Annotated in this window: 200 protein-coding genes and 14 pseudogenes; 116 read left to right on the forward strand and 98 right to left on the reverse strand. The window is 71.2% G+C overall.

The features are described from left to right. From IEY78_RS11630 to IEY78_RS11640, 3 genes are all read right to left on the reverse strand, one after another. Nucleotides 1-553 (reverse strand): metallophosphoesterase family protein (locus IEY78_RS11630; RefSeq protein WP_189097599.1); only part of this gene is annotated, 553 nt, incomplete at its 3' end. Next, nucleotides 550-1,782, reverse strand: coding sequence for a carboxyvinyltransferase (locus IEY78_RS11635; RefSeq protein WP_229699870.1), 1,233 nt, complete (start codon nucleotides 1,780-1,782; stop codon nucleotides 550-552). The genes IEY78_RS11635 and IEY78_RS11630, both read right to left, overlap by 4 nt. 304 nt (nucleotides 1,783-2,086) lie before the next feature. Beyond that, nucleotides 2,087-2,566 carry an ATP-binding protein gene (locus IEY78_RS11640; protein ID WP_189097600.1) on the reverse strand — a complete coding sequence of 160 codons (480 nt, stop codon included), beginning with the start codon at nucleotides 2,564-2,566 and terminating at the stop codon, nucleotides 2,087-2,089. Between the two features lie 269 nt (nucleotides 2,567-2,835). Here IEY78_RS11640 and IEY78_RS11645 point away from each other — a divergent pair, with 269 nt between their 5' ends. The 5 genes and pseudogenes from IEY78_RS11645 (at nucleotide 2,836) to IEY78_RS11665 (ending at nucleotide 6,696) form a co-directional block, all read left to right on the forward strand. After that, nucleotides 2,836-3,708, forward strand: a complete 873-nt coding sequence (locus tag IEY78_RS11645; RefSeq protein WP_189097601.1) for a helix-turn-helix domain-containing protein — start codon at nucleotides 2,836-2,838, stop codon at nucleotides 3,706-3,708. Next, nucleotides 3,709-3,939: a DUF397 domain-containing protein gene (locus tag IEY78_RS11650; protein ID WP_189097602.1), complete on the forward strand. Its 231-nt coding sequence runs from the start codon at nucleotides 3,709-3,711 to the stop codon at nucleotides 3,937-3,939. 133 nt (nucleotides 3,940-4,072) lie between these two features. Continuing rightward, nucleotides 4,073-4,880, forward strand: a pseudogene (locus IEY78_RS11655) (IS5 family transposase). A gap of 353 nt (nucleotides 4,881-5,233) precedes the next feature. Continuing rightward, nucleotides 5,234-5,506 (forward strand): hypothetical protein, encoded by a 273-nt coding sequence (locus IEY78_RS11660; protein WP_229699872.1) that lies wholly within the window; start codon nucleotides 5,234-5,236, stop codon nucleotides 5,504-5,506. A 254-nt stretch (nucleotides 5,507-5,760) separates the two neighbouring features. After that, nucleotides 5,761-6,696, forward strand: a complete 936-nt coding sequence (locus IEY78_RS11665) for a DUF5753 domain-containing protein (protein WP_189097603.1) — start codon at nucleotides 5,761-5,763, stop codon at nucleotides 6,694-6,696. A gap of 52 nt (nucleotides 6,697-6,748) precedes the next feature. On the opposite strand, the gene IEY78_RS11670 is transcribed toward IEY78_RS11665, so the two are convergent. The 4 genes from IEY78_RS11670 to IEY78_RS11685 all read right to left on the reverse strand — a co-directional run bounded on the left by IEY78_RS11670 (nucleotide 6,749) and on the right by IEY78_RS11685 (nucleotide 10,640). Further along, nucleotides 6,749-7,654: an SAM-dependent methyltransferase gene (locus tag IEY78_RS11670; RefSeq protein WP_189097604.1), complete on the reverse strand. Its 906-nt coding sequence runs from the start codon at nucleotides 7,652-7,654 to the stop codon at nucleotides 6,749-6,751. 197 nt (nucleotides 7,655-7,851) lie between these two features. Beyond that, complete coding sequence (locus IEY78_RS11675; protein ID WP_308426878.1) at nucleotides 7,852-8,142, reverse strand: DUF397 domain-containing protein; 291 nt, start codon at nucleotides 8,140-8,142, stop codon at nucleotides 7,852-7,854. A 1,350-nt stretch (nucleotides 8,143-9,492) separates the two neighbouring features. Continuing rightward, entirely contained in the window at nucleotides 9,493-10,377 is an 885-nt protein-coding gene (gene dapF / locus IEY78_RS11680) for a diaminopimelate epimerase (protein ID WP_189097605.1), read from the reverse strand. Then, a complete protein-coding gene (locus IEY78_RS11685; RefSeq protein ID WP_229699874.1) occupies nucleotides 10,374-10,640 on the reverse strand; it encodes a hypothetical protein in 267 nt (88 codons plus the stop codon). The genes dapF and IEY78_RS11685 overlap by 4 nt, the downstream gene beginning before the upstream one ends. Before the next feature lie 98 nt (nucleotides 10,641-10,738). On the opposite strand from IEY78_RS11685, the gene IEY78_RS11690 reads away from it, so the two are divergent. Together IEY78_RS11690 and IEY78_RS11695 are read left to right on the forward strand one after the other, a co-directional pair. Further along, nucleotides 10,739-11,524, forward strand: a complete 786-nt coding sequence (locus IEY78_RS11690; protein ID WP_189097606.1) for a GntR family transcriptional regulator — start codon at nucleotides 10,739-10,741, stop codon at nucleotides 11,522-11,524. Nucleotides 11,525-11,622: 98 nt separating this feature from the next. Next, nucleotides 11,623-12,531 (forward strand): hypothetical protein, encoded by a 909-nt coding sequence (locus IEY78_RS11695; RefSeq protein ID WP_189097607.1) that lies wholly within the window; start codon nucleotides 11,623-11,625, stop codon nucleotides 12,529-12,531. A gap of 58 nt (nucleotides 12,532-12,589) precedes the next feature. Here IEY78_RS11695 and IEY78_RS34330 read toward each other — a convergent pair whose 3' ends face one another. Both IEY78_RS34330 and IEY78_RS34335 read right to left on the reverse strand, forming a co-directional pair. Continuing rightward, the gene (locus IEY78_RS34330) at nucleotides 12,590-12,880 is read right to left on the reverse strand and encodes a hypothetical protein (RefSeq protein WP_229699875.1); all 291 of its coding nucleotides are present in this window, start codon (nucleotides 12,878-12,880) and stop codon (nucleotides 12,590-12,592) included. 19 nt (nucleotides 12,881-12,899) lie between these two features. Beyond that, nucleotides 12,900-13,265 carry a hypothetical protein gene (locus IEY78_RS34335; RefSeq protein ID WP_229699876.1) on the reverse strand — a complete coding sequence of 122 codons (366 nt, stop codon included), beginning with the start codon at nucleotides 13,263-13,265 and terminating at the stop codon, nucleotides 12,900-12,902. Between the two features lie 404 nt (nucleotides 13,266-13,669). Between IEY78_RS34335 and IEY78_RS11705 the strand changes: the two genes are divergently transcribed. After that, nucleotides 13,670-14,716: a fatty acid desaturase gene (locus IEY78_RS11705; RefSeq protein ID WP_189097608.1), complete on the forward strand. Its 1,047-nt coding sequence runs from the start codon at nucleotides 13,670-13,672 to the stop codon at nucleotides 14,714-14,716. A gap of 77 nt (nucleotides 14,717-14,793) precedes the next feature. Here IEY78_RS11705 and IEY78_RS11710 read toward each other — a convergent pair whose 3' ends face one another. Next, nucleotides 14,794-15,096 (reverse strand): hypothetical protein, encoded by a 303-nt coding sequence (locus IEY78_RS11710; RefSeq protein ID WP_189097609.1) that lies wholly within the window; start codon nucleotides 15,094-15,096, stop codon nucleotides 14,794-14,796. A gap of 799 nt (nucleotides 15,097-15,895) precedes the next feature. On the opposite strand from IEY78_RS11710, the gene IEY78_RS11715 reads away from it, so the two are divergent. Both IEY78_RS11715 and IEY78_RS11720 read left to right on the forward strand, forming a co-directional pair. Further along, on the forward strand, nucleotides 15,896-16,135 hold the full coding sequence (locus IEY78_RS11715) for a hypothetical protein (RefSeq protein ID WP_189097610.1): 240 nt from the start codon (nucleotides 15,896-15,898) through the stop codon (nucleotides 16,133-16,135). Between the two features lie 164 nt (nucleotides 16,136-16,299). Further along, nucleotides 16,300-16,710 (forward strand): annotated as a pseudogene (locus IEY78_RS11720) (GNAT family N-acetyltransferase); the annotation flags it as partial. 142 nt (nucleotides 16,711-16,852) lie between these two features. Here the strand turns inward: IEY78_RS11720 and IEY78_RS11725 are convergent. Next, on the reverse strand, nucleotides 16,853-17,164 hold the full coding sequence (locus IEY78_RS11725; RefSeq protein WP_189097611.1) for a hypothetical protein: 312 nt from the start codon (nucleotides 17,162-17,164) through the stop codon (nucleotides 16,853-16,855). A gap of 148 nt (nucleotides 17,165-17,312) precedes the next feature. On the opposite strand from IEY78_RS11725, the gene IEY78_RS11730 reads away from it, so the two are divergent. The 3 genes and pseudogenes from IEY78_RS11730 to IEY78_RS11740 all read left to right on the forward strand — a co-directional run. Beyond that, the gene (locus IEY78_RS11730; protein ID WP_189097612.1) at nucleotides 17,313-17,690 is read left to right on the forward strand and encodes a hypothetical protein; all 378 of its coding nucleotides are present in this window, start codon (nucleotides 17,313-17,315) and stop codon (nucleotides 17,688-17,690) included. 119 nt (nucleotides 17,691-17,809) lie between these two features. Next, a complete protein-coding gene (locus tag IEY78_RS11735) occupies nucleotides 17,810-17,980 on the forward strand; it encodes a hypothetical protein (protein ID WP_189097613.1) in 171 nt (56 codons plus the stop codon). A gap of 485 nt (nucleotides 17,981-18,465) precedes the next feature. Then, a pseudogene (locus IEY78_RS11740) lies at nucleotides 18,466-19,119 on the forward strand (VTT domain-containing protein); the annotation flags it as partial. Nucleotides 19,120-20,627: 1,508 nt separating this feature from the next. Here IEY78_RS11740 and IEY78_RS11745 read toward each other — a convergent pair. Together IEY78_RS11745 and IEY78_RS11750 are read right to left on the reverse strand one after the other, a co-directional pair. Further along, nucleotides 20,628-20,954 carry a winged helix-turn-helix domain-containing protein gene (locus IEY78_RS11745; protein WP_229699877.1) on the reverse strand — a complete coding sequence of 109 codons (327 nt, stop codon included), beginning with the start codon at nucleotides 20,952-20,954 and terminating at the stop codon, nucleotides 20,628-20,630. Continuing rightward, nucleotides 20,951-21,439 (reverse strand): hypothetical protein, encoded by a 489-nt coding sequence (locus IEY78_RS11750; protein WP_189097788.1) that lies wholly within the window; start codon nucleotides 21,437-21,439, stop codon nucleotides 20,951-20,953. Before IEY78_RS11750 ends, IEY78_RS11745 begins: the two co-directional genes overlap by 4 nt. A gap of 108 nt (nucleotides 21,440-21,547) precedes the next feature. Between IEY78_RS11750 and IEY78_RS11755 the strand changes: the two are divergent. Then, a pseudogene (locus IEY78_RS11755) lies at nucleotides 21,548-21,971 on the forward strand (DUF2267 domain-containing protein). Between the two features lie 213 nt (nucleotides 21,972-22,184). Continuing rightward, nucleotides 22,185-23,204 carry an L-threonylcarbamoyladenylate synthase gene (locus IEY78_RS11760; protein WP_189097616.1) on the forward strand — a complete coding sequence of 340 codons (1,020 nt, stop codon included), beginning with the start codon at nucleotides 22,185-22,187 and terminating at the stop codon, nucleotides 23,202-23,204. Here IEY78_RS11760 and IEY78_RS11765 read toward each other — a convergent pair. The 3 genes and pseudogenes from IEY78_RS11765 to IEY78_RS11775 all read right to left on the reverse strand — a co-directional run. Continuing rightward, nucleotides 23,163-23,582: pseudogene (locus IEY78_RS11765) on the reverse strand (DUF2267 domain-containing protein); the annotation flags it as partial. The gene IEY78_RS11760 and the pseudogene IEY78_RS11765 overlap by 42 nt on opposite strands. A 74-nt stretch (nucleotides 23,583-23,656) precedes the next feature. Continuing rightward, nucleotides 23,657-24,052, reverse strand: a complete 396-nt coding sequence (locus IEY78_RS11770) for a DUF2267 domain-containing protein (RefSeq protein ID WP_189097617.1) — start codon at nucleotides 24,050-24,052, stop codon at nucleotides 23,657-23,659. 82 nt (nucleotides 24,053-24,134) lie between these two features. Next, complete coding sequence (locus IEY78_RS11775; RefSeq protein WP_189097618.1) at nucleotides 24,135-24,566, reverse strand: Hsp20/alpha crystallin family protein; 432 nt, start codon at nucleotides 24,564-24,566, stop codon at nucleotides 24,135-24,137. A 125-nt stretch (nucleotides 24,567-24,691) separates the two neighbouring features. Between IEY78_RS11775 and IEY78_RS11780 the strand changes: the two genes are divergently transcribed. The 4 genes from IEY78_RS11780 to IEY78_RS11795 all read left to right on the forward strand — a co-directional run bounded on the left by IEY78_RS11780 (nucleotide 24,692) and on the right by IEY78_RS11795 (nucleotide 27,553). After that, on the forward strand, nucleotides 24,692-25,411 hold the full coding sequence (locus IEY78_RS11780) for a type III effector protein (RefSeq protein WP_229699878.1): 720 nt from the start codon (nucleotides 24,692-24,694) through the stop codon (nucleotides 25,409-25,411). A gap of 545 nt (nucleotides 25,412-25,956) precedes the next feature. Further along, nucleotides 25,957-26,406, forward strand: coding sequence for a YncE family protein (locus IEY78_RS11785; RefSeq protein ID WP_189097619.1), 450 nt, complete (start codon nucleotides 25,957-25,959; stop codon nucleotides 26,404-26,406). A 44-nt stretch (nucleotides 26,407-26,450) separates the two neighbouring features. After that, nucleotides 26,451-26,669: an IPT/TIG domain-containing protein gene (locus IEY78_RS34820; protein ID WP_268240267.1), complete on the forward strand. Its 219-nt coding sequence runs from the start codon at nucleotides 26,451-26,453 to the stop codon at nucleotides 26,667-26,669. Nucleotides 26,670-27,370: 701 nt separating this feature from the next. Next, nucleotides 27,371-27,553, forward strand: a complete 183-nt coding sequence (locus IEY78_RS11795) for a hypothetical protein (protein ID WP_189097620.1) — start codon at nucleotides 27,371-27,373, stop codon at nucleotides 27,551-27,553. A 219-nt stretch (nucleotides 27,554-27,772) separates the two neighbouring features. Here the strand turns inward: IEY78_RS11795 and IEY78_RS34345 are convergent, their stop codons facing one another. The 4 genes from IEY78_RS34345 to IEY78_RS11810 form a co-directional block, all read right to left on the reverse strand. After that, the gene (locus IEY78_RS34345) at nucleotides 27,773-28,267 is read right to left on the reverse strand and encodes a helix-turn-helix domain-containing protein (protein ID WP_373294141.1); all 495 of its coding nucleotides are present in this window, start codon (nucleotides 28,265-28,267) and stop codon (nucleotides 27,773-27,775) included. Between the two features lie 195 nt (nucleotides 28,268-28,462). Beyond that, nucleotides 28,463-28,678 carry a DUF1360 domain-containing protein gene (locus IEY78_RS11805; protein ID WP_229699879.1) on the reverse strand — a complete coding sequence of 72 codons (216 nt, stop codon included), beginning with the start codon at nucleotides 28,676-28,678 and terminating at the stop codon, nucleotides 28,463-28,465. Between the two features lie 269 nt (nucleotides 28,679-28,947). Further along, nucleotides 28,948-29,118, reverse strand: coding sequence for a DUF7196 family protein (locus IEY78_RS35245; RefSeq protein WP_444544915.1), 171 nt, complete (start codon nucleotides 29,116-29,118; stop codon nucleotides 28,948-28,950). Nucleotides 29,119-29,420: 302 nt separating this feature from the next. Beyond that, nucleotides 29,421-30,854, reverse strand: a complete 1,434-nt coding sequence (locus IEY78_RS11810) for an Ig-like domain repeat protein (protein WP_189097622.1) — start codon at nucleotides 30,852-30,854, stop codon at nucleotides 29,421-29,423. A 328-nt stretch (nucleotides 30,855-31,182) separates the two neighbouring features. Here IEY78_RS11810 and IEY78_RS11815 point away from each other — a divergent pair. Continuing rightward, nucleotides 31,183-31,707: pseudogene (locus tag IEY78_RS11815) on the forward strand (ornithine decarboxylase); the annotation flags it as partial. 562 nt (nucleotides 31,708-32,269) lie between these two features. Here IEY78_RS11815 and IEY78_RS34975 read toward each other — a convergent pair. Both IEY78_RS34975 and IEY78_RS11825 read right to left on the reverse strand, forming a co-directional pair. Further along, nucleotides 32,270-32,578: pseudogene (locus IEY78_RS34975) on the reverse strand (alpha/beta fold hydrolase); the annotation flags it as partial. A 148-nt stretch (nucleotides 32,579-32,726) separates the two neighbouring features. Continuing rightward, nucleotides 32,727-32,838, reverse strand: a pseudogene (locus IEY78_RS11825) (IS5/IS1182 family transposase); the annotation flags it as partial. A 523-nt stretch (nucleotides 32,839-33,361) separates the two neighbouring features. Between IEY78_RS11825 and IEY78_RS11830 the strand changes: the two are divergent. The 11 genes and pseudogenes from IEY78_RS11830 (at nucleotide 33,362) to IEY78_RS11875 (ending at nucleotide 40,793) form a co-directional block, all read left to right on the forward strand. After that, the gene (locus IEY78_RS11830) at nucleotides 33,362-33,589 is read left to right on the forward strand and encodes a DUF5133 domain-containing protein (protein WP_189097623.1); all 228 of its coding nucleotides are present in this window, start codon (nucleotides 33,362-33,364) and stop codon (nucleotides 33,587-33,589) included. Between the two features lie 154 nt (nucleotides 33,590-33,743). After that, nucleotides 33,744-34,928, forward strand: coding sequence for a zinc-dependent alcohol dehydrogenase (locus tag IEY78_RS11835; protein ID WP_189097624.1), 1,185 nt, complete (start codon nucleotides 33,744-33,746; stop codon nucleotides 34,926-34,928). 295 nt (nucleotides 34,929-35,223) lie between these two features. After that, nucleotides 35,224-36,270 (forward strand): acyl-CoA dehydrogenase family protein, encoded by a 1,047-nt coding sequence (locus IEY78_RS11840; RefSeq protein WP_229699880.1) that lies wholly within the window; start codon nucleotides 35,224-35,226, stop codon nucleotides 36,268-36,270. Next, nucleotides 36,267-37,028 (forward strand): PIG-L deacetylase family protein, encoded by a 762-nt coding sequence (locus IEY78_RS11845; RefSeq protein WP_189097625.1) that lies wholly within the window; start codon nucleotides 36,267-36,269, stop codon nucleotides 37,026-37,028. Before IEY78_RS11840 ends, IEY78_RS11845 begins: the two co-directional genes overlap by 4 nt. Beyond that, on the forward strand, nucleotides 37,025-37,642 hold the full coding sequence (locus tag IEY78_RS11850; RefSeq protein WP_229699881.1) for an SAM-dependent methyltransferase: 618 nt from the start codon (nucleotides 37,025-37,027) through the stop codon (nucleotides 37,640-37,642). The genes IEY78_RS11845 and IEY78_RS11850 overlap by 4 nt, the downstream gene beginning before the upstream one ends. Further along, nucleotides 37,639-38,361, forward strand: coding sequence for a glycosyltransferase family 2 protein (locus tag IEY78_RS11855; protein WP_189097626.1), 723 nt, complete (start codon nucleotides 37,639-37,641; stop codon nucleotides 38,359-38,361). The genes IEY78_RS11850 and IEY78_RS11855 overlap by 4 nt, the downstream gene beginning before the upstream one ends. A 66-nt stretch (nucleotides 38,362-38,427) precedes the next feature. Continuing rightward, nucleotides 38,428-38,547 (forward strand): annotated as a pseudogene (locus IEY78_RS11860) (Hsp20/alpha crystallin family protein); the annotation flags it as partial. 206 nt (nucleotides 38,548-38,753) lie between these two features. Further along, the gene (locus IEY78_RS34350) at nucleotides 38,754-39,059 is read left to right on the forward strand and encodes a DUF6479 family protein (RefSeq protein ID WP_229699882.1); all 306 of its coding nucleotides are present in this window, start codon (nucleotides 38,754-38,756) and stop codon (nucleotides 39,057-39,059) included. A gap of 221 nt (nucleotides 39,060-39,280) precedes the next feature. Continuing rightward, nucleotides 39,281-39,505, forward strand: a complete 225-nt coding sequence (locus IEY78_RS11865) for a hypothetical protein (RefSeq protein ID WP_229699883.1) — start codon at nucleotides 39,281-39,283, stop codon at nucleotides 39,503-39,505. A gap of 269 nt (nucleotides 39,506-39,774) precedes the next feature. Beyond that, nucleotides 39,775-40,218 (forward strand): cysteine hydrolase family protein, encoded by a 444-nt coding sequence (locus IEY78_RS11870; protein WP_189097627.1) that lies wholly within the window; start codon nucleotides 39,775-39,777, stop codon nucleotides 40,216-40,218. A 284-nt stretch (nucleotides 40,219-40,502) separates the two neighbouring features. After that, nucleotides 40,503-40,793, forward strand: a complete 291-nt coding sequence (locus IEY78_RS11875; RefSeq protein WP_189097628.1) for an Fpg/Nei family DNA glycosylase — start codon at nucleotides 40,503-40,505, stop codon at nucleotides 40,791-40,793. Nucleotides 40,794-41,730: 937 nt separating this feature from the next. Here IEY78_RS11875 and IEY78_RS34980 read toward each other — a convergent pair. The 3 genes from IEY78_RS34980 to IEY78_RS11890 form a co-directional block, all read right to left on the reverse strand. Beyond that, on the reverse strand, nucleotides 41,731-42,180 hold the full coding sequence (locus IEY78_RS34980; protein WP_308426882.1) for a chaplin: 450 nt from the start codon (nucleotides 42,178-42,180) through the stop codon (nucleotides 41,731-41,733). Between the two features lie 1,431 nt (nucleotides 42,181-43,611). Beyond that, nucleotides 43,612-44,601 (reverse strand): magnesium and cobalt transport protein CorA, encoded by a 990-nt coding sequence (locus tag IEY78_RS11885; RefSeq protein ID WP_189097775.1) that lies wholly within the window; start codon nucleotides 44,599-44,601, stop codon nucleotides 43,612-43,614. 176 nt (nucleotides 44,602-44,777) lie between these two features. Then, nucleotides 44,778-45,416: a carbonic anhydrase gene (locus tag IEY78_RS11890; protein ID WP_189097630.1), complete on the reverse strand. Its 639-nt coding sequence runs from the start codon at nucleotides 45,414-45,416 to the stop codon at nucleotides 44,778-44,780. Between the two features lie 236 nt (nucleotides 45,417-45,652). Here IEY78_RS11890 and IEY78_RS11895 point away from each other — a divergent pair. The 4 genes and pseudogenes from IEY78_RS11895 to IEY78_RS11910 form a co-directional block, all read left to right on the forward strand. After that, nucleotides 45,653-45,982, forward strand: a pseudogene (locus IEY78_RS11895) (helix-turn-helix domain-containing protein); the annotation flags it as partial. Between the two features lie 897 nt (nucleotides 45,983-46,879). Next, a complete protein-coding gene (locus IEY78_RS11900) occupies nucleotides 46,880-47,302 on the forward strand; it encodes a hypothetical protein (protein WP_189097632.1) in 423 nt (140 codons plus the stop codon). 26 nt (nucleotides 47,303-47,328) lie between these two features. Next, on the forward strand, nucleotides 47,329-48,495 hold the full coding sequence (locus tag IEY78_RS11905; RefSeq protein ID WP_189097633.1) for an MAB_1171c family putative transporter: 1,167 nt from the start codon (nucleotides 47,329-47,331) through the stop codon (nucleotides 48,493-48,495). An 11-nt stretch (nucleotides 48,496-48,506) separates the two neighbouring features. After that, nucleotides 48,507-49,703, forward strand: a complete 1,197-nt coding sequence (locus tag IEY78_RS11910; protein ID WP_189097634.1) for a serine hydrolase domain-containing protein — start codon at nucleotides 48,507-48,509, stop codon at nucleotides 49,701-49,703. Here IEY78_RS11910 and IEY78_RS11915 read toward each other — a convergent pair. Further along, nucleotides 49,700-50,194 (reverse strand): XRE family transcriptional regulator, encoded by a 495-nt coding sequence (locus tag IEY78_RS11915; protein ID WP_308426883.1) that lies wholly within the window; start codon nucleotides 50,192-50,194, stop codon nucleotides 49,700-49,702. The genes IEY78_RS11910 and IEY78_RS11915 overlap by 4 nt on opposite strands. Nucleotides 50,195-50,322: 128 nt before the next feature. Between IEY78_RS11915 and IEY78_RS11920 the strand changes: the two genes are divergently transcribed. The 16 genes from IEY78_RS11920 to IEY78_RS35135 all read left to right on the forward strand — a co-directional run bounded on the left by IEY78_RS11920 (nucleotide 50,323) and on the right by IEY78_RS35135 (nucleotide 66,138). Then, nucleotides 50,323-51,303 (forward strand): LLM class flavin-dependent oxidoreductase, encoded by a 981-nt coding sequence (locus IEY78_RS11920; RefSeq protein WP_189097635.1) that lies wholly within the window; start codon nucleotides 50,323-50,325, stop codon nucleotides 51,301-51,303. Between the two features lie 135 nt (nucleotides 51,304-51,438). Further along, nucleotides 51,439-52,473: a daptide biosynthesis RiPP recognition protein gene (gene mpaB, locus IEY78_RS11925; RefSeq protein WP_189097636.1), complete on the forward strand. Its 1,035-nt coding sequence runs from the start codon at nucleotides 51,439-51,441 to the stop codon at nucleotides 52,471-52,473. 11 nt (nucleotides 52,474-52,484) lie between these two features. Then, nucleotides 52,485-53,294 (forward strand): daptide-type RiPP biosynthesis methyltransferase, encoded by an 810-nt coding sequence (gene mpaM / locus IEY78_RS11930; protein ID WP_229699885.1) that lies wholly within the window; start codon nucleotides 52,485-52,487, stop codon nucleotides 53,292-53,294. Next, nucleotides 53,291-54,556, forward strand: coding sequence for a daptide-type RiPP biosynthesis aminotransferase (gene mpaD / locus IEY78_RS11935; RefSeq protein WP_189097638.1), 1,266 nt, complete (start codon nucleotides 53,291-53,293; stop codon nucleotides 54,554-54,556). The genes mpaM and mpaD overlap by 4 nt, the downstream gene beginning before the upstream one ends. A gap of 5 nt (nucleotides 54,557-54,561) precedes the next feature. Next, nucleotides 54,562-55,761: a daptide-type RiPP biosynthesis dehydogenase gene (gene mpaC / locus IEY78_RS11940; protein ID WP_189097639.1), complete on the forward strand. Its 1,200-nt coding sequence runs from the start codon at nucleotides 54,562-54,564 to the stop codon at nucleotides 55,759-55,761. 93 nt (nucleotides 55,762-55,854) lie between these two features. Next, on the forward strand, nucleotides 55,855-56,010 hold the full coding sequence (locus IEY78_RS11945) for a daptide-type RiPP (protein WP_189097640.1): 156 nt from the start codon (nucleotides 55,855-55,857) through the stop codon (nucleotides 56,008-56,010). 152 nt (nucleotides 56,011-56,162) lie between these two features. Beyond that, complete coding sequence (locus IEY78_RS11950; protein WP_189097641.1) at nucleotides 56,163-56,306, forward strand: daptide-type RiPP; 144 nt, start codon at nucleotides 56,163-56,165, stop codon at nucleotides 56,304-56,306. A 50-nt stretch (nucleotides 56,307-56,356) separates the two neighbouring features. After that, complete coding sequence (locus tag IEY78_RS11955; RefSeq protein WP_189097642.1) at nucleotides 56,357-56,509, forward strand: daptide-type RiPP; 153 nt, start codon at nucleotides 56,357-56,359, stop codon at nucleotides 56,507-56,509. Nucleotides 56,510-56,689: 180 nt separating this feature from the next. Next, nucleotides 56,690-58,330, forward strand: coding sequence for a daptide biosynthesis intramembrane metalloprotease (gene mpaP, locus IEY78_RS11960; protein ID WP_189097643.1), 1,641 nt, complete (start codon nucleotides 56,690-56,692; stop codon nucleotides 58,328-58,330). 13 nt (nucleotides 58,331-58,343) lie between these two features. Beyond that, nucleotides 58,344-60,854, forward strand: coding sequence for a class III lanthionine synthetase LanKC (lanKC, locus tag IEY78_RS11965; RefSeq protein WP_189097644.1), 2,511 nt, complete (start codon nucleotides 58,344-58,346; stop codon nucleotides 60,852-60,854). Continuing rightward, nucleotides 60,851-62,194, forward strand: a complete 1,344-nt coding sequence (locus tag IEY78_RS11970; protein WP_189097645.1) for a YcaO-like family protein — start codon at nucleotides 60,851-60,853, stop codon at nucleotides 62,192-62,194. The genes lanKC and IEY78_RS11970 overlap by 4 nt, the downstream gene beginning before the upstream one ends. A 64-nt stretch (nucleotides 62,195-62,258) precedes the next feature. Continuing rightward, the gene (locus IEY78_RS11975) at nucleotides 62,259-63,143 is read left to right on the forward strand and encodes an ABC transporter ATP-binding protein (RefSeq protein WP_189097646.1); all 885 of its coding nucleotides are present in this window, start codon (nucleotides 62,259-62,261) and stop codon (nucleotides 63,141-63,143) included. Continuing rightward, nucleotides 63,140-64,384 (forward strand): ABC transporter permease, encoded by a 1,245-nt coding sequence (locus IEY78_RS11980; protein ID WP_189097647.1) that lies wholly within the window; start codon nucleotides 63,140-63,142, stop codon nucleotides 64,382-64,384. The genes IEY78_RS11975 and IEY78_RS11980 overlap by 4 nt, the downstream gene beginning before the upstream one ends. Before the next feature lie 121 nt (nucleotides 64,385-64,505). Then, on the forward strand, nucleotides 64,506-64,685 hold the full coding sequence (locus IEY78_RS11985) for a hypothetical protein (RefSeq protein WP_189097648.1): 180 nt from the start codon (nucleotides 64,506-64,508) through the stop codon (nucleotides 64,683-64,685). A gap of 683 nt (nucleotides 64,686-65,368) precedes the next feature. Beyond that, entirely contained in the window at nucleotides 65,369-65,695 is a 327-nt protein-coding gene (locus IEY78_RS11990; protein WP_373294134.1) for a hypothetical protein, read from the forward strand. A gap of 206 nt (nucleotides 65,696-65,901) precedes the next feature. Continuing rightward, entirely contained in the window at nucleotides 65,902-66,138 is a 237-nt protein-coding gene (locus IEY78_RS35135; protein WP_229699886.1) for a hypothetical protein, read from the forward strand. Between the two features lie 498 nt (nucleotides 66,139-66,636). Here IEY78_RS35135 and IEY78_RS12000 read toward each other — a convergent pair whose 3' ends face one another. After that, nucleotides 66,637-68,058 carry an MFS transporter gene (locus IEY78_RS12000; protein WP_373294136.1) on the reverse strand — a complete coding sequence of 474 codons (1,422 nt, stop codon included), beginning with the start codon at nucleotides 68,056-68,058 and terminating at the stop codon, nucleotides 66,637-66,639. Continuing rightward, nucleotides 68,055-68,732: a TetR/AcrR family transcriptional regulator gene (locus IEY78_RS12005; protein WP_189097651.1), complete on the reverse strand. Its 678-nt coding sequence runs from the start codon at nucleotides 68,730-68,732 to the stop codon at nucleotides 68,055-68,057. Before IEY78_RS12005 ends, IEY78_RS12000 begins: the two co-directional genes overlap by 4 nt. A gap of 678 nt (nucleotides 68,733-69,410) precedes the next feature. Between IEY78_RS12005 and IEY78_RS12010 the strand changes: the two genes are divergently transcribed. From IEY78_RS12010 to IEY78_RS12025, 4 genes and pseudogenes are all read left to right on the forward strand, one after another. Next, nucleotides 69,411-69,929: a GNAT family N-acetyltransferase gene (locus IEY78_RS12010; RefSeq protein WP_189097652.1), complete on the forward strand. Its 519-nt coding sequence runs from the start codon at nucleotides 69,411-69,413 to the stop codon at nucleotides 69,927-69,929. 18 nt (nucleotides 69,930-69,947) lie between these two features. Further along, nucleotides 69,948-70,772 carry a pentapeptide repeat-containing protein gene (locus IEY78_RS12015; protein WP_189097653.1) on the forward strand — a complete coding sequence of 275 codons (825 nt, stop codon included), beginning with the start codon at nucleotides 69,948-69,950 and terminating at the stop codon, nucleotides 70,770-70,772. Between the two features lie 162 nt (nucleotides 70,773-70,934). Further along, nucleotides 70,935-71,117 (forward strand): annotated as a pseudogene (locus tag IEY78_RS34365) (hypothetical protein); the annotation flags it as partial. 51 nt (nucleotides 71,118-71,168) lie between these two features. Then, nucleotides 71,169-72,146, forward strand: a complete 978-nt coding sequence (locus tag IEY78_RS12025) for a transposase family protein (RefSeq protein WP_229699887.1) — start codon at nucleotides 71,169-71,171, stop codon at nucleotides 72,144-72,146. Nucleotides 72,147-72,186: 40 nt separating this feature from the next. Here the strand turns inward: IEY78_RS12025 and IEY78_RS12030 are convergent, their stop codons facing one another. After that, a complete protein-coding gene (locus tag IEY78_RS12030) occupies nucleotides 72,187-72,381 on the reverse strand; it encodes a hypothetical protein (RefSeq protein WP_189097654.1) in 195 nt (64 codons plus the stop codon). 1,183 nt (nucleotides 72,382-73,564) lie between these two features. Between IEY78_RS12030 and IEY78_RS12035 the strand changes: the two are divergent. Further along, nucleotides 73,565-74,392, forward strand: a pseudogene (locus IEY78_RS12035) (radical SAM protein); the annotation flags it as partial. A gap of 252 nt (nucleotides 74,393-74,644) precedes the next feature. Further along, nucleotides 74,645-74,977, forward strand: a pseudogene (locus IEY78_RS12040) (GNAT family N-acetyltransferase); the annotation flags it as partial. 47 nt (nucleotides 74,978-75,024) lie between these two features. Here IEY78_RS12040 and IEY78_RS12045 read toward each other — a convergent pair. Continuing rightward, entirely contained in the window at nucleotides 75,025-75,834 is an 810-nt protein-coding gene (locus IEY78_RS12045) for a HEAT repeat domain-containing protein (RefSeq protein WP_373294137.1), read from the reverse strand. 386 nt (nucleotides 75,835-76,220) lie between these two features. Between IEY78_RS12045 and IEY78_RS12050 the strand changes: the two genes are divergently transcribed. From IEY78_RS12050 to pssA, 9 genes are all read left to right on the forward strand, one after another. Then, a complete protein-coding gene (locus IEY78_RS12050) occupies nucleotides 76,221-78,041 on the forward strand; it encodes a 3-hydroxyacyl-CoA dehydrogenase family protein (protein ID WP_189097655.1) in 1,821 nt (606 codons plus the stop codon). A gap of 136 nt (nucleotides 78,042-78,177) precedes the next feature. Beyond that, nucleotides 78,178-78,978, forward strand: coding sequence for a TetR family transcriptional regulator (locus tag IEY78_RS12055; RefSeq protein ID WP_189097656.1), 801 nt, complete (start codon nucleotides 78,178-78,180; stop codon nucleotides 78,976-78,978). 576 nt (nucleotides 78,979-79,554) lie between these two features. Beyond that, entirely contained in the window at nucleotides 79,555-80,892 is a 1,338-nt protein-coding gene (gene ccrA / locus IEY78_RS12060; RefSeq protein WP_189097657.1) for a crotonyl-CoA carboxylase/reductase, read from the forward strand. Nucleotides 80,893-80,933: 41 nt separating this feature from the next. Next, complete coding sequence (locus tag IEY78_RS12065) at nucleotides 80,934-82,946, forward strand: ethylmalonyl-CoA mutase (RefSeq protein WP_189097658.1); 2,013 nt, start codon at nucleotides 80,934-80,936, stop codon at nucleotides 82,944-82,946. After that, on the forward strand, nucleotides 82,943-83,914 hold the full coding sequence (locus IEY78_RS12070) for an HpcH/HpaI aldolase/citrate lyase family protein (RefSeq protein ID WP_189097659.1): 972 nt from the start codon (nucleotides 82,943-82,945) through the stop codon (nucleotides 83,912-83,914). Before IEY78_RS12065 ends, IEY78_RS12070 begins: the two co-directional genes overlap by 4 nt. A 5-nt stretch (nucleotides 83,915-83,919) precedes the next feature. Continuing rightward, nucleotides 83,920-84,444: a MaoC family dehydratase gene (locus tag IEY78_RS12075; RefSeq protein ID WP_189097660.1), complete on the forward strand. Its 525-nt coding sequence runs from the start codon at nucleotides 83,920-83,922 to the stop codon at nucleotides 84,442-84,444. 2 nt (nucleotides 84,445-84,446) lie between these two features. Further along, nucleotides 84,447-85,652 carry an acyl-CoA dehydrogenase family protein gene (locus IEY78_RS12080; RefSeq protein ID WP_189097661.1) on the forward strand — a complete coding sequence of 402 codons (1,206 nt, stop codon included), beginning with the start codon at nucleotides 84,447-84,449 and terminating at the stop codon, nucleotides 85,650-85,652. Between the two features lie 170 nt (nucleotides 85,653-85,822). Then, the gene (locus tag IEY78_RS12085; protein ID WP_189097662.1) at nucleotides 85,823-86,470 is read left to right on the forward strand and encodes a phosphatidylserine decarboxylase; all 648 of its coding nucleotides are present in this window, start codon (nucleotides 85,823-85,825) and stop codon (nucleotides 86,468-86,470) included. After that, on the forward strand, nucleotides 86,457-87,314 hold the full coding sequence (pssA, locus tag IEY78_RS12090) for a CDP-diacylglycerol--serine O-phosphatidyltransferase (protein ID WP_189097663.1): 858 nt from the start codon (nucleotides 86,457-86,459) through the stop codon (nucleotides 87,312-87,314). The genes IEY78_RS12085 and pssA overlap by 14 nt, the downstream gene beginning before the upstream one ends. A 108-nt stretch (nucleotides 87,315-87,422) precedes the next feature. Here the strand turns inward: pssA and IEY78_RS12095 are convergent, their stop codons facing one another. Beyond that, nucleotides 87,423-88,547: a glycerate kinase gene (locus IEY78_RS12095; RefSeq protein WP_189097779.1), complete on the reverse strand. Its 1,125-nt coding sequence runs from the start codon at nucleotides 88,545-88,547 to the stop codon at nucleotides 87,423-87,425. A 183-nt stretch (nucleotides 88,548-88,730) separates the two neighbouring features. Between IEY78_RS12095 and IEY78_RS12100 the strand changes: the two genes are divergently transcribed. Next, a complete protein-coding gene (locus IEY78_RS12100) occupies nucleotides 88,731-89,243 on the forward strand; it encodes an NUDIX domain-containing protein (protein ID WP_189097664.1) in 513 nt (170 codons plus the stop codon). A 37-nt stretch (nucleotides 89,244-89,280) separates the two neighbouring features. Then, the gene (locus IEY78_RS12105; RefSeq protein ID WP_189097665.1) at nucleotides 89,281-90,093 is read left to right on the forward strand and encodes a nucleotidyltransferase domain-containing protein; all 813 of its coding nucleotides are present in this window, start codon (nucleotides 89,281-89,283) and stop codon (nucleotides 90,091-90,093) included. A 7-nt stretch (nucleotides 90,094-90,100) separates the two neighbouring features. Here IEY78_RS12105 and IEY78_RS12110 read toward each other — a convergent pair whose 3' ends face one another. The 6 genes from IEY78_RS12110 to IEY78_RS12135 form a co-directional block, all read right to left on the reverse strand. Then, on the reverse strand, nucleotides 90,101-90,646 hold the full coding sequence (locus IEY78_RS12110) for a methylated-DNA--[protein]-cysteine S-methyltransferase (protein ID WP_189097666.1): 546 nt from the start codon (nucleotides 90,644-90,646) through the stop codon (nucleotides 90,101-90,103). Nucleotides 90,647-90,701: 55 nt separating this feature from the next. Beyond that, nucleotides 90,702-92,174 (reverse strand): DNA-3-methyladenine glycosylase 2, encoded by a 1,473-nt coding sequence (locus IEY78_RS12115; RefSeq protein ID WP_189097667.1) that lies wholly within the window; start codon nucleotides 92,172-92,174, stop codon nucleotides 90,702-90,704. An 89-nt stretch (nucleotides 92,175-92,263) separates the two neighbouring features. After that, nucleotides 92,264-92,809 carry an O-acetyl-ADP-ribose deacetylase gene (locus IEY78_RS12120; protein WP_189097668.1) on the reverse strand — a complete coding sequence of 182 codons (546 nt, stop codon included), beginning with the start codon at nucleotides 92,807-92,809 and terminating at the stop codon, nucleotides 92,264-92,266. A 53-nt stretch (nucleotides 92,810-92,862) separates the two neighbouring features. After that, nucleotides 92,863-94,284, reverse strand: a complete 1,422-nt coding sequence (locus IEY78_RS12125; RefSeq protein WP_189097669.1) for a phytoene desaturase family protein — start codon at nucleotides 94,282-94,284, stop codon at nucleotides 92,863-92,865. Between the two features lie 40 nt (nucleotides 94,285-94,324). Next, nucleotides 94,325-95,158, reverse strand: coding sequence for an inositol monophosphatase family protein (locus IEY78_RS12130; protein WP_189097670.1), 834 nt, complete (start codon nucleotides 95,156-95,158; stop codon nucleotides 94,325-94,327). Between the two features lie 177 nt (nucleotides 95,159-95,335). Next, nucleotides 95,336-97,213 carry a gamma-glutamyltransferase family protein gene (locus tag IEY78_RS12135; protein ID WP_189097671.1) on the reverse strand — a complete coding sequence of 626 codons (1,878 nt, stop codon included), beginning with the start codon at nucleotides 97,211-97,213 and terminating at the stop codon, nucleotides 95,336-95,338. Between the two features lie 152 nt (nucleotides 97,214-97,365). On the opposite strand from IEY78_RS12135, the gene IEY78_RS12140 reads away from it, so the two are divergent. Continuing rightward, nucleotides 97,366-98,130 carry an SIR2 family NAD-dependent protein deacylase gene (locus IEY78_RS12140; protein WP_189097672.1) on the forward strand — a complete coding sequence of 255 codons (765 nt, stop codon included), beginning with the start codon at nucleotides 97,366-97,368 and terminating at the stop codon, nucleotides 98,128-98,130. A gap of 234 nt (nucleotides 98,131-98,364) precedes the next feature. Continuing rightward, nucleotides 98,365-98,493, forward strand: a complete 129-nt coding sequence (locus tag IEY78_RS12145; protein ID WP_189097673.1) for a DUF397 domain-containing protein — start codon at nucleotides 98,365-98,367, stop codon at nucleotides 98,491-98,493. 82 nt (nucleotides 98,494-98,575) lie between these two features. Here IEY78_RS12145 and IEY78_RS12150 read toward each other — a convergent pair whose 3' ends face one another. From IEY78_RS12150 to hydA, 3 genes are all read right to left on the reverse strand, one after another. Continuing rightward, nucleotides 98,576-100,129, reverse strand: coding sequence for an NCS1 family nucleobase:cation symporter-1 (locus IEY78_RS12150; protein WP_189097674.1), 1,554 nt, complete (start codon nucleotides 100,127-100,129; stop codon nucleotides 98,576-98,578). Nucleotides 100,130-100,286: 157 nt separating this feature from the next. Beyond that, on the reverse strand, nucleotides 100,287-101,285 hold the full coding sequence (locus tag IEY78_RS12155; RefSeq protein WP_189097675.1) for a TIGR03842 family LLM class F420-dependent oxidoreductase: 999 nt from the start codon (nucleotides 101,283-101,285) through the stop codon (nucleotides 100,287-100,289). Between the two features lie 11 nt (nucleotides 101,286-101,296). Beyond that, the gene (hydA, locus tag IEY78_RS12160; protein ID WP_189097676.1) at nucleotides 101,297-102,706 is read right to left on the reverse strand and encodes a dihydropyrimidinase; all 1,410 of its coding nucleotides are present in this window, start codon (nucleotides 102,704-102,706) and stop codon (nucleotides 101,297-101,299) included. A gap of 369 nt (nucleotides 102,707-103,075) precedes the next feature. Here hydA and IEY78_RS12165 point away from each other — a divergent pair, with 369 nt between their 5' ends. Next, complete coding sequence (locus IEY78_RS12165) at nucleotides 103,076-103,960, forward strand: ABC transporter substrate-binding protein (RefSeq protein WP_189097677.1); 885 nt, start codon at nucleotides 103,076-103,078, stop codon at nucleotides 103,958-103,960. A gap of 118 nt (nucleotides 103,961-104,078) precedes the next feature. Here the strand turns inward: IEY78_RS12165 and IEY78_RS12170 are convergent, their stop codons facing one another. Then, nucleotides 104,079-105,401 carry an aspartate aminotransferase family protein gene (locus IEY78_RS12170; protein WP_189097678.1) on the reverse strand — a complete coding sequence of 441 codons (1,323 nt, stop codon included), beginning with the start codon at nucleotides 105,399-105,401 and terminating at the stop codon, nucleotides 104,079-104,081. Further along, complete coding sequence (locus IEY78_RS12175) at nucleotides 105,398-106,240, reverse strand: nitrilase-related carbon-nitrogen hydrolase (RefSeq protein ID WP_189097679.1); 843 nt, start codon at nucleotides 106,238-106,240, stop codon at nucleotides 105,398-105,400. The genes IEY78_RS12170 and IEY78_RS12175 overlap by 4 nt, the downstream gene beginning before the upstream one ends. A 183-nt stretch (nucleotides 106,241-106,423) precedes the next feature. Between IEY78_RS12175 and IEY78_RS12180 the strand changes: the two genes are divergently transcribed. From IEY78_RS12180 to IEY78_RS12190, 3 genes are all read left to right on the forward strand, one after another. Next, a complete protein-coding gene (locus IEY78_RS12180; protein WP_189097680.1) occupies nucleotides 106,424-106,855 on the forward strand; it encodes a MarR family winged helix-turn-helix transcriptional regulator in 432 nt (143 codons plus the stop codon). Next, nucleotides 106,852-108,342: an MFS transporter gene (locus IEY78_RS12185; protein ID WP_229699888.1), complete on the forward strand. Its 1,491-nt coding sequence runs from the start codon at nucleotides 106,852-106,854 to the stop codon at nucleotides 108,340-108,342. Before IEY78_RS12180 ends, IEY78_RS12185 begins: the two co-directional genes overlap by 4 nt. A gap of 86 nt (nucleotides 108,343-108,428) precedes the next feature. After that, nucleotides 108,429-108,983, forward strand: a complete 555-nt coding sequence (locus IEY78_RS12190; RefSeq protein ID WP_189097681.1) for an isochorismatase family protein — start codon at nucleotides 108,429-108,431, stop codon at nucleotides 108,981-108,983. A 3-nt stretch (nucleotides 108,984-108,986) separates the two neighbouring features. Here IEY78_RS12190 and IEY78_RS12195 read toward each other — a convergent pair whose 3' ends face one another. Together IEY78_RS12195 and ggt are read right to left on the reverse strand one after the other, a co-directional pair. Next, nucleotides 108,987-110,474, reverse strand: a complete 1,488-nt coding sequence (locus IEY78_RS12195; protein WP_189097682.1) for an amidase — start codon at nucleotides 110,472-110,474, stop codon at nucleotides 108,987-108,989. A 194-nt stretch (nucleotides 110,475-110,668) separates the two neighbouring features. Continuing rightward, complete coding sequence (ggt, locus tag IEY78_RS12200; protein ID WP_189097683.1) at nucleotides 110,669-112,498, reverse strand: gamma-glutamyltransferase; 1,830 nt, start codon at nucleotides 112,496-112,498, stop codon at nucleotides 110,669-110,671. Between the two features lie 247 nt (nucleotides 112,499-112,745). Between ggt and IEY78_RS12205 the strand changes: the two genes are divergently transcribed. Then, nucleotides 112,746-113,489, forward strand: coding sequence for a hypothetical protein (locus IEY78_RS12205; RefSeq protein ID WP_189097684.1), 744 nt, complete (start codon nucleotides 112,746-112,748; stop codon nucleotides 113,487-113,489). Nucleotides 113,490-113,560: 71 nt separating this feature from the next. After that, on the forward strand, nucleotides 113,561-114,661 hold the full coding sequence (locus tag IEY78_RS12210) for a calcium:cation antiporter (protein ID WP_189097685.1): 1,101 nt from the start codon (nucleotides 113,561-113,563) through the stop codon (nucleotides 114,659-114,661). Nucleotides 114,662-114,683: 22 nt separating this feature from the next. Here the strand turns inward: IEY78_RS12210 and IEY78_RS12215 are convergent, their stop codons facing one another. Beyond that, nucleotides 114,684-116,612 (reverse strand): APC family permease, encoded by a 1,929-nt coding sequence (locus tag IEY78_RS12215; RefSeq protein ID WP_229699889.1) that lies wholly within the window; start codon nucleotides 116,610-116,612, stop codon nucleotides 114,684-114,686. 175 nt (nucleotides 116,613-116,787) lie between these two features. Between IEY78_RS12215 and IEY78_RS12220 the strand changes: the two genes are divergently transcribed. After that, entirely contained in the window at nucleotides 116,788-117,633 is an 846-nt protein-coding gene (locus tag IEY78_RS12220) for a polysaccharide deacetylase family protein (protein WP_189097686.1), read from the forward strand. A 359-nt stretch (nucleotides 117,634-117,992) separates the two neighbouring features. Here IEY78_RS12220 and IEY78_RS12225 read toward each other — a convergent pair whose 3' ends face one another. Next, a complete protein-coding gene (locus tag IEY78_RS12225) occupies nucleotides 117,993-118,730 on the reverse strand; it encodes an SDR family NAD(P)-dependent oxidoreductase (protein WP_189097687.1) in 738 nt (245 codons plus the stop codon). A 291-nt stretch (nucleotides 118,731-119,021) separates the two neighbouring features. On the opposite strand from IEY78_RS12225, the gene IEY78_RS12230 reads away from it, so the two are divergent. From IEY78_RS12230 to IEY78_RS12245, 4 genes are all read left to right on the forward strand, one after another. After that, nucleotides 119,022-121,316, forward strand: a complete 2,295-nt coding sequence (locus tag IEY78_RS12230; RefSeq protein ID WP_189097688.1) for an MMPL family transporter — start codon at nucleotides 119,022-119,024, stop codon at nucleotides 121,314-121,316. A 100-nt stretch (nucleotides 121,317-121,416) separates the two neighbouring features. Further along, complete coding sequence (gene ligD, locus IEY78_RS12235; RefSeq protein WP_189097689.1) at nucleotides 121,417-122,388, forward strand: non-homologous end-joining DNA ligase; 972 nt, start codon at nucleotides 121,417-121,419, stop codon at nucleotides 122,386-122,388. 190 nt (nucleotides 122,389-122,578) lie between these two features. Then, nucleotides 122,579-123,658 (forward strand): glutathione S-transferase family protein, encoded by a 1,080-nt coding sequence (locus IEY78_RS12240; RefSeq protein WP_189097690.1) that lies wholly within the window; start codon nucleotides 122,579-122,581, stop codon nucleotides 123,656-123,658. Between the two features lie 202 nt (nucleotides 123,659-123,860). Continuing rightward, nucleotides 123,861-124,160, forward strand: coding sequence for a hypothetical protein (locus IEY78_RS12245; RefSeq protein WP_189097691.1), 300 nt, complete (start codon nucleotides 123,861-123,863; stop codon nucleotides 124,158-124,160). A 66-nt stretch (nucleotides 124,161-124,226) separates the two neighbouring features. Here IEY78_RS12245 and IEY78_RS12250 read toward each other — a convergent pair whose 3' ends face one another. After that, nucleotides 124,227-125,045 (reverse strand): class I SAM-dependent methyltransferase, encoded by an 819-nt coding sequence (locus tag IEY78_RS12250; RefSeq protein ID WP_189097692.1) that lies wholly within the window; start codon nucleotides 125,043-125,045, stop codon nucleotides 124,227-124,229. Between the two features lie 244 nt (nucleotides 125,046-125,289). On the opposite strand from IEY78_RS12250, the gene IEY78_RS12255 reads away from it, so the two are divergent. Continuing rightward, complete coding sequence (locus IEY78_RS12255) at nucleotides 125,290-126,888, forward strand: CocE/NonD family hydrolase (RefSeq protein ID WP_189097693.1); 1,599 nt, start codon at nucleotides 125,290-125,292, stop codon at nucleotides 126,886-126,888. Between the two features lie 33 nt (nucleotides 126,889-126,921). On the opposite strand, the gene IEY78_RS12260 is transcribed toward IEY78_RS12255, so the two are convergent. The 5 genes from IEY78_RS12260 to IEY78_RS12280 form a co-directional block, all read right to left on the reverse strand. Then, nucleotides 126,922-127,788: an amino acid ABC transporter permease gene (locus IEY78_RS12260; RefSeq protein WP_189097694.1), complete on the reverse strand. Its 867-nt coding sequence runs from the start codon at nucleotides 127,786-127,788 to the stop codon at nucleotides 126,922-126,924. Next, a complete protein-coding gene (locus tag IEY78_RS12265; protein WP_189097695.1) occupies nucleotides 127,785-128,429 on the reverse strand; it encodes an amino acid ABC transporter permease in 645 nt (214 codons plus the stop codon). The genes IEY78_RS12260 and IEY78_RS12265 overlap by 4 nt, the downstream gene beginning before the upstream one ends. A gap of 19 nt (nucleotides 128,430-128,448) precedes the next feature. Beyond that, a complete protein-coding gene (locus IEY78_RS12270) occupies nucleotides 128,449-129,378 on the reverse strand; it encodes a glutamate ABC transporter substrate-binding protein (RefSeq protein WP_189097696.1) in 930 nt (309 codons plus the stop codon). A gap of 14 nt (nucleotides 129,379-129,392) precedes the next feature. Next, nucleotides 129,393-130,136 (reverse strand): amino acid ABC transporter ATP-binding protein, encoded by a 744-nt coding sequence (locus IEY78_RS12275; protein WP_189097697.1) that lies wholly within the window; start codon nucleotides 130,134-130,136, stop codon nucleotides 129,393-129,395. Nucleotides 130,137-130,340: 204 nt separating this feature from the next. Then, on the reverse strand, nucleotides 130,341-130,781 hold the full coding sequence (locus IEY78_RS12280) for a DUF6278 family protein (protein ID WP_189097698.1): 441 nt from the start codon (nucleotides 130,779-130,781) through the stop codon (nucleotides 130,341-130,343). 214 nt (nucleotides 130,782-130,995) lie between these two features. Here IEY78_RS12280 and IEY78_RS12285 point away from each other — a divergent pair, with 214 nt between their 5' ends. After that, nucleotides 130,996-132,804 carry an SGNH/GDSL hydrolase family protein gene (locus tag IEY78_RS12285; RefSeq protein WP_189097699.1) on the forward strand — a complete coding sequence of 603 codons (1,809 nt, stop codon included), beginning with the start codon at nucleotides 130,996-130,998 and terminating at the stop codon, nucleotides 132,802-132,804. Here the strand turns inward: IEY78_RS12285 and IEY78_RS12290 are convergent. From IEY78_RS12290 to pcaDC, 3 genes are all read right to left on the reverse strand, one after another. Further along, complete coding sequence (locus IEY78_RS12290; RefSeq protein ID WP_189097700.1) at nucleotides 132,801-133,580, reverse strand: exodeoxyribonuclease III; 780 nt, start codon at nucleotides 133,578-133,580, stop codon at nucleotides 132,801-132,803. The two genes, IEY78_RS12285 and IEY78_RS12290, sit on opposite strands and share 4 nt — an antisense overlap. Nucleotides 133,581-133,618: 38 nt before the next feature. After that, nucleotides 133,619-134,263 carry an MBL fold metallo-hydrolase gene (locus IEY78_RS12295; protein WP_189097701.1) on the reverse strand — a complete coding sequence of 215 codons (645 nt, stop codon included), beginning with the start codon at nucleotides 134,261-134,263 and terminating at the stop codon, nucleotides 133,619-133,621. Nucleotides 134,264-134,373: 110 nt separating this feature from the next. Next, on the reverse strand, nucleotides 134,374-135,666 hold the full coding sequence (pcaDC, locus tag IEY78_RS12300; RefSeq protein ID WP_189097702.1) for a bifunctional 3-oxoadipate enol-lactonase/4-carboxymuconolactone decarboxylase PcaDC: 1,293 nt from the start codon (nucleotides 135,664-135,666) through the stop codon (nucleotides 134,374-134,376). A gap of 400 nt (nucleotides 135,667-136,066) precedes the next feature. On the opposite strand from pcaDC, the gene IEY78_RS12305 reads away from it, so the two are divergent. Together IEY78_RS12305 and IEY78_RS12310 are read left to right on the forward strand one after the other, a co-directional pair. After that, nucleotides 136,067-136,372 (forward strand): LPXTG cell wall anchor domain-containing protein, encoded by a 306-nt coding sequence (locus IEY78_RS12305; protein ID WP_189097703.1) that lies wholly within the window; start codon nucleotides 136,067-136,069, stop codon nucleotides 136,370-136,372. A gap of 120 nt (nucleotides 136,373-136,492) precedes the next feature. Then, nucleotides 136,493-137,089, forward strand: coding sequence for a hypothetical protein (locus IEY78_RS12310; protein ID WP_189097704.1), 597 nt, complete (start codon nucleotides 136,493-136,495; stop codon nucleotides 137,087-137,089). A gap of 56 nt (nucleotides 137,090-137,145) precedes the next feature. Here IEY78_RS12310 and IEY78_RS34370 read toward each other — a convergent pair whose 3' ends face one another. Then, nucleotides 137,146-137,421 carry a DUF1214 domain-containing protein gene (locus tag IEY78_RS34370; protein ID WP_229699890.1) on the reverse strand — a complete coding sequence of 92 codons (276 nt, stop codon included), beginning with the start codon at nucleotides 137,419-137,421 and terminating at the stop codon, nucleotides 137,146-137,148. Further along, complete coding sequence (locus IEY78_RS12315) at nucleotides 137,418-138,572, reverse strand: DUF1254 domain-containing protein (RefSeq protein WP_229699891.1); 1,155 nt, start codon at nucleotides 138,570-138,572, stop codon at nucleotides 137,418-137,420. The genes IEY78_RS34370 and IEY78_RS12315 overlap by 4 nt, the downstream gene beginning before the upstream one ends. Before the next feature lie 169 nt (nucleotides 138,573-138,741). Between IEY78_RS12315 and IEY78_RS12320 the strand changes: the two genes are divergently transcribed. Then, entirely contained in the window at nucleotides 138,742-139,965 is a 1,224-nt protein-coding gene (locus IEY78_RS12320) for a PucR family transcriptional regulator (RefSeq protein WP_189097705.1), read from the forward strand. A gap of 86 nt (nucleotides 139,966-140,051) precedes the next feature. Here IEY78_RS12320 and IEY78_RS12325 read toward each other — a convergent pair whose 3' ends face one another. After that, complete coding sequence (locus IEY78_RS12325) at nucleotides 140,052-141,500, reverse strand: oxygenase MpaB family protein (protein ID WP_189097706.1); 1,449 nt, start codon at nucleotides 141,498-141,500, stop codon at nucleotides 140,052-140,054. 560 nt (nucleotides 141,501-142,060) lie between these two features. On the opposite strand from IEY78_RS12325, the gene IEY78_RS12330 reads away from it, so the two are divergent. The 3 genes from IEY78_RS12330 (at nucleotide 142,061) to fxlM (ending at nucleotide 147,480) form a co-directional block, all read left to right on the forward strand. Beyond that, nucleotides 142,061-144,082 (forward strand): ABC transporter ATP-binding protein, encoded by a 2,022-nt coding sequence (locus IEY78_RS12330; protein ID WP_189097707.1) that lies wholly within the window; start codon nucleotides 142,061-142,063, stop codon nucleotides 144,080-144,082. After that, nucleotides 144,079-145,035 carry an NUDIX domain-containing protein gene (locus IEY78_RS12335; RefSeq protein ID WP_189097789.1) on the forward strand — a complete coding sequence of 319 codons (957 nt, stop codon included), beginning with the start codon at nucleotides 144,079-144,081 and terminating at the stop codon, nucleotides 145,033-145,035. The genes IEY78_RS12330 and IEY78_RS12335 overlap by 4 nt, the downstream gene beginning before the upstream one ends. Nucleotides 145,036-145,134: 99 nt before the next feature. Next, on the forward strand, nucleotides 145,135-147,480 hold the full coding sequence (fxlM, locus tag IEY78_RS12340; RefSeq protein WP_189097708.1) for a methyltransferase, FxLD system: 2,346 nt from the start codon (nucleotides 145,135-145,137) through the stop codon (nucleotides 147,478-147,480). Here the strand turns inward: fxlM and IEY78_RS12345 are convergent. The 7 genes from IEY78_RS12345 to IEY78_RS12375 form a co-directional block, all read right to left on the reverse strand. Beyond that, complete coding sequence (locus IEY78_RS12345; RefSeq protein ID WP_189097709.1) at nucleotides 147,464-148,039, reverse strand: hypothetical protein; 576 nt, start codon at nucleotides 148,037-148,039, stop codon at nucleotides 147,464-147,466. The genes fxlM and IEY78_RS12345 overlap by 17 nt on opposite strands. Beyond that, nucleotides 148,036-149,157 (reverse strand): ROK family glucokinase, encoded by a 1,122-nt coding sequence (locus IEY78_RS12350; RefSeq protein WP_189097710.1) that lies wholly within the window; start codon nucleotides 149,155-149,157, stop codon nucleotides 148,036-148,038. The genes IEY78_RS12345 and IEY78_RS12350 overlap by 4 nt, the downstream gene beginning before the upstream one ends. A gap of 198 nt (nucleotides 149,158-149,355) precedes the next feature. Further along, nucleotides 149,356-150,165, reverse strand: a complete 810-nt coding sequence (locus IEY78_RS12355) for an ATP-binding cassette domain-containing protein (protein WP_189097711.1) — start codon at nucleotides 150,163-150,165, stop codon at nucleotides 149,356-149,358. Further along, nucleotides 150,162-151,217 carry an ABC transporter permease gene (locus IEY78_RS12360; protein WP_189097712.1) on the reverse strand — a complete coding sequence of 352 codons (1,056 nt, stop codon included), beginning with the start codon at nucleotides 151,215-151,217 and terminating at the stop codon, nucleotides 150,162-150,164. The genes IEY78_RS12355 and IEY78_RS12360 overlap by 4 nt, the downstream gene beginning before the upstream one ends. Continuing rightward, complete coding sequence (locus tag IEY78_RS12365) at nucleotides 151,214-152,227, reverse strand: sugar ABC transporter substrate-binding protein (RefSeq protein ID WP_444544916.1); 1,014 nt, start codon at nucleotides 152,225-152,227, stop codon at nucleotides 151,214-151,216. The genes IEY78_RS12360 and IEY78_RS12365 overlap by 4 nt, the downstream gene beginning before the upstream one ends. A 185-nt stretch (nucleotides 152,228-152,412) precedes the next feature. Further along, the gene (locus tag IEY78_RS12370; RefSeq protein WP_189097714.1) at nucleotides 152,413-153,426 is read right to left on the reverse strand and encodes a substrate-binding domain-containing protein; all 1,014 of its coding nucleotides are present in this window, start codon (nucleotides 153,424-153,426) and stop codon (nucleotides 152,413-152,415) included. A 227-nt stretch (nucleotides 153,427-153,653) separates the two neighbouring features. Then, nucleotides 153,654-154,373: a GntR family transcriptional regulator gene (locus tag IEY78_RS12375; RefSeq protein WP_308426887.1), complete on the reverse strand. Its 720-nt coding sequence runs from the start codon at nucleotides 154,371-154,373 to the stop codon at nucleotides 153,654-153,656. Nucleotides 154,374-154,667: 294 nt separating this feature from the next. Here IEY78_RS12375 and IEY78_RS12380 point away from each other — a divergent pair, with 294 nt between their 5' ends. Continuing rightward, complete coding sequence (locus IEY78_RS12380) at nucleotides 154,668-155,045, forward strand: VOC family protein (RefSeq protein WP_189097716.1); 378 nt, start codon at nucleotides 154,668-154,670, stop codon at nucleotides 155,043-155,045. 22 nt (nucleotides 155,046-155,067) lie between these two features. Here the strand turns inward: IEY78_RS12380 and IEY78_RS12385 are convergent, their stop codons facing one another. The 4 genes from IEY78_RS12385 to IEY78_RS12400 form a co-directional block, all read right to left on the reverse strand. Next, nucleotides 155,068-155,589: a PaaI family thioesterase gene (locus tag IEY78_RS12385; RefSeq protein ID WP_189097717.1), complete on the reverse strand. Its 522-nt coding sequence runs from the start codon at nucleotides 155,587-155,589 to the stop codon at nucleotides 155,068-155,070. Between the two features lie 36 nt (nucleotides 155,590-155,625). Continuing rightward, nucleotides 155,626-156,456 (reverse strand): transporter substrate-binding domain-containing protein, encoded by an 831-nt coding sequence (locus tag IEY78_RS12390; RefSeq protein WP_189097718.1) that lies wholly within the window; start codon nucleotides 156,454-156,456, stop codon nucleotides 155,626-155,628. A 144-nt stretch (nucleotides 156,457-156,600) separates the two neighbouring features. Continuing rightward, nucleotides 156,601-157,269 carry a bifunctional 4-hydroxy-2-oxoglutarate aldolase/2-dehydro-3-deoxy-phosphogluconate aldolase gene (locus tag IEY78_RS12395; protein ID WP_189097719.1) on the reverse strand — a complete coding sequence of 223 codons (669 nt, stop codon included), beginning with the start codon at nucleotides 157,267-157,269 and terminating at the stop codon, nucleotides 156,601-156,603. A gap of 422 nt (nucleotides 157,270-157,691) precedes the next feature. Then, nucleotides 157,692-158,144, reverse strand: a complete 453-nt coding sequence (locus tag IEY78_RS12400) for a guanyl-specific ribonuclease (RefSeq protein ID WP_189097720.1) — start codon at nucleotides 158,142-158,144, stop codon at nucleotides 157,692-157,694. A gap of 341 nt (nucleotides 158,145-158,485) precedes the next feature. Between IEY78_RS12400 and IEY78_RS12405 the strand changes: the two genes are divergently transcribed. The 4 genes from IEY78_RS12405 to IEY78_RS12420 all read left to right on the forward strand — a co-directional run bounded on the left by IEY78_RS12405 (nucleotide 158,486) and on the right by IEY78_RS12420 (nucleotide 160,907). Continuing rightward, nucleotides 158,486-158,875 (forward strand): VOC family protein, encoded by a 390-nt coding sequence (locus IEY78_RS12405; RefSeq protein WP_189097721.1) that lies wholly within the window; start codon nucleotides 158,486-158,488, stop codon nucleotides 158,873-158,875. A gap of 102 nt (nucleotides 158,876-158,977) precedes the next feature. Further along, complete coding sequence (locus IEY78_RS12410; protein WP_189097722.1) at nucleotides 158,978-159,604, forward strand: helix-turn-helix domain-containing protein; 627 nt, start codon at nucleotides 158,978-158,980, stop codon at nucleotides 159,602-159,604. Between the two features lie 38 nt (nucleotides 159,605-159,642). Beyond that, complete coding sequence (locus IEY78_RS12415; RefSeq protein ID WP_189097723.1) at nucleotides 159,643-159,831, forward strand: DUF6126 family protein; 189 nt, start codon at nucleotides 159,643-159,645, stop codon at nucleotides 159,829-159,831. Between the two features lie 395 nt (nucleotides 159,832-160,226). Continuing rightward, on the forward strand, nucleotides 160,227-160,907 hold the full coding sequence (locus IEY78_RS12420) for a thiaminase II/PqqC family protein (RefSeq protein WP_189097724.1): 681 nt from the start codon (nucleotides 160,227-160,229) through the stop codon (nucleotides 160,905-160,907). A gap of 69 nt (nucleotides 160,908-160,976) precedes the next feature. Here IEY78_RS12420 and allB read toward each other — a convergent pair whose 3' ends face one another. After that, nucleotides 160,977-162,320 carry an allantoinase AllB gene (allB, locus tag IEY78_RS12425; RefSeq protein WP_189097725.1) on the reverse strand — a complete coding sequence of 448 codons (1,344 nt, stop codon included), beginning with the start codon at nucleotides 162,318-162,320 and terminating at the stop codon, nucleotides 160,977-160,979. A gap of 456 nt (nucleotides 162,321-162,776) precedes the next feature. On the opposite strand from allB, the gene IEY78_RS12430 reads away from it, so the two are divergent. Then, nucleotides 162,777-163,574, forward strand: a complete 798-nt coding sequence (locus IEY78_RS12430; RefSeq protein ID WP_189097726.1) for an IclR family transcriptional regulator — start codon at nucleotides 162,777-162,779, stop codon at nucleotides 163,572-163,574. A gap of 31 nt (nucleotides 163,575-163,605) precedes the next feature. On the opposite strand, the gene IEY78_RS12435 is transcribed toward IEY78_RS12430, so the two are convergent. Beyond that, nucleotides 163,606-163,896, reverse strand: coding sequence for a DUF5955 family protein (locus IEY78_RS12435; protein WP_189097782.1), 291 nt, complete (start codon nucleotides 163,894-163,896; stop codon nucleotides 163,606-163,608). Between the two features lie 500 nt (nucleotides 163,897-164,396). Here IEY78_RS12435 and IEY78_RS12440 point away from each other — a divergent pair, with 500 nt between their 5' ends. The 4 genes from IEY78_RS12440 to IEY78_RS12455 all read left to right on the forward strand — a co-directional run bounded on the left by IEY78_RS12440 (nucleotide 164,397) and on the right by IEY78_RS12455 (nucleotide 167,994). Continuing rightward, entirely contained in the window at nucleotides 164,397-164,621 is a 225-nt protein-coding gene (locus IEY78_RS12440) for a hypothetical protein (RefSeq protein WP_189097727.1), read from the forward strand. Between the two features lie 169 nt (nucleotides 164,622-164,790). Continuing rightward, nucleotides 164,791-165,369 carry a nucleotidyltransferase family protein gene (locus IEY78_RS12445; RefSeq protein WP_229699892.1) on the forward strand — a complete coding sequence of 193 codons (579 nt, stop codon included), beginning with the start codon at nucleotides 164,791-164,793 and terminating at the stop codon, nucleotides 165,367-165,369. A 278-nt stretch (nucleotides 165,370-165,647) separates the two neighbouring features. Beyond that, nucleotides 165,648-167,276 carry a malate synthase A gene (aceB, locus tag IEY78_RS12450; RefSeq protein ID WP_189097729.1) on the forward strand — a complete coding sequence of 543 codons (1,629 nt, stop codon included), beginning with the start codon at nucleotides 165,648-165,650 and terminating at the stop codon, nucleotides 167,274-167,276. A 163-nt stretch (nucleotides 167,277-167,439) separates the two neighbouring features. Continuing rightward, nucleotides 167,440-167,994 (forward strand): TetR/AcrR family transcriptional regulator, encoded by a 555-nt coding sequence (locus tag IEY78_RS12455; protein ID WP_189097730.1) that lies wholly within the window; start codon nucleotides 167,440-167,442, stop codon nucleotides 167,992-167,994. Between the two features lie 110 nt (nucleotides 167,995-168,104). Here IEY78_RS12455 and IEY78_RS12460 read toward each other — a convergent pair whose 3' ends face one another. The 7 genes from IEY78_RS12460 to IEY78_RS12490 form a co-directional block, all read right to left on the reverse strand. Then, entirely contained in the window at nucleotides 168,105-169,526 is a 1,422-nt protein-coding gene (locus IEY78_RS12460) for a nucleobase:cation symporter-2 family protein (protein WP_229699900.1), read from the reverse strand. Nucleotides 169,527-169,889: 363 nt separating this feature from the next. Next, nucleotides 169,890-171,293: an 8-oxoguanine deaminase gene (locus IEY78_RS12465; RefSeq protein WP_189097732.1), complete on the reverse strand. Its 1,404-nt coding sequence runs from the start codon at nucleotides 171,291-171,293 to the stop codon at nucleotides 169,890-169,892. A gap of 97 nt (nucleotides 171,294-171,390) precedes the next feature. Further along, nucleotides 171,391-172,338 carry a factor-independent urate hydroxylase gene (gene pucL / locus IEY78_RS12470; protein WP_189097733.1) on the reverse strand — a complete coding sequence of 316 codons (948 nt, stop codon included), beginning with the start codon at nucleotides 172,336-172,338 and terminating at the stop codon, nucleotides 171,391-171,393. 7 nt (nucleotides 172,339-172,345) lie between these two features. Beyond that, a complete protein-coding gene (uraH, locus tag IEY78_RS12475; protein ID WP_189097734.1) occupies nucleotides 172,346-172,753 on the reverse strand; it encodes a hydroxyisourate hydrolase in 408 nt (135 codons plus the stop codon). Continuing rightward, complete coding sequence (gene uraD / locus IEY78_RS12480) at nucleotides 172,750-173,262, reverse strand: 2-oxo-4-hydroxy-4-carboxy-5-ureidoimidazoline decarboxylase (protein ID WP_189097783.1); 513 nt, start codon at nucleotides 173,260-173,262, stop codon at nucleotides 172,750-172,752. Before uraD ends, uraH begins: the two co-directional genes overlap by 4 nt. A gap of 231 nt (nucleotides 173,263-173,493) precedes the next feature. Then, nucleotides 173,494-173,892 carry a helix-turn-helix domain-containing protein gene (locus IEY78_RS12485; protein WP_189097735.1) on the reverse strand — a complete coding sequence of 133 codons (399 nt, stop codon included), beginning with the start codon at nucleotides 173,890-173,892 and terminating at the stop codon, nucleotides 173,494-173,496. Continuing rightward, complete coding sequence (locus IEY78_RS12490; RefSeq protein WP_189097736.1) at nucleotides 173,889-174,158, reverse strand: YkoF family thiamine-binding protein; 270 nt, start codon at nucleotides 174,156-174,158, stop codon at nucleotides 173,889-173,891. The genes IEY78_RS12485 and IEY78_RS12490 overlap by 4 nt, the downstream gene beginning before the upstream one ends. Nucleotides 174,159-174,293: 135 nt before the next feature. Between IEY78_RS12490 and IEY78_RS12495 the strand changes: the two genes are divergently transcribed. The 6 genes from IEY78_RS12495 to IEY78_RS12520 all read left to right on the forward strand — a co-directional run bounded on the left by IEY78_RS12495 (nucleotide 174,294) and on the right by IEY78_RS12520 (nucleotide 179,878). After that, nucleotides 174,294-175,163 (forward strand): TIM barrel protein, encoded by an 870-nt coding sequence (locus tag IEY78_RS12495; protein WP_189097737.1) that lies wholly within the window; start codon nucleotides 174,294-174,296, stop codon nucleotides 175,161-175,163. Nucleotides 175,164-175,193: 30 nt separating this feature from the next. Beyond that, a complete protein-coding gene (locus tag IEY78_RS12500) occupies nucleotides 175,194-176,114 on the forward strand; it encodes a 2-hydroxy-3-oxopropionate reductase (protein ID WP_189097738.1) in 921 nt (306 codons plus the stop codon). A 208-nt stretch (nucleotides 176,115-176,322) separates the two neighbouring features. Beyond that, a complete protein-coding gene (locus IEY78_RS12505; RefSeq protein WP_189097739.1) occupies nucleotides 176,323-177,804 on the forward strand; it encodes a catalase in 1,482 nt (493 codons plus the stop codon). Nucleotides 177,805-178,147: 343 nt separating this feature from the next. Next, on the forward strand, nucleotides 178,148-178,891 hold the full coding sequence (locus IEY78_RS12510) for a hypothetical protein (protein ID WP_189097740.1): 744 nt from the start codon (nucleotides 178,148-178,150) through the stop codon (nucleotides 178,889-178,891). A 58-nt stretch (nucleotides 178,892-178,949) separates the two neighbouring features. Continuing rightward, nucleotides 178,950-179,501 (forward strand): GNAT family N-acetyltransferase, encoded by a 552-nt coding sequence (locus tag IEY78_RS12515; RefSeq protein ID WP_189097741.1) that lies wholly within the window; start codon nucleotides 178,950-178,952, stop codon nucleotides 179,499-179,501. Beyond that, nucleotides 179,498-179,878, forward strand: a complete 381-nt coding sequence (locus IEY78_RS12520; protein WP_189097742.1) for an MmcQ/YjbR family DNA-binding protein — start codon at nucleotides 179,498-179,500, stop codon at nucleotides 179,876-179,878. The genes IEY78_RS12515 and IEY78_RS12520 overlap by 4 nt, the downstream gene beginning before the upstream one ends. Nucleotides 179,879-179,914: 36 nt before the next feature. Here the strand turns inward: IEY78_RS12520 and IEY78_RS12525 are convergent, their stop codons facing one another. The 3 genes from IEY78_RS12525 to IEY78_RS12535 form a co-directional block, all read right to left on the reverse strand. Beyond that, nucleotides 179,915-180,355: a GNAT family N-acetyltransferase gene (locus tag IEY78_RS12525; RefSeq protein WP_189097743.1), complete on the reverse strand. Its 441-nt coding sequence runs from the start codon at nucleotides 180,353-180,355 to the stop codon at nucleotides 179,915-179,917. Nucleotides 180,356-180,396: 41 nt separating this feature from the next. Beyond that, the gene (locus IEY78_RS12530; RefSeq protein WP_189097744.1) at nucleotides 180,397-182,067 is read right to left on the reverse strand and encodes an AMP-binding protein; all 1,671 of its coding nucleotides are present in this window, start codon (nucleotides 182,065-182,067) and stop codon (nucleotides 180,397-180,399) included. 109 nt (nucleotides 182,068-182,176) lie between these two features. Continuing rightward, the gene (locus tag IEY78_RS12535; RefSeq protein WP_189097745.1) at nucleotides 182,177-183,718 is read right to left on the reverse strand and encodes an AMP-binding protein; all 1,542 of its coding nucleotides are present in this window, start codon (nucleotides 183,716-183,718) and stop codon (nucleotides 182,177-182,179) included. A 265-nt stretch (nucleotides 183,719-183,983) separates the two neighbouring features. On the opposite strand from IEY78_RS12535, the gene IEY78_RS12540 reads away from it, so the two are divergent. Further along, nucleotides 183,984-184,550, forward strand: a complete 567-nt coding sequence (locus IEY78_RS12540; RefSeq protein ID WP_189097746.1) for a GNAT family N-acetyltransferase — start codon at nucleotides 183,984-183,986, stop codon at nucleotides 184,548-184,550. A 73-nt stretch (nucleotides 184,551-184,623) separates the two neighbouring features. Here IEY78_RS12540 and IEY78_RS12545 read toward each other — a convergent pair whose 3' ends face one another. From IEY78_RS12545 to IEY78_RS12575, 7 genes are all read right to left on the reverse strand, one after another. Then, complete coding sequence (locus IEY78_RS12545) at nucleotides 184,624-185,880, reverse strand: GNAT family N-acetyltransferase (protein ID WP_189097747.1); 1,257 nt, start codon at nucleotides 185,878-185,880, stop codon at nucleotides 184,624-184,626. An 80-nt stretch (nucleotides 185,881-185,960) separates the two neighbouring features. Continuing rightward, the gene (gene mgtA, locus IEY78_RS12550) at nucleotides 185,961-188,693 is read right to left on the reverse strand and encodes a magnesium-translocating P-type ATPase (RefSeq protein ID WP_189097748.1); all 2,733 of its coding nucleotides are present in this window, start codon (nucleotides 188,691-188,693) and stop codon (nucleotides 185,961-185,963) included. A gap of 701 nt (nucleotides 188,694-189,394) precedes the next feature. Further along, entirely contained in the window at nucleotides 189,395-190,624 is a 1,230-nt protein-coding gene (locus tag IEY78_RS12555) for an XdhC family protein (protein ID WP_189097749.1), read from the reverse strand. 64 nt (nucleotides 190,625-190,688) lie between these two features. Beyond that, nucleotides 190,689-192,146, reverse strand: a complete 1,458-nt coding sequence (locus tag IEY78_RS12560; RefSeq protein WP_189097750.1) for an NCS2 family permease — start codon at nucleotides 192,144-192,146, stop codon at nucleotides 190,689-190,691. A 191-nt stretch (nucleotides 192,147-192,337) separates the two neighbouring features. Next, the gene (locus IEY78_RS12565; protein WP_189097751.1) at nucleotides 192,338-194,725 is read right to left on the reverse strand and encodes a xanthine dehydrogenase family protein molybdopterin-binding subunit; all 2,388 of its coding nucleotides are present in this window, start codon (nucleotides 194,723-194,725) and stop codon (nucleotides 192,338-192,340) included. Between the two features lie 5 nt (nucleotides 194,726-194,730). Beyond that, nucleotides 194,731-195,345, reverse strand: a complete 615-nt coding sequence (locus IEY78_RS12570) for a (2Fe-2S)-binding protein (protein ID WP_189097752.1) — start codon at nucleotides 195,343-195,345, stop codon at nucleotides 194,731-194,733. Continuing rightward, nucleotides 195,336-196,235: an FAD binding domain-containing protein gene (locus IEY78_RS12575; RefSeq protein ID WP_189097753.1), complete on the reverse strand. Its 900-nt coding sequence runs from the start codon at nucleotides 196,233-196,235 to the stop codon at nucleotides 195,336-195,338. The genes IEY78_RS12570 and IEY78_RS12575 overlap by 10 nt, the downstream gene beginning before the upstream one ends. Before the next feature lie 265 nt (nucleotides 196,236-196,500). On the opposite strand from IEY78_RS12575, the gene IEY78_RS12580 reads away from it, so the two are divergent. The 3 genes from IEY78_RS12580 (at nucleotide 196,501) to IEY78_RS12590 (ending at nucleotide 200,675) form a co-directional block, all read left to right on the forward strand. Further along, nucleotides 196,501-198,162: a PucR family transcriptional regulator gene (locus tag IEY78_RS12580; protein ID WP_189097754.1), complete on the forward strand. Its 1,662-nt coding sequence runs from the start codon at nucleotides 196,501-196,503 to the stop codon at nucleotides 198,160-198,162. Nucleotides 198,163-198,514: 352 nt separating this feature from the next. Next, a complete protein-coding gene (locus tag IEY78_RS12585; RefSeq protein WP_229699893.1) occupies nucleotides 198,515-199,369 on the forward strand; it encodes a hypothetical protein in 855 nt (284 codons plus the stop codon). Between the two features lie 430 nt (nucleotides 199,370-199,799). Then, nucleotides 199,800-200,675: a hypothetical protein gene (locus tag IEY78_RS12590; protein ID WP_189097755.1), complete on the forward strand. Its 876-nt coding sequence runs from the start codon at nucleotides 199,800-199,802 to the stop codon at nucleotides 200,673-200,675. A gap of 14 nt (nucleotides 200,676-200,689) precedes the next feature. On the opposite strand, the gene IEY78_RS12595 is transcribed toward IEY78_RS12590, so the two are convergent. Continuing rightward, nucleotides 200,690-201,385, reverse strand: a complete 696-nt coding sequence (locus IEY78_RS12595; protein ID WP_189097756.1) for a GntR family transcriptional regulator — start codon at nucleotides 201,383-201,385, stop codon at nucleotides 200,690-200,692. 245 nt (nucleotides 201,386-201,630) lie between these two features. On the opposite strand from IEY78_RS12595, the gene IEY78_RS12600 reads away from it, so the two are divergent. Then, on the forward strand, nucleotides 201,631-202,470 hold the full coding sequence (locus IEY78_RS12600; RefSeq protein ID WP_189097757.1) for a (2Fe-2S)-binding protein: 840 nt from the start codon (nucleotides 201,631-201,633) through the stop codon (nucleotides 202,468-202,470). Nucleotides 202,471-202,620: 150 nt separating this feature from the next. Here the strand turns inward: IEY78_RS12600 and IEY78_RS12605 are convergent, their stop codons facing one another. Continuing rightward, nucleotides 202,621-203,043, reverse strand: coding sequence for a hypothetical protein (locus IEY78_RS12605; RefSeq protein ID WP_189097758.1), 423 nt, complete (start codon nucleotides 203,041-203,043; stop codon nucleotides 202,621-202,623). A gap of 445 nt (nucleotides 203,044-203,488) precedes the next feature. Here IEY78_RS12605 and IEY78_RS12610 point away from each other — a divergent pair, with 445 nt between their 5' ends. Then, on the forward strand, nucleotides 203,489-204,106 hold the full coding sequence (locus IEY78_RS12610) for a hypothetical protein (protein WP_189097759.1): 618 nt from the start codon (nucleotides 203,489-203,491) through the stop codon (nucleotides 204,104-204,106). A gap of 472 nt (nucleotides 204,107-204,578) precedes the next feature. Here the strand turns inward: IEY78_RS12610 and IEY78_RS12615 are convergent, their stop codons facing one another. Both IEY78_RS12615 and IEY78_RS12620 read right to left on the reverse strand, forming a co-directional pair. Further along, nucleotides 204,579-205,901 carry a VanZ family protein gene (locus IEY78_RS12615; RefSeq protein WP_189097760.1) on the reverse strand — a complete coding sequence of 441 codons (1,323 nt, stop codon included), beginning with the start codon at nucleotides 205,899-205,901 and terminating at the stop codon, nucleotides 204,579-204,581. Between the two features lie 704 nt (nucleotides 205,902-206,605). Continuing rightward, nucleotides 206,606-206,857 carry a hypothetical protein gene (locus tag IEY78_RS12620; protein WP_189097761.1) on the reverse strand — a complete coding sequence of 84 codons (252 nt, stop codon included), beginning with the start codon at nucleotides 206,855-206,857 and terminating at the stop codon, nucleotides 206,606-206,608. A gap of 1,027 nt (nucleotides 206,858-207,884) precedes the next feature. Between IEY78_RS12620 and IEY78_RS12625 the strand changes: the two genes are divergently transcribed. Then, complete coding sequence (locus IEY78_RS12625) at nucleotides 207,885-208,961, forward strand: DUF2637 domain-containing protein (protein WP_189097762.1); 1,077 nt, start codon at nucleotides 207,885-207,887, stop codon at nucleotides 208,959-208,961. Nucleotides 208,962-209,029: 68 nt separating this feature from the next. Here the strand turns inward: IEY78_RS12625 and IEY78_RS12630 are convergent, their stop codons facing one another. Further along, nucleotides 209,030-209,503 (reverse strand): ATP-binding protein, encoded by a 474-nt coding sequence (locus IEY78_RS12630; RefSeq protein ID WP_373294139.1) that lies wholly within the window; start codon nucleotides 209,501-209,503, stop codon nucleotides 209,030-209,032. A gap of 269 nt (nucleotides 209,504-209,772) precedes the next feature. On the opposite strand from IEY78_RS12630, the gene IEY78_RS12635 reads away from it, so the two are divergent. After that, entirely contained in the window at nucleotides 209,773-212,958 is a 3,186-nt protein-coding gene (locus tag IEY78_RS12635) for an alpha-mannosidase (protein ID WP_189097763.1), read from the forward strand. Nucleotides 212,959-213,259: 301 nt separating this feature from the next. Here IEY78_RS12635 and IEY78_RS12640 read toward each other — a convergent pair whose 3' ends face one another. Beyond that, nucleotides 213,260-213,739: a glycine-rich domain-containing protein gene (locus IEY78_RS12640; protein ID WP_229699894.1), complete on the reverse strand. Its 480-nt coding sequence runs from the start codon at nucleotides 213,737-213,739 to the stop codon at nucleotides 213,260-213,262. Between the two features lie 791 nt (nucleotides 213,740-214,530). Between IEY78_RS12640 and IEY78_RS12645 the strand changes: the two genes are divergently transcribed. Next, a complete protein-coding gene (locus IEY78_RS12645; protein ID WP_229699895.1) occupies nucleotides 214,531-215,091 on the forward strand; it encodes a hypothetical protein in 561 nt (186 codons plus the stop codon). A gap of 24 nt (nucleotides 215,092-215,115) precedes the next feature. Here the strand turns inward: IEY78_RS12645 and IEY78_RS12650 are convergent, their stop codons facing one another. Next, nucleotides 215,116-216,864: a pyruvate dehydrogenase gene (locus IEY78_RS12650; protein ID WP_189097764.1), complete on the reverse strand. Its 1,749-nt coding sequence runs from the start codon at nucleotides 216,862-216,864 to the stop codon at nucleotides 215,116-215,118. A 127-nt stretch (nucleotides 216,865-216,991) separates the two neighbouring features. Next, the gene (locus tag IEY78_RS12655) at nucleotides 216,992-218,299 is read right to left on the reverse strand and encodes a protein phosphatase 2C domain-containing protein (protein ID WP_189097765.1); all 1,308 of its coding nucleotides are present in this window, start codon (nucleotides 218,297-218,299) and stop codon (nucleotides 216,992-216,994) included. Nucleotides 218,300-218,681: 382 nt separating this feature from the next. Here IEY78_RS12655 and IEY78_RS12660 point away from each other — a divergent pair. Further along, nucleotides 218,682-219,165 (forward strand): annotated as a pseudogene (locus IEY78_RS12660) (DUF456 domain-containing protein). 131 nt (nucleotides 219,166-219,296) lie between these two features. On the opposite strand, the gene rsgA reads toward IEY78_RS12660, so the two are convergent. Beyond that, the gene (rsgA, locus tag IEY78_RS12665; protein ID WP_189097766.1) at nucleotides 219,297-220,463 is read right to left on the reverse strand and encodes a ribosome small subunit-dependent GTPase A; all 1,167 of its coding nucleotides are present in this window, start codon (nucleotides 220,461-220,463) and stop codon (nucleotides 219,297-219,299) included. Between the two features lie 380 nt (nucleotides 220,464-220,843). On the opposite strand from rsgA, the gene IEY78_RS12670 reads away from it, so the two are divergent. Beyond that, nucleotides 220,844-223,678 carry a SpoIIE family protein phosphatase gene (locus IEY78_RS12670; protein WP_189097767.1) on the forward strand — a complete coding sequence of 945 codons (2,835 nt, stop codon included), beginning with the start codon at nucleotides 220,844-220,846 and terminating at the stop codon, nucleotides 223,676-223,678. Between the two features lie 34 nt (nucleotides 223,679-223,712). On the opposite strand, the gene IEY78_RS12675 is transcribed toward IEY78_RS12670, so the two are convergent. Continuing rightward, nucleotides 223,713-224,085 (reverse strand): hypothetical protein (locus IEY78_RS12675; RefSeq protein ID WP_373294140.1); only part of this gene is annotated, 373 nt, incomplete at its 5' end.

Genomic DNA, 224,085 nt, shown 5'->3' on the forward strand with positions numbered 1-224,085 from the left:
TGACGTCGGCGAACGGGCAGGCCGCGGCCAGCTCCAGATCCGTCTCGAAGCCGGAGTGGGACAGCACCATCCAGGCATCGACATGGTGATGGTGCTCAAGCAGCAGTTCCCGCAGAGCCCGGGCAGGGTCGATGACGTGCTGGCCGCGACGCTGGGCGGCGGGGATGGCATCGAATGCCTGCCGGCCGATGACGGCGGTGACGGCGACCCGGCGTCCGGCGATGTCGAGGATGCGTATGCGGCCGAACAGTGACTTGCCGTCGATGTCGCTCCGCGCGTTCGCGCACACGGTGAGCTGGTGCAGGCCGGGTTCGAAGTAGTGCGGCCAGCCGTGATTGCCGGGGGCGAGGACGTCGTAGAGCGTGGTGAGGATCTCCCGTTCGAGCCGGCCGCGGCCGAGTTGGTAGTAGCCGGTGCCCTCGAAGAAATCACCGCAGTCGACGATCAGCGAGGTCGGCCGCAGGTCGTGCAGGTGGGCCAGCATGCCGCCGGCGTCGGCGAGAGCGGAGTGGACATCGGTGGTGGCCACGATCCGCGCGAGGGTCCGGATCATCGCGGCACCTCGGTGATGTCGGCGCCGAGCGAGCGGAGTTTGGCGGGCAGGTTCGCATGTCCGCGGCGCAGCTGGTCCAGGCCCGTGACCGTCGTGGTGCCGTGAGCTGCCAGGGCAGCGACCAGGAGGGCGGAGCCAGTGCGGATGTCCGTGGCGTTCACCTGCGCTCCCGTCAGCCACTGGGGCCCGGTCACCCGGCACTGGGTGGGTGAGAGGGCGTCGATCCGCGCTCCGAGCTGGGCGAGTTGGGGCAGGAGGTTGCCGTGGCGGCCGGGGTTGATGGAGTCGGCGAACAGGTGGGTGCCGGGCAGGCCGAGGGCCAGCGCGATCAGGGCGGGTTCGAAGTCGGCGTCCAGGCCGTCCGGCGCCAGCGACGCGATCGCCCGCAGTGGACGCCCGCTGATCGGCCGGCCCTGGTGGACGGTGACCGCGTCGGCGGCGACCGTGACGGGGATGCCGGTCCAGTCCAGCAGCTGAGCCAGGGCCCGTAAGTCGGAGCCGTTCACGCCTTCGATGCGGCCCGTTCCGCCGGTGGCCGCGATGGCACAGGCCAGGGTGCCGGCTTTGACCTTGTCGCCGGGGACCGTCCAGGACACCGTTCCCGCCGGCGCGCCGGGTGGAGGGGCCAGGGTGATCTTGCCCTCGCTGGCGTGGGCCTGCCACCCGCTCGCCCGCAGGGCCGCGAGCACGCTGGTGGTCTCCGGCGACAGGTTCGGGTTGCCCAGCTCCAGACGGCAGTTGCCGATGACCGTACGGAGGATCGCGGCGATGCTCGCACCTCGTGAACGGAACGGCAGGTTCACGGTGACCAGGCTCGCGGAACTGCCGGCGATCACCTGGTATCCCGTGTCGTCGAAGAGGACGGTGTCCCCGAACACCTCGTAGACCTTGAAGTGCTGTTCCATGCCGCGGTCCCCGATCTCGCAGCCTCCCGGCCACGGCAGCGAGGCCTTGCCGAAGGCGGACAGCAGCGGTGGCACCAGGTAGTACGAAGCCCGGATGCGGGCGGCATCAGCCAGCACGGGAAGTTCGCGGCCGCGAGGTCCGGGCAGGACGACGACGGCCGCCGGTTCGGTGACCGGGTGGACGACGCGGTAGCCGCACCTCTCCAGGGGAGTGAGCATCCGCGACACGTCCGTGCTGGCCGGGACGCCGGACAGGTGGACGCCGCGGCGAAGGGATGCGGCAGCAGCCAGCAACGGCAGGGCAGCGTTCTTCGAACCGTCCACCCGCACAGTCCCCGACAGGGGGACGGCCGGGACGGACGGTGACAGTACCGACACTGGTCACGCGAGTTGTCTCAAGCGTCATCAAAAGCCTCCGAGCAGTGGCGAGGACGGTTCGGCAAGTTGCGATCGCTGTGGGCGGCCTTGCCGCCGGCACTCTGTGCGGCAGCGGCCAGGCCGCGAAGGCACCCCAGGGGAGGTGGAGGTGCCCGCCGCACGCTTCCCGGGAGCCCGAGGGCGTGCGGCCCGGCAGCAGATGATCGACTCAAAGGGCGGCATCAACTGCCGGAACCAAGGGGCCGTCCGGTCAGGTGGGGACGGGATCGCGGCAGAGAAGGGTGCAGGTGATCTGCTTGCCGACCGGGGGTGTAGTGCACCGACCAGCCGGGGCGAGCGCGTCGAGGATCCAAAGGCCCCGGCCGCCTTCCGCGTCCGCGTTGTCCTGGGCCTGGGGCCGTCGGGCGGGCAGCGCGGCGGGCTCAGGGTCGTGGACCTGGACCAGGACGTGCTGATCGTGGTGGACGACCTGGACGATCACCGGTGTCCAGGGGCCGCACAAACGGACGGCGTTTCCCACCAGTTCACTGGCCACCAGCCGAGCCCTATCAGCGACGTCCTCGCCGCCACCGGCCCCGGTGACCGCCTTGAAGACCTCGGCTCGCATCTCCCTCAGGTGCTGGGCACTCGCGCTCATGTGTAAGGCGAACCCGTCAGCGCGGTGCACCAGGTAGAAGCCGCAGGCAGCCCGCGGGCCGTACGGCTGGCTTCGGATCGTGTCATCGTGCATGGCGTGCTCCCCCAGTCGACAGAACGGGCAGCCGGCCGCGGCCAGCCGGGCCGGGCTCGCCCTGTGGGTCGGCACGTCGGCCCCCGACGGCGTGAGGCACTCCCGGGAAGTCGGCGCAAGGCAATGGCATATGACACGAAGAGCGATAAAGGCATCACACTTCGCAACCGATAGTCAGCATGCCTTGGGCAACACGAGTTGGGCAACATGCCCAATCGAGTTTCCTCAGATTGGTTGTCCATGTCGCGGGCAGAGGCCAGACTGAGCGCATGGCGTGGAAGAGAAACCCTGCCCCCAAGTCCGTCTACCGCCGGCAACTCTCGGCCCGCCTCAAGGAATTACGCGAGGCAGCGGATCTGACGATGGCCGAGGCCGCGCAGGACATCGAGATCAACCCTGGAACGCTGAGCCGGATCGAATCCGGCGAACGCGGCACCACTCCCGTCGTGGTGAAGGCGATGCTCGACCGCTACGACGTCAAGGACACCGCAGTCCGGGAGGACGTCTTGGACCTGGTCCGCGCGGACCAGGCGCAGAAGCAGAAATGGTGGCGCAAATACTCCGCGGTCATCAACACCACCCAGTACGGCGGATACCTCGAACTGGAGGCCAGTGCGACATCGATGCGGTCGTACGAGCCGCAGCTGATCCCGGGCCTTCTGCAGACCGCCGACTACGCAGGCAAGGTCATCTCAGCGATGCGGATGGACCTGGATGCCAAGCAGATCGACGCCCTGGTGACGGTTCGGATGAACCGTCAGGCCCCGCTGGGCGGCGATAACGCCCCGAAGCTGTGGGCGGTCATCGACGAAGCCGCCATACGGCGCATGAGCGGATCGCCCGCCGTTCTCAGAGGCCAGCTCCAACGCCTGCTTGAGGTCGAACCGCGGACCAACATCACGCTGCAGCTTCTACCGTTCGACGCCGGCTTCCATCCCGGGTTGTACGGGTCGTTCATGCTCATGGGTTTCCCCGAACCCAACCCGGACGTCGTCTGGGTGGAGAATCTGACCAACTCGGTGTGCTTCGAGGGGGCTGAGGATGTGGGGCGCTACACCGAGGTCTTTGACCATCTGCGGGCCACGGCCCTCGGCCCGCCCGAGACCCGCAGCCGCATCAAGAGCATGCTCAAGGAGCTGTAAGTGAGCAACACCAAGCCTGACCCCGCCGAACTGGACTTCTCCACCGTCACCTGGGAGAAGAGCCCGTTCAGCGGCGGCAACGACAACTGCGTGGAATTCGGCGTGATCGACGACCTGATCGCCGTACGGGACTCCAAGCGCCCCGAGCAGACCCCGCTTGTGTATACGCGGGGCGAGATCGGGGCTCTGCTGGCCGGCGCGAAGGCCGGCGCCTTCGACCATCTGACCTGAGCATCCGCATCCGTCACCTGAGACGGCCATAGACGAAGGCGGCCGACCCCAGCCTTAGAGGAGCTAACAGAATCGTTTGGCGGGCCCATATCCCGTTGCCTGTCGCCTCGTTGGATAAGCCGTGGGGAAGGGACTGGGCCCGCCGTGGCTGGTGACGGATGACCTGTGGGGTCGGGTCGAACCGCTGCTGCCGGTTCGCACTCGGCGGGAGCGAAATACGGGCCGGCTGCCATTGGATGACCGTAAGTGCCTGCAGGGCATCCTGTTCGTGCTGCACACGGGTATCCAGTGGGAATGGTTGCCCCAGGAGCTCGGCTTCGGCTCCGGGATGACCTGCTGGCGTCGGCTGCGTGACTGGAACGAGGCCGGGGTGTGGGATCGACTGCACCGGTGCTGCTGACCGAGCTGCACCAGGCCGGGAAGCTGGACTGGTCCCGGGCGGTGATCGACGGCTCACACAGGCAGGCCCGTCGGGGCGGCCCAAAACCGGGCCGAGCCCGGTCGACCGCGCCCGACCCGGCTCGAAGCACCACGTAATCACCGACGCGCACGGCACCCCGCTGGCCATCACGCTCACCGGCGGCAACCGCCACGACATCACCCAGCTGCTGCCGCTGCTGGACGCGATACCCCACGTCAAAGGCCGCACCGGGCGCCCCCGCCACCGACCACGGCAACTGTTCGCAGATCGTGGTTACGACTTCGACAAGTACCGCCGCCTGCTGTGGAAGCGAGGCATCAAGCCTGTCATCGCCCGCCGCGGCACACCGCACGGCTCCGGCCTCGGCGTTGTCCGCTGGGTGGTAGAGCGCACGAACGCCTGGATCCACGGATTTCGCCGCCTGCGGATCCGCTGGGAGATCCGCGACGACATCCACGAAGCCTTCCTCAAGCTTGCCTGCTGCGTGATCACCTACCGACGTGTCAGAGCATTCTGTTAGCTCCTCTTAGTGGGGTCGGCCGCCTTCGTCATCTTCGCAGAACCACGCCAAAATGCGGTGAAGCTGAGGAAGGCTGAGGAGATACCCAGGCCCCGGTGTGCTTCTCCAGCACGGCTGGCAGCTCGCGGAGGCCGCGCGGGTATAACGCCGGCGGGTCGACGACCGCGACCGGTCGGTGAGCCTGCGGACCATCTCCGGAGGGCTGCTTTCGCTCGGCCGGCGCTCCTGCTGCGGACGGGTCTCTTCCGCTCTGGAACGGACACAGCTCGGAGGGAACACTTCCCGAAGGGGGAACGACCGGGTGTGGGCTCGCAGACCTTCACGGAGGTGGAGCGACGAAGCGTCGCGACGCGGTGAAGCTCGCCGGACTGGCCATGGCCGCCCCGGCTACCGCCACACAGATCCTGGAGCAGGCCGCCGCCGAGGCCATGGAGTTCACCCGGCAGGCGGAGGCGACCTCGCTCGGCTCGGGAACCCTTGACGACCTCGACCTCGCGGTCACCGAGTTCAACCACGCCTACTCGCTCAAGCCGCCCAAGGTCGTCTTCGACGCGGTAATGGGCTATCGGCGCAAGGGCGACGCTCTGCTGCAGGCCAATCGCACCCACCGCCAGAGCGCGAGCTGATGGCGTTCGCCGGCTGGCTGTCCGAGATCTTGGCGTGGCTCGCCCAGGCGCCGGACCTTAGCCTGCGGTTCGTTGACCGAGTGCGTCGACGATTTCCGGAGCTGGGAGCCGCGCCAGCTGCAGTTTGCCCGGAATTGAGTGGAACATAAGTGCGAGATGGGGTCCTTTTTCCGTTAGCGGGTATACCAATCACTCTCGTGCTGCACTATGGGTACTCGCGTGACCGGTGGGTTGATTAGCTTAGGGAGGGTGTTGTGACAGCCCAGGCAGCTCGGGCTCAACCGCAGCGAGTGCGGAACCTGCATACCGAGCAGGTGCCGACTGCGCAGGCGATGATCGCGGGTGGTTCCCTGCGGGAGCATCGCGAACGGCTCAAGCTGACCCTGGAAGGGGCGGCCGGCCGCGCCCGGGAGTTGCAGGCTGCTGCAGGGGCGCCGGTGCGGTTCTCCAGCGCGAAGCTGAGCCGCCTGGAAACCGGTCAGCAGAAGTTCAAGCGGGCCGACCTTCAGTGCTTATACGGCGTTTATGGGATCGAGGCCGAGTCAGAGCGGGAGCGCCTGCTGGAGCTGACGACCACAGCTAACAGGCGGCCCTGGTATCAGGATTGGTCGGATGTCTCCAGCAACCACCTGCGCACTTATATGAGTTTCGAGGACGCTGCGCAGCGCATCCGGTCCTTTGAGCCACAACTGCTCTACGGCCTCTTGCAGATACCCGACTACGCTCGCGCCGTCTTCAGGGTGATGTGCCCGCGGGATTCTGAGCGGGAGATCACGCGGCGGGTGGAGCTGCGTGAGGAGCGCGCCGACCGCTTCGCACGGGGCGAGGGCAAAAAGTTGATCGTCGTGATCGACGAGAGCACGCTGCTGCGCCCGTACGGTAGCTACGAGATCATGCGTCGTCAGCTCGATCACCTCATCAGCCTCACCGACAATCCGCGTTTCGTGATGCGAATAGCCGAACAGGGACGCCTGAACATGCCGACCTTGATCGGGCCAACCACCATCTTTGATTTTGCCGAGCAGGTCCTTCCCGATCTGTGCTACATGGAGCACCACCTGAGTGGTCTCCTGCTGCAGGAGAAGGAGCAGGTCAACCTCCAGGCCATGGCGTTTGACCGCCTGCGGAATTCCTGCTTGCGCCGAGATGTGTCCACCCGCCGGCTACAGGCTCTGCGGCGTCGGGCCTGACGGAGCGCCTTCGTTGAGGGACGCCGGGCCCGGTGGCCCGGCGTCTCGGCAATCAAGTCTTGCTCGCCACTCCTCCGTAGAGGGAAACCGCGGCATCGGAGTGGAGGCTGGGTCCGCTGTGCGGCTCCGGTCGCCAGCGATGCGCCACGACAAGGCCGGGCTCGACCATCTCCAAATCCTGGAAGAACCGCTGCACCTCGTCCTTGCTGCGTACCTGAGTCGGGGTCCCGCTGCTGACGTAGACGTCGATGACGGCGGCCCAGGATTCGGGATCGAAGTCGCCAGTACAGTGCGTCAGGCTCAAGTAGGAACCCTGAGGCAATTCGGCCACCAAGGCGCCAACTACCCCGTAGGGATCGGCAGCGTCGGGCACAAAATGCAGTAAGGCGTGGAGAGAAAGCCCTATGGGTTCCTTCCAGTTCAGGCTCTCCGTGGCGCGCACTGCCCGAAGAACCTTCTCGGGCGAATTGGCGTCGGCCTCGACGAAGTGAGTCTCGCCCTCGGGAGTGCCGTCGAGCAGTTCGTCGGCATACATCAGCACGAGGGGATCGTTGTCGACGTAGACCACCCGGCACCCAGGGTCCACCAACTGTGCGACTTCATGCAGGTTGGGAGTTGTCGGGATGCCAGTGCCGATATCAATGAACTGCCGGACGCCGCATTCGCTGGCCAGGTAATGCACTGCGCGGTGCATGAAGGCCCGGTTCGCCCGAGCGGCCGCGGGGATTGAAGGGAAGAGGCCGACGACCTCCTGTGCCGCCTCGCGGTCGACTAGGTAGTTCGTCTTTCCACCGAGATAGTAATCGTACATGCGGGCGCTGTGGGGCCGGTCTTGCTCTAAGTCCCTCTCGCTACCCGCATCACCATCGAAGCCTTCGTCCGGTTGTCCATCCACGCTGTCCCCCTCCGCTTGGAGCCGTCTTGCCTTCCTTCGGTCACGGTGACCGTGCGGATGCATTTGCATCAGTGTTATGCCTACTGGTCGGTACGCTCCCGTGTCCACCCCTGGCGACCGGCATTGGCCGGTTTGGCGTCCATACAGAGCGGACATGCCGACTCCTGGCCGATGCTGGCGGGCGGTCTACTGGACAACCGGCCGGCAAGCAATGAGACCGCGACGGTTGCGACCGCCTACCTGTTGCCGTGCGCCCGCGCTTAGCGCGAGAGGTGCCCCATGGCCGCAGCGCGAGTGAACGCCGCCGCTACAGCACTGGGGAAGCGCAGGACGGGGCCATCAGCGACCTTCGAATCCCGCACGAGCACCAGTTCGTCGCCGAGTTGAGCTACCTCCACACACGCGCCCTCCCCGTTGCTGTAGGAACTCTTGCGCCACGCCGGCGTCAGCAGCCCCGCCGACGCCTGAACGTCACCAGTCGCCGTGCCAACTTCTTCCATGGCCAACCTCCGAATCCGAGGACCATCCCTGTGCGAGAGATGCAATTGCATGTACCGCTCTTGCAGGATGGCACGATCCCGATCCGGCTATGTGCCTTTTGATCTACTTCCCGGCGTGAGGGCTGCAAGTGCAGGCGCACGCAACACTTTCTCCGCTCCCCGAAGTGTCGTTGTAGGGGCTACCTTGAACAGAGAATCGAAAGACTGGGCGATATCGCCGGGAGCGGCCGCAGCTCCTTGAAGCGGGGCTCGACCAGCGCGAATATCCCGCGTGCACTCAACTTCGCGCAGAGCACTCGCCGCTTGGCGAACGCCACCCGAATGACTTTTCGAGGTGGCGTTGAGGTAGACGACCCCTGACTGCCGTCGAAACGGTCAGTCGCATCCACCTACTCTCCATATGACCCGGATAGCCGGATGAACTGCAGGGCCCTGCCTGTCTGTTGCTACCCAGGAAGCAGGACCCTGCCCACGACATGGAGGTCGTGATGTCGACATCCCCTCGCCGCGCCCGCGGCAAACCAAAACGCCCTCGATTGAATCGGGCCTCCCGCTTCACTCGTGCTCGGAAGCGACGGCTCCAAAGGGACGGGCTTCCCTGCTGCCTGGTGGCTTTGCAATGCCAGTGGCTCGCGGCTCCGGAACCGCCCGCTGACCCATTTGGGGTGCTGATGATGGCTCTCACATCCGCCGTCATTGCGTGCGTCAAGGCGTACTGCGCCCAACTCATGTCGTAGACGCCCACGGGGACAGGACCGCTTCAGGCCTGTCCCCGTGTCCCCACAGGGCTCCAACCCTGTCGGGACGATTCGCCAACTGGTTCATCAGCGCCCCGAAGGGATCGAAGCCGTATGCCGTTCAGTCCAAGACAGTGCGAGGTAATAGCGCGACCAGGCCCGCCCTACCTTGGGCAGGTCCTGATTCAGGTAGCCCGACTTTCCGATATCCCGGAGCATCGCATCGCCTCGGCAATGGACCTTGTCCCATCTGAACTCGCAGACTTCTTCCATGGCTTGTGCTTCCCTACCCGCTTCTTCATCGAACGGTTCGCACGTGTCTGCGGCGCCGAACCTCTGATCCTGGCGAAGGTCTGGGACGATGAGAGACAGCGCCACAAAGCGACGAGGCGGGAGCGTCTCTGGGATGACGCCACCGATTGAGTCAGCGCTCTTACACCCGTGGCGCGTACTGTCGCCCGCTGCCACATCACCCCACTTCTTGGTCGGGTCGCAGTCGAGAGATCTGCGGGTGCGGAGGGGGAGAACTCGTGGTCTTCAGCCACCTGGATCGAGGAGCTAACAGCCCACTCCTGACCGATTCCGACTCGCGCGCCGCCTCGGAATGCGGACGGGGTCTCGACGCCCGGCCTACGGGATGCCGGACGGCGGTTGGCCGAGGCGCTCAGGCCTGGGTGCAGGGGAGGGTGATGGTGCCGTGGGCGATGACTACAGCTGGTCCGGTGAGGTCCATGGTTCCGTCGGCATGCGCCGATATGCGCAGTCGCCCACCAGGGGAATCCACGGTGTAGCGGGCGGCAGTCGAGTGCATTTCACGGGTCCGCAACGCGGCGACGGCGGCGCAGGCTCCGGTGCCGCAGGCGCGGGTCTCGCCGACGCCGCGTTCGTGAACGCGCAGGGCGAGGTGGCGAGGTGCCCGCAGGGTGGCGAACTCGGTGGTGACGCCGTGGGGGTAGGCGTGGAGTGGGGTGACGATGGGTGCGATGAGCAGGGCGCCGGCGTGGGCAAGGTCTTCGACGAAGGCGACGGCGTGGGGGTTACCCATGTCGACGTGCAAGGCCGGCCAGCGGCGGTGGCCGACGGCCACTTCGATGCTGTCGGATCCGGGCAGTCGGGGGCGACCCATCATGACGGTGACCGGTCCGCTGCCGTCGTGCGAGCGGGTGGGGACGTGAACGTGGCGGAGGCCGGCGCGGGTGGCGATGGCGAAGGCACCGGGTTCGTGCTGGCCGGCGTCGACGAGGTAGCGGGCCAAGAGGCGGATGCCGTTTCCGCACGTCGCTCCGCGACTGCCGTCGGCATTGCGGTAGTCCATGAACCACTGGGCGTCGGCGGCCATGGCGGTGGCCTCGGGGGTGGCGGTGCAGCGGACCGCGCGCAGGATGCCGTCGGCGCCCAGGCCGGTGTGGCGTTCGCACAGCCGCACCACGTCCTCGTTGGACAGGTCCAGACGGTTGTCGGGGTCGGGGAGGACGACGAAGTCGTTCTCCGCTCCGTGCCCCTTGGCGAAGCCCTGGGGAGCCGGGCGGCGGGCGCGGGCGGCAGTCATGGACGGGGGGTGTCTCCTGTCTCGAAGCGCAGCCAGGCGGTGTTCCCGGAAGTGGTGGTGCGCAGGCCGTAGGTGGTGCCGAGGTCGAGTACGGCGTGCAGGCGCGGCCAGTGGTTGGCCAGGAGGTCCTCGGGGACCTCGACCTCGATGCGCACGACACCGTGTTCCTCGGTGACGCGGGGCTGGTTGCCTGTCAGCGCGGTGAGCTGGGCGGTGGCTGCGTTGACCGCGGCACTTCGTTGGTTGTCGTGCACTCCGGTCACGTTCGATCAACTCATCATCACTAGGCGCACTTCTAGCTCACTAGCTTCTGGCTAGTGGACTAGCTTGTCAATAACGCAGTGGCACGGCAAGGAGAGGCATGGCCGACGGCACCCAAGGAGTCATCGCTCCCTACCTGCACGTGGCAGACAAAATCCGCGCTCGCATCGCCGACGGCACCTGGCCTCCCGGCCACAAGCTCCCCTCCCGATCCGCCCTGGGCGCCGAGTTCGGCGGCTTCGGTGACAACGTCGTGCGCCGCGCGCAGGAAGCCCTGATCGCCGAAGGCCTCCTGGAGGGGCGCACGGGGTCGGGGACCTACGTGCGCTCCCCGCACGATCGCCGCACTCTGCTGCGCACGCCCGCGCCGTCGGGCGTCGCCGACCTTTCAGGGCTTGCCCCGGCCGGCTTCTGCGGGACCTGGGAGGCGGAGAGCGAAGCCAAGCTTCCCGCACCTCCCGAGATCGCCGAACGTCTGAACCTCGACAGCGGTGCCTTGTGTGTGCGGACCCAGTACGAGTTCCTCGACGCCCGCCACCGGCCGGTGATGATCTCCACCAGCTGGGAGCCGATGGAATTGACCGGTGGGACGGTGGTGGTCCTGCCCGAGGGCGGCCCGCTCGCCGGCCGCGGCGTCGCCGCGCGGATGGCACACCTGGGCATCACCGTCACCCAAGCCGTGGAGGTACCGCGGCCAATCCAGCTCACCCGCGCCCAGGCACAGCTGCTGGCGGGGGCGATCGTCGGATCGCTGGCGACGCTGATCGCCCGGACCCACTACGACGCCTCAGGCCGGCCGGTGGAGACCGCAGACGTCCTCGTGCCGGCCGACCGCTGGGACATCGCCTACACCGTCCCCGCGCCGCCGGGGACGAAACGCCGCTGACGCAATCTCCGATCGCCCCGATCCTGTCGTGTGACGCAAAGGGCCCGGAACCAACGAATCGCTAAAGGCCTGTTGGCCGAAGGGGGAGGATTTTCGTCATGTCCGCATCGCGCCAGGACCCGGTCCGCCGGCTCGCCGATCTCGTGGGGTCGCCCGTGCTGAGCGGGGTGATCGGGCTGGCCGGCGTCGTCGTCCCGGTCGTCGCCTGGATAAACGAGCGCGCCAGCATGAAGAACGCCCTGCTGATCGCAGAGACGGTGCTGGTGCTGGCCCTGACGGCCAACCATTTGTGGCTCAGGCGACGGTTTCTCACCCTGCGCCGCGCCACTAACCTCAAGGCCATGGACGATGCCGCGTACTACGACCTGGTCCGCGCCCAGTTGGAGAGCGAGCTGATCTCCGACTACGGCGAGATCGCCGACGGGCACCTTCGCGTCTATGCCAGCGAAGTCCCCCGTCTGTCGGTCATGCTCGTGAAAACGCTCAACGGCAGCGAGACGCTCCCCAAGCGGATCCTGGCCGCGGACCTGACCACCAACCCCCAGCTGCTCACCCAGCGCCGCGAATACCTGGCCGCCAACCGGCGGCTCATCCAGGCCGGCGGCAGCATCGACCGCCTGTTCATCTGTTTCCGAGACGACCTGGTGCGCGAGGACTACGCCCGCCCGCTGCTCGAACTCATCAACCACCACCGCCAACTCGGCGTCGTCTGCGGCCTCGCGGTCCGGGACCGGCTGCGCGCCGACCAGGCCGTGGACTTCGTCATCATCGCCTCCGCCGCCGTCCTGGTCGAGGAGGAGCAGGGTGACGCCGACTACACCCGGGGCCGATCGAGCGTCTACTTCAAGGGCGTGGAGCGGTGGGTCGGGCGGTTCGAGAGCATGTGGGGGCACGGTATCGATTCCGCCCCCATGCTGCTCCAGGGGTACGAGGCCCTCGCCCGCCCGATGCTGGACGCCGACAACTGGGACGGCGACCGCGCCGCCCACGGAGTCGATGCCCTGTAGAGGCGGCCAGTGAAGGCCGAACCGCATCTGACCTACGGCGGCCCCGGTCCAGCAGCGGCTACGGCGCAGGCGTAATCATCACCGTCGCGTCGTGGCAGCCTGCGGCGATTGTGCGCAGGGCCGCGATCTCGGCACGGTCGGCGGACAGCTGCCAGCGGAGCTTGGCCGTGACCCAGTCGGTGGCGTAGGTGCAGGTGGCGTCCTTGGCCGGCGGCATCCACTCCGCGGGGTCCTGATCCCCCTTGGTTCTGTTGGGCCCCAGGCTGACTGCGACGAGACTGCGCTCACCGTCTAGGTCGTTGGCGTACTGTTCCCGGCGCTCCGGCGTTTCGAGGCACCGGAGTCCCATGCGCTGATGGGGAGCGACTTCACGCCGCACCGTAGTACGAGCGCCAGGTGCCGCCGGTCAGCTTGCAGTTCTTGCCCTGCCGCGGCTTCTTCACCGCTTCGGCCAGGAGCACTTCCTTGCGGGTGTCACAGCCGTCGTGGTCCGCGTCGGTCCACAGGTGGAACTTGTCACGCTCGTACCCGCTTCGGGATTCGCGGGACACCTTCAGCCGGCCGATCACGTCCGTCAGGCGAAGGCCGCTGGCATCCGAGCCGCCGGTCGGCGAGGCGGCCGGGACCGCCGACGACGGCTTCGCATCCTGGTGGCCGGTGCCGGCTGTGCACGCGGCCGCGGACAAGAGCAGCAACGGGCAGGCCACAGCAGCCAAACGGCGCGCGGAGAACATACGGCTCCCAGGTCAGATGAGATGTCAGCTCCTTGGGTCTACCCACCACACCAAGGGCCGTCAACCCGAGAATGCAACGCGAACGAACGCAGTTGATGCCGCTGGCCAGGCCGCGAGGACGAGCCGGGTGCACCAGCTCCAGGACGAGTACGGGCACGCGCTGGAGCAGGGCGTCCAGGCCACCCGCCGCTCCTGTCAGCAGCACCAGTGCGGCGCGCGGGTCACCTGAGCCCCTGTCGGCGCCCTGCCCCTGGGCGGAGCGCGATGCCCGCCGCGGTGTCGGCCGTCTGGCGATGAACGCTCGCCTCCGTGCCGAAGTGCTGCCCCACAAACACAAGCTAGTGGGCTAGATGTACTTTGGGTGACTCTCGGGGTTCTTCCCGCCGCTCACTGGGGGATCGTTCATGCTGCTCTGCCTCGCTGTCATCGCCGCCGGCATCGGCCTGTGCCAGATCGACCGGCTGCACTTCTCCCGCCGCAGGCCTCGCACCGCCTATGCGGCCCGGCTGATAGCGCTCCAGCGCGCTCGCGCCAACAACTGGACTCCCACCGCTCTGCTGGCCGGCCAGTGGCTGCAGATCACCGGCTGGTGGATGTTCGCCGCGCACGGCCCCGTGGCGGCGGCTGCGGCCGCCGTCGGCGTCGCCATCCAGTTCCGTCACCTGCAAGAGGTCAGCCACTTCGCCGTGCACGGCGTCCTCGCCCGCACCGCCCGCGCCAATCTGCTGCTCGCCGAGCTCTTCGCGCACCTGCCGCTGGGCCTGGGGCCTGTGGTGCTGCGGCGCAAGCGGCATGTACGGGACCACCACCCTCACGCCACGGAGACCGGCATCGACCCCAATCTCGACGAGCTCAGCCAGGCCGGACTGAACCCCGGCATCGGCCGGCTGCGCCTGGCCGTCGCGCTCGTGCACCCGCTGACCGCCCGCGGCATCCGCGCCACGGTCACCGGCCTCGCCGCAGGCTTGCGCCACCCCCCTGCCCGCGGGTGCCGGACCGCGGCCGTCGCCGCGGTGCTCGCCTGCGCCTACCTGGCCGGCGGCTGGGCCGGCCTGGTCTGGGGCCTGCTCGTCCCGCGCCTGCTGCTGTATCCGCAGCTCGCCTGGATGTCACTGCTGGTGGAGCACACCTGGTTCGACGCCGAACACCGCACCGGCTCCCCGGCCTGGGTGGAGGCCGGACGGTGCCTGCGCCTCTACACCCGCAGCCGTGTCCTGGCCCACCTCGCCGCGGCAACCTGGCTCCCCTGCGGTGACCTCTACCACTACGCCCACTCCGCCCACCCCGGTGTGCGGTGGAACTACCTGCCCGCCCTCGAACGACACCTGGGCGCCCCGCATTTCACTCCCGCCGGTCTGCTGCTGGGCTCCGGCTCCGTCGCCCGGCGGCACTTCACCGCCCTCCAGGCCGCCACCCCCGCCTCGCCCCCGCGGCCTGCAGCGGCCACCTGACTACCTGGCCGTCCCCACGACACAAGGCTGCCCGGACCTGAAATCAGGTCCGGGCAGCCTTGTGTCCGCGGCGATGGTCAGCCGGCGTCGGGGTTCCTCCCCACGAGCTGGGAGAGCAGCTCCAGGATCTGCGCGTTCCCGGTGCGCATCTCACCCGCGAGGGCATCGAGGCGGCCGCTGACCTCGCTCACGTTTTCAGTGAGCTGGTCCACCTTCTCGTCCAGCCCGCCCACCTTCTGATCCAGGTTCCCCACCTGGAGCCGCACCGCGGTGAGATCTGATTTGACGATCCCGAACTCGCGGGCGGTCGTCTCCTGCCCCTGCTCGAAACGGCGGGTGAGCGCGGAGATCTCGCTCTGCGCGATGGGGTCCTCAGCCACGCGGTGCACTCCTGCCAGATCATGGAAATCAGCGGTCATCAGGCGCTCCACGATATCGCGCCGGCCGAGACCCGTACTCACTCATTCAGCCCAGCATGCCATCGAGGCCGCGGCCGCTGGCAGCGAAGCACCAGCCGTCGCATCGGCCGTCGGTGATCTCGTCCAGGAGGCGCGGTCCTGGCGAGGGTCGAGCCAGGCTCTCCCGCCTTTGGGGGCAATGGGCAAGCGGCATACGGGGCCGGGCTCTTAGAGTTCGCCGCTGATCACCACCGGGCTCTCCTGCACGCCTCACCTGCCACGCCCCCGTCAACGCGGAGACTGGTGAGTTCGATCCAGCACCAGTTTTCGTCAGCCCAGGCGCCGTCGCGTGAGCAAGCGTGCCGAACTCCGGCCCAGGCCTTGGTGTAGCCGTGCCTCTTGAGGTAGGTGATGCAGTCCGCCTGATCAGCGTTTGCCGGAGCGGCAAACAAGAACGAAAGGCCACTGGCTGCGACTGCCAAGCATGCGCCCACAGCCACGCTTCGTACTTTCCGTGAAATCATCCCTCACCTTTCTCTTCCTCTTGGCAATGACCATCAACCTGCGCGCCATGATCGGAAGTTGTGGCAACTGCCGCCTGACATGCGTTGCTCTGCAAGCATCAGCTACCTGGCCTTGAGTTTGCGATATAAGCGTTGTCATTGCGCCACCAGAATGGCCAATTCTGGGCGGGAGAAATTCTTTTCGAAATTCCCGCTCGCGCAGGCCCAGGGCACACCGAACAAGCCAGGAGAGAATACTGGCGGTATCCGGATATGCGGTGGAAGGGCTCATCGCGCTCGGCCTGCTGCTCAACCTGGGCTGCGACCACAAGTACCCGAAGATCCATCCCGACCAGGTCGCCAACCTCAGCGCCCGCGCGGATCTTCTGGAGATCCTGGCCCGTGAGAGGCCGCTCGGGCCGGATCAGGCCGCCGACGCCCGGCCAAGCTCCACGCCGACAAGGGCTACGACTACGACCGCCTGCGCCTGCGAAACTGTGCCGATGACCGAGATCTAGACTCCGCGCCTGGTCCTGCGCCGCTTCCGAGTCCAGGACGCGGCCCCCATGGCGGCATACCGCAATGACCCGGGAAATAGCCCGATACCAAGCATGGCCCTCGCCTCACCCCCGAGGCCGCCACCGAGCAGGCCCGCGTCTACGGCGGACAGGACCCCGAGCAGGCCGGCTGGTTCCAGTACGCCATCGAACTCAAAGCCGACCGGAGCCTGGCCGGCGACCTCGGTGTGAACCTCCACGACAACCGCCTGCAGGCCGACCTCGGCTACACCCTCGCCCCGGCCCTGCACGGCCACGGATACGCGACAGAAGCTGTTCGCGCCATTCTCGGCCACCTCTTCCGCCGGGGACTGCACCGGGTCTCCGCCGAATGCGACGCCCGCAACACCCGCTCGGCCCGCCTGCTGGAACGCACTGTTTTCAATCTCGAAGGACGGCGCCCCGAGTTCACCTTGAACATCAACACCGGCGAATGGGCCGACACCCTCCTCTACGGTCTGCTGGCCAGCCACTGGCAGAAGCAGGAAGCCGGCTCACAGCCGACGGCAGAGACCAGCGGGCTCCAGCACTGGTAGTCGTCGTGCGGATACCGCCGTGGCCCGCCATCTGACCGACGAAAGAGCTGCCCGTGCCTCGCAGGTCCGGGCAGCCTTCCTAATATGTGCCGGGATCAGCTCGTCACCTGGGCGACGGCCGTACCGGCCACGAATGGGATGATCAGTTCTCGTTCGGGTTCTTGCCGACCAGCGCGGTCAGCAACTCGACGATATGCGCCTGATTGCGGTCCATCTTCGCTTCAAGTGCGTCGAAGCGGGCGCTAACCTGGGTGAAGCCGTCCCGGACCTCACGTCGCAGCGCGGCCTGTCCCTCGATCACAGCCGCGAAGTTGCCACCTGCCTGCACCTGCAGCGCTTCGACGCGATCTTCGACAGCCACGACACGACGGGTCAACGCATCGAGCTCGTTGTGCGCGATGGGGTCCTCGGCCACGCGGGGCACTCCTGCCATCTTGTCGGAATCGGCGGTCATCAGGAGCTCCACGATAGCGCGCCGACCACGCCCCGCACTCACCCATGCGACCTAGGACCAACAGCTCGCATGTGACACAGATCACCGGGGGGGGGGGTGCCGAACACCATCCATGCCAGGGCTGAGAAGAGAAGGCAACACCGTGCCCATGAAGCTCTTCTGGGCCCGGCTAGACCGCCGCAACTTGATCACGAGCGGCGAAGGCTCGACACCCGTCTCGCCGAGCCTTGTGGCCATCGAAGACGACGGTGCTCTGTCTCGAAGATTCTTCAGCGACCGGGCGATCCCGCCTCCGATCATCAACAGCGTCAGTGCAGTGGGCGAGGGCACCCTTCGCCTTGCGCAGGCGCTGGGTACCTGCCAGGCGGCCGCCCGGGGAGAAGATCACGTGGTGGATTCCTTCGCCACCGAAGTGATCGGCCGGCCAGTGGAGCGCTGGCGCGAGGCCGTCTCGACCGCGCTCCTCGGCGAATGGGCCACGCCTCTCCTGGCTGGCCACCGTGCTGCGAGCGTTACGCCGAGATGAGCGGGCGGTGGCCCTGGCATGGGCCCACAACGGTGTGGCACCTGGGTCGAAGCCGCCCTGTGCGCCGGCGCTGACGACCCCGAGCAACGCACCCACGCAGACCCTGGGGCAGCTGCCGCATGGCCGCGCTGGACTCGCAGACCACGATACTGCTCGCCGTGCGGCTGGAGACCACCGTGTCGTTCCAGGACCGGGCCGAGGAACTCGGCGATGTCGAGGGAGCGGCGCCGCTCGTCGAGCCGACCGGCTGCTTCGCTCGCTCCTACCTGTGGACGGCCACCACCCGGTGACGCGCACCGCGGCCGCGCGATGGTGACCCAGTGGTTCAGCTGGCGGGCATCGCCAGCTGAACCACTTATCCAGCAAACTGTCGCCATATACGCGATGTTGGACCCGATGGGCGGGCCCAGGCGGCTCGCGTCATCGGTCGGCTGCGGCGCGGGCCGCCGGATCGCGTGGCCAGGCCGCGCGACTGGTCGGGTAGCCGGGTCACGTCGCCGTGACCCGGCTACCCGACCAGTGGCGAGGAATCGCCACCCGCTACGAGAAGACCGCAACCATCTACCTCGCCGGGCTCCACATCGCAGGCATCTTCCTCTGGTCAGCCCGATGATCCAAACGAAACTGCCTAGACCCTCCTGCTGACCACCCGCGAGCTGGACAGCCCGTACGCCAGCCCTAACTTCCCGGCCTTGATTCATAATGAGAAGAGTCGGAACCCACCGCTTCGCCGCACCCTGCCGGCACACCCCCGATCCAGGAGAGCCCGGAACTCGTGTACACGCTTGCGCTCGTCCCTGAGTGGCTGTCCTCGGACTATCTGATCTCACACTTCGGCCTGGTCGGCATCCTGGTCATCGTCTTCGCCGAATCGGGACTGTTCGCCTTCCTCCCCGGCGACTCCCTGCTGTTCACGGCGGGTCTGCTGGTCGCGAACGGTCAATACATCAACCAGCCGCTGTGGCTGGTCTGCACCCTGATCGTGACCGCCGCGATCATCGGTGACCAGGTCGGCTACATGATCGGCAAGTACTTCGGACCGAAGCTCTTCAATCGGCCGAACTCCAAGATCCTCAAGCGGGAGAACCTAGACAAGGCGCACGAGTTCATGGACCACCACGGCCCGAAGGCCATCGTGCTCGCCCGTTTTGTCCCGATCATCCGCACCTTCGCCCCGATGGTCGCGGGCGCCGGCTCGATGAAGTACCGCACCTTCCTGACCTACAACATCATCGGTGGCGTCGGCTGGGGCACGGGTATCACGGTCGCGGGGTACTGGCTGGGCCAGATCGCGTTCATCAAGGAGCACGTCGAATCCATCCTGGTGAGCATCCTCCTCATCTCGGTGATCCCGGTGGTCTTCGAGGTCCTCAAGGCCCGCAAGGCGGCTGCCGCCCAGATGCAGGCCGAGGCTGGCCAGGAGGGCCCAGTTCGACGGGGGCGCCACGCCCAGCGATAGAAAAGGCGCGGCCTGGAAGTACCCCTTCGGTTGCCCCGAGACACAGCAGGACCTCACGTGAGTCTATGGCCACGGCTGGAATTGGCCGAGGCTCCTCTTGTCTTGGCCCCTCTTGGCCCGCTGCGGCACCTCATTCTGTGCCCGGCCGGGCGTTGACATGTCAGTCTCGAAACGACATACGCAACCTGAACAACAACCGTGTGCTCAGTCCTTGCCCTGGAACGGGCGCCCGGCAAGAAGAAGGCGGGAGGCAGCACGCGGTTGGGGGTGTGTGGCGGGCGGCGTGCAGTTCGCGGGCGTCGGCTCGACGCCTGCGCCAGCGAGCGCATTGGACGTCTTCAAGGCGCTGCATGATGTCGCGCGCCTCGGTCAGACTGAAGGTCGCTTTGGTGCTGGTCATCTGGTGCAGCGAGAGGGGCACCAGGCCCCAGCGGGTGGCGTCCGGCGCGGGGACGGGATGGCTGATGCGCCAGTCCTTGTGTCATTCCTTGCGGCGACGCCAGTCGGTGAAGTTCCAGTCCTCCTCGCCATCGCGGGGCGCGTGGGTGAAGTCGTGGACACCGTAGGGGACGAGACCTGCTGCCCGTCCAGCCAGTAAACCCCGCCGCCCGCGGCGATGATGGCGAGCTGCTGCTCGGTCGGCGCGACCGTGGCGTGGACGTCCCGGTCACGGTCGCGCGGGGGGACGGGGAGTTTGCCGCACCGGGCGAACTGCAGCGGGTCCTTGGCCAGGAACCACACGTGAGTCGTTCCGGCGCCGTGCCAGGCCCGGTGGCAGACCGGCCGGCGGCCCCTGGCCCGGTTCCGTCTCCTGCGGATCCTGGGGGAGCTCCAGGCATATGGGCACTCCGGGCCAGGCCCGCATCAGCCGGTCCCGCAGATCGATGACGACCTCGAGGTCGACCTGACGGCGCCGCTCGGCGGAGGCCGGGCACTCCTGGCTGTTTCGGTGGCGGAAGTGCGGCTGCTGCTTGGCCGTGGGCTTGACCGCTCGCAGGATCAGGTCCTGCTCGCTGGCCCGGCACATGTACCGACCCCGGACCACCCCCGAGTCGTCGTACCGCCCCCGGGCCAGGCCGGGCTCCACACCCGCCGCGCCGCCTGGTACTTCAATCACCTGCTTGGACTTCCGGTCGTCGAAGGCGACTCCGGGCGGTCACGTCCTCCAGGCGGGCTTCACCTCGGGTGGCCACATTCAGCAGGCGGGTTTCTGGACGACCTCAAGAAGTGCATAGATGACGACTCGATCCCCGGCTGGGTCATGGGAATCCTCGGCGGGCCGTGCGCGGCCGTGGGGCCCGCGTGTGCGGCGGCTGTGTCCTTGTACTACGGCAACAGCGTTCTCGGCTGCCTGGGCATGTAGCTGATCGAACAGAGGCTGCCGGGCACCTCAAGACTTCGGGATGCCCGGCAGCACTCTGCACGGTTGGGGCGCACTCACAGCTCTCGCACGATCGGCAGTTTCACGTACGCGGAAGTCAGGCGTCCGGGCCGGCGTTCTGGTCAGGTTCATGCTGGAGGAGCTGCTGCAGTGCCGCGACGTGCCCGCTGTAGCGGTCTTGGCCCAGAGGGGTCATTCGGAACCAGGTACGCGGGCGCCGCCCCGTCCCACCCTTGCGGATCTCGATGTAGCCCGCCTCCTCCAAGGCGCGGCTGTGCTTGGACACCATCGAATCGCTCAGCCCCGTCGCCTCCCGGACCGTGCGGAAATCTACCCACTGCGGACCTGCGGCCAGCAGGGCACAGATCGATAGCTTCGGCAGCGGATGGATCACCGGGTCCAGCCCCACGGGTGTGTCGGTCACCGCGACTGACTTCCGGTCAGGATGTCCCCGCGGATCCCCGCAGTCATCCAGGTCAGCAAGAACGCGATCCCGCCCCCCGTGACCACCGCGACCGCGATGGCCGCCCATGCGGCGCTGCTCGACGAACCGCTCAGCCGGCCCAGCCCGAACACCACCGCCAAGCCGCCCAGGGACACCAGGACGAACGCGGGGAAGCGCCGACGCAGCGATGGATACGCCGCGAACGGCCCCACGTCCCGGCGGTTCATTCCGGACCGCACGGAGAACACCGCGATCAGCGCCAAGAACAGCAGGCCGCCGGCCTGGCCGTACGGCAGGTCCGGAATGCCCAGGCGTCGGAAACCGGCCACCGGGAACGCACTGGTGGCCGCAAGCGCCCAGGACACCGCGATCAACACCGGAAACCACCAGCCCAGCCGAACCCGCGCAGCCGCGGCCCGGCGCTGACGAGCCACAACTTCCATGTCCACCTGGTACTCGTCCATCCATCACTCCCGCACGCAAAGTAACTTTCCAAGTGGAAAGTTACTTTGCGGTCTCATAATAGGCAACCCGGACATGAAGGCCCCCGGCAGCTGCGCGCGTTCGGAGTGATGGATCAAGTGCTGGAAAAGGTCCGCAACGAAGGCGTCTACCCGCCCGCGAGCGGGCCTACGAGGCCGCCTGTCAGGCCTATTGCCGGGCTCGGACGGCAGCTGACCGGCGACGCACGCATGGGTCTGTCCGCCTGCCTGCCCTTGGAGGCCGCACGCGTGCTGACCGTGCAGATCCCTGACACACAGCCGCTGGGCGGCTGGGCCTTCGTCGAGGACTTCGCCGCCCGCAGCGGCGCCTTGCCGGCCACCGCCCGCTGGGGCACCGGTTCCGTCTTCGCGGCCGTCGCCGCCCCGCCGGCCCCGACCGGGTCACCCGCCTCCTGGGAAGGCTCCCACCGGCTACGCCCTGCTGTTCGGCCGCGCCGAACTCAACCCGCCGCATAGAAGCGGGCCGTGTCCTGCTGGCTCCGGGGAGCGTTGAGGGTGGTGACACGTGCACGGGTCGTCTGGACCCCATGGGACTCGTGCAGGTCAGCGGCCCCTGGTACCGCGCCCGGCGCCCGGGGCCGCAGCACGTTCGGAATCCGAGCTCCTTGGGCACCATCTGTGACCACCACCGACGACTTTCCTCGGACTTGGGGCAATGGAACCGATCATGAGCGTGGCCGGTCCTTCGCGCTCTTAGAATTGCGAGGTGACGGCAAGAACCAGTGACATCGAGAAGGCGGCCAACGTGTTGCGCGCCGGCGGCCTGGTGGCCCTTCCGACCGAGACGGTCTACGGTCTGGGCGCCAACGCCGAGGACTCCGCCGCCGTCTCGCGCATCGTCCAGGTCAAGGAACGTCCGCCCTCCCACCCGCTGATCGTCCACATCGCCAGCGCGGAACACCTGGACGACTGGGTCCAGGACGTGTCGGCCACCGCGCGCCTGCTGGCCGAGCACTTCTGGCCGGGGCCCCTCACGCTGGTGTTGCGACGCGGTCCCCGCGTGCCCCTCGAAGCAACCGGGGGTCTGGAGACGGTGGCCGTGCGCGTGCCCCACCATCCCGTCGCGCTCGCGCTGCTGTCGGCCTTCGGCGGCGGTGTCACAGCCCCCTCCGCCAACCGCTTCGGCTCGGTCAGCCCCACGACGGCGGACCATGTCCGTGCCGAGCTCGGCGACAGGGTCGACTTCGTGCTGGACGGCGGCCGCTGCGAGGTCGGCGTCGAGTCGACCATCGTTGACGCCACCGGCGAGATCCCGACCGTCCTGCGGCCCGGCGGGGTGACACGCGAGGACCTCGAAGCGGCGCTGGGATACGCACTCGCGGTCCCCTCGACCAGCAGGGTCCGGGTGCCGGGCCAGCATCCGTCCCACTACGCGCCGCGTGCGCGGGTCGTCCTCGTCGAGCCCGAGAAGGTCGTCGCCGAAGCGGAACTCGCTCAGGAGCTCGGGCACCGGGTGGGCGTATTCCTTCCTGCTGCCTTCGCCGACACTCCGATGAAGGCGCACGCCGTCGTGGCGGTCCCCGCCTCGACGGCCGCCTACGCGCGCAGGCTATACGGATCCCTGCGCGAACTCGACCGGCGGGGCTGCGACCTGATCGTCGCGTCGCTGCCGACGGAGGAGGGGCTGGGACTGGCGATCGCCAACCGGCTCCGCCGCGCCGCGGGGCCCCGGCTCAACGTGTTTGAGTTCGGCGCGGCCGAACAGCAGGGCGTAGCCGGAGGGTAGACGGCGCAGGATGCGGGTGAGGAGGTCGGGGCCGGCCAGGGTTGCGACGGTGGTCAGGACGGAGCCGGTGTCCCAGCGGGTCGTGGCTGCGCTCGCACCGGTGCGGGAAGCGAGGTCTTTGACGAAGGCCCAGCCGGTCAGGGGCTGGGTGTCGGGGATCTGTGCGGTCAGGAGGGAGGCGGCCTCGAAGGGCAGGCGGGCGGCGAGCTCGACGCGTTCGTCGCCCGTCAGCTGGCGGCCGAGGCCCGCAAGGGTCAGGCGCACGGCTTCTTCGGCCCGTTCACGGGTGGGGTAGGCGCCTTCGTAGCGGACCTTCTCCAAGACCTGATCGAACGTCATAACCGGCGGGTGCTGGAGGGGTGCGCGCAGGTCGGACATCACTGCGTGGTCGCCTTTCGGTAGTGGAAGTCTGGTGCCGGTGCCCGGCGGAGCGCCGGGCACCGGCGGGGTTGTCAGGTGGTCTGGGGATGGCCGAAGAGGAGGTCGTAGCCTGCGGGGAGCTGGAGCAGGATCTGCTCGAGGAGGTCGTCGCCGGCCGCGTCGGCCACCGTGCTGAGGACGGCGCTGACGTCCCAGGTTGCGGTCTGTTCGGTGGCTCCCTCGATCCAGGCGGCCGTCGCCCGCACGAAGCGCTCCGGTGAGAGCGGTTCGGCGCTCTGCAGCGGGTTGAGCAGGATCAGGGCGAAGGCTTCCGGCAGACGCGCCGCCAGCTGGGCACGCACCGCGCCGACCAGATGTGCCCCGAGCAGGGCGAGCACCACCCGGGCCGCGCGGTCCGCCTCGGGGCTGCTCCCGTATTCGCCGCGTTCCTTCACTCGGTCGACAAACGCTTCACATCGCAAGGTCATGATGGCCGCCGCCTTCACTCTTCCGGTGCGGAGGACGGGTGAGCGGCCCGTCTTCCGCTGCGAGTAGCGCCGTGGTCGGGGCTCAGCCGGAGATCTGTTTGCGGGAGGACTCCCCGCCGATGGCGATCTTGCGGGGCTTGGCGCGCTCGGCGATCGGGATGCGCAGGGTGAGCACTCCGGCCTCGTAGTCGGCTGCGATGCGCTCGGTGTCCAGTGTGTCGGCGAGCATGATCTGGCGGGAGAAGATGCCCAGCGGCCGCTCGGACAGATCCATCTTCACGCCGTCGGCCTTCGCCGCAGGGCGGCGCTCCGCCTTGACGGTGAGCATGTTCCGCTCGACGTCGATGTCGATCACCTCCGTGCTGACGCCGGGAAGGTCGAAGGCCACCACGTACTCGTCGCCCTCGCGGTAGGCGTCCATCGCCATCGCGGAAGGTCGGGTCCAGGTACCCGAGCTGGTCAGCTGCTGGGTGAGGCGGTCGAGTTCGCGGAAGGGGTCGGTGCGCATCAACATCGCGAAACACCTCCAGAAGGTTCGGGCAGTACCTGCCAATGCGCTTCACTGAAACCGTTGTACCATGTCATCCAATCGATGACAAACTTGGCGTCGTCCAAACGATGACGCGTTCTGAGGTTTCTATGACAGCAGCTGACCAGCCAGCCTCTGCCCGCACCGACGCCCAGGGACCGGCATCCTCCCTCGCCGCCGCAGCGGCCCTGGAAGCCATCAACGACGAACTGCGCGCCGCTCAGCACGAGGCCCCAGGCGCCCGCGGCGCCCCCGCCAGCGGCCCGGAACAAGCCCTGGCCTCCCTCCTGCTCCTGCGGCACATCCGCGAGGAACTCTCCGGATGGGAGTCCGGCCTGATCGAAACCGCCCGCCACGCCGGCGCCAGCTGGGCCGACCTCGCCCACCCCCTCGGCGTCACCAGCCGCCAGGCCGCCGAACGCCGCTACCTGCGCAACCGCCCCGGACCCACCGGCACCACCGGCGAACAACGCGTCCGGGCCACCCGCGAACGCCGGGCCGCCGACCGCACACAGGCCGCCTGGGCCCGCCACAACGCCGCAGACCTGCGCCGCATCGCCGCCCAGATCACCACCCTGACCGACCTGCCCACCGCCGCCCGCCAACCCCTCCGCCAACTCGACGCCGCCCTCGCCCACAACGACCCCGCAGCCCTCCTCCACCCCCTCAACGCCACCCGCCCCCACCTGACCACCCACCCCGACCTCGCCACCCGACTCGACACCCTCACGAACTCCGCCACGACCGCACCCCACCCCACACTGACACTGGCCGATAGTCAGCCGCCTGCCCCGGACCGGTACAGGCCGGGTGAGAGGAAGGATTCATGAGCGCACAGACCGTGCATCCCAACGACGCCGGGCAGCAGCCGCTGCCGCGCACCCAGAACGCCGTGGCCGGGCGACTCCTCGCGCGCTGGCCAGCTGCTGGCCGCGGCCGACGTGGGCGGCTCCAACGGCTGCCGCGCCGGCGTCTGGAGTGCATGTCGTGGCACTTTGGAGTGAGGGTGGATCGGTAGATCGCCGTGGTGTGCTCATCCGCTGGACCATTTGGATGAACTGCTGTCAGGTCCATTGCCTGTGTTGACGCTCCGGTGGGCTACTGGAGGCGAACCGGTGGGCTGCCCATCCCTCCCCAAAGATGGGTAGCCCATGGCGTGCGCTCGCGTGTGCCCGGTGGTGTGCCCATTTCGGGAGGAGAGAGCCACAAGGCCGGGTTCCGCCCCGTGTCGCGGCGCGGAACCACGGGTGGCCCCACTCGTCTCGCGAAGGGCTCTCATGAGTGTGAACGATCTGCCGTGGTTGCCACAGGGGGCCTCGTCTCCCCTCCCAGGGCCGGCTTCGGGGGCGTCTGCCGCAGCAGCAGTAGCCGGGCGATGCCCCAGCTGTCGGGCCACTCACCCGCCCTGGCCAGCGCCGCCATGGCCGGTGCGATGCCCAGCGCGTTGCTCGCGCTGGCGTGCACCACCATCCCAGTCGGCACCCAACCGACCGGGGCGGCGGTGGCGCCCAACGGCAACGTCTACGTCAACAACTCCACCTCGGCCAACGTGAAGGCGATCAACGGTGCCACCAACACCGTCATCACCACCCTCCCCGCCGGCACCAACCCGTACGAGACGGTGGCGGCGCCCACCGGCAAGATCTACGTCCCCAATCGCGTGTCGGGCAAAGTGACGGTGATCGACAGCGTCACCAACACCGTCGTCGCCACCCTCCCCGCCCACACCAACCCGCAATACGTGGCGGTGGGCCCAACGGCAACATCTACGTCACCAACTTCGGTTCGAGCAACGTCACTGTCTTCCCTCCCTACCCGACACTGACCGGCATCAGCCCGGCGTGCGGGCCGACCGCGGGCGGCACTGTCGTGACGATCACCGGCACCAGCCTGGCCGGTGCCGACGTCACGATCGGCGGCGTCCCCGCCACAGGTGTCACGGTCAACCCCGGATGCACGCAGATCACCGCCCTCACCCCGGCCGGTGTCGCCGGAGCGGCGACGGTCACCGTCACCACCCCCAGCGGCGGCACCGCGAGCCTGCCCGCCGCATTCACCTACACCAACCCCATCCACCCCACCAGCTGACCGCCACCCCCGCCCTCGTCCAACTCTTCCCCCTCCAGCTGCACTTCCCGTTCCTGTCCGCCACTCTCACCGACAACGTCACCGGTCTTCCCGTCCCGGGCCAGACCACACCTTCAGCACCGGAGGCCACGTCCTGGGGACCGCCGGCACCGACGCCACCGGCACCGCCCGACTCCCGGAGGTCCTCAGCCTGCCCCTGATCCTCCTCAACGGCGGCTACGACGCCACCTTCGCCGGCACCCCCACCCTCCAACCCTCCACCGCTCACGCCGGCGTCCTCACCGTCTAACCACCCCCACCCCAACACGCGGCGTCAACGCCACCGGCACGCGCCTGTTGCCAGTGCCCGCGCCGGAGCCAAGGCAGACGAGGAGCCGAGCCTTTCCGACTCCACTGACCCTGCCTGCGCCGCCCCTGCTGCTCCCTCCGACCACACACGGCCGCAGGGAGCAGCACCACGCTGCCGCATGCATGTCGACTCGCCCAGCCCGCCTTGTCCAGCTCACCCCGGAGATCACCTCGCCGAGCTTGGCAAACGCACAACGGTCCTTTGAAACCTCCACTCGTAGTTCTCGCGCCGCCCGGGCAACTTCTGCCGCAAGCATGGCGAGGTCTACGACCAGGCGCTGCTGCGTCGGACCCGCGACGAACTCGGCAAACGCTGCGGAGCACCGGTCGACGTGCCCGGGGACGTCGCCGAGATGATCGAGGCCGTCTATGCCGAACCTTACGAACTAGCCGACGACGCGCTCGCCGACGATCACGAGCAGACCAATCGCGAGACCGGCCAAGCAGCCGCAGCGGATGCCGTGGCAATTCCGGTGCCGGACAACGTCACCGATCTGTACGTCGTCACGGACCGTGAGATCGGCCCGACCAGGTGACCACACGCTTGGGAGCTGATGCCGCGCGAGTGCTGCCAACCTACTCAATCGCTGACCTGGTGCGCCTGACCGTCCAGGCTCCCGCCTCGCACCTTCCTCACCAGGCCGAGGAGAGGTATGCCCTTCGCGAGTGGAGGCGCACCCCCCATGGCCAGGGACCTCTGGCTGCTCCCTCACCCGGTGACTGGTCAGAGAGATCCGCCCCTTCCACGGCGACGGTCACACTCGCCGGCTGGACTCTGATCTCGGCCTAGTCCGCGACACCGCCAGCCAGTGAGTTCGTCGCCACGGGAGTCCTTCGCTTCTGCATCGGCTCGATCCCCGGAATTCGGTGGTGTTCACAGCGAAGGAGTAGCGGCCGAATCCGGCCAACAGCCTGTCGACCGGCGCTCCCGCCCTCCCTGAGCCATTTAGAGGTGGGCCGCACAGGTGCAGCCGTGCGCGGTCTCCGTTGATGCGGGTCACGGTGACGACGATGGTGCGGTTCCTGTTCTGCCGCGGGCATTCAACTGTGAGCTGACGGCTGCTCGGACGCTCTCGCGGACGTCGCGCGCGGTGTCGAGGGCGCGGCGGTGGTCGGTGTGGCTTGATCGAGCAGTTGTGGTTCTGGCTCAAGGCCCGCCGCCAACGCTGGACCGACCGGACGCTGACCCGTAACTCCTTCGCGATGTCCGCGCTGCCCCGCCCCTCGGCGAACATTGCGACTGCTTCCATCCGGACCTGCTCGCGGAACGCCTGCCTCTCCGCGGTCAGACCCCACCCTGCGGATAACTCATACACCCGGCATACCGCGACGATCACCGATCGTCAGCCCCTACGACACCCCGCCTTCACGGTCAGTAGAGGCGCACTGGCGGAGAGCCGGGGTGTGCGCCTGCTCCACCGTGACAGTTGTGACGCCTGCGACGCTCAGTCGAGCCAGCGCGAGGCGAGCCCGGCGACGTAGGAGAGCGACAGGGCGGTGGTGGTGAGTTGCAGCGCGAGGCTGCCGCCGGCCCAGTGCATGGCGGCGGTCATTGCGGCGGCCATCCAGATGCTCGTGCACCAGCTGCAGCTGACCAGGTAGGTGAGCTTGGAGTCGTCGCCGAAGCGGTCGGCGATCCATGAGCGGAAACCCGCTGCCAACGTGTCTTTCGTGATGAATCTGGTGAGGCGGCACGTGGCGCCGAGGGAGAGAAGAAACTCTGGAAGCGTCATGAAGTCCGTCCCCTAACCGTGAGGGTGTCTGGACGAATTGGCAGAGTGAAGGCCGGGGCCGGCCGTCCTCCCGGCACGGGCGGGAAGGGACGGCGGCCCCGGCTGACCGGTCGGCCGGAGCACGGGCCCGCGGCGTCGGCAGAGTTGCCGTTCGGTCAATGCCGTCGCGGAACTGGTGGCGCGCCGGCCGGAGTCGGTTACTGGTACACGGGGACGATGGTGCCGACTCCGCCCGCCCGCTGGTAGGCGGCGTGCGCTTCTTGCCACGTGTAGTACACGCGAACGGTGCCGTTGGGAAGGACCAACTGAAAGGCAGTGATGGTTTGTTGCTGTTGCTGTGGCGTGCCTCCGCCGCAATTGCAGCCCATGTCGTACTCCTTTTGTCGCTCTCTCGGTGAGGGGCCGGGGGGCCGGACACGGCGTCGTGATGGTCGCCCGCAGGGGCCTGTGTGGGTCGGGCACAGGCGTCCGCTCCGGCCTCCTCGTGGGGTCCAGGGGCGCCTGGCATCGGCTCGGCGCAGCGCCTCTGGGGCTACCCTTGTGACTCGAGCCGTCCCCCGTAGTTGCGTTACGGGGGACGGCTCTTGTGGGGGCTGATCTGTGCTATCTGGTTCAGCGGTTCGGGGTCAGCAACCGCGCACTGTCAGCCGTGCCCACCAGGGGTGGTGGGTCAGATGCAGGGGAGCAGGGTGCTGGAGGAGGTGAGGAACCCTCCGGGCACGGGGGTGGTTGCGGTGTAGCCGGAGAGCAGCTGGAAGATGCTCAGGGTGGCGACGCAGCTGGCGTTGCCGAAGCTGTCTGCCACGGCGGTGCACAGCACGGGGCCGCCGGCTCCGTCGGAGTGGAAGGTGACCGTTGATCCCGGGGTCGCGCCGGTCACGGTGAGCGTGGCGTGGGCGAAGGACCAGGGCAGCGGGGGGAAGTTCAGCGTGTAGCAGGCCGGGCGCGCGGTGAAGGTCTGCGAGGGGCCGACGGTCACCGTCGTGGTGCCGGTGACGCCGGTGCAGGTGCAGGTGGAGCCTTCGCCGATCACCGTGGCCGTGACGGCGTTGGTCCCGGAGGGCAACGCGCTGGTGGTCACGACGGCTTGGCCGGTGGCCGTGGTGGTGGTGCTGCCCAGGATCGTGGCGCCGGAGCTGAAGAGGACCGTCGCGCCGACGACGGGGGCGCCGCTGCAGGTGACGGCGGCGGTGAGGGTCACCGACTGGCCCGCGGTCGGGTTGGTGGGCACCGCGGTCAGCGCCACCGCACAGGTCCCGGCAGCGCCGACGGTCACGACCGTGGTGGCGGTGACGTTGGTGCAGGTGCAGGTGCCGCCCACGGCGTTCACCGTAGCGGTGACGGTGTTGGCTCCGGCGGGCAGTGCGCTGGTGGTCGTGGTGGCCACGCCCAAGGCGTTGGTGGTGGCAGTGGCTGACAGTCCGCCGGGTCCGGTGAAGTTGACCGTCGCGCCCCCGACGGGGGAGCCGCTGCAGGTGACGGTGGCGGTGAGGGTCACCGGCTGGCCCGCGGTCGGGTTGGTGGGCGACGACGTCAGCGCGACCGCGCAGGTCGCGGCGGCGGTGACGGTCACGGTCGTCGTGATGGTGTTGCCGATGCACAGGCAGGTGGGGGGGACCCCCGTGAAGCCGACCACCGTGGCCGTGACGGCGTTGCCACCGAGAGGCAGCGCGCCCACGTTCAGGGCGGCCCCTACCCCCCCGGCGGTGATGCCGACGAAGCTGCCGTTGGGGGTGGTGAGCTGCACCACCGCACCGTTGACCGGGACGCCGTTGCAGGTGACGGTGGTGGTGAGGGTCACCGGCTGGCCCGTGGTCGGGTTGGCGGGCGACGGCGTCACCGTGATCACACAGGCCGGCGCTGCGGTAACGGTCTCCGTGGCGAAGGCGGTTCCATTGATGGTGCCGGCGGCTACAACCGGTCCTGTCGTGGTCGCCGTAAAGGTGGCGACCGCCACACCAGCTGCGTTGGCGTTGAGGACCTGAGGGAGCGCCGCGTCGTACGTGAAGGTGATCGGTTCGCCGGCAGCGGCACCGCTGGCGGTGGCGGTGAAGGTCTGGCCCGCTACGGTTGTAGGCGCGTTGAGCACCAGAGTGATTGCCATGATGGCAGCCCCTTTCAAAGGCTCCGTGAAGGAGGTGGGGCTGACACACGCCGGAGGAATGAAGACTCTCCGAGCGTGCTCACCTGCCGAGGGTGCCCTGAAGAACAGGACGAATTCGCCGCATAACGGCAGTCGTCCCTGGTCCCCCGACAGGGGATGGGCACCCCACCGTCGATAGCACCAATTGAATTGCACGGCCGGACGACGCACCACAGTTGGGGAGCGAATTAGCCCGATTGGCGCAGCGCGCTTCGGAGGTGGATTCCAGCCCCCGGCCGCACCCGGCGGGAACCGAAACGCGCGGTCCCCAGTGTCCCGAGTTGGAAGTGCCGACGCAGTGCACGCTGCCCACACCTTCTTCTCCACTTGCGGCAGCTCCCTGTCGGTGAAGGCCGACATGCTCTCCGTGGCCCATCCTCACGAGAAGTTGCTGATCGGCCGTGACGCGCATAAATCCGTGGTTTCCGGCCTGATCCTCTCCGGCATTCAACCAGTGTGGGTAGAGCCTCGATGGGATGCCGAACTCCATGTGGCTCACCCCCCATCCGCCGCGGACTTCGAGGCGGCATTTGCCGCCGAACCAGATGCCAAGGGCGCGTTGGTCACCAGCCCTACCCCCTACGGTTCCTGCGCTGGCCTTCGCGCGATCGCGGACGTCTGCCATCGCCGGGGCAGGCCACTGGTCGTTGACGAAGCATGGGGTGCGCATCTGCCCTTTCACCCGGATCTGCCAACGTGGGCGATGGACGCGCGGGCGGATGTGTGTGTGACCAGCATTCACAAGATGGGCAGCGGCTTGGAGCAGGGGTCGGACTTCCACCTGCAAGGCGACCTGATGAGGGCTTTGGTGCTGTTGCCGATGATCGTTTCAGGTTCGAGGTTGGCCGGCCAGAAGGCGCAGGGTTTGATGTTGGAGGCGTAGTCCCCGTACAGCGAGTAGCGCTTCTTGTCGCGTACTGCGTCGTCGCGATACTGCCGGGGGTCGCGAGGCCATGATGCGGTGTCACCGCAGGTGACCGCCCAGAACACGGCATCACTGTTGTCGTCGTTGCCCCAGCGGTCCTCGGCTGTGTGCGTGGACCTTGAGCTGTCCGGGAGCCGGTGGCCGGGCTGCTGTCACTGGCGCGTTTGAGGTCGCGGACCCATTCGGCGGCTCGCTGGACGGTGAAGAATTCATCCCGTTGGGCACGGATGAGGGCCCCGGTGTACGTCTCTCCGTCGAGTTTGATGGGCTTGCGGTTGGCCTGGGTGACCAGGTCCCAGAAGGTCTTGCGTACTTCGGCCGGAGTGGCTCCGAGCTTGTAGGTGGCCGCGCGCTGTGCGGTCCACTGCGTCCAACGTGTGAAGGCCGGTTCGGCGGCCGAGCCCCATATCTGGGTCATGCCCCGCCAGATCCGCTTCGGGTCGACCGCGCTGTCCAGGACGAGCCGGTCAACGCGGCTGGGAAACTTCTGACTGTACACAGCGCCGAGGTAGGTGCCGTAGGAGTACCCCACATAGGAGATCTTCTTCTCCCCAGCACCGACCGCACAACGTCCATGTCCCGCGCAGTGTTGCGAGTAGTGATGTGCTGAATCTTGCCCCCGCCTTACGGCGACACTTATGAGCGACTGCCTGCGACCAAGCAACGTCCTTGCTGAAGGTCTCCGGCTTGTAGGGGCGCGGGGCCGATTCCTGCTCCTCCGGCTTGAGCCCACAAGTGACAGGCGTACTCTCCCCGACACCTCGGGGGTCGAAGCCCACCAAGTCGTACTGGCTCTGCACAGCCTTGGGCAGGTCCCACTTCATGAGCAGCGGCCACTTCAAACCCGCAGCACCAGGACCGCCGGGATTGAACAACAGCACGCCACGACGCTTTCCCTGCGCGCTCGCATGCTGTGAACAGCGTCACATCAGGCGTGTCCTGTGTCCCGCCACCCTGCGGCCGCGCCTTCGACGGAGGGATAAACGACTTCGCGACCTCCCACAGCCCGTCCGGAACAATCCAACTCCACGCACCCCGCCCCTACGCAGACCAACAACCACGTCCCCACCTAGGGACACGGTCTTATGCACTGAGCCATTTGGGTGATGATGCTGTGCAAGCGGTTGCCTGTGGGCAAGCCTTGTGGGCTACTTGAACTGAACCCGGTGGGATGCTGTTGTCGGTCAGTAGCTCACCTCGTCTTGGTGTACCGCACACGGAGCCAATTGACGTATCTGCTGAAAAGTGAGGGTTCCTCTCGCCTCGATGGGGCCCCTCCTCGGGGCGAGAGCTCTCAAGCAAGTTGTCGAATCCGCAGGGATTACAGGTCCAGGCGAGACGGACTCCCGGCGGCAAATGGAATTAACCGTTCCCCGCTCCTGTTCGGCTGACCAGCAGTGCCGAACCGCGATTCGACCCACACCGGGAACGACGGGGTGGCGTCTCCTCGGATGCGCCGGGTTCCGGCACATGAGTGTGAGCGCCTCGGGTACCGGCGTGAGTATCCGCCGACAACGTTGGAACCCCAGACTGAGGAGTCGGCATGCTGATGGCCCACCCGGCATTATTGCGCGAGCTCGTGGGCGAGTACGAGGCCCTACAAGCCGTCCAGACAGAACGCGGCAACCGGGAGCCGAGTGGGCCGATGATAGATGTCGCTTGTGCTCTGTGCATCTCCACCGGCACCTGCGATGTGGATGCGGCCCTGATCGCCGCTTACCACCAGCTTCCGGGAGCTCAGGTGCATGAGGACTCTCTCCTCGCCCTCTGAGCACGCAAGAAGCGCTACTGGTAGCGACCGTCCCGGGTCACCGCGACACCTCTCTCGCCACCGCTGGCGGATACCCTGCCGCCCACCCTGTGCCGATTATGGGCTAAGTGGGCAAAAACGGTCAGGAAGGCCACCGCAACTCGAAGGAGGCGTCATGAGGGCTTTGACATGGCACGGCAAGCGCGACGTTCGCGTCGACACGGTCCCCGACCCCAAGATCGTGGATCCGACCGACATCATCGTTCGCATCACGTCGACCGGCATCTGCGGGTCTGACCTGCACCTCTACGAGGTACTCGGGCCGTACCTCGATCCCGGTGACATTCTCGGCCATGAGCCGATGGGAGTCGTTGAGGAGGTCGGGCCGGAGGTCACCGCCCTGTCGGTCGGGGACCGGGTCGTCGTACCCTTCAACATCTCCTGCGGCACCTGCTGGATGTGCGACCAAGGTCTTCAGTCACAATGCGAGACGACCCAAGTCACCGAGCGCGGAATGGGCGCGTCCCTCTTCGGCTTCTCCAAACTCTACGGGCAAGTTCCGGGCGGACAAGCTGAGTTGCTCCGCGTCCCCTTCGGCAACACACTCCCGGTCAAAGTGCCCCACGGCCCGCCCGATCAGCGCTACGTCTACCTCTCCGACGTCCTCCCGACCGCCTGGCAGTCCGTTGCCTACGCCGACATCCCGCAGGGCGGGACCGTCACGGTCCTGGGACTGGGGCCGATCGGCGACATGGCCGCCCGCATCGCCCTGCACCGGGGCGCGAGCAAGGTCATCGGCGTGGACCTCGTCCCCGAACGTCTGGCGCGGGCACGCACCCGGGGAGTGCACACCCTGGACTTGAAGGAACACGGAAAGAATGTGGGCGAGGAGATCCGCAGCCTCACCCGAGGCCGCGGCACCGACGCCGTCATCGATGCGGTGGGCATGGAGGCACACGGCACACCTATGGCCAAGGTGGCCCAACAGTTCGCGGGCCTGCTGCCCGACACGCTGGGCGAGAAGGTGATGGGCCGAGCAGGCGTAGACAGTATGGCTGCCATCAACACGGCCGTCGATGCCGTGCGCCGCGGCGGCACCATCTCGATCATCGGGGTCTACGGAGGGGCCCTCGACCCCATGCCGATGCTGACCCTGTTCGACAAGCAGATTCAGCTGCGCATGGGCCAGGCCAACGTCAAGCGCTGGGTGCCCGACATCCTCCCACTCCTCACCGATGCCGACGTCCTTGGAGTCGACGACTTCGCCACCCACACGCTTCCCCTCGAAGAGGGGCCACAGGCCTACAAGACCTTCCAGGCCAAGGAAGACGGCATGATCAAGGCCGTTCTCACGCCGTGAACTCCTTATCCGCATTGTCCGATGCCGCGGGCGATACACCGCCCCTAGCCAGCCCCGCGGCGCACACCGGGAAAGCGGTGCCTGAACCAACAACTGACCCTCAGCGGCTTCGCTCCATGCTGTTCGAGTAGACCTCGCTGGCGCGCTGCAAAGTTGTCGGGCGGGCACATGCGCCAGGAAGCGAGGGGCACACGTACTCGGCGAGCCGGTTCCGCGATCCCATGTCACAGTACGAAAGCCGGCCGTTCATGAGCCGCTCTCAGGCTCAGCCTCTCCCCTGAGCCAAGGAGTTCGCATGCATGAGGTGGCCAGTCAGCTGTCCGCTGACCTCCTGGGGTCCGGTGGCCTGGACAGGGATTCAGGTCTCAGGCCCGGGGCAGCCCGGCAGGAGGTGGCACAACGGTTCGCCTCTGTTGTCGCGGACATCGCCTCCGGGGCCGTGCAATTCCCGCTGCCTGGCTCCGGGGGCACGTCGCAACGGTTCGCCGCCCTGCGGGCCGTCGCTCAACGTGACCTCTGCCTGGCCCGACTCGTCGAAGGCCATGTCGACGCCACCGCCATCCTCGCTGAACTCCAGGAGCCCTCACCTGGGCCTACAGAGCGATGGGGCGTATGGGCGGCGGAACCTCCCGGCGAAGGTGTCACCGCGACCCGTACCGAAGCGGGCTGGCGCCTGGAGGGCCTCAAGCAATACTGCTCCGGCGCCCACAGCTGCTCCCGTGCCCTGATCACCGCAACAGCCGAAGACGGCCGTCGACTTTTCGCCGTTCGCACCGACGGCCCCGGCTGTGAACCTGTTCCGGGCACCTGGCAAGCCATCGGCATGGCCGGCAGCGACAGCCCTGACGTACGGATCACCGACCTCCCGGCCGTTCCCGTAGGTGGTGTGGAGGCGTACATCCGGCGCCCGGGCTTCCAGCACGGCGGGATCGGCGTGGCCGCCTGTTGGTATGGCGGAGCGCTCGCGGTCACCGAGCCCCTGCGCAGCGCGGCACAGCGCCGGCCCGACCCGCACACCGACGCTCATCTCGGCGCGGTCGACATGCAGCTCCACGCGGCGGGCGCCCTCCTGGACCGGGCTGCAGCCGAGATCGACCAGGATCCACACGACAACAGCGGATCGGCAAGACTCCGCAGTCTTCGAGTGCGGGCGTTCATCGAAGAGGTGTGCAGCGCGACGCTGTGCCATGTGAGCCGAGCCACGGGCGCCGGGCCCCTCTGCCGCGACCTGCGCCATGCGCGCAACGTCGCCGATCTGAGCGTCTACATTCGCCAGCACCACGCCGAGCACAACCTCGCGGAACTCGGTGGCCTCGTCGCCCGCCCGGAGAACACCCGATGACGACACAAGGTCGGGAGCCGGCCGACCCGATCCAGGCGCGCGGAACGGACGAAAGCGAGTGGCGGAGCTGGGCCGGGTGGGACGCACTGCCGGAATGCGCACTGCCGACCGAGGGCCGTGCCGTGGTGGTGGCGGCTCACCCGGATGACGAAGTGCTGGGATTCGGCGGATCCATCAGCCTGCTGGCCGCGGCAGGGGTGGAGCTGACGGTCGTCAGCGTGACCGACGGCGAACGCTCACACCCCGACAGCAGGGCGGTGACCCCCGAGTCCCTCGCGCGCGTGCGCGCCGAGGAAACCCGTGCCGCGCTGTCCGAGTTGGGCGCGCCCGGAGCGGAGGTCATCCGGCTCCATGTGCCGGACACCGACGTCGCCGCCCACGAAGACCAGGTCGCCGCCGCGCTGACCGAGACATTGGCGGGGGCAGTCCTCTGCGCCGCTCCCTGGACGGGCGACATCCACGCCGACCACGAGGCAGCAGGCCGTGCCGCCCGCACAGCAGCGGGTGCGGTGGGGGTGCCCTGCCTGCTCTACCCCGTCTGGATGTGGCACTGGGCGCATCCGGACGACTCCCGGGTCCCCTGGGCCGACGCCGCCCGCATCACCCTTCCCCCCACCACCTTGGCTCGAAAGGCCGCGGCGATCAATTGCTTCACCAGCCAGATCAGCCCGCTGGGCCCCGAGCCGGGCGACTCCGCGATCCTGCCTCCCGAAGAGATCGCCCACCATCTGCGCACCTCGGAGGTGGTCTTCCGTTGAGCACGCCCGCCTCGTATTTCGAGGAGATGTACCAGCACTCGCCCGACCCCTGGCATCTGGCTGACCGCTGGTACGAGCAGCGCAAATACGACCTCACCCTCGCCGCCCTCCCCCAGCCGCTCTACCGCCGCGGCTTCGAACCGGCCTGCTCCGTGGGGGAACTGACGTCGCGGCTCGCCGAGCGGTGCGACTCGCTGCTGGCGTGTGACCGCGTCGCATCGGCCGCCACCACAGCGGCGCGACGTACCGCCGGCCTCTCCCATGTGCGGGTTGAGCAGCGCACTCTTCCCGAGGAATGGCCGGAGGGAACCTTCGACCTCATCGTCCTGTCCGAGCTGCTCTACTACTTCGACGCCGCGGTGCTGGACGTTCTGATGTGCCGCGCGGTCGCTGCTCTGGAGCCCGGTGGCACCCTCGTCACCGTTCACTGGAACCACCCGGTGGAAGAACATCTGGCCACCGGAGCTGAGCTCGCCCGGGTCCTCGCAGAGGTGCCCGGCCTGCTGCTGACGGCTGACCACCGCGAGGCGGACTTCGTCCTGCAGACCTTCGGCCGGGTCGGCCCGGACGGCCGCCGCCCGGTCTCGGCAGCGGAGAGGGAAGGGCTGGTATGAAGCCGACAGCGATCGCGGTGCTCATCCCTGCGCACAACGAAGAAGAGCTGCTGCCCAGGGCGCTCGCCGCCGTGCACGCTGCCACACGGCATCCGGCACTTGCGGAGGTGCGTGTGATGACGGTCGTGGCGGCCGATGCCTGCGTGGACCACACGGAAAAGGTGGCAGGCGAGCAGGGAGCGAGCGTGCTGCACCTGGGGGCCCAGAACCCCGGGAAGGCCCGCGCCGCCGCCGCCCACTACGCCATGGCCTCGCTGGGTACCTCCGCCGGCGCGATCTGGCTTGCCTCCACCGACGCCGACAGTGCCGTCCCGCCCGACTGGCTCGCCTTCCAGCTCGACCAGGCACACGCCGGCTGGGAGGCCGTGATCGGCACGGTCACCGTGACCCGGTGGCCACGGGTACACCAGCTCGCAGACCGTCACCATCAGCTCTACAACGCTTCCCGCCCCGCCGGTGGAGGGCCCTGGCGCCATCCCCATGTGCACGGCGCCAACCTCGGTGTCGCGGCCGAGGCGTACCAGAAGATCGGCGGCTTCCCGGCCCTCCCCGTAGGAGAGGACCTCGCACTTGTCAACGCACTCGAACGCAACGGCCACCGGGTGCTGCGCACCTCGGACTGCCCGGTGGAGACCTCAAGTCGTTTGCGACCCAGGGCAGTCGGCGGCTTCGGTGACCACCTGGCCCGGCTGGCGGCTCAAGACGGCGTGCTGCGCTGACGCCGGCAAGCTCCAGGGCGACTTCAACCCTCCTCTGCCTGAACTCAGTGGAGGCGTTTCGCGACGTTGCTGCGCACTGACCCGTTCCGCGAACTCGATCGGCTCACCCAGCAGCTGAGGGGCACATCCGGCACGTGGTCGAGGCCGTCCCCGATGCCGATGGACGCCTACCGCGAGGACGAGGAGTGATCACCCTCGACCTGCAGGGACGAGCGTGGAGGGTGCGCTGCGGCATAGGTCCATGGTCCGCGTGTGCCCCGTGATGCCCTTACGGGTGCGGGACCATAGGGCGAGCCCTTCGTCGGGACCGCCCTCAGCGGTGACCGGTGCGTGCGTCCAGGTGTGCCGGGTACGCGACTTACATGATGCAACTGTCTTTGGTCGCCTCACACATGAACACGCAACCGGCTGCTCACCCCAGCGCGAGTGCCGCCCTGCTCACGAGCGTAGGAGTCGCCGTCGTTGCCCTGCTGATCGGAGCCTTCGCCTGGGGACGGCGTATCAGGTCCCGGGAACCAGGCCCGCCCCGTCCCGACGAACAACCGCGGCTCCCGAACGGCCAAGCGGTGGGGGACGTGGTGGAGCGCCGGGAACCTGATGACCTCCCGCGGACACACCGGCGGCGGAAGCCGCACGAGCTGAACGGCAACGGGATCGAGTCCCGCCCCGCCTCGGGCCGACACGACCGCTCTCGGTGACTCCGCGTCCCGAAGCATGGAGGCAGAGAGCGAAAATCAGAGGAAGGAAAACAGTGGAGGAAGAAGCAGCCCAGTCCAATCAAGGTGCGGCCCGGGTTCAGGTGCACGTATCCGGCTGCTCCGCCCAGGACGCGGACACGGTCTTCAGCGCGCTCAACTCGGTCTTCACGTCCGACCGTTCGCAAGACGACACGCCTCGCCCTTCGGGAGCGGAGCGCCCGATGGTGTGGACTGCGACCGCCGATGTTTCGACGGAACCGAACGAGGCCGCCCCGCTTCCGCTGACGGCACCGGTCACCGTCACCCTCCAGGGCGGCCAGTGGGCGGTCGCCCGGCTCCACGCGGCCCTGACCTCCGTGTTCTCGGTCCAGCAAGTCGGTTCCACGTCAGGTGATCAGGAACGCGAGGCGCAACTGCGTCTGGTGACCCGGCCCACCGCGGCCTGAGACGCCGCCGACCCAGCCTGACCCGTCGGGCCCGGGGACGGGTGGCACGGAGCCGCGGGTGCACATGCGCCGCCGCCGACCGCGCCAGAGTGAAAGAGGAGGCTTTCGAAGAAGTCTCGCCGAAGGGCGGTCGGATCCATGACTGGAAGAGATGGGGAGACTCTCCTCGTGACGGTCCGTGCAAGGGCCGGCGCCAGGGCGCCCTGCGCGCGTCAGGTTCGGAGCTGACCGGGGCCCGCATGTCCGCAACCGCCCTCACCGTGATCAACATGCGCAACTCCTACGAGCACGAGGACGCCGAACTGCTCTTGCCGTCGGTGCGCAAGGTACTTCCGCATCTCGCCTCGCTGATCGCGCGCGCCCGACAGAGCGAGACCGAGGTCCGTCAATGCCAACTTCCAGCACTGGCGGTCGCACCACGACGAGCTGCTCGACACCGTCCTAGCGGCCCGCGTGCGGACCTGGTGGAGCCGGTTCGCCCGGTCGAGAATTCACTGTTCGTGATCAAGGCGCGACACTCGATTTTCTACGAAACGCCTCTCGAGTATCTGCTGTCCCATCACGGCATCGACACGACTGTGCTCTGCGGCCATGTGACCAAACAGTGCGTGCACTACTCGGCACTCGACGCCCATATCCGGCACATCGGTGTCACGGTCGTCGAGGATGCCATATCCACCGGGCCCTGGCGGAGGCTGCCGCCCTGCGCATGATGGAAGGCAACATGCCGGTCCGACTCGTCAGCTCCACCGCCGCGCACCTCTTTGGGAATGATGCCCGAGCTGCCGATGTTGAGGGACTCCCTCGGGTGCTGGTCGCGTGTGGCCGACCGTGTGTCACGGACATCGAGGTGCGTGACGCCGGGGTGCTGCGGGGCTTCACCGAGCGGCGGCTGCGCAGCGAAGGCGAGGGACAAAGGCTCGGGAGAGCCTGGCGGCACGGTAAGTGACTGTTCGCGCCCACGGACGGTGGCCCCGCTTTCGTCTTTCATTTCGGGATGACGGGACCGCTGCGGTGCTGTTCTCCGGACGAACCGCTCGCCGCCCACGGCCGCCTCGTGCTGACCCTCGATGACATCCGCAGCCTGCGCTACCGCGATCAGCGCAAGCTCCAGGGAGTGCGGTGGGCCGATGCGCTGGCGGTGGACCGGGCGGAGCTGACGGACCTGTTGGCGCGGCGGCAGGCGGCGGGGCGGCGGGGCGCCGTCGAGAGTGCGCTGATGGATCAGGCCCTGGGCCGTGCTCGCGGGGCTCGGCAATCTGCTCGCCGGGCGGCAACCAACTGGTGACAGTCGGAGCACGCGCGATGGTCGGCGAGGGCGACCATGCCGACCAGGCGGTGGCCGTCGATGACCGGCTGCCAGCGGACCTTGTGGCAGGCCATGGTGGCGAAGATTTCGTCCGCGCAGTCGTCGGCACCGATGATGGCAGCCTCGCTGCTCGACGCGAAAGTGGCGGCGAGTTCCTTGTCCGCACGCGCGTCACCCTCCGCCAGGTGTCTCGTCCGGCCTTGCACCACGAGTTCCCGAACCCGTGCGGACATCACGCAGCCGTACACCCAACTTCCCCCTTGCGATCTTCCCCAACAGGCCACGCACAGCCCGCCCGGTCGCCGAGTAGGCACCAGGTGTGCCGCTGGATCCGACCGGCTCACACAGCACCAAGATCGCCTGCGGCCCATTACTGCCTGCTAGTGGGCGTGGCGAGTAGGCGCAGTGCCGCCTGGAGGGCGAAGATCAACCTGGGCGCGTTGCGTGCGCGCCTGCCGCCCCGTCAGGAGCGGCCGACGGCCCTGCGTCGGCAATCAACTCCAGGACAGCAGGCTGGCGCAGGGCCGACGCACCCCGGCCGCACGGCCGAGTAGGCCAGCACCCCCAGTCGAGCAGGGGGCGGCCAGGCTCAGGTCGGACGCGCTCTGCGCGGCCTGCCCCTGTTCGAAGCGAGCCGCCTCGGGGTCCCAGAGGCGGCTCTAACGTTCCGAACGAGGGGTACCGAACCGCGATCGTTCAGAACGCTGTAGAGCAGGTTATCGGGTCCACCGGGATGTCATCGACGGTTTCATGAGTGCGCTTTGATGACCACAGTCATGGAGGTTTTTGACCGCTGTACCGAGCTCCGGGAGGCTGCGAGGGCTTCTCGACGAGCGGGGCGATTGCCGCAGCCGTCAAGGCCGGCGCCGTGCGGCCCGACGCGCCGGACGGCGCAGCCGAGCGGCTGCCGTGGGCGCTATCTGGTGGCGCAGGTGTTGCCGGAGGCAGCGTTGAGGAGGCCGGGGGCGCTGAGAGTGTTCCCACAGATGTTGAGGGGCTCGTTGATGGGCAGCTGGAGTACGTTGCCGGACAGGTACCCTGGAGAGTTGAGTGCAGCCCCGCCAGCCCCTGCGTCGGCCAAGGCGCTACCGGCCGCACCGATCAGTGCCATCCCGGCTGCTGCGGAAACTACGAGGGTTTTGGCGATAGGCAACATGTTCTTCGGTCCTCTCGATCTCTCATCCTGATCAACGTTCAGTCGTCCGACAGGGCCGAAGATTCGGGGCCGCACACGCGCCCACCGGCTCTGACTACCCCTGGCGTCAGGCCCCCGCGTGGAGAGGCGGCGAATGCCCGTGGGCCAGTCAATTTTCCCGCTTTTCCATCCTGGCCTGGCAGTCACGGGGCTGCCATTCGTGACGGCCATCGGTGGATCGGTGGACTTGCGACGACGGCTCCTCCGGCGAGCCCCACCCGACGGCGTTGCTGCTCTCGCCAATGCGTGAACGTAGCGTCATATGCTCTGGCGAGTCCGACCCACCAGGGATGGCTCGGCGCGATTTTGTAGCGGGCTTTGTGGTCCGGCTGTGGGACGCTGCGAAGGAACGTTGATCATGGATTCGGCGGGTGGTGGCTTATGGCAAAGGTGCGAAGGCGGCGGCGCTGGTTCAGTTCGGAGGCCGTGCCGCCGGTGCAGGAGGCCGCTGTGACGCCGCTCCGAGTGGCGGAGCGCACCTACGACTGCTGTGAGGCGGAGCGTGTGCGCGGCTGGATGGGTGGCACCGTGTTGCTGACGACGGTCCATCAGGAGTGCTGCCCTGTGTGGTCGAGTCGGTGACGTGGTTGGCGAGACATGCCTGCGTCGGCGTGTTGGTCAGGGGCTCGGACTCGTCACGGCAGCAGCCACACGCCTGGCTGACGTTCGCTTGTGCCCCGCCCGGCTCCCCCGCACTACGCCGGTGGGTGCCTGGCCCGCTTCGATGAGGGAAAACTGTGAAGGCGCCCGGCTGCTCCCGTTCCTCCGTTCCCGGTCGCAGCCGGACGTTTCCCGGTCCCGTCGTGGTCTACTCCGAGGCTTGTCGGCGTACGTGAAGTCCGTGAGGTACGAAGTGATTCGCCAACCTACCTCGCGAAGCAGGCCGGCGCCGACTGGAGGAGAGGCCGGCAGTGCGCAGAGCGGAACAGTCCCGGCCAGCGCCGGGCATCGCTCCGGTCCGCGGTCAGTGGCTGCCGGCGTCGGTGCGCTCGGGGTGGCAGGGACGAGTGAAATCCAGCGCATCGTCAGGTCGGGCGCGGCAGGGGGCAGAGCACCGTGCGGGAAGACGAGCAGGCCGTGCCCACTCTCCTCGTCCTAGGTGGTCTGGATCCGGCGGCCGAGGCGGGCGGCGAGTTGGTGCAGTGGTGGGGGAGGTCGGTGGCGACACGTACCTGGGAACGGGCCGCCACTGCGGGGTCTGCGTTCGAGCCACGGCTGCCTGGCGAAGCCCTCGATGGCGGTCTGGCCTCGTTCGGGGGTGTTCTCGAAGCGGATGGGGCCGGTGTTGAAGCCCTCCCGCATCTCCTCCCAGCTGCCGACCGTCGCCGGCGGCAGTCCCGCGCCGGCCAGGGCCTGGCGCCAATGGCCGCGTTCGATGACCTGGGGCGGGCCAGCCGGTCCAGGGCGGCGGCGAAGGCTGCCGCGACGTCGCTGGGCGCATAGTCGGCCGCGGCGGCGAGCTCGACGGTGCGGCGGTCATCGCGCTGCAACTCGCGTACCACCGTGGCCGCAATGTCCTCGACGGCCGCATGGGGGATCGGCCGGTCGGCAGGGGTGATCGATATGTGCGGGCACATATTTTCCGGGGGCCGGCAAGGTCGTCTACAGCCAGTTGTTGCGGCGGAAGGCTCGGTACAGCAGGCCTGCGGACACGACCATCATGGTGATCGCGAGCGGGTATCCGAATGCCCAGCCGAGCTCCGGCATGTGGGCGAAGTTCATCCCATACACCCCGGCGATCAGGGTGGGGGTGGCAAGGATCGCGGCCCAGGCGGATATGCGCCGCATGTCGTCATTCTGCCACGTGCCCATGCGCGCAAGGTGGGCATCGAGGGCGGAGTTCAATAGCTCGTCGAGTGAGTGCACCTCCGTATCGGTGCGCTGAATGTGGTCCGCAACATCTCGGAAGTAAGGCAGGGCTTCGTCTGGCCACCCCTCTCGGGGGCCGGTGAGTTCCTGCACGACCGGGACCAGCGGCTCCACGGCATCACGGAACTCGACGACCTCGCGCTTGAGAGAGTAGATCGCTTCGGTCAGATCGTCTCGGGCCGGTGCGAATACCCGGCACTCCAACTGTGTCAGATCGGTACGGACCCGAACAGCGGCCTCAGAATAGGAATCAACCACGGTGTCCAGCACAGCGTGGAGCACCGCAACAGGCCCGAACTTCAGCGTTATCGGGTCCTCCTCGAGCCGTCGCGCAGCTTCGGCCGTAGGGTCGGCAGGACCGTGACGGACGCTGAGTACAAGGTGCGGCCCGGTGAAGAGCATGACATCCCCGGTCTCCACCTCAGGACCATCCCGGAGATACCAGAGGGTCTTCAGCGCCACCGCCAACACATCGCCGTACCGCTCTCGCTTCGGACGTTGATACGCCTGCACGGCATCCTCAACGGCCAGCGGATGCAGCCCGAGACGCTCGCTCAGCCCCTCCAGATCGCCCTCGCCCGGTTCATCCAGGTGCACCCAGGCGAACTCCCCCTCGGCCAGCTCCTTCAGCCGGCCCAAAGTGGCTGCATGACCGTCGCCTCCCTCCGGGCACCCCACGTGCTCCGCGCGACCGCTCCGCTCGTCGTAGACCACACACCTCATGCCCCACGTGTGCGCCACAGCGGGCATTTCATGCCTCAGAACACCCGGCCGTACCCCACGACCAAGTACCGGGAGGGGCTTGGCCGAAAGATTCGTACGCGCACTGCGAGACTGACTCGTGTTCCCCGGGCGTACTCCAGCACCTTCGCCGCATCTAGGGGCGCAACCTATCCTCTCTACCGCGCCGCATCAGTCGTGCTCAAACCATGAGAGCCGACCAATTGAGCACTGCCATCGGCCAGGCGGTAGGAGAGACCTACCACGGCCAAGCGGCCGGCGGTCACCCGTTCGGCCAGGGCACGGGAGCGTTCCAGTAGCAGATCCACGGTATTGCGGACGTGCTCGGCCAAGATCTCTGCGGACTGGTCGCTTCCGGCGGCACGGGCCGCCAGCACGCTTGGGGCCACCCGTTCAACAACGTCCCGGACGAAACCTGCCGGCAGCTGGCCGTCATCCACTGCGGCGCGGGCAGCCGCGATGGCTCCACACGAGTCATGGCCCAATACCACCACCAGTGGGCAGTCCAACACACTCACGCCGTACTCGATGCTTCCCAGCGCCTCAGCGCTGGCGACATGGCCAGCGTTGCGCACGACGAACAGATCCCCGAGCCCCTGGTCAAAGATGATTTCGGCAGCCAGCCGGGAGTCGGAGCAGCCGAACAGCACCGCGAAGGGGTTCTGGGCCGGGGCCGTCTCGGCGCGGCGCGCTGCGTCCTGGTTGGGGTGCTCGGGCGAGCCGGCAACGAACCGACGGTTGCCGGTAAGCAGCATCTCGAAGGCATCATCAGGAGTCGGTGGGAGAGTCTGGGGCATGGCGCAAGGCTACGGCCGACCTGCGGAATCTGGCGGCTGGGGCGCTTTCGGTGTTTCTTCAGGCGGGGACGAGGACGAGCCTCAGGCTCGAAACTCTGAAGACAACACGAGAGCGCACAGGGGGTGCCGTTAACGAGCGGCGATCGAGGTGACAAGTAACCCGCGAGTAGCTTTCGGGTCGAAGGTGCCGTGCTGATCCCCCGGATGCCGGAGTACCCGCACCGGCTCTCGAGACCGAGCATCGGTACCGCGCGGTACTGCAGGTGAAGAGCGGCGATTCGGTAGCGCAGGTGGCCCGGCAGGCAGGAGCTTCCCGGCAGTCGGTGTACGCCTGGATCGCGCGGTACGACGAGGGCGGGCTTGAGGCCCTGGCCGATCGATCCCGCCGCCCGCACACCTCGCCGACCCAGGTCGTCGGCGACGTCGAGGCGACGATCTGCGAGCTGCGGCTGGCCCATCCGCGCTGGGGAGCCCGCCGGATCGTCCACGAGCTCCAGCGCCGCGGCACGGCCTCGGTCCCCGGCCGCAGCACCGTCCACCGGATCCTGGTTCGCAACGGCTTGGTCCGGCCGAAGTAGCCGGGTGGGGTGCTCAATGGAACACCACCTCGAAGCGCCGGGTGTGGTGTGCGACCTCCTCCGGCGGAAGGCCCGACAAGTTCACCCTGCTCGCGAGCGGGGAACGGGAAGCCCACCGCTTCCGAGCCAAGCGAAAAACTGCTCGCGCCATGCCCGGTCCTGCATTAGCATCGTTGCCCTTCGTTCAGCTCGTCGCCCGGGCGGAACCCAGGTGCGCCCCGTCGGCGACCAGCTTCACGCCCTGCTCCGGGGTGACCTCGGGGTACTTTTCACAGGCGACCGCTGCCCCTACTGCGGCTTGGATCCGCACAGCTCGGGATGCCTTTCGCGACTGTGCTTAAGCCGCGCTGTTCTCCTCAATTAGGTAGTCGTCGCAAGTAGCTGCACCGTCTCGTAGCTGATGCCTGCCGAACTCGCGACTGGCGCGAGTGTCCGATCAGTGGCGGGAGCACGCTCAGCGGTGAGTGCGGGCTTGCGGCCGTTGGAGACGCCATGCTGCTTGGCCGCGGAGATGGCCTCGCGCTGGCGCTCCGGGATCAAGGCGCGCTCGAATTCGGCGAACGCTCCCCGTCACTCACAGTGGCAGCGGTCCGCCGTCCGTGGAGCAGGTGAGTCTTCGCCGGTGTGTCCAGGTGCGTGGTGTCTCACGGCGGAGTGCCCCACAGCGTGACCAAGAGCTGCGCGGGTGCCCGGCCGCCTCCGCGACCTGCACGAAGGCTATAGTGGGCGCTTCCGGACATGTGTGGACCTGGCGAAGGGTGTTGCTTCGATGTTGTAGCACCTCCCTGCGTCGTCGTGGGGGCATTAGTGAGGCAACGTGAGCTCGTCGCACGGTGTGAGCGCATTCTGGAGTGCATCCCGGTGCCGCGGCCGTTTGATGCGGAGGTGTTCTGCGACCTGGTGGCAGCCCACAGAGGGCGCTCGTTGCGGTTGATGGATCTTCCGACTGGTGTGGGTGTCTCGCTGCCGTGCGGGCTGTGGATGTCGATGGATGACGAGGACGTAGTCGTCGTTGACCGACGAACCAGTGGTTACCACCAACAGCAGATCATCCTGCATGAGTTGGGGCACATGTTGTCAGGGCACCGCGGGCGCCCTGGCAACGGACCGGTGGTGGATCCGGCGCTGTTTCCTGATCTTCCTGCGGGCACTCTGCAGGCCATCTTGGGGCGCGTCCACTACGGCAACGTCGAGGAACAGGAAGCCGAAATGATCGCGAGCCTTGTGCTGGCACGAGCGCTGGTTCAGGGGGATGAGCCCGCGGAAGAGCTGCCGGGCCTGGCCCGTGGGTTCGGGTTCGGCGGTTAGAGGGCTCGGCGAGGCTTGGAGGGAAAGTGTTCACGGCAGCAATATGGGTCAACACCATGGGGATCGTCAGCCTGTGGTTGGCCTCTGTTTTCCGTGCACGCGCGGCCGTGCGAGGGACGGGGGCGCAGCGAGCCCTGTGGGTTGCCGTCACGCTGATCGCGCTCACCACTTTGGTGCATCAGCCTGCTGTGACTGGAACGCTGAGCGGGTGGACGGGTGATATCGGGATTGTCAACCTGGCCACTCAGCTCCTCGATGTCACCGCCTCTACACTCATGCTGTACTTCGTGGTGAAGTCGGTCGGAGGCATGCGGCACTCTGCGCGGGCTCTGGCGGCCGGTGCAGTGCTGGCCGTTGCCTTGTGCACGGCGAATTTCGCCCTTGCTCCAGAGGGGGCTATCGCCACACCAGAAGTCGACCTGCCGTTCTCCTACGCATTGGCACTGCTGGGATTTCATCTCGTTGCAGACGCCATTGTCGCGGCGGTGTGCTTCCGCCAGGCCGCGCGTGCCTCAAGCCGTCAACTGCGGTGGGCATTCTCCAGCTTCGCTCTCGGTACTGCGCTGACCTGCGTCTCATGGGTTCTGTACCTGCTTTATGCCGCCACGCACGTGCCGTATCTGCAAGGCCCTGGCAAGGCCCTGACCGGCATCGAGGAGATGCTGCAGGCATTCGGCGTTGCCTTGCCAGGGCTGATCGTGCTGCGCCGTCGCCTCAGCGCCCGACGTGCGCTGTGGAGACTGTGGCCGCTATGGCAGGACCTTACCGAAGTCACTCCGCACGTGCGCCTCACTCCGCAGCAGGGCCGTTTCCGGGGCGTCACTGCTACGGGCATCGCACTCGATGTTGCCCTGCAGCGCGTGGTGGTGGAGATCCGGGATGCGATCCTTGAACTCAGTGCCTATGCCGATGTCAACGACGCCAACTGGGCAGCGCCCCACACCGCCGCATCCATCGAGGACACGGCTGCGGTGACCGCTTGTTGGCTCCCGCGAGCAAAGGCTGCGCGCCTTAGCGGCCGGTCGCCATCTGTTCAGGCCCAGCGAGACTCTCTGCCGGGCGGCATGAACCTGGATGGCGAGATCGCATTCCTCCTGCGTTTGCGCGACGCCCTCGCCGCACCGCCCACCCGCGCCGCTGCAACGGCTCCGCCCGACCAGCCGGCCCGGGACGCAAGCATCCCCACACGCTAGGAGGTCCGTTGATGGCTCAGGTGCACGGCACATGTACCGAGCAGTTCACCGAACTGCGTTCACTTTTGCAAGCGAGCCTGGAACGCGGAGACGATGCAGGAGCCTCCGTCGCCGTCTGCCTCGACGGGACGATGGTGGTCGATCTGTGGGGCGGCCACCTTGATGCCGGCAGGAAATCCCCGTGGCAGGCCGACACCCTCGTCACCACCTGGTCCGTGGCCAAGACCATGACCGCACTGTGCGCCCTTGTGCTCGCAGACCACCGGACCATCGGATTCGACGACCCCGTGGCCCGCTACTGGCCGCAGTTCGCCGCCGCCGGCAAGGGCGAGGTGCTCGTACGCCACATCCTTGGACACACCGCCGGCCTGCCCGACTGGGACCAGCCGCTGTCCACCGACGACCTGTACGACTGGGAGAAGGCCACCGAGTCCCTGGCCCGGCAGCCTCCCCGCTGGAAGCCCGGCACGACCTCCGGCTACCACGCCCTTACCCAGGGGTTCCTGCTCGGCGAGATCATCCGGCGCACCACAGGCATGAGCCCGGGAGCGTTCTTCGCAAGCACCCTGGCCCAGCCTCTGGGCGCCGACTTCCACTTCAGCATCGGCGAGGCCGACGATCACCGCATCGCCCCGCTCCTTCCTCATACCACACCGCCCCCCGGCCCATCCGGCGCACCCAACTGCATGCCCCCCGTGCAGCTGCGCACCCTGGTCACCCCGCAGGACACCTGGGCCGAAGGCTGGCGCCGAGCCGAGATCCCGGCCGCGGCGGGCTGGGGCAACGCCCGCTCCATCGCCCGTCTCCAAGCCCTGCTCGCCTGCGGTGGAGCGCTCGACGGTCACCGGCTGTTCAGCGAGACGACCGCTGACGCAGCTCTGGCCGAAGAGAGCAACCAGACAGACTTGGTCTTGGGCAGTCACGTCCGGTTCGGCCGCGGTTTTGGCCTCACCACCCCGGATCTCGCCGACGTGCTCCCCAATCCACGCACATGCTGGTGGGATGGCTGGGGAGGCTCCGTGGCCGTCACCGACCTGGACGCTCGGCTGAGCATCGCCTATGCCATGAACCAGATGCGTAGTCGGGAGCACACCATCGCAGACCGCCGGGCCCTCGACCTCATCCGCGCCACATACCGGGCCCTGCCACGGGGCAAGCGCCGCTACCGGCCGGCTTCTGCTCACCCCGGCTCTGAGGCGAGCTCTTAAGAATCACTGTTGCGATCAGAGTCCGACTCGCTGTCGCGCTGCGTCGGCGAGGCTGTTCGTAGGGCATTCACCTCGGTAATGATGCGACTCAGGGCCTGGCGGCCGGCGTCATCCATCTCGGCGGCCCGCAGTGCGATGTCTCGCACTCCTGCCCCTCGCAGAGCCACGGCCAAGTCCAGCTGGGCGTCGACACGACCGGCAACGGCGTCATCGAAGAAGTACGCCACCGGCACTCCGAAGAACTGTGCCAGGGCCTCAAGGTGTCGCTTGGTGGGGTTATCGCGTTGACCGACACGCAGCTGCCACACGTAAGCCTTTGAAAACGTCCCTCCTGACAACTCGCTGCAACCGCGAGCCACCTCGTCGTACGAGTACTCCCTGCCTTGGGGGCGGACGGTCTTGAACAGCTTATCGATCTTGTCACTCAGGGTCATCGTGTCGCCACTTTCGATTGCTTGGAAAAACGAGTTGCCCGCGTTGGTGTTCATCATAGTTGACATCGCCTGACCGGGTGCCTAATGTTCCCATCGATAAGCGGACGTGAACGCATCTCGATCCCGTCGTTTATATCCGTAACGCTCACGCAGGGACTCCGGAACGAGATAGGGAGAAGAACGACATGACGTCATACTCTGTCCTGCTCCCCTGCGTCCCGCGCCGGTTGGAGCAGGCGCTGCCCTTCGCTGGCCTGGTGCGGTGGACCGGAGCGGTCCGCCTCTGGCAGGGGCAGGCCATGGTGATGGAACCCCACCAGATCTTCGCGGGTCTGGCAGGTGCAGGGTTCCGGGTGCCGACGGGCTTGGGTGTCACGCTCATGCCCTTGCGTCAACCGTACGAAGCGGCTCTGCAGGCGCGGTCCGTGGCGTTGGCCACTGGGGAGCCGGCGATCGCGGGCTTCGGTCCGGGGGCCAGGGCCTTCCAGGAGAACATCCTCGGGGCTCCGTACGAGAAGCCGCTCCAGGTGGCACGCCAGTACGTGACGGCGGTGCGCCGCCTGCTCGACGGCGAGATGGTCGTCATGGACGGTCCGCACCTGGCCTTCCGGGGACAGCTGGCTCCGGTCGCGGCACCCAGGGTGGACGTAGGGCTGGGAGTGCTGCGGCCGGCGATGGCCAGGCTGGCGGGCGAGGTCGCGGACGTGGTGATCACATGGTTGACACCGCCCGGATACCTGCGGGACGTCATCCTGCCCGCGGTGGCCGAGGGTGCCGAACGGGCAGGGCGGTCCTCACTCCCCCGTGTCGTCGCCATGGTTCCGACGGGGTTGGACAAGGAGGGGCGGGAGGGTGCCGGGTGCGAACGGCTGGCTCTGGCCGGCAACGCGGCGCACATGCAAGCCCCGCATTACCTGGACATGCTCGGCCGGGCGGGTGTGGACGTCGGCTCTGGGCGGATCGAGGACGTGGCGCGCGGTGTTGTGGAAACTGGTGCGTTCGCGGGAGGCGACCTGCCGCAGGTGCTCAAGGCCCTCCGGGCTTACGAAGAGGTGGGGGTGGATGAAGTCGTCCTGAACACCACCGCCGTTTGCAAGCTCTTCGGCGCACAGGAGTCGCTCGCGGACCTGTCGGCGATCCTGCGGTCCATCACGGCACCCCGCTGACCGACGCACGTCGCCGGCTGCCCGTAGCTGACGGATCATCGCCGACCGTCGTGGCCGGGGTGCCCCTCTCCGCCGAACTCGATTCCCTGCTGCCCGGAGGCAGAGAGGGAGCAGACCAGCAAAGGACCCTCCGGCATGAATATGACCGCTCGTAAGCGTCTGAAGCAGCACCTCATCTCCTGGGCCACCGCCTCGCCTCTCTCCGGGCCACCCGGCGCCGGCGTCGGCACGCTCGTACTGGCCGACGCGGCGCACATTCCCGCCGTCACGGCAGCCGGGCTCGTCGGCGCACGGACCCTCCTCCTGGCACCCGCCGACGGCGCCAGCGACCCCGCCGTCGGCTACCACGGCAGCCTCACGGAGTCCGGCGACGAGTTCTCCAACGGCCAGGACTTCTTCCTGCAGACCCACGCCTACGCCGCCAGCCCCTTCATGACCGTCTTCGGCCCGACCATCGTCCGCGTCTTCGACCGGAACGACTTCGAGTCCTTCCTCGCTGACGCCGACCGAGCGCTCGCCGAGGGCGTCTTCCCCGAATTCCTCATCACCTCCTCAGTGCTGCTGGCTGACCCGGCTGCCCTGAGCGGCGTTCACGACCCGACGGACGGACCAGCCCTGCGCCTCTACGCAGACCGGAACGGGCAGGTGTCCACCAGCCCCACGGGAGCGGTGCTCGGCACAGTCGACGACAGCCCCGACACCCTCACCGAACGCTTCGACAGGGCCGGGCCCGGCGCCGCCGCACTGGACGGGGCACTGTCGGCGGAGACGCGGGCGGGGGCCCTGCGCAGTCGCCCATTCCTGGCCCGCTACCTCGAAGCTGTCACCGCGCTGCGCAGCCTCATGGCATGCGGGGTCACCGGCCTGCGGGTCTCCGGGTTCGGCTCCCGGCTGACGCCCGAGGTCGCCGCGACCGGTGCGGACGTCGACCTGGCGGACCCGACCCTGCCGATCGTGCTGTACGGGGACGAGGACGCGTATGTCGAGGCCGGCAGCCGCCTGTTCGCCGTCGACCGGCGGGCCGCACAGGCCCTGGAGTGTGTGCTTGCGACCTCCGGAGAGGTGGGCGACCTCGTCCCCGCCGACCATGTGGACCAACTGGCCGAGCTGCTCGCCCGGCACGACCTCCTGCAGTGCATACCACTGCGCGTCCCGGCGGCCGCGCGATGAGCGAGCCGACCATGCCTCTCACGACGGTCCAAGGGACTACTCTCGCCGCCCGCCGGACGGCGGAGCTGGGTAGCAGGGCCCGCATCTGCGGCCTGTACGACGCCCTGGGAGCCCCCCTCTACCAGGACCTTGCCACCTATGACGACCCCGAGACCCGGGCGCTTGTGGCCGCTGTGCGGGCCACGCCCGGGTCGGTCCTGGACCTGGCGGCTGGTGCGGGACGGTTCACCCTTCCGCTGCTCGCCGCCGGTCGGGAGGTCACCGCTCTTGACCTATCCACCGACATGCTGGCGCTGCTGCGGACCGAACTGGCCAAGGCCCCGACGTCAATGCAGGCCCGCTGCACCGTGGTGCAGGGCGACATGGCCCACTTCGCCCTCGGACGGAGCTTCCCGCACATCCTGCTCGGCACCACCTCGCTCTCGCTTCTGGACGACCGCGGCCGTACACACCTGTACCGCAGCGTCCTGGCGCACCTGGCCGAAGGCGGCCAGTTCCTGCTGACCGTCCTCGAACGAGGAGAGTTCGACGGCCCCGCCGAGACGGCCGTACGCGTCACCGGAGCCGGCGGCACGGTCTACGAGCTGTACGAGGACTGGCCCGCCGGCGCCGACAGCCGCACCGTCACCCTGCTCCCCGCCGACCCTCCGCAGGACGACAGCCCCGTCACGGTCTGCACGGACCGCGTGGCCGTCCTCGACCTGCCCCGCCTGGAGGAAGAGCTCGCCGAGTCCGGCCTGACCGTCACCTCCCGCCAGCCCCTCTCCCCGCCCGGAGAGCGTCACCGCGTGACACTCCTGACCACGGAAGCCTCCCGATGACCGCGCTCTGGCCCTACCTCATACCACCCTCCAGCCACGGCGACGACAGCCTCTGCGCCGTCGGCGCAACCGGACACCGCGTCGCCTTCGCGGACGGCAGCACCGCCCTCGACGCCGACAGCGGGCTCTGGAACGTAAACCTCGGCTACGGCAACCCGCGCATCGCCAAGGCCATCGCCGAAGCTGCCGAACACGCCTCCTACCTCGGGGCCTTCCGCTTCGAGAACTGCTACGCACGCCGCGCCGCCGAGGATCTGCTGCGGGTCTGCGGGCCTGACCACTACGCCCGGGTGCTCTTCTCCACCGGAGGTGGAGTTGCCAACGACGCGGTGATGAAACTGGCCCGGCTCTACCACGCCGTACAAGGCCGCCCCGGACGGAATCTGGTGGTCGCTCTCCGGGGCAGCTTCCACGGACTCACCTTCGGCGGCTTCGCCCTGACCGGGGAGGAACTGGGGCAGCGGGTCTACGGAGTGGACCAGCGGCTGATCCGACACGTCACCCCCAACGACACGGCTGAACTCGGCCGGCTGTTGGCCACCTTCGGCGGCCAGGTCGCCGCGGTCGTCGTGGAACCCGTGGTGGGCACCGGCACCATCCCGCTCGACGAGTCGTTCGTGGCCGAACTGGGCCGCCTGCGCGACGAGTACGGCTTCCTCCTGGTCGCCGACGAGGTCGCCACCGGCTTCGGCCGCACCGGGAGTTACTTCGCCTCCGAGAGTTGGCCGGGCCTCCCCGACGTCCTCATTACATCCAAGGGCCTCACCAACGGGGCCTGCCCAGCCGCCGCCCTGGTGATGTCCCACCGGCTGACGCGGGCACTCGTCCAACACGACACGATGTTCGCCCACGCCGAGACCCAGGGCGCGACGGCCCTCGCCTGCGCCGCCATCAGCGCCACGGTCGCCGAGATGGAGCGCCTCGACGCGGTGAAGACGGGCCAAAGCGTCGCCTCCTGGCTCCAGCAGGAGCTCACGAAACTGATCGAGCGCTACCCGCTTGCCACGCATACCACCGGCGTCGGCTGCTTCCGCACCCTGCACCTGACCCACCCTGACGGCCGCGCCCTGGCCGGAGCGGATGTAGCCGACCTCATCACCCGGATCCGGCACGCGGGCGCCATCGTCCATCCCAGCCCCTCCGGTATCCAGCTCGTGCCCTCCCTGACGTACAGCCGTGCCGAGGTCGTCGAACTCATGACCTGCATCGAAGCGGGCCTCGACAGCCTGCTGTCGGCAACCTCCCTGGCCGCGAGGAGCTGAACCCCATGACCACCGCCCTCGACACGTACGACCTGATCCCCGAACTGCTGCGGGATCTGCGCCCCACCGGCGTGACCGTCCTGGCCGACTCAGCCGTGGCCACCCACGCCGTCACCAGGAAGATCCACGCCGTAGTCGCCCGCACCGGGTACACGCCCACCCAGGCGGTCACCCCAGCGGACGTGGGGATGCCGGCCGTCGAGACCTTCGCCTCCCGGCTCTCTCCTGATGAGCTGGTCGTCGGTGTCGGGGGAGGGAGCACCCTCGACTTCGCGAAACTCTCGGCCGCCGTCGGCCGCCGACCCGAACTCCTGCGCTACCTGACCTCCGGGCAGCGCAGCGGACTGGTGGCGCTCCCGCGCTCGTGGGGGGAGCACGCCCAGGTCCTCGCGGTACCCACCACCCTGGGCACCGGAAGCGAGGCGGGACCCGTGGCCTGCTTTCCGCATGCCGACAGCAGACGCCTCGTGCTGGGCGAGTGCCTGCGGCCGCGCGCCGCCCTCTGGGTGCCCGAGGCCACCGAGACTCTTCCGGGGCCGCTCGTCATGGACGGAGTCATCGAAGCGATCTTCAGGACCGTCATCCCATACAGCAGCGACACGCTCGACCTTCCTGAACAGGACGCCGCCGTCGAGGAGTTGGCGGGCGGGCTTGTCGCGGCTGGCGACGAACTGGCCCGGCACATCGCCGTCGGCCTGCCGGCTCCCGCATCCGGGCGACTGCGGGTGGCCCGGCTCAGCGCCGAGAGCCAGCGCGGAGCCATCAACGTCGGCCGCAACCCATACGCGGTGAAGTGCTGGGCCCTCGCCAACGAGCTCTCTACCGTGCTCGGCCTGGCCAAGATGCGCGCGGTTGCCGCACTGTGGCCGGTCGTGTGGCGCCAGGCCCTGCGGGGAAACACCCGCTTCGGCAGCGCCGAGCGCATCCACCGCCTGTGGGAACGGCTGAGTGTCCACGCCCCGTGGCTCGCGCCGCGGCCTGACGACGGTCTTGAGCAACTGATGTTGCGGTGGCGGATCGACCGCACCGTGTACCTCGCCCCCCAGCTGCGCCAGCAGGTTGCCCTGCGCAGCGTGCGCGCCTGGGGCGCCGGACTTCCCACTCTCGCCGGGTTGAGCGCCGACGACGTCGCCGCGCTCCTCGCCGAGGCGACCGAGCCGACCGCCTCCTTGGCCGGCTCCCCCGAACCCCTCCCGGCGGCCTGAGCGCCTGCCCGGCGGGCACTGCACCAACCGCACCACCAGAAGACCGACAGCGCCCCGGAGAAGCCGGGGCGCACGGAACACGAGGAGAACGTGATGGCCAAGCACAGCCTGGTCGAGCTGGAGATGCAGGAACTCGGCACCGAGCTGGAGATGCAGGAGCTCGAGCCCGTGCACGCTCCGGGCTGGGCCACCAGCGCAGGCGTCAGTGTCGGCATATCGATCGTCTCAGTCGCCTGGAGCCTCACCTGAACGACCCGGCTCCTGCCGTCCGATCCACCGCACGCCGTGCCCGCGCACGGCCGGACACCCCCTGCTCCGCGGGGCTCAGATGGCCCGCGCGGAGCAGGGGAACCCCGACACCTACCACCACATTCGTCGCACAGCCGAGAGAGGTAACTGACATGAGCGAGAGCCTGAGCACCGTGGAGAACGCCGAGATCGTCGAGCTGGAGATGCAGGAGCTGGAGGCCTTGGAGGCCCCGGGCTGGGGCACCGTCAGCCTTGCCTTCTCCGCCGGCGTCTCGGTGTCCGTCGCCCTGACCTGAGCCGTACCCACTCGCATCAACCCGTAGAACACCTACGAGAGGCAACTGACATGAGCGAGAGCCTGAGCACCGTGGAGAACGCCGAGATCGTCGAGCTGGAGATGCAGGAGCTGGAGGCCCTGGAAGCCCCCGGCTTCTGGAGCGGCGTCTCCATCGGCACGGCCATCAGCGCCTCCGCCGCCACCTCCATTGCCCTCACCTAACAGCGGCACCGGCGAGCGCACTGAGGCGGCGAGAGACGGATAGCCGACTGCCGCCGTACCTCGCAATCCCACTGGGGTGAACCGAGGATCCGACGTGGTCCGGCCGGCCAGACCGGCCGGACCACGGTCAGGGTGCCGCGCTCTCCCACTCCCCGCAGCCGTCCCGTTAAGGAAACTCCAGTGAGCGCTGTCACGAGTCCCCCACCCTCTGCCGTCCCGGCCCACGCGCAGCGGCCCCGCCTCGCCCCGAGCGCCGAGGTCCACTCGCCCCCCGGCGGACAGGGCGACTGGGTCCTCCAGTACGGCGCCCGCTACGTACGGATCACCAAGCACGTCGCGGAACTCGTCCAGGAGCTGGACGGGGAGCGCGACCACGAGGCCCTCGCCGTCCGGCTGGGCGGTGCCTGGAGCACCGAGCGGGTGGGCAGCGCGATCTCGCGGCTCGACTCCCTCAAGCTGCTCGACGACGGCGAAACCTCCCCACCCGCCGTCGCCCCCCGCTTTCAGATCGTCCCCCCGCTGACGCTCCAGCTCACGCTGCTGCGGCCGGGGCGCACGATGCAGGCTCTGCGCCCCCTGTTCGCCCGCCTCTTCTCCCGGGCGGTGGTAGCGGCCGGGCTGCTCTGCGTCCTGCTCGGTATTGTCGCCCTCGTCGTACAGCGGGACGCGGTCGCGGTGACGCTGAACAGCCCCCTTTCCGCGGTCTCGTTCGCCGGAGTGCTCGTCGCGCTGCTGCTCGGAGTCTCCATCCACGAGCTGGGCCACGCCGCCGTCCTCATCCGTTACGGGGGCCGGCCTTCGCGTATAGGCGTCATGCTCTTCTACCTGACGCCGGCGTTTTTCTGCGATGTCTCGGACGCCTGGCGCCTCCCGGACCGCCGGCAGCGGGTCCACACGGCCCTCGCCGGGCCCGCGGTCCAGACGTCCCTGGCGTCCGCTTCGGCCTTCGCGGCCTGGCCCCTTGCGGACGGCACGGCCAAGACCTGCCTGCTCTTTTTCGCGGTCACCAGCTACGGAACGGCCCTGCTCAACCTGACGCCGTTCATCAAGCTCGACGGCTACATCGCCCTCATGAGCTACGTGGACGTCCCCTACCTCCGCGACCGCGCCATGACCGACGCCCGCCGTACGCTCGCCCGGATCCTGTTCGGCGGTACGTACCAGCGCGAACTGCCCACCCGGTGGACCATCACGTACGGCTTCGCCTGCCTCGCCTTTCCCGTGTATTTCCTGAGCACCGCCCTCCAGACCTGGCTGGGCAGCCTCCAGCGGGTCGGCTGGGTCGGAGTCCTCCTGGCCGCTGCCGGACTCTCGTACATCGTATGGATGCTGATCCGAGGCGCCTTCCGGCTCGCCGCCGAGGTGAAGGCCGCCGGAGTCCGCCGGGCCCGGGTCGGAGCCGTCTGCGCCGTGCTGGCCGCCACCACCGGCGCCGTGCTGTTCCTGCCGACCCATCAGAGGGTTGCCGCAGCCTATGTCACCGGCCCCTCCGGTACCCGGCTCGTCCTGCCGCAGGGCTCCTCGGCCGCGCTGGTACGTCCCGGAGCGCAGGTGACGCTGAAGACAAACGGTCTGCTTCTGCACGACACTCTCGCCACCGCCCGGGTGGGGTCCGCCCCGGCCGGCGAGACCAAGGTCCCGGTCTCCACCTACTTCCCCGTCGAACTGGGAGGCGTGGTGGGCATGGACTCCACCGTCTTCCCGCTGGACCTCGACCGCACCCCGACGCCGGCTACCGGCGCCGCCGAGGTCGAGCTGGGCAGCGTGCCCCTGTGGAAGTCCCTCCACCGCACCTACGTGCTTCCGTTCCTGCCCTTCTGATCCTGGAGACACCGTGCTCGACACCCGGTTCATCAACTTCTGCCGCGCGGACTCGCTCTTCTACGACGCCCCCGCCGCCGAATCCGGCGGCGCGGACTTCCACGAAGGCCAGACCCTGCCCGAAGGCTGGACCGCCTCCCGAGGACGGGAGTGGACCGTCTGTGTCCCACCCGGCTCCCGCGTCCCCGACCAGGGGTGGAAGATCCACGTCGCGGCCTCCCCCGATAATGCCGCCGAACTCCTCGACTCTGTAGCCCCGTACTGTGTCGAGCACGGGTTGATGTACAAGTACATCTCCGATGCGGAGGCCCTTGGCCGCCGGGGAAGCAAGTACGGCGACCGCAGCGCCAGCGGCAAGTTCATCACCATCTACCCGGCCGATGAGACGGCCCTGCAGCATGCCTTGAACGACTTGGACCAGCTCGTCGGAGGCACCCGCGCTCCCTCGATACTGAGCGATCTGCGCTGGCGGCAGGGGCCCCTCCACGTGCGCTACGGCGGCTTCGTACTGAAGACCACCCGGCTCAAGGATGGAACCCTCGCACCCGCGATCACCACCCCAGATGGCGAACTCGTCCCCGACGAGCGGCGCCCAGGCTTCCACACCCCGTCCTGGGTCACCCTCCCCTCCTTCCTGGAAGAGGCACTCGCCGAACGACGCAGCCGGACCCTCACCGATTTCCCCTTCCGCGTCTACAAGGCCCTGCACTTCTCCAACGGCGGCGGTGTCTACCGTGCCGTCGACAAGCGCAACGGAACCGAGATCCTGCTCAAGGAAGCTCGCCCGCTCGCCGGCCTCGACTCGGCGGGCGACGACGCCGTCGCCCGCCTCGACCGCGAGCACTGGGCGCTGTCCCGGCTCTCCGGTCTCGCGGCCGTCCCCACTCTGAGGGAGGTTCGTAAGGGGAACGAACATCACTTCCTGGCCCGCGACTACGTCGACGGGACTCCGCTCACCGAGCTCGTACGCCTCCGCCACCCCTACGGCACCACCCACAATACGGCGCAGGCCCGGGCGGAGTACGCGGACTGGGCGCTGCACATCGTCGGCCAGGTCACCGAAGGGCTGGCCGCCATGCACGAACGCGGTGTGGTCTTCGGCGACCTGCACCCGGGCAACATCCTGGTGCGCTCAGACGACACCGTCGCCTTCATCGACATGGAGACCGCCTCCCCTGCCGAGGAGATGCGCGGGCAGGCCATGGGCTCCCTCGGCTTCCGGGCCCCCGACCACCTCCGGGGCCCTGCCGTCGACCTGTTCGCGCTCAACGTGCTCCGGCTGACCATGTTCGTCCCCATGCCGCACGTCGTGCCGTGGGGCACTGACAAGATCCGCACCCTGATCGACACGGCCGTCCGCGACTTCCCTCTCCCCGGCCCTTTCGTCCGGCAGATCGAGCGCGGCCTCGGCGACGACGTCCTGGGCGCGCGGACGGAGTACGGCGTGCGCTGGCCCGCCGCCGGGCAGGAGGCCGGGAACCTGATCGCCGACATCGCCGACTCCATCATCCAGGCAGCCACCCCCGAGCGGACCGACCGCCTCTACCCGGGCGACGTCTCGCAGTTCATGATCGCCGACGCGGGTGTGACCTTCGCATACGGGGCGGCCGGCGTACTCTGGGCACTCCACCGAGCCGGTGCCAAGGTGCCGGCCGAGCACGTCAAGTGGCTGCTCGGACAGGCCGAGCAGGTCACCGGCGACGGCCCCGGCTTCCTCACCGGCCTTGCCGGCGTCGCCTACACCCTGGACGAACTCGGCCACCCCGACGTCGCCGACGCGGTCATGGACCGTGCCTTCGCCGGATGCGACGCCCACGTGAGCTCGACCCTGGCGACGGGGCTCTCAGGCCTCGGACTGGCCGCGCTGCACCTGGCCGCCCGGCGGGGCGACGACCGGCGCCTGCGCCAGGCGCTCGAGCTCGCCGACCGGCTGCCCGACACCCCAGCGCCCCAGCGCGTCGGACTGCTGCACGGGCGCTGCGGCCACGCCCTCCTCCTGCTGCGCCTGTACGAACACACCCGACACATTGAGCTGTTGGAACGGGCCGTGGCCGAACTCCATGCCGAACTGGAGATCATCGAAGGCGCCGACTTCGACGACCGCTTCCTCAGCGCCGGGCTCGAAGGCTCCGCCGGCATCGTGCTCGCGCTACGTGCCGCGCTCCGACACACTCCCGACGATGAACGGATGCGCACCGCCGTGAACCGTCTCACGGCTTCGCGACGCGGCGGCTTCTTCACCGCATGCGGCCTCCTGCACGGGCGTAGCGGCGAGATCCTCGCACTTGAGGACGGCGGCAGCGAGAGCGAGCGGGGCGTCCTGCGCTTCCACCTCGACGCCCTCGGCTGGGAGGCGATCGCCTCCGAACCCGGCCGCGTCGACTTCCTCGGCAACTACGGCTACCGCCTCTCCACGGATCTGGGCACCGGTTCGGCAGGGGTCCTCCTGGCCCTCGCCGCTCTGCGGGACGGCGCCCCGGGCCTGTCCTTCCTCACACCCGCAGTGTCCGAGGTGCAACGGTGATCGACATCCCGACCACCCTCGCCCCCACCTCGGGCATTGCCCTGCAGTACGCGGTGACGCCGCCGCACGACGGCGATCCGCTGTGGAGCAGCGCGGTCGAACTCCAGCCGGCGGAGGGGTTCATGGGCATGGTGAGCCCTGCGGGTTCCGCGGCCCCCGCAGACTCTGTCGGCTCGGCCCGCTCCACGGGCTCTACCGGCTCCGCCGACCGGGAGACCGCCCTCCTTGACCTCCCTCTATCCGCCCGATTCGCCGGGGCCAGCGGCACCTCCCGTACGGACGCCCTGCTGCGCGCAACGGGCGAGGCCGTCGAGCGGCGCGCCCTGCACCCCTCGGCCACACACCCCACCCGCTTCGGCACCGGGGCAGACCTGGACAGCGCGACGCTGTACGCACACCACCCGGGCAACGCTCTGTCCCACCCGGATGCCGAGACGGCCGCCCTGTCCTGGTATGAGGCCCGGGACCTGGACACGGGCATCCCCGTCCTCGTTCCCGCAGAACTCGTCGACTGGCCTGCCGCTCGGGCCGACGTGTTCGACCCGAGCCCCTCGGGGGCCGCAGCCGGTACGAGTCACGAGACCGCGCTCACCGCCGCGATGATCGAGGTGACGGAGCGCGATGCCCTCACCGTCGCCTGGGGCAGGCAGCTGCGCCTGCCGACGTACACACCGTCACCCGCCGACCCCGGGCTCCGGGCGATGTGGCAGCGGGCACGAGCAGAGGGTCTCACTCCCGTGCTCGCCCGCATCCCCACTGCCGTACCCGACCTCTGGTGCATGACCGCCTGCCTGATCGACCCAGGGGGCCCGGGGGGCCTGGCCACCGTCGGCATGAAGGCGTCGACCCGGCCGGCCAAGGCCGCCGCCAACGCCTTCCAAGAGGCCTGGCAGGTACGGGCCGCGCTGCGGGCGTTGCGCGATCGGGGCGAGACCGGCCACCTTGCCCCGATCGCGACGGAGCACGACCGGCTCCGCCACATGCTGACCCACTGCGCCTACCAGACCGTACGCGACTGGGTCGCGGGCTTTGAGGAACCGACCGCGCTCCCGGCCCCCTGTGCCGCGCGGGACCTGGGGGCGCAGGAGATCCGGCGGGCCCTGACCGCCGACGGCGCGGGTCTCCTCGCCCTCGACCTCACCCCGCGCCTTCCACCGGTCGTCGCCTCCATGGGCTGGCACGTCGTCAAGGTGGTGGCCCCCGGTTACCAGAGCCTGCGGATGGACGAATCCCACCTGTGGAGTTGGCACCTGCCCCGTCTGGCGTCGGCGGTCGAGCGTACCGGCTGTCCCGCCCGCTTGAACGACCCAAGGGCAGCGGCTCCGCACCCGCTGCCCTGACACCACGGTGGCGTCCGCGCTCACAAGACCCCCCACCCGAACCCCGAGCTGGAAGAAGACACTGATGCTGGAACTGGAAGAACTTGTACGCGACTTCGGTAGTCACCGCGCCGTCAGTCAGGTGTCCTTCCGGGTGTCCGGAGGCCGGTTGACCGGGTTCGTCGGCTCAAACGGCGCAGGCAAGACCACCACCATGCGCATGATCATGGGCGTGCTCGCCGCACACGGCGGCGACATCCGCTGGGAGGGCGCCCCCGTCACGGCCGCTGACCGCAGGAACTTCGGCTACATGCCGGAGGAACGGGGCCTCTACCCGAAGCAGACCGTCCTCAGCCAGCTCCTCTATCTCGCCCGGCTGCGCGGCCAGAGCACCGCCGACGCCCGGCGTCACCTCCTCGAACTACTCGAACGTCTCGGCCTCGCCGAGAAGAGCCAGTCCCGGCTGGAGTCCCTGTCCCTGGGAAACCAGCAACGCGTGCAGATCGCGGCCGCCCTGCTCGGCTCCCCCGAACTGCTCGTCCTCGACGAGCCCTTCTCCGGGCTCGACCCCCACGCCGTCGACACCATGGCCGAGCTGCTGCGGGAGTACGCCGACGCCGGCATCCCGGTGCTGTTCTCCTCCCACCAGCTCGACCTGGTCGAGCGGCTCTGCGATGATCTGGTGATCATGGCCACCGGCTGTGTCGTCGCCAAAGGCACCGCGGACGAGCTCCGGCACCGCGACAAGCCCCGCTACCAGCTGGTCACCGGCGCTCCGGCCCACTGGGCCCGCACCGTGCCCGGCGTGACCGACGCCGAGGTGCTCCCCGACGGAGCCCGCGTCGAGCTGGCCGCCGACACAGATCCCGGCGCGCTCCTGGCGGAGGCTCTGCGCCGGGGAGCCGTGTACGCCTTCACCCCCCTCGTTCCCAGCATCGCCGACGTCTACCGGGAGATGACCTCCGCATGAGCACCGTGACCTCGAACCCCGCACCCCGGAGCGAGGCGGAGCCCGACCCGAAGGGCCCGCCCGCGACTTCCGCCGCCCCGGCCTCATGGCGAATCGTCGCCGCCCGTGAGATCTCAGTGAGGCTCACCAACCGCGGCTTCCTGCTGTCGACGCTGGTCACCCTCGCTCTGATCGTGAGCGCGATCGGCCTCCAGCTGTACCTGGCCGACTCGACGGGGAAGATCACCGTCGCGGTGGCCGACCAGCAGGGCGGCCGGATCGCCGGCCAGGCCGAGCAGCTGGCCCTCCGGGCACACCAGGACGTCGAGATCACGGTCCGACAGGAGTCGTCCGCCGGTCAAGTCCGCGAGAGCGTACGGTCCGGCAAGGCCGAGGCCGGGCTGCTGTCCGAGGGCGGCCGCTGGGACCTGCTCGGCGACACCGGGCAGAACGACATCGCCGCCACCTGGATCGGCGCCGCCGTGCAGTCCAACGCCCTCGACCGGAACGCGCAGGCCGCAGGCACCAGCCTGGGAGCCCTCAGCAAGGGGGCGGAGCTCAGGCAGACCCTGCTCTCAGCCGACAAGATTCTCGAGGGCGCGGTACGGGTAACGACGTACTTCTTCGCCTTCCTCTTCTACCTGGCCGCTGTCCTGCTCGGTGCTGCACTGGCGACCAGCGTCGTGGAAGAAAAGCAGAACCGCATCGTCGAACTCATCGCCAGCTCCGTGCCCCTGCGGTCCCTGCTCGTCGGCAAGATCGTCGGATCCACGCTTCTGGCGCTCGCCCAGATGACTCTGTTCTGCCTGGTCGGCATCGGCGGCCTGGTGTTCACGGGCAAGCAGGAGACCCTCACCGACATCAGCTCGGGCCTGGGCTGGTTCCTAGTCTTCTACGTCGTGGGCATCGCGGTCCTGGCTTGCCTGTTCGCCGCCGCGGGCGCGCTCGCCACCCGCAGCGAGGACATCCAGTCCACCACCACGCCGGTGAACGCGATCACCGCGCTGGTCTTCATCCTCGGCGTCGCTGTGTCCGGGAGCCTGCGGGAGATCCTCTCGTTCATCCCCCTGACCTCAACTGTCACCATGCCGGCCCGTGTTCTGGCGGGGCAGGCAGCCTGGTGGGAGCCCGCCGTCGCCCTGGCCCTCTCCCTCGCCGCCGCGATGGGAATCATCGCGGTGAGCGCACGGGTATATCGCCGGGCACTCCTCCAGACCGACCGCAAACTCTCGTTCCGCCAGGCCATGAAACTGGCCGACTGACACCCTCCGAGCGGCCGGTCGCCGATGCAGCCAGAAAACGAAACCGGTCGGGTGCGGGGAGCCAGGGGCATCTCAGCCCCGGCTCCCCGGCCAAACGAACCTCACCTGAAAGGGAACTTCGATGAACTCCTCCCCCACCAACACCTCCCTCGCTGCGCTTTTGGCCGTGCTCGCCTGCGTGGAGGTGGTGCTGCTCACCAGCGACGCCGCCAACGGCATCCGCTACGGCGTCGGCGCGGCACTCGCCATGGCAATCCTCGTCGTAGTCAGCCGGCTCGCCAAGGGCGGCTCCTCCGACTGATCGGCCCCAAGTTGGCGGCCTAGTCCTTCTTCTCCCAGGACGACGGCCTGATGTTCCGTCTTCGCCGGTAGGCGCGGTTGCCACAGGAAGAGTATGTCTTGTCTCCGGCAACCGCGTCTCAGGGAGGAAGCATGCGTATCGGGGTCTACCTTGCGAGGCGAAGAAGGCCGCCCCCACCCGCCCACACCGCAGCGCGAGCACCCCGCCGGCCAATAAGCTCCTCGCCCCCGGCCTGGGTCTGGGTCTGGGTCTGGGTCTGGTAGACCGTGCCCGCGACTACGCCGCCGGTCGCGGCAAGTAACCCCACCCCGCTCCGGCGGAAGGGCGGCGCCACCGGTGCCGCCCTTTCTCGGACTCGTCGGTGGCCTGGCTGCAGGCATATCGGCTTGACGTGAACAACATCCGTCCTGGGGAGTCGTCAGCCCGCTGAGGGGGTCGGGGTTCTGGGGGATCGGGCTGGCTCATCTGTTGCAGGATGGTGACGCCGCACCCTCAACCTATTCGTGCGATGAGCCGTCTTTTCGTGTGAGACCTACACCAATGGCACATACGGTGCCTTCTGTGTGAAGCCGAGGTCCGCACCGAGAGGGAAATCCATGATTGTCACAAAGCGGCACACCCTACGTATCACTGCGGTCAGTGCAATCAGCGCTGCCTGCGTCGCCTTGGCAGGGACCGCCGCCATGGCCGCCACTCCGGCTGCGCACGCCACTTCCGCCACGCATAAGGCCGCTGCCAAGGCCAGCATCACCGCGAAGCCGTCGGTGAACTCGGTCAAGGCATGGCAGCTGTTCCGAGTGACCGGCAAGACGACCGGCATCAAGGCGGGCAGCAAGGTGACCCTGCAGCAAAAGCAGCGCGGCAAGTGGGTCACACTGCCTGCCTCGGCACCCGTCGCGCGCAACGGCGCCTACTCGCTGGGCGTCAAACTCGGTCTGAAGGGCAAGAACGACCTGCGCATCGTCAACGGAAAGACGGCCTCCGCAGTCGTCAACGTCACTGTGCGCTGATCGCTCACACGCAAACGTCTTTTGCGGCAGTGCTCCGGTGTCGGACAACGGAGCACTGCCGCCGTTTGCCTGTACGGCCGGGCCTGCAACGTAGACCGCCGGCTCACCTGGACCTGCAGGAGAGGGCCGATGCCTTCGCCGTGTTCCCGGCCACCCTCGACTTCACCATGCGGTTGGCCTCTGGAGGCTGCAGCAGCCCCGCCACGATGACCCTGCAGATCACGGAGAAGCCGATCGTCCTCGCCACGGCGTTCCCTGGCAGTAACCCAGTCATCGAAGGAAACCTCTCCCGTCTGTTGGAGAGGCCGAACAACGCACTGAGTCAGACGGTCCCGGCCTACAGCGTGGGGAAGAAGAAGTGGGCCGCCGAGACCGGGTTCCACATGCCCCTGGTCCTTGAGACACTCGACAAGCTATCCGCACCCAGCGCCGCCGGAGGATGAACGATCCGGCGCCCAGCCCCCGACGAGTCACACACCGCCTACCTCGTCCGGCCGCCGCGATGCCTGGCTCCGGCAGCAGGCCCGTCCCCACCCAGCCTGCCGAGGCGAACGCCAGCGGACCCGGCACCATCGGCACCCTTTCCCGCACGAGCGCCGCCCCGATAATCCACCGCCCTGCCGAGGGGCCACGGGTGAGCAGGCCGAGGCGGCGCTCGGTCCTGCCCTACTGCGCGGAACCCGCGAGGAGCCGCTCACCCCACAGCCGGCCTGTCAGAGATTTCCGTGCCCCGCAGCGGAGTCGGACGGCCACGCAGCCGACCCGACCACATCCTGTCTGGAACTTGAAGGCGATCGCGTCGATCACCTCCCGGTGATCACGCCAGCGTCCACCCCGCTTCGGCGTCGGGTCCGGGATCAACGGCTCAATTCGCCCTCACTGCAGATCGGTTAACGGCACACCCGGACCAGCGACCGACTGATCCAGACGAAAGTGCATAGTCACCACTTTTCCGAGCCGTGTGCGGGTGCCAGCTGGGGTGGTCGTGGTGGCTCGGTGCTGGAGGTTCGGGTGTGGCGCAGCAGCGACGCCGGCAGCAGGCCGAGGGCTGAGAGTCCGGCTAGAACCAGCAGGGTGGAACCCACTACCGGGGCGGAGGTTGCGGCCGCGACAGGGGTGCCGACGGTGGACGCCCCGGTGCCGGTGGCGACGGCGATGCCAAGGGTCGGGCCGATGTTCATGGCGGTCTGCTTCAGTCCGCCGACGACCCCGGCGTACCCGGGTGGCGCGTCACCGACGACGGTCCCGGTGGCGGTCACCATCACGGTGGCGAACCCCGCACCGAGCACGGCGAAGGCCGCACCCATGGCGGTCGGGCCCAGCCGGGACAGCCCCACAATTCCGACGACGACGAGGGTCGTACCAACGATCGCGGTACGGCGTGGGCCGTACCGGCGCAGTGCGGTTGTGGCGACAGGTGCGCCGAGAACCATCAGCACGGTCAGCGGAAGTACCTGTAGACCGCTGACGAGCGGGTCGAGGCGGAGTACGTCTTGGAGGTAGAACGTGGCCGTGAACAGTGCGCCGAACAGGCCGGCGGTGGTGACCAGCAGGAGCACCATCGACGCGGTCACCGGTACGGACCGCGCCACGGTATACGGCACGAGTGGGTGCGCGGTGCGGCGTTCATGCCAGGCGAGCACGGCTGCGAAGGCCACGACGGTGACAAGTCCGGACAGCGTCGGCGTGGAGATCCATCCGTGCCTCGGTACGCCGGCCAGGGTGCGAACCAGGATCGCAAGTGCGGCCGCGAGCAGGGCCGCGCCACTGAGGTCGAGCCGCTGAAAGCCGGTGCGCTCCAGCGCTGGCTTCGGTACGGCGAGGGTGAGCGCGGCGATCACGAGTGCGATGGGGGCGTTGATCCAGAACACGGCACGCCAGCCCAGCTCGGCAACGAGCACACCCCCGAGGAGTGGGCCGGCCCCTGCGGCCACCGCGATCGCGCTGGTACGGATGGCGATCGGTCTACCGATCTGGTCTGTCGGGTACGCGAGCCGCAGCAGCGCGAGTGTCGCCGGCTGGAGCAGCGCGCCGAACACGCCCTGTGCGACGCGCAGGCCGATCACCCAGCCGACCCCGGGCGCGAGCGCGATGCAGGCCGAGGTGGCCCCGAAACCGAGCACGCCTACCAGCAGCATCCGCACGTGCCCGTAGCGATCCCCGAGACGGCCGGCGATGACGAGAAGCGAGGCCACCGCGAGCAAATAGCCGGTGCTCGTCCACTGGACCTGCGCCACACTCGCGCCGAGACCGCGCTGCAGGCGGGGCTGCGCCACAAGCAGGACCGTGCCGTCCAGCGCGACGAGCATCGCGCCGGCCACGCTGGCCAGGAGAGCGACATGCCGCCGCACGGGCACAGTCACGAATTCACCGGACCCAGATGAGCGTCCAGCACCGCCGCAACGAGACGATCAAGCGGGGCGCTGCCAGACGCAGCGTCAGCAGGTCCACCGCCCGGCGGTACGGCCTCGAGGGCAAGCTGCAGACTGCCCCACGCCCACAACTGGGCGACGCCGTGCAGGTTCGACCACAGGGTGGCAGCAGTCACAGCCGGCGGTGGTGCAGCCGCGAAATGCCCGCCACGGCGGTGGTCGGCCTCCTGCTCTGCCCGGCACCGGGCGACGAGGCCGACGATGCGCTCAAACATCGGGAGCGTCAACTCCCGCAGCCGTGGCTCGTCCTCGTCCGGTGCGTGCCGCTCACTGTCGAGCAGATCGTGACGGAACATCAGCGCAAACATCTCGCGGTGCTCCAGCGCGTACTCGACGTACGCCCGCGCGACGGACTGCAACTGTATCCGGGGCGTCGTCGTGTCGACGATCGCGGCCGTGAATCGGGATCCCAGGTCCTCAAAGCCGCGCCGGGCGATCGATGACAGCAGCGCGTGGTGCGTAGGGAAGTACCGACGCGGTGCCCCGTGCGATACCCCCGCCCGGCGGGCGATCTCGCGCAGCCCCAGTGACGCGGAGCCCTCGGTCATCACGAGATCCACTCCGACATCGATCAACCGCTCCCGAAGGGAGCTCTCACTCTCCATAGACACTGTCTACCAGGTTGGGTAGACAGTGTCTATTTCTCCCGGTTGTCGGGCTTCAGCCGCGGCATGCCCGGTTCTCAGCTCTCACGCCGAGATCCGGACTCGGCGTGGCTACTTTCAGGCGACGAGCTGCTCAACAGCGCGGCCCGTTCCCGTCGGCCTCGGGTGTGGCCAGGGCCTGATCGACGAAGGCCCGCACGAGCGCGGCCATCTCGGACTCCGTGAGGTCCTTCGTCCACGTGCTGGGCATGTGCAGCCGCTGCACTCCAGCCGGAACCGGTGCACACCCCTCGCGTGCTCCACTTCGCGCGCGTACGGCTGCCTGCGGCAGCGCCCGTGCCGTTCGGTCAGCTCCAGGTGCGCGCAGACCACGGCCAGGTGGAACCGGCGGGGCAGGGTCCACCGTTCGTGGCAGCTGCGGCACTCCAGGAGGTGTGACGCGCCGCCTTCGGACTGGAGGAAGTAGTACGGCGGGGCCGTGCCCCCGCGGGGGCCTGGACGGCGATGTCTGGGACCCACCTTTTTTGGTTACCCCGGTGGGTACACCAGCGTGATCTCGCGGTTCAGGCCTGTCGCATCGGTGTCCGGGTACATCGAGACCTCACCGTCGGACCATCGCACCAGGAAGTCGTCCGGGTAACGGTTGTCCGGGTAGTCGCCGGCGCCCAGGATGGTGGCGTGGATCCAGAGCCGGTTGGGTTTCTTGAGCTGGTTCTCGCCGTGGAAGCCGTTCTGGTCGAGGTCTTTGTAGAGGGTTACGACCTCGGGGGAAATGGGGCTCTGTCGCTGATCTTGGGTGCTGTTGGTGATCTTGTGGGTCCCTTTGAGCCGAGCTGCCGTGCCCTGTGCGGCGCGCTGGGGCGGCGGCCCGCAGACGTGCTCGTGTGCTGGCTTCTGCCGGGGACCCGGTCGGACACGCCTCACTCACCGGGCGCCCGCCTCGGCCGGGTACTGATCGCCCCCGCGGCCCGCGGTCGGGGCCTCGGTGAGACTCTGGTCACCCTGACCGTCGAGCGTGCCTTCGGGGAGCTCGGCCTGCCGCTGCTCGACCTCGGCGTCTGGGCGCACAACACACCGGCCCGGCGGATCTACGAGAAGCTCGGCTTCCCCACCCAGCGGATCACCGAGAACGTGGTCGAGGTCGACGGCGTCCCGTGGGCCACCGTCCGGATGCGTCTCACCTCCCCCGATCGGTGACAATGGAGCGTGCCCACGATGTCTTCCCCCGCCCCGGCCCCGCTCCCCGTCCTGCAGGCGGACTGCGCCAACTGTTTCGCCCTGTGCTGCGTCGCCCTGCCCTTCGCCAAGTCCACCGACTTCGCCGTGAACAAGCCCGCTGGCACCCCCTGCAAGAACCTCCAGCAGGACTTCCGCTGCGGCATCCACACCCGGCTGCGCGACTCCGGCTTCCAGGGCTGCACCGTCTTCGACTGCTTCGGCGCGGGCCAGCAGGTCTCCCAGGTCACCTTCGGCGGCCGCGACTGGCGCACCCACCCCGGCACGGCCGGCGAGATGTTCGAGGTCTTCCCGGTGATGCGGCAACTGCACGAGCTGCTCCACTACCTCGCCGAGGCCCTCACCCTCCCCGCCGCCCGCCCGGTCCACGCGGACCTGCGCACCGCCCTGGCCGACACCACGCGCTGGACGCAGGCGGACGCGAAGACCCTGGCATCCTTCGACGTCGGCCCCCTGCGCCAGGAGATCAACGCCCTCCTCCTGAAGACCAGCGAGCTCGTACGGGCCAAGGTGGCGGGCCGCAAGAAGAACCACCGCGGCGCCGACCTGATGGGCGCCCGCCTCTCCGGCGCGGACCTGCGCGGCGCGAACCTGCGTGGCGCCTACCTGATCGCCGCCGACCTCAGCAGCGCCGACCTGCGCACGGCCGACCTCATCGGTGCGGACTTCCGCGACACCGACCTGCGGGGCGCCGACCTGCGCGACGCCCTCTTCCTCACCCAGCCGCAGCTCAACGCGGCCCAGGGTAACCCGGCCACCCTCCTCCCGGCCACCCTCACCTGCCCCGCCCACTGGCTCGCCTAGGCCGACCACCGATCCCCAGCCTCCTCGACGCTCACGCCCGGGGCAGAGCCCGAAATTCTTCAAGCCACTTGCAACCCGGGGAAGACCACCCTGTACGCCGGCCCGCCCACGCTCACCCACGGCACCACCACCGACATGGTCACCGGCACCCGCTACTACGTACTCCTCGCCTGGATGCCGATGCTCGCCCTGACCGCAGAAACCCGCCGCTGGGAACCCAAACGGCTTCGCCCGCGGCTGTTCTCCGCCGCTGCACATATCATCACCACCGGCCGCCGCTGGCTCCGCTTCACCACCCTGATCCGACCCGCGTCACAAGATGGGCGACAGAAGCGGAAATGGTGATCGTCCCGGTCGGGCCGTGACATGAGAAGGACCGCACAGGTTGGGTGAGTTGTGAAGCTGACCTGGGCCCGTGCGGCCTGTTCCCCTCCTGCCCTGGCGGGTGTCTCCCGCGCGCATTTCGGCGAGTTGTTCGCCGAGCTCGCCGGACCGTGGGAAGCAGCCCGGCAGTCCACGCTGCGGGCAGCACGCGGCGGAGAGCGCAAGCGGGCGGAAGGGGCCGGCCGCAAGCCGAAGCTGGTCTTCTTCGACCGGCTGCTCGTCACCCTGGTCCACCTGCGACACCAGCTGCCGCACGAGGTCCTCGCCGAGCTCTTCGAGGTGGACCGCTCCACCGTCTCCGAGGCGATCCGGCAGCTCCGCCCGCTGCTGGCGGCCCGCGGCTTCGCGGTGCCCGACCGGCCCGGCCTGCGGCTCAAGACGCTGGAGGACGTCTTCGCCTATGCCGAAGCGGAAGGCGTCGAGATGCGGCTGGACGGGGCCGAGACCCAGGTCAGGCGCCCACAGGCCGGACGTCCCGGACGTCGTGAGTTCGTCTCCGGCAAGCGCAGGCAGAACACCATCAAGACCACCACGTTCAGCGACGGCCAGGGCCGCATGTTGCTGTCCGGCGTGGTCCGCCCGGGCCGGATGCACGACCAGACCGCCGTCCGCACCGAAGGGATCGCTGAACAGTTCCGCAACCGGCCAGGCGTGAAGGCCAAGGTCGACTCCGGATACGCAGGGCTGGCCAAGGAGTTCCCCGGCCAGGTCAGCGCACCGCCGAAGAAGCCCAAGGACGAGGCATGCGACGGCGACAAGTACGCCTGGCGCGAGATGCGGCGGCGGCAGTCCTCGGCCCGGATCTGTGTGGAACACACCAACGCCGAGCTCCGCCAGTGGGCACCCCTGCGACGGTTCACCGGACGCCGCGACATCTACGCCGAAACGCACCTCGCGATCGCCTCCCTGATCTCTGACCGATCCGCACAGCGGGTCACCCGCCCAAAGACGAGCACCGAACTCGTCCTCGTCCGCGACGTGACCCGCTGATCACCCACCAGCCGAACCGCCAGGCCGGCACGCCCGAACCTCAATTTTCCCCGAGGCCGTTAGGCAGCAGGGCGATGGCGGCCACCAGGATGATGATGACGATCGGCAGGCTCGCGCACAGGCGCAGGTCGACCAGTGCGGCGCTTCGGGTTTCACCACTACTCAGGGCAGGGATAATCCCAGGAGGGAATTCCGGGGGAGCCAAAGCCAGCTCCCGGTTTTCTCCAGAGGTCACGTTCAAGCCTTTCTTTGGTTGTCGATGGCCTGTCAGGTGGCCTCGGGGTGCATCCCGGGGCCACCGCCATTACAGCCCGCCATCGGTCGGCTGCAGGCGGTCGCGCCACCATATCGTCAGATCAAGCCGTTGCGTTGCGCGATCTACGACTTTCCAATATGCAAGCCCCTCGACCCTGCAAGTCCGCGAGGCGGCGATCACTTCCCCAGCCCATTCCTGCGCACTGCCGACCAGTTGCCCCTGTTCAACTTTCGGATGCGATCAGAATTGACCTGTAGGTCACCTTTTTAATTTCGGATTTGACAAGCTGCCTGGTGAGGCGCAGGCCCGTCCGATCCGCAGGCTAGCCACGGTGGCACGCAAGGCGAATCGTCACACCCACCACCGCAGGGTCTTGCAGATGGGAAAATTGCAAACATGCAAATGCAATTACACGCCCTGGGGTCGCAACGTGGAGACCGAATCCTCCCCGAAGAGTCCCGGTGCGCGAGGGGCTCACGACGGCGGTGTGCAAGGAAAGCGACTTCGCTTGGCAAAGTTCCAGATTGCGCGATGACAGGCGAACACTCAGGACTCGGCAGTGACGCGGCGCCCATTTCGGCCACTTGATCGACTCATAGCTCAACTGCAGGTCTCGCCAAGGGCTACTGCTTGCCTGACCGACCTGGTCATCGCCGCCAGCAAGTGCAAGGGACAGAAACCCTCGGCGGGCCGGCATCTATCGGGCGCTCGCCGAGCACGCAAATGAAAGACACACCCGAAACGGTCGCCGCGCCCTGAACCGTCGCGGCAGTCATCCACACGACGTACTGCTGTCCCGCAGGCGTTCTCCACGGCCTCGCTTCGGGCCGCGGAGAGCACCTGCGGCCATCGACCGGTTCACGCCGCCGCGTAGCTCGCGCGGAGCAGCTCCCGGGCGCGCTCCAGGTCCCTCCGGGTGCGCAACTGCACCCCAGGTCGCCGGTTCCGTGGTGGCCAAGTCCGGGACGTCACGGGTGAACCCGGGCACGAGGTCAACCTGTTTGGGGGCGGCCTCCAGGCAGACGAGGAGCTTGGCCTTCTGCGGCAGGCAGACACACCTACTCGGCATCGCCTGACCTGCACGATCACCCGCAACCCGGACCTTGGAAACGACCCTACCCTTATGCCTCCCGTGTCGGGCACGAGAAGACACCGCGTGAGAAGCAGTACCTGTGTCTACTGCTTCGCGCGCAAGACGCACAGCTATCTCGACCTGGACACCGGGCAGGGCTTCGACTCCCAGATCGTGGTGAAGGTCAACGCGCCCGCGCTGCTGCGGCGCGAGCTGGCCGCCCGCCGCTGGCGCGGCGAGCACATAGCGATGGGCACCAACGTCGACTGCTACCAGCGTGCGGAGGGCCGATACGGACTGATGCCCGGCATCCTGGAGGCCCTGCGCGACCACGCCAACCCGTTCTCGATCCTCACCAAGGGGACGCTCATCCTCCGCGATCTGCCGCTGCTCCGGCAGGCCGCCGCGGTCACCGACATCGGCATCTCCGTCTCCGTCGGCTTCCTCGACCGCGAGCTGTGGCGCACGGTCGAGCCCGGCACCCCCGCCCCGGAACGCCGCCTGGAGGTGGTGCGGACCCTGACCGAGCACGGCATCCCCTGCGGGGTGCTGATGGCGCCGGTGATCCCGTTCCTCGGGGACGCGCCGGAGCAGCTGCGGGCCACGGTGCGCGCCGTCGCGGAGGCCGGCGCCGGCTCCGTGACCCCTCTCGTGCTGCATCTGCGGCCCGGCGCCCGCGAGTGGTTCATGGCCTGGCTGGGGCAGCACCACCCGCACCTCGTACGGCGCTACGAGACGATGTACGCCGACGGCGCCTACGCCCCGACCTGGTACCAGCGCCGGATCACCCGTCAGGTCCACGACCTCGCCACGGAGTACGGCATCGGCCCCGGCCGCACCCGCCGGCTCCCCGCACCACCCACCCCGGAACCGGCCACCGGCACCCCGCCGGAGCCGACCCAGCTGACGCTGCTCTGAGCGGCGGGCGACTCGGCACCGCGGCACCGAGAGGGGCCGCCCGCGGGCCGGAAAAGGCCTTGCCGGGCCACCTAGCCTCTCGGCATGGACTGGTCCGAGGAAGGGACGGCGGATCCGCTGCGGCACGGCGTGCGACGGGCCGTGCGGATACGGGAGATGACCGCGGCCGATGTCGACGCGGTCTCGGCGGTGCGGGTCCGCGGCTGGCAGCACGCGTACCGGGGGCTGATGCCGCAGGCGTATCTGGACGCGATGAGCGTGGCGGAGGATGCCGAGCGGCGCCAGGCGTGGTGCGGCCGGAAGGCGCCGGAGGTGTCGGACCTGGTGGCCGAGCGCGCCGGCGAGGTCATCGGCTGGGCCGCGGTCGGTCCGGCCCGCGACCCCGATGTCGCCCCGGGCAACGGGGAGTTGCTCGCGCTGTATGTGGCGCCGGAGCTGATCGGCACCGGCGTCGGACGCGCCCTGCTGGCCGCCGGCACGGCCGACGCGCCGGCGAAGGGCTTTCGCACGCTGTACCTGTGGGTGGTGCGCGGCAACACCCTCGCCCGCCGCTTCTACGCACGGGCCGGTTTCGTGCCGGACGGCGCGGAGGAGGCCGAGGAGGTGGGCGGCCGCAGCGTCCCGGAGCTGCGCTACCGGCGCCGGCTCACCCCGGAGTCCGCGCCGCTCGCCCCCGCACCGGGGTCCGCGCGGCCCGAGCCCGCACCACCGGAGTCCGCCCCGTCCGAGTCCGCACGGCCGGCGCCCGGCGAGCCTCCCCGTTCCGGGCCCTGCCCCCGGTCCTCGCCGCCGTCCGCGCCCCCGTCGGGCCCGCCGCCCGGCCCGGCCCGCCCCGCCGCGTCCTCGTGCACCCCCAGCCGCGCCAGCGACGCCGCGGCGGCGGCCGCCAGCCGCGGATGGCCGACGGCGGCGGTGAGGGCGGGGACGGCCCGCCGGTCGCCGAGCGCGCCGAGGCCCTCGACGCAGGCGAGCGCCACCCGCCAGTAGGGGTTGTGCGGGGTCAGCAGCCGCTCCAGGGTCGCGATCAGCGCCGGGACGGACTGCGGCGCGCGGAGTTCGGCGAGCAGCCGGACCGGGTGCAGGGCGTAGGCGGTGCGCAGCGGGTTGGTGGCCAGCGCGGCCGCGGCGCGGGCGGTACGGGGGTCGCCGAGCCGGGCCAGCGCGTGCGCGGCGGTGGCGCAGCGCACCGGGTCGCGGTAGTTCAGTAACAGCACGAGCGTCTCGAAGGCCCGCTTGTCGCCGGCGCAGCCCAGGAGGAAGGCGGCGATCTCCCTGGCCCACAGCGGACGTTCGACGGCGACCAGCATCCGGGCCAGTTCCTCGCGGCCGGCCGGGGTGTTCTTGCGGGCCAGCCCGAGCAGCCGTTCATAGGCGACCAGATCCTGCGGGGAGCGGAGTTCGGCCCGCACCCGGTCCGTCAACTCGTGGAATTCATCTTCCATTTGCCGCTCCCCTCCCGCCGGTCCGCCCCGGTTCTCGCGGCGTGACCCGCACCACAGACTAATGACCGCCGCCACCTCTGGCGCTCTGGTTACTCGCGGGTTAACCTGCTGGAACGAGCAGCACCCCTGCTCGGGCGGCCTGGTGACGCAGCCGCCACAGAGTGAAGTCGGTTCGGCACAGCACGACAACAGCACGGAGAACACGGCACGGCCCCGGGACAGGGCCCGCCGCTCTCCCACACCGCCGGCGCTGCCCGCAGCGCTGCGGCTCCTCGCGGCCCACCGCCGCCTGCTGCCGCCGCGCACCGCCAGGCAGCGGGCCGCGCGGAAACCCTCAGTCGTCACTTCTCCCCTGCGCTCAGGGGAACACCCTCAGGAGTCTCGCGATGGACCCTCAGTCCACCCCTGATCTCTCAACTCCCGCCTCCTCCCTGCCCCTTTCCACCGTCGCCGTCGTCGGTCTGGGCACCATGGGCACCGGCATCGCCGAGGTCCTGGCCCGCGCCGGCCGCGAGGTCATCGGGATCGACACCGACGAGGCCGCCGCCCGGCAGGCCGTCGCCACCCTCGAAGGCACCACCGCCCGTGCGGTGGCCCGCGAGCGGATCACGGAGCGCGAGCGCCAGGACATCCTGGCCCGGTTCCGCACCTTCACCGATCTGCAGGCCGCCGCGGACGCCGATCTCGTGATCGAGGTCGTGCCCGAGGACTACGAGCTCAAGCGGCAGGTCTTCGCCGGCCTGGACGCCGTGGTGCGGCCCGACACCATCCTGGCCACCGGCACCAACGCGCTCTCGGTGACCCGGCTGGCCGCCGACTCGCAGCGCCCCGAGCGGGTGCTGGGTGTGCACTTCTTCAACCCCGCGCCGGCCATGAAGCTGGTCGAGGTGGTCTCCTCGGTGCTCACCGCGCCGACCGCGGTCGCGGCCGTCACCGCCCTCGCCCACGACCTGGGCAAGGACCCGATCGCGGTGGGCGACCGCCCCGGCTTCGTCGCCGACGGCCTGCTGTTCGGCTATCTGAACCAGGCAGCGGCGATGTACGAGGCCCGGTACGCCACCCGCGAGGACATCGACGCCGCGATGCGGCTGGGCTGCGGCCTGCCCATGGGCCCGCTGGCCCTGCTCGACCTGATCGGCGTGGACACCGCCCGGACGGTCCTGGAGGCGATGTACGCCGACTCCCGGGACCGGCTGCACGCCCCGGCGCCCATCCTGGGCCAGCTGGCCGAGGCGGGCCTGACCGGCCGCAAGGCGGGCCGCGGCTTCTACACGTACGAGGCGCCGGGCAGCGCTACCGTCGTGCCGGACGCGGAGAGCCCGTCGTCCGCCGACGAGCAGTCCGCCGGGCGCACGGTCAGCAGCGTCGGCGTGGCCGGCTCCGGGACGATGGCCAGCGGTATCGCCGAGGTCTTCGCCAAGGCGGGCTTCAAGGTCGTGCTGGCCGCCCGCAGCCTGGAGAAGGCGGAGACGGCGAAGGCCAGGATCGCCAAGTCCCTGGGCCGTTCCGTGGACAAGGGCCGGATGAGCGCCGAGGCCCGGGACACCACCCTGGCGTCGATCACCCCGGCCGGATCGCTCGACGCGTTCGCGGACGTCGATCTGGCGGTCGAGGCGGTGGCCGAGGACCTGGCGGTCAAGCAGGAGCTGTTCCAGGCGCTGGACAAGGTCTGCAAGCCGGGCGCCGTCCTGGCGACCACCACCTCCTCGCTGCCGGTCGTGGCCTGCGCCCGCGCCACCTCGCGCCCCGAGGACGTCATCGGGATGCACTTCTTCAACCCGGCGCCCGCCATGAAGCTGGTGGAGGTGGTCCGCACGGTCCTGACGGCCGACGACGTCCACGCCACCGTGCGGGCGGTCTGCGCCAAGGTCCGCAAGCACCCCGTGGACTGCGGCGACCGGGCCGGGTTCATCGTGAACGCGCTGCTGTTCCCGTACCTGAACAACGCGATCAAGATGGTCGAGGAGCACTACGCGTCGCTGGACGACATCGACGCCGCCATGAAGCTCGGCGGCGGCTACCCGATGGGCCCGTTCGAACTCCTCGACGTGGTCGGCCTGGACGTGTCCCTGGCCATCGAGAAGGTGTTGCACGCCGAGTTCCGCGACCCGGGGCTGGCCCCGTCGCCGCTGCTGGAGCACCTCGTCGCGGCCGGCTGCCTCGGCCGCAAGACCGGCCGCGGCTTCCGTGAGTACGCCCGGCGCTGACGCCTGGCGGCACCCCGGCGACGCCGGGGGAGGATGGGGTGGACTGCTGGAACCGGACGGCGGTTCACCCCCGCTCACCGGGGCGAAGGCACCACCTCATGCCGCAGGCCGCGTAAATATGCAGTACCGTCCCCACATGTCCCAGCCCGCTCGCCCGCAGCCGTCCGACACGTCCGAGACCGTCACTCCCGGCACCCGCCGCGCGGCGGCACAACGGCTCAAAATGCGCCGTGAATTGTCGGCGGCGGCGATGGAGCTGTTCGCGACCAAGGGCTACGAGGCGACGACGGTCGACGAGATCGCGGCCGCCGCGGGCGTCGCCCGGCGCACCTTCTTCCGCCACTTCCGCTCCAAGGAAGAGGCGATCTTCCCCGACCACGACGACACCCTCGTCCGCGCGGAGGCCGTCCTCGACGCCGCTCCCCCGCACGAGAACCCCCTCGACACGGTCTGCCGCGGCATCAAGGAGGTCATGCGGATGTACGCGGCCTCCCCGGTCGTGTCGGTGGCCCGCTACCATCTGACCCGCGAGGTACCCACCCTGCGGGAGGCGGAGATCGCCTCGGTGGCCCGCTACGAGCGGCTGTTCACCCGCTATCTGCTGGGCCATTTCGACGAGGGCGCCCACCGCGAGGGCGACGACGACCCGCTGCTGGCCGAGGTCGCCGCGTCCGCCGTGGTCACCGCGCACAACCACGTGCTGCGGCGCTGGCTGCGGGCCGACGCCCAGGGCGATGTCGAGGCCCAGCTGGACCACGCCTTCGCGATCGTCCGGGAGACCTTCGGCGCCGGCATCGGGGCCGGGCGCACCGGCTCCGAGCAGCCCCCGGCGGCCGTCTCGCGGGAGGGCGAGGTGCTGGTGGCGGTGGCGCGTACGGACGCCCCGCTGGACGAGGTCATGCGCACCATCCGCAAGGCGCTCACCGAGCGGAAGTAGCGGCGGTAGCGGTCCGCCCGCCCGCCGCGAGCGGCGCGCGGGCGGACCGGCTACCCGGCGGCGGCCTTGACCCGGCCGGGCCGCGACCCGGATGGCCTAACCCCCTCACTGCGCACTCTGCGCAGTTTTTTGCTTTCCCTGTGTCACTTCCAGGCCTCCCATCGGCCCTCTTTCGCTCATGCGTGCCGCCCGGATGACATCTGAGAGAAATTCTTGGCACTCAGTGTCTTGTCGACTGGCACGCGGTGTCATACGTTGAGGTTGTCCGGGCGGCCGGCGTGCAGCGAACCCACGCACGCCGGCTGTCCCACCAGCCCCATGCGGCTGCCCGCCCGGACGCCTGCGTCACAGGCACCCCCAGCACCGCTGGGAACCGCGCTCACCACAGCGCAGCCAGGCATCGCGCCCGACGGCTCTGCGACCTCAGCAGAGACGGCGGAAGCGGCGCCGACCCGGCCGAACCGACGGCACCACCTCCGCATCACCCCGACGTTCCCCCCAAACCGTTCCCTCAACGGTTCCCCAGGCTCTCCACCCCGGTGTGAGCAGGGGAGGCCCAACCGCCGGAGGCACCCCGTGAACGAAATCCTGGACGCAATCCTCGCGCCTGACACCACCAGCGCCGACTTCGCCGCGTTGAAGATCCCCGAGTCCTACCGCGCGGTGACCGTGCACAAGGACGAGGCCGAGATGTTCGCCGGTCTGAGCACCAAGGAGAAGGACCCGCGCAAGTCGCTGCACGTCGAGGACGTGGCGGCGCCCGAACTGGGCCCCGGTGAGGCGCTGGTGGCCGTGATGGCCTCCTCCGTCAACTACAACTCCGTGTGGACCTCGATCTTCGAGCCCGTGTCGACGTTCGGGTTCCTGGAGCGCTACGGCAGGCTCTCCCCGCTCACCAAGCGGCACGACCTGCCGTACCACGTCATCGGCTCGGACCTGGCCGGTGTGGTCCTGCGCACCGGGCCCGGCGTCAACGCCTGGGGCCCCGGTGACGAGGTCGTCGCACACTGCCTGTCCGTGGAGCTGGAGTCCTCCGACGGCCACAACGACACGATGCTCGACCCCGAGCAGCGCATCTGGGGCTTCGAGACCAACTTCGGCGGCCTGGCGGAGATCGCGCTGGTCAAGTCCAACCAGCTGATGCCCAAGCCCAAGCACCTGAGCTGGGAGGAGGCGGCGGCGCCCGGTCTGGTCAACTCGACCGCCTACCGCCAGCTCGTCTCGCAGAACGGCGCCGGCATGAAGCAGGGCGACAACGTCCTGATCTGGGGCGCCAGCGGCGGTCTGGGCAGCTATGCCACCCAGTTCGCGCTGGCCGGCGGCGCCAACCCGATCTGCGTGGTCTCCAGCGACAAGAAGGCCGAGATCTGCCGCGCCATGGGCGCCGAGGCGATCATCGACCGCAACGCCGAGGACTACCGGTTCTGGAAGGACGAGCACGACCAGGACCCCAAGGAGTGGAAGCGCTTCGGCAAGCGCATCCGCGAGCTGACCGGCGGCGAGGACGTGGACATCGTCTTCGAGCACCCCGGCCGCGAGACCTTCGGCGCCTCGGTCTACGTGACACGCAAGGGCGGCACCATCGTCACCTGCGCCTCGACCTCCGGCTACAACCACCAGTACGACAACCGCTACCTGTGGATGTCGCTGAAGCGGATCGTCGGCTCGCACTTCGCCAACTACCGCGAGGCGTGGGAGGCCAACCGCCTGATCGCCAAGGGCAAGATCCACCCGACCCTGTCGAAGACGTACACCCTCGAAGAGACCAGCCAGGCGGCGTACGACGTGCACCGCAACCTCCACCAGGGCAAGGTCGGCGTGCTGGCGCTGGCCCCCGAGGAGGGCATGGGCGTGCGGGACGAGGAAATGCGCGCCAAGCACCTCGACGCCATCAACCGGTTCCGGAACATCTGAGAGCGCTCGGACCACCGGAACCACGAGGATACGGGCCTGATATGACTGAGCGTCAGAAGGATCGTCCGTGGCTGATGCGGACCTACGCCGGCCACTCCACCGCCGAGGCGTCCAACGAGCTGTACCGGCGCAACCTGGCCAAGGGCCAGACCGGCCTGTCGGTCGCGTTCGACCTCCCGACGCAGACCGGATACGACCCCGACCACATCCTCGCCCGCGGCGAGGTCGGCCGGGTCGGGGTCCCGGTGTCCCACCTCGGTGACATGCGCCGACTGTTCCAGGACATACCCCTGGACCAGATGAACACCTCGATGACCATCAACGCGACGGCCATGTGGCTGCTGGCGCTGTACGAAGTGGTCGCCGAGGAGCAGGGCGCCGACATCGCCAAGCTGTCGGGGACGACGCAGAACGACATCGTCAAGGAGTACCTCTCGCGCGGGACGCACGTCTTCCCGCCGGGGCCCTCCCTGCGGCTGACCACCGACATGATCACGTACACGGTGGCGCACATCCCCAAGTGGAACCCGATCAACATCTGCAGCTACCACCTGCAGGAAGCGGGCGCCACGCCGGTGCAGGAGATCGCCTACGCGATGTCCACCGCCATCGCGGTGCTGGACGCGGTGCGCGACTCCGGGCAGGTGCCGCCGGAGCGGTTCGGCGATGTCGTGGCCCGTATCTCGTTCTTCGTGAACGCCGGTGTCCGGTTCATCGAGGAGATGTGCAAGATGCGCGCCTTCGGCCGCATCTGGGACAAGATCACCCGTGAGCGCTACGGCATCGAGAACGACAAGCAGCGCCGGTTCCGCTACGGCGTCCAGGTCAACTCGCTGGGCCTGACCGAGGCGCAGCCGGAGAACAACGTCCAGCGGATCGTGCTGGAGATGCTGGCCGTCACGCTCTCCAAGGACGCCCGCGCCCGGGCCGTCCAGCTCCCGGCCTGGAACGAGGCGCTGGGGCTGCCGCGGCCCTGGGACCAGCAGTGGTCGCTGCGCATCCAGCAGGTCCTCGCGCACGAGAGCGATCTGCTGGAGTACGAGGACATCTTCGCCGGCTCGCACGTCATCGAGGCCAAGGTGGACGCCCTGGTCACCGACTGCCTCGCGGAGATCGAGCGGATCCAGGAGATGGGCGGCGCGATGGCCGCCGTGGAGTCCGGCTACCTCAAGTCGCAGCTGGTCTCCGCGCACGCCGAGCGCCGGGCCCGGATCGAGGCCGGCGACGAGAAGATCGTCGGCGTCAACTGCTACGAGGGCACCGAGCCCAACCCGCTCACCGCCGATCTCGACACGGCCATCATGACCGTCGACCCGGCCAACGAGGCGCGGGTCGTCCAGGCCCTGCACGACTGGCGGGACAACCGCGACGAGGGGCGCGCCCAGGAGTCGCTGTCGGTCCTGAAGAAGACCGCGGCCGGGGACGGCAACCTCTTCGCGGCCACCGTGGAGTGCGCCCGCGCCGGGGTGACGACCGGCGAGTGGGCCTGGGCCCTGCGGGACGTCTTCGGCGAGTTCCGGGCCCCCACGGGCGTCTCCAGCGCCCCGCTGGCGGTCGCCGCCGAGGAGGGCAGCCCGCTCGCCGAGGTCCGCGAGAAGGTCGCCAGGACCGCCGCCGAACTCGGCAGCGGAAAGCTGCGGCTGCTGGTCGGCAAGCCCGGCCTGGACGGGCACAGCAACGGCGCCGAGCAGATAGCGGTACGGGCCAGGGACGCCGGCTTCGAGGTCATCTACCAGGGCATCCGGCTCACCCCGGAGCAGATCGTCTCGGCCGCGGTCGCCGAGGACGTGCACTGCGTCGGCCTGTCGATCCTGTCCGGCTCGCACGCCGAGCTGGTGCCGGACGTACTGGACCGGCTGCGCCGCACCGGTGTCGACGACATGCCGGTCATCGTCGGCGGCATCATTCCCTCCGCCGACGCGGCCGCGCTGCGGGAGGCCGGAGTGGCGGCGGTCTTCACCCCCAAGGACTTCGGTATTACGGAGATCATCGGCCGTATTGTCGACGAGATCCGGAAAGCGAACCGGCTCGACCCACTGGAGGTCCCCGCATGACCCAGGCGAACCGCCCGCCCGGCGGCCGGCCGCGCCGCTCCTGCCTCGCGGTCCCCGGCAGCAACCCGCGCTTCCTGGAGAAGGCCCAGGGGCTCCCGGCCGACCAGGTCTTCCTCGACCTGGAGGACGCCTGCGCGCCGCTGGCCAAGGAGGGCGCCCGGCACCACATCGTCGAGGCGCTGAACGAGGGCGACTGGACCGGCAAGACACGGGTCGTACGGGTCAACGACTGGACCACCCACTGGACCTACCGGGACGTCATCACGGTCGTCGAGGGCGCGGGCCAGAACCTCGACTGCATCATGCTGCCGAAGGTCCAGGACGCCCAGCAGATCGTGGCGCTGGACCTGCTGCTGACGCAGATCGAGAAGACCATGGGCTTCGAGGTCGGCCGGATCGGCATCGAGGCCCAGATCGAGAACGCCAAGGGCCTGGTGAACGTCGACGCCATCGCCGGCGCCTCGCCCCGGCTGGAGACCATCATCTTCGGCCCGGCCGACTTCATGGCGTCCATCAACATGAAGTCGCTGGTGGTCGGCGAGCAGCCGCCCGGCTATGGGGCGGACGCCTATCACTACATTCTGATGCGCATTCTGATGGCGGCTCGCACCTACGATCTCCAGGCGATCGACGGTCCGTACCTTCAGATCAAGAATGTTGACGGCTATCGCGAGGTCGCCGGCCGGGCCGCCGCCCTCGGGTTCGACGGCAAGTGGGTGCTGCACCCCGGTCAGGTCGAGGCCGCCAACGAGGTGTTCTCCCCGTCGCAGGAGGACTACGACCACGCCGAGCTGATCCTGGACGCCTACGAGTGGCACACCTCGGAAGCGGGCGGAGCCAAGGGCTCCGCGATGCTCGGTGACGAGATGATCGACGAGGCGAGCCGGAAGATGGCGCTGGTCGTCGCCGGCAAGGGCCGGGCCGCCGGCATGATCCGCACGTCCAAGTTCGAGGCCCCGGAGGAATAAGCACCATGCAGTTCGGCCGTACCTATGAAGAGTTCACCGTCGGCGATGTGTACAAGCACTGGCCCGGAAAAACCGTCACCGAATACGACGACCACCTCTTCTGCCTGCTCACCATGAATCACCACCCGCTGCACATGGACAGCAACTACGCGGAGCGGACCACCGACTTCGGCAAGAACGTCGTCGTCGGCAATTACATCTACTCCCTGCTGCTGGGCATGTCGGTGCCCGATGTCTCCGGAAAGGCCATCGCCAACCTGGAGATCGAGTCGCTGAAGCACGTGGCACCCACCTTCCACGGCGACACGCTCTACGGCGAGACGACGGTGCTCGACAAGACCCCGTCGAAGTCGAAGTCCGACCGCGGCATCGTGCACGTCGAGACCAAGGGCTACAAGCAGGACGGCACCCTGGTCTGCGTCTTCCGGCGCAAGGTCATGGTCCCCACGGCGACCTACATCGAGGAGCGCGGCGGCGAGCAGCCCGGCCGCCCGGAGCTGCAGGCCCCGACGGCCAAGAAGGAGAAGTAGCCATGACCCGTCTCGCGCAGACCGAGGGCCTGACCGACATCCAGCGGGAAATCCTCTCCACCGTCCGCGACTTCGTGGACAAGGAGATCATTCCGGTCGCCACGGAGCTGGAGCACCGCGACGAATACCCGACGAAGATCGTCGAGGGCCTGAAGGAACTCGGCGTGTTCGGCCTGATGATTCCCGAGGAGTACGGCGGGCTGGGTGAGTCCCTGCTCAGCTACGCGCTGACCGTCGAGGAGATCGCCCGCGGCTGGATGAGCGTCTCGGGCATCATCAACACGCACTTCATCGTGGCGTACATGCTCAAGCAGCACGGCACGCAGGAGCAGAAGGACTACTTCCTGCCGAAGATGGCGGCCGGTGAGATCCGGGGCGCCTTCTCGATGTCGGAGCCGGCGCTGGGGTCCGACGTTTCGGCCATTTCCTCCAAGGGCGTGCGCGAGGGCGACGAGTACGTCCTCAACGGCCAGAAGATGTGGCTCACCAACGGTGGCACCTCGACGCTGGTCGCGGTGCTGTGCCGGACGGACGAGGGCCATCCGGAGGGCACCGCCCCGCACAAGTCGATGACGACCTTCCTCGTGGAGAAGGAGGCCGGCTTCGGCGAGGTGCGGCCGGGCCTGACCATCCCGGGCAAGATCGACAAGATGGGCTACAAGGGCGTCGACACCACCGAGCTGATCATGGACGGGCTGCGGATCCCGGCCGATCGGGTGCTCGGCGGCGAGACCGGACGTGGCTTCTATCACATGATGGACGGCGTCGAGGTCGGCCGGGTCAATGTGGCCGCGCGCGGATGCGGCGTCGCCCAGCGCGCGTTCGAACTGGGTGTCTCCTACGCCCAGCAGCGACACACCTTCGGCAAGCCGATCGCCCAGCACCAGGCCATTCAGTTCAAACTGGCGGAAATGGCAACAAAGGTCGAAGCGGCCCATGCAATGATGGTGAATGCCGCTCGCAAAAAGGACTCGGGGCAGCGAAACGACCTCGAGGCGGGCATGGCGAAGTACCTGGCCTCCGAGTACTGCAAGGAGGTGGTGGAAGACGCGTTCCGTATCCACGGCGGTTACGGCTTCTCGAAGGAGTACGAGATCGAGCGCCTCTACCGCGAGGCCCCGATGCTCCTGATCGGTGAAGGTACCGCCGAGATCCAGAAAATGATCATTGGCCGACGGCTACTCGAGGAGTACCGGATCCAGGGGTGAACGTCCCGTTTGGCGTGCTTTCGCCTAGACGAAGATCACACCCCGTCATCGTTCTTCGGCCACGGATTGGCTCTGGCTCTTGGCCAGTTGCCGCTCGTAACCGATAGCATCCCCGGAAAGCCGCCGTCCCCCGTATCCCTACGCGGCATCCTCCGCTACGAAGGTCATCCATGCCCCACAGCCAATCCTCTGCACCACGCGGTCGCGTCCGCCTCGCGCGCGGAGCGTCGCCGTGGCTCCTGCCGACCGTTGCCACGGCAGCGGTCAGCCTCGCCCGGTCCCGCCGGTCGGGTCGCTGGGCCGCTGTTGCCGTGCCCACCACCGCACTGGCGGCGGGCATGCTGTGGTTCTTCCGCGACCCCGAGCGGGAGATCGCTCAGGGACGTGTCATCTCCCCGGCCGACGGCGTGGTGCAGAGCATCATGCCGTGGAAGGACGGGCGCACCCGTGTCGCGATCTTCATGAGCCCGCTGAACGTCCACGTCAACCGCGCGCCGCTGGCCGGCACGGTGACGTCCGTGGAGCACATCCCCGGCGGGTTCGTCCCGGCGTTCAACAAGGAGAGCGAGAACAACGAGCGGGTCGTCTGGCACTTCGACACCGAGCTCGGCGACATCGAGATGGTGCAGATCGCCGGCGCGGTGGCCCGCCGCATCGTGCCCTACGTGCCCGAGGGCACCAAGGTCGAGCAGGGTGAGCGGATCGGCCTGATCCGCTTCGGCTCGCGTGTCGACGTCTACCTCCCGGAAGGCGTCGAGGCCGCGGTCGAGGTCGGCCAGGCCACCACCGCGGGGGTGACTCGCCTTGACCGTGATTGATCCCGAGACTCAGGCGGGCTGGGCGCCCGAGACGGACGAGACCGACGACATGCCGCTGTCCACGCGGCTGTCGATAGCGGACACCCTCACCCTCGGCAACGCCATCTGCGGCTTCATGGCCGTGTACTTCACCACCACCGGCGTCCTCATCCCGCATCTGACGGGCACCGAGGACGGCGGGATGGCCCGGCACAGCGCGGCGATGGCCGTGATCCTGATGCTGTTCGCCTCGGTCTTCGACCTCTTCGACGGGCTGGTGGCGCGCAAGCTGCGGGCCTCGGCGATGGGGGCCGAGCTCGACAACCTCTCCGACCTGATCAGCTTCGGGCTGGCACCCGCGTACTTCGTCGTGACCTGGGGCATGGTCGCCCAGGACGCGCACCAGCGGGTGTCGGTGGTGGCCGCGGTGGTGGTGCTGCTGGCGGTGGTGCTCCGGCTCGCGCGGTTCTCCTGCGTGACGCTGCGGGACGGCATCTTCCAGGGCATGCCGAGTCCGTTCGGCGCCCTGACCGTCGTCGCCATCGTGCTGCTGGAGCTGCCGTTCGTGCCGACGCTGCTGGCGATCATCGGGGTGGCCTGGCTGATGGTGAGCCGGGTCGAGTACCCCAAGCCGCAGGGCCGGCTCGCGGTGGCGATGCTCAGCTGGATCGTGCTCAGCATGGGCATGCTCGCGGCCTGGGCGCTGGACGCCCCCGGCGGCCAGCTGCTGCTGCAGACCGGCTGCGCCCTCCAGGTGGTCATGGGCGCGATGATCCCGCTGTTCGCGACGGCCCGGCGGGTGAACACCTTCCGCGACAACCGCCGCGAGTCGCGCGCGGAGTCCCGCGCCGCACAGCTCCCGTAACGGAGCACCGCACGACACACACCGCACGACACACGGAGCCCCGGGCGAAGGATTCGCCCGGGGCTCCGTCGTGTGCGGCGGCCCGCTCGGCGTGTGCCGGCGGCCGTCTCAGGCCAGGAGGTCGCGTGCCAGGCGCTCGGCCGACCGCTCCAGCAGCGGCCCCGCCTCGGCCATGCAGCGGGCCGGATCGGGCTCCAGGTCCGTCAGCGCGTAGGCCCGCCGGATGCCGGCCGCTTGCAGGGCCTCGGGCGGCAGCCGGAGCCGGCCGCAGACCGCGGCCACGTCCACACCCGCCGCACGGGCCGCCGCGGCGACCCCGGCCGGCGCCTTGCCGTGCAGCGTCTGGGCGTCGAGCGAGCCCTCGCCCGTGATCACGAAGTCGGCTCCGGCCAGCGCCGGGGCGAAGCCCAGGACGTCGAGCATCACCTCGATGCCCGGCCGGAACTCGGCGTCCAGACCGACCAGCGCGCCGTAGCCGAGCCCGCCCGCGGCGCCCGCGCCCGGTGCCCGGGCCGCGTCCGCGGCGCGCGGGCCGACCGCCCGGGCCAGCACCTCCGCATAGTGCGCCAGCGCGGCGTCCAGGGTGGCGACGTCCGCCTCGCTCGCCCCCTTCTGCGGGCCGTAGACCGCCGGGGCGCCCTTCGGGCCGGTGAGCGGGTTGTCGACGTCGCTCGCCAGGACGATGCGGGTGGCGGCCAGCCGGGGATCCAAACCGGACAGATCGGCGGTGGCCAGCTCGCGCAGCGGGCCGCCGCCGGGGGCGACCGGCTCGCCGTCCGCGTCCAGGAGGCGGGCGCCCAGCGCCGTGAGCATGCCCGCGCCGCCATCGGTCGTGGCGCTGCCGCCGACGCCGAAGACGAGCGTGGTCGCGCCCGCGTCGAGCGCCGCGCGCAGCAGCTCGCCGGTGCCGTACGTGCTCGCCGTCAGGGGCGCGAAGACGCCGTCGGGGAGGTGCTGGAGCCCGGAGGCCTCGGCCATCTCCACCACGGCCGTGCCGTCGGCGTGCAGCGCGAAGGTGGCCGCCACCGTGCCGCCGGTCGGGCCGGTGACCCGGGCCTCGCGCCGGATAAAACCGGCCGCGAGGGCGGCCGCCACCGTGCCGTCGCCGCCGTCCGCGACCGGGACGGCGACCACGTCCAGACCGGGGATCACGCGCCGGAGACCGGCCGTGACGTGCGCGGCGACCTCGACGGCCGTGAGCGAGCCCTTGAATTTGTCCGCGGCGATCAGCACCCGTGCCGATCCTGTCCTTGCTGCGTCCGCCACCGTGGTTCCCCTTGCTTTCGAGCTGGCAGTCGCGCCGCTGCGACCCTATCCGCCGGGCCGCCCGGCGAACAGGGCACGCCGGTCGCGGTGGCGCACGAGCGCCCGGCCCGCGGTCGCCGGGGAGTGCCGCTCAGGCCGTAGGCTCACGCCGTGACGACCATGGACTACGCCTCCTACATCGCCGGCCTGCCCCGTGTCCTCGCGGGCGCGGGCGTCATCTTCCGCGACGCGGAGGGCCGCCTCCTGCTGGTGGAGCCCAACTACCGCGACACCTGGCTGCTGCCGGGCGGCACCGTCGAGTCGGACCGGGGCGAGTCGCCCCGCCAGGCCGCCCGCCGCGAGACCGCCGAGGAGATCGGGCTGGACGTCGTGCCGGGCGCGCTGCTCGCCGTCGACTGGGTGCGCGGCACGGGCCGGCCGCCGCTGGTGTCGTACCTCTACGACGGCGGGGTGCTGGACTCCGACCGGCTCGCGGCGATCCGGCTGCAGCAGGAGGAGCTGCTGTCCTGGCGCCTGGTGCACTGGGACGAGGCCCAGACACTGGTGAGCCGGGAGCTGGCGCTGCGCATCGGCGCCGCCCTGAAGGCGCTGGCGGACGGCCGCGGCCCGGCGGAACTGGAGGACGGGGTGCCGCCGGCGCCGGCCGGCCGACCCGTGAAATGAGGTGAGGACGGGCCCGTGGCGCCCGTACCGTGCCGCCATGGAAGAGATCGCCGCCAGACTGGCGCGGGTGCCGGGGGTCGTCGGGGTGATGCTCGGGGGAAGCCGGGCCCGCGGGACCCACCGGGCGGACTCCGACTGGGATCTGGGGGTCTACTACCGCGGCGCGCCGGACCTGTCCGCGCTGGCGGCGCTGGCCGCGGAGCTGACCGGCGGCCCCGTCGAGATCCATCCGCCCGGTGCCTGGGGCGCGTGGGTTAACGGCGGGGCCTGGCTGGTGCTGCCGGACGGCAGCCACGTCGACTGGATCCTGCGGGACACCGACCGGGTGTGGCGGGTGTGGGAGGAGTGCCGCGCGGGCCGCTTCGAGATCGGCGTCCAGGCCGGTCATCCGCTCGGCTTCTGGTCCCCCGCATATCCGGGCGAGGCCGCGCTGGGCAGGGTGCTCGCCGACACCGGCGGGGAACTGGCCCGGCTGCGGCGGGAGACCCGGCGGTACCCGGACGCCCTGCGCACGGCGCTGACCGGCGCCGCCGTCTGGGACGCCGGATTCTCCGCGGCGATGGCGGCCAAGTCGTATCCGGCCCGGGACGTGCTGCATGCCGCGCTGTGCCTCTCCCGGGCCGTCGGCTGCCTCGTCCAGGCCCTGCACGCCCATCACGGCGTCTGGTGCCTCAACGAGAAGGGCGCCCTCGCGGCGGCCGCGGCGCTGCCGGGGACGCCGCCCGGCTTCGGCCCCCGCGCCGCCGGGCTGCTGGCCCGGCTCGGCGGAACGGAGGACGAGTTGGCGCACTCCCTGCGGGAGGCGGAGCGGCTGGTGGCCGAGGTGCGGGAGGTGGTGGGGCTCCCCTGAGTCCCCGTCAGCCGCAGGCCTCCGCCGGGAACAGGGCCTGGTCCGTCCGCTCGAAGGCGAGCAGGCGGCGCTTGCGGTCCAGGCCGCCGCCGTAGCCGGTGAGGCTGCCGTCGGCGCCGACGACGCGATGGCAGGGGACGATGATGCCGACCGGGTTGCGCCCGTTGGCCAGGCCGACCGCGCGGGCGGCGGTGGGGATGCCGAGCGCCTCGGCGAGCTGCCCGTACGAGCGGGTCTCGCCGTACGGGATGGCGCACAGCGCCGCCCAGACGCGGCGCTGGAAGGGGGTGCCGCGCAGCGCGAGCGGCAGGTCGAAGGTGGTCAACTCGCCGCGGAAATAGGCCCGTAGCTGGGTGAGGGCCGCGGCGAACGGCGGTGCGCCCGGGTCCGCCGGGGCGCCGAAGGTCTCCTGGGGCGGGCGGTGGCGCTGGTCGGTCATGTAGAGGCCGGTGAGGGCGGTCCCGGCGGCGACCAGGGTCAGCGGGCCCACCGGGGTGTCGTCCAGGACGGAGTGGGTGACGGGGGTGCCGGGGTCGGCGGGGTGCACGGTCATGGCGGGGACTCGGTTCGTCGGGAGCGGTGGCTTCAGTGCGCCGGGGGCGGTGGACTCAGTCCGCCGGGAGGCGGTTGATGGGGTGGTCGTCGGTCGCCCAGAGGTACTGGACGGCATAGGCGCGCCAGGGGCGCCAGCGCGCGGCGTGCCGGACCAGGGCCGCGGGGGTGGCCGGCAGGCCGAGGCCGGCGGCGGCGCGGCGCAGTCCGAGGTCGGTGGGGGTGAAGGCGTCGGGGTCGCCGAGCGCCCGCATGGCGATGCATTCGACGGTCCAGGGGCCGATGCCCGGGAGCGCCGCGAGCCGTGCGCGGGCCTCCTCGCGGTCGCTGCCGACGCCCAGTTGCAGGGTGCCGGCGCCGAGGGCGGCGACGAGGCCGGTGAGGGTGGCCCGGCGGGTGCGGGGCATGGCCAGGGTCTCCGGGTCCAGTGCGGCGAGCCGGTCGGGCGAGGGGAAGAGGTGGCCGAGGCCGCCGGCCGGGTCGTCGACGCGCTCGCCGTGCGCCCGGACCATCCGCCCGGCGTGGGTGCGGGCCGCCGCGGTGGAGACCTGCTGGCCCAGGACGGCGCGGAGGGCGAACTCGTCGGCGTCGACGGTGCGCGGGACCCGGCGGCCGGGCGCCTTGTCGACGAGCGGAGCCAGTCGCGGGTCCTCGTGCAGCAGCGCGTCGACGGCCTCGGGGTCCGCGTCGAGGTCGAGCATCCGGCGGCAGCGGGCGATGGCGCCGGCCAGGTCCCGCAGGTCGGTGAGGGAGAGGCGGCAGTCGATGTGGTCGGGGCGGGGTGCGAGGGCCACGATGCCGTGTCCGTAGGGCAGGCGCAGGGTGCGGCGGTAGGCGCCGTCGCGCCACTCCTCGACGCCGGGGACAGCGGTGGCCGCGAGGTGCCCGAAGAGGTTGTCGGGGTTGAGCGGCTGCCGGAAGGGCAGCCGCAGCGCCAGGGTGCCGGGCGCCGCCGTGCGGGGGCCGGGCCGGGCGCGCTGCCGCAGCTCGCTCGGGGACAGCGCGAAGACCTCGCGCACGGTCTCGTTGAAGGTGCGGATGCTGGCGAATCCGGCGGCGAAGGCGACCTCGGCCATCGGCAGCGCGGTGGTCTCCACCAGCAGCCGGGCGGTCTGCGCGCGCTGGGCGCGGGCCAGCGCCAGCGGTCCGGCGCCCAGCTCGGCGAGCAGCTGGCGCTCGATCTGCCGGGTGCTGTAGCCGAGCCGGGCGGCGAGGCCGGGGACGCCCTCACGGTCCACGATGCCGTCGGCGATCAGCCGCATGGCGCGGGCGACCAGGTCGGCCCGCTCGTCCCACTGCGGGGACCCCGGGCTGGCATCCGGCCGGCACCGCTTGCAGGCCCGGAATCCGGCCTGTTGGGCGGCGGCCGCGCTGGGGTAGAAGCGCATGTTCTCCGGCTTGGGCGGCACCACCGGACAGCTGGGGCGGCAGTAGATGCGGGTGGTGAGCACCGCCGTGTAGAACCACCCGTCGAAGCGGGCGTCCTTGGACTGCACGGCGCGCACGCAGCGCTCGGTGTCGGTGTGCATGCCTCAAGGATTCCGCAGGCGGCGCCCTTCGGCTGGCGAGAATCCGACATCGAGGTCGGACCACCTGGGCCCGCGGCGCTCACCGCACGTCAGCTGCCGGTCTCCGCCAGGGCCGCCGCGAAGGCCTCCCGTGCCCGGTCGTCGAACACGACGAAGCGGATCTCGTCGAAGGCGTCGGGGGCCTCGGCGACGGCGGCGCGCACGGTGGTGACGGCGGTGTGTGCGCCGTCGGCGAGCGGCCAGCCGTAGACGCCGGTGGAGATCGCCGGGAAGGCGACCGTCCGCGCGCCCAGCTCGCCGGCCACCCGCAGGGACGCGCGGTAGCAGGAGGCGAGCAGATCGCCGCGGTCCTCACTGGCGGAGTGCACCGGCCCGACCGTGTGGATGACCCAGCGCGCCGGCAGCCGGCCCGCGGTGGTGGCGACGGCCTGGCCGGTGGGCAGCCCGCGGCCGTAGTGGCCGTCGCGCAGGGCGCGGCACTCGGACAGGATGTCGGGGCCGCCGCGCCGGTGGATCGCGCCGTCCACTCCCCCGCCCCCGAGGAGCGAGGAGTTGGCCGCGTTGACCACGGCGTCCACGGTCTGCTCGGTGATGTCGCCCCGGACGAGGGTGAGAGAGGTGCGGGAGGTGTTCATGGCGTCCCACCCTAGGGTGTCGTCCGCCGTCAGGGGCGGTGTCCGCACCGCCGTCAGCGGCGGTGTCCGCGCAGCCGCCGCCAGACCGCCTTGGCCGCGTAGTGGCCGGACATGCCGTGGACGCCGGGGCCGGGCGGGGTGGCCTGCGAGCAGAGGAAGACGGCGGGGTGGGCGGTCTCGTACGGGACGCGGGCGAGCTTGGGGCGGATGAGCAGCCGCAGGCCGGCCGCGGAGCCGGTGGCGGTGTCGCCGCCGACGTAATTGGCGTTGCGGGCGGCGAGTTGGGGCGGGCCGGCGACCGCGCGGGCCAGGACCAGGTCGCGGAAGCCGGGGGCGAAGCGCTCGATCTGCCGCTCGACGACCTTGGTGGCATCGCCCTCCCAGCCGTGCGGGACATGGCCGTACGCCCAGAAGGTGTGCTTGCCCTCGGGGGCGCGGGTGGGGTCGACCAGGCTGGGCTGAGCGGTGATCAGGAAGGGGCGGGACGGGTCCTGGCCGTGGGTGGCGGCGTTCAGGGAGGCGGCGATGTCCTCGCTGGTGGGGCCGATGTGGACGGTGCCGGCGCGGCGGGCCGCGGCGGCCGTCCACGGCACCGGGCCCGAGAGGGCGTAGTCGACCTTGAAGACGCTGGGGCCGTACTTGACGTCGCGGTAGGCGTTGCCCAGGCCGGCGATGCGCGCGAGCGCGGTCGGGGAGGTGTCGAAGACGTACGCCCGGGCCGGCGGCAGGTCGTCCAGCCGCTTGACCTCGAAGTCGGTGTGCACCGCCCCGCCGTGGGCGCGCAGCAGCCCGGCGAGGGCGTCGGAGATGGCCTGGGAGCCGCCGCGGGCCACCGGCCAGCCGTGGGCGTGCGCGGCGAGCGCGAACATCAGGGCCATGCCGGAGGTCCCGAAGCCGCTGAGCGGGGCGTTGGCGTGCGCGGCGAGGCCGGCCAGCAGCGCGCGGGCCTTGGGGTCCTGGAAGCGGCGGTTGAGCAGGGTGACCGGCTGCATCGCGACCAGGCCGAAGCGGGCGTAGGTCACCGGGTCCTGGGGCAGGCCCAGCCACTGGGTGCGCAGGAAGTCGTGGGCCATGGCGGCCCACTTGCCGGTGAACGGCGCGACGAGCCTGCGGTAGGTGCCGGCGTCGCGCGGTCCGAAGGACATGGCGGTCTCGCCGACGGAGTGCGCGAGCACGGCGGCGGTGCCGTCCGGGAAGGGGTGGGCCATGGGGACGTCGTGGTGCAGCCACTCCAGGCCGTGGCGCGCCAGCGGCATGGCGGCGAAGGCCGGGGAGCCCGCGCCCGTGGGGTGCACCGCCGAGCAGGGATCGTGGCGGAAGCCGGGGAGGGTCAGCTCCTCGGTGCGGGCGCCGCCGCCGATGGTGTCGCGGGCCTCGAAGACCTCCACGGACATGCCCCGGCGGGCGAGTTCGGCCGCGGCCGTCAGGCCGTTGGGGCCTGCTCCGATCACCACGGCATCCAGCATCCTCGGCACCTGCGCCACTCCCCTCACGTCCGACCCTCATCGGCGAGGGTCAGTTGGCGGCTGCCAGCAGTCCGAGGATACGCCGCGCCGTTTTGGCGTCCCGCGCCGCGGTGAAGGGCAGTGCGTTGCCGCCCTCGATCCGGAAGGGGCGGCCGGCGACCGTGCCGCTGGTGCCGCCCGCCTCCTGGACCAGCAGCAGCCCGGCGGCGTGATCCCAGGCGTTCTCCCAGCTGAAGGCGATGGCGTCGAGGTCGCCGCGGGCTATGTACAGATACTCCAGGCCCGCCGAGCCGCAGGGCCGCGGGGCGATGCCGGCGGTGTCCAGGGTGGCGAGGACCCGCTTCTGGTCGTCGTCGGTGAAGTCGTAGTGGGAGGTGGCGACATCGAGGACGGCGCCCGGCGCGGGGCTGCCGGCGTGCAGCGGTACGCCGTTCAGCTCGGCGCCGGCGCCGCGGCGGGCGACGGCCAGCAGGCCGAGCGCGGGGGCGTAGGTCCACGACGCGAGCACCTCGCCACGGTGGGCGAGCGCGACGAGGGTGGCGAAGCCGGGGTCGCCGTGCACGAACTGGCGGGTGCCGTCGACCGGGTCGACGATCCAGACGGGGGCGTCGCCGTGCAGCGCGTCGAGCACGGTGGGGTCGGCGTGCACCGCCTCCTCGCCGACCACCCGGGAGCCGGGCAGCAGCTCCGTCAGAGCGGCGGTGAGCTGCTCCTCGGCGCGGCGGTCGGCGACCGTGACGAGGTCGTGCGGGCCGTTCTTCTCGACGATGTCCTCGGCGGCGAGCTGCCGGAAGCGCGGCATGATCTCGTCGGCGGCGGCGCGGCGGACGACGGCCTCGACGGCGGCCAGGTCCAGCCCCGAGAGGTCCGGCGTCAGGGTCATGGGAACAGCATCGGTGCTCTCCGTGATGTCTCCCGCTTGATGGGTACGAATCTGCTCGATCATGTGTCCATCGAACCATGAGCCACTGACACGGCGGCTGGACCGCAGGTGAACTCCCGATGCCGCGGAGGGCACGGCCCGGTACCGGCCGGAGCGGCGCCGCCCCCACCGACCGGCTCAGCGCCCGACCGCGTACCCCTGCATCCCCCGCGGATTCGCCGCCGCGGACAGCACCCCGCTCTCCGGATCCCGGGCCACGGCGCACAGCCGCCCCTCGGACCAGTCGTCACCCACCGTGACCCGGTGACCGCGCCGCCGCAGTTCCTCGACGGTCTCCCGGCCGATCCGGGACTCCACGGTCACGCTCCCCGGCCGCATCCCGCGGGGGAAGAACGAGCTGGGAAACGAGTCCTGGTGCCAGTTCGGGGCGTCGATGGCGCCCTGGAGATCGAGGCCGCCGCGGACCGCCCCGCGCAGCGCCACCGCCAGGAAGAAGTGGACCTGCCACTGGTCCTGCTGATCGCCCCCGGGCGTCCCGAACGCCATCACCGGCACCCCGTCGCGCAGCGCCAGGGACGGGGTGAGGGTGGTGCGGGGGCGGCGGCCCGGGGTGAGGGAGTTCGGCAGGCCCTCCTCCAGCCAGGCCATCTGGAGCCGGGTGCCGAGCGGGAAGCCGAGCCCCGGGACGACGGGGTTGGACTGCAGCCAGCCGCCGGAAGGGGTGGCGGAGACGAGGTTGCCCCAGCGGTCGACGATGTCGAGGTGGCAGGTGTCGCCGCGGGTGGCGCCGTTCCGGTCGATCTCCGGGGCGACCTCCGCGGGCACCGCGCCGGACCTGGCACCCGTGGGACCCGCGCCGGACCAGCCGCCCCCTACGGTCGGCTCGCCCGCCCCGCTGCCGCCGTGCACCGTCGTGCCGAGGCCGTCCGTCCCCGCCGCGGCCGCCAGCGCGTGCCGGCTCAGCCGCGGCGTGCGGCCGTCCGGGCTGCCGGGCCGCAGGGCGTACGAAGCCCGCTCGCCGATGAGGGCCCGGCGCGCGGCGTTGTAGCGGTCGCCGAGGAGGGTGTCGAGCGGCACGTCCCGGGCGTCGCCGTACCAGGCCTCGCGGTCGGCCATCGCCAGCTTGCCGCCCTCGATGAGCAGATGGACGTACTCGGGGCTGCCGTAGGCGGGCAACTCCGGTGGCAGCAGCGCGAGTTGCTGGAGGAAGACCGGGCCCTGGGACCAGCCGCCCGCCTTGGCGACGGTCCAGCCGTTCCAGTCGTGGGTGACCGGCTCCTCGTAGGTGGCGGCGAAGGCGGCCAGGTCGTCGCCGGTGAGGGTGCCCGCGTGGCGTTCCCCGGAGGTGTCCATGGCCGGGCGGGCCGCGAAGGCGGCGAGCGCCTCGCCGATGAACCCCTCGCGCCAGATGCGGCGGGCGGCGTCGAGCTGCGCCTCACGGCCGGCCGACACGGCCTCCGCCTCCGCGATCAGCCGCCGCCAGGTGGCCGCCAGCGGACGGTTCCTCAGCAGCCCGCCGGGCGCGACGGACCTCCCGCCCGGGAGGTAGATCTCGGCGGAGGAGGTCCACTCCGTCTCGAAGAGCGCACGGACCGTCTCGACGGCCGCGCCGATCCGCTCGACGGCGGGATGGCCGTGCTCGGCGTACCCGATGGCGTACCGCAGCACCTCGGCGAGGGACTTGCTGCCGTGGTCGCGCAGCAGCAGCATCCAGGCGTCGAAGGCGCCGGGGACCGCGGCGGCCAGCGGCCCGGTGCCGGGGACCAGGTCGAGTCCGAGGCCGGTGTAGTGCGCCACGCTCGCGCCGGCCGGCGCCGGGCCCTGGCCGCACAGCACCCGCACCGGCCCGCCGGCGGGCGCCAGGATGATCGGCACCTCGCCCGCCGGCCCGTTCAGATGCGGCTCCACGACGTGCAGCACGAACCCGGCGGCCACCGCCGCGTCGAAGGCGTTGCCCCCGTCCTCCAGGACAGCCATCGCGGACTGCGACGCCAGCCAGTGCGTGGTGGAGGCCATCCCGAAGGTGCCTTGGAGGGTCGGACGGGTGGTGAACACGGTGGCTCCTCCGGTGTGGGTGGGGCGCCATCACCGTACGGCGACACGACAGCACTGCGCACCGGGCCTGCGCCCCGGAGCTTCCGGCACGCCTCGCCCGCCTCCCCCGAATCCACTCGCCCCACCCGCACCCGCTGCGTACCCTCGGCCCCATGACCGGCACCGATGCGTCCCCCGACCAGGCGCCCCGCCGCCCCCTCGTCGCCCTCCTCACCGGGGCGGGGATCTCGACCGACTCCGGGATCCCCGACTACCGCGGGCCGAACGGGCTGTGGCGGCGGGACCCGGAGGCGGAGAAGCTCGTCACGTACGACGCGTACATGGGCGATCCGGAGATCCGGCGGCGCTCGTGGCGGATGCGGCAGGAGAGCCCGGCCTTCCGGGCGCGGCCGAACGCCGGGCACGAGGCGGTGGCCCGCCTGGAGCGGTCCGGGACGCCGGTGCGGGTGATCACGCAGAACGTGGACGGGCTGCACCAGCTCGCCGGCGTACCCGCGCGCAAGGTCCTCGAACTGCACGGCACCGTACGGGCGGTGGTCTGCACCGGCTGTGAGGCGCGGTCGTCCATGGCGGAGGCCCTGGACCGGGTGGCCGCGGGCGAGCCCGATCCGGCGTGTCTGGCGTGCGGCGGGATCCTGAAGTCGGCGACGGTGATGTTCGGCCAGCATCTGGATCCGCAGGTGCTCGGCACGGCCCTGAGCGTGGCGAAGGCGGCAGAGGTCTTCCTCGCCGTCGGCAGCACGCTCCAGGTCCAGCCCGCCGCCTCGCTCGCCGCCGTGGCGGCCGACCACGGCGCCCGACTGATCATCGTCAACGCCGAGCCGACCCCGTACGACGACCGCGCCGACGAGGTCATCCGCGAACCGATCGGCACGGCCCTGCCGAGGCTTCTGGAGGGGCTGGCGGCGGGCCGCTGACGGGGCCGGTCTCAAAGGGTCCAGGAGTTGGCCGGATCGTCCAGCCACACCCGTTCGCCGTCCGCGGTCACAGTCAGACCGAACCGCGAAGGGTCCGGACGGCCGTGGCCGTCCCAGTGATCGTCGTGGCGGACTCGACGCCCTCCGGCACGCTCCCCGTGACGTACTCGGAGTGGGGCCGGGGGACGAAGCCTTGGGACCGGAGCTTCATGAACTCCACAGGGCACCACCACCGTGTTGCAGGCGCGCGGCACCGTTCCCATCCGGGACAGCAAGGAACCCAACGGACCGGCCTTGGCCTTCGAGCCATCGGCATGGTCGGCGTTCATCACTGGCGTACGGGCGGGGGACTTCACCGCGTAGGCGTGTACGCCGACATACCAACGGCCCCCTCCCTGGCCGGCGAATTCCAGGAGGGGGCCTAGGTGTTGCCCGGTGGGCAGGGTCAGACCGCCCGGTCCCCGCGCCCGGACGCCGTGGTCATGAGGAGCGTGTAGAGGGCCAGGGCGGTGCACAGGCCGACGGCCCAGCCGTAGTCGGCCAGGGGTCTGAGGAAGGGGATCAGGCCGTCGGTGGGGAACGGGCCTTTGCCGGGGCGGGAGTAGGAGCCGCCGACCGCGAGCAGGCCGCCGACGGCGAAGGAGAGGACGGCGCGCCAGTTCCAGCCGGACGCGTACCAGTAGCGGCCGCCGGGGCGGTAGAGGTCGGTGAGGTCGAGGACGGTGCGGCGGATGATCCAGTAGTCGGCGATGAGGATGCCGGCGACCGTGCCGAGCAGCCCGCCGACCACGCCGAGCCAGGTGAAGATGTACAGCTCGGGGGTGGCGGTGAGCTTCCACGGCAGGATGACCACGCCGACCACACCGGTGATCAGCGCGCCCCGGCGGAAGGTGATGAGCTTCGGCGCCAGATGGGCCAGGTCGTAGGCCGGCGAGACCACGTTGGCGGCGATGTTGACGGAGATCGTCGCGATCAGGACCGTGACCAGCGCGAAGAGCAGACCGAAGACGCTGTCGGACTTCCCGGCCAGGGCGACCGGGTCCCAGATCGGCGCCCCGTACACCGCCTGCGAGCCGGAGGTGACCAGGACGGAGAGCAGGGCGAACACCGTCATCGTGGTCGGCAGGCCCAGGGACTGCCCCCAGACCTGGGCCCGCTGGCCGGCGCCGAAGCGGGTGAAGTCGGGGATGTTGAGGGACAGGGTCGCCCAGAAGCCGATCATGCCCATGAGGGCGGGGAAGAAGACCTTCCAGAAGCCGTGGCCCCAGCCCAGGGCGCTCGGCTGGTCCAGCAGCGGGCCGAAGCCGCCCGCCTGGTACGCCACCCAGCCGAGCAGCGCCAGCGCGCCGACGAGGACGAAGGGCGCGGCCCAGTTCTCGAAGCGGCGCAGGGTCTCCATGCCCCGGTGGATGATGGCGAGTTCGACGGCCCAGAAGGCCAGGAAGCAGAGCCACAGCGTCCAGGGGTAGCCGCCCACGGTGGCCGCCTTCGCCCAGCCGCCGCCGAAGATCTTGCCCAGCAGGATGTAGATGCCCTGGCCGCCGATCCAGGTCTGGATGCCGAACCAGCAGCAGGCCACGGCGGCGCGCACCAGCGCGGGCAGATTGGCGCCGCGCAGCCCGAACGACGCCCGCGCCAGGACGGGGAACGGGATGCCGTACTTGGGGCCCGCGTGCCCCGTGAGCAGCATCGGGACCAGGACGACGACATTGGCCAGAGCGATGGTGAAGACCGCCTGGAGCCAGTCCATGCCGAGCGCGACCAGCCCGGAGGCGAGCGTCCAGGAGGGGATGTTGTGCGCCATGCCGACCCACAGGGCGGTGAAGTTGTAGGTGGTCCAGCGGCGTTCGGCCAGCGGGACGGGCCGCAGGTCGTCGTTGACGTAGCGGCCGTGCGGGGCGATGGCGCCCGGTGCGGGCTCGACGCGGCCGTCCGGGGCGGTGCGCTGCCCGGGCGCTATGGGGAGATCCGGCGGCACGGGTGCGGGAGTCGCGGGCATACGGGGACCTTTCGTCCGGGTACGGGCCGCCGGCTGCCGGGCGGCGGGGCGGGGCGGCGGCCCGCGGGAAGCCGGTCCGGGGTCCGGTGGCCGGACCGGCCCCCCGGCCACCGGACCCCGGCCCCGCGGCCGCGAGGGGCCGCGCCCCGGCGCCCGTTCAGGCGAACGCGGGGATCAGCTCGGTTCCGTAGGCGTCGATGGTGGCTTCCTTGGCGTCGTGCATGGCGTAGACCGCGAACTGGTCGACGCCCAGCGCCTTGAGCTGCTCCAGCCGCTCGCGGTGCGCGGCGACCGGGCCGAGCAGGCAGAAGCGGTCGATGACCGCGTCCGACACGAAGCCCGCGTCCGGGTTGCCCGACCGGCCGTGGTGCGCGTAGTCGTAGCTCTCCCGGGACTCGATGTAGGCGGTCAGCTCCTCGGGGACCAGGCCGGAGCGGTCGCCGTAGCGTGCGACGAGGTCGGCGACGTGGTTGCCGACCATGCCGCCGAACCAGCGGCACTGCTCGCGGGCGTGGTCCAGGTCGTCGCCCACATAGGCCGGTGCGGCGACACAGATCGTGAGGTCGGCGGGGTCGCGGCCGGCGTCCGTCGCGGCCTGCCGGACGGCCTTGACCATCCACTCGGTGAGGAAGGGGTCGGCCAGCTGGAGGATGAAGCCGTCGGCCAGTTCGCCGGCCATGGCGAGGGCCTTGGGCCCGTAGGCGGCCATCCACACGGGGAGCTTGCCGTCCTTGATCCAGGGGATCTTGATCCGGTGGTCGCCGATATACGCCTCCCGGCCCTCGGCCAGCTCGCGGATGACGCCGATCGCCTGGCCCAGCCGGGCCAGGGTGTTGGGCGGCCGCCCGGCCACGCGCATCGCGGAGTCGCCCCGGCCGATGCCGCAGACCGTGCGGTTGCCGTACATCTCGTTGAGGGTGGCGAAGGTGGAGGCGGTGACCTCCGGCGTACGGGTCGAGGGGTTGGTGACCATCGGACCGACGATCAGCCGCTCGGTGTGTTCCAGGATGCGGCTGTAGAGGACGAACGGTTCCTGCCACAGCACGGTCGAGTCGAAGGTCCAGCCGTAGCGGAAGCCGTTGCGCTCGGCGCGGCGCATCAGGGACACCACGGCGGAGGAGGGCGGGTCGGCTTGCAGAACAACTCCGAAGTCCACGGCGGCGCTCCTTAGATGAGGTACTGGCAGGTGCCGCGCGGGATGTACTGGCCGTGCCCCGCGTGCCCGGTGAACTCCCGCTTGTCGATGACGAGTTCGCCCCGGGAGAGGACCGTCTCGACGCGGCCGGTGAGCCGCTTGCCCTCGTACGGCGAGTAGTCGACGTTCATGTGGTGGGTCTCGGCGGAGAGGGTCTGCTCGGCGGTGGGGTCGTAGAGGACGATGTCGGCGTCGGCGCCGGGGGCGATGGTGCCCTTCTTCGGGTAGAGGCCGAACATCCGGGCCGGGGTGGCGCAGGCGATCTCGATCCAGCGCCGGCGGCTGATCCGGCCCTCCACGACACCCTGGTGGAGCAGGTCCATCCGGTTCTCCACCCCGGGCATCCCGTTGGGGATCTTGGAGAAGTCGCCGCGGCCCAGCTCCTTCTGCCCCTGAAAGCAGAAGGGGCAGTGGTCGGTGGAGACCACCTGGAGGTCGTTGGTGCGCAGCCCGCGCCACAGCGCCGCCTGGTGCTCACGGGGCCGCAGCGGCGTGGAGCAGACGTACTTGGCGCCCTCGAAGTCCGGCTCGGCGAGGTTGTCGGTGGACAGGAACAGATACTGCGGGCAGGTCTCACCGAAGACGTTCAGCCCCTTGTCGCGGGCCTGGGCGATCTCGGCGAGGGCCTCCTCGGCGGAGACATGGACGACATAGAGCGGGGCGCCGGCGACCCGCGCCAGCTGGATGGTGCGGTGGGTGGCCTCGGCCTCCAGCAGGACCCGGCGGACCTCGCCGTGGTAGCGCGGGTCGGTCTTCCCCTCGGCCAGCGCCTGTTCGACCAGGACGTCGATGGCGATGCCGTTCTCGGCGTGCATCATCACCAGCCCGCCGTTGTCGGCCGAGCGCTGCATGGCCCGCAGGATCTGCCCGTCGTCGCTGTAGAAGACCCCGGGGTAGGCGGTGAACAGCTTGAAGGAGGTGACGCCCTCCGCGACCAGGAGGTCCAGTTCCTTGAGGGTGTGCTCGTTGACGTCCGAGAGGATCATGTGGAACGCGTAGTCGATGGCACACCGGGCGTCGGACTTGGCGTGCCAGGTGTCCAGGCCGTCGCGCAGCGACTTGCCGCGGGTCTGCACCGCGAAGTCGATGAGGGTGGTGGTGCCGCCCCAGGCCGCGGCGCGGGTCCCGGTCTCGAAATTGTCGGAGGAGAAGGTTCCGCCGAAGGGGAAGTCCAGGTGGGTGTGCGCGTCGACGCCGCCCGGAATGACATATTTGCCGGTGGCGTCGAGGACCCGGTCCGCCGCCCCGGCCCAGCTCTCCGCGCCGGGGCTGCCGTGTGCGGCGAGGGCGGCGATCCGGCCCTCCTCCACGAGGACATCGGCGTGGATCTCATCGGCGGCAGTGATCACCAGACCGCCCCGGATGAGCGTACGTCCCACCATCCCTGCTCCCTTCCGCATCAGCGACATCCGTGGCACCGGAAGGCGGAGCCCGACGCGCACCGTCCCCTCGGCAGGTCCGCTCCACTGACGCCACGTCACCACCGGTCTACACCCGTAGATTCCGGCCGAGAGGGAGACCGTAGAAGCATGTCACCCACGGTGGCAATACCGTGACCGTGAATCAGTGGAGACCGCCGTGTTGCGCCGACGATCAGCTGGACGGTTGAACGCGGGGCCGGGCCGGGGTGCGCACGGCGGGGCCGGAGGGGTGCGGGGGCGGCCCGATGGGCAGGTATCCGCCGACGCGGGCGGGGACCCTCGCGAGCGGGCGCCGCGGCACCCGACAAACGACGCGGAAGGCGGCAGGTCATGGACCGGAGCACACCGTGGGAGTTCTCCGACGACCGGGGGCGCCTCGCGGTGGCCGGGGCGCGTCCGCATCGGATCGTGGCGTACATACAGGCGGGGGCGACGCTGTGGGACCACGGGATACGGCCCGTGGGGCTGTTCGGGTCCCCGCACGACGGCGCCGCCCCCGACCCCGCCAAGAGCGGGGAGCTGCCGCTCGGCGAGATCGGCTACCTCGGGTCGGGCCACGCGCTGCACCCGGACGCCGTCCTGGCGGCCGAGCCGGATCTGGTGGTGGCGGTGACCTACGACGGCGAGCAGGTCTACGGGCTGGAGCAGAAGACGGCGCTGGAGCTGGAGGCGCATGTCCCGCTCGCCACGGTCGCGGTGGGCCCCGGCCGCAGCCTCGCCGAGGTGCGCGAGCGGTTCGCGGCGCTGGCCGGCTCGCTCGGCCGGGGCGAACCCCTCGGCGCCGCACGGGAGTTGGACGCCGCGGAGGACGCCCTGCGGCAGGCGGCCGGCGGCGCGGTGCGGCCGCGGGTGCTGGCGCTGTCGCCCGCGGGTCCCGAGCGGGTGCATCTGGCCCGGCCCGGCTCGTGGCCGGAGCTGCGGGCGCTGGTCGAACACGGCGTGGGGCTGCTGGAGCCGGCGGCGGGGGCCGGGCTGAACTGGTCCACGGTCGGCTGGGCGGACGCGGCGGCGATGGACCCGGACATCGTGCTGATGGACGTGCGGGGCAACGCCGCCCGGCCCGGGGAGCTGCGGACCGACGAGCACTGGCGCGCGATCGAGGCCCGGGCCCGGCTGTTGCCGTGGAACCCGGAGGCCCCGTGCAGCCGGCGGGCGCACACCCGCTTCTTCACCCTGGTGGCCGAGACGGTCCGGGAGTCGGCGGCGCGGGCGTAGGCCGTGGGGCGCGGTGCGCGCAGGTGGTGCCAGCTGTCGTGCCGGGGTCAGCGGCCGGAGCGGGAACACCCGCCCCGACCGAGCCGCCGGAAGCACTGCGCCTTGGAAGCCCCCTCGCCTAGGAAGGCATCAGCATCCCCTGTGCCGCCTGGAGGGCGTCCGCGAGCAGTGCCGCGCCCTCTTCCGCCTCGGCGACGGTCAGCGTCATCGGGGGCGCGATGCGCAGCGAGGCACCGCCCTGGCCGCCCTTGCCGATCAGCAGGCCGCGCTCCCGGGCGGCCTCGACGACCAGTGACGCGGCCTCGGGCGCGCGCTCGTCGGTGCCGGGGCGGACGAGTTCGACGCCGATCATCAGGCCGCGGCCGCGCACCTCCCGGACGATGTCGAGGCCGGCGGTCACCGCCCGCAGTCGTTCGATGAGCAGTCCGCCGACCCGCCGGGCGTTGCCCTGGAGGTCGTGTTCGAGGAGGTAGTTGAGGTTGGCGAGGCCCGCGGCCATGGTGACGGGGCTGCCGCCGAAGGTGGAGATGGAGTTCGCGCCCAGCGAGTTCATCACCTCGGCACGGGCCACCACGCCGCCGATGGCCATGCCGTTGCCGATGCCCTTGGCGAAGGTGAGCAGGTCCGGCGGGCCGTTCTCGGCGTGCGCCTGCCAGCCCCAGAAGTGGTCGCCGGTGCGGCCCCAGCCGGTCTGCACCTCGTCACTGATCCAGAGGATGCCGTGCCGGGCGAGCACCTCGCGGAAGGCGGCGTAGAGGCCGTCCGGCGGCATGGTGAACCCGCCGACGCCCTGGACCGGCTCGGCGATCAGCGCGGCGACGCCGCCCGCGGTCTGCTGGAGCATGTCCTCCAGGTCGGCGACGCAGGCCGCGGTGTACTCGGCGTCGCTCAGCGCGGCGTACGGGCCGCGGCTGCGCACCCCGCCATGGACGTAGAGGGTCTGCAGCGGCGAGAGGCTGGTCGGGGACCAGCTCTGGTTGCCGGTGATGCCGACGGTGGAGAAGGAGCGGCCGTGGTAGCTGTTGCGCATCGCCAGGATCTGGTTGGAGCGGCGGTGCGTGGTGGCCAGCAGCAGGGCCGCGTCGTTGGCCTCGGTGCCGGAGGTGGTGAAGAAGACCCGGGCGTCGGGGATGCCGGACAGCGCCGTGATCCGCTCGGCCAGGTCGACCATGGGGCGGGAGAGGTAGAGCGTCGAGGTGTGGATGATGCGGCCGGCCTGCTCGCTGACGGCCTTGGTCACCTCGGGCAGCGCGTGGGCCGTCATCGTGGTGAGGATGCCGCCGAAGAAGTCGAGGTAGCGGTTGCCGTCGGCGTCCCAGACGTGCCGGCCCTCGCCGTGGGTGAGTTCGAGCGGCCGCTCGTAGTAGAGGCTGAGCCAGGAGGGCAGGACGGCCTGGTGGCGGGCGTGCAGGCCCGCCGGTTCGGGGGGCTGCTGCGTCATGGCTGCACCAGCCCGTCGTACGCGTCGGGGCGGCGGTCGCGGTAGAAGGCCCACTGCTGGCGGACCTCGTCGATCAGGGAGAAGTCGAGGTCGCGGACGACCAGTTCCTCCTTGGAGTCGCTGGCGACCTCGCCGACGAACTGCCCCCGCGGGTCGACGAAGTAGCTGGTGCCGTAGAAGTCGTTGTCGCCGTACTCCTCGACGCCGACCCGGTTGATGGCCGCGATGAAGTACTCGTTGGCGACCGCGGCCGCGGGCTGCTCCAGCTGCCACAGGTAGGCGGACAGGCCGCGGGAGGTGGCGGAGGGGTTGTAGACCAGCTGGGCGCCGTTGAGGCCCAGCTGCCGCCAGCCCTCCGGGAAGTGCCGATCGTAGCAGATGTAGACGCCGACCTTGCCGACGGCGGTGTCGAAGACCGGCCAGCCGATGTTGCCCGGCTTGAAGTAGTACTTCTCCCAGAAGCCCTTGACCTGCGGGATGTGGTGCTTGCGGTAGGCGCCCAGGAAGGTGCCGTCGGCGTCGATGACGGCGGCGGTGTTGTAGTAGAAGCCGGACTGCTCGACCTCGAAGACGGGGACGACGATGACCATGCCGGTCTCGCGGGCCAGGTCCTGCATCCGCCGGACGGTCGGGCCGTCGGGCACCGGCTCGGCCCAGCGGTAGTGCTCGGGCTCCTGCACCTGGCAGAAGTACGGAGCGTTGAAGACCTCCTGGAAGCCGATCACCTTCGCGCCCTGCGCGGCCGCCGCTCTGGCGTACTCCTCATGCTTCGCGATCATCGATTCGGTGTCGCCGGTCCAGGTGGCCTGGACCAGTGCGGCACGCACAACATCGGCCATGAGCTGCTCCTTTGTCGATGCGTCAGCCTGCAGCCCGCGCGGGGATCTACGCGTGTGGAGGTGACCGTAAGCCCCGTCACGCACCGTGGCAAGACCATCTCCCCCGTGGCGCGCCCGTGCGCCTCCCGGGAATATCGACAGGCAACCTTGCAAGTTCACCTGTCGATATCCTAGGCTGGAGGCATGCCGGAAAAGGACCACGAACGCCTCGCGACGGAGCTGGGCTCCGCCGTCTCCCTGCTCATGCGGCAGATGCGCATCGCCTCGCCGCACGGCGAGCTCACCCCGAGCCAGCGCGCCGTGATCTCCCGCATCGACACCGAGGGCGAGGCCACCATCGCCGCCCTGGCCCGCGCCGAACGGGTCCGCCCGCAGTCCATGCGGCTGACCGTCGGGGCGCTGGAGGAGCGCGGCGTCCTCGCCCGCAGCCCGCATCCGACGGACGGCCGCCAGGTCGTCTTCTCCCTCACCGAGGAGGGCCGCCGGATGCTCGCCGTCGTGCGCCAGGCCAAGCACAACTGGCTGGCGGTGGCCATCGCCGACCGGCTGACCCCCGAGGAGCAGCGGACCCTGGCGACCGCCACCGAGCTGATGCGGCGGCTGATGCCGCGATGAACGGGATCCCCACCCCCGCGCGGGACGGCACGGCAGCGGGCGCCGCCATACCGTCCGCGCGCGTCGCCCCGCCCCGGGAGGCCGGTGCGCCTCCCTCCGGCTCCGGATCCGGCCCCGCCTTCGGCGCCCGGCTGATGGCGCCCCTGCTGCTCGGCTCGCTGCTGAACCCGATCAACTCGACGATGATCGCCACGGCACTGGTGGCGATCGGCCAGGACTTCCACGTCGGCGCCGCCGACACCGCCTGGCTGATCTCCGCGATGTACCTCGCCAGCGCGGTGGGCCAGCCGTCGATGGGGCGGCTCGCCGACCGCGTCGGGCCGCGCCGGGTGTTCGTCGCCGGTGCGCTGACCGTCTGCGCGGCGGGCGTCCTGGGGGCATGCGCCCCGAGCTTCGCGCTGCTGATCGTCTCCCGGGTCGTGCTCGGGATCGGCACCTCGGCCGCCTACCCCGCCGCGATGGCGGTCCTGCGCGCCGAGGCACGGCGCACCGGGGAGCCCACCCCCCGCCGGGTGCTCGGCCGGCTCTCCCTCGCCGCGCTGGGCAGCGCGGCCGTCGGCCCCACGCTCGGCGGGCTGCTGGCCGCGACCGCCGGCTGGCGCGCGGTGTTCGCGGTGAACGTCCCGCTCGCCCTGCTGGCACTGGCCGGCGCGCTCTGCTGGCTGCCCGCCGACCGCAAGGACGCCCACCCGGAGGGCGCACCGGCCGCGTCCGGCTCCCTCGACCCGCTGGGCATGGCCCTGTTCGCCGCGGCGCTGACCTGCGCGATGGCCTTCCTGCTGGGGCTGGCCGACCCGCAGTGGCTGCTGCTGGCGCCGGCCTGCGTGCTCGCGGGCGTCCTGGTGTGGTGGCAGCTGCGCCATCCGGCGCCCTTCATCGACCTGCGGATGCTCGCCCGCAACGGCGCGCTGGTGCGCACGTACCTGCGTCACGGACTGGCCTACCTCGTCATCTACTGCGTGCTGTACGGCTTCAGCCAGTGGCTGGAGCAGGTGCACGGCGCGTCGTCCTTCCAGGCCGGGCTGATCATGCTGCCGATGTCCCTGGCGGCCGCGGTCTGCTCGCTCGTGGGCGCCCGTACCCGCGGCATCCGCGCCCCGCTGACCGTCGCCGCGGTCTTCCTCGCCGCGGGCAGCGGGGTCTTCCTCCTGCTGCAGGGCGCCAGCCCGCTGGTCGCGCTGCTGGTGGCCGGGGCGCTCTTCGGCATCCCGCAGGGCCTGTCCTCGACCGGCAACCAGGCCGCCGTCTACGCCCAGGCCCCGGCCGACGGCGTGGGCGCGGCCGCCGGGCTCCAGCGCACCGCCCAGTACCTCGGCGCCCTCACCGCGGCCGGCCTCATCGGGCTGCTGTACGGGCAGCGCGCCTCGGACTCCGGGCTGCACGCGATCGCCCTGATCGGCGCCGTGCTCGGGCTGCTGCTGCTCGCCCTGACCCTCGCCGACCGCAGCCTGCGGCCCGGCGCCTCCCGGACCGGGACCGGCGGCTGAATCCGGCCATCGGTCCCCCGGCCACCACGGCCACCACCGCCACATCCGTCATAGCGTCACCCTCCGTCACCACCCAAGGAGCACCCGTGCCCGCCACCACCCTCGATGCCACCTCCGCCCTGATACTGGTCGACCTCCAGCGGGGCATCGCCGGTCTGCCCTGCGTCCCGCTGCCCGCCGACGACGTCATCGGGCGCGGCGCCCGGCTGGCCGCCGCGTTCCGGGCCCGCCGGCTGCCCGTCGTCCTGGTGAACGTCACCGGCGGGGCGCCGGGCCGCACCCAGTCCCCGCGGCCGGGCGGCACCCCGCCCGCCGACTGGGCGGAGCTGGTCCCCGAACTCGACCGGCAGAACGGCGACATCCTCGTCACCAAGCAGCAGTGGGGCGCCTTCCACGGCACCAACCTGGACCTGGAGCTGCGCCGCCGCGGGGTCACCCAGGTCGTGGTCGCCGGCATCGCGACCAGCATCGGCGTCGAGTCCACCGCCCGGGCCGCGCACGAGCACGGCTACCACGTCACCGTCGCCACCGACGCGGTGACCGACCTGGACCCCGAGGCGCACCGCAACAGCGTGGAGAAGATCTTCCCGCGGCTCGGCGAGACCGACACGGCCGAGGCGATCCGCGCGCTGCTCGGCTGAGGCTCAGCGCGGCAGGCCGTCGAGCGGCGCCGGGTGGCCGGGCGGGCGCCGCTCGTGCCAGCGCAGCGCGTCCTCCAGCTGGGCGGCCAGCGAGATCAGCAGGGGCTCGGCGTGGGCCGGGCCGAGCAGCTGGGCGCCCAGCGGCAGGCCGCCGGCGCTGAACCCCGCGGGCACGCTCACCCCCGGCCAGCCCAGGACGTTCCACGGCCAGGCGTACGGGCAGGCAGCGATCATGGCCTGATCCGTACGCCAGCCGTTGAGCTTGGCGAGGGTGCCGATGCGCGGGGGCGGGGTGGCGGTGGTCGGCGTCAGCAGGACGTCGTAGGGGCCGAACAGCGCGCCGATGCGGGTCTGTTGGCGCCGTTCGACGGCGCGTGCCCGGCGCAGCACGGGGCCGCCCAGCAGCCGGCCCATCCGCGCCGCCCCCCGCGTCCGGCGGTCCAGCAGGGCGCGGTCGGGGACCCGGTCCGCCCACTCCCCCACACCGGCCGTGGCCCGCGGCACGAAGGCGAGCCCGACCAGCCCGTAGTCCGGTTCGGCCTCCTCGACGAAGTGCCCCAGGCCCGACAGGGTGTGGGCGAGCCCGGTCACCGCGGCCCGGACATCGGGGTGCAGCGGCTTGCGGGTGAAGGTGAGGGGCGCCTTCCAGGACAGCGCGATCCGCAGCCGCCCCGGCTCGCGGCCGGCCGCCTCACGGGCCGCGATGGCGGGCGGCCGGTGCAGATCGCCCTCGTGGTTGCCGCTGGCCACGTCCAGCAGCAGCGCCGCGTCCCCGACCGTACGGGCCAGCGGTCCGATGCCGGTGATGCCCTGGAAGGACTCGGGGTCGGGCCAGGTGGAGATGCGGCCGCGCTGGGGCTTGATGCCGACCAGATGGGACCAGGCGGCGGGGATGCGGACCGAGCCGGCGCCGTCGGTGCCGAGGGCCGCGGGCACCAGCCCGGCCGCGACCGCCGCGGCCGAGCCGCCCGACGAGCCGCCCGGGGTGTGGGCGAGGTTCCAGGGGTTGCAGGTGTTGCCGAAGGCCGGGCCCTCGGTGAACGGCCACTGCCCCAGTTCGCAGGCGTTGGTCTTGCCGACGATGATCGCGCCGGCCGCGCGCAGCCGCCGGACGACCTCGGCGTCGCGCTCCTTGGGCGGGAACTCGCCGGCGCAGCCGAAGGCGGTCGGCTCGCCCGCCACATCGGTGTCGTCCTTGACCGCGACCGGCACTCCGAGCAGCGGCAGCCGCTCCCCGGCCGCCAGCCTGCGGTCGGCCTCCGCGGCCTCGGCCTGCGCCGCCTCGCCGCGCACCCGCCGGAAGGCGTTGACCGTGCCCTGGGTGGCCGCGATCCGCTCCAGCGCGCGCCGTACCAGCGCGGTCGAGGTCACCCGGCCTTCCGCCAGCGCCCGCGCCTGCTCGGCGAGGCCCTCCAACTCCCCGGCCGGTGCGCCGGTGTGCCGGGCCGGGGCCGTCCCGGTCTCGCTGTCCTGGCTCTCGTCAACGCTCACGCTGCGTGCCCTCCCTGGGACCGCTCATTCGAACGAACGGTCCCAGGAGGCTAATCGCCACCTCGACCACCATCAACGGTGCCGCGCGGGGCGGCACATCGACGACACACGGACGGCACACAGCGGCCGGGCGGGTACCGGTGGTGTGCCGTCCGGATCACGCCCCTCGGGGCCGTGGACCGGCGGCGGCGCCGTCACCGCGGGTGGACGACCATGGCCGAGCCGCCGCCGCGCCGCACCTTCTCGGCCGCGGCCAGCCAGCGGCCGTCCGGCAGCCGCTGGACGCCGGTGGCCGCCCCGATCTCAGGGTTCGGCGTGAAGGCGTGGCCGAGCGCTTCGAGTTGGCTGCGCAGCGGGCTGTTCCACAGGGCGGGTTCGAGATCGGTCCGGGCCGCGTTGCGCTGGCTGGCGCGCGGCGCGGCGATGGCGTCGGCCAGCGGCATCCCCCGGTCGAAATGGTTGACCAGGGTCTGCAGCACGGTGGTGATGATGGTCGCGCCGCCGGGCGAGCCGAGCGCCACCACCGGCCGGCCGTGCCGCAGCACGATCGTCGGCGACATGGACGAGCGCGGCCGCTTGCCGGGACCCGGCAGGTTCGGGTCGTGCACGGCCGGGTCGGCGGGCGCGAAGGAGAAGTCCGTGAGCTCGTTGTTCAGCAGGAAGCCGCGGTGCGGGACGACGATGCCGCTGCCGCCGGTCTGTTCGATGGTCAGGGTGTAGGCGACGACATCGCCCCACTTGTCGGCGACGGTCAGATGGGTGGTGTCCTGCCCCTCGTACGTCGTCGGGGCGGCCCTGCCCGCGCTGCCGCAGGGCGTCGGGTGGCGCGGGTCGCCGGGCGCCAGCGGGCTGGTCAGGGCCTTGTCGTCGTGGATCAGGCAGGCCCGGGAGTCGGCGAACCGCTGGGAGGTCAGGCCCCCGGTCGGCACGTCCTCCTGCGCCGGGTCACCGACCCAGCGGCCGCGGTCGGCGAAGGCGATCCGGCTCGCCTCCAGGTAGCGGTGCAGGTACTGCCGCTCGCTCAGGTGGGAGAGGTCGCTGCGCTCCAGGATGTTCAGGGCCTCGGCGACGGTGGTGCCGCCGGAGGAGGACGGCGCCATGCCGTAGACGTCGAGGCCGCGGTAGCGGGTGTGGGTCGGCGCCTGCTTCAGGGACCGGTAGGCGCGCAGGTCGGCGGTGGTCAGCCGGCCGGGCCGCACCCTGCGGGTGGAGCCGGGGCGCACCGCCGGTTTCCGGACGGCCCGGACGAGGTCGCGGCCCAGTGGGCCGTCGTAGAGCGCGCCGACGCCCTTGGCCGCCAACTCCCCGTAGGTGCGCGCCAGATCCGGGTTCCTCAGGGTGGAGCCGACGGCCGGCAGCTCGCCGCCGGGCAGGAAGAGGCCGGCGGTCGCCGGGAAGTCCCGGAAGCGCGCCTCGTTGTCGGCGGTCTGCTGGCGGAAGGTCGCGTCGACGGTGAACCCGTCGGCGGCCAGCCTGCGGGCCGGGGCGAGCACCTGGCCCAGGGACCGGGTGCCCCAGGTGCGCAGGGCGGTGTCCCAGAGGGCGGGGGTGCCCGGGGTGCCGACGCTCAGCCCGCTGGTGACGGCCTGGTCGAAGGGGAGCGGGGTGCCGTGCTCCAGGAAGAGGTCCGTGCCGGCCGAGCGCGGGGCGGTCTCCCGGCCGTCGAGGGTGCGAATCGCGTGCGACCGGGCGTCGTAGGACACGAGGTAGCCGCCGCCACCGATGCCGGCGGAGTAGGGCTCGGTGACCCCGAGGGCGGCGGCGGTGGCGACCGCGGCGTCCACCGCGTTGCCGCCCGCCCTGAGCACCGCGATGCCGGCGGCGGAGGCGTCCGCGTCGACGCTGGAGACGGCGCCGCCGTAGCCGACGGCGACCGGGGCCTTGTGCGGTGCGGTGGCGCGGTCCGGGGCCGCACGGCCGGGGTGGGGTGCTGCCGCGGACCCGGCCGCGGCCGGTATCGCCACCAGGGAGCCGGCCAGCGCGGCGGCCGCTCCCAGGACGGTGAGGCGTCGGACTCTGGTCATACCGGGGTTCCTCCAGGGGCCTGCGAGGGGCGGCAAGGGGCCGGAGCCTACTCGTGCGCCCGGCGCGCGGACAGAGGTGCCGCGGCGGCGGTACGGCCGTGACCGTAGGGACCGGCCGCCCGATGATGTAGGCCGCGGCGGCCCGATTGCGTACGGATCCGGTAGGCCCGCACGGACCGGGACAAGCCGCCCCGCCGCCCCTCCCGCCCTCGAACACCCACCCGGACTGCCGCTACGCTCCCCGGCCATGGACGACACCCTGCAGCTCCTGACCACCGCGGCCGTGGCCCTCGTGGTGGGCCTGGCGGCCGGCTGGGCCGTGCGGTCGGCGGTCGTCGGCCGCAAGCGCACCCGTGAACAGGCCTTCTTCGGGCTGCCGGACGGTTCGGAGTGCGTCCTGGTCACGCACCGGGACAGCTCCTCGGCGCACTGGAGCATCCCGCGCCATGACGCGCTGGCGCTGCTGGGGCTGGCCGCGGTGGTCGAGAACTGCGGCGCGCACCCGGAGATCGCCCCGCACGACACCGGGCTGCAGGGCTTCGGCGCCCGCACCGAGTTCTGCGTCGGCGACCCGACCGCGCACCGCAGGCTGGCGGCCCATCTGTCCAGTCTGCTGCCGGGCGTCGCGGTGCATCCGGGTGACGAATCCGGCGCGGGCCGCGGCACCTTCACCATCGGCGGCTCGGCGTACCGGGTGGAGCCCGGCGCCGTGGAGTACGTGCTGCTGGCCCGGCTGCGGGCCGGTGAGGGGGACCGCCCGGTGTTCCTGGCGGCCGGCCAGCGCCCGGTCACCCACCGGGCCGCGGTCCGCCATCTGGTCCGCAACCGGGCCCGGCTGGCCCGCAAGCACGGCGCCGAGGGCCAGTTCTGCCTGCTGCTGAAGGTGGTCAACTCGCAGGCCTACGGGCCCGATGTCGTCGAGCTGGTCGCCGATGTCACCAAGGCCGCGACCACGGCCGCGGAGCCGAAGGGGCACCGGGCGGCGGCCTGACGAACGGCGCGCGGTCGCCCGGCGTGCCGTCCGAGCGGCAGTCGCCCGGCCGGTCTGCGAGGCTCGGAGGCATGATCGCCGGTCTTCGTTCGTCCCTGCTGCGCTGGAACGTCGCCCTCCCGGTGCTGGCCGTGGTGCTGCTGGCGCTGACCTGGGGCGTGGCGCTGCCGGTGTGGCTGGTGGTGCTGGTGTCGTGCTTCCTGGCCGGGGCGGTGCTGGCCGCGGTGCACCACGCGGAGGTGATCGCGCACCGGGTGGGCGAGCCGTTCGGATCGCTGGTGCTGGCGGTCGCGGTGACCGTCATCGAGGTGGCGCTGATCGTCACCCTGATGGCCGACGGCGGCGCCAAGAGCGCCGGGCTGGCCCGGGACACCGTCTTCGCGGCCGTGATGATCACCTGCAACGGCATCGTCGGACTGTCGCTGCTGGTCGGCTCGCTGAAGCGCCGGGTGGCCGTCTTCAACGCCGAGGGCACGGGTGCGGCGCTGGCCACGGTCGCCACGGTGGCCGGGCTGAGCCTGGTCCTGCCGACGTTCACCACCAGCACCCCGGGGCCGCGGTTCTCCGCTCCGCAGCTGGCGTTCGCCGCGCTGGCCGCGCTGATCCTCTACGGCCTGTTCGTGGCCACCCAGACGGTCCGGCACCGGGACTACTTCCTGCCGGTGACCAGCTCCGGCGAGGTGGTCGAGGGGGCCGATCACGCCGATCCGCCGACCGCCCGGGCCGCGCTGGCCAGCCTCGGGCTGCTGGCGCTGGCGCTGATCGCGGTGGTCGGCCTGGCCAAGGCGGTGTCCCCCACCATCGAGTCGGGGGTGGCCGCGGCCGGGCTGCCGTCGTCCGCCGTGGGCATCGTGATCGCCCTGCTGGTGCTGCTGCCGGAGACCCTCGCGGCGGTCCGCGCGGCGCACCGCGACCGGGTCCAGACCAGCCTGAATCTGGCCCTCGGCTCGGCGATGGCCAGCATCGGGCTGACCATCCCCGCGGTCGCGCTGGCCACCGTCTGGCTGCCGGTCCCCCTGGTCCTGGGGCTCGGCGCGAGCCATATGGTGCTGCTGGCGCTGACCGTGGTCGTCGGCACCCTCACGGTCGTCCCCGGCCGGGCCACCCCGTTGCAGGGCGGCGTCCATCTGGCCCTGCTGGCCGCGTACATCGTGCTGGCCGTCAGCCCGTGAGGCACCGCCGCCGGGAAGGCGGCTACCGGTCGCCGGGCTCCCCGTCCGACAGCCGGTAGGGCACGTTGACCACGTTCACCCCGGGGCCGAACAGCAGCCGGGCCCGCAGCCGCAGCGCGCTCTGGTTGTGCAGCGGCTGCTCCCACCAGCGGCTGACGAGGTGTTCGGGCAGCACGACCGTGACCGCGCCGCCCGGATGCCGCCGGCAGACGTCCTGGACGTGGTCGAGCACCGGCCGGGTGTAGTCGCGGTAGGGCGAGCTGAGCACCTGGAGCGGTACGTCGATGCCATGGGCGTCCCACTGCGCGTGCAGCGCGCGCACCTCGTCCGGATCGACCGCGACGGTCAGCGCGTCCAGAGTGGTCGGGCGCATCGCCCGGGCATAGCCGAGGGCCTTGAGCGCGGGCGCGTCCAGGGCGTTGACCAGCACCATCACATGGCTGCCCGCCGGCTCCCAGGGCCGGGCGCCGGGCGCGGCCGCCAGCTCCCGCTCGACCCGCCGGTAGTGCCGGTGCACCGAGCGCATCCCGGTGAACAGCAGCGGCATGGCGATCACCACGATCCATGCGCCGTGCACGAACTTGGTGAGCAGCACGATGACCAGGACCACCCCGGTGAGCACCGCACCGCACGCGTTGATCGCCTGGGAGCGCCGGTGGCGGTGCCGTTCGCGCCGCGGCAGCCCTGGGGTGGCCAGCTCGGACCGCCAGTGCCGGACCATGCCGGTCTGGGAGAGCGTGAACGAGACGAAGACGCCGATGATGTAGAGCTGGATGAGCCGGGTGAGTTGTGCGTCGAACAGGATGATCAGCCCGATCGCGGCCAGCGCGAGCAGGATGATGCCGTTGGAGAACACCAGCCGGTCACCGCGGTTGCGCAGTTGCCGGGGCAGATAGCGGTCCTCGGCGAGGATCGACGCCAGCATCGGGAAGCCGTTGAAGGCCGTGTTGGCGGCGAGGATCAGCACCCCCGCCGTGAATGCCTGCAACAGGTAGAAGAGGGTGTCGGCGCCGCCGAAGCTGGTGCGGGCGATCTGGGCGAGCGCGGTGGGCATCGCGGTGTCCGGCGGCAGCCCCAGGTCGGTGGGCTGCGCGGCGACATGGACGTCGTAGACCATCGCCAGGACGGTGATCCCGCTGAACATGGTGACGGAGAAGATCCCCATGACCAGCAGCGTGGTGGCGGCGTTGCGGCTCTTGGGCCTGCGGAAGGCGGGCACGCCGTTGCTGATCGCCTCGACGCCGGTCAGCGCGGTGCAGCCGGACGCGAACGCCCGCATCCCCAGCAGGACCAGCGCCAGTCCGGTGTAGCCCGACGCGGCGTGCAGCGGCAGGTCCGCGGACTCGGCGCGGAGGGTCGCGCCGGTGGCCATCCGCACCGCCGCGCACCCGAACATCAGGTAGACGAAGAAGACGAATCCGTAGGTGGGGACGGCGAAGACGCGCCCGGACTCCCGTACGCCGCGCAGATTCATCAGCGCCAGCAGCGCCACGAACCCCACGGACAGCGCCACGTCATGGCCGCCCAGCGACGGGATCGCGGAGGTGATCGCGGCGACGCCGGACACCACGGACACCGCGACGGTCAGCACGTAGTCCACCAGCAGCGCGCTGGCCGCGGTCAGCGCGGCGTTCCGCCCGAGGTTGCGCGCGCTGACGATATAGGCGCCGCCGCCCCCGGGATACGCGTAGCAGGTCTGCCGGTACGAGGCCACGACGACCACCAGCACCAGCACGATGGCGGCCGCGGCGTACCAGGTCAAGGAGAGCAGGGCGACCCCGCCCAGGCCCACCACCAGCAGGATCTCCTCGGTGGCGTAGGCGACCGAGGACAGCGGGTCGCTGCAGAAGATCGGGAGCGCGAGCCGCTTGGGCAGCAGCGTCTCGCCGAGCCGCGCACTGTCCAGCGGACGGCCCACCATCATCCGCTTCGACCGGGAGAAAGGGCTCATACGCGGACAAGCTAGGGGCCGCCCGGTGAGGGTCCGGGGAGGCTCGCGGGGCCGTGCCCGGCGCGGCCGCCCGTCGGCGAAGGGCGCCCGGCCGTGCGGTCCGATCGGGTAGCGAACCCGCCCGCCGCGGTGCCGCTCCCGCCGCCTCCGCGAGCCGCGTGAGAGCACGTGAGGGGTGACATCCGATGAGCACACAAGCAGCCGGCGGGCGTGGTGCAAGGCCGCGCTCGTGCTCGGTGCGCTCTCCGCCGGCCGCCTGCTGCTCCCGTCCGGCACCCCGGAGAGCGGCGGCCCGCACCACAGCGGTCCGCCGGGGTCCGCTACCGCCGGCGCCGGCCGCCCCACCCCGGCCGGGGCCCCCGACGGCTACCGGCTGCGCCCGATGGCCGGCGAGACCTCCCGTTCCGGCCCGGGTGCCTCGCCGCCGCACCCCGAGGTCGCCTTCACGCTGTCCGCCGGCCACCGGGAGGTCTTCCTCACCTTCGACGACGGGCCGCACCCCCGCCACACCCCCGAGATCCTGCGGATCCTGCACCGCCACGGCGCCCGCGCCACGTTCTTCGTCCTCGGCGAGAACGCCGTCGCGTTCCCGGGCCTGTTGCAGGTCATCGCCGACGAGGGGCACGCCGTCGGCAACCACACCTGGAGCCATCCGCAGCTCACCACGCTGCCGCCGGACGCCGTCCGCAGCGAACTCGGCCGCACCAGCAGCCTGATCGAGGACGTCCTGGGCAGCGCCCCCGACCTGGCCCGCGCCCCGTACGGCGCATGGGACGACCCGTCGCTGAGCATCTGCAACGACCTGGGCATGTCGCCGGTCGGCTGGGCGGTCGACTCACGGGACTGGACGACTCCCGGCGCGGCGGCCATCGCCGACACCGTCCTGGACGAGGTCCGTCCCGGCGCGATCGTGCTGTCGCACGACGGTGGTGGCGAGCGCGCCCAGACCGTCCGGGCGCTGGAGTGGTATCTGCCACGTCTGCTGGACGACGGCTTCCGTCCGCTGCGGATCGAGCCGTGACGCCCGGGCGCCCGACGGCGGCCGCACGGGGCGGAGTTCCGCGCCGGACGGTGCCGCCGGGCGCGCCGCGGGCGGCCGGCGGCGACGGGTGAGCGCCGTCACCCGGGATGCCGGAAGCTCTCCCCATGGTTTATCGTTCAATTGGAAGCGGGGCCGCACGACGGTGCCCCGAGGGCCCTTCCCCGGAAGGCCCTCTCGCCACCACGCGGCAGGAACGCCGCCGGCACCCCGCCCCCCCAAAGACCGCCCCGGCCGAATTCCCCCGTTCGGCCGGGGCTTCCCCTTTCCGGCCGGTCCCGGTGGCTTTCCGGCAGGTCCCGGCGGCGTGCCCCGGCCGCCCCCGCCTCCTCCGGCCGCGGTCAGCGCAGATGCGACGCCCCGTTGACGTCCAGCACCGCCCCCGAGACCCACACGGCCTCCGGCGAGGCGAGGTAGTGCACGGCGGACGCGACCTCCTGCGGCGAGGCGACCCGGCCGAACGGGCTCTGCTGCCGCACCTCGTCCGTCAGCCGGTCCGCGACCCGCTCGGTCGCGACGAAGCCGGGCGCCACGGAGGCCACGCCGATGCCGTACGGCGCCAGATGGACCGCCAGCGACTGCCCCATCGCGTGCAGCGCCGCCTTCGACGCGCCGTAGGCCGGGTGGTCCGGCTCCCCCCGGAACGCGCCCCGCGACCCGATGTTGACGATCCGCCCGCTCACCTCGCGCTCGATCATGTTCCGCGCCGCGCAGTGCGTCAGATGCGCCGCCCCGAGCAGATTCACGTCCACCAGCCGCCGCCAGATCCGCTGCCACTCCTCGAAGGACGTACGGTCCAGCGGATGCGGCTCATTGGCCGCCGCGTTGTTCACGAGGACGTCGACGCCCCCCAGCCCGTCGACGGCCGCCTCGACGAGCGCCGCCGCCCCCTCCGGCGTGCCCACGTCCCCCTGCACCAGGACGTGCCCGCGGCCCGCCAGCCCCGCGAACGCCTCCTCGGCCGCCTCCCGCCGCGACGCGTAATGCAGCGCGACGCGGTCCCCGTGCGCGGCGAAGATCTCCGCGACCGCCCGGCCGATCCCCCGCGAGGCCCCGCTCACCAGCACCGCCCGGCTCATCGGACGGCCCCCGCCCGGGCACCCGGACGGCCGCGACGGGCCGGCCGCCCGCGGGTCCTGCGGAACTCACCCGGCGCCCAGCGACCATTCATCAGCGGATCCGTCCTCACCACGCGTTGTGCCGTCCACGGTCGTGTGCCGTGCCACCCCGATCGTAAGGATCACGGCCGGTGCGGCGCACCCGTTCGGCCGACGCCCGGATCCCCGGTGGACGTGCCGGGGCGGCCGAACCGCCGTTGAATGCTGACTGTCCGCATGTGCCAGAAGGGCCGGCGTTCATTCGGGAGCACCATGTCGTTGCCGAGGACCCCGGGCGCCCCCGCCGCGTCCGGCGCCCCCCGTCCCCGGGGTGCGCTGTGCCGCATCGGGGAGTGGTGCGCCCGCCACTTCGTCGTGGTCATCGTGCTGTGGCTGGCCGCCCTGGCCGGGCTTCAGGTGCTGCAACACGCCTACGGCGGTGACTACTCCGACGACTTCGCGCTGCCCGGCGTCCAGTCGACACGGGGCCGCGATGTGCTCAAGGCGCACGAGCCGAAGGCCGGCGGCTACAGCAGCCAGGTCGTGCTGCACGACGCGGACCGGCCGCTGACCGCCGTCCGCGGTCAGATCGACAGCGCCGTCACCCACCTGGGCACCCTGCCGGAGGTGCTGTCCGCGCAGAACCCGCTGCCCGCACCCGGCGCGGCGCCCGCCAAGCCGCCGCCCGGCACCCCGAACGTCGGTCCGCTCTCCACCGACGGCCGCACCGCGTACATCACGATGCGCTTCAGCGTGCAGCCCTCCACCCTGAAGCCGGACTACCTCGACGGCGTCGACGCGGCGGTCAAGCAGCTGCGCTCGGTGGGCGTGGACGTGGAGTACGGCGGGCCGCTGGGCGAGCTGGCCCGGCCCGCGCCCAACGACCGGATCAGCGAGGTGATCGGCTTCGGGGTGGCGATCCTGGTGCTGCTGATCGGCTTCGGCAGTGTTCTGGCGGCCGGGGTGCCGCTGGTGACCGCGCTGGTCGGGGCCCTGTGCGGGGTGGCGTGCCTGGGCCTGCTGGCGGCCGTCTCCGTCTTCGCCACCGTCTCCCCCACGCTGGCCACGATGATCGGCCTCGGCGTCGGCATCGACTACGCGCTGTTCCTGCTCACCCGCCACCGGCAGAACCTGATGGACGGCGCGGACCCGGTCGCCGCCGCGGGCCGGGCGGTGGCCACCAGCGGCCGGGCGGTGCTGGTGTCCGGCTGCACCGTGATCATCGCGCTGATGGGGCTGTGGGTCTCCCAGCTCTCCTTCATCGGCAAACTCGGGGTGGCGGCCGCCCTCACCGTGGTCTCCGCGGTGCTCGGCGCGCTCACCCTGGTCCCGGCGCTGCTCGGGCTGATCGGCCGCCGGATCGACCGGCTGCGGGTGCGCCACCCCATCGCCGAGACCGACGCCCCGCCGGGCGAGGAGGCGCGCGGCACCTGGCACCGCTACGCCCAGCGGGTGGAGCGCCGCCCCTGGTGGTACCTCGCCGGCGGGGTGCTGGTGGTGGTCGTGCTGGCCCTCCCGGTCTTCTCGATCCAGCTCGGGCACATCGGCGACGGCGCCGACCCCAAGTCGTTCACCGACCGGCGGGCCTTCGACCTGATGTCCTCGGCGTTCGGGCCCGGCTCCAACGGTCCGCTGACCCTGGTCATCGACGAGTCCGCGGTCCCGCAGGCGGACCGGCCGATGCTGGCGACGCAGGCGAAGAAGGCGCTCACCGATGTCCCGGGCGCGGCCCTGATCACCCCGCTGAAGGCCACCCCGGACGGAGCGGTGCTCACCGGGACCGCGTACTCCACCCAGGCCCCGCAGAACGCGGCCACCACGGATCTGGTCAAGCGCCTGGAGCGCGATGTCCTGCCGCAGGCGGTGAAGGGCACCGACGCGGAGGGCTATGTGACGGGCACGACCGCCGGCCAGGTCGACTTCCTGGACATCGTCGCCAGCCGGCTGCCGCTGATCATCGCGGTGGTGGTCGCCCTCGCCTTCGTGCTGATCCTGATCGTCTTCCGGGGCCTGCTGGTGGCGGTGAAGGCCGCGGTGCTCAACGTCCTGTCGATCGCCGCCTCGTACGGGGTGGTGGTGGCGGTCTTCCAGTGGGGCTGGGGCGGTCCGGCGCTCGGGGTCTCGGGCACCGTGCCCATCGAGAGCTATGTCCCGATGATGATGTTCGCGATCGTCTTCGGGCTGAGCATGGACTACGAGATCTTCCTGCTGTCGCGGGTGCACGAGGCGTGGCTGCGGACCGGCGACGCCAGGGCGAGCGTGGCGCACGCGCTGGAGATCACCGCCCGGGTGATCACCTGTGCCGCGCTGATCATGGTGAGCGTGTTCGCGGCCTTCCTGCTCAGCGACAACATCGTGGTGAAGATGCTGGGCCTGGGTCTGGCCGTGAGCGTCCTGATCGACGCGACCGTGGTGCGGCTGCTGCTGGTGCCCGCGGTGATGACGCTGCTGGGCCCGGCGGCCTGGTGGTCGCCCCGGTGGCTGGACCGGATCCTGCCGCATGTGAACACGGAGGGCGACGAGCCGCTCCCCACGACGGGGGCCGCGGGCGGCGGGGAGCGGCGGTAGGGGCGGGGCGGGCGCCACGATCACGGCCGGTCCGGGCGCGTGGTTGGCGGCGGCCGCCCGCCGATCTGCGAACGCCCCCGGATCCCGCGATCATCGAACCATGGCCCCCACCGCCGAGCGTGGCTCGGCCCCGTACCCCCTGATCCGGCCGATGCTGGCCACGATCGGCCCGCTGCCCGCCGCGGTTGAGGAGACGGCCTGGGCCTTCGAGGCCAAGTGGGACGGCGCGCGCTGCATCGTCAACACCGCCGGCGACGGCACCCTCCGCCTGATCACCCGGGCCGGCAACGACGCGACCGCGACCTACCCGGAGCTGGGCCCGCTGGGTGCGCAGCTGCGCGGCCGGCCCGCGGTGCTCGACGGCGAGGTGGTGGTGCTGGACGCCCGCGGACGGCCGGACTTCGGGCTGCTCCAGCGCCGGATGGGCGTGGTCAATCCGCGCCGCACCGCCCGCCTGGCGATGGAGCACCCGGTGCACCTGGTCCTCTTCGACATCATGTATCTGGCCGGCTCGCTGCTCGGTGCGCCGTATTACGAGCGCCGGTCGATCCTGGCCGGGCTGGGGCTGAGCGGCCCGAACTGGTCGGCGCCCGCATACGTCGAGGGCCATGGGCGGCAGGCGTGGGAGGCCTCGCTGCAAGGAGGCCTCGAAGGGGTCGTGGCCAAGCGGCTGACCAGCGCGTATCTGCCCGGCGTGCGGTCACCCGAGTGGCGCAAGACGAAGCATCTGCAGACCCTCGACGTGGTCATCGGGGGCTGGACGGAGGGCCACGGCGGGCTGGCCGGGCTGCCCGGATCCGTCCTGGCGGGGGTGGCGGAGCCGGCGGGGCTGCGCTACGTCGGGTCCGTCGGATCGGGGCTGTCCGAACGGGAGCGCCAGGAGCTGGCGCAGTACCTGGGCGTCATTCCGCTCGACCGGTCACCGTTCGTGAACCCCGTGGACATCGCGGGGCCGCACTGGGCCGAGCCCCGGCTGGTCGCCGAGGTCTCCTTCACCGGCTGGACATCGGCGGGCCGGCTGCGGCACCCGGTCTGGCACCGGCTGCGGCCCGATCTCACCCGCCTCGGCTGAACGGGAGAGGGGAGACGGCGGACGGGATATCCGCGCCGGTCCGGGAAGGCTCGTCAGGAGGCCGCGGCACGAAAGCCATGGCCGGAGCACCACGACAGGCGCACCCGGCAAGAGCACCACGGCACGAGGACCGCGACACGAGGACCGGGGCACGAGGGCGCCGGGCGACCGCGGACGGAAGGAGTCGGTGATGTCCCATCCCAGCAGCGACGGTGCCACCGGGGGCGGCGGCGCGGACGCCGCCACCGGCAACACCGCCTACGGCAGCAAGCCGTTCAAGCGCTCCAGGAGCCACTTCGCGGACCGGATCACCGCCGACGGCCGCGACAGCTGGCCGGTCGAGGCCGGCCGCTACCGGCTGGTGGCCAGCCGCGCGTGCCCCTGGGCGAGCCGCGCCATTATCTCGCGGCGGCTGCTCGGCCTGGAGGACGCGCTCTCGCTCGCCGTGACCGACCCGATCCAGGACGACCGCAGCTGGCGCTTCACCCTGGACCCCGGCGGCCGCGACCCCGTCCTCGGCATCCGCTTCCTCAGCGAGGCCTACGACGCCCGCGAGAAGGACTACCCGGGCGGCGTCAGCGTCCCCGCCGTCGTCGACATCCCCAGCGGGCAGCTGGTCACCAACGACTTCCAGCAGCTCACCCTGGACCTCGCGACCGAGTGGACGGCGCTGCACCGGCCCGGCGCGCCCGATCTGTACCCGGAGCCGCTGCGCGAGGAGATCGACATCGTGATGGCGGGCGTCTACCGGGACGTCAACAACGGCGTGTACCGGGCCGGTTTCGCCACCGGGCAGGGCGAGTACGAGGCCGCCTTCCACGATCTCTTCCGGCGCCTGGACCTGCTGTCCGAGCGGCTGGCCGAGCGGCGCTACCTCGTGGGCGACACCCTCACGGAGGCCGACATCCGGCTGTTCACGACCCTGGTCCGGTTCGACGCCGTCTACCACGGCCACTTCAAGTGCAACGCGTTCAAGCTGGCCGAGGACCCGGTGCTGTGGGCCTACGCCAAGGACCTCTTCCAGACGCCCGGCTTCGGCGACACCGTCGACTTCCACCACATCAAGCAGCACTACTACCGGGTGCACAGCCATCTCAACCCGACCGGCATCGTCCCGCTGGGGCCGGATCTCGGCGGCTGGCTGCTGCCGCACCACCGCGAGGAGTTGGGCGGCCGCCCGTTCGGCGACGGCACCCCGCCCGGGCCGGTGCCGCCGGCCGAGGAGATCCCGCCCAGCGGCCGCGCCGAGCCGCTGAGTACCGGTTCCTGAGCGGTTGCTGTGTGGCTGCCGAGCGGGTCCGCGAGCGCCGGAGCTGCCCCCTGCGGCGAGGGCGTGAGACCCTGAGAGCAGACAGTGAAACAGCCGACCGAGCGGTGCGCCACGGGCCCGCCGCGTAGCCGTCGGGCGCCCGGCCTCCGGTTCACCGCCGCGATCACCCACCCCACGCGAGCGACGCGAGGAATGAGCCCCGATGAGGATGGTTCTGAAGGCCCGGATACCCACCGAGACAGGCAACGAAGTGATCCGCAACGGCGGTCTGCCGAAGATCATGGAGTCGGCCCTCGCCGCCCTGAAGCCGGAGGCGGCCTACTTCACCCTCGACGACGGCGAGCGGACCGCGTTCTTCTACTTCGACATGCAGGAGTCCTGGCAGATGCCGACGCTCCTGGAGTCGTTCTTCATGGACCTGAACGCGCAGGTCTCGCTGCAGCCGGTGATGACCGCGGACGATCTGCGCACCGGCCTCGGCGAGCTGATGAGCGGCACCTGACCCACGGCCCCGCCCCCGGTGCCCGCGCACCCCGGCGCCGGGTCCGCCGCCGGATGCCCGCCCCCGCTATCCGGCCACCCGCCCCGACGCCAGCAGCGCGGTGTGCGGCAGCACCAGCGCGCCGTCCGGGTCGGTGAACTCCCGCGCCAGCAGCTCGAAGTGCTGCCGGATGCGCTCGGTGACGGCCGGGCCCTGGCTGAGCACGACCCGGCCGACGGTCGCCACGCCGGCCGCGGGTCCGCTCCACCACTCCCGCTGCGTCGTGCGGTGCTCCCAGGACAGCGGCGCGCAGTCCACGTCGGCCAGGCCCGCGCCCCGCAGCAGACCGGCGAGGCCGTCGGGGGTGCGGGGGAAGTCCTCCTCGGCGGCGAGCGCGGGCAGCGACGGCGGACGGACCACCCCGGCGGCCGCCACGGCCCGGCCGAGCAGGGCCGCTCCCGGCGCCGCGGGGGCCGCCCAGACCGTCAGCGCGATCCGGCCGCCGGGCCGCGTCACCCGGCACAGCTCGTCGAGGGCCGCCCGCGGCCGCCCGACGTGGTTGAGCACGAAGTTGCCGACGACCGCATCGAAGTAACCCTGTGTGAAAGGAAGCTGCGGCAGCGCGGCGACCAGCACGCGGGCGCCGGTCACCGTGTGTGCGGCGCGCCGCGCCATATCGGGCTCGGCGTCCACGGCGGTCACCCGCGCCCCGCGCGCACCGGCGGCCGCGGCGGCCGAGCCGGTGCCCGTCCCGGCGTCCAGCACCCGGGCGCCCGCGCGCACCTGCGCGGCATCCAGCAGCAACGGCACCGTGTGGGCGCACAACTTGGCGAAACCCCCGTCGTATGCCGCCGCGTTGCCCGCCCACACCCGGCGCTCGCCCTCGTCGAACGGTGTCTCGGTCACCGCTCCCCTCCTTCGGTCGGCACCTCGGTCGGCACCTCGGTCGCCGCGATTCTCCCCTGTCCCTGCACTCTTCTCCGCGCTCTCGACTCCCTTCCGCCCCAAGGGCGTTACCCAGCCGTAACCTACCGATGGGTTACCAGAGGTAAGGAGCGGACCTTACTCTCCAGTCAACTCGGGCCCGCCGTACGCCCCCTCCTGTCCCGTGACAGCGTGCGGCGGACCCGCATCGAGATCTGGAGAGAAGATGAGGCCCTCCCGTACGACCCGGCGCGCCACGGTCGGCACCGTTTCGGCAGCACTGCTGGCCACCACGGTTCTCACCGTCGCACCGGCGCAGGCCGCCACGGCCCCCTCGGCGCCCGTCGCGGCGTCCCCGGACAGTTCGGCCCCGGTGCGGTTCGTCGACATCGAGGGCGACGGCGGGATCACGCTCAAGGCGAATGTCTTCACTCCGTCCGATGCGGACGGCACCCGGCGCTACCCGGTCATCGTGCTGCCCACCAGCTGGTCGATGCCGCAGATCGAATACATGGCGCAGGCCAGGAAACTGGCCGACAAGGGCTATGTGGTCGTCGGCTACAACTCGCGGGGCTTCTGGCAGTCCGGCGGCGAGATCGAGACCGCCGGCCCGAAGGACATCGCCGACGCCTCGAAGGTCATCGACTGGGCGCTGGCCCACACCCCGGCCGATCCGCACAAGGTCGGGATGGCCGGGGTCTCCTACGGTGCCGGGATCAGCCTGCTGGCCGCCGCGTCCGACAAGCGGATCAAGGCGGTCGCGGCGCTCAGCGGCTGGGGCGACCTGGTCGGGTCGATCTACAGCGGCCGCACCGAGCACCGGCAGGCCGCGCAGTTCCTGGGCGCCACGGGCGCGCTGACCGGACGCCCCAGCCCCGAATTCCGCACCATCATGAAGGACTTCCTGGCCTCGAACCTGGACAAGGAGCAGGACCTGATCGCGTGGGGACGCAAGCGCTCCCCCGCCGCCTACCTCGACAAGATCAACGCCAATGGCGCCGCCATCATGCTGGGCAACGCCTGGGGCGACTCCATCTTCCCCCCCAACCAGACCGCCGACTTCTACGAGAAGCTCACCGGCCCCAAGCGGCTGGAGTTCCGCCCCGGTGACCACGCCACGGCCGAGGGGCTCGGGCTGTTCGGGCTGCCCAACGACACCTGGACCGATACCCAGCGGTGGTTCGACCACTACCTCAAGGGCGCGGACAACGGCGTCAACCGCGAGTCGCCGGTGCTGCTCAAGTCCCGTTCCACCGGCGCGTACGAGGGCTACAAGAGCTGGAAGGACGTCCCGTCCGCACAGCGGCGGATCGACCTCGGCGGCAGCCAGCGGATCCGCACCAACTGGGACTCCGGCGCCGACGGCGGGCTGGTCATCCTCTCCAGCATGATGGACCAGTTCTTCCGGCTGCCGCCGATGGCCTCGATCCCGCTGCTGCCGCGCTCGGTGGCCGCCGTCTGGCAGTCCGAGCGCTACCCGAGCGGGCAGCGGGTGCGCGGCACCACCCGGCTGCACACCACCCTCACCAGCACCGCGGAGAGCGGCACCGCCATCGCCTACCTCTACGACGTGGGCCCGCTCGGCATCGGCAAGCTGGTCACCCACGCGCCGTACACCTTCCACGGCAAGACCCCCGACCAGCCCTTCGGCGTGGACCTGGACCTCTTCTCCACGGCCTACGACGTACCGGCCGGCCACCACCTCGCCGTCGTCGTGGACACCGTCGACCCGCTGTACATCACGCACAACCCCGGCGGCGCCCGGCTGACGTTCTCCTCGCCGGCCGACGATCCGTCCTATGTGTCGGTGCCGGTGCGCGACTGAGCCCCGGCACCCTGCTGCCGGGCGGCCCCGCTCTCATTTCGCAGGAGGGCGGGTGCCCCCCGGCAGCAGGGTGCCCGGTTCCGGGGCGGCGACCTCGACGGCCTCGACCTTGGGGTTGCGGCGCTGGCGCCGGGCGACCCAGTTGGCCAGCCAGGACAGCAGCATGCACATCCCGATGTAGATCGGCGAGATGATCATGACGACGGGGATGAACGGCAGGTCGTAGTCGAGGTTGGAGGCGATGAGCTTGCCGGCGTGCAGGAACTCCTCGTAGGTGATGAGGTAGCCGAGCGAGGTGTCCTTCAGGGCGACCACCAGCTGGCTGATGATGGCCGGCAGCATCGCCCGGACCGCCTGCGGCGCCAGGATCTGCGTCATGACCTGCGTCTTGCGCATCCCCAGGGCGTAGGCGGCCTCCCGCTGGCCGCGCTCGACGGCGTTGATGCCGCTGCGGAAGACCTCGGCGAGCACGGAGCCGTTGTAGAGGGTCAGCCCGGCGACCAGGGCGACCAGCGGCTCCGCCTTCAGCGCCACATAGATGAAGAAGATCATGACCAGCACGGGCATCGCCCGGAAGAACTCCACCACCACGGTGCTCAGCCAGCGCACGGCCCGGTGCACGGAGAGCCGGCCGGTCGCGAACACCGCGCCGAACGCCAGCGACAGCACGGCCGCCAGGCCGAAGGCCCGCAGGGTGTTGCCGAGGCCGCGGAGCAGCAGGTCCTGGATTCCCTGGTAGGTGAAGGGCGTCCACTTCGCCGCGGTGAACTGGCCGGTGGTGAAGAGGAGATGGACGATCCCGGCCAGCACCGCGAGGATCACCACCGTCGAGGCGATGCCGTAGAGCCGGTGGCGCTGCCGGGCCCGCGGGCCGGGGACGTCGTAGAGGGCGGTGGTCATCGGGCCACTCCGTAGCGCTTCTCCAGCACGTGGAAGAGCGCGCTGATGGTCAGGGTGACGAGCAGGTAGCCGACGGCGATCCAGACGAAGGTCCAGATGATGCTGTAGCCCCGCTCGCTGAGCGGCTTGTAGACCCCGAGCAGCTCGACGACGCTGAAGGCGCCGGCGATCGCGGAGTTCTTGGCCAGCGCGATCAGCGTGGAGCCGATGGGCGGGATGACGGACCGGAAGGCCTGCGGCAGCACGATGTCGCCGAGGGTCTGCGGAAAGGACATCCCCAGGCTGCGGGCCGCCTCGCCCTGGCCGGTCGGCACGGTGTTGATGCCGGAGCGCACCGCCTCGCAGATGAAGGCCGAGGTGTAGCAGCCCAGCGCGAGGACGGCGAAGAGGGTGAAGGGCAGCACCAGGCCGAAGCGCGGCAGGCCCAGCACCACCGCGAAGAACAGCAGCGTCAGCGGCGTGTTGCGCAGCACGTTCACCCACACCGTGCCGATGGCCCGCAGCGAGCCGACCGGGGCGACGCGGAACGCGGCCATCAGGAAGCCGAGGACGAGGGCCAGCAGCGAGGAGTAGACGGTGAGTTCGACGGTGCCCAGCAGGCCCTGCCCGTAGAGCGAGAGGTTGTCGAGAAGAACGTTCATCGGTCGGTTCCTTGGCTGGTCAGGACGCCGGGTAGCGGTCGATCGGGGGCGGCTTGGGGGCGGGCACCCCGGACAGGCCGAGGGTCGCGTCGTAGGCCTTCTGCCAGTTGCCGTTCTTCTCGTTCGCGGCGAGGGCGTCGTCGAGGGCGAGGCGCAGCGCGTTGTCGCCGCGGGGGACGCCGATGCCGTACGGCTCCTGGGAGAACGGCTTGCCGGCCACCTTCAGTTCGTCGGGCACCTTGGCGGCGTAGCCCAGCAGGATCGCGTCGTCGGTGGTGACCGCGTCGACCTGGTAGGTGAGCAGGTTGTCCACACACACCGAGTAGGTGTCGTAGGAGACCAGGACCGCCTTGGGGTAGTCGGCCTGGATGCGCTGGTAGGGGGTCGAGCCGGCCGCCGAGCAGACGCGTTTGCCGGCCAGGTCCTGGGGGCCGTGGATGTCGTGCTCGTCGGCGCGCACCAGCAGCGACTGCCCGGCCAGGTAGTAGGGGCCGGCGAAGCCGACCAGCTTCTTGCGTTTGTCGTTGATGGTGTACGTGCCGACGTACAGGTCGATCTGGCCGTTCTGCAGGGCGGTCTCGCGGTTGGCGGAGGCGATCGTCTTGAACTCGATGGTGCGGGGCGGGAAGCCGAGCGCGGCGGACATCATCTTGGCGATCTCGATGTCGAAGCCGGTGTACCGGCCGGAGGCCGGGTCCTTCTCGCCGAGGTAGGGCTGGTCCTCCTTGACGCCGATGACGAGGTGGCCGCGGCGCTTGGCCTGCACCCAGGTCGGGGAGGCGGGCAGCCGGAAGTTCCGGGCGACCGGGTACTGCGGGAGTTCGCTGCCCTTGGGGCCCTTGACCGGCGGGCTGCCCTCCCGGCCGCAGCCGGCGAGGGCCAGCGCGAGCACGGCGAGCAGCAGCGCCACCAGGGCGCGGCGCGGGGGCGAGGAGTGACGGTGCGGCATCGCGGCGCCCCCGTTCAGTGCTTGAGGATCTTGGAGAGGAAGTCCTTGGCCCGTTCGCTGCGCGGCGCGGTGAAGAAGTCCTCGGGGGTGCGGTCCTCGACGATGCAGCCGTCGGCCATGAACACCACGCGGTGGGCGGCGGAGCGGGCGAAGCCCATCTCATGGGTGACCACGACCATCGTCATGCCGTCCCGGGCGAGCTGCCGCATGACCTCCAGCACCTCGTTGATCATCTCCGGGTCGAGCGCGGAGGTCGGCTCGTCGAAGAGCATCGCCTTCGGGTCCATCGCCAGGGCGCGGGCGATGGCGACGCGCTGCTGCTGGCCGCCGGAGAGCTGCGCCGGGTACTTGTCGGCCTGGGAGGCGAGTCCGACGCGGTCGAGGAGTTCGCGGGCGCGCCGGGCGGCCTCGTCCTTCTTCGCCTTGTGGACCTTCATCGGCGCGAGCATCACATTGGCCAGTACGGTCTTGTGCGCGAAGAGGTTGAAGGACTGGAAGACCATGCCGACCTCGGCCCGCAACCGGGCCAGCGCCCGGCCCTCTTCGGGCAGCGGCCGGCCGTCCAGCGTGATGGTGCCCGACTCCACGGTCTCCAGCCGGTTGATGGCCCGGCACAGCGTGGACTTCCCGGACCCGGAGGGCCCGATGACCACGACCACCTCGCCGCGGCCGACGGTGAGGTCGATGTCCTTCAGGACGTGCAGTGCTCCGTAGTGCTTGTTGACCCCGCGCAGTTCAATCAGCGCATCACCGGCCATATGCAGACCTGCCCACTCTCATCCGTACAGCGCGGAGCCCGCAACTTACCGGGGCGAATGGGGCACTTCCCCACTGACACGCACGTACGCGTGGAGATGGGCGCATAATTCAGGGCTACGGCGGAACTCCCGGCGGCTCGGCGGGGGCCGCTCTCCGGACGGCAGCGGGTGCGTTCCCCTGCGAGCCCGGGGCCGCCGCGGCCGTCAGGACTCGGAGACCTCGGCGTAGAGCTGGGACAGCTCGGGGGCGCCGGTGTCGGCCCACTCGTGGCCAGCCTCCACCACATCGATCTCCCGCCCGGACGCCAGCCGCACCACCGGCTGCCCGTCCGGCCAGACGTGCCACACGGCGCCGCGCACCGTGCGGACCAGTACCGTGCCGAGGTAGAGACCGGCGTCGTTGCCGAGCCAGGGCAGCACCTCCGGATCGTCCCGCCACACGGGCTGCAGCTGGTCCAGGGCCTCCAACGACCGTACGGAATCGTCCAGTTCCACCCCGGCCGTGGCGGCCTGCGCCCGCAGCAGCCCGCACTCGGACAGCAGCTCCACGACGCTCTCGGGGTCGGCCCGCACCGACTCGGCGAGCGGAACGGACCGGTCCGCCCGCTGACGCCTGCGCCACCGGTCCAGGAAAGACATGTTCATGGTGTGCAGGGTCCCACCCGACCTGTGGCCGGGGCCACAGGCGCGCGGCGCGGACCTGGCCCGTTCGTCACCTTGACGCACCCCCGGCGGGTCCCTAACTTCGGGGCGCCCGGATCGCATCCGCCGGGTCCACGGGAGCCCGCGCCCCACGCCGTTCCGGCAAGATCACGGCTCCCACCTGCCCGTTGGCGCCCTTCCGGAGGGATACCGACCGATGCGTCCACGACGAGCGGCCACCGCCCTGCTCCTGCTGCTCACCGCGGCGGCCCTGCCCGCCACCGCGGCCGGTCCGGCCCGTGCCGCTGCCGCCGCACCCCGCCCGCTGCCGGCGCTCTTCGACAACCGGGCGGTCAGTGCCGACGCCCGGCCGGACGCGGCCGACTTCGACGGAGCGGGCCGCTCGCTGTCCGCGCAGGACCTGGCGGCGGCCGGCTGGACACCCGGCGGCGTGCTGACGCTGGACGGGGCCCGGCTGACCCTGCCGCGCACGGCGCCCGGCGCCCCGGACAACGTGGTGGCGCACGGCCAGCAGGTCGCGCTGCGCGGCCGGGGCGAGGCGCTCACCTTCCTGGTCGCCGCCACCGGCGCCGCCACCGGCGGCACCGGCACCGTCCGCTACCGCGACGGTTCACGCAGCGGCTATGAACTCACCGCGCCCGACTGGCGGTCGGGGCCCCTCGCCACCAAGGCGGTGGCCCTGCCGCACCTCAACCACGCCACCGGCGGGCAGTCGGCCGGGCCGGCGCGGCTGTACGCGGTGACCGTCCCGCTGCGGGCCGGGCGGGAGGTGCGCTCCGTGGTGCTGCCGACGGCGTCCGGGGCGGCGGTACTGCACGTGTTCGCGGTGGCCGTGCGGGACACCGGGCGCGGCCGGACCGGGAGTTGGGCGGCGAGCACGGCGGGCTACCGGGCGGTCGGCCCCTGGACGGACCGCACGCTGCGGCTGGTGGTGCACAGCGGCGCGGGCGGCCCCCGGGCGCGGATCCGGCTGGCCAACACCTTCGCCGCCGCGCCGGTGGAGATCGCGGCGGCCAGTATCGCGGTGCGCGGCACGGGCGCGGCGGCGCGGGGCGCGCCGGTGCCGCTGACCTTCGGCGGCGGGCACCGGGGGGTCCGGGTCCCGGCGGGGGCCGAGGCGTTCAGCGATCCGGCGGCCTTCACCGTCCCGACCGGCACCGATCTGCTGGTGAGCCTGCATCTGCCGGGGACGGTGGCGGCGGCGCCGGTGCACCAGGAGGCGGCCCAGCTGTCGTATCTGAGCGTGGCGGGCGGCGGCGACCGCACCGCGGACGCGGGCGGCGCGGCCTTCCCGGAGACGATCACGCTCTGGCCGTTCCTGACGGGTGTCGACGTCGGGGGCGGCCCCGGCTCGGTGGTGGCGCTGGGTGATTCGATCACCGACGGCGTGAAGTCGACCGCCGGGGCCAACCGGCGCTGGCCGGACGTGCTGGCCCGCCGCCTGGCGGCACAGCACGCGGTGCCCCGCTACGGCGTGCTCAACCAGGGCATTTCGGCGAACCGCATCGTCACCGACCGCTATCCGGGCGACGGGGTCAGCGGCGACACCGGCGGGGTCAGCGCCGGGCACCGGCTGGAGCGGGACGTGCTGCCCCAGCCCGCGGCGCGGACGGTGGTGGTCTTCGAGGGCATCAACGACCTGCGCGCGGGCACCCCGGCCGCGGACGTCATCGCCGGTCTGCGGGAGCTGGCGGGGCGGGCACACGCCCGGGGGCTGCGGGTGCTGGTGGCGAGCGTGGCGCCCTGCGCGGGCTACCCCGACTGCACCCCGGACGTCGAGGCTCGCCGCCAGGCCGTCAACGCCTTCGTCCGCGACAACGGCGGCGCCTTCGACGCCACCTTGGACTTCGACGCCGTGCTGCGCGATCCGCACCTGCCGCAGCGGCTGCTCCCCGCCTACGACAGCGGGGACCACCTCCACCCCGGCGACGCCGGGCTCCGGGCACTCGGCGACGCGGTGGACCTCCGGGCTCTGGTCCCCCAGGGCCCGAATGAGACCCCCTAGACGTCGAGGTCCACCACGACCGGCGCGTGGTCCGAGGCGCCCTTGCCCTTGCGCTCCTCGCGGTCCACATAGGCGTCCGACACGGCCTTGGCGAACGGCTCGTTGCCGTAGACCAGGTCGATGCGCATCCCGCGGTTCTTGGGGAAGGCGAGCTGGCGGTAGTCCCAATAGGTGTAGGGGTGGTCGTACTTGAGGGGGCGCGGGACGACGTCCGACAGGCCCGCGTCGCGCAGGGCGGCCAGCGCGGCCCGCTCGGCGGGGGTGACATGGGTGGCGCCCACGAAGGCGGCCGGGTCCCAGACGTCCTCGTCCGTCGGTGCGACGTTGTAGTCGCCGAGGACCGCGAACGGGCGGGGGCCCGCCGCGTCCTCGGCGACGGCCGTCCGCAGCGCCTCGAACCAGCCGAGCTTGTACGCGTAGTGCGCGTGGTCGACCTCGCGGCCGTTGGGGACGTAGACCGACCACACCCGGGCCGGGCCGCAGGTCGCCGAGACGGCCCGCGGCTCCTGCACGCCGTCGTACTCCGGGCCGCCGGGCAGCCCCGTGACGACGTCCTCCAGGCCGACCCTGGACAGCAGGGCCACGCCGTTCCAGCGGCCGTCGGCGTGCACCGCGGCCTCGTAGCCCAGCTCGCGCAGCGCCTCCCGCGGGAACTGCTCGGCGGTGCACTTGGTCTCCTGGAGGCACAGCACATCCGTGCCGGAGCTCTCCAGCCAGGCCAGCAGCCTCGGGAGGCGGGCGGTGATCGAATTGACGTTCCAGGTCGCGATGCGCATGTCTGCCAACCTACAGCGGGGGACCGACAGCGGGCCCCTCAGCCGAGCGCGGTGCCGGTGCCGGGGGTCAGGCGCCCGTGCGCGGTGCCGCCGCCCAGCCTGTCGAGCAGGGAGTCGTAGATCGGGCGGGCGTGGTCCTTCAGCAGGCTGTCGTGGATGTCGACGGCCCGCCGCGGCGCCACCTCGCGGACGTAGTCGATGATCTCGGCGATCTTGTTCCACGGGGCGTGCACGGGCAGCAGCAGGGTGTCGACGGTGCGGCCCTCGGGGACGGTCAGGGCGTCGCCGGGGTGGAAGACCGTACCGCCGTCGAGGAGGAAGCCGACATTGGTCACGCGCGGGATGTCGGGGTGGATCACGGCGTGCAGCTGGCCGTGCACCTCCACGTCGAATCCGGCGGCGGTGAAGGTGTCGCCCTCGCCGACCGTGTGCACCCGGCCGGGGAAGGCGGCCGAGAGCTGCTCGGCGACGCTGGCCAGGGTCCAGATCTCGGCGCCCGGATTCGCCTCCATGCCCGCCCGCAGCCGGTCCTCGTGGAAGTGGTCGGCGTGCTCGTGCGTGACCAGGATCGCGTCCGCGCCGACGGCCGCGTCCTCCTCGCTGAACACACCCGGGTCGATGACCAGCGTCCGCCCGTCCTTCTCCAGCCGGACACAGGCATGCGTCTTCTTCGTGAGTTCCATACCGGCCATCCTGCCGTGGGGCGCGGCCCGTTGGCACGCACGACGGCGCGTCGGGGTACGGCGCGTCCGCCGCGTACGGCGGGGGGTGCCGCCTGCCCGCCGCCGCCCGCTCAGGCCTCCGGTGTCGTCTCCTCGCGGATCACCCGCCGGGCGACCGCGAAGGCGGAGTTCGCCGCCGGCACGCCGCAGTACACGGCGGTGTGCATCAGCACTTCCTTGATCTCCATCGGCGTCAGCCCGTTGCGCAGGGCCGCGCGGGTGTGCAGCGCCAGCTCATCGTGGTGGCCGCGGGCGACCAGCGCGGTGAGCGTGACGATGCTGCGGGTGCGGCGGTCCAGGCCCGGCCGGGTCCAGGTCTCGCCCCAGGCGTAGCGGGTGAGGAAGTCCTGGAATTCGCCGGTGAAGTCGTCGGCGGCCGCCTCGACCCGGTCGACATGGGCGTCGCCGAGCACCTCGCGGCGCACCTTGATGCCCGCCTCGTAGGTGGCGCCGCGGTCCTGCTCCGGCCCCGAGAAACCGGACTCTATGGCGGCGGGCGGCCCCTGCGGGGGCGGCGGCGGCGCGAGCTGCGGCTTGGGCGCGGAGGCGCCGATCGCGGCCTGCCCACCGGGGCCCGGCTTGTCGTGCCAGGCGGTGGAGAAGTGCCGGATGAGGAGTTCGGTGACGGCCGAGGGCTGCTCGACGGGCACCAGGTGGGAGGTGCCGGGCACCAGCGCCAGGCTCGCGTCGGGTATGCCGGCGACGAGGGCGCGGGCGTCGGTGGTCGGGGTGACCTGGTCCTCGGAGCCGACGACGACGAGGGTGGGCACGCCGACCCGGCCGAGGGAGGAGCGTACGTCGTAGGACGCCAGCGCCTCGCAGGCGGCGATGTAGCAGCCGGGGTCGGTGGTCCGCACCATCTGGACGGCCCACTCGACGATGGCGGGCTGGGCGCCGGCGAAGGCCTGGGTGAACCAGTGCTCGGGCGCGGTGCGGGCGATCGGGTCGAGCCCGTTGGTGCGGATGACCACGCCGCGCTGGCGCCAGGAGTCGGCGGTGCCGTAGCGCGACGACGTGGAGACCAGCGCCAGCGAGGTGACCTGGTGCGGCCGGGTGAGCGCGAGCTGGGTGCCGATGGCCCCGCCGATGCTGCAGCCGGCGTAGCCGAAGCGGTCCACGCCCAGGGCGTCGAGGGTGGCCATCAGCCGGTCGGCCAGCTCCGCGACGGAGGACGCCGCGTGGGCGGGGGATCCCCCGTGCCCGGGCAGGTCGAACCGGATGACGCGCCAGTGGCGGGTCAGCTCGGGAATTTGCCGGTCCCACATGTGCCACGTGGTCCCGAGCGCGGCGCCCAGTACGAGTACGGGGGCGTCCTCCGGCCCGTCACAGCGGTATTGCAGGTGCCTCGGTGGTGTCTCGCTCACCCGCCAGACCCTCTCACATATCACAAAAACTCACGTCGGCGGGGCGAATTTAGCGGGTTTCGCTACCTCTCGCCACGACAGATGCGGTACGGGACCCCGCGAGGCTCCAAGGGCCCGCCTCCGGCACACCCCCGACGCCTCTCGGGTGCGGCCCGTTCCGCCGAGGGCCGCGCCTGACGAGCCGCGCGCCCCCTCCCCTCCCCGCCCCCGGCGTTAGGCGGCCGTTAGCGGAGCGTCAGCTTCTCGATAGTGACCCGGACCACAGTGGGTGAGCGATAGGGCGGAACGCCGACGCCGCACCCTGCGCACTCCCGCACACCACGCGTCACGCAGGACCTGCACACGACGAGCGTCAACCTGCGGCGCCCAGACGCCACTTGGGATACGAGAGGTCTGCCGGATGAAGATTCGTCGCGCCCTGACCGCCGCCGCGGCGGCTGCCGTGCTCGCGCCCGCCGCCGTACTGGCCGCACCCGCTGCCACGTCCGCAACGGGGCCGGTGTCCTCGTCCGGCCCCGGCCCCGGCCCCGGCCCCGGCCCCGGCCCGCAGGGCGGTGCCCATCTCGCCGTCACCGGCTCCTCGTCCACGCTCCCGGCGATCGCTCTCATCGGCGGGGCCGCGATGCTGGTCGGAGCGGGTTCGGTGCTCGGCGCGCGCCGCCGGAGGGGCGCGGCCGGTCCGGACTCCACGGACGGCACCGAGTAAGTCCCATTATTTCCCTCAAAAGACCAGTCAGCCCAGGGATCCACGGCCTCGGCACCCCATGACACGGGGGACGAAGGCTCCAGGAATCCGTCCAATCCGACCAACCGGAAAGAGACCTTCATGAAACTGCGCCGCGCTCTGTCCGTCTCGGCCGCGACGGCCGCCCTGCTCCCCCTGGCGATGGCCGCCGCGCCCGCCTCCCAGGCGGCCTCCGCCGCGAAACTCCCGGAGTGCTCCGAGGTCAGCAACGGGCAGTACGAGAACAACGTCTTAGTGGGGCGTGTCGTCGGCATACCCGCGTCGATCACTCTCGGCACGCACTGGACGACCTACACCGCCACCCTCACCAACACCTCGGCGAAGGAGCTGAGGTCGTTCGACGTCAGCGCCGAGCTGGGCAGTTACGTCTACAACGAGGGCGAGCGCGACCTGAGCCCGTACGGCGATCTGCAGTACTGGGACACCTCGCAGCGCGCCTGGAAGACGCTGCGCCGGGCCAACGGAAGCGCCGGCGGCACCCTCCCCGCCCCGAGGACCCTGAAGCCCCGCGAGTCCGTCCACGCGCAGCTGCGGTTCAGGGTGCGCAAGGACCTGCCCCTGGACCACGCGTACGACGCGTTCACCGGCCTCACCGGTACATTCGCGGACCGCTACCACGGCACGAACTGCACCTCCGACGGCGTTGCCCTGGGCGGGTTCTCCCCCCGCGAGGGCTGAAACCCGCGGGGCTGCCGCCTTCGGGTCACGACGGCGGCAGCCCCTGGAATCGGTCCTCAGCTGGTCATTGTGACTGCGGGCGGGGACCAGGTGCCGTCGAGGACGGCGGACTCGGGCCGGTACATGCGCAGGATCATGGAGAACCGGCCGCTCGGTGCGGGGAGCCAGTTGGACCGCTTGCCCGCCGGGGCGTCGTGCTGGAGGTAGATGTCCGTGGAACCGTCGCTGTTGCGGACCGGCTTGACGGCGTGTCCGACCTCGTAGCGGTGGATCGGGTTGCGGACCAGGAAGCCGTCCGGGTCGTACATCGTGAGCGACCAGAAGGCCTTCACCGGCGGGGTCTGCCCCGGGGCGAAGTGGAGGACATACGCTTGGCTCCGGTCAGCGGCCTGCCTCGGCTGTCGGTGCGGACGATCGGATAGACGGCGTCCTGGGGGAGGTTGGCGCCGAGCCCCTGCCAGGCGGTGGTCGCGCGCAGCAGGTAGTGGGTGCCGTAGTCACCCAGGTTGAGCGAGACCCGCCAGCCGTTCACGTCGTTCCCGGACGTGGCGAGCGCGGCCTTGATCTTCTTCTGGGCCGCGGGGACGGCCTGGCGCAAGGCTTGTGCCGTGGCGGGGCCCTTGGCGTTGATGTCGAACGGCCGGCCGGGGACGATGCCCAAGCGGGCCAGGGTGGCCACCATCGGAGCGTCCTTCTTGGCGGGCGGGTTGTCGGCCATGGACGAGGCGACTTGGGAGAAGAACGTCTGCGCGTCCATGCCGGCGACGCGGGCGGCCGGCGAGGTGGCGGGGGCGTCCGGGTCGACGTGGCCCGGCCGCGGGGTGTGGTGGTGGCCGTGGTCGCGGAGCGGCGTGAGGGTGTAGTGGCGCACCAGATCCTTGACCGCGGGCAGGTCGGAGGGGCCGTTGAACTGGGTGCGGCCGAGGATCCACGCGGTCCGGGTGGGCGACTTGATCTGCTTGACTCCGGCAGGCAGTCGGCCGTGCCAGCCGGGGCCGGTGACGGCGAAGTCGCCCGCCTTGCTGCCGGTGGTACGGGTCCCCGGCGAGGCGAAGACATCGGTCCAGGCACTGAGCATCGGCATCATGAAGTACCGGCCCTTGGTGGCCGGCACATGGAGCACGACCGGCCCCTTCTTCAGGTCCAGCCACGCCGAGGTGTAGAGGGTGTCGACGTTCGGGGCCACCACGGTGTGGAACTCCGGGCCGGGAGCCCGGTCCGCCTTGGCGAACTGGTTCACCGGTGCCCGCAGGGTCGCCGGGTCGGGCTTGCGGACGTTGGTGGACGCCTGCTCGGTGGCGCGCGCCAGGACCAACGGGTAGCCGTAGACATAGGCCTTGACCGCGTCGGCGGTGGTGGCGGGCGAGGGTGCCGGGTGTGCCGTGCTCGCCCGGGCTGCTGCCACCGGCGCTGCGGACAGGGCGAGCACGGCCGCCCCCACACCGGCGGCACCCCAGCGGCGGAGTCGTCGCGTTGCGTTCATGAAGGTTGTTCCTCACAAGCTGTGGTCCGGGTTGACGGCCTGATGCGGGTGAGCCGGCCGGGCCGGCACCACGCAGCACAAGGTCAGGTCGCTCTCGCCTCACTGTCGTCCCACCGACCGGCCGCGACAATCGGTCCGCAGGACACGCCGGACGGCCTATCGTTGTGACGTGCCACAACCCAGCGCGTCACCGACCGGGGCCCCCGAGCCGGACGAGGACATCCGCGAGAACATCCACGAGGGCATCCGCGCGCAGGTGGTCCGGATGGCCGCCCGAGTCGAACCCCGGATCAACCACCTGGCCAGGCTGGCCGTCGAGCGCCAGCGGGCCGAGGTCCCCGGCTTCGACCGACTCCCGGACGACATGCAGGATCTGGAGATCGCCTCGGCCGCCCGCCACACCTTCCGCGGCTTCCTCCGCGGCGTGCAGGGCCTCGCCGACACCGACGCCGAGGTACTGCGGGAACGTGCCACCCAGCGCGCCGCGGAAGGCGTCCATCTGACCGGGCTGCTCAGGGCGTACCACGTCGGCGCAGAGGTGGTCGCGGACGCGCTGTCGGCCGCCGCCCGCCCCGGGGAGGAGGCCGCCCTGCTGTGGCTCACCCGCCGGCTGTTCACCACGGTCAACTGCCTGGCCGAGCAGGCCACCGAGGCGTATCTGCTGGGGCTGGCCGGCCGGCAGGCGGCGGGACGGGAACTGGCCGCGGCGCTGCTCCGCGGTGACGCGCCGCAGGAGGTGGCCGCCCGCTGCGGACTGCCCCTCGAACCCGGCTACCTCGTGCTCAGCGTCCGCGCCCCGGTGGCGCAGGAGCCGGTGGCCGCGCGGCGATTGCTCCACCAGGTCCTGATCCGGCTCGCGCCCGCCGCGGACGGCCGCGCGCTCAGCCTGCCGAACGAACAGGGCGGCCATGTCCTGCTCCCCCTCGGCACACCCCACGCCGACCTCGTCCGGCACCTGTCCACCGGCCTGTCCCGCCCAGTGATCGCGGGAGCCGCCCTCGCGGCCACCCCGGAGGACGTGCCCGCCGCCGCCGAACAGGCGCACCGGATCGCCGCCATCGCCCGCACCCCCGGCGTGTACCGGCTCCAGGACGTACTCCTCGACTACCACCTGGCCGGCTCCCGGGACAGCGCCACCGAACTGGCCGCGCTGCTGCACCCCTTGGAGGCCCACGCGGGTCTGATCGAGGCCGTCGCCGCCTACCTCGACTGCGACCTCGACCGACGCCGTACGGCCCGGGCGCTCAGCGTCCACCCCAACACCGTCGACAACCGCCTCGCCCGCGCCGCCCAACTCACCGGCCTGGACCCGCACACCACACACGGCGTACAGCTCTTCGGCGCCGCCCTCACCCTCCGCCGACTCGCCGAGGTCCCGGCCGCCCCGGGATGACGACGCACGGCCGGGCGGACCCCGAGACCACCTGACCCTGACGCGAACACCCCGTCACCTCGCACGCATCGGCCACCTCTCGGCCGCTAGGGGCGTCCGAGGAGTTGGCTGCCGGCCGTGGTGTCGGTGCGGGCGGTGAAGTAGTCGGTGAAGGCCTGGACGAATTCGTCCTCGGTGATGCGGCCGTCGCCATCATGGTCGAGCTGGCGGAAGCCGTGGTTGAGCTCGGCGGGGTGGACCCGGGAGCCGCCGAAGACCGTGCGGTACTCATCGGCGCACAGGTGTCCGCTGCCGTCGGCGTCCACGGCGTGGAAGATCGCCCGCACCGCGACCAGCACACCCTGTTCGAGGTAGCCCGGCCCGGCGTCGATCCCGGTGAGCATGGCGGTGACGAACTCCTCGCAGCTCACCTGACCGTCGCCGTCCGCGTCCATGCCGGCCCGCAGGTGCTGCCACCAGGTCTCGAAGGCGGCGTAGACGCGGGCTTCGCGCTCCGGGGTGAGTTCGAGCGGCCAGCACACGTTGTGCGCCATGGCCTGCAAGTCGGCCGAGCTGACGCGGCCGTCGCCGGTCTGGTCGAGGACCTGGTGGAAGAAGGTCCGCAGCCGCGCCGGGCGGGAATCGGCACGCTTGCGGCGGCGCGGTGCGGGAATCCGGACCGGCCGCGTCGCCGATGGACGGTCGGAGGAGGCGGTGGAGTCAGTGGCAGGCTGCGGAGTCGGGGAGTTGCCCGCCGGTGAGGTGCGGTAGCGGCGCTCCTCGGGCAGCGCGTTCATCAGCACCCGCATGCCACGGTGCAGGAGGAAGGACAGCAGGGCCGCGCGGCGGGTGCGGCGCAGGCGGAAGCGCTCGCGGAAGGCTTCCGGCAGGTCCGCGACGGTCAGCGCACCGATCGCGTGGGCGGCCACCGTGCGCACCAGCGGCCAGGCCGGCTTCAGACGGCCGAGGCGGCGGGGTGCGGGTGCCTGCCGGAGCATGTCGAAGAGCAGGTAGCGCACGGGTTCGCTGTATTCGAGGCGCTCGCGGATCGTGCGGTCCATGTACGCGGGCACGTCGGCGGCGGTGGCCGGGAACAGGTCGTCGGCGAGGTCGAACTCGGCACACACCGCGCGGAACTCCCCGTACATCCGCTCCAGTTCGGACGGCGCCAGCGGGCGCCCGGACAACTCCCGCATCGCCGTCATGCACTCGTACAGGGTGACCAGTACCCACACCCGCACCGCCGGATCCGACGCGGTGAACGCCCGGCCCTGCTCGTCGGTCCCGGCCAGCCGGCGGTGCGTGCGCTCCAGACGGGCGACCTCACGGCGCAGCCCCTCACGGTCGGAGAAGAACAGCCGCCGCCCGCTGTCCATGGTGTGCTCGACACGCCGCCACGGATGCGCACGGTAGGTGGAGAACCGATCCATCCCGGCGGCCACCGCCGGATCCGCGGTCTGGAGCACCAGCAGCCGCCACGCCACCAACCCGATCCGCCACTCCCCCAACGTGCGACGCAACAACGAATCAGGACCGGGAAGTTCAACGGCAGCCACGGCGACCTCTCCTCAAGCACGCGTACAGAGATGACCAGCGGACTCCCGAAGAGCGATCATCCGCCAATCCGCCCGGCCCAACGCCCCTGCCGACCCCCGGGAGCGGCCGAACTCCCGAATTCACCCATCCGGGAGCCGTCGCGATCAGGTGCCGACAGCGGATGACTGCGGCCCGATCCGGACTGGGCGAAGCCTCCGCGGTTCTTAGGACGCGCCTGCGACGCAATACCCCGAAAGAGCGAAGCGCGCTGTTCGAGTACCCATGGGCGTCCGCAGGCCAACCCCCGCACACCCCACACCCGAGACCAGAACATGCGTTCAACATCTGCCTCCGCTGCACCCGTTACGGGGCACGATCCGGGGCTGTTCTTAGAGCACCTGTACTCATCGCGCTCTCTCGGAGGAACCGTGAATCCCGTAGCCATGCCTGTGACCGGACCCGCCGCGTTCGAACATCGCCCAGTGCGCCTCCGCCCGCTCCAGCCCTCCTCGGTGCACCGGGTTGACGCTCGCCGGTATGCCGCTCGGCGCTCATCACGCCCGAATGCGAGGTGGGCGGCATGAGCGGGACGGCCGCCGCCGACGACGCGCCGGGGCCGCAGGGGAAGGTGCCCGCGCCCCGCTCCGAGAACCTGACGCCGCCGCCGACGGTCATGTCGGCCGGGCCGGCGAGCGGGGACATCGCCGACGACATGAAGGAGGCGTACTGGGCGATCTACGACGGGGCCGCGGCGAAGGCGACGGTCGGGCAGATCCTCGGCCGGCTTCCCCGCATCGTGCGTCAGATCGGCCAGTTGGCGTGGCGGGCCGACCGGCCCGCCACCGTGGCCGTGGTGGTGCTCCAGCTGGTGTCCGCGGCGATGTCCGCGTTCGGTCTGGCGGCGTCCGTGGCCGTGCTGCATCAGCTGTTCGCCCAGGGCCCGACCCCGGACAAGGTCCGCTCGGCCGTGCCGCAGATCCTGCTCGTGGTGGCGTTCCTCTCCGCCCGGGCTCTGCTCGAAGCCGGGGTCGCCGTCGCGCAGGCCCGCGTGACCCCGAAGATCCGCACCTCCTTGGAGAGCGATTTCCTCCAACTGACCGCCCACGTAAGCCTGGAGGTGGTCGACGACGCCGACTGGCACGACGATGTCTACCGGGCCAATGACCGCGGACTCTTCTACGCCCGGCAGATCGTCGGCCAGGTCGTCTCCCTGGCCTCCGCCTTCCTCGGCCTGATCGGCACGGCCGGCGTCCTGACCGTCCTGCACCCGCTGCTCCTGCCGCTGCTTCCGCTGTCCGTCCTGCCCGTCGGGGCGGCCGCCGTGCGCACCGCGCGGGCGCGCTTTCACAGCTTCCAGCGGTGGAACGCTCTGCAGCGCCGGGTGCGGGTCTTCTCCTGGCTCCTGCTGGACCGCGACTCGGCCGCCGAACTGCGCGCCGACACCGCCCAACGAGCCCTGCTCGACGAGCATCATCGCCTCACCACGCGCATCGCCGAGGAGGACACCCGCCTGGGTGTCAGTGCCGCCCTCCTCACGCTGGCCGGCCGCGGCCTGGGCGGGATCGGAGCCGGCGTCACCTACCTCGCGCTGGGGGCCATGCTGGTCGCCGGGTGGCTCCCGCTGGCGGCCGGCGCCGGAGCGGTGATCGCCATCCAGGCCTGCCAGACCTCCCTGACCCGGTTCGTCGATGTCGCCCACCTGGTCTACGAGCACGCGATGTGGGTCAGCGACCTCCTCGCCTTCCAGGAACGGTGCCGCTCGCTGCAACCCCGCCGCGGACAGCGGAAGGCACCCGAGACCGTCAAAACCATCACGCTGCGGAACGTCAGCTACACCTACCCCGGCAAGGACAGCCCGGCGCTCGATGACATCTCCCTGACCCTGAACGCCGGGGAGACCGTCGCGTTCGTCGGCCTCAACGGGTCGGGCAAAAGCACCTGTTCACGGTTGATCGCCGGCCTCTATGACCCGCAGAAGGGGACGGTCCGGTGGGACGGGGTGGATGCCGCGGAGCTGGACACCGAATCCCTCCAGCAGCGGGTGGCCACCGTGCTGCAGGACCCGGTGCGCTTCCCCTTCAGCGCGCTGGCCAACCTCACGGTCTCGCGCGGCACACTCACCGAGGCCGAACCGCAGCGGGCGCTGGACGCCGCGCGGTCCTCCGGTGCCGAACAGGTCATCGCCGGCCTGCCCGGCACCTGGCAGGCCCTGCTGTCCAAGCGGTTCCGTGACGGCCAGGAGCTGTCGGCCGGCCAGTGGGCGAAGATCGCCGTGGCCCGCGGGCTCTACAAGGACGCGCCGGTACTGCTGCTGGACGAGCCGACCGCGAGCATGGACCCGCGTGCCGAACACGACGTCTACCAGGCCGTGCTGCGCGGCAAGCTCCGCGCCGACCAGATCACCGTGCTGATCTCCCACCGGCTGGCGAGCGTCGTCGACTGCGACCGCATCTACGTCTTCGACGACGGCCGCATCACCGAGTGCGGATCCCACCCAGAACTCATGGCCCTCGGGGGCGACTACGCCCAGATGTTCACCCTCCAGGCGGCCGGCTACCGGACCGCGCCTACAGCCTCCGACTCCAGGACGGTGCACCCGTGAACGACAAGACGCCACAGCCCACCTTCCCTTCCCCCACTGCGCCGAGGGCGGAGACGGCGAACGCCTCGGCCCTGATCCACGACGGGGCCGGCGCCTACCTGCTGCATCTGCGGGACGACATTCCCGGGATCTGGGAGCCGGGGGCGTGGTCCCTGCTCGGCGGCGGCCGTGAACCAGGCGACCGGACCCTGGCGGAGACGGTCCGGCGCGAACTGCGCGAAGAGGCTGGCCTCGACATCCCCGACCTCGCCCCCTTCGCCGTGGAAGAAGCACACAGCGACGACGGCACCGCCGTCCCGATCCAGATCTTCGCCGGGCGATGGACCGGCGACCCCGCGACGCTGCCGCTGACCGAGGGCGTCATGCTGCACTGGTTCCGGCCGGATGTGATGCCGCGCCTTCGGATGTCCCCCTCGACCCTCGCCCTGATCCGCCGCCACGCCGAGCTGCACTCTGCCGCGCGATGCGCGGACGCCTCCCCGGCGGCGAGCACGGGCGCGGTCAGGGGCGTAGGCACCGTCCTCAATGTCGTCGGTGTCCATCTGTACGTGGAGAACGTGGACGGCGAGGTGCTGCTCGGTCTGCGCCACCCCGACTCCGCCTACGCGGGGTCCACCTGGCACTTCCTGGCGGGCCACTGTGAGCAGGAGTCCGCCGTGTCCTGCCTCGTGCGCGAGGCTCACGAGGAAGCGGGGCTGGTGATCGACCCCGGCACGGTCGAACTCGCCCATGTCGTCCACCTCGTGCACGGTGCGGGCGGCCGGCCACGGATGCAGATGGTGTTCCGGGCCCGTCGCTGGGCGGGGACTCCGGAGATCCGGGAGCCCGACAAGTGCACGGGCTGGGACTGGTGGCACCCGGACGCGCTCCCGGCGCCGCTCGTGCCCTACACCCGGGCCGCCATCGAGGGCATCCGCGCGGGCCGCCGCTACACGGAGGTGGGCTGGTCGTGACCGCGGAGAGGCCGGGCACCGAGCCCACCGCAGCATGCGTCTGCGCCCCCATCACCCAAGAACCGCCGTACATCGACTGCTGACAAGGAGCGAACGACCGTGGCATACGACCGGACCCAGTGGTCTCAGCACTACGACGACGGCGGCGGATTCCGTCCGCTCCGCGACAGCGAACGGAACCTGCTCACTCGGCACACCCCCGCTCCTGACGGCGGGCGCGCGCTGGAGCTGGGCTGCGGAACCGGCGAACTCGCCGCCTTCCTCGCCGAACTCGGCTACACCGTAGACGCGGTCGACTTCGCCGAGGGCGCCCTGGCCCGGGCCCGGAAGGAACGGGCGGATGCCGGACGAGTGCGGTGGCTGTGCCTGGACATCGAGCACGACGAGCCGGCAGAGCTGAGCGACGACGGTTACGACCTGATCACCCTGCGCCTGGTGTTCGCCTTCCTGCACGACCGCTCCCGGGTCCTGCACAGCCTCGGTGCGCGGCTTCGGGCGGGCGGTGCGCTGGTGGTCATCACGCCCGTCGTGGCGACCACTCCGCAGGAGCGGCGGCACATCGCGCTGGACGAGGAGGAGATCAGCCTGCTGACCGAGGGGTGGTCGCAGGTGGAGCGGTTCGACGCGGAGGGCCTGGCGGTCCTCGTACTGCGTGGCCCGAAGAGCGCCTACGCGGCGGTGGAGAAGGGCAGACCGGAGCCGCAGTCCGTGGTCGGTGTGTGCGCGGTGGTCACCGACGACTCCGGCCGGGTGCTGCTGGGCCGGTCGACGCGGGGCATGTGGGAGCTGCCCGGCGGGCGCGTCGAGACGGGAGAGTCCTTGACCGCGGCGGCGGTGCGGGAACTGGCCGAGGAGACCGGCCTGACGGCCGCGCCCGGCAACGCACACCTGCTGACGATCCTCCACGATGACCGGGCGGACGTGCGGCGCCTGTCCGCGGTGGTCCGAATCAGCGCCTGGCACGGCACGCCCGTCGTGACCGAGCCGCACCACTTCCGGCGGTGGGAGTGGCACGACCTGCACACCCTGGCCGGCGGTGGCGCCCTCTTCGCGCCCTCCGCTCAGGCCTTGGAGGCGGTGTGGCCCGGTCTCCTGCCCGGCCTGCCGCCGGTGCACGCCTACCCGCACGCCGTCGCCCCTCCGGCCGTCGGGGGTGAGCCGGCCGAAGCGGTGCGCCTGCGACAGGAGATGGCCGAGCGAGTCATCGCCGGCGGCTGGGCACCCTCGGCCGCCGTCCAGAGCGCGCTCAGGGCGGTGCCGCGCCACCGGTTCACTCCGGAGAGCCCCCTGCGCGCCGCCTATGACGACGGCCTTGCCGTCGTCACCCGACGGGACGACGACGGGCAGGCCGTCAGTTCCGTCTCCGCGCCCTGGCTACAGGCCGACATGATCGAAAAGCTGCGTCCGGAACCAGGGATGACCCTCTTCGAAGCGGGCTCCGGCGGTTACCACGCCGAGTTGCTCGCCCACGTCATCGCCCCGGCCGGGCAGGTCGTCACCGTGGACATCGACCCGTACATCGTCCATCGCACCCGGCGCTTCACCACCGAGGCCGGCAGCGGGCGGGTGACCGTTCTCCTCGGCGACGGCAGTCAGGGCGCGCCCCGGCACATGCCGTCCGGCGGGTTCGACGGCAGCGTGATCACGCACAACTGCTGGGACATCGCGCCCGCGTGGCGCGAACAGCTCGCCGAGGGCCGCTACCTGGTGCTCCCGCTGGAGATGCACGGCTACACCCGCGCCATCGCCTTCCGGCGTCATGGGGAGGTGCTGCACGCACGGGACTGGACGTATTGCGGGTTCGTCCGCGACCGAGGAGCCACCGCCCGCGCCACCCCGGCCATCGCCCTCGCGGGCGGCGAACTCCACCTGCGCCATGAGGACGGAACAGCGCCGGATGCGGCCGGCGTCGAGGACGCGCTGCGCGGTCCACGGCACGAGGTGCGCACCGGCGTCACCGTCGCGGGGAGGGAGTCCTTCGAGACCCTCCAGCTCTACGCGGCAACCACACTTCCGGGGTTCTGCCGCCTTGCCCTCGACCGCTCCCGGGACACCGGCCTGGCCGCCGTCCCGCGCGGCGCGGACGCCGCTGCCACGGTCGAGGACGGCTCGCTCGCCTACCTCACGCACGTCCTGGTCCAGGACGGGGAGACCGCCGAGGAGCGCCGCTCAGAATTCGTCGTCCATGCCCTCGGCCCGGCCGGCGCGCCCCTGGCAGAGCGCATGGCCGCTTGCGTACGGGCCTGGGACCGGCATGTACGCGGGGCCGGCTACCCGCAGATGACCGTCCATCCCGCCGGCACCCCTGACCACGCGCTCCCCACCGGCCACCTCCTGGACAAGGCCTCCTCCCGCCTGGTCTTCCGGTGGCCCGGGCACGAACAGGCCGAGCGGGCGGCGCCCATGGCGGCACCTCTGACCTCGTGGGTCAGAACTTCACAGTAGAGACCGTATAAACCACCGGATGCCCGGGCTCGTCATAGCTGACCATGATGCGTTGCGAGGGGCGCGGGGGGCGGTCCGTGGTGGTGGCGCCGGACCAGGGGAGGTCGTCGTCGAATTCCCAGCCGACCTTGGAGGCCTGGCCCGGGGGGATGGTGTGCCGGTCCTTCTTGAGGGCGGCGGTGCTGGTGCCGAGGGCGTTGAGGTAGTGCTCCAGGCCCCAGTCGTTGGTGCGGAACTGGACGAACAGCGAGCTGGTCTGCCAGGAGTTGGTCTCGTAGTAGTAGACCGGGGTGGAGCCGATCGGGACCGGGACGTTGTAGGTGCGCTGCTGGACCTTGGAGGGGAAGGCGTTGGTCAGGCCGGTGGCGGCGGCCTCCGCCTCCTTGCCCTCGCCGCTGTCGCGGCTCTGCTCGGCGGAGATGACGATGTAGCCGGCCGGGATCGCGATCAGCAGGAAGACGATCAGCGCCATCAGCACGGGGCGCCGGCGCTTGACGCGGGGCGGCTGCTGGTCGGGGGACGAGTCGTCGTGCAGGGGGTGCAGGTCGGTGTCGGTCATCGGCGGCCGGTCCGTTCGTAGCGCTCGTACCGCTCGACGCGGCGCCGGTTGGCGCGCCGGAAGCGGCGGGCCACCAGGCGGGCCAGGTCGGCGGCGCCGACCATACCGGCCTCGGGTCCCAACTGGGCCTTGGCGATGGTGGCTTCGGGTCGGTAGCCGCGGCCGGTGAGGTGGCGCCGGAAGGCGTCCCGGGCCGGGGCGATCAGCAGGTCGTCGGCGGCGCTGACGCCTCCGCCGATGACGAAGCAGGAGGGGTCGAGGGCGGCGGCGAGGTTGGCGATGCCGACGCCGAGCCACTGGCCGATGTCCTGGAGGAGCTCGACGCACATCGCGTCGCCCTCCCGGGCCAGCTCGGTGATCAGCGGTCCGGTGATGTCGCCGATCTGCCCGCCGACCCGCTCGATGATGTTGTACGCGACCGGGGAGTCTGCGGCGGCCAGCTCGCGGGCCTCGCGCACCAGGGCGTTGCCGGAGCTGTACTGCTCCCAGCAGCCGCGGTTGCCGCAGGGGCAGCGGTGGCCGCTGGGGACGACCTGCATATGGCCGAATTCACCGGCCACGCCGTACTTGCCGCGCTTGACCGCGCCGTCCTCCAGGATCGCGCCGCCGATGCCCGTCCCGAGGGTGATCATGACGAGGTGGTCCTCGCCGCGTCCGGCGCCGAAGCGCCACTCCGCCCAGGCAGCGGTGTTGGCGTCGTTGTCGACCATGACCGGCACCGCGAGGCGGCCGGCGAGGCGGTCCCGCAGCGGTTCGTTGCGCCAGTTCAGATGCGGGGCGAAGAGGACCTTGCTGCGGTCCGCGTCGACCCAGCCGGCGGCGCCGATGCCGACCGCGTGCACGTCGTGCCGGTCGGAGAGGTCGAGGACCAGCTCGGTGATGGTGTCCTCGACGACCCTGGGGCTCTTGGACTTGTCCGGCGTCTCGGTGCGCACCCGCTCCAGGATGGTGCCGTCGGCGTCGACCACGCCCGCCATGACCTTGGTGCCGCCGATGTCGATGCCGACGGTGGGCACCCGGGGGGCGGTCAGATGCGAGCGCCGCTCGCGGGTGCCGACCGTGCGCAGCACGGTGGCCCGGGCGGATCCGCGGTGTACCCGGTCGCGGTACATGCTCATCGACCCACCTCTTCGCCGTCGCGGCGGCTGTGTGCGCGCAAGAGTCGTCTCGTCCCTGCGGGTCTCGGGAGGCCGGGGCCTCGATGTGCTGGTTCGCTGCGATTGTGCATCACGGGCGGCGTCCGGCGCATCGCGACGGACAGTGATGCGCCCCGCACAGCTCGGAGGCGGTGCGGGGCGTGGCATCTCCCACGGAGCTCAGTCGGGCCGGTGGCCTCCGGGGAATTCCGGGGTCGCGGTGCGGGCCAGCTCGTGGCTGAGCTGTTCCAGCTCGCTGCCGCCCGCCATCTGGCGGGTCAGCTCCTCCAGGGTGATCTCCGACTTGGCGTGGCTGCCGGCCATCGTGCCGCGCTTGAGGAGCACGAAGCGGTCCCCGACGAGGTAGGCGTGGTGGGGGTTGTGGGTGATCAACACCACGCCGAGCCCGGCGTCCCGCGCGGCCGCGACGTACTTGAGGACGACGCCGGATTGCTTGACGCCGAGCGCCGCCGTCGGCTCGTCCAGCACCAGGACCTTGGCACCGAAGTAGACGGCCCGGGCGATGGCGACGCACTGCCGCTCGCCGCCGGAGAGGGTGCCGATGGGCTGGTCGACGTCGCGCAGGTCGATGCCCATCCGCAGCAGCTCGCTGCGGGTGGTCTCGCGCATCGTGCGGACGTCGAGCCGCTTGAAGGGGCCCACGCCGGTGGTCGGCTCGGAGCCGAGGAAGAAGTTCCGCCACACCGGCATGAGGGGGACCACGGCGAGGTCCTGGTAGACGGTCGCGATGCCGCGGTCCAGGGCCTCGCGCGGGGAGGACAGGGTGGTCTCCTCGCCGTCGATGGTGAAGGAGCCCGCGTCGTGCCGGTGCAGCCCTGCGATGATCTTGATGAGGGTGGACTTGCCGGCGCCGTTGTCGCCGAGCACACAGGAGATCTCCCCCGCGTGCACCTCCAGGGACACCCCCTCCAGGGCCCGGACGTTGCCGTAGTACTTGCTGACGTCGGCCAGCTCGACCAGCGCTGTCATGCCTTTTCCTCCGCCCGCTTGCGGACCCATGCGTTCAGGAGTGTGGCGAGCAGCAGCATCGCGCCGAGGAAGAACTTGTACCAGTCCGGGTTCCACTGCGCGTAGACGATGCCCTTGCTCGCCATGCCGAAGATGAAGGCGCCAACGGCCGCGCCGATCGCCGAACCGAAGCCGCCGGTCATCAGGCAGCCGCCGACCGCCGCCGCGATGATGTAGAGGAACTCGTTGCCCACGCCGTCGCCGGACTGGATCGCGTCGTACGAGAACAGCAGGTGCTGGCCGGAGACCCAGGCGGCGAAGGCGACGCCCATGTACAGGCCGATCTTGGTCTTGGTGACCGGGACGCCCACCGCCCGCGCGGCATCGGCGTTGCCGCCCACCGCGAAGATCCAGTTGCCGACGCGGGTGCGCAGCAGGATCCAGGTGGCGACGGCGACCAGGGCGAGCCACCACAGGATGGTGATCTGGATGTCGACGCTGCCGAGGGTCAGATGCGAGGCGAAGAGCGCGCGGGCCGAGGCGAAGCCCTCCATGTCGGCGATGGACTTCGTCGAGACGGTGCCGTCGATCAGCTTGGTGAAGCCGAGGTTGAGGCCGGTCAGCATGAAGAAGGTGCCGAGCGTGATGATGAAGCTGGGCAGCTTCGTACGGGTCAGCAGCAGTCCGTTGAACGCCCCGATGGCGAGGGTGACCAGCAGCGATACCCCGACGCCCACCCAGGTGTTGGCGGTCATCTGGTAGCTGACCATCGAGGAGATCAGCGCCGAGCTGACGACCATGACACCGGCCGACAGGTCGAACTCCCCGCCGATCATCAGCAGCGCCACCGGCACGGCCATGATGCCGATCGTGGAGGACGCGTAGAGCACCGTGGAGAGGCTGGAGGCCTGGAGGAACGGTTCGGCGACGATCGAGAAGAAGAGGAAGACGGCTGCGGCGCCGACCACCGAGCCCAGCTCGGGGCGGCCCATCAGCCGGCGTGCCAGGGAGCGGTGCAGCAGCCGTTCGTCGCCCTTCGCGGGCTGCGCCGGGGAGGTCTCGGTCCGGCTCATCGCGTCCCCCGCTTCGTGTAGTCCTGCAGTGCGGCGGCGTCCTTCTTGGTGATCACCTGGGGTCCGGTGAGCACCGGCTTGCCGCCGCCGAGGACATCGGAGTTGTACTTGTAGAGCCACAGCAGGTCGACGGCCTCGTAGCCCTGGAGGTAGGGCTGCTGGTCGACGGCGAAGCCGAGGGAGCCGTCCTTGAGCCCGGTCGCGACCTGGGCGTTGAGGTCGAAGGTGTCGATCTCGGCCTTGCTGCCGGCCTGCTCCTTGGCCTTGGCGGCGGTGTCGGCGAACGGGGCGCCGAGCGTGACGACGGCGTCGATGCCCCGGTCCGCCTGGAGCTTGGACTCGATGGAGGACTGCACGTCGGGCATGTTGGTGCCCTCGACGTACAGCTTCTGCAGATCGCCCTTGAAGGTCTTCTTCGCGCCGTCGCAGCGCTGCTCGTGGCCGACGTTGCCCTGCTCGTGCAGCACGCACAGGGCCTTCTTGCGGCCGCGCTTGTTCAGCTCCTCGCCGACCGCCTCACCGGCCACGGTCTCGTCCTGGCCGATGTGGCTGAGCGCGCCGAAGGCCTTGGACTCCTCGGCGCCGGAGTTCACCGTGATCACCGGGATGCCGGCCTTCTCGGCCTTGGCCACCACGTCCTTCATGGCGTTGGGCTTGGCCAGCGAGACGATCAGCCCGTCGACCTTCTGGTCGATGTAGGACTGCACCAGCTCGCTCTGCCGCTGGGCCTCCTTGTCGTGCCCGTAGAGGAACTTGATGTTGTCCTTGGCGGCGGCCTGCTGGGCACCGTTCTGGACGATGTCCCAGAAGGTGTCGCCGTCTCCCGAGTGGGTGACCATCGCAAACGTCCACCGGGGGGTGTTGACCGCGGCCTTGCCGCCGGCGGCCCGGGCGGCGCGCTCGTCCTCGGCGCGCTTGCCTCCGGTGCTGCTGCACCCCGCCAGGGAGGCGCCGAGCACCGCCGCCAGCACGGCGCTCACGACGCGTCCCCTTCTTCGAACCCGTGCCACGAGGACTCGCCCTTCCCGCTGATGCTGCCGTGTCGGCCGCATTGGTTGTATTCGCTGTCCGGATTGCCCGGTACGTACCGGTGAGACGCCGTGCGGCGGCACCGGTCGGGCCGGATCAACCGGCCAAGTATCCGTTACCGGTGATCTGTCCCGGTTCATGGGGTGGCCCCCTCCGCGCCGGGGCCTCACCGGGTGCCCCGCCCGGTGTACTCGGTGAGCTTCGGTACGTCCTTCGCGGTGACCAGCGCGGGCCCGGTGAGCACCGGCTTTCCGCCGCCGAGCACATCGGCGTTGGTGCGGTGCAGCCACAGCAGGTCCACCGCCTCGTAGCCCTGGAGGTAGGGCTGCTGGTCGACGGCGAAGGTGACGTCCTTGGCCTTGAGCAGCTTGACGACGGCGGAGTTCAGATCGAAGGTCGCGATCCGCGCGGAGCTGCCGGCCTGCTCCTTGGCCTTGACCGAGATCGCCGCCATCGGCGCACCGAGCGTGACGATCGCGTCGAGGGACGTGTCGGACTGCAGCTTCGCCTCGATGGAGGACTGCGAGGCCGGCGCGTTGGTGCCGTCGACATCGAGGTTCTCGACGGTCCCGTGGAACGCCTTGCGGACACCCGCGCAGCGGTCCTCCAGGGACACGTTGCCCTGCTCGTGCACGACGCACAGGACCTTCTTCGCGTGCCGCCGGTTCAGCTCGTCGCCGACCGCGCGGCCGGCCACCGACTCGTCCTGGCCGATGTGCGCCAGCGCCCCGTACGCCCGGGAGAACTCGCCGCCGGAGTTGATGGTGACGACGGGTATGCCGTGCGCCACGGCCTTGCGGACGGCCGCCCGGACGGCCTCGGGCTTGGCGAGGGTGACGATCAGCCCGTCCACCTTCTGGTCGATGTACGACTGGATCAGCGCGGCCTGCTGGGCGCCCTCCTTGTCGTGGGCGTACAGGAACGTCACGTGGTCCTTGGCGGCCGCCCGCTCCGCGCCGTTCTGCACGATGTCCCAGAAGGTGTCGCCGTCGCCGGAGTGGCTGACCATCCCGATCGTCATGTGCGGGGCGCCCTTGCCCGCTCCGACGCCGGTGTCCGGGGAGTCCTGGGCGCCGCATCCGGTGGCCAGCGCGAGCGCGAGGGTGGTCAGTAAGGCGGCGGCCCTGCGCACCGCGCCGCCGCGGACAGTGCGGGGACTCGTCGAACGCACGCCGTTCATCGTGGACCGCCTTTTCTCCCGGCCGCCGGAATGCGGTTGGAGGAGTTTGTAACGGCGCGCACGGAGCCGCGTCAATGGTTTGTCAGAACATTCTGACGAGGAGGGGCGCAGGGGCCCCGACAGTGCGGGCATCAGGGGAGAAATCGCCCGGCGGACGGCACGTGTAACGACGTGCGAAGGCGGCCGGGGCCGCTCTAGGACGCCCCCCGAGAGGCTCCGCCCACCGCTCAGGGACGGACCAGCAGCTGGAATTCGAAGGCGTAGCGGGAGGCGCGGTAGACGTGCGAGCCGAACTCGACCGCGCGCCCGGTGTCGTCGAACGTCGTCCGCTGCATGGTGAGCAGCGGGGCGCCCTCGGGCTCGTCGAGCCGGGCGCCCTCCTCCGTGGTGGCGGCACGGGCGCCGACGGCCTGGCGGGCGCTGTGCAGGGTGATGCCGGCCGACCGCATCAGGCGGTACAGGCCGGTCTCCTCCAGCGCGGCGGTCTCCAGCCGGAGCAGCCCCGCGGGGAGGTGGTTGCGCAGATGCGCGACGGGCTCGCCGTGCGTCAGCCGCAGCCGCTCGACCAGCGCGACCTCCGCGCCCTCGGCGATCCCCAGCGCGGCGGCCACCTCGGCGTCGGCCTCGGTGGTGGTGTTGAGCAGCACCCGGGTGGCCGGCTTCTGACCGGCCGCCTCCAGGTCGTCGTAGAGGCTGCTCAGCTCCAGCGGCCGCTTGACCTGGCTGTGGACGACCTGGGTGCCGATGCCGCGGCGGCGCACCAGCAGGCCCTTGTCGACCAGCGACTGGATGGCCTGCCGGACCGTCGGCCGGGACAGCCCCAGCCGGCCGGCCAGCTCGATCTCGTTGCCGAGCAGGCTGCCGGGGGCCAGCTGGCCGTTCTCGATCGCGGCCTCCAGCTGCTGGGACAGCTGGAAATACAACGGGACCGGACTGCTCCGGTCCACGCTGAACTGAACGGTGCTCCCGGCGCCCGGGGCGTCTTCACTCTCGCGTTTCCCCACGCTCGCGAGCGTATCCGCCCGGGCAGATGACGGGAAGTCCGGAGGTCACATTGTCCGGACAAGGGCGGGTGAGGGGTGCTGCGGGCGGGTGGGAGCCCGGGCGGTGGGCATGCCTCCCCCGGACGCTCGGCGGCGGACAGGGGGGCGCTGCGGGCCGCCGCGCGGCAGAATCCGGTCGTCGCCCCCGTTGCCGCCCCAGGGCCCGGCAGCGGTCCGTCCCGGCCCGAAGGAGCGCCCGTGTCCGTACGCCGCGTCGTCCCCGACCTCCAGTGCGACGACCTGGAGGAGAACCGCACGTTCTACGGCCTGCTGGGGTTCGAGGAGGTGATGAACCACGGCTGGGTGATGACCCTGGCCTCCCCCGACCGGCCCGCGGCCCAGCTGACCTTCCTCACCCACGACAAGACCGCCCCGGTCGTCCCCGACCTGAGCATCGAGGTCGACGACGTGGACGCGGCCCATGCCGCCGTCCGCGGCTCCGGCGCGCGGATCGTCCGGGACCTGAAGGACGAGGAGTGGGGCGTGCGCCGCTTCTTCGTCGAGGACCCGAACGGCCGGGTGGTCAATGTCCTGGGGCACCGGGCGCCGGACGGTGACGGCGGCGCCGGCGGCTGACCGCCCGCGGGACGGCCGGGTCTCAGCCGACCCGGCCGTACCGGCCCCTGCCCGCGCCGTCCGAGCCGCCCGCGCCGCCGTCGAGCGGCAGCACAGTCCCCTGCGCCACCGCGCACACGCGCTCCGCGCCCGAGGCGTCGAGCACCGTCAGCTCGCAGCGGCACGCCGCCTGGCGGCGCCCGGCGTGGACGACCTCGGCACGGGCCCGCAGCGTGCGGCCCAGCGCCGGACGCACGTACTGGATGGTGAAGCCGCCGGTGACCACGGCCGGGCCCAGGGCCGTGGCCGCGGCGAAGGTGAGGGCGTTGTCGGCCGCGTAGGACAGCACGCCGCCGTGCACGAAGCCGTGCTGCTGGAGGAGTTCCTCACGGATGTCGATCTCCAGCGTCGCGGCGCCGTCCCCGAACTCGGTGAGCCGCGCCCGCACCAGCCTGCTGAACGGCTGGGCGTCCAGCCCCTGTTGCGCCGCCGCCAGATCGAGCGCCGCGCTCCCCTGCTCCGTACCGGCCACCCCGGCTCCCGCCTCCCGTCCGCGCCACGTCATCGCGTCATCGCCTCACCGCGTCTTCGCCTCATGACCTCATCGCGTCATCCAGGCGTCCTCGTACTTCCGGTACGTGCCGTCATGGGTCGCCAGATGCACCCACTGGTCCACATAGGCCTTGAACTCGTTGTCGCCGCGGGGCAGTGCGTAGGCCTTCTCGGAGAAGGTGAAGGGCTTGTCCGAGTGCAGCGAGCAGAGTGCGGGGTGGATCCGGGCCTGGTAGCGGGTCTCACTGGCGTCGGTCATCATCACGTCCGCCCGTCCCGCGAGGATCTCGTCGAAGATCGTGGTGTTGTCCCGGTGCACCGTGAGGGTGGCGTGCTTGAGGTGGGAGCGGGCGAATTCCTCGTTCGTCCCACCGGGGTTGACGATGACGCGGGTGCCGGGGCGGTCGATCTGGCGCAGGGTCGCGTACTTGTCCTTGTCCTTGCAGCGCACGAGGGGCGTCTTGCCGTCGGTGCGGGTCGGTGCGCTGAAGTAGACGGCGCGGGCGCGCGGGAGGGTGACGGAGACCCCGCCCATGCCGATGTCGCAGCGGCCGGCCGACAGGTCACCGACGAGCCGTGCCCAGGTGGTGGGCACATAACGCGGCCTGGCGTCGAGGCTCTTGGCGAGGTCGCGGGCCATGTCGATGTCCACACCGCGGTAGCGGCCGGTCTTGGAGTCGCGGTAACTGAAGGGCGGGTAGTCGCCGGTGGTGCAGACCCGCAGCACCCCGCGCCGCGGGACGGCGTCGAGGGCCGAGGTCCTCCCCGCGGCCGGGGCGGCGCTCTCCCCGCCCCTCGCGGGGGTGCCCGAGGCCGCCGGGGCGGTGGCGCTGACGGCGAGCAGGCAGGCGAGGGCGGAGAGGGCGGCGGCGCGCTTCATCAGGGCTCCTGGGACTCCGGTACGCGGCGGCGGGGGCACACGGGGGGGAGCCCTCAGCGTGCCAGAGCCGTGCTGCCGGCGCACCCCTTGAGCGGCCGGTGGAACGACCCGCGGGAGCTCGGACAGCGGCGGGGCGCGCGGACTTCAGTCCTCGTACAGCTCCGCGCGGCCCCGCGTCGACGGACGGCCGGGGGCGGCCTCCTCCAGACGGACGAGGAGGTCGGCGGCGCGCTTGGCGACGGTGTCCCGGTCCCCCTCGGAGAGGGCCGTGCCCATCCCGACGGCGACGGCACCCGCGGCGATCCACTCCGGCGCGCTGTCGACCGTCACCCCGCCCGTCGGCAGCACCGGCACCTGCGGCAGCGCGGCTCGGACCTCCGTCAGCCAGGACGGATCGTGCGCCGAGGCGGGGAACAGCTTGACCGCGTCCGCGCCGAGTTCGAGGGCGCGGACCATCTCGGTCGGCGTCGAGACGCCGGGGAAGACCGGCACGCCGTAGCGGTGGCCGGTGCGGATGACCTCGGCGTCCAGGCTGGGCGAGACCAGGTAGCGGGCGCCCGCGTCGACCGCCATCCGCGCCGAGGCGCCGTCAAGGACCGTGCCCGCGCCGATGACCGCGTCGTCACCGAGCTCGCGGGAGAGCGTGGTGACCGCCTCCAGCGCGAACGGGGTGGTCAGGGATATCTCCAGGCTCGTGATGCCGGCTGACAGCAGGGTGTCGGCGGTGGCGCTCGCCTCGTCGTAGGTCCTGCTGCGGACGATGGCGAAAACGCGCTGCGCCAGTGCTGCCCGGGTGATCTCCCAGCGATACACGGCAGTTCGCCGTCCTTCCTTGTCTCCGACACCGCATGCCGTCCGAAACCCGGCCCACGACGGACAGGGCACGTTCCGGGCGTGTCCCGGCAGCTGACCTCACAGGGTCTATTTCCGCCGATGCCCGCCCGCTCCTCGTTTCCGCCGAAACGCTACCGGCAACCACCGACAATTTTCTCCCGGGGGTGCGCCGCGTGCGCCCCTTCTGCCGAGAATGAGGACAAGTGCCAGGTCGCAGGGGGCGCACAGCAAGACGGCGGCCGGGGTGCGTATGCACCCCGGCCGCCGCGGGCTCCGGGCGACGGACCCGGCGGGCCCGTCACTCGCGTGATGGTGTGCGGTCGGCGTTCCCGCCGTCCGGTCTGGTCTCGGTGTCGTGCCGCTCTGCCGTACGTCCGGTACGGCCTACCGGCCTTCCGGGCTCAGCAGCCGCGGTCGACGAGGTCGAACGACGAATAGTGGTCGGCGGTGTAGTAGTCCTCGTCCTTCTTCTTGCCGGCCACGATGCGGCGCGCACCGCGGTCGGGCGAGCCCGGCGTGACGACGGTGTACTCGTGGTAGTACTCGCCGTCGCTCTGGTCGGGCAGGGCGTGCTCCCGGTTGTCGAAGACCGTGCCGTCCTTCGGGTAGGGGTAGGGCCCACCCTTGGCGATCAGGTCGAGGGTGTCATGGGCCTGCGAGGGCAGCTTGGAGTAGCAGACCTTGCCGATGTCCGCGGCGTCCGCGGCCTTCGCGTGCGCCGTCGCGGCGTACGAGACGGCCGTGTGCGTCGTGGCGACGGCAGGGGTGGCGGCGACCGCGGTCCCGCCGATGAGAAGGGCCGAAGCGAGGGCGCCCGCGGCGCCGATCCTGGTGATCCGTGGGGGGATTCTCATGTCTCTCAGGATGACGCGCGTAGACATGATCCTGTCAATCCCAAACGGCCGAAGTTTTCCGGGAGTTCACACGGTCCCCGCAATTGCAGCGCGTGCGACGCAGCGTCAGAAGCCTTTCCGGAAAGGGCTTTTCGCTCTCGGGAAACGGAGAACTCACCGGACGTTCGCCCAGGCCAGGGCGGTGCCGGGCGGGGCCCTCGCAAGCCGTCGCGGCATCAGGAGGGCGGCGGTCGCGCCGGTTTCGGGTTGAATTCAGGGGTTGAACGGGATCGGCCGGGTGCGGCGCACCGCGGGCCGGAGCCGGACCGCGCCGGTCCGGCGCACATCACTGGAGGTTGCCCATGCGGGTCAAGGACTTCGATCACCTGGTGCTGCAGGTGCGGGACGTGGAGCGCGCGCTGGCGTTCTACTGCGGGCCGCTCGGCCTGGAGCCGGTCCGGGTGGACGAGTGGCGCGCCGGCGGCGCCCCCTTCCCGTCGGTGCGGATCAGCCCGGGCACGATCATCGATCTGGTGGCCGGCGACCCGGGCGGCGGGTCCAACGTCGATCACCTCTGCCTGGTCGTCGAGCCGCTGGACTGGCAGGAGGTCATCGACTCGGGGCGGTTCACGGTGCTGGAGGGCCCGGTCGGCCGGTACGGGGCGCGGGGCACGGCGCAGTCGATCTATGTCGAGGACCCGGACGGCAACACCGTCGAGCTGCGCTGGTATCCGCAGGACGCCGGGGAGTGAGCCCGGGCGGGCCGGCCGGCGACCGCCCGGCGGGCCCGTCGGCGGTTTTGCCTGAGAGGCAAATCTTTTGCCCCGGAGGCGGGACCTCGTTATACCGGTGACATGACCGAGCTCCCCGACGAGCCCTCCGGCGTCCCGCCGGAGGAGCTGTCCACCGTCGCACCGCGCCTGCGTGACCTGCGGCGGCGCAGTGGACTCACGCTGGAGACCGCGGCCCGGCTGGTGGGTCTGTCACCCGCGCACCTGTCGCGGCTGGAGACCGGCCGGCGCCAGCCGTCGCTGCCGATGCTGCTGGCGCTGGCGCGCACCTACGGCACGACGGTATCCGACCTGCTCGGTGAGACCGCACCGGAGCGGGACCCGATCGTGCGGGCCGGGCGCACCGAACCGTCGCAGGCCGGCGGCTGGACGTACCGGACCGTGGGCGGCGCCGGGCGGGCGATGCAGGCGCTGCGGGTGCAGGTGCCGCAGCGGGCGCAGGGCGAGCTGGTGCGGGTGCACCCCGGCGAGGAGTGGCTGTACGTCCTCGACGGGCGGCTGCGGCTGACGCTCGGTGCGGCGGTGCACGTGCTGGATCCGGGGGACGCGGCGCACTTTGATTCGCTGACCCCGCACCGGATCGCCGCCGCCTCGCCGGGCGGGGTGGAGCTGCTGTTCGTCCACACCCTGCTGCAGAGCGGCGCCGCCGAACTCTGCCTCGGTGACGATGTGCGGCGCCGCGGGCTGTGAGCCCCGTCGCCGCTCCTGACGGAAGGACCGGATGCGTCATGCCTGATCGGATCACCCCCGCGACTCCCCCGCCGACGGAGCAGCCCCTGGAGGCGGCGGCCGGCCGGACGTACGTCGAGCACAAGCCACCCCGCGGGGTGTATGTGCGGGTGTTCATCTACGTCGTCGCCACGCATGTGCTGCTGGCGTTCATGAGCCTTCTGGTGGTCATCGCCAAGACGCGGTGACGCGTGCCCGGGGCGGCGCGGCCCGGCGGCGCGGATCGAGGCGCGTACGGGCGGTGTCCGGCGCACGCTCGGCGCCTCGTCCGGTGCGCATACGCGGCTTGCGGCAGACGGCGGTGCGATCGAGGCCGTACGGCTTTGCCGGCCGGAGCAGGCGGCGGTCCCCGAGGTCAATGGGGCGATTCCGCACCGGGCGGCGGGGCCGCGCGGACGGCTGCGCCCGCGACGACGCGGTATGCCGGGCGGCCTGCCGCGCCGCCGCGCTCCGCCGGTCCGGGGCGGCGTCGGGGGTGGCCCGCTTCCCCCGGACGCACCGGCGCCGGCAGGCCCGCCGCCGGTCCCCCGCGCCCTAATCTGAGGCTCCGGCCACCGCCCTCGCCCCGGAGGAGACCGACACCATGGCCCGACGCGCTCCCGAAGCCCCCCGCCCGACCGCGGTCGCCGTGCTCGACGACGCGGTCCGGGTGCTCGCCCCGGACACCGACGCCAACCGGCTGGTCGCGCGGATCGAGGCGGGGACGGCGCCGCGTGCGGTGTTCGCCACCTTCGCCCTCGAACAGCATCAGGTGATCGCCGCCGACCGGCTCAGCTTCCAGCATCTGGCGCGGCGGGCGGACGGTGATCCGCCGGTGGCCGACTTCTTCGACCTGCTCGCCCAGGGCGAGGCGCGGGCCCTGAAGCAGCTGGCCGGGCTGGCGGACGCGTGTGAGCTGACCGAGCGGGAGATCGCCGGCTACCGGCCGCGTCCGGGTGCGCAGGCGTACCCGTCCTACGCGGCGCGGCTCGCCCTCGGCGGCGAACCGGCCGATGTGGCGATCGCGCTGACCGCCAACTTCGCCGCCTGGGGCGCCACCTGCGCGACCGTCGAGGCCGCGATGCGGGAGCACTACGCCTTCCCGGAGGCGGCCCGGGCCTTCTTCGGGTCCTTCGCCGAGCCGGCGCCGGCCGTCGAGGAACAGGCCCGCCGGGCGGTGCAGCACGGCCTCGACACCGGCCAGGCGCAGCCGGCCGTGGCGCACCGCTACGGCCGGCTCCTCCAGGCGTACGAGCTGATGTTCTGGGACGCCGTGGCGGACTGACCCGGCGGACGGCCGGGCCCACGCGGCAGTGGCCGCGGGGCAGTTCGGCGACCGCTGCCTATCCGCCGCCTATCCGCGCCGCGGCCGCTCCAGCAGCGTGCCGGTGGGCTCGGTGAGGGTGGCGCCGTCGTTGATCTGCCGGCCGCGCAGCCAGGTGGAGCGCACCACGCCGTTCAGGGTCTTCCCCGCGTACGCGGTGATCTTGTTGCGGTGCTGGAGGGCCCGCGGGTCGACGGTGAAGGTCTCCTCGGGGGCGAGCACCGCGAAGTCCGCGTCCCGGCCGGGCTCGATGGCGCCCTTCCGGCCGAGGCCGGCGAGCGCCGCCGGGGCGGTGGACATCCAGCGCACCACGTCGTCAAGGCCGTGCCCGCGCGCCCGGGCCGCGGTCCAGATGGCGGGCAGGCCCAGCTGGAGGGAGGAGATGCCGCCCCAGGCCGCGCCGAAGTCGGCGGTCTTGAGGTCGGCGGTGGAGGGCGAGTGGTCGGAGACGACGCAGTCGATGGTGCCATCGGCCAGCCCCGCCCACAGCGCGTCCTGGTTGCCGGCCTCGCGGATCGGCGGACAGCACTTGAACTCCGTGGCCCCGTCCGGGACTTCCTCGGCGCTCAGGGTCAAGAAGTGCGGACAGGTCTCGACGGTGATCCGGACGCCCTCGCGGCGGGCGGCGGCGATCATCGGCAGCGCGTCGCTGGAGGACAGGTGCAGCACATGCACCCGGGCGCCGAGCCGTGCGGCGAGCGCGATCAGGCCGGCGATGGCGTCGTTCTCGGAGATCCGGGGGCGGGAGGCGAGGAAGTCGGTGTATTTGGGACCGTGCGGGGCGGGCGCCGCGTCCAGGTGGCCCGGGTCCTCGGCGTGCACGATCAGCAGGCCGTCGAAGCCGGCGATCTCGCCCAGGGCGGCGGCCAGTTGCTCCTGGTCGACCGCGGGGAACTCGTCCACGCCGGAGGGCGACAGGAAGCACTTGAAGCCGAAGACCCCGGCGTCGTGCAGCGGGCGCAGGTCCTTGACGTTGCCGGGGATGGCGCCGCCCCAGAAGCCGACGTCGACATGGGCCTTGCCGCGGGCCACCGCGCGCTTGGTGTCGAGGTGGGCCGCGGTGGTCGTGGGCGGCAGGCTGTTGAGCGGCATGTCGACGAGGGTGGTGATCCCGCCGGCCGCGGCGGCGCGGGTGGCGGTCCAGAAGCCCTCCCACTCGGTGCGGCCGGGGTCGTTGACGTGCACGTGGGTGTCGACCAGGCCGGGCAGCAGGGCGTCGTCGCCGCAGTCCACCACCCGCGCTCCGGCCGGGGCCGGGACGTCGTACGGCAGCACCGCGGCGATCGTGCCGCCCTGGACGGTGACGGTCGCGGCGCGCGTGCCCTGCGGGGTGACGACGCGTGTGGAGCGCAGCACCAGCTCTGGATCGGACACCCGGTCCCCTCCTCGTATCGTGCTTCCGGCGTCGGCCGGCGGCGTGTGCGGCGTACGGCCGACGGGGCCGTCCCGGAGCGGGTCCGCACGGGCGCCGAGCACGGGATTCAACAGTCTGTTGAATGAGTCTTCATCCCGGACCCCGGCCCGTCAAGACCCCACGGCCGCCGCCCGCCGCACACCTCCGGAAGCACTCCGTCGCCGCAGACGATTCCATGGAATGGATAGCGAATTTCGCCCAGCAGAACGCGGCCGGGGCCACCGGCGGCACCGGGACGTCCGGCCGGGAGCCGGTCCGGCGGGTCGCGACCCCGGATGCACGGGGGCCTGACCGGCGGGAACGAGTGTGCGAGACGCCGTGTGCCGGGGCAAGGGGACCGGTAGGCTGCTCCGATCGGGCCCGGCGCCCGTGTGCCCTGCCGAGACCGATCCGCCCCGCCCCGAAAGGAACGCGACGTGCCGTCGTCCAGCGCCAGCACCTCCGCCGCCGAAGCCAAGCCCGCCGGCGGCGGCGTCCAGTCCCTCGAGCGCGCCTTCGACCTGCTCGAGCGGATGGCCGACGCCGGCGGCGAGGTCGGTCTGAGCGAGCTCTCGGCCAGCAGCGGACTGCCGCTGCCCACCATCCACCGGCTGATGCGCACGCTCGTCGCCTGCGGCTACGTCCGCCAGCAGCCCAACCGCCGCTATGCGCTCGGCCCCCGGCTGATCCGGCTCGGCGAGAGCGCCTCGCGGCTGCTGGGCACCTGGGCCCGGCCGTTCCTGGCCCGCCTGGTCGAGGAGACCGGTGAGACCGCCAACATGGCGCTGCTCGACGGCGACGAGATCGTCTATGTCGCCCAGGTCCCCTCCCGGCACGCGGTCCGGATGTTCACCGAGGTCGGGCGGCGGGTCCTGCCGCACTCCACCGGCGTCGGCAAGGCCCTGCTGGCCGACCACCCGCCGGAGGAGGTCCGCGCGCTGCTCGGCCGCACGGGCATGCCCGCCGCCACCGAGAAGACCCTCACCGACCCCGACCGTTTCCTCGACGCGCTGGCCGAGGTCCGCCGCCTGGGCTACGCGGTCGACGACAACGAGCAGGAGATCGGCGTCCGCTGCCTGGCGGTGCCGGTCCCCAACTCCCCCACCTCCGCGGCGATTTCCATCTCCGGCCCGACCGGCCGGGTGTCGGAGGCCGCGACGGAGAAGATCGTGCCGGTGCTCCAGGACGTCGCGGCGCAGCTCTCGGTGGCCCTGGCCAACCAGACGCCGGCCTAAGAGGCCGTCAGGCCGGGGCGCCGCGCCGCGGTCAGCCGGTGCGCGGCAGCCCGCCGAACCGGTCGATGCCCTCGCGCACCTCGGTCAACGCGGGCGACAGCGCACTCACCGACCCGACCGCCCCGGCGATCAGCAGCAGCGAGCGCCGCAGCCGGGGCACCTCGGGCAGGCCGTGGCTCACCATCGCGTCCAGGGCGGCCAGCTCGTCGTCCGCGGCCGCCCGGTCCATCAAATCGCCTGGCAGGACGGCCAGTTGACGGCGCAGCCGGGCCACCGCCCCGCGCAGTTCATGGACCCGCGGGTCACCCTCGACCCCGGTCATTCGTCTGTCACTCTGCAGCTGTTCCACCACGACGGCGTCCTCCGTGGCCGTTGCCCGACCCGCGATGCGGGACAGTTAACGCCACTCTGTGCTGCCCGCGCCATACGGAGAGCGAAAAAACCCGATCACTGGCGGGATTCACCCGGCGGCGATCCGGGCGGCGCACCCGGCGGATGCGCCGCCCGCACGCCCGCTCACGCCCCTGACCTCACGGAATCCCCCTCCGCCCGCGCCCCGTCGTACCGCGCCGGAAGGCCGAAAGGCGTCACGGCCGCCGAGCCCACGGAGGCCGTGGCGCGCACCCTCCACGGACGCCCAGAGCACCCCCGGAGCGGGCCCGCCGCGTGATACCCGGATTAGATGTGATCATGCGTCAGCACATGCGTTCACCAGGCCACCCTTTGGCGTGGGCACACCCGGGACGAGGCGTACGGCACGGCGTGATGGAGCATTCTCCCTTTCAAGGAAATATCCGGCATATCACTGGATCGGAGAATGCCATGGAGCCCAACTCCGGCCCCGACACCGGCTCGAACCAGCGTCGGGTCAGCGTCGTCCAACTCATCTGCCGCGCGTACGGCCTGTCCGATGCCTCGGAAATCACGCTGGAGCACATACACCGCTACGTCGCCGAGCACCGGGACGAGGAGGAGCGAACGTCCCCGCGGCGCGAGCGGTTCCGGCCGTACATCCCGCGCCCGCGCGCGTCGGACGACGCCGCCTGAGCGGCGGGACGCGCCCCACGGTGCCATGAGGTATGCAGTCCCCATGGCACCGACAGCACCGAAAGACCCGCGAGATCAGCGAGATCAGCGAGATCCGACCGATCCGAGCGAAGTGCCGCCCCGCGTCCGGCCGGACGCCCCGACGGAGGGGACGGGGAGGGGCAGGCGGGTGGCCGGTCTGCTGCTCGCCGCGGGTGGCGGGCGGCGCCTTGGGGGACGGCCCAAGGCGCTGCTCGACCACCGGGGCCGGCCGCTCGTCGAGCACGCCGCACGGACCCTGCGGGAGGGCGGCTGCGACCCGGTCCACATCGTGCTCGGCGCGGCGGCCGACGCGGTGCGCGAGCGGGCCGACCTGACGGGGTATCACCTCTGGGACAACCCGGACTGGGCGCACGGCATGGGCTCGTCGCTGCGGGTGGGGCTGGCCGCGCTGGCCGGGTCGGGGGCAGACGCGGTCGTGGTGTCCCTGGTGGACCAGCCGGGCATCGGCGCCGCGGCGGTGGCGCGGGTGGTGGCGGCTTACGACGACGGCCGCGCGCTCGCCTCCGCCGCCTACGACGGGCGGCGCGGCCACCCCGTCCTCTTCGGCGCCGAGCGCTGGGCGGACATCGCCGCCACCGCAACGGGCGACCGCGGTGCGCGCGCCTACCTCCGCACGTACGCGGACGCCCTCACTCTGGTCGAGTGCGCCGATGTCGCCGAGCCGTACGACATCGACACCCCGGAGGATCTGCGCCGTCTGGAGTGACCCCGCACACCGGTGGACGGCCGCCGTCCGGGGAAGCGGGAGTAATGGAGAGTGACCGCGGTGGCACCGGGAGCCATTGGATCTACGGATGCGTCGATCCGGAGAATCTCGACATCAACAAACCATTGAACTTCCGCGATAAGGAAACTAGTCTCCACTGGTCAGAAGCGCCCTGAACCCAGACGGCGCCCGCGACCGCGCCCCGGGGCCCGCGGCACCCCGTGCCGCCCGGCGTCCCCGCGGCCGTTGGGCACCGCCGATGAATGGAGTGACAGCTCATGTCCGCACCAGCGCCGTCCCCGCTGGCCATCGTCGAAGTCGACCCCGCGCACACCCCCGAACGGCAGGGCGAAGTCCTCACCGACGCCGCGCTCGCCTTCGTCGCCGCACTGCACCGGCGGTTCACCCCGCGCCGTGACGAGCTGCTGGCCCGCCGCGCCGAGCGCCGGGCGGAGATCGCGCGGACCAGCACGCTGGACTTCCTCCCGCAGACCGCGGAGATCCGCGCGGACGACAGCTGGAAGGTGGCCGGGGCGCCCGCCGCGCTCAACGACCGCCGGGTGGAGATCACCGGGCCCACCGACCGCAAGATGACCATCAACGCGCTCAACTCGGGCGCCAAGGTCTGGCTCGCCGACTTCGAGGACGCCTCCGCGCCGACCTGGGAGAACGTCATCTCGGGTCAGCTGAACCTGATCGACGCCAACGAGCGGCGCATCGACTTCACCGACCCGGCGTCCGGCAAGTCCTACGCCCTCAAGCCCGCCGAGGAACTCGCCACCGTCGTGATGCGGCCGCGCGGCTGGCATCTGGACGAGCGGCACCTGCAGTTCGAGGGCCGCCCGGTCCCCGGCGCGCTGGTCGACTTCGGCCTCTACTTCTTCCACAACGCCAAGCGGCTGCTGGCGCTCGGCAAGGGGCCGTACTTCTACCTGCCGAAGACCGAGTCGCACCTGGAGGCCCGCCTCTGGAACGACATCTTCGTCTTCGCCCAGGACCAGCTGGGCATCGCGCAGGGCACGGTGCGCGCCACCGTCCTGATCGAGACCATCACCGCCGCGTACGAGATGGAGGAGATCCTCTACGAGCTGCGCGACCACGCCTCGGGGCTGAACGCCGGCCGCTGGGACTACCTCTTCTCCATCGTCAAGAACTTCCGGGACGGCGGCGCCAAGTTCGTGCTGCCCGACCGCAACGCGGTGACGATGACGGCCCCGTTCATGCGCGCGTACACCGAACTCCTCGTCCGCACCTGCCACAAGCGCGGGGCCCACGCGATCGGCGGGATGGCGGCCTTCATCCCCAACCGCCGCGACCCCGAGGCCAACGAGCAGGCGCTGGCCAAGGTCAAGAACGACAAGGACCGCGAGGCCGGCGACGGTTTCGACGGCTCCTGGGTCGCCCACCCCGACCTGGTCCCGATCGCCCGGGCCTCGTTCGACGCGGTGCTGGGCGACCGGCCGCACCAGAAGGACCGGCTCCGCGAGGACGTCGACGTCAAGGCCGCCGATCTGATCGCGATCGACTCCCTCGACGCCAAGCCCACCTACCAGGGCCTGATCGACGCCGTCCAGGTCGGCACCCGCTACATCGAGGCCTGGCTGCGCGGCCTGGGCGCCGTCGCCATCTTCGGCCTGATGGAGGACGCCGCCACCGCCGAGATCTCCCGCTCCCAGATCTGGCAGTGGGTCGACGCCGGTGTCGTCTTCGAGAACGGGGAGCGGGCCACGGCGGAGCTGGTGCGCCGGGTCGCCGCCGAGCAACTGGCCGCGATCCGCGCCGAGGTCGGCGAGGAGGCCTTCACCACCGGCCGCTGGCAGCAGGCTCATGACCTGCTGCTGCGGGTCGCGCTGGACACGGACTACACGGAGTTCCTGACGCTGCCCGCCTACGAGCTGCTGGACTGAGGCTCCCGCCCGTTCCACCCGAGGGCCGGTACGGACCGCCGCGGCGCGGTCCGTACCGGCCCGTCGCGTCGCCGCCCGGCGCTCGCTGCCACTACGTTTATAGTGTCTGGCCACCGCACACGCGGGCAGAACGGACACGGGCACGGCACGAAGGGCGCACGGGGTGACACGACGGCGGGAACAGGTCCTGGACGCGGGGATCCGGGTACTGGGCGGCGAGGGCGCGCGGCGGCTGACCTACCAGGCCGTGGACTCCGCGGCGGGCGTCCCCTCCGGGACCGCGTCCAACCACTTCCGCAACCGGGCGGCCCTGATCGAGGGCATCGTCGGCCACCTCCAGGAGCTGGAGCGCCGCGACTGGGAGGCCTTCGCCGAGGCCGCCGCCCCGGCCGACGCGGCGGAACTCGCCGACGCCGTCGCCCGGTTCCTGCGGCACATGACCGGTCCCGAGCGCGCCCGGACCGCCGCCCGCTTCGCGCTGTACCTGGAGTCCACGGCCCGGCCCGAGCTGCGCCCGGCGCTCACCCGCGGACGGGAGACCGTCACCGGCTGGGGCGCCGAGTGGCTGCGGCGCTTCGGGTCGCCGGCGCCCCGGCGGCACTGCGCGATCCTGCTCGACTACATGGACGGCGTCGTCTTCCGCCAACTCGCCTTTCCCGACGCGGACTTCGACCCGGCTCCAGGGCTTCGCGAGCTGCTGGCGGGGTTCCTGGGCTGAGCCGTCGCCGGGCGGACAGCCCAACGGCCCGCAGAGGAAGGGCGGTTGCCGCTCCCGTACGGGCCGTTGCGCGGGCAGGCGTCAGTGGGCAGGCGTCAGTTGGGTGGACGTCAGTGGGCGGGGGCCGGCGCGGCCTCCCCGGTGGCGTCCTCGGTGGTGCGGTGGGGCTGTTGCGGGAGCGCCGCCTCGGCGAGGGCGCCGGAGTCCGGTGCCATGACGCTGGCCCCCTCACTGTCCCCGTCGCCGGCCCCGGCCCCGTTGCTGTCACTGTCCTTCCTGCCGACATGGTGGAAGGCGAGGTTGAGGACGATGGCGACCAGGCAGCCGGTGCTGATCCCGGAGTCCAGGACGACCAGCAGGTCCTTGGGCAGGTGGTGGTAGAAGTCCGGGGCGGCGATCGGGATCAGGCCGACGCCGACGGCCGCCGCGACGATCAGGGCGTTGTCGCCCTTCTCCATGGCGGCCGTGGCCAGCGTCTGGATGCCGCTGGCGGCCACCGAGCCGAAGAGCACGATGCCGGCGCCGCCGAGGACCGGCAGCGGGACCAGCGAGATCACCGAGGCGGCCGCCGGACACAGGCCCAGCACGACCAGGATCAGCCCGCCGCTCGCCACGACGTAGCGGCTGCGCACCCTGGTCATCGCGACCAGGCCGATGTTCTGCGCGAACGCGCTGTTGGCGAAGCCGTTGAACAGCGGGCTCACGGCCGTGCCGAGGGTGTCGGCGCGCAGTCCGCCCTCGATGGTGCGCGCGTCCGCCGGGCGGCCGACGATCCGGCCGAGGGCGAGCATGTCCGCCGTCGACTCGGTCATGCAGACCAGCATCACGATGCACATGGAGACGATCGCCGCGACATGGAACTGCGGGGCGCCGAAGTGGAACGGCGTCGGGAAGCCGAACAGGGACGCCTCGCCGAGCGCGGAGAAGTGCGTGATGCCGACGGGTATCGCGAGCAGGGTGCCGGCGATCAGCCCGAGCAGGATCGCGATCTGCTGGAGGAAGCCGCGCAGCACCCGGCGCAGCGCCAGCACGATCACGAAGGTCAGCGCGGCCATCCCGATGTTGGTCAGCGAGCCGAAGTCGGGGGCCTGCGGATTGCCGCCCTGGGACCAGTTGAAGGCCACCGGCAGCAGCGAGACGCCGATCAGCGTGATGACGGTGCCGGTGACCACCGGCGGGAAGAACCGTACGAGCCGGGAGAAGTACGGGGCCAGGAGGAAGCCCAGCACACCGGCGACCATCACCGCGCCGAAGATGACCGGCAGCGCGTGGCCGGGGCTCTGGGACTTGCCGATGGCGACCATCGGGGTGACGCCGGCGAAGGAGACGCCGTTGACGAACGGCAGCTTGGCGCCGACCTTCCAGAAGCCCAGCGTCTGCAGCAGCGTCGCGATGCCGGCGGTGAAGAGGCTGGCGCCCATCAGGAACGCGGTGTCGGTGGCACCGAGCCCGCAGGCCGGTCCCACGATCATCGGCGGGGCCACCACACCCGCGTACATCGCGGCCACGTGCTGCAGGCCGCTGGTGAACATCTTCAGGGGCGGGAGGGTCTCGTCGACCGGATGCTTCCGGTCCCCCTCCGGCTTCTGCCCGGTCTGTGCGGCCACTGCGGGCCTCCTTCGTTTCCTGCGCCGCCGGGCCGGCGGCGCGATGCTGTCACGGAGGGCTTGCCATGTGGTGCGTGGCGGAGAGAGAAGTCGCCTGGTGAGCGGTACTGCGGGTGGGTGCGCTCGTGGCGCGTGGACGGCGGTGGGGCGGACCGTCCCGGGGGTGCGGGGCAATCCCGTACCCCCGGGGCCGGCGTCGTGGATCCCGCTCGGATCCACGCGCCCGGCCGGGAGCCGTCCCTCCCGGCCGAGTCGGGGTGCGTCGGCCGCGTGGTCGCGCCGTGGGGGTCAGTCCCCGGCGGCGATCCGGGCCAGACGCTGCGCCTCGGCCCGCGCGGTGCGGGCGAGGGCGTCCTCGTCGACGTTGCTGAGGTGGTTGTCCTCGACGACCGGCCGGCCGCCGACGAGGGAGAGGGTGACCGGTGCGGGCGGGCCGAAGACCAGGGCCGTGACCGGGTCGGCGATGGAGGAGTGGCCCAGGCCGTCCAGCTTCCACAGCACCAGGTCGGCGAGCTTGCCGGGCTCCAGCGAGCCGATCTCGGCGGTCCGGCCGAGGACCTGCGCCCCGCCGTAGGTGCCCAGCCGCAGCGCCTTGCGGGCGTTCAGCGCGGCCTCCCGGTGGGCGCCGAGGCGGTTGATCAGCAGGGCGTTGCGCAGCTCGGTGTGGAGTTCGCCGGACTCGTTGGAGGCGGTGCCGTCCACGCCGAGGCCGACCGGGACGCCGGCCGCGAGCATGTCGGGGACGCGGGCGATGCCGGCCGCGAGGCGGGCGTTGGAGGACGGGCAGTGCGCGACGCCGGTGCCGGTGCGGGCGAAGGCGGCGATGTCGGAGTCGTTCATGTGGACGCAGTGCGCCATCCACACGTCGTCACCGAGCCAGCCGGTCGACTCGAAGTAGTCGGTGGGGCCCATGCCGAACAGCTCGTGGCAGAACTTCTCCTCCTCCACGGTCTCCGAGCCGTGGGTGTGCATCCGCACGCCCTTGCGGCGGGCCAACTCGGCTCCCTGTCGCATGAGTTCGGTGGAGACGGAGAACGGCGAGCAGGGCGCGGCGGCGATGTGCACCATCGAGCCGAAGGAGGCGTCGTGGTGCTTGTCGATGGCCTCCTCGGTGGCCAGGAGGGCGCCCTCGGTGGTCTCGACGGCGAAGTCCGGGGGCAGCCCGCCGTCCTTCTCGCTGCGGTCCATGGAGCCGCGGGCCAGGGTGATCCGGGCGCCGATCTCGGCGGCGGCGGCGAGTTCGGCCCCGACCAGGTCGCCGGCGCCCCTCGGGAAGACGTAGTGGTGGTCGGAGGCGGTGGTGACCCCGCCCTTGACCATCATGCCGAGCGAGCCCTGGGTGGCCGCGGCGAGCATCGGGGCGTCGATCCGCGCCCAGGTCGGGTAGAGCGCGACCAGCCAGTTGAACAGGTTGTGGTCGGTGGCCAGGCCGCGAGTGATCCACTGGTAGAAGTGGTGGTGGGTGTTGACCAGGCCGGGGGTGACCAGGTGCCCGGTGCCGTCCACCCGGCGGACGACGTTCGCGAGGCCCTCGGGCGCCTTGCCCGGGCCCACCGACTCGATGATGCCGCCGGCGACCACCACATGGCCGGTGGGGTACTCGGTGTCCTGGGCGTCGACGGTCGCGAGGGCGCAGTTCTCGATGACGAGGCGCTGCGTCACCGCGTCGTCGGCGGAGGCCGGTGCAGCCATGGGGTTCCTTCTTTCGGTTCCGGCGGGGGTGTCCCCTGGAGGCGTGCCCCCTGCCCGGTGCGGGACGGGGAGGGGGCACGGCGTGGCGCCTGCGCGCTCAGAGGGTGGTCAGATCCACGGGGATCAGGGCGTCGGCGCCGTCGCGCAGGACGGTGGCCTCGATCAGGCCGTACGGGCGGTCCGCCGCGTAGTAGACCGCCCCGTCGGGGGTGTCGTTCTTGATCCCGAACGGCTCCAGGTCCACCAGGAAGTGGTGCTTGTTCGGCAGGGAGAAGCGGATCTCGTCGATCTCGGAGCGGCTGTTGATGACGCGCGATCCCATTTGGTACAGCGTCTGCTGGAGGGAGAGGCTGTAGGTCTCCGCGAACGCCTGCAGCAGGTGCTTCCTGACCTGCTCGTACGAACGCTCCCAGCCGGGCATCCGCTGCTCGTCGTCGGTCCAGTTGAACCGCCAGCGGGCGGAGACCTCGGTGGCCAGGATGCGGTCGTAGGCCTCCTTGAGCGTCGTGTACTTGTCCTTGATGTAGCCCCAGAACTCCGAGTTGGTGGAGTTCATGACCACGAGGTCCTTGAGGCCGGAGATGACCTGCCAGCGCTCACCGTCGTAGGTGATCTCGGTCAGCCGGGTCTCCTGGCCCTTGCGGACGAAGGAGTGCTTGACCTCGTCGGAGCCGATGAAGCGGGAGTTGGCGTCGGAGGTGGCGATCCGCTCCCAGGCGTACTCCTCGATCCGGATGCGGGCCCGGTGGATCGGCTCCTGGCTGCTGACGAAGTGCCGGGCCAGATGGATGCCGAACTGCTCGGCCGACTCGATCCCGTGCTCCTTGGCGAAGGCGTACACGGTGTTCTTGGTCGTGTCGGTGGGCAGGCAGTGGGCGTTGGAGCCGGAGAGGTGGACCTCTTCCAGGTCGCCGGAGAGCGCGACCGAGACGTTGAGGTCCTTGATGTGGTGGGTGTCCCCCTCGCGGGTGATCTTGACGACGCGGTTTTCCGCTTTGCCGTACTGGTTCTGGCCGAGCATCACCGGGCGGGAATGGGCAGTCATGTCGGTGCTAGCTCCCTCGGTATACGGAGTAGCCGAACGGGTTGAGCAGCAGCGGTACGTGATAGTGCTCGCCCGGTGTGACGGCGAAGGTGATCGCCACCTCCGGGAAGAAGACTCCGCTGTCCCTTGCGCGGGGGGCGTCCTGCTGTTCCTCGGCTTGCTGGTGTGCTGTGCTGGTTGCGAAGTACTCCTCGACGGCGAAGTCGAGTCGCACGTGGGTGGTGCCGTCCGGCAGCGCCGGAAGGTCCTTGCAGCGTCCGTCCGGGTCGGTGGTGGACGCGCCGTGGGCGGCCCAGGCGCCGTCGCTGCCGGAGCGCACCGAGAGCGTGAGGGCGACGCCCTGTGCGGGGCGGCCCACGCTGGTGTCCAGGATGTGCGTGGACACCGATGTCCGTGCAGCCGTCTCGCCGCTCATGCTGCGTCTCCTTCTGCGTGCGTCGCGATCCGGGTCAGCCGAATGCGGTTGATCTTGCCCAGCTCGCCGCGCACGATCTCGCGTTCCGCCTCCGGCGTGTTGTCGATCCGGTGGCGGACGGCGTCCCGCATCTGCTCACCGGTGCGGCCGGTGGCGCAGATCAGGAAGACGTGCCCGAACCGCTCCTGGTAGGCCAGGTTGAGTGCGAGCAGTTCCTCCTTGAGCGCGTCGGAGGCGCCGGCCATCCCGCTCTGCTCGCGGTGCGAGGCGCGGTCGCCCGGCTTCGGGCGGCCGATGGGCGGGTGCCCGGCCATCGCCTCGGCCAGGTCGTCCGCGGTCAGCTCGGCCATGGCGGCGTCGCTCGCGGCGTACAGGGCCTCGGCGGTGGCGTAGGGGCGCCGGGCGAGTATCCGGTCCCCCCAGGTCCGGCTGGCACACACCTCGTGCAGGGCGGCCCGGGCCGCCTCGTCGTGGGCGGTGTTGAACCGGCTGAGCCCCGGCGGGGGCACCGGGGTGTCCCCCGTCGAGCGCGGTGAACTCGAAGTCACGGGAAGCCTCCGTGGCAGGGAGATACGGGAGCTTGGCTGGAAACAGCTAAGACCCCCGACCAGACCACGTCAACACTTTGTTGAAATCTGGCCCACACAAAAGCCACCGGCGGGTGATTACGGGCGCAATTCCCGGGGTCGCACACCGGATCGCCCGCGGCGGGCCGGACACGCCCTACGCGGGCCGCCCCGCTACTCGCCCTCCGCCCGGCCCCCGGCCTCCCGGGAGGCGGTCTCGCGGTTCAGGTAGTTGTAGACCGTGAAGCGGCTGACGCCGAGGGCGGTCGCGACCGTTTCGACGCCGTGGCGCACCGAGAAGGCGCCCCGGGTCTCCAGGATCCGCACCACCGACTGCTTGGTCTTGCGGTCCAGCTCCGCCAGCGGCTTGCCGTGCCGGCGCCGCAGCTCGACGAGGATGTGGTCGAGGGACTCCGACAGATGGGGCAGGCGCACGGCCACCCGGTCCTCCCCCTCCCAGGTCAGCACGACATCGTCGCCCTGCGCCTGGTCCGGTGCGACCAGCCGGCCGCCCATCGCGTCGACCAGCGGCTTGACGGCCTGAACGAACGGGTGGTCGGCGGGCTCCGTCACGGCGCCTCCCCCTCGCCCCGCGCGGCGTCCGCGATCACATTGACCTGGAGGGACACCCGGGTGGCGCCCGCCCGGAGCGTTTCCCGCAGCAGCTCGCCGACCGCGTCGAGCACCCGGTCCGCGTCCCCCTCGGCCGTGTTGCCGAACGGGCCGACGTCGACCGCGTCGAGCCGGGCGCCGGTGACGACATCCCGGGCCACCACCGCATGGGCGGGCGCCTCGTCCAGGTCGAACGGTTCCGTCGTGAACTCCACTCGCAATCGCACGTCGCTCAACCTACGCGCGGTTCGGCCCGGCCACCAGAAATTGCCCCGGGGCCCCCTTGACAGCCCCGGAGACCGCCGGGCAGGGTTCCATCAAGCAGAAAAGCACTTCCACTATCCGGAAGGGGTGCCGGCCTGATGGGTTTCCCGGACACGCGCTTCAACGTCAATCTGTCGATCCTGTTCACCGAGCTTCCGTTGCTGGAGCGGCCGGCGGCCGCACGGGCGGCGGGATTCACGGCGGTGGAGCTGTGGTGGCCGTGGGTGGACGCCCCGGTCCCCGATCCGGCGGAGACGGCCGCGCTGCGGGCGGCGCTGCAGGACGCGGGGACCCAGCTGGTGGGGCTGAACTTCTACGCGGGGCAGCTGCCGGGCCCCGACCGCGGCGCGCTGTCGGTCCCGGGCGCGGAGTCGGAGCGGTTCCGGGCGAATGTGCCGGTGGCCGTCGAGTTCGCCCGCTCGGTGGGCTGCACGTCCTTCAACGCCCTGTACGGCAACCGCGTCGAGGGCGTGCCCGAGGCGGAGCAGGACGAACTGGCCCTGGAGAACCTGGCGTTCGCCGCCCGCGCGGTCGCCGAGGTGGAGGGCACCCTGCTGATCGAGGCGCTCAACGCGCCCGAGTCGCCGCACTGCCCGATCGTCTCGGCCCCCCGGGCGATCGAGGTGGTGGACGCGGTGAACGCGGCCACCGGCCTGGACAACGCCCGCTTCCTGATGGACCTCTACCACCTGTCCATGAACGGCGAGGACCTGCACGAGGTCATCGACCGCTACGCCGCGAAGACGGCGCATGTGCAGATCGCCGACAACCCGGGCCGCGGCGCCCCCGGCACCGGCGGCCTCGACCTCGCCGGGCTGCTCGGCCGCCTGGCCGAGGCCGGCTACCGCGGCTGGACCGGCCTGGAGTACAAGCCCGGCGACGGGCCGAGCGCGGACGCCTTCGGCTGGCTGCCGGCCCCGCTGCGCGCGGCGGACCGGCCCGCAGGGCCCCGGCGGCACCCCGCCTGACGACGCACCGTTCCCGAAAGAGGCACCCGCATGAGCAACCCCGCTGACTCCCCCCGCCCGACCCGCCCGGCGATCGCATGGATCGGCCTGGGCATCATGGGCTCGCCGATGGCCGAGAACCTCCTCAAGGCCGGCTACCCGGTCACCGGATACACCCTGGAGCCGGAGAAGCTGGAGCGGCTGACCGCGGCCGGCGGCAGCGCGGCCGGCTCGATCGCCGGGGCCGTCGCCGAGGCCGACGTCATCATCACCATGGTCCCGGCCTCCCCCCAGGTCGAGGCCGTCGCCTACGGCCCCGACGGGATCCTGGAGAACGCCCGGCCCGGCGCGCTGCTGATCGACATGTCCTCGATCACCCCGCAGACCTCCGTCGACCTGGCCGAGGCCGCCGGCGACAAGGGCATCCGTGTCCTGGACGCGCCCGTCTCGGGCGGCGAGGCCGGTGCCGTCGAGGCCGTGCTGTCCATCATGGTCGGCGGCGACCGGGCCGACTTCGACGCCGCGCGCCCCCTGCTGGAGGCGCTGGGCAAGACCATCGTGCTGTGCGGCCCGCACGGCGCCGGCCAGACCGTCAAGGCCGCCAACCAGCTCATCGTCGCCGTCAACATCCAGGCCTGCGCCGAGGCCGTGGTCTTCCTGGAGAAGTCCGGCGTCGACCTGGCCGCGGCGCTGGACGTTCTCAACGGCGGGCTGGCCGGCTCGACCGTACTGACCCGCAAGAAGGACAACTTCAAGAACCGCGACTTCGCGCCCGGCTTCCGCATCGACCTGCACCACAAGGACATGGGCATCGTCACCGACGCCGCCCGCGGCGTCGGCGCCGCGCTCCCGGTCGGCAGCCTCGTCGCGAGCCTCGTCGCCTCGCTGCGCGCCCAGGGCGACGGCGGCCTCGACCACTCCGCCCTGCTGCGCGGCGTCGAGCGCCTCTCCGGGCAGCCCGCCGCCGGCTGAGGCCGGGCCCGGCACGGGGCCCTCCAGCTTCCGGGCGGCGGCTCGCGCCGACACCTGTCCGGTCGCGCCCAGGCGCGGCCGCCGCCCGGAATTCCACCCCGCACGCCCGCCCGGGGTTTGTTTCAACAAACTGTTGACGTTTGGTCGGAGCCCTTCTTACGCTCCGACAGCGGAAGCCAACTTCCGCGCTCTCGTACGGAAGGTCACCATGTCGAAGCCCACGCTGACGGCGCGCTTTCTCACTACGGAGGCTGGCGCCCCCGTCGCCGACAACCAGAACTCGGCCACCGCCGGCGCCGGCGGCCCGCTCGTCCTCCAGGACCAGCACCTGCTGGAGAAGCTGGCCCGCTTCAACCGCGAGCGCATCCCGGAGCGGGTCGTGCACGCCCGCGGATCCGGCGCGTACGGCTACTTCGAGGTGACCGACGACGTCACCGCCTTCACCCGCGCGGGCTTCCTGGACACCGTCGGCAAGCGGACCGGGACCTTCATCCGCTTCTCGACCGTCGCCGACAGCCTGGGCGGCCCGGACGCGGCCCGCGACCCGCGCGGCTTCGCCCTGAAGTTCTACACCGAGGAGGGCAACTACGACCTCGTCGGCAACAACACCCCGGTGTTCTTCATCAAGGACCCGATCAAGTTCCCCGACTTCATCCACTCGCAGAAGCGCGACCCCTTCACGGGCAAGCAGGAGCCGGACAACGTCTGGGACTTCTGGGCGCACTCCCCCGAGGCCACCCACCAGATCACCTGGCTCATGGGCGACCGCGGCATCCCGGCCTCCTACCGGCACATGAACGGCTACGGCTCGCACACCTACCAGTGGACGAACGCCGAGGGCGAGGCCTTCTTCGTCAAGTACCACTTCAAGACCAACCAGGGCATCCGCTGCCTGAGCGGCGAGCAGGCCGCCGAGCTGGCCGGCAAGGACCCCAACAGCCACCAGACCGATCTGCTGCAGTCCATCGAGCGGGGCATCTACCCCTCCTGGACGCTGTACGCGCAGATCATGCCGGCGGCGGAGGCGGCGCACTACCGCTTCAACCCGTTCGACCTGACGAAGGTGTGGCCGCACGCCGATTACCCGCTCCAGCGGGTCGGCCGGCTGGTCCTGGACCGCAACCCCGACAATGTCTTCGCCGAGGTCGAGCAGTCCGCCTTCTCCCCGAACAACTTCGTGCCCGGCATCGGCCCGTCCCCGGACAAGATGCTCCAGGGCCGGCTGTTCGCCTACGCCGACGCGCACCGCTACCGCCTGGGCGTCAACCACACCCAGCTGCCGGTGAACGCCCCCAAGGGCGTCGCGGGCGGCCGGGCCGACAACTACGGCCGGGACGGCCTCATGGCGGCCAACGGCTACGACCGGCACGCCAAGAACTACGAGCCCAACTCCTACGGCGGCCCCGTGCAGACGAACGAGGCGCTCTCCGCCCCGCTCGCCGTCTCGGGCCACACCGGCACCCACGAGGCCCCGGCCCACACCAAGGACGACGACTTCTTCCAGGCCGGCGAGCTCTACCGGCTGATGTCCGAGGACGAGCGGAAGCGCCTGGTGGAGACCATCGCCGGCGGCCTCTCCCAGGTCGGCCGGGACGACGTGATCGAGAAGAACCTCGCGCACTTCCACGCCGCCGACCCGGACTACGGCAAGCGCGTCGAGGCGCGGGTCCAGGAGCTGCGCGAGGACTGACGGGAGGTCGGCCTCCTCGCGCATCCGTACCGGCCGGCCTGCTGAGGGGTGGTCGGCCGGTACGAGCCGCGTGGTGCGTGCGCCGCACGGACGCCGTCCGGCGGCGCGAGGTCGCTCGCGCCTGTGCCCGCGCCGCCGGGCGGGATCCACCGCAGGGCCCGGAGTCCGTCACGTCACGGACTCCGGGCCCTGCCGCGTGTCCGCGGCCGACCGGTCCGGGCCGTGCCCCGTGCTCTTGCCCGGGGCACTCCCTCAATTCCGCCCCGGGCGGCCGGTTTTGGAGAGACCATGGAGTCAGCAGCAGATCCGACCTGTCTGCCGACCGACCTGCCAGGAGCCCACCATGGCCGACAGCGTGCCGGTGCGGTGCCCCACGTGCCGCCGTGAGAACGCCTTCACCCCTCCCACGTTCCCGTGCGCCTGCGGTGCCCCGCTGACCCTGCCCGTGCTGCGCGGCGGGGTGCCCGTCGAGATACTCCACCGCACCTGGCAGTCCTCCTGGGTGGAGGTGCGCTGCGAGGTCTGCGGACGGCAGGACGAGTGGCCGGCCCCGGAGTCCGGCTGCGCCTGCGGCACGGTCGTGCGGGTCCCGGTCGCCCCGGCCCCCGCCCTGCCGCCGCCGAACTTCCCGTCACCGGGCCGGGCCGCGCCGCGGCCCGCCCCCGCGTTCCCGCTGCGCACCCCGCACGGCCTGGCGCGCCCCGCGTTCCGCCCGGTGACGATCCGTACGGCCCGGGACTGCGTCACCGCCGCCGAGCAGTATCTGAAGTGGCTGGGCTACGCCGATGCAGCCCGGACCCAGGAGCGCACCGCCTCCGGCGTGGACCTGCGCGGCACGGGCGTGGTCGCCCAGGTCGACCCCACCACCCACGCCACCGCCCTGCGCGAGATCGAGTGCGTCTGGCTCAACGGCCTCAACGACTCGGCCCTGGCGGTCTTCTTCTCCCTCGCCGGCTACGCCCGGGACGCCCGCTCGCGCGCCGACGAGCTGCGTCTCCCGCTGTTCGTCATGGACCTCACCGGCACCCCGCAGCCGGTCAACGACCCGGCCGACGAGCTGATCAAGTACGGCGCGGCGGGGCGGTGACCCGGCCGCCGGCGGAAAACCCCTCGCCGCGCCCGCGAGGAGCGGCGACACTGGCCGGGTGATCATCCGCCGTGCGTCCCCGGCCGAGCTGCCCCTGCTACGCGAGATCGAGCGCGCTGCCGGGGCGCCGTTCCACGCCCTCGGCATGGCCTCGGTGGCGGACGACGAGCCGCCGTCGCTCGCGGAGTTGGCCGTCTTCCAGGGCGCCGGACGGGCGCTCGCCGCGTGTCCGGATCCGACGCGGGACGATACGGGCGGGGACGCCGGGCCGGTCGCGTTCCTGCTGTGGGAGCCGGTCGACGGATGCACCCATGTCGCGCAGGTCTCGGTCCGCCCCGACCACGCCCACCGCGGCATCGGCCGGGCGCTGATCGACCGGGCGGAGCGGGACGGCGGGCCGGTCCCGGTGACCCTCACGACCTTCGCCGAGGTGCCGTGGAACGCGCCGTACTACGCCAGGATCGGCTTCCGGGTCCTGTCCGGTGCGGGCCTCACCCCGGGGCTGCGGGCGATCCGGGCCCGGGAGGCCGCCCTGGGGCTCGACCGCTGGCCGCGGGTGTGCATGCGGCGCCAGCCCGGCGGGCGCGGCCCGGCGATAATGCCGGCATGATCGACGCGCACACCCTGCGGACGACCTGCCTGGACTTCAACGGGGCGGCCGAGGAGTTCCCCTTCCCGCGGCACCCGGACGTGTCGACCTTCAAGGTCGGCGGCAAGATCTTCGCGCTGACGACGCTGACGGACGCGCCGCTCACGGTGAGCCTCAAGTGCGAGCCCGAGCTGGCCGAGCGGCTGCGCGCCGCCCATCCGGAGGTGGTGCCGGGCTACCACCTCAACAAGCGCCACTGGAACACCGTGTCGCTGGACGGCGCCCTGCCCGACCGGCTCGTCCTCGACATGATCGAGGACTCGTACGACCTCGTGGTCGCCTCGCTGCCGCGCGCCCAGCGCCTGCTGCTCGACTGGCCGGGCGAGCGCCGGCCCTGACCGCGCGGCGAGCGCGGGCCAGGCCCGGCCGGCGGCTCAGGCCAGCCGCAGCGTGATCCAGGGAATGCTGTCGCCCGGCAGCAGATACCGCTCCACCTCGGCGAAGCCGTGCGCCAGGGCGAAGTCGAGGCCTTCGGTGTTGGCGGACAGCACCACCGTCTCGATCGCCTCGGAGCCCAGCTCCCGCGCCCGCGCGAGCCCCCGCGCGTAGAGCGCCGCACCGATCCCCCGGCGGCGGTGGGCGGCCAACACCCGGGCGATGACGGTGCCGACCGGGGCGTCCGGCGTAGGCGGCCGTACCGTGGAGCAGCCCACCAGGGTGTCGCCCCGGTAGGCGACCTCCAGGTGGTTGCGCCCGACGCGCTCGCGCACCTCGTCGAGGGACAGCACGGCCGTGGGGATGATCGTGTTGTGGACGTGCTGCCAGTCCCGGATCGCGGCCTCGCCGTCCACCCGTTCGATGCGAAGATCAGTCATCGCCGTAGCGAACCGTACGCCTCGCGGAGCGTCAACCGGATTCAGGCGCGGGGCAGATGGGGAGCGCCTGCTGCGCGCGGCGCCTGCCCCAGGTCCCTTGCCAGCCGCTCACGGAGTTCGATCTTGCGGACCTTGCCGCTGACCGTCATCGGGAAGGCGTCGACGAGGTCGAGGTGGCGCGGCACCTTGTAGTGCGCGAGCCGGGAGCGGCAGAAGGCGGCCAACTCCTCCAGGGTGAGCGGGTCGTCGGGGTCGCGGAGGATGACGCAGGCCGCGATCTCCTCGCCGTACTTCTCGTCGGGGACCCCGACCACCTGCACGTCGGCGATCTTGGGGTGGGAGTAGAGGAACTCCTCGATCTCGCGCGGATAGACGTTCTCGCCGCCCCTGATGATCATGTCCTTGATGCGGCCGACGATCCGGAGGTAGCCGTCGTCGTTCATCACCGCGAGGTCTCCGGTGTGCATCCACCGGGCCGCGTCGATGACCTCGGCGGTGTGCTCGGGCTCCGCCCAGTAGCCGAGCATCACGCTGTAGCCCCGGGTGCACAGTTCGCCCGGCGTGCCGCGCGGCACGGTGACCCCGCTCGCCGGGTCGGCGACCTTCACCTCGATGTGCGGCAGCACCCGGCCGACGGTCGCGGTGCGGTGGACGAGGTCGTCGTCGCGGCGGGTCTGGGTGGAGACCGGCGAGGTCTCGGTCATGCCGTAGCAGATGGAGACCTCGGACATGTGCATCTCGGCGACGACCCGCTTCATCACCTCCTCCGGGCACGGCGAGCCCGCCATGACGCCGGTGCGCAGCGACGTGAGGTCGTAGGAGCCGAAGTCGGGGTGGTTCAGCTCGGCGATGAACATGGTGGGGACGCCGTAGAGGGAGGTGCAGCGCTCGTCCTGGACGGCCTTGAGGGTGGTGGCGGCGTCGAAGGCGGGCGCGGGGATGACGATGCAGGCGCCGTGCGAGGTGGCTCCGAGGTTGCCCATGACCATGCCGAAGCAGTGGTAGAAGGGCACCGGCAGGCACACCCGGTCGAGCTCGGTGTAGCCGAGGGTCTCGGCGACCCAGTAGCCGTTGTTGAGGATGTTGTGGTGGGAGAGGGTGGCGCCCTTGGGGAAGCCGGTGGTGCCGGAGGTGTACTGGATGTTGACCGGGTCGTCGGCGGTCAGGGTCGCCTCGCACGCGGCGAGTTGGGACGGCGGCACGGCGGCGCCGGCGGCCACCAGCCCGTCCCAGGAGGGGTCCCCGATGTACACGACCTCCCGCAGCTCCGGGCTCTCGGCCCGCACCTGCTCGATCATCCCCCGGTAGTCGCTGGACCGGTGCCGCGTCGCGGAGACCAGGCAGGCGATACCGGCCTGCCGCAGGACGTAGGCCAACTCGTGCACGCGGTAGGCCGGGTTGACGTTGACGAGGATCGCGCCGATCCGCGCCGTGGCGTACTGCACGAGCACCCACTCGGCGCAGTTGGGGGCCCAGATGCCGACCCGGTCCCCCTTCCCGATTCCCTTGGCGAGCAGCCCGCGCGCCACCTCGTCGACCGCCCGTCCCAGTTCGGCGTAGGTCCAGCGGCGTCCGCTCGCCACCTCGACCAGCGCCTCACGGGCGCCGTGCCGCGCGATGGTGCGGCGCAGATCGGTCCCGATCGTGTGCCCGAGCAGCGGCCGCCCGGCGACACCGCTGGCGTACGACAGTTCCTGGTCCGGCTCGTCCATCGGTGGCTCTCCTCGCGATACTCGGTGGCGCGGCCCCCCACCCTTCCGGCTGCGCGGACTTCGCGCCAGACCCCTGCGGCCCGCATCGCCTCCGCCGCGGGGCCGGGCGTCAGTTGACGCCCCGGTCGAGCCCGGACCAGTACGGCCGGCGGAGCTTGAACTTCTGGATCTTGCCGGTGGCGGTGCGGGGGATCGCGTCGCGGAATTCGACGGAGGTCGGGGCCTTGAAGCCGGCCAGGTGCCGCTTGCAGTGGGCGATGATGTCGGACTCCTCGGCCGTGGCGCCCTCGGCGAGGACCACCAGGGCCTTGATCGTCTCGCCCCACTTCTCGTGCGGCACGCCGATCACCGCGACCTCGGCGACCGCCGGGTGGCTGAAGATCGTGTCCTCCACCTCGATCGACGACACGTTCTCGCCGCCGGTGATGATGACGTCCTTCTTCCGGTCGGAGATCGTGAGGTGGCCGTCGGCGGGGTCGAGGGTGCCGCCGTCGCCGGTGTGGAACCAGCCGTCCACCAGCACCTCGGCGGTCTCCTCCGGCTTCTCCCAGTACCCGTCGAGCACCGTGTTCGAGCGGGCCAGGACCTCGCCGGAGTCGGAGACCTTCAGCCGGACCCCGAGCGCGGGCAGCCCCGCACGGGACAGCTTGCGCGCCCGCTCCTCGGCGGGCAGTGCCGCGTCGCCGGGGAGGGTCCGGTTGAAGGTCAGCAGGGGCGAGGTCTCGGTGAGCCCGTAGATCTGGGTGAACTCCCAGCCCAGTTCCTCTCCCACGCGGGCGATCGTCGCGGTCGGCGGCGGCGCCCCCGCGCAGACGATGCGTACCCGGTCGCGCCCCGGGATCTCGCCGGGCCAGGTCGCCGCGGCGCCGAGCACGGCGTTCCAGACGGCGGGCGCACCGCACATGAGGGTGACGCCGTGCTCCTCGACCCGCCGCAGGATCTCCGCGCCGTCGACCTTGCGCAGCACCACCTGCTTGACGCCGAGTCCGGCCATCACGTACGGCATCCCCCAGCCGTTGCAGTGGAACATCGGCAGCGTGTGCATGTACACATCGCGCTCCCACGCGCGGGTGTGCAGGCCGAAGGTCATGCCGTTCACCCAGATGTTGCGGTGCGTCAGCTGCACGCCCTTGGGGCGGGCGGTGGTGCCCGAGGTGAAGTTGATCGTCGCGGTGGCGTCCTCGTCGGGGTGCGACCACGGGCGCGGCTGCACGCCGAACCGCATCAGCTCGGTCTCGGTCTGCTCGCCGAGCACGAAGCGGTGGCGCACCTCGACGCCGGACAGGGCGTCCGCCACCTCCGGGTCGAGGAGCAGGACCGAGGCCCCGCTCTGCCGGACCACGTAGGCGACCTCGTCCGGCTTGAGGCGGAAGTTCACCGGTACGCAGATCCGGCCGCTCATCGGCACCGCGAACAGCAGCTCCAGCATGCGCGTGGAGTTGTGGCTGACCACCGCCACCCGCTCGCCCTCCCCGACCCCGAGGGCGTCCAGGCCCGCCTGCCAGGCACGGACCCGCTCGGCGAACGTCCCGTAGGTCGCGGCGGGCACCGGCGGGGCGGGCTGATCGGGCTCGTCGATCACGCCCGTGCTCTCGCGGAAGCCCAGGTCGGCGCGGTCGAGGAAGTCCGCGATCGTCATCGGTGTCCGCATGCTTTCTCCTGTGTTCGGAGGGTCCGGGGACAAACACGTCCGGCAGCCGAGGTGCGTACGGCCGGTGCCGCCGCGACGGCGTTCCCGCCGCGTCGGCAGCGATGGGAACATCAGATTCCGCGGAGGCGGCACCGGTCAAGCGGTTCGGCAGGCAAGGGGCCAAGTGGTCCAGCGTGTCCGGCGGGCGGCCCTGCCCCGCCCGGGCCCCCGGCCCGGCCGGTTAATTGCCTTGCCGCGCGGTCCGCGGCCCGGACATCCTCCTCCCATGATCGATGCCACCGCACTGCGCGAGAAGCCCGTGCTCACGGGCGACCGGATCCGGCTCGTACCGCTGTCGGCCCGGCATGCGGACGCCTTCCACGCCTCCTGCCTGCACCCGGAGACCCGCCGGCTGACCGGCACCCACCACGACTTCACGCGGGCGGAGATCGAGGAGTGGTGCGCCGGGTGCGCCGACCGCGAGGACCGGCTCGACCTCGCGATCGAGGACCCGGCGGGCGGTGCGTTCCTCGGCGAGCTGGCACTGAGCCAGATCGACCGGGACAACGCCCACGGGGTGTTCCGGATCGCCCTCGTCCCGCACGCCACCGACCGCGGCATCGGCACCGAGGCGGTGCGGCTGCTGCTCGCGTACGCCTTCGACCGGGTGCGGCTGCACCGCGTCCAGCTGGAGGTCTACGACTACAACCCGCGCGCCCGGCGGGCCTACGAGAAGTGCGGCTTCGAGGTGGAGGGCCGGCTGCGCGACGCCCTCCACTGGGATGGCGAGTGGCACGACGTGCTGGTGATGGCGGCGCTGCGGACCCGGTGGGGGCGGGAGGACGCGGGCTGAGCGCGCCGGGCGCGGGCGCCGCGGTCCGACCTGCCCGTCCGGGCGCGCCCGGCTCGCGCGCCCGGTTCCCGCGTCAGTCGTGGTCCGCCGTGAAGGGCAGCCAGTCGGTCTCCAGTGCGGCGTCCAGCCGGCGGACCGCGCCCGGGGTGTGCTCGGTGACCAGACCGGCGTGCGCGAAGCGCCGGAGCGGGGTGCCGCCCAGGTAGACGGCGCTCAACTCCCGTACGTCCAGGGAGAGATCGGGGTCCTCCGCGGTGGGTTCCCAGGTGGCGCCGGCGGGGGTGGCGGTCAGCCGGAAGCGGCCCGCGTTGGCGGGCAGTTCGCCGTCGCGCAGATCGAGGACGAGAGCGGCGGGCGCCGCCCAGGAACGGGCGCACAGCGCGGCACGGACATCCACCAGCCGCAGCCACATGCAGGGCCCCTGTCCGGTGACGCGTACCTGGTCCCGGTCGGCGGCGAGGTAGAGCAGCGGGTCGTCGGCCGGGCGGGCCCCGATCCGTACGGTCGAGGTGAGGTCGATGGCGGCGAGGTAGGACCACAGGGCGGCGGCGGCCGGTGCGGACTCCGCCTCCAGCTCCGCGACCGCGACCGCGCCGGGGCCGCCGTCGTTCGCGGGGCGGGTGCGGTAGACCGCGTAGCCGCCGGGCGTCTCGCCGTCCGCGCCCAGCGCCACCACGCGCACCGGCCCGAGGCCGCCCCGGTCCGCGCCGCCGCGAGCGCCGTCGAGGTCCAGCACATGCTCGCGCCACCAGGCCTCGTCGCGGGTGAAGCGCCCCGCGCGGTGGGCCAGGCTCGCGTCGTAGCGCGCGGCGAGCAGAGCGGGGGCCTCGGCGGGGTCGAGCAGCCGCAGCGGGCGGCGGTCGGGCGCGATACGCAGCGCGAGCGGCCGCGACGAGTCGATCTCCACGCGGCAGGTCTCGGTGGCCGCGGCGAAGCCGTAGCGGCCGTAGATGGCGCTCTCCGACGCCCACAGGCAGGCCAGCGGCTGCCCGTCGGCCGCGCAGCGGCGCCACAGTTCGCCGATCATCGACGTCAGCACCCCGCGCCGCCGGTGGGTGGGCGCCACGGAGACGAAGTCGAGCGCGGCGCAGGGGAGTTGGCCGCCCGGAACGGAGAGGGTGAGGCGGTGGGCGCCGGCCACTCCGGCCAGCCGCCCGCCGTCCCGGGCGCCGATGCGGGTGCCGTCCCGCAGCAACTGGCGGTAGTAGGCGTGGGTCTTGTCGGCCGGTGTCAGATGGAACGCGAGGTACACGAGGTCCAGGGCCTGGTCGAGGTCCTCGTCGGGGATGTCCCCCAGGTGGGGCACCGCAGGGGTGTTGTCGTGGGTCACCCGGGGACGCTAGCCCGGCGCGCCGGGATCCTCATCCCGTTATCGCGCGCCGGGCCGGCGTCCCCGGGCCCCGTGCCCGGCTACAGCCAGCTGCCGAACCGGCGGATGTACCAGGTCTTCACTCCCTGGGTGAGCAGGCAGTACGCGCCCAGCGTCGCGACCAGCCACGGGAAGTAGGCCATCGGCAGCGCCTGCATCCCGAGCACACCGGCCAGCGGCGAGAACGGCAGGTACAGGCCGATCGCCGTCACGGCCGCCGTCATCAGCATCACCGGGAGGGTCGCGCGCGACTGCACGAAGGGGATCCGGCGGGTACGCAGCATGTGGACGACCAGCGTCTGGGTCAGCAGGCCCTCGACGAACCAGCCGGACTGGAACAGCGCCTGGTGGACCTCGCTGTTCGCCCCGAACACATGCCACATCAGCAGGAAGGTGGTGATGTCGAAGACCGAGCTGGTCGGCCCGAGGACGAGCATGAAGCGGCCGATGCCCCGGGCGTCCCAGGTGCGCGGGGTGCGCAGGTAGTCGCGGTCCATCCGGTCCCACGGGGTGGCCAGCTGGGAGATGTCGTACAGCAGGTTCTGCACGAGCAGTTGCATGGCCAGCATCGGCTGGAAGGGGAGGAACGCGGACGCGGCCAGTACCGAGAAGACGTTCCCGAAGTTCGAGGAGGCCGTCATCTTGAGGTACTTGATGGTGTTGCCGAAGGTCAGCCGGCCGCGCAGCACGCCCTGCTCCAGGACCATCAGGTCCTTCTCCAGCAGGATGATGTCCGCGGACTCCTTGGCGATGTCGACGGCGGTGTCGACGGAGATGCCGACGTCGGCGTCGCGCAGCGCGGCGGCGTCGTTGATGCCGTCGCCCAGGAATCCGACGGTGTGCCCGTCGGCCTGCAGCGCCCGGACGATCCGGGCCTTCTGGGTGGGGTCGGCCTTGGCGAAGACCGTGGTGGTGCGGGTGAGCGCGCGCAGTTGCGCCTCGTCGAGGCCGTCGAGTTCGGCGCCGGTGACCACGGTGCCGACGTCCAGGCCCACGTCCGCGCAGACCCGGGCGGCGACCAGCTCGTTGTCGCCGGTGATGACCTTGACCGCGATCCCGCTGTCGGCGAGGGCCGCCAGCGCCCGGGCGGCGTCCTGCTTCGGCGGGTCGAGGAAGGCCAGGAAGCCGATCAGGGTCAGCCCGGACTCGTCCTCGACGCCGTAGGTGCCCCGGGGCTCGTCGACGGTCCGGGTGGCCACCGCCAGCACCCGCATGCCCTGGCGCTGGTGGTAGGCGGCGGTGTGCAGGACCTCGCGGCGCAGGGCGTCGGTCAGCTCGGCGCGGCGGCCGCCGCCGGCCAGATGTCCGCACCGGTCGAGCACTTCCTCGACGGCGCCCTTGGTGATCAGGATGTGCTCGCCGGCCGGCCCGTCCGCGCCGTTGCGGCGCAGTACGACCGACATCCGCCGCCGTGCGAAGTCGAAGGGGATCTCGTCGACCAGCGTGAAGCGCGCGTCGACGACAACCTCCTCGGCCTCGTGCATCCGGTCGATGACGGCCTGGTCCAGCAGGTTGCGCAGCCCGGTCTGGAAGTGGCTGTTGAGGTAGGCGTACTCCAACACCTCGTCGTCGGGCTCGCCGTGGATGTCGAGGTAGCTGTCCAGGACGATCCGGTCCTCGGTGAGGGTGCCGGTCTTGTCCGTGCACAGCACGTCCATCGCGCCCAGGTTCTGGATCGCGTTGAGCCGCTTGACGACGACCTTGCGGCGGGACAGCGCGACCGCGCCGCGCGCCAGGTTGGTGGTGACGACCATCGGCAGCATCTCGGGCGTGAGGCCGACGGCGACGGCCACCGCGAAGGTGAAGGCCTCGGCCCAGTCACCCTTGGTGATCCCGTTGATCAGGAAGACGATGGGGACCATCACCAGCATGAAGCGGATCAGCAGCATGCTGACCTTCTTCACGCCGGTGTCGAAGCCGGTCTCCGGCCGCTCGCCGGTCAGCGCGTCGGCCATGGAGCCGAAGTAGGTGTCCGAGCCGGTCGCCACGACCACACCGGTCGCGGTGCCGGAGGTCACCGAGGTGCCGGCGAGGGCGAGGTTGTCGGCCTCGACCGGGTCGCGGGTCAGCCGCTGCCCGTCGTCGGGGAAGCGGGTGTCGGCCTTGGCCGCGGGCAGCGACTCGCCGGACAGCGCCGCCTGGCTGATCATCAGGTCCTTGGCGGTCAGCAGCCGCAGGTCGGCGGGGACGAGGTCGCCTGCGGCCAGCTTGACGAGGTCGCCCCTGACCACGCCGTCCATCGGGATCTCGACGGTGGTGGGCATCCGCCCGTTGCCGGCCAGCCGCTGCACGGCGGTGGTCGTGGTGACCAGGGCCTGCAGAGCGGCGGCGGAGCTGTTGGAGCGGTACTCCTGCCAGAACCGCAGCCCCACGCTGATCAGCACCATCGCGCCCAGGATCACGATCTTCGGGTCGAAGGGCTCCTCGTCGGCCACCTGGAGCCACTGCGCGTACATGACGGTGACCAGCACCGCCAGCACCAGGATGAAGGGGTTCCAGAAGGCCTTGGCGAGCTGGGTGTACCAGCGCGGGGCGGACGTCGGGGTGAGGACGTTGGCGCCGTCGCGCTCCAGGCGGTGCTGGGCCAGGCCGTAGGACAGCCCGGCGGGGGTGGTCTGCAGCTCCTGGAGGAGCTGGGCGGCGGGGCGGCCGCTGGTCTCGGCCAGCTGGTCGGCGACCTGCCGGGTACGGGCCGCCGCCTCGGCGGTCTGCCGCTCCCGGCGGAGCCTGCGGCCCGGCGGAGCGAGCTTTTGGGGGGTGAGCAGATTGGTCATGACAAATCCTCCCTGCGCGAAGGGCATACCGGCGGCCCGGTGCACGCCGAATCCGCGCACGGCACGGCGAAAGGCGGTGCGGGCACGTCTCAGCGTTCCGGCCGGGCGAACGACCGGCCGTTTTCGGGCAGGCCGAGATGGCCTCCGCGCGAAGAATGCGAGAAATTCGATGAACTCGACGAACTCGCTGAACTCGATGCCTCGATGACTCGATGGCTCGGTGAATTCGGCGACCCGGTGCATCCCGGAAATCCGGGAGTCCCGGAGAATCCCCTAGGGCGATCGAGAAAAGTCGAGAAACGTCGAAAAAGGGGAACGGGGCAGCCGGACACGGCCGCAAGCGCCCTGGTGTCAGGGTGCCCCGGTGTCAGAGTGAAGGCATACCGCGAAGCCGGTACGGAGGCCCTACGGGCGCACCGTCAACGACTCGGAGAAAGCAGCGGTCAGTACGCTGCAACGCTGCGGCAAGGACTTCCTTCGGGACTCATCCCGATCACCTCCTTGCTCGCGCGGACACATACCGGAACCCTCAGCACGGGCGCCGTCATTTCCCCATGCTGCCATATGTCCAGGGGTGCCCCGTCCTTCTTTCGGCCGAATAGCACCATGAATCGGTGTGATCTGCGCCGCTTCGGGTGCGGCGCACCGCCCGGGAAAAGGCGCCGTACGCGTGCGGCCCTTGTCTCCCGGGGCCCGCGCGCTCAGGCCACCGAGCCGATCCGCCCCACCGGCCGGGCCGTGTCGTGGTGGATCGGGGTGTGCGCGCCGGTCAGCGGGGTGCCGGTGCCGCCGCGGCGGTTGGCGACGATCTCGGCCGCGATGGACAGCGCGGTCTCCTCCGGGGTGCGGGCGCCGAGGTCGAGCCCGATGGGCGAGCGCAGCCGGTTCAACTCCAGCTCGCCCAGGCCGACTTCGCGCAGCCGCCGCTGCCGGTCCAGATGGGTGCGGCGGGAGCCCATCGCCCCGACGTAGGCGACCGGGAGCCGCAGGGCGCGCTCCAGCAGCGGCACGTCGAACTTGGCGTCATGGGTCAGCACGCACAACACCGTGCGGGCGTCGAGTTCCTGGGAGTCCAGGTAGCGGTGCGGCCAGTCGACGACGATCTCGTCGGCGTCCGGGAAGCGGCCGCGGGTGGCGAAGACGGGACGCGCATCGCAGACCGTGACGTGGTAGTTGAGGAACTTTCCGACCTTCACCAGCGCGGCGGCGAAGTCGATGGCACCGAAGACGATCATGCGGGGCGCGGGGACGGAGGACTCCACGAGCAGCTCGATCGTGGTGCCGCAGCGCGAGCCCGCCGGCTGCGCCCCGCCGCCCTCGGCTGCGTCGTCGGACCCCGTGCCGAGGGCGACGGTGGCGGTGCGCCCGGCGTCCAGCAGGGCGCGGGCCTCGGCGAGTGCGGTGCGGTCCAGTGCGGGGTGGCCGCCGAGGGTGCCGGTGTGGCCGCCGTCGGGCCGGACGAGCAGGGCACGGCCGAGGAATCCGTCGGGGCCCCGGACGACCCGGGCGAGGGCCGCCGGCTCCCCCGCGGCGGCGGCGGCCAGCCCGGCGGCGAGCGTGCCGGCGGTGACGTCCGCCGCCTCCCCCGCCGCCGTGCCGCCGCCGGGGTGCGCTGCCGAGGCCGCTCTCGGCTCGACGAGGATGTCGATGACGCCGCCGCAGGTCAGGCCCACTGCGAAGGCGTCCTCGTCGCTGTATCCGAAGCGCTCCAGGACCGGCCGGCCGGTCCGCAGCGCCTCCTGGCACAGCTCGTAGACCGCCCCCTCCACGCATCCACCGGAGACCGACCCGATCGCGGTGCCGGCGCCGTCGACGGCGAGGGCGGCTCCGGGCTGGCGGGGCGCGCTGCCGTGCGTGGCCACGACGGTGGCCACCGCGAAGTCGCGGCCCTGCTCGACCCACCGGTGCAGCTCGTCGGCGATGTCCAGCATGTCGGTCTCCTAACGGACGGATGGGGGTCCCCCGGGCGGAGCCGGGAGCGGGGCGGGCGGGCGGCTACTTGACGCCCAGCCACTGCTCGATCGGATGGAGCGAGAAGTAGACGAGGAAGATCGCGGACAGCGCCCACATGAAGCCGCCGACCTCGCGCCACCTGCCCTGGGCGGCCTTGATGGCGCTGTAGGCGAGGACGCCGCCGCCGACCCCCGCGGTGATGCTGTAGGTGAACGGCATCAGGGCGACGGTCAGGAAGACCGGGATGGACACCGCGCGGTCGCGCCAGTCCACGTGTCCGGCGGCGCTCATCATCATCGAGCCGATGACGACGAGGGCGGCCGAGGCCACCTGGGCCGGCACCAGCTGGGTGACGGGGGTGAAGAACAGGCAGGCCGCGAAGAGCAGTCCGGTGACGACGGACGACAGGCCGGTCCGCGCGCCCTCGCCGACGCCGCTCGCCGACTCGATGAACACGGTCTGGCCGGAGGCGCCGGCCAGCCCGCCGATCGCCCCGCCCGCGCCGTCCACGAACAGCGCCTTGGACAGCCCCGGCATCCGGCCCTCGTCGTCGGCCAGCTGGGCCTCGGTGCCGACGCCGATGATGGTGGCCATCGCGTCGAAGAAGCCGGCCAGCACCAGCGTGAACACGATCATGCCCACGCCGAGGGCTCCGATCGAGCCCCAGCCGCCGAATTCCACATGGCCGAAGAGGCCGAAGTCGGGCATCGACACCGCACTGCCGCTCAGTTCCGGAGGCGTCCCGCCCCAGTCCTTGGCCGTCAGTCCGCCGATCCTGGTGGCGGCGATGGCCAGGACGCTGCCGGCCACGATGCCGTAGAGGATGGCACCGGACACCTTGCGCGCCTGCAACATGAAGATCAACAACAGCGTGACACAGAAGAACAGGACCGGCCAGCCGGAGAGCTGCCCGTTCAGACCGAGGGTGACCGGGCCGCCCTCGCCCTTGCCCACGAAGCCGGCCTTCACCAGGCCGAGCAGGGCGACGAACATCCCGATGCCCATGGTGATCGCGTGCTTGAGCGCCAGCGGGATGGCGTTCATGATCATCTCGCGGAGGCCGGTGACCACCAGCAGGCAGATGATCACGCCGTAGATCACGCACATGCCCATCGCCTGCGGCCAGGTCATGTGCGGGACCACCTGGGCGGTCAGCGCGGCGGAGACGTTGAGCCCGGCCGCCAGCGCCAGCGGCACCTTGCCGACGAAGCCCATCAGCAGGGTGGACACCGCGGCGGCGAACGCGGTCGCGGTCACCACACCGGCGTGCGCGAGGGTGTTCTTCTCGACGTCCGGGGTCGACAGGATCAGCGGGTTGAGCAGCAGGATGTAGCACATCGCCATGAAGGTCGTGATGCCGCCGCGCAGTTCGCGGGCGAACGTCGATCCTCTGTCGGAGATGTGGAAGTACCGGTCGAGCCAGGAACGGCCGGCGGGCTGACGCGAGCCGGCGCCCGCGTCGTCCGCCGTGGTCCGCGGCGCGGTGGACTGCTGGGTCATGATGCCTTACTCCCAAGGTTCACAGGGGCCCTCGCATCGGATGCGAGATTTGGGATGACGCTTCGGCTGCACGACCCGGGGGACGGCCCGAGACGAACGGGTACTGACTCCGTGCGGGGCGGAGCAGTGACTGCGTGGTGCGGGCCTCCGGGCGGTGCGCGCGGCAGACCGGCCGCACCGCCCGGAGGTAGCTACGTGCCGGTGAGGTGCTCGGGGCGCACCGGCGTCTTGTTGAGCTCCAGTCCGGTCGCGTTCCGGATCGCCGCGAGGACGGCCGGGGTGGACGACAGGGTGGGGGCCTCGCCGATGCCGCGCAGCCCGTACGGGGCGTGCTCGTCGGCGAGTTCGAGCACATCGACCGGGATGGTCGGGGTGTCGAGGATCGTGGGGATGAGGTAGTCCGTGAAGGACGGATTGCGCACCTTCGCGGTCTTCGGGTCGACGATGATCTCCTCCATGACGGCCACCCCCAGGCCCTGGGTGGTGCCGCCCTGGATCTGGCCGACGACGGACAGCGGGTTGAGCGCCTTGCCGACGTCCTGGGCGCAGGCCAGCTCGATGACCTTCACCAGGCCGAGTTCGGTGTCCACCTCGACGACCGCGCGGTGGGCGGCGAAGGAGTACTGGACGTGGCCGTTGCCCTGGCCGGTGCGCAGGTCGAAGGCCTCGGTGGGGCGGTGCCGCCACTCCAGCTCCAGGTCGATCGCCTCGTCCTCCAGGACGTCCGCGATATCGGCCAGGACCTCGCCCCCGTCGGTGGTGACCTTGCCGCCCTCCAGCAGGAGCTCGGCGGTGGCCCAGGCGGGGTGGTACGTGCCGAACTTGGCGCGGCCCTTCTGGAGGACCTTCTCGCGCACCGCCTCGCAGCTGTGCTTCACCGCGCCGCCGGTCACATACGTCTGCCGGGAGGCGGAGGTGGAGCCGGCCGAGCCGACCTGGGTGTCGGCCGGGTGGATGGTCACCTGCTGGACGCCCAGTTCGGTGCGGGCGATCTGGGCGTGCACGGTGATGCCGCCCTGGCCGACCTCCGCCATCGCGGTGTGGACGGTGGCGACCGGTTCGCCGCCGATGACCTCCATCCGCACCCGGGCGGTGGAGTAGTCGTCGAAGCCCTCGGAGAAGCCGACGTTCTTGATGCCGACGGCGTAGCCGATGCCGCGGACCACCCCCTCGCCGTGGGTGGTGTTGGAGAGCCCGCCGGGCAGCGCGCGGACATCGGCGCCCGCGCCGGCGGTGCGCCACTGCTGCTCGGGAGGCAGCGGCATCGCCTTGACCCGGCGCAGCAGTTCGGCGACCGGCGCGGGCGAGTCGACGGGCTGGCCGGTCGGCAGCAGCGTGCCCTGCTCCATGGCGTTGAGCTGCCGGAACGCGACCGGGTCCAGCCCCAGCTTCGCGGCGAGCTTGTCCATCTGCGCCTCGTAGGCGAAGCACGCCTGGACCGCGCCGAAGCCGCGCATCGCCCCGCAGGGCGGGTTGTTGGAGTACAGCGCGAGGGCCTCGATGTCGACGTCCTCGACGACGTACGGACCGACCGACAGGGACGACGCGTTGCCGACGACGGCCGGGGAGGCGGAGGCGTAGGCGCCGCCGTCCAGCACGATCCGGCACTTCATGTGGGTGAGCTTGCCGTCCTTGGTGGCGCCGTGCTCGTACCAGAGCCGGGCCGGGTGCCGGTGGACGTGGCCGAAGAAGGACTCGAAGCGGTTGTAGACGATCTTGACGGGCTTGCCGGTGCGCAGCGCCAGCAGGCAGGCGTGGATCTGCATCGACAGGTCCTCGCGGCCGCCGAACGCGCCCCCGACGCCGGAGAGCGTCATCCGCACCTTCTCCTCGGGCAGGCCGAGGACCGGGGCGATCTGCCGCAGGTCGGAGTGCAGCCACTGGGTGGCGACGTACAGGTCGACGCCGCCGTCCTCACCGGGCACCGCGAGGCCGGACTCCGGGCCGAGGAAGGCCTGGTCCTGCATGCCGAAGACGTACTCGCCGGAGACGATGACATCGGCCCGCTTCGCGGCCTCGTCGGCGTCGCCGCGGATGATCGGCTGGCGGTGCACGATGTTGGGGTGCGGCACGTGCCCGATGTGGTGGTCGGTGCGGTTCTCGTGGACCAGCGGTGCGCCCTCGGCGGTGGCGGAGGCCTCGTCGGTGACGACCGGCAGTTCGCGGTAGTCGATCTTGATCTTGGCGGCGGCGCGGCGCGCGGTCTCCGGGTGGTCGGCGGCGACCAGCGCCACCGGCTCGCCGTGGTGGCGCACCTTGCCGTGGGCCAGCACCGGCGTGTCCTGGATCTCCAGGCCGTAGTTCTTCACGTCGGTGGGCAGGTCGTCGTAGGTCAGCACGGCGTAGACCCCGGGGGTCGCCAGCGCCTCGCCGGTGTCGATGGAGCGGATCTCGGCGTGGGCGACGGTGCTGCGCAGGGTGTGGCCCCAGAGCATGTCCTCGTGCCACATGTCCGAGGAGTAGGCGAATTCGCCGGTCACCTTGAGGGTGCCGTCGGGCCTCAGGGTGGACTCCCCGATGCCGGCCCGGGTCTTGCCCCCCTGGGTGAGGTGGGTGGGGGTGCGGGTGACACCTGCCATGGCGATCAGGCCCCCTGTCCGGCGGTACGGGACTCGCCGCGGGCGGCCGCCAGCCGGACCGCGTCGAGGATCTTCTCGTAGCCCGTGCAGCGGCACAGGTTGCCCGACAGCGCCTCACGGATGTCGGCGTCCGACGGGGAGTCGTTGCGCTCCAGCAGTTCGTCGGCGGCGACCAGCAGACCCGGGGTGCAAAATCCGCACTGGACGGCGCCGGCGTCGATGAACGCCTGCTGGATCGGGGAGAGTTCGCCCGGCCCGCCGCTCTGCCCGCCCGCCTGCTCCTCGGCGGCGGGCTTGGCCGCCCACCGCTTGGCCTCGTCCAGGCCGGTGCCGCAGACGCCGCCGGCGCAGCCGCCCCGCTCGGCGCGCTGCCGGGCGAAGTCCGCCAGCCCCTCCACGGTCACCACGTCGCGGCCCTCGACCTGGCCGGCCGCGACCAGGCAGGAACAGACCGGCACCCCGTCCAGACGGACCGTGCAGGAGCCGCATTCGCCCTGTTCGCAGGCGTTCTTGGAGCCCGGCAGGCCCATCCGCTCGCGGAGGACGTAGAGCAGGCTCTCGCCCTCCCATACGTCGTCGGCCTCCTGCCGGCGGCCGTTGACGGTGAATGTCACGCGCACTGTGCGCCTCCCTTGGTGCCGTGGGCGCCGCCGCGGTAGGACTCCCAGGTCCAGCCGAGGGTGCGGCGCGCCATGATGCCGACCGCGTGCCGGCGGTACGCGGCGCTGCCGCGCACGTCGTCGATGGGGTTGCAGGCGCCGGCGGCGAGCTGCGCGAACTGCTGGGCGAGCGACGGCGGAAGGGCCTGGCCCGACTCCCAGAAGCCGCCCTCCTCCAGCGCCGCGGCGAGGAACTCCTCGGCCGCCCGGGCCCGTACGGGGGTGGGCGCGGCGGAGCCGATGCCGGTGCGCACCGTGCGGGTCCCGGGGTGCAGCGCGATGCCGAAGGCGCAGACCGCGATGACCATGGCGTTGCGGGTGCCGACCTTGGAGAACTGCTGCGGGCCGTCGGCCTTGGGCAGATGCACCGCACGGATCAGCTCGTCGGGCTCCATCGCGTTGCGCTTGACGCCCGTGTAGAAGTCGTCGATCGGGATCATCCGGCGGCCGCGCAGCGACTCGACCTCGACCTCGCAGCCGGCGGCGAGCAGGGCGGGGTGGGCGTCGCCGGCCGGCGAGGCGGTGCCGAGGTTGCCGCCGACGCCGCCGCGGTTGCGGATCTGCGGGGAGGCCACCGTGTGCGAGGCCAGGGCCAGGCCGGGGAGTTCGGCCCGCAGATTCTCCATGATCTGGGTGTAGGGCACCGAGGCGCCCAGCCGGACGGTCCGCTCGCCGACCTCCCACTCGTCGAGATCACCAATGCGGTTCAGGTCGAGCAGGTACTCCGGGCGGCGGTGGTCGAAGTTGATCTCGACCATCACGTCCGTGCCGCCCGCGATGGGCACAGCGGTGGGGTGCTCGGCCTTGGCGGCGAGCGCCTCCTCCCAGCTGGCGGGGCGAAGGAAGTCCATGGGTGGCCTCTTCTACGAATGTAATCGGTCGCTCGGTGCTTCATGGTGCGGATGCGGCGCGCTCACCGCCACGGAGCGATTCATGCCCTGTTCATGTGATGGGCTCAGTGAACGCGCCCGGCACCCGTCCGGTGCAGTCACCGAAACCATGAAGCGGTTGGCTGGCCAGGCCACCTGTCTTGTAGATTCGAACGAAAGTCGAGGCTCGGAAACCTCGCGGCATTCCACCGGTAACACCAGACAGCAAAGAACGGCGGGCGAGGTCATGCGGCTCCGCGTACTCCTGGACACCCCCACCCTGGGCCTTCGGCTCCTCGGGGGTGAGGACGAACTGGACCGCACGGTACGCGGCGTGATGACCACCGATCTGCGCGATCCCAGCCGCTATCTGTCCGGCGGCGAACTGGTTCTGACCGGCCTGGCCTGGCGCCGCGAGCCGGCGGACTCCGAACCCTTCGTGCGCATCCTGGCCGCCGCGGGCGTCGCCGGACTCGCGGCGGGCGAGGCCGAGCTGGGCTCGGTCCCCGACGACCTGATCCAGGCCTGCGCCCAGCACCGGCTGCCGCTGTTCTCGGTGGTCGAGGACGTCTCGTTCGCCTCCATCACCGAGCACGTCGTCCGCCAGGTCTCCAGCGAGCGGGCCGGCGACCTGGCGGCCGTGGTGGACCGCCACCGGCGGCTGATGACGTCGGGCCCCACGGGCGGCGGTCCGGAGGTGGTGCTGGACCTGCTCGGCTCCGACCTGGACCTGCGGGCCTGGGTGCTCTCCCCCACCGGGCGGCAGATCGCCGGCTCGACGCTGGCGGACGCCGGGCCGGAGCTCTCCGGCGAGCTGGCCGCGCGGCTCGCCGGCGAGCATCTGGCGGCCGCCCGCAGCGGCCGGCGCGGCCCGCACCGCGTCACCCTCGCGGGAGTCACCTACTCGCTGTTCCCGGTCCGCCAGGAGGGCCGTGACCTGCGCCGGACGCTGCTGAGCGACTGGCTGCTGGCCGTCGAGGCGGACGCCGGCGAGTGGTCCGAGGAGCGGCTGGACCTGCTGCACGGCGTCACCCAGCTGATCGCGGTGGAACGCGACCGGCGCGACGCGGCGCGCACGGTGCGCCGCCGGCTCGCCCAGGAGGTGCTGGAGCTGGTCCAGACCGGCGCCCCGCCCGCCGAGATCGCGGCCCGGCTGCGGGTGGCCGCCCCTGTGCTGCTGCCCGGTCTGGGCACCGCGCCGCACTGGCAGATCGTGGTGGCCCGGGTCGAGTGGGAGGACGGCGACGTCCCCGGCGGCCCGGTGGCGCAGAGCCTGCTGGAGGAGATGCTGGTCGACCCCGGCACGGCCGGCCCCGAGCCCTCCGACCGCATCGCCGTGGCGCACACCGGCGACGACGCGGTGGCGCTGGTGCCGATGCCCGTCCCGGACGAGTCCGGGGACTCCTCGGCGACGGGGCTGCGCGCCGCGGAGCTGCTCCGCGTCGTCCAGGAGCCGCTCGGCCGCGGACTGTCGGACGACGGGCGGCTGACGGTCGGGGTGAGCGCCGCCGTGCACTCCGCGGAGGGCCTGCGCGGCGCCCTGGAGGAGGCCCGGCACGCCCGCCGGGTCGCCGCCGCCCGCTCCGGCCGGGTCTGCGCCGCCGGGCACGAGGAGCTGGCCTCGCACGTCCTGCTGCTGCCGTTCGTCCCGGACGACGTCCGCCGCGCCTTCACCGCCCGGCTGCTGGACCCGCTGCGCGAGTACGACCGCAAGCACCGCGCCGAACTCATCCCGACGCTGGAGGCGTTCCTGGACTGCGACGGCTCCTGGACCCGCTGCGCCACCCGCCTCCACCTGCACGTCAACACGCTCCGCTACCGCGTCGGCCGGATCGAGCAGCTCACCGGACGCGATCTGTCCCGCCTGGAGGACAAGCTCGACTTCTTCCTCGCGCTGCGGATGAGCTGACCGCGCCAGGCCGGTGGCGTCGCGGCCGGTCGCGCCGTGCCCCGTTCGGCGGTGCGCCGTCCACCGCCCCGCCCGCGGCCGGCCGGTGCGATCCGGCGGGCCGCGCTGGGCCGTTCGGGGTAACTCGATCGGGCGGCTTCGCCTCGGCGGTGTGCGACCGCGGCCGCCCGCGCTCGCGCCGCGATACGCCCGATCAGGGCCGCACGCCCGGCCCGGACCGCGCCCCGGGTGATTGTGAAATCATTCACCCGCCCCCTTGGCCCGGCGACGGAATTCGTGCTGAGATGCGCGCACGGCTTCCGATTTCCAGCTCAATGGCGCGCTTGGGGAGGGCAATGTGGCGGATACCGCCATGCCAGAATCCGCGGATCCCGTGGATCCGGTCAGTTCTGCGGATCCGGTGCCGGTCACGGTACCGAGGCCCGCATCCGCACCGGACATACCAGCACTCGGCACGGTCGAGGGGGACGATCCCCTCGACCGTGCCGTTTGGCGACTGCGCTCCCGCGGCTGCTGGGACGACGCGGCGGCCCTGCTGGAGCCGCACGCCGTCCGCCACGCCCCGTCGGCGCTGCGCCGGGCGGCCCTGCTCGCCGAGCGCTGTGTATTCACGGCCACCGGCTGGGCCGCGGCCGAGGACGCGCTGCGCACCGCCGAGGCCCTGGCGGCCGACGACGACGAGCGCGGCGGCGCGGCCTGCGAGCGCGGTCATCTCGCCTACGCCGCAACCGTCCTGGGCGTCCGGGACCGGGCCGACGAGGCACGCTCGGCGCTCGGCCGGGCCGCGGCGCTGCTGGCACCCGCGGCGGCCGGCCGCCCGCTGCTGGACTTCCGGCGCGGGCTGATGGCCGAGCATGTCGCCGACAGCCCGGACGCAGCGCGCGCCGCCTACCGCCGCGCGCACGCCGGCGCCACCGCGCGCGGCGACAGCCTGCTGCTGTCCTTCACCTGGCGCCATCTGGCCGGACTCGCGCTGCGGGACGGGGAGTTGGCGGAGGCCCGGCACGGTTTCGCCGAGTCGCTGCGGATCCGTGAGGAGCTGGGCTTCCTCATCGGCACGGCACCGGCGCTCGCGGCCCTGGCCGACGCCGCCCCGGAGGGGGACGCGGACCGGCTGCGCGCCGAGGCGGCCCGGCTGTTCCGCCTCATGGGCGGCGTACCGACCTGGCTCGCGGACCATCTCTCCACGGCCGTGACGGCGACCTAGGGACGTCGTTTGGATCACGGCGGGCGCGCGGTGCCCCGGCGCGGCGCGGGGAGACCCGGTGACGGCCCACCACCCGTGCACGGCGGGTGGTGGGCCGTCGCCGTTCCGCACAGGCGAAACGCATTCCTCCGCTTTCCGTCAACCCCCCTTACTCGGCCATGCCGGCACCCGCGCCGTTTGGCCGGATCTAATCGGTCACCGGGGCGGATCGGCCGGGGTATGACGGTTCCCGGACCGGCCGGCGGTCGACGCGCCGGGTGAACCGGGAGGTGGGACCATGGGGCAAAGGCCCGGGGCAGGGGTGTGTCCGTATGCCCCACAGACCCCGAGAATGGCCGCAAGTCGCACTGTGAGGCGGCGGCGGGGACAGGAATGCTGGTCCGGGACCAGCTGAGCCCCCACCCATTGGCTCAGCGCTTCAGGAGGCCACATGACAGCAGGAGTGACCAAGACGACCGCTGGAACCGACTGGGGCAAGGCGGATTTCGAGGCGATTTACAACTGCCCGGATCCCCGTCGGTACTTCACCACCCTGCAGCCACTGGACTACCAGATTCCACACCACGGCCAAGCGGTGTTCCGCACCGTGACCGAGACCCTCACGCGCCACCGCAGCGACCGTCCACCACTGAACGTCGTGGACCTCTGCTGCTCATACGGGGTCAACGCCGCGCTGCTCAACCACCAACTGTCGCTCTCCGAGCTTTACGACCGCTACACCGCGCTCCGCCCGGACACGCCGACGACCCGTCAACTCGTCGACGAGGACCGCACGTTCTTCGCCAGCCGGCGCCGAGCCGAGTCCGTGCGCATCACCGGCATCGACGCGGCGGACCGCGCCGTCGGCTACGCCCGCGAGGTCGGCCTGCTCGACCAGGGGTTCGCGGAGAACCTGGAGACCGACGCACCGAGCCCGGAACTGCGGCGCGCGCTGGCGGGCACCGACCTGATCACCGTCACCGGCGGCGTCGGCTACATCACCGCACGGACCTTCGGCCATCTCTTCGACTCGGTCGACACGCCGCCCTGGGTGGCCGCGTTCGTGCTGCGGACGGTGTCCTACCGGCCGGTCTCCGCGCTGCTGGCCCGGGCCGGACTGGTCACCGAGAAGCTCCCCACCCGCACGTTCCGCCAGCGGCGGTTCGCCGACGGGGACGAGCGGCGGGGCGCGTTCGAAGCGCTCGCCGGACACGGCCTGTCCACCACGGGCAAGGAGGCCGACGGCTTCTACCACGCCGATCTGTATCTCTCCCGGCCCGCCGCCGATGTCGCGGCGCTGCCCCTGGAGGAGCTGCTGCCCGACTGAGCCGGGCACACCGTTCAGAGCGGCCGGTGGGCCACCGAGACGTGCGCCCGGGCGATCCGCTCGACCACGGCGAACTCCCGGGCGCTCAGGGCGTCGAGCAGCGTGTGGTGTTCGGCGGCGTCGGCCAGCAGCTCGGCGGTGCGCCGGGAGCCGGTGGCCGGCGGCCACTGGGCGCGGCGCAGCAGATCGCCGGTCAGCTCGGTGAGCCGGCGGTTGCCGGTGAGCGACATCAGGGCTTCGTGGAAGGCGTGGTCGGCCTCGGCGTAGCCGACCCGGTCGCCGCCGGCGGCCGCCGCCACGCCCGCCGCGGCCAGCGGGCGCAGCTCCTCGAAGCGCTCGGGGGGCACCGCCCGCGCCAGCCGGACGATCGCGGGCACCTCCAGCATCGCCCGGACCTCGGCCAGCTCGGCGAGGTCGCGGGCGCTGCGCTCGGCGACCCGGAAGCCGCGGTTGGGCACCACCTCGACGGCGCCCTCCCCCGCGAGTTGCTGCATGGCCTCACGGACCGGGGTCGCGGAGACGCCGTAGCGCTCACCGAGCGCCGGCGCGGAGTAGACCTCACCCGGCGTGAGCTCCCCGTCCACCAGCGCACGGCGCAGCGCGGCCAGCACCTGGCCGCGGACGGAGTGCCGCCGGGGCACGCCGGGACCGGGCTGTGCGGGCACCCATGTCCGCGCACACGGCTCCGGTTCCGCTGTGCCCTGCTCCATGACGATTCCTCCTGACGTTCCCAGCACCATAGGCGGCGCGGGCCGCCCTGCAAATCCGCGATCTGCCCCGGACCGCCCCCGGAGCCCCGCGCACCGCGTGCGGACCGGGGCGCGGACCGGGGTCCGAACCGGCAACAGGGCCGCTGTGCGCACCGGGTGTGAGGACTGGTGTGCGGCGCGTGCGGGTAAACCCTCGGGTAAGGTAAGGCTTACCTGCTAACGATCGCGATTCGGTGGTCTCCCGCATGCCCCAAGCCCCCGCCGCTCCGCCTTCCGCCCACCCCGTCGCCGACGCCTACGACCGGCTCTCGGCGGTCTTCCCCGGCCTGCGCGTGACCACCTGGGACGGGGCCCCGCCCAGCGGCGACGGCTGGGTGTGCGCGGCCGGTCTCGCGGCCGGCGGCGAGGCCCTGGAGACCTTCCTCGCCTGGGACGACGCCCAGATCCTGCGGGACCACGGACGGCGCGCCCGCCCGGACGTCATCGCCGGCTTCGCCCTGCACCGCTACGCCTGGCCCGCCTGCCTGCTGATCACCATCCCCTGGTTCCTGCACCGCCGGGTCCCGCGGCTGCCCGTGCAGGACGTGTCCTTCCAGCGGGAGCTGGGACGGATGGCGGTGCGCATCAGCACGTTCTGCTGCCTTCCCGACGATCCCGCCGCGGCCCTGCCCGGCGCCCGGGTCGTCCCCGACGAGGAGGCCCTGCGCGCGGAGGTACGAGCCGCGGTCGGCGCCCACCTCGCCCCCGTCCTGGACGGCTTCGCCCCCCGGATGCGCCGCGGACCACGGGCCCTGTGGGGCATGGCCACCGACGAGATCATCGAGGGCCTCTGGTACCTGGGGCACCTGCTCGGCGACGAGCCCCACGCCATGGCCGCGCTCCAGCGACTGCTCCCGGGCGCCACCGCCCCCTACATCGGCGCCGCGGCCTTCCGCACCCTGACCGCCCCCGACGGCATCCTCCTGCCCACCCGGGACCGTGCCAGCTGCTGCATGTACTACACCCTGCGCCCCGAGGACACCTGCCTCACCTGCCCCCGCACCGCCGACACGGCCCGCATCGAGCGCCTGACGGCGACTGCCTGACCGCAACTGCCCTACTGCCGAGCGGACTTGGGCGCGGTGCGCCACCGGCCCACATGCCGGTGCCCCCGACCACGGGGCCGGGGGCACCCCTGCACCGCGCGGCCTCGGACGGTGTGCGTGCCGACTGTCCGAAGTCGCGCGCCACCGGAATCAGCGCACGTGCACGGTCACCACATCAGAGGCGTGCAGACGCACCGGCTTCTGGTCGTTCTTGCTGGTCAGGCCGTACAGCACGGCACGGAATCGCAGATCGCCGCGGCGCGCGGACGTGCCGTTCGCGGTGACCTGCGCATCGCCCTTGACCACGGCGCTGCAGTTCTCCTGGTGCCAGCCCTCGCCGAAGCCGTTCTCCTCCAGGCACAGCTGGTGCAGGTAACCGGCGCTGTCGTCGCCGCCGTGCGCCTTGACCGTGATGGTCTTGCCGACCTGCCCCGTGGACGGTGCCGTGATGTCCACACCGCCCTTGGCGAACGCCGGCGCGGCAGCCAGCGCCACCGAGGCCAGACCCATCGCGCCGATCACGGCCACCCGGCCGCCCCGCGCCTTCATCCCGGTCTTCTTCGTCCTGGTCATCGGACTTCCCTCCCGTGGATCTCCCCACATGAGCGAGACCCACCCCCTTGCGAAGACGCCTGATGCGCCTCGCTGCCCCACCAGATGCGCTTTCCGCCCCGCGCGTTGCGTCCCGCCCACCGCCGTTACGAATCCACCACAAAGCACCAAGCAGGCCGATCCCCTCTCAGCTCGGACGACCGAACACGAAAGACCAAGGTGGGGAACACGTAGGCCACGCAACAGGTCTGACGGAATGTCGGCTATCGGAGTTCGCAAATCCGAAGTCCGGACACCCCAACTGAGCAGCCACCGCCCGCCTCTTCGAAACCCCTCACCACCATCTTCCCGCTTCTCACCAGGGCGTTAGCCAGGTGTTAGCGGAGCGGCAGCTTCACGCTAGTGGCCCCGATCAGAGTGGGTGACGTACCGAGGAAACCACCACAACGACCCCGGGGGACCTGAGATGAACTCCACCACCACCGCCCGCACCACTCGCCGCCGCACCCTGTACGTGGCCTCCGCCGCCCTGACCGCGGCCGCCGCCCTGACCCTGGCCGTGTGCTCCGGCGCGAACGCCGCCGAGGCGAAGCCCGTCAGCCACACGAAGTCGAACTCGGTCGCCGCCGGCGGCTGGTCCGGGGTGCAGCTCACCAGCGCCAAGGCGGCGTCGCCGGTCCGCACCCAGCGTCTTGCGGACGGCGTCAGCACGGCCGAGATCTCCAAGCTCGGCGAGCAGCACTACCGCGCGAAGATCGTCGCCCGTGGTGAGGTCCTGGCGACGCTGGAGACGAACGGCCACGACGACGGGCTCGACGCCAACGACATGTTCGTCACCCTCACCCTCGATGGCCAGGTCCACTCCTGGATGGGCGGCGGACACCAGGGTCCGGGCACCTTCACCCTCGCCGGCGGCTGGAAGGCCAAGGTCACCAAGCTCGGCGAACTGCGCTACCGCGCCCAGATCATCGGCCACGACGGCGTCGCCGCCACCCTGGAGACCCACCAGCACGACGTCGGCCTCAACGCCAACGGCATCTACATCGTGCTCAGCTCCGGCGGCATCATCAGCGCCCACGCCTGACACCCCACCCGGCGGGGACCCGTCCCGCCGACTCCGCGGCCGAGAAGCCCGCTGCCCCGGTGTCCCGCACCGGGGCAGCGGGCTTCTCCTCGTCCCGGCCACACACCACTCCCCCCACCCGTCAGAGTGGTCCCACTCGAACTCAATCGCCCCTCAAAGAACGGCAGTTCGATCTCAAGGTGACTTCCCCGCACCCCTTGGCGTCGTCTTATTCCGAATGCCTCGGTTACGGCGGCGGCTTCCGCCAAGATGTCGCGGAAATCGCGTACCCGAGGCAGAGGCACCCCAGAATGAGAATGACGGATATACCGCAGTGTTGACGCAACACCGCAGGTCAGATGCATGCCTCGCCCCATGACGGTCAGCAAAACGTCAACAGGCTGCCGCCGAACGTTGCAAAGCAGTCCTCGCACCACTCCGGGGTGCGAGGACTGCTGCTGGCCGGGCTGCGGAGCCGCCCGGAGCTCGTGCGTCAGGCCGGATTTTGGTGCTTTTCCTTCATCTCCACGGCGCCGGAAGATGCATTGATATGGACGATCACGCTTGACCGCTCGCAGGTGACCATGATACGCCAAACGGCATGCCAGTTGGAGCCTTTTTGCACAGCCAGCAATTCTCCTACTTCGGCCTTTTGGCATCCTGGCACAGCACTCTTAGCGAGCTTGAGTGCCTTTTGCTTGTTGATGTGAGTGGGAGGGACCGAGACATCGGACGCTTTGCGCGTCGAGAGTTGAGACACGTGCCCCTTGCGATCGATCTGGACATCCAGTCGCATAGGCATGAGTACGGCATCTCGATGCCTGCGCCAACTTACGAGCCAGCCCAGGGCGGCCTTGTCGCCGACTGGCGAGATTTCGATTTTACTGTCTCGAATAGCCCACGGGAAATGCGCCTCGGCGTACATGACAGCAGTCTGCTTCGCCTGCATCGAGTTTGCGACCTGTGCCGGCGCTCCGGGTACTGGAAAACCGGACGGCTTCCCACTGTTCGACATGTCCAGGCTGGCCGTGATCTCGTTGCCTTCTGGCCAATTGATTTGGACGAACCCCACTGGCAGGCTCGCCATGACAGTTCCACTGTCAGAATCTGGGGAGGACGAGAATTGCACGTTGCCAACCGCGTAGTGATTTCCGAATGCCTCGCGGACGGCTTTGGCAACGGCGTTGCGCTGATCGCCGGCCGCCGCCCCTACCGCCTCAGTAGCTTTCACGGAATGCGGCTGGATAGAGGTTACCCAGACTGCCCCAAGAATCACAGAGAGGGTTACACACGCGATTGCTGCTCCCAGCCCACGGATTCGCCAGGGGGGCACGTCGCTTTTCTGAAATCGCACGATAAGGAACGCTATAAGCGCACCCAGCAAGCTACCAGTAGAATTAGATACGAAGTCGCTGGTGTCGCATGCTCTTCCGATGGCGGGCAGTGCGCCTTGCGTGGTCTCGATCACAGCTGAGAGGGCCATGCCGCAGGCGAAGGCGGGAAGGAACCTGCGCGTTACGAGTACGCCCATGAAGCCCACTGGCACGAACATGAGGCAGTTCAATATGCCCTGCTCGGTACCGAAGGGTTCGAGGAGCTTGAGATTTACAACGCACCTGCCTGACCCTTGACTGCCGCCCGTGGTCCACAGTGTCAAGAGGCTCACACTCAGCATCGAAGCGCACCAGAGCGCCAGTGAAAGCGGGCGATCCGTTCTCTTCTTCGAGGCGAGAAGGACCGCTATAAAGAAGACCAGGCAAATAGCGGTGGCGGTATGGGTGAATGCTGTATGGCCTTTGAAGACGGCTTCAAGCATGGAAAGCTCCCCTGGCATGGTTCTGTGAACGTGCGGCGCCCCCCGGCGATTTCCGCAAGGGGGCGCGTGAGGCATCACGGCGCAGTCCCGTGAAACCTTGAGCTGGCCGACTAGCCCTCGATGAGGATAGGCCGTACCAGCATGAAAAACGTCAGCACTTCCTGGTGGGAGGGGTCTGGTAAGTGGTTCCACCGGCAAGGAGGAGACCAACGTCAGGGCTGCAAGACGCTGAAGGCGACCAGTGCGCCGAGGCGATCAGCGAAGTGCTGCACGTCTTGGTCCCACTCCAGTGGTTTGAACCACTCCGGAGATAGCCGACCTTGCAGGAAACGGAACCGCCTGCCGTCTTGTCGTATGAGACGTCCATGTAGGTTCCCTTGCTCGTGGAGTTCATGAGCAGAACGCCATTACCGAGCGACGTGCACACGTCCCAGTTCGTGATGTACCCGTCGTGCGGGCAGCTGTAGGAAGAGGCGGACGCCTTAGCCAGCCCCGGCTTTGCCTCTGCGGCACTTGCACTGGCGGCGGTCATGAAAGGCATAAGAGTAACGACGGACGCAATGGCAGCGGCCACGCGATAGCGTGAGTTCACAATTCCCCCCGATTCTTTACACCGTCTTTACGGCGAGGATGATTCTAACACGTGTTCGATCTTGCTGTGGGAGCAACTTCGGCCATCACACGTCTCGTTGTGACTGAGTTCTTCAGACGGCCCGGAAGCCAGCCAGGTCGCCACACACGAACCGCTGCCGCCCGTTCTCGGCGACCACCCAGTACGAGCCGGGCCAACGGGTGAGTTCGGCCCATCTGCCCACCCGCACCGCCGGAAGGGCGGCGCTCAGCTCCTCCTGGGTGACGGGGCAGTCACCCACGACCGCAAAGCCGACCGGCCCGTCGCAGGCCGCCCGCACCCGTGCGCCGGGAGCCCGGCACGCGTCGCCAAGCCCTTCGATCACCACTCCGTCCACGGCGGCCGTGCCGCTGCTCAGCCATTCCTGCTTCCCTCTGCTTGCCTCCCCTTCGATCAGCCCTGTGACTTCGCACCGCCACCCTGGCTGCCGTCACCGCCGCGCTGGCGCTGGGTCTGACCGCCTGCGGCGGCGCCGACGGCGGCTCAAAGACGATGGGCGGCGACCACGCGGCCGCGCCGATGCCAGACAGCTCGCCCTACGCACACGGTGGCCGCCTGCTGGCTCACGTGGATCCGGCCTCTCAGGGTCATGCCGATGGCGGAGGGCCCGGCCAGCCACATCTTGCGTTGTCTCAACCCCGCGCCCCGGACGGTTCAATCCACCCGCAGCGGCGAGGTGCAGGGTGCGCACCTACTCGACTCTCTGCGTCTCGCGGAGATATTCGCCGATGCCGTCGCCCAGAGACACGATGTCCGCTTCACGCAAGCGGAGAGTCCTCCCAGTGGTAACTGCGAACGCGATGCATCGCCGCCCGACCCCACCTTGTGGACTTTCCGCATTCCAGCCCCTTCGTGAGACGAAGCGCACTGCGCCTGCGTGGCGCAGTCACAAGCCAGTCTCAGCGGCGCGGCGAGTCAGCACGGGCATCCGCGGCAGCCTCCGCCCGCCCTGAGCGACCACCCGCCTACACGAACACCAGGAACACCAGGAACACATCGAACTGGAACTGACAGACCGTCACGAAAGCCAGCACTAAGTCACCATCAGGGCCACCAAAGACACCTAGAGGTGGCCACACATTGCGTCCACGGTCGCTCTCGACCAGACCACCCCGCGACAGGATTCGTAGCCACGAATCGACACTCAGCCTCGCAACCCGATCCCTCGCGTCACCAACCAGGACGATCACATTCGAACGCAACTCCTATGCTCTGAAAGCAAGTTCGAAATGAAGGTGGCGTCACTGCACCCCTTGGCGTCGTCTTATTCCGAATGCCTCGGTTACGGCGGCGGCTTCCGCCAAGATGTCGCGGAAATCGCGTACCCGAGGCAGAGGCAAAGGCACCCCAGAATGAGAATGACGGATATATCGCTGGATTGGCTGGTTCCCGGGGCCCTGTTGCTGATCGGTGTGCCGGTGGCCGCGGCGCTGGTGGTGCGGGGGCGGCGGGCGGCCGCGCGGTCTGCCGGGGACGACTCGTGGGAGCGCAGCGAGGAGCGGCGGCGGCGCAAGGAGACCGTGTTCGCCTCGGCCTCCTATCTGCTGCTGTTCTGCTGTGCGGCGGTCGCCGCCGCGCTGTCCTTCCACGGCCTGGTCGGCTTCGGCGTGCAGAATCTCAACCTCTCCGGGGGCTGGGAGTACCTGGTGCCGTTCGGGCTCGACGGTGCGGCGATGTTCTGCTCCGTGCTCGCCGTGCGCGAGGCCAGCCACGGTGACGCGGCGCTCGGCTCCCGGATGCTGGTGTGGACCTTCGCGGGCGCCGCCGCCTGGTTCAACTGGGTGCACGCGCCGCGCGGCCTGGACCACGCCGGGGCGCCGCAGTTCTTCGCCGGGATGTCGCTGTCGGCGGCGGTCCTCTTCGACCGGGCGCTGAAGCAGACCCGCCGGGCGGCGCTGCGCGAGCAGGGTCTGGTGCCGCGTCCGCTGCCGCAGATCCGGATCGTCCGCTGGTTGCGCGCGCCCCGGGAGACCTTCGCCGCCTGGTCGCTGATGCTGCTGGAGGGCGTACGGACGCTGGACGAGGCCGTCGAGGAGGTGCGCGAGGACCGGCGGCAGAGCGAGCAGAATCGTCTGCGCAGGCGTGAGCAGGGCAAGCTCGACCGGGCCAGGATCAAGGCCATCAACCGGCAGCACCGCAGCTGGGGCCGCGGTGGTCGGCAGCTGGCGGTGACGCAGGGGGCTTCGGGCGCCGCGGAGGTGACCGGCGCGGACCCGGCCATAGCCGGGGAGCCGCCGCTCGCCGGGGAACCGTCGGCGCAGCCCCGTCCGGCGCTGAAGGCCGTGTCCGGCGCCGAGGCCGGGGGCGTCGGCGCCGCTGACGGCGCCGCGCGGACCGTCGATCTCACCGCCGAGGACGACACCCAGACGATTCCGCGTCTGGACTCCCTGGAGGAGAAGCTCGCCGAGATCGAACGGCAATTCGGCTGACCGGTGGCGGACCGTGCCGACCGGCCACCCCGGATCGAACGGTCCGGCCCGTAATGGTCCCGTCCGGGTCAGGCCGGTCCGCCGCCCAGCTCGAACCACACGCTCTTGCCGAGGCTCTCGGCACGGACCCCCCAGGCGTCGGCTAAGGAACGCACCAGCATCAGCCCGCGGCCGGAGGTCCCGTCGGTGGTCGGTGCGCGGGGCTCGGGGCGGCCGGGGACGAAGTCCCGGACCTCCACCCGCAGCCGGTCGCCGACCCGGGCCGTGACGACGGCCCCGCCCTCGGCGTGCACCAGAGCGTTGGTGACCAGCTCGCTGGTGAGCAGGGTGGCGAGCTCCATGAGTTCGCCACCGCCCGGCACCGTCCAGCGGCTCAGCAGCTGGCGCAGCTCCCGGCGGACCTCGCCGACCGCCTTCAGGTCCGCATGGCGCACTTTGCGCTCCAGCATGCCGGGCGCCCGCCCGGCGTATCCGCCGGTCCGGCTCCCCTCGACGTCCTGCTCTCCTCTGTCCCGTTCCTCGCGCCGCACAGGCTGACGCATGCTCTCCCCCGCCCCCAACGAACTTCGGCGCTCTGCCTCGAACAGCCTCACGGTCAGCATGCCCATCGGATCAGCCGCCATGCTTCCGCCCGCGGGGTCACCGGTGCACGCCCCGCGCGCCGGGTGAGCCCCCCGTCCCCGCGTGGGTATGTCTGAGCGGAGCCCGTCGTGGAACCCCGGCCGGACCGGGTCGCGCCGGGGTTCTCCCCGGGCCGTCCGCTGGGGGGCGCACCCCCGGCGCACGGGGACACCGAGCGTGAGGAGCCGCTGTGCACGACGACCGACTGCTGGTGGAGGAGCGCCTGGAGCGGGCGCTGAGGCAGTTCATCCGGCCGGCGCAGTACGCGGCGCGGGTGCCGTTGCGGCTCTCGGTCTGGCACGCGCCGGGAGAGCCCGTTCCCGTGGACGAGGCGCTGGCGGCGGCGTACGAACCGTTCGCGGTCGGTGAGCCGTGGGGGCCGCCGTGGTCCACCAGCTGGTTCCGGCTGGCGGGGCGGGTCCCGCAGGAGTGGGCGGGGCGCCGGGTGGAGGCCGTGATCGATCCCGGCTTCAGCGGTGACGGGCCCGGCTTCCAGGCCGAGGGGATGGTCCACGACGCCGACGGCGTACCGCTCAAGGGCATCCATCCGTACAACCGGCACGTGCCCGTCGGCAACCCGGTCGGCGGCGGTGAGGAGGTGCGGCTGCTGCTGGAGGCCGCAGCGAACCCGGCGGTGCTGGGGGACTTCTCCCCCACCGACCTCGGCGATGTCCGCACCGCGCCGCGTGCGCCGCTGTACCGCTTCGCGGGGGCGGATCTCGCGGTGCTCGACGAGACCGTCTGGCAGCTGATCCTCGACATCGAGGTGCTGTCCGAGCTGATGCACGAGCTGCCCGTGGACGGTCCGCGCCGGCACGAGATCCTGCGGGCCCTGGAGGACCTGCTGGACACGCTGGACCTGCACGACGTCGCGGGCACGGCGGCCGCGGGCCGGGCCGTGCTGGCGGAGGTGCTCGGCCGCCCGGCCGCGGCCAGCGCCCACCGCGTCTCGGCCGCCGGCCACGCGCACATCGACTCCGCCTGGCTGTGGCCGCTGCGCGAGACGGTGCGCAAGGCCTCCCGCACCTTCGCCAACGTCACCCAGCTCGCCGAGGACTACCCGGAGCTGGTGTTCGCCTGCTCCCAGGCGCAGCAGTACGCCTGGGTCAAGGAGCATCAGCCGCGGCTCTGGGAGCGCATCAAGAAGGCCGTGCGGGACGGCAACTGGGCGCCGGTCGGGTCGATGTGGGTGGAGTCCGACGCCAATATGCCCGGCGGTGAGGCGCTGGCCCGGCAGCTCGCGCACGGCAAGCGGTTCTTCCTCCAGGAGCTGGGGGTGGAGACCGAGGAGATCTGGCTGCCGGACTCGTTCGGCTACACCGCCGCGTTCCCGCAGCTGGCGCGGCTGGCCGGGGTGAAGTGGTTCCTGACGCAGAAGCTGTCGTGGAACCAGACCGACCGGATGCCGCACCACACGTTCTGGTGGGAGGGCATCGACGGCACCCGCGTCTTCACGCACTTCCCGCCGGTCGACACCTACAACTCGCGGCTGCACGCCGCCGAACTCTCCCACGCGGAGCGGAACTTCGCCGACAAGGGGCGGGCCACCCGCTCGCTGGTGCCGTTCGGCTGGGGCGACGGCGGCGGCGGACCGACCCGCGAGATGCTGGAGCGGGCCCGGCGGCTGCGCTCGCTGGAGGGCTCGCCCCGGGTGGCGGTCGAGGCGCCGGCGCGGTTCTTCGAGGCCGCGCACGAGGAGTACGGGGCGGCGGCGCCGGTCTGGTCGGGCGAGCTGTACCTCCAGTTCCACCGCGGCACGTACACCTCGCAGGCGAAGACCAAGCAGGGCAACCGGCGCAGCGAACACCTGCTGCGGGAGGCGGAGTTGTGGGCCGCGACGGCCGCCGTGCGGGCGGGTGAGGAGGCCGTACGGGCGGACGGGGACGCCGCGCGGCCGGACGGGGACTCCGCATCACCGGACGGGGAACGCGCCTACCGCTACCCATACGAGGCGCTCGACCGGCTGTGGAAGACCGTCCTGCTGCACCAGTTCCATGACATCCTGCCGGGCTCGTCGATCGCCTGGGTGCATCGCGAGGCGCGTGACACCTATGCGGCGGTCGAGGCCGAACTCACCGGGATCATCGAGGCGGCGCTCGGCGCGCTGGGCGGGGCGGGGGCGGGGAGCGCCGGTCCGCCGACGGTGTTCAACGCCTCGCCGTACGACCGGCACGAGATCGTCGAGCTGCCCGCGCCGGACGCGGGCGGGCCGTCCGCCGTCGCGATCCATGTCCCCGCGCTGGGCTCGGCCGCCGTCCGCCCGCCCGACTCCCTCGTCCCGCCGCCCCCGCCCGTCCGCGCCGAGACCGATCCCGACGGCGGCCTCACCCTCGACAACGGGCTACTGCGGGTGCGGCTCGACAGCGACGGGCTGCTGGTGTCCGTGCGCGATCTGCAGGCCGGGCGGGAGGTCCTGGCGCCGGGCGCCCGCGGCAATCTGCTCCAGCTGCACCCCGACCACCCCAACCGGTACGACGCCTGGGACCTCGACCGGCACTACCGCAACCGGCACACCGACCTGACCGACGCCGAGTCCGTCGAACTCGCCGCGGCCGGGCCGCTGTCCGCGACGGCACGGGTGACCAGGGCGTTCGGCGCGTCCCGGATCGTGCAGGAGCTGACCCTGCGGGCCGGCTCGCACCGCCTGGACGTCCGCACCGACATCGACTGGCACGAGTCGGAGAAGGTCCTCAAGGCCGCGTTCCCGCTCGATGTGCACGCCGAACGGTCCACCGCCGAGGTGCAGTTCGGCCATGTCCACCGCCCCACCCACACCAACACCAGCTGGGACGCGGCCCGTTTCGAGATCTGCGCGCACCGCTGGCTGCGGGTCGCCGAGCCCGGCTACGGCGTCGCGCTGCTCAACGACTCGACGTACGGCCATGACGTCACCCGCACCCCGCACGCCGACGGCCTGGGCACGACGGTGCGGCTGACCCTGCTGCGCGCCCCGCACAGCCCCGACCCCGAGACCGACCAGGGCACCCACCGCTTCACCTACGCCCTGCTGCCGGGCGCCGGCACCGGCGAGGCCGTCGCCGAGGGCCTGGCCCTCAACCTCCCCCTGCGCACCGCCGCCACCCCGCCCGTCCCACCCCTGATCCGCGTCGACCACCCGGCCCTGACCGTGGAGTCGGTCAAACTCGCCGAGGACCGCAGCGGCGATGTGATCGTGCGGCTCTACGAGTCCCGGGGCGGCCGCGCGAGCGGCACCCTGTCCCCCGGCTTCCCCGTCGCATGGGCCACCGTCACCGACCTGCTGGAGCGCCCCCTGCACCGCGAGGAGGAGGGCCCCACCGCCGACCTGGCACTCGAACTCCGCCCGTTCCAGATCCTCACGCTGCGCCTGCGCCCGCAGCACCCGCCGACGGGGTGAGGGCGCCCGGCGGCTACCTCCGGGTTGAGCGGCGACACAGGGTTTCAGGCAGGACGATCTCGGACCCACGAGCATGGCGAAGCCCCGTCCGCAGGCCGCGAACGGGGCTGATGCTGCCGGGCTAGCTCCCGGGCTCGTCGACGATGTCAGGGAGAACGAAGCCTCGGACTTTGGAGCCTGCACCCTCCTCCGACTCTTCGTCCTGAGCGTCGCGCCACGCCTTCACCAGTGCGGCATACCGGGGGTTGGTCCACTCAGCCATGAAGCCTCCTGTCGACGCCCCGAGTGTGGCAGATGCCGGCTACGGCTTGTCCCGGCACGGAGGGCGGGGTGTCGGCATGGGCTTGATGGGTCCGGTGTCCGACGGGGAGTGCTGACACTGCGCGGCGACGGTGACAAGCTGCTCCCCGGTCGGCGCTCCCCACAGCTCCTCGTCCACGTCACACCCGGCGGCGCGGATGGCGTCCTGCGTGCGCACCAGGATCAGCGGATCGTAGTTGTCCGGGTCATAGCCGGGGTAGTGGTGTACGAAGTCGCCCAGCGACGCGCACAACTCCTCATACACCTTCGTGTGGAGGATGAGCGCGTGCCATCCGTCGTCCACGACACGCGAGGGCGCCAAGGCGGCGCCCGGCGCCTTGGCGCAGGCAACGACGAACTTCAGCCCCTCGTCCGTGATGCGCTGCGCCATGCCCCCTGCCATGCCGGGGTTGGCGTCCTGCACCGTCCCGACGACGCTCAGATATGCTGCGGGGCTGATCAGATCGCTTACCGTTAACATGTGCGGCCTCTCCTTGAGTTGCGTCGTACGACTGCCGTCCCCAGCCGTGATCACTGTCCAGGCTTCGGCTGGGGATGGCTCTTCTCCTCTTGCACACCCGCCCCGATGACCCCATACGTCAGGGACACGTGGGCGGGAACTCAGGACGGCGGCCTGGCTGATAGACGGGGCGCCGCCATGGGGGATCCGTCACGAAGGTGACGCCAGAAACGATGCACAGAAGGGCATCTGCCGCTGCGAGCCTGGCTCCGTCCGCCGGTCGCTCGTGCTGCCGCGGTTGCCGCTGGGAGTCAGACGTCATGCGCCCTTCGTCCGTCTGTGCGGGTGGTTCTCGATCTCCACACCCGCCACTGCTGCGGCCGCGAGATTTCCGCACTCGCGTGCTGCTCGCCGCTGCTTGTCCAGTGCGGCGCACACGTCGCAACCGGGGGTCGGCTGCGCGCGAGGGTTGTATGAGGGCGTGACGTGCACTGGCGGCGACATCGTCCCCTTCGGCTCGGTCATGTCTCCAATGAACGCCACCACAAGGGACGTTGGTACACCCATAGCCGGGACGCACGACCCTCTTCGACACTATGGTCCGAAGAGGCCCGAACGTCCCGAGGGGAAGCCTTGAACACAGCACTCAGAGACGCTATGGAGCGCGCCGGGCTTCGGCCGCACCAGCTGGCCCGTAAGGTCGGGGTGGAACACAAGACCGTGACAAGGTGGCTGGCCAACCCTGACCGCTCGCCGCGGGAGGCGACACAGGAGGAGGTCGGCCAGGCGTGAGGAGTGGATCCCGTGACGTTGTGGCCGAGGTCGGTCCAGTCCGCGTGAAGACCGGGCACGACAGGGAGATCGTCGCTGCCTACCCGTTCCGAAGTGCTGCGCCAACCTCACTGTGGGCATCCCTCATTGACGATGCGTCACAGGCTCTGACGTTCGCCGGCTACACGAACTACTTTCTGTGGCAGCAGCACCCCAGGCTCGGCGCCCGGCTGACCGCGAAGGCACGCCACGGTACCCGTGTGCGCTTCCTCGTCGGCGACCCGGAGTCGGAGGTGACGAGGAAGCGGGAAGAGGTGGAGGGCGTCCCGCTGACGGTCGGCACGCGCATCAAGATCACACTCGATGCGCTGACCAAAATGGGACCGACTGACGGTGTGGAGGCGCGATTCAGCGACCAGCACATCGCGCTGAGCGTTTTCATGTTCGACGATCAGATGCTGGTCACCCCGCACATCGCCTCGCTTCTCGGGGACGAATCACCCATGCTCCACCTCCGCCGCTTGGAGGAGGACGGGCTCTACGACCGCTTCGCGAGCCATGTGACCGCACTGTGGGAGAGCGGCCGGCCGGCGGAGCTGTAACGCGGCGGCCGGGTACCCCCGCGGCTACCTCCGGGGGATGTTGCGCAGGTTGGAGCGGGCCATCTGGAGCATGCGGCCGACGCCGCCGTCGAGGACGATCTTGCCGGCGGAGAGGGCGAAGCCGGAGACCATCTCGGCGCTGATCTTCGGGGGGATGGACAGGGCGTTGGGGTCGGTGACGATGTCGACCAGGGCCGGGCCCTTGTGGCGGAAGGCCTCGCGGAGGGCTGCGCGGACCTGTTTGGGCTTCTCCACCCGGATGCCGTGGGCGCCGGCCGCGCGGGCGATGGCGGCGAAGTCCGGGTTGTGGTTGGTGGTGCCGTACGAGGGGAGGCCGGAGACCAGCATCTCCAGTTCCACCATGCCCAGCGCGGAGTTGTTGAACAGCACGACCTTCACCGGCAGGTCGTACTGGACGAGGGTGAGGAAGTCGCCCATCAGCATGGAGAAGCCGCCGTCGCCCGACATGGAGACGACCTGCCGGCCGCGGTCGATGAACTGGGCGCCGATCGCCTGCGGCAGCGCGTTGGCCATGGAGCCGTGGCTGAACGAACCGATCACCCGGCGGCGGCCGTTGGGGCTGAGGTAGCGGGCGGCCCAGACGTTGCACATCCCGGTGTCGACGGTGAAGACCGCGTCGTCGGCGGCCTCCTCGTCCAGGACGGAGGCGACGTACTCCGGGTGGATGGGGGTGTGCTTCTCGACCTTGCGGGTGTAGGCCTTGACCACGCCTTCCAGCGCGTCGGCGTGCTTCTTCAGCATCCGGTCGAGGAACGTGCGGTCCGTCTTGGGCCGGACCTTCGGGGTCAGGCAGCGCAGCGTCTCGCGGACATCGCCCCAGACCGCCAGGTCGAGCTTGGAGCGGCGGCCCAGGTGCTCGGGCCGGACGTCGACCTGGACGATCTTGACGTCGTCCTCGTCGGGCAGGAACGCGTTATAGGGGAAGTCCGTGCCGAGCAGGATCAGCAGATCGCACTCGTGGGTGGCCTCGTAGGCGGCGCCGTAGCCCAGCAGCCCGCTCATGCCCACGTCGAATTTATTGTCGTACTGGATCCACTCCTTGCCGCGCAGCGCGTGGCCGATCGGGGACTTCACGCGCTCGGCGAACTCCATGACCTCGGCGTGGGCGCCCGCGGTGCCGCTGCCGCAGAACAGGGTGACCTTGCGGGCCTCGTCGATCATCCGGGCCAGGGTGTCGATCTCGGCGTCCCCGGGGCGCACGGTCGGGCGGGAGGTGACCAGGGCGTGTTCGACGGCCCGCTCGGGGGCCTGCTCGGCGGCGATGTCGCCGGGGAGGGAGACCACCGAGACGCCGCGCTGCCCGATGGCGTGCTGGATCGCGGTCTGCAGCACCCGGGGCATCTGCTGCGTGTTGGAGATCAGTTCGCTGTAGTGGCTGCACTCGGTGAACAGCCGGTCGGGGTGGGTCTCCTGGAAGAAGGTGGTGCCGATCTCGCTGGAGGGGATGTGGGAGGCCAGCGCGAGGACCGGGGCCATCGAGCGGTGGGCGTCGTAGAGGCCGTTGATGAGGTGCAGATTGCCGGGGCCGCAGGAGCCGGCGCAGGCCGCGAGGTTGCCGGTGAGCTGCGCTTCCGCCCCGGCGGCGAAGGCCGCGACCTCCTCATGGCGGACCTGGATCCAGTCGATCGCGGAGTTGCGGCGGATGGCGTCCACCACCGGGTTCAGACTGTCGCCGACGACACCGTAGAGCCGCTGCACCCCCGCCCGCGCGAGGATGTCCACGAACTGCTCGGCCACGGTCTGCTTCGCCATGTCGCTGCCGCTCCTTCGACGGGTGGGTGGCTGCTGGGTCCGCTTCCCATGAACCCACGCGCCGTCCCGGGGCGCCTCCGCTGGGAGCCGGTCCCCGGTCCGTTCCGGATAGGCCGCCTGCCCCCTGCTACGACTCCCACACCGCGACGGCCGTACGGTCCTTCGGGTGGCCCTCGACCCGCAGTTGGGCGGCGGTGAGGAAGTCGGTGAGTCCCGGCGGCCGGGGGAGCGACCACTCGGCGGCCAGCCGGGCGGCGAACGCGGGGTCCTGCTGGAGCGGTTCCGCGAGTCCGGCGCTGCACAGCAGCAGCATGTCCCCCGGACGGGCGAAGGCGGTCCGGAAGAGGAACGGCTCGGCCGGCGCCCGGGTCCCGTCCGCACCCCGGCCGGCGGCGGGCGGGGGCGGCTCGCCGGGGTCCGCCGGGGCGCGGCGCGGCAGGTGGTCCGGCGCGGTGGGCTCCAGGTCCTGCCAGGCGCCGTCCCGCAGCCGGAGGAGGCCGCCCGGGCCGACCCCGAAGAACACCCGGGTGCGGCACTCCGGGTCGGCGGGCAGCAGCAGGCAGCGCAGCGCGGCGGGGTACCGCTCCGGCGGCAGGCCCCGCTCCTCGGCCCGGGCGCGCAGCGTGCCGTAGCTGCGGTCGGTGAGCCGCTGCAGTCCGGACCGCAGGGCGTCGCGCTGGTCGGTGCGGAGGTCCTCGGCCAGTCGGGTGCAGCTGCGGCCGACCGCGCCGCCGATCCAGGCGCAGGCGTCGCGGGCGGCCCGCGCGGCGCCCTCGCCGGCCGGCGGACCGGTGGCGACGGCGACCAGGAGCAGCGCGTGCCGGCCGGAGCCGAAGCGGACGGTGAGCAGCGCGTCGCGGCGGACGTCGCCGCGGTGGCGGGCCAGATCGCCGCGGCGGGAGGCGGCGCGCAGGGTCAGCGAGCCGTAACGGGCGCCGTCCAGCGCGGTGTCGGGCACCAGCTCGTCGAGGGCGGCGGGGTCGGCGGCGGGGAGGGGGCCGGGCTCGGGGCCGTCAGGGGGCGGCGCGCAGGGCGGCGGGTCGGCGGGTGCCCCGCGCGGGGACGGAACGGGCCGGCGCGGGGTCGCCGGGCGGGAGCCGGGGCCGGTGGCCTGGAGCGGGATCGGGGCCGGTGGGGTGGGGAAGGCGGGCGGGGGTGGTGGTGCGGTGCGGGCGGGTGGCTTCCCGGTGGCCGGATCCGGTCGCTCCGGTCGCTCCGGTCGCTCCGGCCGCTCCGGCGCGTCCCCGGGGGCCGGCGCCGCCCGGCCCGTCGCCGCCAGCGCCCGTAACGCCGACGCGACCCGGTCGTCGAGGGTGTCCGGGGCGTCGGACGCGCCCGTGTCACCCGCCGCGCCCCCGCCCGCGCCGCCACCGTCGCCGTACAACCGCCGCCACCAGTCGTCCTCGTGGCCGCGCCCGGTCCCCTGCTGCTTCATGGACGCATTGTCCCCGGAGGGCCACCGCCCAGACAGGGCGCGAAAGAGCGTTCCCCCGTGGGGGGCACGGGGCGGCGCGGCCTTGATCGGGGTCGTCGGGGAGGATCCGGCGGTGTCGCCCGCCCGGGGCCGGCGAAGTCATGGGGGCGCACGGCAGGTTACGGGCGGCGCGGGCGCACGGGCCCGGCGGGTACCCGGCCCGGGGCCCGTCGGCAAGCGCTTCCGGGCCTCGTCCGGCACGCTGGGCCCATGAGAACGTGCAGCGGACGGGCCGTCACGGGGCCCGCGCCCGCCGGGAGTGAGGCCGGCGGGTGAGCGCGGGCGGCGAGTGGGCCGGCAGACGCGCCGCGCCCCGTGACGGCGGGCGGGGCGGGGCCGGCGCATGAACGTGTGGCAGCTGGTGGCGGTCGGCCTGGTCATGCTGCTCGGGCTGCTCGGGGTGCTGGTGCCCGGCATCCCCGGGCCGCTGATCGTCTGGGCGGGCGCGATGTGGTGGGCGCTGTCCGAGAAGTCCGGCCCGGCCTGGGCGGTGCTCATCGGCGCCACCGCCCTGCTGCTCCTCAACCAGGTGGTGAAGTGGCTGCTGCCGCCCCGCGCTCCACGCGAGGCGGGCGCGCCGTACCGGACCCTGTTCCTGGCCTGGGCTGGCCGGGATCGTGGGCTTCTTCCTGGTCCCGGTCCTCGGCTGCCCGCTGGGTGCCGTCGGCGGTCTCTACCTGCTGGAACGGGTCCGGCTCGGCGGCCACGGCGAGGCCTGGGCCTCGACCCGTACGGCGCTGCGCGCCACCGGCCTGAGCGTGCTGGTCGAGCTGTTCGCCTGCCTGCTGGTGGCCGGCGCCTGGATCGGCGTGGTGGCGGCGGGCTGAGGCGACACCCGGGCCGGGGGACGGCGGCGTGCGCCGGGCGTGTCACCGCACCGGGCGCCGCCGCACCCCGGGGCCCGCCGCGAACCGGTCAGATGTTCGGGCGGGGAGCGGTCCCCTCCCCGCCCGCCGCCTCAGCCCCGCGGTCCCCGCTTCCGCTCCATCATGTGGCGGCCCAGCGCCTGCTTCTGCCGCCACTCGCGGCGGATCTCGGCGCGCAGTCGGGCATCCGTCTTCGCCACGATGTGCTGGTTCTCGCGCTGCAGCTTGCCGTAGCTCGCCAGCCGCCGGGCGGACAACTCGCCGCTCTCGACGGCCTCTTGCACCGCGCAGCCCGGCTCTGAGCGGTGCGCGCAGTCTTGGAAGCGGCACCGCGCGGCCAGCTCCTCGACGTCCGCGAAGGTCCGGGCGAGCCCGTCCCCCGCGTCCCACATGCCGACGCCGCGCAGCCCGGGTGTGTCGATGACGACCCCGCCGCCGGGCAGCGGCCGCAGATCGCGGGTGGTCGTGGTGTGCCGCCCCTTGCCGTCGCGGTCGCGGATCTCCTGCACCCGCTGCACCTCCTCCCCGACGAGGGCGTTGACCAGGGTGGACTTGCCCGCCCCGGACCGGCCCAGCAGGACGGAGGTGCCGCCGGCGAGCACGGCGCGAAGCACATCGAGCCCGTCGCCGGTCGCCGCGCTGACCGCCAGCACCGGCACACCGGGGGCCACGGACGCGGTGTCCGCGACGAGATGCGCGACGCCCTCCGGCGTCCCGGCCAGGTCCGCCTTGGTCAGCACGACCACGGGCCGCGCCGGGCCCGCCGGGGAGGGGGCGGCGTCCAGCGGCTCCTCGTCGGCCGCGCCGGACATCGCCAGCGCCAGGAACCGCTCGATCCGCCCGAGGTCCAGCGGTTCCGCGAGCGACACGCAGATGACGATGTGGTCGAGGTTGGTGGCCAGCACCTGGCCCTCGGCCCGCTTCGAGGACGTGGACCGCACGAACGCCGTACGGCGCGGCAGCAACGCCCGTACGACGCCGTCGACATGGGCCTCGCCGGCGCCGAGGTCGAGGGCGGCCCAGTCCCCCGTGCACGGCACGCGCATCGGGTCGCCGGTCGCCACCGGCGCGGTGTCGGCCAGCACGGTCCGGACGCCGTCGCCGTCCGGCACGACGGCGTCCACCCGCCCGCGGTCCACGCGGACGATCCGGCCGGGGTGCAGCCCCTGCTCGGCAAAGGGAGTGAAACGCTGCGCGAAGCCCTGGTCCCAGCCGTAGGCGGCCAGCGGGTGCGCAGTGGGGAAAGTACGAGGGAACAACGGGATGACCCTTCGGGGGCGGGTCCCGGCGCCGCGCGTCAGGCGCGGAGAAGAGCGGATATCGCGTCAGCCGGAGACCACGGGGGTGAGGTTGCTGAACTCCTGAATGCGGGCAGTGCCCACCGCGGCGACAGTCGTCAATGTCCTCACCTCCCGGTTGCTCACACGGCGTGTGACAGCGGATGCTGCCGCCGTCCCGAACGCCGCAGACGCTAGCGCGGCGGTCGTCGGGGCCGCCACCGGTTTTTCCGCGCGGGGCGGACGAGCGCCGCACGGGGATGACGCGCCCTCGTCCGGCGGCTCCTGCGTGGCGGTTCGCCGTGGCCCGGTGGCGGGAGAGCCGAACACCCCATGGCCGAACACAGTGCTAAATATGGGTCATGAGGAGAATCTTCCGGCGAGAAGGTGACGATTCCCCGGGGTCGTCACGCTCCCGGGGAGGGCACGTCCGCGCCCTGCTGTCCACCCACAGCGTCGCGGGCCAGGTGTTCCTGCTGCAGCTGGCGCTCACCGTGCTGCTGGTCGTCGCGGCGCTGGTGGCCCTCTTCCTCCAGTCGGAGCGCGCGGGCTCGCAGGAGGCCCGGCAGCGTTCGATCGTCGGCGCGGAGACCTTCGCCCGGGCGCCCGGGACCCTCGCCGCCATGCGGTCCGCCGACCCGACGGCGGTCCTGCAGCCCGCGGCGGAGGCGGCCCGCAAGGCCTCCGGCGTGGACTTCATCATCGCGTTCGGGCCCGACGGCATCCGCTGGACCCACCCCGACCCCCGCCTGATCGGCAAGCACGTCCTCATCCGGCCGCCGCTCGACGGGCGGGCGCACACCGCTACGTTCACCACGTCCCTGGGGCCCGCGGTGAGCACGACGGTGCCGGTCCGCGCGGGGAGCGGCCCGATCGCGGGGCTGGTCTCCGTCGGGATCCGGGTCCACCAGGCGGACGAGTGGACCGCGCACCAGCTGCCGCTGCTGCTCGGCTCGGCGGCGGGGGCGCTGCTGCTGGTCACCGGCGGGGCGGCGTGGGTGAGCCAGCGGCTGCGGCGGCAGACGAACGGGCTGCACCCGGCCGAGATGCGGGAGATGTACGACCACCACGACGCGGTACTGCACGCCGTCCGCGAGGGCGTGCTGATCATCAGCCACGACGGGGTGCTGCTGCTGGCCAACGACGAGGCCCGGCGGCTGCTGGAGCTGCCCGCGGACGCGGAGCGGCGCCCGGTCGCCGAGCTGGACCTGTCGCCGCGGCTGCGCGACCTGCTGGCCTCGGGCCGCAGCGCGAGCGACGAGGTGCACCTGGCCGGCGACTGGCTGCTCGCGGTCAACGTCCGCCCGGCCGCGCCCCGCAGCGGCCCGGCCGGGACCGTGGTGACGCTGCGGGACAGCACCGAGCTGCGGGCCCTGGCCGGGCGGGCGGGGGTGGCCCAGGAGCGGCTGAAGCTGATCTACGACGCGGGGCTGCGGATCGGCACCACGCTGGACGTGGGCCGCACCGCCGAGGAGCTGGCGGCCGTCGCGGTCCCCCGGTTCGCCGATGTGGTCACCGTCGAACTGCTGGAACCCGTGCTGCACGGCGACGAACCGGCGGCCGGGGCGGATCCCGGGCTGCGGCGGATGGCGGTCTGCGGCGTCCCCGAGGAGTCGGCGATCTACCGGGTGGGCGACGCCATCGCGGCGGTGCCCGGCGCCCCGATGGCCGAGGTGCTGACGAGCGGGCGGCCGGTGCTGCTGCGCGACCTGCGGACGACGTACGAGTGGCGGCGGCAGGACGTGGCGGGCGCCCGGCGGGTGCTGGAGCAGGGGATCCGGTCGCTGGTCGCGGTGCCGCTGCAGGCGCGCGGGGTGATCCTCGGGGTCGCCAACTTCTGGCGGTCGGACCTCTCGGGCCGCTTCGAGGCGGAGGACATGGCGTTCGCCGAGGAGCTGACCGCGCGGGCCGCGGTCGCCATCGACAACGCCCGCCGCTACACCCGCGAGCACACCACGGCCGTCACCCTCCAGCGCAGTCTGCTGCCGCAGACCCTGCCCGAGCAGACCGCCCTGGAGGTGGCCCACCGCTATCTGCCGGCCCATGCCGGGGTCGGCGGCGACTGGTTCGACGTCATCCCGCTGCCCGGCGCCCGGGTGGCGCTGGTGGTCGGCGATGTCGTCGGGCACGGGCTGCACGCCGCCGCCACGATGGGCCGGCTGCGGACCGCGGTCCACAACTTCTCCGCCCTCGACCTGCCGCCCGACGAGCTGCTGAGCCATCTGGACGAACTGGTCAGCCACATCGACACCGACGAGGCGCGGGCGGCCGGCACCGAGGAGGAGGGGGTGTGGCCGGGCGGGGTGCCCGCGGACGCCGACGGCGGTCCGGAGGGGGCGGGGCACCCCGGCATCACCGGCGCGACCCTGCTGTACGCCATCTACGACCCGGTGGGCGGCCGGACCACCCTGGCCACGGCCGGCCATCCCGTACCCGCCGTGGTCGCCCCCGACGGCGCCGTCACCTTCCCCGAGGTGCCGGTCTCCCCGCCGCTGGGCCTGGGCGGCAGCGTGCCGGTGGAGACCGCGGAACTCACCCTGCGCGAGGGCTCCCGGCTGGTGCTGTACACCAACGGGCTGGTCCAGCACCGTGACCGCACCCTCGGCGCCGGGCTGGAGCTGCTGCGCACGGCCCTGGCCGCCGGGGCGGACCGCACCCCGGAGCAGACCTGCGCGGCGGTCCTCGACGCGATGCTGCCCGACCACCCCAGCGACGACATCGCGCTGCTGGTGGCCCGTACCCGGCTGCTGGGCCCGGGCAGCGTCGCCGACTGGGAGGTGCCCTCCGACCCGGCCGCGGTCGCGCCGGTGCGGTCGGCCTGTCTGGAGATGCTGGAGTCCTGGGGCCTGACGGCGATCCGGTTCACCACCGAGCTGATCCTCAGCGAGCTGCTCACCAACGCGATCCGCTACGGCGCCCAGCCGATCCGGGTCCGCCTGCTGCTCGACCGCAGCCTGATCTGCGAGGTCTCCGACGGCACCAGCGCCTCGCCGCATCTGCGCCGGGCCGCCGCCACGGACGAGGGCGGCCGCGGGCTCTTCCTCGTCGCCCAGTTCGCCCAGCGGTGGGGCACCCGCTACACCCCCGGCGGCAAGGTGATCTGGACCGAGCAGTCCCTCGACGGCAGCCGGCCGGCCACCGGCCCGGAGTCGGCCGACGACATCCTCGACCAGTGGGACGACGTGCCCGAGCTGTGACCGCGCCGGGCGGACGCGTGCCCGCGAGGGCCGGTCAGCCGGCCGTGCGGCGCCGGACGGCGCGCAGCGCCGCGGCCCCGCACGCGCCCGCGGCGGCGGCGCAGCACAGCACCAGCAGGGCCGTCCGGTCCTGCGCCCCGAACGCCAGCTCGGCGCGCCCGTTCAGCACGAAGCCGTCGTAGAACAGCCACGACACCAGGGCCACGCCGGGCACCACGCGCGGCCGGGCGAGCGCGGCGACGGCCACCGTCAGCAGGACGAAGACGGCCGGCGCGACCGCGGCGCGGGCACCGAGCCCGGTCAGCGTCAGGGCGGTCACCAGCAGCGCCGCGCCCACCGCGGCGAGCGGCAGGGCCAGCTCGCGGGCGAGGGTGGCGCGGGGCGTCGCCGGGCGGGCCGGGCGTACC

This window comes from Streptomyces kronopolitis (assembly GCF_014646275.1).
Lineage (GTDB): Bacteria > Actinomycetota > Actinomycetes > Streptomycetales > Streptomycetaceae > Streptomyces > Streptomyces kronopolitis.

Bases quoted from the DNA above. Each gene is read 5' to 3' on its own strand.
- IEY78_RS34335 (WP_229699876.1), bottom strand. From the start codon at position 13,265: ATGTTCTCCGCGCGCCGTTTGGCTGCTGTGGCCTGCCCGTTGCTGCTC.
- IEY78_RS34350 (WP_229699882.1), top strand. From the start codon at position 38,754: ATGAACACGCAACCGGCTGCTCACCCCAGCGCGAGTGCCGCCCTGCTC.
- ligD (WP_189097689.1), top strand. From the start codon at position 121,417: ATGGCCCCCACCGCCGAGCGTGGCTCGGCCCCGTACCCCCTGATCCGG.
- mpaB (WP_189097636.1), top strand. From the start codon at position 51,439: ATGAATATGACCGCTCGTAAGCGTCTGAAGCAGCACCTCATCTCCTGG.
- IEY78_RS11725 (WP_189097611.1), bottom strand. From the start codon at position 17,164: ATGACCGCCGATTCCGACAAGATGGCAGGAGTGCCCCGCGTGGCCGAG.
- IEY78_RS12115 (WP_189097667.1), bottom strand. From the start codon at position 92,174: ATGCACACCGACACCGAGCGCTGCGTGCGCGCCGTGCAGTCCAAGGAC.
- IEY78_RS12540 (WP_189097746.1), top strand. From the start codon at position 183,984: ATGATCGATGCCACCGCACTGCGCGAGAAGCCCGTGCTCACGGGCGAC.
- IEY78_RS12140 (WP_189097672.1), top strand. From the start codon at position 97,366: ATGACCGGCACCGATGCGTCCCCCGACCAGGCGCCCCGCCGCCCCCTC.
- IEY78_RS11695 (WP_189097607.1), top strand. From the start codon at position 11,623: ATGTCCGCATCGCGCCAGGACCCGGTCCGCCGGCTCGCCGATCTCGTG.
- IEY78_RS12370 (WP_189097714.1), bottom strand. From the start codon at position 153,426: ATGAACGGCGTGCGTTCGACGAGTCCCCGCACTGTCCGCGGCGGCGCG.
- IEY78_RS11835 (WP_189097624.1), top strand. From the start codon at position 33,744: ATGAGGGCTTTGACATGGCACGGCAAGCGCGACGTTCGCGTCGACACG.
- IEY78_RS12355 (WP_189097711.1), bottom strand. From the start codon at position 150,165: ATGACAGCGCTGGTCGAGCTGGCCGACGTCAGCAAGTACTACGGCAAC.
- IEY78_RS12575 (WP_189097753.1), bottom strand. From the start codon at position 196,235: ATGGACTTCCTTCGCCCCGCCAGCTGGGAGGAGGCGCTCGCCGCCAAG.
- IEY78_RS12520 (WP_189097742.1), top strand. From the start codon at position 179,498: ATGATCGACGCGCACACCCTGCGGACGACCTGCCTGGACTTCAACGGG.
- IEY78_RS34330 (WP_229699875.1), bottom strand. From the start codon at position 12,880: ATGGGACTCCGGTGCCTCGAAACGCCGGAGCGCCGGGAACAGTACGCC.
- IEY78_RS12130 (WP_189097670.1), bottom strand. From the start codon at position 95,158: ATGACCCTGACGCCGGACCTCTCGGGGCTGGACCTGGCCGCCGTCGAG.
- IEY78_RS12330 (WP_189097707.1), top strand. From the start codon at position 142,061: ATGAGCGGGACGGCCGCCGCCGACGACGCGCCGGGGCCGCAGGGGAAG.
- IEY78_RS35135 (WP_229699886.1), top strand. From the start codon at position 65,902: ATGACCCTGCAGATCACGGAGAAGCCGATCGTCCTCGCCACGGCGTTC.
- IEY78_RS12105 (WP_189097665.1), top strand. From the start codon at position 89,281: ATGGAAGAGATCGCCGCCAGACTGGCGCGGGTGCCGGGGGTCGTCGGG.
- IEY78_RS12075 (WP_189097660.1), top strand. From the start codon at position 83,920: ATGCAGTTCGGCCGTACCTATGAAGAGTTCACCGTCGGCGATGTGTAC.
- IEY78_RS12565 (WP_189097751.1), bottom strand. From the start codon at position 194,725: ATGGCAGGTGTCACCCGCACCCCCACCCACCTCACCCAGGGGGGCAAG.
- IEY78_RS12070 (WP_189097659.1), top strand. From the start codon at position 82,943: ATGACCCAGGCGAACCGCCCGCCCGGCGGCCGGCCGCGCCGCTCCTGC.
- IEY78_RS12555 (WP_189097749.1), bottom strand. From the start codon at position 190,624: ATGCTGGACATCGCCGACGAGCTGCACCGGTGGGTCGAGCAGGGCCGC.
- IEY78_RS12525 (WP_189097743.1), bottom strand. From the start codon at position 180,355: ATGACTGATCTTCGCATCGAACGGGTGGACGGCGAGGCCGCGATCCGG.
- IEY78_RS11730 (WP_189097612.1), top strand. From the start codon at position 17,313: ATGAAGCTCTTCTGGGCCCGGCTAGACCGCCGCAACTTGATCACGAGC.
- IEY78_RS12055 (WP_189097656.1), top strand. From the start codon at position 78,178: ATGTCCCAGCCCGCTCGCCCGCAGCCGTCCGACACGTCCGAGACCGTC.
- mpaC (WP_189097639.1), top strand. From the start codon at position 54,562: ATGACCACCGCCCTCGACACGTACGACCTGATCCCCGAACTGCTGCGG.
- IEY78_RS12180 (WP_189097680.1), top strand. From the start codon at position 106,424: ATGCCGGAAAAGGACCACGAACGCCTCGCGACGGAGCTGGGCTCCGCC.
- IEY78_RS11830 (WP_189097623.1), top strand. From the start codon at position 33,362: ATGCTGATGGCCCACCCGGCATTATTGCGCGAGCTCGTGGGCGAGTAC.
- IEY78_RS12165 (WP_189097677.1), top strand. From the start codon at position 103,076: ATGGACCGGAGCACACCGTGGGAGTTCTCCGACGACCGGGGGCGCCTC.
- IEY78_RS12230 (WP_189097688.1), top strand. From the start codon at position 119,022: ATGTCGTTGCCGAGGACCCCGGGCGCCCCCGCCGCGTCCGGCGCCCCC.
- IEY78_RS12295 (WP_189097701.1), bottom strand. From the start codon at position 134,263: ATGGAACTCACGAAGAAGACGCATGCCTGTGTCCGGCTGGAGAAGGAC.
- IEY78_RS12170 (WP_189097678.1), bottom strand. From the start codon at position 105,401: ATGACGCAGCAGCCCCCCGAACCGGCGGGCCTGCACGCCCGCCACCAG.
- IEY78_RS11870 (WP_189097627.1), top strand. From the start codon at position 39,775: ATGCGCAACTCCTACGAGCACGAGGACGCCGAACTGCTCTTGCCGTCG.
- IEY78_RS11770 (WP_189097617.1), bottom strand. From the start codon at position 24,052: ATGACCTTGCGATGTGAAGCGTTTGTCGACCGAGTGAAGGAACGCGGC.
- IEY78_RS12465 (WP_189097732.1), bottom strand. From the start codon at position 171,293: ATGGCTGCACCGGCCTCCGCCGACGACGCGGTGACGCAGCGCCTCGTC.
- IEY78_RS34980 (WP_308426882.1), bottom strand. From the start codon at position 42,180: ATGGCCGTCACGAATGGCAGCCCCGTGACTGCCAGGCCAGGATGGAAA.
- IEY78_RS12580 (WP_189097754.1), top strand. From the start codon at position 196,501: ATGCGGCTCCGCGTACTCCTGGACACCCCCACCCTGGGCCTTCGGCTC.
- IEY78_RS11990 (WP_373294134.1), top strand. From the start codon at position 65,369: ATGGCCGCCACTCCGGCTGCGCACGCCACTTCCGCCACGCATAAGGCC.
- IEY78_RS12290 (WP_189097700.1), bottom strand. From the start codon at position 133,580: ATGCGCATCGCGACCTGGAACGTCAATTCGATCACCGCCCGCCTCCCG.
- IEY78_RS12050 (WP_189097655.1), top strand. From the start codon at position 76,221: ATGGACCCTCAGTCCACCCCTGATCTCTCAACTCCCGCCTCCTCCCTG.
- IEY78_RS12495 (WP_189097737.1), top strand. From the start codon at position 174,294: ATGGGTTTCCCGGACACGCGCTTCAACGTCAATCTGTCGATCCTGTTC.
- IEY78_RS12585 (WP_229699893.1), top strand. From the start codon at position 198,515: ATGCCAGAATCCGCGGATCCCGTGGATCCGGTCAGTTCTGCGGATCCG.
- IEY78_RS34345 (WP_373294141.1), bottom strand. From the start codon at position 28,267: ATGGAAGCAGTCGCAATGTTCGCCGAGGGGCGGGGCAGCGCGGACATC.
- mpaM (WP_229699885.1), top strand. From the start codon at position 52,485: ATGCCTCTCACGACGGTCCAAGGGACTACTCTCGCCGCCCGCCGGACG.
- mgtA (WP_189097748.1), bottom strand. From the start codon at position 188,693: ATGACCAATCTGCTCACCCCCCAAAAGCTCGCTCCGCCGGGCCGCAGG.
- IEY78_RS12240 (WP_189097690.1), top strand. From the start codon at position 122,579: ATGTCCCATCCCAGCAGCGACGGTGCCACCGGGGGCGGCGGCGCGGAC.
- IEY78_RS11910 (WP_189097634.1), top strand. From the start codon at position 48,507: ATGGCTCAGGTGCACGGCACATGTACCGAGCAGTTCACCGAACTGCGT.
- IEY78_RS11775 (WP_189097618.1), bottom strand. From the start codon at position 24,566: ATGTTGATGCGCACCGACCCCTTCCGCGAACTCGACCGCCTCACCCAG.
- IEY78_RS12605 (WP_189097758.1), bottom strand. From the start codon at position 203,043: ATGACCAGGACGAAGAAGACCGGGATGAAGGCGCGGGGCGGCCGGGTG.
- IEY78_RS12630 (WP_373294139.1), bottom strand. From the start codon at position 209,503: ATGCGTCAGCCTGTGCGGCGCGAGGAACGGGACAGAGGAGAGCAGGAC.
- IEY78_RS11890 (WP_189097630.1), bottom strand. From the start codon at position 45,416: ATGCCCCAGACTCTCCCACCGACTCCTGATGATGCCTTCGAGATGCTG.
- IEY78_RS12385 (WP_189097717.1), bottom strand. From the start codon at position 155,589: ATGACGTGGCGCGGACGGGAGGCGGGAGCCGGGGTGGCCGGTACGGAG.
- IEY78_RS12350 (WP_189097710.1), bottom strand. From the start codon at position 149,157: ATGAGCATGTACCGCGACCGGGTACACCGCGGATCCGCCCGGGCCACC.
- IEY78_RS11915 (WP_308426883.1), bottom strand. From the start codon at position 50,194: ATGATGAACACCAACGCGGGCAACTCGTTTTTCCAAGCAATCGAAAGT.
- mpaD (WP_189097638.1), top strand. From the start codon at position 53,291: ATGACCGCGCTCTGGCCCTACCTCATACCACCCTCCAGCCACGGCGAC.
- IEY78_RS12185 (WP_229699888.1), top strand. From the start codon at position 106,852: ATGAACGGGATCCCCACCCCCGCGCGGGACGGCACGGCAGCGGGCGCC.
- IEY78_RS12225 (WP_189097687.1), bottom strand. From the start codon at position 118,730: ATGAGCCGGGCGGTGCTGGTGAGCGGGGCCTCGCGGGGGATCGGCCGG.
- IEY78_RS11640 (WP_189097600.1), bottom strand. From the start codon at position 2,566: ATGCACGATGACACGATCCGAAGCCAGCCGTACGGCCCGCGGGCTGCC.
- IEY78_RS11885 (WP_189097775.1), bottom strand. From the start codon at position 44,601: ATGAGGTGTGTGGTCTACGACGAGCGGAGCGGTCGCGCGGAGCACGTG.
- IEY78_RS12315 (WP_229699891.1), bottom strand. From the start codon at position 138,572: ATGAACGCAACGCGACGACTCCGCCGCTGGGGTGCCGCCGGTGTGGGG.
- IEY78_RS35245 (WP_444544915.1), bottom strand. From the start codon at position 29,118: ATGGGCTGCAATTGCGGCGGAGGCACGCCACAGCAACAGCAACAAACC.
- IEY78_RS12405 (WP_189097721.1), top strand. From the start codon at position 158,486: ATGCGGGTCAAGGACTTCGATCACCTGGTGCTGCAGGTGCGGGACGTG.
- IEY78_RS11780 (WP_229699878.1), top strand. From the start codon at position 24,692: ATGACAGCAGCTGACCAGCCAGCCTCTGCCCGCACCGACGCCCAGGGA.
- IEY78_RS11875 (WP_189097628.1), top strand. From the start codon at position 40,503: ATGACGGGACCGCTGCGGTGCTGTTCTCCGGACGAACCGCTCGCCGCC.
- IEY78_RS12535 (WP_189097745.1), bottom strand. From the start codon at position 183,718: ATGCGGACACCGATGACGATCGCGGACTTCCTCGACCGCGCCGACCTG.
- IEY78_RS12615 (WP_189097760.1), bottom strand. From the start codon at position 205,901: ATGCTTGAAGCCGTCTTCAAAGGCCATACAGCATTCACCCATACCGCC.
- IEY78_RS11795 (WP_189097620.1), top strand. From the start codon at position 27,371: ATGATCGAGGCCGTCTATGCCGAACCTTACGAACTAGCCGACGACGCG.
- IEY78_RS12305 (WP_189097703.1), top strand. From the start codon at position 136,067: ATGAAGATTCGTCGCGCCCTGACCGCCGCCGCGGCGGCTGCCGTGCTC.
- ggt (WP_189097683.1), bottom strand. From the start codon at position 112,498: ATGACCAGAGTCCGACGCCTCACCGTCCTGGGAGCGGCCGCCGCGCTG.
- IEY78_RS12655 (WP_189097765.1), bottom strand. From the start codon at position 218,299: ATGAAGCAGCAGGGGACCGGGCGCGGCCACGAGGACGACTGGTGGCGG.
- IEY78_RS11750 (WP_189097788.1), bottom strand. From the start codon at position 21,439: ATGGACGAGTACCAGGTGGACATGGAAGTTGTGGCTCGTCAGCGCCGG.
- dapF (WP_189097605.1), bottom strand. From the start codon at position 10,377: ATGACTGCCGCCCGCGCCCGCCGCCCGGCTCCCCAGGGCTTCGCCAAG.
- IEY78_RS11855 (WP_189097626.1), top strand. From the start codon at position 37,639: ATGAAGCCGACAGCGATCGCGGTGCTCATCCCTGCGCACAACGAAGAA.
- IEY78_RS12260 (WP_189097694.1), bottom strand. From the start codon at position 127,788: ATGACCACCGCCCTCTACGACGTCCCCGGCCCGCGGGCCCGGCAGCGC.
- uraH (WP_189097734.1), bottom strand. From the start codon at position 172,753: ATGAGCGGCGAGACGGCTGCACGGACATCGGTGTCCACGCACATCCTG.
- IEY78_RS12080 (WP_189097661.1), top strand. From the start codon at position 84,447: ATGACCCGTCTCGCGCAGACCGAGGGCCTGACCGACATCCAGCGGGAA.
- IEY78_RS12270 (WP_189097696.1), bottom strand. From the start codon at position 129,378: ATGCCGCACCGTCACTCCTCGCCCCCGCGCCGCGCCCTGGTGGCGCTG.
- IEY78_RS12595 (WP_189097756.1), bottom strand. From the start codon at position 201,385: ATGGAGCAGGGCACAGCGGAACCGGAGCCGTGTGCGCGGACATGGGTG.
- IEY78_RS11810 (WP_189097622.1), bottom strand. From the start codon at position 30,854: ATGGCAATCACTCTGGTGCTCAACGCGCCTACAACCGTAGCGGGCCAG.
- IEY78_RS12345 (WP_189097709.1), bottom strand. From the start codon at position 148,039: ATGACCGACACCGACCTGCACCCCCTGCACGACGACTCGTCCCCCGAC.
- IEY78_RS12505 (WP_189097739.1), top strand. From the start codon at position 176,323: ATGTCGAAGCCCACGCTGACGGCGCGCTTTCTCACTACGGAGGCTGGC.
- IEY78_RS11705 (WP_189097608.1), top strand. From the start codon at position 13,670: ATGCTGCTCTGCCTCGCTGTCATCGCCGCCGGCATCGGCCTGTGCCAG.
- IEY78_RS11670 (WP_189097604.1), bottom strand. From the start codon at position 7,654: ATGCATCCGCACGGTCACCGTGACCGAAGGAAGGCAAGACGGCTCCAA.
- IEY78_RS12280 (WP_189097698.1), bottom strand. From the start codon at position 130,781: ATGAACATGTCTTTCCTGGACCGGTGGCGCAGGCGTCAGCGGGCGGAC.
- IEY78_RS11920 (WP_189097635.1), top strand. From the start codon at position 50,323: ATGACGTCATACTCTGTCCTGCTCCCCTGCGTCCCGCGCCGGTTGGAG.
- IEY78_RS12215 (WP_229699889.1), bottom strand. From the start codon at position 116,612: ATGAGCCCTTTCTCCCGGTCGAAGCGGATGATGGTGGGCCGTCCGCTG.
- IEY78_RS11980 (WP_189097647.1), top strand. From the start codon at position 63,140: ATGAGCACCGTGACCTCGAACCCCGCACCCCGGAGCGAGGCGGAGCCC.
- IEY78_RS11735 (WP_189097613.1), top strand. From the start codon at position 17,810: ATGGCCGCGCTGGACTCGCAGACCACGATACTGCTCGCCGTGCGGCTG.
- IEY78_RS12415 (WP_189097723.1), top strand. From the start codon at position 159,643: ATGCCTGATCGGATCACCCCCGCGACTCCCCCGCCGACGGAGCAGCCC.
- IEY78_RS12005 (WP_189097651.1), bottom strand. From the start codon at position 68,732: ATGGAGAGTGAGAGCTCCCTTCGGGAGCGGTTGATCGATGTCGGAGTG.
- IEY78_RS11975 (WP_189097646.1), top strand. From the start codon at position 62,259: ATGCTGGAACTGGAAGAACTTGTACGCGACTTCGGTAGTCACCGCGCC.
- IEY78_RS12360 (WP_189097712.1), bottom strand. From the start codon at position 151,217: ATGAGCCGGACCGAGACCTCCCCGGCGCAGCCCGCGAAGGGCGACGAA.
- IEY78_RS12610 (WP_189097759.1), top strand. From the start codon at position 203,489: ATGAACTCCACCACCACCGCCCGCACCACTCGCCGCCGCACCCTGTAC.
- IEY78_RS12285 (WP_189097699.1), top strand. From the start codon at position 130,996: ATGCGTCCACGACGAGCGGCCACCGCCCTGCTCCTGCTGCTCACCGCG.
- IEY78_RS12590 (WP_189097755.1), top strand. From the start codon at position 199,800: ATGACAGCAGGAGTGACCAAGACGACCGCTGGAACCGACTGGGGCAAG.
- IEY78_RS12625 (WP_189097762.1), top strand. From the start codon at position 207,885: ATGAGAATGACGGATATATCGCTGGATTGGCTGGTTCCCGGGGCCCTG.
- IEY78_RS12510 (WP_189097740.1), top strand. From the start codon at position 178,148: ATGGCCGACAGCGTGCCGGTGCGGTGCCCCACGTGCCGCCGTGAGAAC.
- IEY78_RS12640 (WP_229699894.1), bottom strand. From the start codon at position 213,739: ATGTTAACGGTAAGCGATCTGATCAGCCCCGCAGCATATCTGAGCGTC.
- IEY78_RS12210 (WP_189097685.1), top strand. From the start codon at position 113,561: ATGATCGCCGGTCTTCGTTCGTCCCTGCTGCGCTGGAACGTCGCCCTC.
- IEY78_RS11950 (WP_189097641.1), top strand. From the start codon at position 56,163: ATGAGCGAGAGCCTGAGCACCGTGGAGAACGCCGAGATCGTCGAGCTG.
- IEY78_RS12670 (WP_189097767.1), top strand. From the start codon at position 220,844: ATGAGGAGAATCTTCCGGCGAGAAGGTGACGATTCCCCGGGGTCGTCA.
- IEY78_RS12410 (WP_189097722.1), top strand. From the start codon at position 158,978: ATGACCGAGCTCCCCGACGAGCCCTCCGGCGTCCCGCCGGAGGAGCTG.
- IEY78_RS12600 (WP_189097757.1), top strand. From the start codon at position 201,631: ATGCCCCAAGCCCCCGCCGCTCCGCCTTCCGCCCACCCCGTCGCCGAC.
- IEY78_RS12085 (WP_189097662.1), top strand. From the start codon at position 85,823: ATGCCCCACAGCCAATCCTCTGCACCACGCGGTCGCGTCCGCCTCGCG.
- IEY78_RS12435 (WP_189097782.1), bottom strand. From the start codon at position 163,896: ATGACCGGGGTCGAGGGTGACCCGCGGGTCCATGAACTGCGCGGGGCG.
- IEY78_RS11985 (WP_189097648.1), top strand. From the start codon at position 64,506: ATGAACTCCTCCCCCACCAACACCTCCCTCGCTGCGCTTTTGGCCGTG.
- IEY78_RS12175 (WP_189097679.1), bottom strand. From the start codon at position 106,240: ATGGCCGATGTTGTGCGTGCCGCACTGGTCCAGGCCACCTGGACCGGC.
- IEY78_RS12120 (WP_189097668.1), bottom strand. From the start codon at position 92,809: ATGAACACCTCCCGCACCTCTCTCACCCTCGTCCGGGGCGACATCACC.
- IEY78_RS12065 (WP_189097658.1), top strand. From the start codon at position 80,934: ATGACTGAGCGTCAGAAGGATCGTCCGTGGCTGATGCGGACCTACGCC.
- IEY78_RS12255 (WP_189097693.1), top strand. From the start codon at position 125,290: ATGAGGCCCTCCCGTACGACCCGGCGCGCCACGGTCGGCACCGTTTCG.
- IEY78_RS11945 (WP_189097640.1), top strand. From the start codon at position 55,855: ATGGCCAAGCACAGCCTGGTCGAGCTGGAGATGCAGGAACTCGGCACC.
- IEY78_RS12390 (WP_189097718.1), bottom strand. From the start codon at position 156,456: ATGAAGCGCGCCGCCGCCCTCTCCGCCCTCGCCTGCCTGCTCGCCGTC.
- IEY78_RS12110 (WP_189097666.1), bottom strand. From the start codon at position 90,646: ATGACCGTGCACCCCGCCGACCCCGGCACCCCCGTCACCCACTCCGTC.
- hydA (WP_189097676.1), bottom strand. From the start codon at position 102,706: ATGGTGGGACGTACGCTCATCCGGGGCGGTCTGGTGATCACTGCCGCC.
- IEY78_RS12045 (WP_373294137.1), bottom strand. From the start codon at position 75,834: ATGGAAGATGAATTCCACGAGTTGACGGACCGGGTGCGGGCCGAACTC.
- IEY78_RS12015 (WP_189097653.1), top strand. From the start codon at position 69,948: ATGTCTTCCCCCGCCCCGGCCCCGCTCCCCGTCCTGCAGGCGGACTGC.
- IEY78_RS12275 (WP_189097697.1), bottom strand. From the start codon at position 130,136: ATGGCCGGTGATGCGCTGATTGAACTGCGCGGGGTCAACAAGCACTAC.
- IEY78_RS12650 (WP_189097764.1), bottom strand. From the start codon at position 216,864: ATGGCGAAGCAGACCGTGGCCGAGCAGTTCGTGGACATCCTCGCGCGG.
- IEY78_RS12265 (WP_189097695.1), bottom strand. From the start codon at position 128,429: ATGAACGTTCTTCTCGACAACCTCTCGCTCTACGGGCAGGGCCTGCTG.
- IEY78_RS12440 (WP_189097727.1), top strand. From the start codon at position 164,397: ATGGAGCCCAACTCCGGCCCCGACACCGGCTCGAACCAGCGTCGGGTC.
- IEY78_RS12460 (WP_229699900.1), bottom strand. From the start codon at position 169,526: ATGTTCACCAGCGGCCTGCAGCACGTGGCCGCGATGTACGCGGGTGTG.
- IEY78_RS12400 (WP_189097720.1), bottom strand. From the start codon at position 158,144: ATGAGAATCCCCCCACGGATCACCAGGATCGGCGCCGCGGGCGCCCTC.
- IEY78_RS12245 (WP_189097691.1), top strand. From the start codon at position 123,861: ATGAGGATGGTTCTGAAGGCCCGGATACCCACCGAGACAGGCAACGAA.
- IEY78_RS11955 (WP_189097642.1), top strand. From the start codon at position 56,357: ATGAGCGAGAGCCTGAGCACCGTGGAGAACGCCGAGATCGTCGAGCTG.
- IEY78_RS11845 (WP_189097625.1), top strand. From the start codon at position 36,267: ATGACGACACAAGGTCGGGAGCCGGCCGACCCGATCCAGGCGCGCGGA.
- IEY78_RS12500 (WP_189097738.1), top strand. From the start codon at position 175,194: ATGAGCAACCCCGCTGACTCCCCCCGCCCGACCCGCCCGGCGATCGCA.
- IEY78_RS11865 (WP_229699883.1), top strand. From the start codon at position 39,281: ATGGTGTGGACTGCGACCGCCGATGTTTCGACGGAACCGAACGAGGCC.
- IEY78_RS11675 (WP_308426878.1), bottom strand. From the start codon at position 8,142: ATGCAATTGCATCTCTCGCACAGGGATGGTCCTCGGATTCGGAGGTTG.
- IEY78_RS11785 (WP_189097619.1), top strand. From the start codon at position 25,957: ATGCCCCAGCTGTCGGGCCACTCACCCGCCCTGGCCAGCGCCGCCATG.
- IEY78_RS11690 (WP_189097606.1), top strand. From the start codon at position 10,739: ATGGCCGACGGCACCCAAGGAGTCATCGCTCCCTACCTGCACGTGGCA.
- IEY78_RS11645 (WP_189097601.1), top strand. From the start codon at position 2,836: ATGGCGTGGAAGAGAAACCCTGCCCCCAAGTCCGTCTACCGCCGGCAA.
- IEY78_RS11840 (WP_229699880.1), top strand. From the start codon at position 35,224: ATGCATGAGGTGGCCAGTCAGCTGTCCGCTGACCTCCTGGGGTCCGGT.
- IEY78_RS12560 (WP_189097750.1), bottom strand. From the start codon at position 192,146: ATGACCCAGCAGTCCACCGCGCCGCGGACCACGGCGGACGACGCGGGC.
- IEY78_RS12310 (WP_189097704.1), top strand. From the start codon at position 136,493: ATGAAACTGCGCCGCGCTCTGTCCGTCTCGGCCGCGACGGCCGCCCTG.
- IEY78_RS12150 (WP_189097674.1), bottom strand. From the start codon at position 100,129: ATGCCCGCGACTCCCGCACCCGTGCCGCCGGATCTCCCCATAGCGCCC.
- pucL (WP_189097733.1), bottom strand. From the start codon at position 172,338: ATGACTGCCCATTCCCGCCCGGTGATGCTCGGCCAGAACCAGTACGGC.
- aceB (WP_189097729.1), top strand. From the start codon at position 165,648: ATGTCCGCACCAGCGCCGTCCCCGCTGGCCATCGTCGAAGTCGACCCC.
- IEY78_RS12530 (WP_189097744.1), bottom strand. From the start codon at position 182,067: ATGGACGAGCCGGACCAGGAACTGTCGTACGCCAGCGGTGTCGCCGGG.
- IEY78_RS12420 (WP_189097724.1), top strand. From the start codon at position 160,227: ATGGCCCGACGCGCTCCCGAAGCCCCCCGCCCGACCGCGGTCGCCGTG.
- IEY78_RS12205 (WP_189097684.1), top strand. From the start codon at position 112,746: ATGGACGACACCCTGCAGCTCCTGACCACCGCGGCCGTGGCCCTCGTG.